At 69.7% G+C, this 223,794-nt stretch carries 224 protein-coding genes, 1 tRNA gene, 1 pseudogene and 1 riboswitch (2 of these 227 cut by a window edge); of the genes and pseudogenes, 126 read left to right on the plus strand and 100 right to left on the minus strand.

All coding sequences use genetic code 11. The features are described 5' to 3' along the window. Positions 1-863: the 5' portion of a threonine--tRNA ligase gene (gene thrS, locus GNT64_RS13650; RefSeq protein ID WP_156680021.1), read on the minus strand. The gene continues 1,171 nt to the left of window position 1, outside the view; the window shows 863 of its 2,034 coding nt (coding positions 1-863); its start codon is at positions 861-863; its stop codon lies beyond the left edge, outside the window. Between the two features lie 112 nt (positions 864-975). Next, on the minus strand, positions 976-1,533 hold the full coding sequence (locus GNT64_RS13655) for an opacity protein (RefSeq protein ID WP_156680022.1): 558 nt from the start codon (positions 1,531-1,533) through the stop codon (positions 976-978). A 176-nt stretch (positions 1,534-1,709) separates the two neighbouring features. Between GNT64_RS13655 and GNT64_RS13660 the strand changes: the two genes are divergently transcribed. The 7 genes from GNT64_RS13660 to GNT64_RS13690 all read left to right on the plus strand — a co-directional run bounded on the left by GNT64_RS13660 (position 1,710) and on the right by GNT64_RS13690 (position 6,501). Next, on the plus strand, positions 1,710-2,456 hold the full coding sequence (locus GNT64_RS13660; protein ID WP_156680023.1) for a 16S rRNA (uracil(1498)-N(3))-methyltransferase: 747 nt from the start codon (positions 1,710-1,712) through the stop codon (positions 2,454-2,456). A 46-nt stretch (positions 2,457-2,502) separates the two neighbouring features. Further along, entirely contained in the window at positions 2,503-3,876 is a 1,374-nt protein-coding gene (locus tag GNT64_RS13665; RefSeq protein ID WP_156680024.1) for a glutamate--cysteine ligase, read from the plus strand. Between the two features lie 51 nt (positions 3,877-3,927). Next, positions 3,928-4,155, plus strand: a complete 228-nt coding sequence (locus GNT64_RS13670) for a hypothetical protein (RefSeq protein ID WP_156680025.1) — start codon at positions 3,928-3,930, stop codon at positions 4,153-4,155. Continuing rightward, positions 4,152-4,379, plus strand: a complete 228-nt coding sequence (locus GNT64_RS13675) for a hypothetical protein (protein ID WP_156680026.1) — start codon at positions 4,152-4,154, stop codon at positions 4,377-4,379. The genes GNT64_RS13670 and GNT64_RS13675 overlap by 4 nt, the downstream gene beginning before the upstream one ends. Further along, positions 4,376-4,924 (plus strand): (2Fe-2S)-binding protein, encoded by a 549-nt coding sequence (locus GNT64_RS13680; protein WP_156680027.1) that lies wholly within the window; start codon positions 4,376-4,378, stop codon positions 4,922-4,924. The genes GNT64_RS13675 and GNT64_RS13680 overlap by 4 nt, the downstream gene beginning before the upstream one ends. A 110-nt stretch (positions 4,925-5,034) precedes the next feature. Next, positions 5,035-5,778, plus strand: coding sequence for an RcnB family protein (locus GNT64_RS13685; protein ID WP_156680028.1), 744 nt, complete (start codon positions 5,035-5,037; stop codon positions 5,776-5,778). Between the two features lie 240 nt (positions 5,779-6,018). Then, positions 6,019-6,501 carry an RcnB family protein gene (locus GNT64_RS13690; protein ID WP_156680029.1) on the plus strand — a complete coding sequence of 161 codons (483 nt, stop codon included), beginning with the start codon at positions 6,019-6,021 and terminating at the stop codon, positions 6,499-6,501. Between the two features lie 106 nt (positions 6,502-6,607). Here GNT64_RS13690 and GNT64_RS13695 read toward each other — a convergent pair whose 3' ends face one another. Both GNT64_RS13695 and GNT64_RS13700 read right to left on the minus strand, forming a co-directional pair. After that, on the minus strand, positions 6,608-7,297 hold the full coding sequence (locus tag GNT64_RS13695) for a hypothetical protein (RefSeq protein ID WP_231639008.1): 690 nt from the start codon (positions 7,295-7,297) through the stop codon (positions 6,608-6,610). Between the two features lie 183 nt (positions 7,298-7,480). After that, the gene (locus tag GNT64_RS13700) at positions 7,481-9,079 is read right to left on the minus strand and encodes a lysine--tRNA ligase (RefSeq protein ID WP_156680030.1); all 1,599 of its coding nucleotides are present in this window, start codon (positions 9,077-9,079) and stop codon (positions 7,481-7,483) included. Between the two features lie 28 nt (positions 9,080-9,107). On the opposite strand from GNT64_RS13700, the gene GNT64_RS13705 reads away from it, so the two are divergent. The 4 genes from GNT64_RS13705 (at position 9,108) to GNT64_RS13720 (ending at position 13,161) form a co-directional block, all read left to right on the plus strand. Continuing rightward, positions 9,108-9,659: a hypothetical protein gene (locus GNT64_RS13705; protein ID WP_156680031.1), complete on the plus strand. Its 552-nt coding sequence runs from the start codon at positions 9,108-9,110 to the stop codon at positions 9,657-9,659. Beyond that, the gene (locus GNT64_RS13710; protein ID WP_156680032.1) at positions 9,656-12,403 is read left to right on the plus strand and encodes an ATP-dependent DNA helicase; all 2,748 of its coding nucleotides are present in this window, start codon (positions 9,656-9,658) and stop codon (positions 12,401-12,403) included. Before GNT64_RS13705 ends, GNT64_RS13710 begins: the two co-directional genes overlap by 4 nt. A 5-nt stretch (positions 12,404-12,408) precedes the next feature. Next, positions 12,409-12,954 carry a SixA phosphatase family protein gene (locus GNT64_RS13715; protein WP_156680033.1) on the plus strand — a complete coding sequence of 182 codons (546 nt, stop codon included), beginning with the start codon at positions 12,409-12,411 and terminating at the stop codon, positions 12,952-12,954. Between the two features lie 130 nt (positions 12,955-13,084). Further along, a tRNA-Pro gene (locus tag GNT64_RS13720) sits at positions 13,085-13,161 on the plus strand. Positions 13,162-13,235: 74 nt separating this feature from the next. Here the strand turns inward: GNT64_RS13720 and GNT64_RS13725 are convergent. From GNT64_RS13725 to GNT64_RS13785, 13 genes and pseudogenes are all read right to left on the minus strand, one after another. Further along, positions 13,236-14,210 carry a tyrosine-type recombinase/integrase gene (locus tag GNT64_RS13725; protein ID WP_156680034.1) on the minus strand — a complete coding sequence of 325 codons (975 nt, stop codon included), beginning with the start codon at positions 14,208-14,210 and terminating at the stop codon, positions 13,236-13,238. A gap of 14 nt (positions 14,211-14,224) precedes the next feature. Further along, a pseudogene (locus GNT64_RS22290) lies at positions 14,225-14,359 on the minus strand (helix-turn-helix domain-containing protein); the annotation flags it as partial. A 2-nt stretch (positions 14,360-14,361) separates the two neighbouring features. Further along, on the minus strand, positions 14,362-14,991 hold the full coding sequence (locus GNT64_RS13735) for an MT-A70 family methyltransferase (RefSeq protein ID WP_231639009.1): 630 nt from the start codon (positions 14,989-14,991) through the stop codon (positions 14,362-14,364). Between the two features lie 37 nt (positions 14,992-15,028). Then, on the minus strand, positions 15,029-15,493 hold the full coding sequence (locus GNT64_RS13740; RefSeq protein ID WP_156680037.1) for a hypothetical protein: 465 nt from the start codon (positions 15,491-15,493) through the stop codon (positions 15,029-15,031). Beyond that, positions 15,493-16,002 carry an ASCH domain-containing protein gene (locus GNT64_RS13745; protein WP_156680039.1) on the minus strand — a complete coding sequence of 170 codons (510 nt, stop codon included), beginning with the start codon at positions 16,000-16,002 and terminating at the stop codon, positions 15,493-15,495. Before GNT64_RS13745 ends, GNT64_RS13740 begins: the two co-directional genes overlap by 1 nt. Beyond that, positions 15,999-16,235, minus strand: coding sequence for a hypothetical protein (locus GNT64_RS13750; RefSeq protein WP_156680041.1), 237 nt, complete (start codon positions 16,233-16,235; stop codon positions 15,999-16,001). Before GNT64_RS13750 ends, GNT64_RS13745 begins: the two co-directional genes overlap by 4 nt. Beyond that, the gene (locus tag GNT64_RS13755) at positions 16,232-16,465 is read right to left on the minus strand and encodes an SANT/Myb-like DNA-binding domain-containing protein (protein WP_156680042.1); all 234 of its coding nucleotides are present in this window, start codon (positions 16,463-16,465) and stop codon (positions 16,232-16,234) included. The genes GNT64_RS13750 and GNT64_RS13755 overlap by 4 nt, the downstream gene beginning before the upstream one ends. 7 nt (positions 16,466-16,472) lie before the next feature. Continuing rightward, positions 16,473-16,670: a hypothetical protein gene (locus GNT64_RS13760; RefSeq protein WP_156680043.1), complete on the minus strand. Its 198-nt coding sequence runs from the start codon at positions 16,668-16,670 to the stop codon at positions 16,473-16,475. Continuing rightward, on the minus strand, positions 16,667-17,416 hold the full coding sequence (locus GNT64_RS13765; RefSeq protein ID WP_156680044.1) for a helix-turn-helix domain-containing protein: 750 nt from the start codon (positions 17,414-17,416) through the stop codon (positions 16,667-16,669). Before GNT64_RS13765 ends, GNT64_RS13760 begins: the two co-directional genes overlap by 4 nt. After that, positions 17,413-17,850, minus strand: a complete 438-nt coding sequence (locus GNT64_RS13770) for a hypothetical protein (protein WP_156680045.1) — start codon at positions 17,848-17,850, stop codon at positions 17,413-17,415. Before GNT64_RS13770 ends, GNT64_RS13765 begins: the two co-directional genes overlap by 4 nt. Before the next feature lie 20 nt (positions 17,851-17,870). Continuing rightward, entirely contained in the window at positions 17,871-20,576 is a 2,706-nt protein-coding gene (locus GNT64_RS13775; protein WP_156680046.1) for a toprim domain-containing protein, read from the minus strand. Positions 20,577-20,737: 161 nt separating this feature from the next. Then, positions 20,738-21,187 (minus strand): hypothetical protein, encoded by a 450-nt coding sequence (locus GNT64_RS13780; RefSeq protein WP_156680048.1) that lies wholly within the window; start codon positions 21,185-21,187, stop codon positions 20,738-20,740. Next, on the minus strand, positions 21,184-21,498 hold the full coding sequence (locus tag GNT64_RS13785; protein WP_156680049.1) for a transcriptional regulator: 315 nt from the start codon (positions 21,496-21,498) through the stop codon (positions 21,184-21,186). Before GNT64_RS13785 ends, GNT64_RS13780 begins: the two co-directional genes overlap by 4 nt. Before the next feature lie 85 nt (positions 21,499-21,583). Here GNT64_RS13785 and GNT64_RS13790 point away from each other — a divergent pair, with 85 nt between their 5' ends. After that, on the plus strand, positions 21,584-22,243 hold the full coding sequence (locus GNT64_RS13790) for an XRE family transcriptional regulator (RefSeq protein WP_156680050.1): 660 nt from the start codon (positions 21,584-21,586) through the stop codon (positions 22,241-22,243). A 75-nt stretch (positions 22,244-22,318) separates the two neighbouring features. Here the strand turns inward: GNT64_RS13790 and GNT64_RS13795 are convergent, their stop codons facing one another. Continuing rightward, positions 22,319-22,834 (minus strand): hypothetical protein, encoded by a 516-nt coding sequence (locus GNT64_RS13795; RefSeq protein WP_156680051.1) that lies wholly within the window; start codon positions 22,832-22,834, stop codon positions 22,319-22,321. Positions 22,835-23,134: 300 nt separating this feature from the next. Here GNT64_RS13795 and GNT64_RS13800 point away from each other — a divergent pair, with 300 nt between their 5' ends. The 34 genes from GNT64_RS13800 (at position 23,135) to GNT64_RS22300 (ending at position 52,993) form a co-directional block, all read left to right on the plus strand. Continuing rightward, positions 23,135-24,121 carry a DUF2971 domain-containing protein gene (locus tag GNT64_RS13800; protein WP_156680052.1) on the plus strand — a complete coding sequence of 329 codons (987 nt, stop codon included), beginning with the start codon at positions 23,135-23,137 and terminating at the stop codon, positions 24,119-24,121. A 195-nt stretch (positions 24,122-24,316) separates the two neighbouring features. Beyond that, on the plus strand, positions 24,317-24,757 hold the full coding sequence (locus tag GNT64_RS22295; protein ID WP_156680053.1) for an NUDIX hydrolase: 441 nt from the start codon (positions 24,317-24,319) through the stop codon (positions 24,755-24,757). 141 nt (positions 24,758-24,898) lie between these two features. Next, positions 24,899-25,219 carry a LexA family transcriptional regulator gene (locus tag GNT64_RS13810; protein ID WP_156680054.1) on the plus strand — a complete coding sequence of 107 codons (321 nt, stop codon included), beginning with the start codon at positions 24,899-24,901 and terminating at the stop codon, positions 25,217-25,219. Positions 25,220-25,229: 10 nt separating this feature from the next. Continuing rightward, positions 25,230-25,415: a hypothetical protein gene (locus GNT64_RS13815; protein ID WP_156680055.1), complete on the plus strand. Its 186-nt coding sequence runs from the start codon at positions 25,230-25,232 to the stop codon at positions 25,413-25,415. Then, positions 25,412-26,050: a DUF3164 family protein gene (locus GNT64_RS13820; RefSeq protein WP_156680056.1), complete on the plus strand. Its 639-nt coding sequence runs from the start codon at positions 25,412-25,414 to the stop codon at positions 26,048-26,050. Before GNT64_RS13815 ends, GNT64_RS13820 begins: the two co-directional genes overlap by 4 nt. Continuing rightward, complete coding sequence (locus GNT64_RS13825) at positions 26,047-26,694, plus strand: hypothetical protein (RefSeq protein WP_156680057.1); 648 nt, start codon at positions 26,047-26,049, stop codon at positions 26,692-26,694. The genes GNT64_RS13820 and GNT64_RS13825 overlap by 4 nt, the downstream gene beginning before the upstream one ends. Positions 26,695-26,805: 111 nt before the next feature. Next, the gene (locus GNT64_RS13830; protein ID WP_156680058.1) at positions 26,806-26,979 is read left to right on the plus strand and encodes a hypothetical protein; all 174 of its coding nucleotides are present in this window, start codon (positions 26,806-26,808) and stop codon (positions 26,977-26,979) included. Further along, entirely contained in the window at positions 26,979-27,110 is a 132-nt protein-coding gene (locus GNT64_RS22180; RefSeq protein ID WP_277873229.1) for a hypothetical protein, read from the plus strand. The genes GNT64_RS13830 and GNT64_RS22180 overlap by 1 nt, the downstream gene beginning before the upstream one ends. Before the next feature lie 38 nt (positions 27,111-27,148). Then, positions 27,149-27,397: a hypothetical protein gene (locus GNT64_RS13835; protein WP_156680059.1), complete on the plus strand. Its 249-nt coding sequence runs from the start codon at positions 27,149-27,151 to the stop codon at positions 27,395-27,397. A 146-nt stretch (positions 27,398-27,543) separates the two neighbouring features. Continuing rightward, a complete protein-coding gene (locus tag GNT64_RS13840) occupies positions 27,544-28,191 on the plus strand; it encodes a hypothetical protein (protein ID WP_156680060.1) in 648 nt (215 codons plus the stop codon). Next, positions 28,124-30,238, plus strand: coding sequence for a phage terminase large subunit family protein (locus GNT64_RS13845; protein ID WP_156680061.1), 2,115 nt, complete (start codon positions 28,124-28,126; stop codon positions 30,236-30,238). Before GNT64_RS13840 ends, GNT64_RS13845 begins: the two co-directional genes overlap by 68 nt. A gap of 10 nt (positions 30,239-30,248) precedes the next feature. Further along, positions 30,249-30,443: a phage head-tail joining protein gene (locus GNT64_RS13850; RefSeq protein WP_156680062.1), complete on the plus strand. Its 195-nt coding sequence runs from the start codon at positions 30,249-30,251 to the stop codon at positions 30,441-30,443. Between the two features lies 1 nt (position 30,444). Next, the gene (locus tag GNT64_RS13855; protein WP_156679354.1) at positions 30,445-31,995 is read left to right on the plus strand and encodes a phage portal protein; all 1,551 of its coding nucleotides are present in this window, start codon (positions 30,445-30,447) and stop codon (positions 31,993-31,995) included. 13 nt (positions 31,996-32,008) lie between these two features. Next, a complete protein-coding gene (locus GNT64_RS13860; protein ID WP_156680063.1) occupies positions 32,009-34,108 on the plus strand; it encodes a prohead protease/major capsid protein fusion protein in 2,100 nt (699 codons plus the stop codon). Between the two features lie 83 nt (positions 34,109-34,191). Continuing rightward, complete coding sequence (locus GNT64_RS13865; RefSeq protein WP_156679352.1) at positions 34,192-34,533, plus strand: DUF2190 family protein; 342 nt, start codon at positions 34,192-34,194, stop codon at positions 34,531-34,533. Positions 34,534-34,598: 65 nt separating this feature from the next. Further along, positions 34,599-34,763 (plus strand): hypothetical protein, encoded by a 165-nt coding sequence (locus GNT64_RS13870; protein ID WP_156679351.1) that lies wholly within the window; start codon positions 34,599-34,601, stop codon positions 34,761-34,763. After that, positions 34,763-35,065 carry a head-tail joining protein gene (locus GNT64_RS13875; RefSeq protein WP_156680064.1) on the plus strand — a complete coding sequence of 101 codons (303 nt, stop codon included), beginning with the start codon at positions 34,763-34,765 and terminating at the stop codon, positions 35,063-35,065. Before GNT64_RS13870 ends, GNT64_RS13875 begins: the two co-directional genes overlap by 1 nt. Next, a complete protein-coding gene (locus GNT64_RS13880) occupies positions 35,062-35,499 on the plus strand; it encodes a hypothetical protein (protein WP_156680065.1) in 438 nt (145 codons plus the stop codon). Before GNT64_RS13875 ends, GNT64_RS13880 begins: the two co-directional genes overlap by 4 nt. A 15-nt stretch (positions 35,500-35,514) precedes the next feature. Then, entirely contained in the window at positions 35,515-36,747 is a 1,233-nt protein-coding gene (locus GNT64_RS13885; RefSeq protein ID WP_156680066.1) for a hypothetical protein, read from the plus strand. 10 nt (positions 36,748-36,757) lie between these two features. Beyond that, a complete protein-coding gene (locus GNT64_RS13890) occupies positions 36,758-37,330 on the plus strand; it encodes a hypothetical protein (RefSeq protein ID WP_156680067.1) in 573 nt (190 codons plus the stop codon). Positions 37,331-37,464: 134 nt separating this feature from the next. Next, positions 37,465-37,611 (plus strand): hypothetical protein, encoded by a 147-nt coding sequence (locus GNT64_RS13895; RefSeq protein WP_156680068.1) that lies wholly within the window; start codon positions 37,465-37,467, stop codon positions 37,609-37,611. Then, a complete protein-coding gene (locus GNT64_RS21945; RefSeq protein ID WP_231639010.1) occupies positions 37,611-38,267 on the plus strand; it encodes a DUF6441 family protein in 657 nt (218 codons plus the stop codon). The genes GNT64_RS13895 and GNT64_RS21945 overlap by 1 nt, the downstream gene beginning before the upstream one ends. 2,920 nt (positions 38,268-41,187) lie before the next feature. Beyond that, positions 41,188-41,550, plus strand: coding sequence for a hypothetical protein (locus tag GNT64_RS13905; protein WP_156680070.1), 363 nt, complete (start codon positions 41,188-41,190; stop codon positions 41,548-41,550). Positions 41,551-41,554: 4 nt separating this feature from the next. After that, positions 41,555-42,376, plus strand: a complete 822-nt coding sequence (locus GNT64_RS13910; protein ID WP_156680071.1) for a hypothetical protein — start codon at positions 41,555-41,557, stop codon at positions 42,374-42,376. Beyond that, the gene (locus tag GNT64_RS13915; RefSeq protein ID WP_156680072.1) at positions 42,376-45,582 is read left to right on the plus strand and encodes a hypothetical protein; all 3,207 of its coding nucleotides are present in this window, start codon (positions 42,376-42,378) and stop codon (positions 45,580-45,582) included. The genes GNT64_RS13910 and GNT64_RS13915 overlap by 1 nt, the downstream gene beginning before the upstream one ends. Then, positions 45,582-46,163, plus strand: a complete 582-nt coding sequence (locus GNT64_RS13920; RefSeq protein WP_156680073.1) for a hypothetical protein — start codon at positions 45,582-45,584, stop codon at positions 46,161-46,163. The genes GNT64_RS13915 and GNT64_RS13920 overlap by 1 nt, the downstream gene beginning before the upstream one ends. Positions 46,164-46,223: 60 nt before the next feature. Next, positions 46,224-49,487 carry a hypothetical protein gene (locus GNT64_RS13925; RefSeq protein WP_156680074.1) on the plus strand — a complete coding sequence of 1,088 codons (3,264 nt, stop codon included), beginning with the start codon at positions 46,224-46,226 and terminating at the stop codon, positions 49,485-49,487. Further along, positions 49,484-50,479 (plus strand): cellulase family glycosylhydrolase, encoded by a 996-nt coding sequence (locus GNT64_RS13930; protein WP_156680075.1) that lies wholly within the window; start codon positions 49,484-49,486, stop codon positions 50,477-50,479. The genes GNT64_RS13925 and GNT64_RS13930 overlap by 4 nt, the downstream gene beginning before the upstream one ends. Before the next feature lie 94 nt (positions 50,480-50,573). Next, positions 50,574-51,008: a hypothetical protein gene (locus tag GNT64_RS13935; RefSeq protein ID WP_156680076.1), complete on the plus strand. Its 435-nt coding sequence runs from the start codon at positions 50,574-50,576 to the stop codon at positions 51,006-51,008. Then, on the plus strand, positions 51,001-51,174 hold the full coding sequence (locus GNT64_RS13940) for a hypothetical protein (protein WP_156680077.1): 174 nt from the start codon (positions 51,001-51,003) through the stop codon (positions 51,172-51,174). The genes GNT64_RS13935 and GNT64_RS13940 overlap by 8 nt, the downstream gene beginning before the upstream one ends. A 197-nt stretch (positions 51,175-51,371) precedes the next feature. Continuing rightward, entirely contained in the window at positions 51,372-51,833 is a 462-nt protein-coding gene (locus GNT64_RS13945; protein WP_156680078.1) for a M15 family metallopeptidase, read from the plus strand. Next, complete coding sequence (locus GNT64_RS13950) at positions 51,830-52,087, plus strand: hypothetical protein (protein ID WP_156680079.1); 258 nt, start codon at positions 51,830-51,832, stop codon at positions 52,085-52,087. The genes GNT64_RS13945 and GNT64_RS13950 overlap by 4 nt, the downstream gene beginning before the upstream one ends. Then, complete coding sequence (locus GNT64_RS13955; protein WP_156680080.1) at positions 52,084-52,572, plus strand: hypothetical protein; 489 nt, start codon at positions 52,084-52,086, stop codon at positions 52,570-52,572. Before GNT64_RS13950 ends, GNT64_RS13955 begins: the two co-directional genes overlap by 4 nt. A gap of 181 nt (positions 52,573-52,753) precedes the next feature. Then, positions 52,754-52,993, plus strand: a complete 240-nt coding sequence (locus tag GNT64_RS22300; RefSeq protein WP_422396639.1) for a DUF6894 family protein — start codon at positions 52,754-52,756, stop codon at positions 52,991-52,993. Between the two features lie 241 nt (positions 52,994-53,234). On the opposite strand, the gene GNT64_RS13960 is transcribed toward GNT64_RS22300, so the two are convergent. Further along, on the minus strand, positions 53,235-53,690 hold the full coding sequence (locus tag GNT64_RS13960; RefSeq protein ID WP_156680081.1) for a BLUF domain-containing protein: 456 nt from the start codon (positions 53,688-53,690) through the stop codon (positions 53,235-53,237). A 238-nt stretch (positions 53,691-53,928) separates the two neighbouring features. Here GNT64_RS13960 and GNT64_RS13965 point away from each other — a divergent pair, with 238 nt between their 5' ends. Beyond that, positions 53,929-54,735, plus strand: coding sequence for a DNA adenine methylase (locus GNT64_RS13965; RefSeq protein WP_422396592.1), 807 nt, complete (start codon positions 53,929-53,931; stop codon positions 54,733-54,735). A gap of 3 nt (positions 54,736-54,738) precedes the next feature. Here GNT64_RS13965 and GNT64_RS13970 read toward each other — a convergent pair whose 3' ends face one another. Further along, entirely contained in the window at positions 54,739-55,044 is a 306-nt protein-coding gene (locus GNT64_RS13970) for a hypothetical protein (RefSeq protein ID WP_156680083.1), read from the minus strand. 132 nt (positions 55,045-55,176) lie between these two features. On the opposite strand from GNT64_RS13970, the gene GNT64_RS13975 reads away from it, so the two are divergent. Beyond that, positions 55,177-56,397, plus strand: coding sequence for a tyrosine-type recombinase/integrase (locus GNT64_RS13975; RefSeq protein WP_156680084.1), 1,221 nt, complete (start codon positions 55,177-55,179; stop codon positions 56,395-56,397). 1,077 nt (positions 56,398-57,474) lie between these two features. On the opposite strand, the gene GNT64_RS13980 is transcribed toward GNT64_RS13975, so the two are convergent. Next, entirely contained in the window at positions 57,475-60,813 is a 3,339-nt protein-coding gene (locus tag GNT64_RS13980; protein WP_156680085.1) for a choice-of-anchor I family protein, read from the minus strand. A gap of 70 nt (positions 60,814-60,883) precedes the next feature. Between GNT64_RS13980 and GNT64_RS13985 the strand changes: the two genes are divergently transcribed. The 9 genes from GNT64_RS13985 (at position 60,884) to GNT64_RS14025 (ending at position 69,738) form a co-directional block, all read left to right on the plus strand. Then, positions 60,884-61,423 (plus strand): dihydrofolate reductase, encoded by a 540-nt coding sequence (locus GNT64_RS13985; RefSeq protein ID WP_231639547.1) that lies wholly within the window; start codon positions 60,884-60,886, stop codon positions 61,421-61,423. Between the two features lie 37 nt (positions 61,424-61,460). Next, positions 61,461-62,405, plus strand: coding sequence for a bifunctional riboflavin kinase/FAD synthetase (locus tag GNT64_RS13990; RefSeq protein WP_156680086.1), 945 nt, complete (start codon positions 61,461-61,463; stop codon positions 62,403-62,405). Positions 62,406-62,415: 10 nt separating this feature from the next. After that, positions 62,416-65,601 (plus strand): isoleucine--tRNA ligase, encoded by a 3,186-nt coding sequence (locus tag GNT64_RS13995; protein WP_156680087.1) that lies wholly within the window; start codon positions 62,416-62,418, stop codon positions 65,599-65,601. Next, positions 65,594-66,130, plus strand: coding sequence for a signal peptidase II (gene lspA / locus GNT64_RS14000; RefSeq protein WP_422396593.1), 537 nt, complete (start codon positions 65,594-65,596; stop codon positions 66,128-66,130). The genes GNT64_RS13995 and lspA overlap by 8 nt, the downstream gene beginning before the upstream one ends. Then, positions 66,123-66,551 carry a DUF3035 domain-containing protein gene (locus GNT64_RS14005; RefSeq protein WP_156680088.1) on the plus strand — a complete coding sequence of 143 codons (429 nt, stop codon included), beginning with the start codon at positions 66,123-66,125 and terminating at the stop codon, positions 66,549-66,551. Before lspA ends, GNT64_RS14005 begins: the two co-directional genes overlap by 8 nt. Positions 66,552-66,648: 97 nt before the next feature. After that, positions 66,649-67,491: an ABC transporter permease gene (locus GNT64_RS14010; RefSeq protein WP_231639011.1), complete on the plus strand. Its 843-nt coding sequence runs from the start codon at positions 66,649-66,651 to the stop codon at positions 67,489-67,491. Then, positions 67,488-68,285: an ABC transporter permease gene (locus tag GNT64_RS14015; protein WP_156680090.1), complete on the plus strand. Its 798-nt coding sequence runs from the start codon at positions 67,488-67,490 to the stop codon at positions 68,283-68,285. The genes GNT64_RS14010 and GNT64_RS14015 overlap by 4 nt, the downstream gene beginning before the upstream one ends. Further along, a complete protein-coding gene (locus tag GNT64_RS22185; RefSeq protein ID WP_156680091.1) occupies positions 68,282-69,538 on the plus strand; it encodes an ATP-binding cassette domain-containing protein in 1,257 nt (418 codons plus the stop codon). The genes GNT64_RS14015 and GNT64_RS22185 overlap by 4 nt, the downstream gene beginning before the upstream one ends. Next, complete coding sequence (locus GNT64_RS14025) at positions 69,463-69,738, plus strand: ABC transporter ATP-binding protein (protein WP_277873274.1); 276 nt, start codon at positions 69,463-69,465, stop codon at positions 69,736-69,738. Before GNT64_RS22185 ends, GNT64_RS14025 begins: the two co-directional genes overlap by 76 nt. 71 nt (positions 69,739-69,809) lie before the next feature. Here GNT64_RS14025 and GNT64_RS14030 read toward each other — a convergent pair whose 3' ends face one another. The 3 genes from GNT64_RS14030 to sseA form a co-directional block, all read right to left on the minus strand. After that, positions 69,810-70,577: a TorF family putative porin gene (locus GNT64_RS14030; RefSeq protein WP_156680093.1), complete on the minus strand. Its 768-nt coding sequence runs from the start codon at positions 70,575-70,577 to the stop codon at positions 69,810-69,812. 422 nt (positions 70,578-70,999) lie between these two features. Next, entirely contained in the window at positions 71,000-72,217 is a 1,218-nt protein-coding gene (gene metC / locus GNT64_RS14035; RefSeq protein WP_422396594.1) for a cystathionine beta-lyase, read from the minus strand. After that, positions 72,214-73,053, minus strand: coding sequence for a 3-mercaptopyruvate sulfurtransferase (gene sseA / locus GNT64_RS14040; protein WP_156680095.1), 840 nt, complete (start codon positions 73,051-73,053; stop codon positions 72,214-72,216). Before sseA ends, metC begins: the two co-directional genes overlap by 4 nt. Before the next feature lie 213 nt (positions 73,054-73,266). Here sseA and queF point away from each other — a divergent pair, with 213 nt between their 5' ends. After that, a complete protein-coding gene (gene queF, locus GNT64_RS14045; protein ID WP_156680096.1) occupies positions 73,267-73,713 on the plus strand; it encodes a preQ(1) synthase in 447 nt (148 codons plus the stop codon). Positions 73,714-73,817: 104 nt separating this feature from the next. On the opposite strand, the gene GNT64_RS14050 is transcribed toward queF, so the two are convergent. The 5 genes from GNT64_RS14050 to hflK form a co-directional block, all read right to left on the minus strand. Then, positions 73,818-74,741 (minus strand): isopenicillin N synthase family dioxygenase, encoded by a 924-nt coding sequence (locus tag GNT64_RS14050; protein ID WP_156680097.1) that lies wholly within the window; start codon positions 74,739-74,741, stop codon positions 73,818-73,820. A gap of 19 nt (positions 74,742-74,760) precedes the next feature. Continuing rightward, entirely contained in the window at positions 74,761-76,395 is a 1,635-nt protein-coding gene (locus GNT64_RS14055) for a helicase HerA-like domain-containing protein (RefSeq protein ID WP_156680098.1), read from the minus strand. A 301-nt stretch (positions 76,396-76,696) separates the two neighbouring features. Further along, positions 76,697-78,271, minus strand: coding sequence for a Do family serine endopeptidase (locus tag GNT64_RS14060; RefSeq protein ID WP_156680099.1), 1,575 nt, complete (start codon positions 78,269-78,271; stop codon positions 76,697-76,699). A 107-nt stretch (positions 78,272-78,378) separates the two neighbouring features. Further along, a complete protein-coding gene (hflC, locus tag GNT64_RS14065) occupies positions 78,379-79,245 on the minus strand; it encodes a protease modulator HflC (RefSeq protein WP_156680100.1) in 867 nt (288 codons plus the stop codon). Beyond that, a complete protein-coding gene (gene hflK / locus GNT64_RS14070) occupies positions 79,242-80,369 on the minus strand; it encodes an FtsH protease activity modulator HflK (RefSeq protein ID WP_156680101.1) in 1,128 nt (375 codons plus the stop codon). The genes hflC and hflK overlap by 4 nt, the downstream gene beginning before the upstream one ends. 71 nt (positions 80,370-80,440) lie before the next feature. Between hflK and GNT64_RS14075 the strand changes: the two genes are divergently transcribed. Together GNT64_RS14075 and GNT64_RS14080 are read left to right on the plus strand one after the other, a co-directional pair. Then, a complete protein-coding gene (locus GNT64_RS14075) occupies positions 80,441-81,448 on the plus strand; it encodes an Mrp/NBP35 family ATP-binding protein (protein ID WP_156680102.1) in 1,008 nt (335 codons plus the stop codon). 189 nt (positions 81,449-81,637) lie between these two features. After that, entirely contained in the window at positions 81,638-82,066 is a 429-nt protein-coding gene (locus GNT64_RS14080; protein ID WP_156680103.1) for a CoA-binding protein, read from the plus strand. 43 nt (positions 82,067-82,109) lie between these two features. On the opposite strand, the gene GNT64_RS14085 is transcribed toward GNT64_RS14080, so the two are convergent. The 4 genes from GNT64_RS14085 to ubiA all read right to left on the minus strand — a co-directional run bounded on the left by GNT64_RS14085 (position 82,110) and on the right by ubiA (position 85,598). Next, entirely contained in the window at positions 82,110-82,262 is a 153-nt protein-coding gene (locus GNT64_RS14085) for a hypothetical protein (protein WP_156680104.1), read from the minus strand. A 196-nt stretch (positions 82,263-82,458) separates the two neighbouring features. Further along, positions 82,459-83,238 (minus strand): 3'(2'),5'-bisphosphate nucleotidase CysQ, encoded by a 780-nt coding sequence (locus GNT64_RS14090; protein ID WP_156680105.1) that lies wholly within the window; start codon positions 83,236-83,238, stop codon positions 82,459-82,461. Beyond that, positions 83,231-84,577 carry a TldD/PmbA family protein gene (locus GNT64_RS14095; RefSeq protein WP_156680106.1) on the minus strand — a complete coding sequence of 449 codons (1,347 nt, stop codon included), beginning with the start codon at positions 84,575-84,577 and terminating at the stop codon, positions 83,231-83,233. The genes GNT64_RS14090 and GNT64_RS14095 overlap by 8 nt, the downstream gene beginning before the upstream one ends. A gap of 76 nt (positions 84,578-84,653) precedes the next feature. Next, entirely contained in the window at positions 84,654-85,598 is a 945-nt protein-coding gene (gene ubiA / locus GNT64_RS14100; protein ID WP_156680107.1) for a 4-hydroxybenzoate octaprenyltransferase, read from the minus strand. A gap of 125 nt (positions 85,599-85,723) precedes the next feature. Here ubiA and GNT64_RS14105 point away from each other — a divergent pair, with 125 nt between their 5' ends. The 7 genes from GNT64_RS14105 to GNT64_RS14135 all read left to right on the plus strand — a co-directional run bounded on the left by GNT64_RS14105 (position 85,724) and on the right by GNT64_RS14135 (position 90,084). Then, a complete protein-coding gene (locus GNT64_RS14105; RefSeq protein WP_231639552.1) occupies positions 85,724-86,359 on the plus strand; it encodes a DedA family protein in 636 nt (211 codons plus the stop codon). Between the two features lie 26 nt (positions 86,360-86,385). Continuing rightward, positions 86,386-87,090 (plus strand): alpha/beta fold hydrolase, encoded by a 705-nt coding sequence (locus GNT64_RS14110; RefSeq protein ID WP_156681641.1) that lies wholly within the window; start codon positions 86,386-86,388, stop codon positions 87,088-87,090. Next, the gene (locus GNT64_RS14115; protein WP_231639012.1) at positions 87,087-87,845 is read left to right on the plus strand and encodes a tetratricopeptide repeat protein; all 759 of its coding nucleotides are present in this window, start codon (positions 87,087-87,089) and stop codon (positions 87,843-87,845) included. Before GNT64_RS14110 ends, GNT64_RS14115 begins: the two co-directional genes overlap by 4 nt. A gap of 38 nt (positions 87,846-87,883) precedes the next feature. Continuing rightward, entirely contained in the window at positions 87,884-88,297 is a 414-nt protein-coding gene (locus GNT64_RS14120) for a VOC family protein (protein ID WP_197276994.1), read from the plus strand. Beyond that, positions 88,264-88,713: a VOC family protein gene (locus tag GNT64_RS14125; protein WP_197276995.1), complete on the plus strand. Its 450-nt coding sequence runs from the start codon at positions 88,264-88,266 to the stop codon at positions 88,711-88,713. The genes GNT64_RS14120 and GNT64_RS14125 overlap by 34 nt, the downstream gene beginning before the upstream one ends. Continuing rightward, positions 88,697-89,449 carry a hydroxyacylglutathione hydrolase gene (gene gloB, locus GNT64_RS14130; protein ID WP_197276996.1) on the plus strand — a complete coding sequence of 251 codons (753 nt, stop codon included), beginning with the start codon at positions 88,697-88,699 and terminating at the stop codon, positions 89,447-89,449. The genes GNT64_RS14125 and gloB overlap by 17 nt, the downstream gene beginning before the upstream one ends. A 251-nt stretch (positions 89,450-89,700) precedes the next feature. Further along, positions 89,701-90,084, plus strand: coding sequence for a DUF6491 family protein (locus tag GNT64_RS14135; RefSeq protein WP_156680110.1), 384 nt, complete (start codon positions 89,701-89,703; stop codon positions 90,082-90,084). A 3-nt stretch (positions 90,085-90,087) separates the two neighbouring features. On the opposite strand, the gene GNT64_RS14140 is transcribed toward GNT64_RS14135, so the two are convergent. From GNT64_RS14140 to GNT64_RS14150, 3 genes are read right to left on the minus strand one after another with little or no spacing between them, the layout of a single operon-like run. Next, positions 90,088-91,905, minus strand: a complete 1,818-nt coding sequence (locus GNT64_RS14140; protein ID WP_156680111.1) for an AMP-dependent synthetase/ligase — start codon at positions 91,903-91,905, stop codon at positions 90,088-90,090. A gap of 32 nt (positions 91,906-91,937) precedes the next feature. Beyond that, positions 91,938-93,608 (minus strand): gamma-glutamyltransferase, encoded by a 1,671-nt coding sequence (gene ggt / locus GNT64_RS14145; RefSeq protein WP_156680112.1) that lies wholly within the window; start codon positions 93,606-93,608, stop codon positions 91,938-91,940. Positions 93,609-93,661: 53 nt separating this feature from the next. Beyond that, positions 93,662-94,696, minus strand: a complete 1,035-nt coding sequence (locus GNT64_RS14150; protein ID WP_156680113.1) for a quinone-dependent dihydroorotate dehydrogenase — start codon at positions 94,694-94,696, stop codon at positions 93,662-93,664. A 295-nt stretch (positions 94,697-94,991) separates the two neighbouring features. Here GNT64_RS14150 and GNT64_RS14155 point away from each other — a divergent pair, with 295 nt between their 5' ends. Both GNT64_RS14155 and ppc read left to right on the plus strand, forming a co-directional pair. Beyond that, positions 94,992-95,861, plus strand: a complete 870-nt coding sequence (locus tag GNT64_RS14155; protein WP_231639013.1) for a helix-turn-helix domain-containing protein — start codon at positions 94,992-94,994, stop codon at positions 95,859-95,861. Between the two features lie 72 nt (positions 95,862-95,933). Continuing rightward, positions 95,934-98,615: a phosphoenolpyruvate carboxylase gene (gene ppc, locus GNT64_RS14160; RefSeq protein WP_156680114.1), complete on the plus strand. Its 2,682-nt coding sequence runs from the start codon at positions 95,934-95,936 to the stop codon at positions 98,613-98,615. Between the two features lie 4 nt (positions 98,616-98,619). On the opposite strand, the gene GNT64_RS14165 is transcribed toward ppc, so the two are convergent. From GNT64_RS14165 to GNT64_RS14220, 12 genes are all read right to left on the minus strand, one after another. Beyond that, entirely contained in the window at positions 98,620-99,228 is a 609-nt protein-coding gene (locus GNT64_RS14165; protein ID WP_197276997.1) for a hypothetical protein, read from the minus strand. A gap of 11 nt (positions 99,229-99,239) precedes the next feature. Further along, positions 99,240-100,430, minus strand: a complete 1,191-nt coding sequence (locus GNT64_RS14170) for a M48 family metalloprotease (protein WP_338420388.1) — start codon at positions 100,428-100,430, stop codon at positions 99,240-99,242. Next, positions 100,430-101,161 (minus strand): hypothetical protein, encoded by a 732-nt coding sequence (locus GNT64_RS14175; RefSeq protein WP_156680117.1) that lies wholly within the window; start codon positions 101,159-101,161, stop codon positions 100,430-100,432. The genes GNT64_RS14170 and GNT64_RS14175 overlap by 1 nt, the downstream gene beginning before the upstream one ends. A 132-nt stretch (positions 101,162-101,293) precedes the next feature. Next, a complete protein-coding gene (locus GNT64_RS14180) occupies positions 101,294-103,291 on the minus strand; it encodes an acetyl-CoA carboxylase biotin carboxylase subunit (protein WP_156680118.1) in 1,998 nt (665 codons plus the stop codon). 112 nt (positions 103,292-103,403) lie between these two features. Beyond that, positions 103,404-103,667, minus strand: a complete 264-nt coding sequence (locus GNT64_RS14185; protein ID WP_156680119.1) for a DUF2442 domain-containing protein — start codon at positions 103,665-103,667, stop codon at positions 103,404-103,406. Then, complete coding sequence (locus GNT64_RS14190; RefSeq protein WP_156680120.1) at positions 103,651-103,884, minus strand: DUF4160 domain-containing protein; 234 nt, start codon at positions 103,882-103,884, stop codon at positions 103,651-103,653. Before GNT64_RS14190 ends, GNT64_RS14185 begins: the two co-directional genes overlap by 17 nt. Beyond that, positions 103,884-104,894, minus strand: a complete 1,011-nt coding sequence (gene bioB / locus GNT64_RS14195; protein ID WP_277873230.1) for a biotin synthase BioB — start codon at positions 104,892-104,894, stop codon at positions 103,884-103,886. The genes GNT64_RS14190 and bioB overlap by 1 nt, the downstream gene beginning before the upstream one ends. Continuing rightward, positions 104,882-105,256 (minus strand): lysozyme inhibitor LprI family protein, encoded by a 375-nt coding sequence (locus GNT64_RS21965; protein WP_156680122.1) that lies wholly within the window; start codon positions 105,254-105,256, stop codon positions 104,882-104,884. The genes bioB and GNT64_RS21965 overlap by 13 nt, the downstream gene beginning before the upstream one ends. Then, positions 105,256-107,466, minus strand: coding sequence for a methylmalonyl-CoA mutase (gene scpA, locus GNT64_RS14205; RefSeq protein WP_231639014.1), 2,211 nt, complete (start codon positions 107,464-107,466; stop codon positions 105,256-105,258). Before scpA ends, GNT64_RS21965 begins: the two co-directional genes overlap by 1 nt. Positions 107,467-107,591: 125 nt before the next feature. Next, positions 107,592-108,035 carry a methylmalonyl-CoA epimerase gene (gene mce, locus GNT64_RS14210; RefSeq protein ID WP_156680123.1) on the minus strand — a complete coding sequence of 148 codons (444 nt, stop codon included), beginning with the start codon at positions 108,033-108,035 and terminating at the stop codon, positions 107,592-107,594. After that, a complete protein-coding gene (bktB, locus tag GNT64_RS14215) occupies positions 108,032-109,240 on the minus strand; it encodes a beta-ketothiolase BktB (RefSeq protein ID WP_156680124.1) in 1,209 nt (402 codons plus the stop codon). Before bktB ends, mce begins: the two co-directional genes overlap by 4 nt. 163 nt (positions 109,241-109,403) lie before the next feature. Beyond that, entirely contained in the window at positions 109,404-110,936 is a 1,533-nt protein-coding gene (locus GNT64_RS14220) for an acyl-CoA carboxylase subunit beta (RefSeq protein WP_156680125.1), read from the minus strand. A 130-nt stretch (positions 110,937-111,066) separates the two neighbouring features. On the opposite strand from GNT64_RS14220, the gene GNT64_RS14225 reads away from it, so the two are divergent. Then, positions 111,067-112,515, plus strand: coding sequence for a helix-turn-helix domain-containing protein (locus tag GNT64_RS14225; RefSeq protein WP_156681647.1), 1,449 nt, complete (start codon positions 111,067-111,069; stop codon positions 112,513-112,515). A gap of 65 nt (positions 112,516-112,580) precedes the next feature. Here GNT64_RS14225 and GNT64_RS14230 read toward each other — a convergent pair whose 3' ends face one another. The 11 genes from GNT64_RS14230 to GNT64_RS14280 all read right to left on the minus strand — a co-directional run bounded on the left by GNT64_RS14230 (position 112,581) and on the right by GNT64_RS14280 (position 123,809). Further along, positions 112,581-113,927, minus strand: a complete 1,347-nt coding sequence (locus GNT64_RS14230) for a hypothetical protein (RefSeq protein WP_156680126.1) — start codon at positions 113,925-113,927, stop codon at positions 112,581-112,583. Next, complete coding sequence (locus GNT64_RS14235; protein ID WP_156680127.1) at positions 113,924-114,286, minus strand: hypothetical protein; 363 nt, start codon at positions 114,284-114,286, stop codon at positions 113,924-113,926. The genes GNT64_RS14230 and GNT64_RS14235 overlap by 4 nt, the downstream gene beginning before the upstream one ends. Positions 114,287-114,349: 63 nt before the next feature. Then, positions 114,350-115,453, minus strand: a complete 1,104-nt coding sequence (locus GNT64_RS14240) for a catalase family protein (RefSeq protein WP_156680128.1) — start codon at positions 115,451-115,453, stop codon at positions 114,350-114,352. A 43-nt stretch (positions 115,454-115,496) separates the two neighbouring features. Next, the gene (locus tag GNT64_RS14245) at positions 115,497-116,666 is read right to left on the minus strand and encodes an aminotransferase class V-fold PLP-dependent enzyme (RefSeq protein WP_156680129.1); all 1,170 of its coding nucleotides are present in this window, start codon (positions 116,664-116,666) and stop codon (positions 115,497-115,499) included. Further along, positions 116,663-118,759: a RelA/SpoT family protein gene (locus tag GNT64_RS14250; RefSeq protein WP_156680130.1), complete on the minus strand. Its 2,097-nt coding sequence runs from the start codon at positions 118,757-118,759 to the stop codon at positions 116,663-116,665. Before GNT64_RS14250 ends, GNT64_RS14245 begins: the two co-directional genes overlap by 4 nt. 106 nt (positions 118,760-118,865) lie before the next feature. Continuing rightward, positions 118,866-119,111: a hypothetical protein gene (locus tag GNT64_RS14255; RefSeq protein WP_156680131.1), complete on the minus strand. Its 246-nt coding sequence runs from the start codon at positions 119,109-119,111 to the stop codon at positions 118,866-118,868. 337 nt (positions 119,112-119,448) lie between these two features. After that, complete coding sequence (locus tag GNT64_RS14260; protein WP_156680132.1) at positions 119,449-120,138, minus strand: SDR family oxidoreductase; 690 nt, start codon at positions 120,136-120,138, stop codon at positions 119,449-119,451. Positions 120,139-120,257: 119 nt separating this feature from the next. Further along, positions 120,258-121,343, minus strand: coding sequence for a GGDEF domain-containing protein (locus tag GNT64_RS14265; RefSeq protein ID WP_156680133.1), 1,086 nt, complete (start codon positions 121,341-121,343; stop codon positions 120,258-120,260). Between the two features lie 111 nt (positions 121,344-121,454). Then, positions 121,455-121,910 carry a nuclear transport factor 2 family protein gene (locus GNT64_RS14270; protein ID WP_156680134.1) on the minus strand — a complete coding sequence of 152 codons (456 nt, stop codon included), beginning with the start codon at positions 121,908-121,910 and terminating at the stop codon, positions 121,455-121,457. Beyond that, a complete protein-coding gene (locus GNT64_RS14275) occupies positions 121,907-123,247 on the minus strand; it encodes an aromatic ring-hydroxylating oxygenase subunit alpha (RefSeq protein ID WP_197276998.1) in 1,341 nt (446 codons plus the stop codon). The genes GNT64_RS14270 and GNT64_RS14275 overlap by 4 nt, the downstream gene beginning before the upstream one ends. A gap of 97 nt (positions 123,248-123,344) precedes the next feature. Continuing rightward, a complete protein-coding gene (locus tag GNT64_RS14280) occupies positions 123,345-123,809 on the minus strand; it encodes a Ros/MucR family transcriptional regulator (RefSeq protein WP_156681648.1) in 465 nt (154 codons plus the stop codon). Between the two features lie 456 nt (positions 123,810-124,265). On the opposite strand from GNT64_RS14280, the gene GNT64_RS14285 reads away from it, so the two are divergent. The 3 genes from GNT64_RS14285 to GNT64_RS14295 all read left to right on the plus strand — a co-directional run bounded on the left by GNT64_RS14285 (position 124,266) and on the right by GNT64_RS14295 (position 125,454). Next, the gene (locus GNT64_RS14285; protein WP_156680136.1) at positions 124,266-124,769 is read left to right on the plus strand and encodes a hypothetical protein; all 504 of its coding nucleotides are present in this window, start codon (positions 124,266-124,268) and stop codon (positions 124,767-124,769) included. A gap of 9 nt (positions 124,770-124,778) precedes the next feature. Beyond that, complete coding sequence (locus tag GNT64_RS14290; protein ID WP_156680137.1) at positions 124,779-125,042, plus strand: hypothetical protein; 264 nt, start codon at positions 124,779-124,781, stop codon at positions 125,040-125,042. Positions 125,043-125,106: 64 nt separating this feature from the next. Then, positions 125,107-125,454 carry a YbaN family protein gene (locus tag GNT64_RS14295; protein WP_156681649.1) on the plus strand — a complete coding sequence of 116 codons (348 nt, stop codon included), beginning with the start codon at positions 125,107-125,109 and terminating at the stop codon, positions 125,452-125,454. Here the strand turns inward: GNT64_RS14295 and GNT64_RS14300 are convergent, their stop codons facing one another. The 3 genes from GNT64_RS14300 to GNT64_RS14310 are packed head-to-tail and all read right to left on the minus strand — an operon-like array spanning position 125,455 to position 130,655. Then, positions 125,455-125,910, minus strand: coding sequence for an MAPEG family protein (locus GNT64_RS14300; protein WP_156680138.1), 456 nt, complete (start codon positions 125,908-125,910; stop codon positions 125,455-125,457). Positions 125,911-125,920: 10 nt separating this feature from the next. Continuing rightward, positions 125,921-127,324: a hypothetical protein gene (locus tag GNT64_RS14305; RefSeq protein ID WP_231639015.1), complete on the minus strand. Its 1,404-nt coding sequence runs from the start codon at positions 127,322-127,324 to the stop codon at positions 125,921-125,923. After that, on the minus strand, positions 127,311-130,655 hold the full coding sequence (locus tag GNT64_RS14310) for a glycosyltransferase (protein WP_156680139.1): 3,345 nt from the start codon (positions 130,653-130,655) through the stop codon (positions 127,311-127,313). The genes GNT64_RS14305 and GNT64_RS14310 overlap by 14 nt, the downstream gene beginning before the upstream one ends. A gap of 367 nt (positions 130,656-131,022) precedes the next feature. Here GNT64_RS14310 and GNT64_RS14315 point away from each other — a divergent pair, with 367 nt between their 5' ends. The 6 genes from GNT64_RS14315 (at position 131,023) to GNT64_RS14340 (ending at position 137,774) form a co-directional block, all read left to right on the plus strand. After that, positions 131,023-132,276, plus strand: coding sequence for an HlyD family secretion protein (locus GNT64_RS14315; RefSeq protein ID WP_156680140.1), 1,254 nt, complete (start codon positions 131,023-131,025; stop codon positions 132,274-132,276). Next, entirely contained in the window at positions 132,276-133,850 is a 1,575-nt protein-coding gene (locus GNT64_RS14320) for a DHA2 family efflux MFS transporter permease subunit (RefSeq protein WP_156680141.1), read from the plus strand. Before GNT64_RS14315 ends, GNT64_RS14320 begins: the two co-directional genes overlap by 1 nt. Continuing rightward, positions 133,847-135,457: an efflux transporter outer membrane subunit gene (locus tag GNT64_RS14325; RefSeq protein ID WP_156680142.1), complete on the plus strand. Its 1,611-nt coding sequence runs from the start codon at positions 133,847-133,849 to the stop codon at positions 135,455-135,457. Before GNT64_RS14320 ends, GNT64_RS14325 begins: the two co-directional genes overlap by 4 nt. Before the next feature lie 35 nt (positions 135,458-135,492). Beyond that, a complete protein-coding gene (locus tag GNT64_RS14330) occupies positions 135,493-135,945 on the plus strand; it encodes a PaaI family thioesterase (RefSeq protein WP_156680143.1) in 453 nt (150 codons plus the stop codon). 66 nt (positions 135,946-136,011) lie between these two features. Beyond that, positions 136,012-137,046, plus strand: a complete 1,035-nt coding sequence (lov, locus tag GNT64_RS14335; RefSeq protein WP_231639016.1) for a blue-light-activated histidine kinase — start codon at positions 136,012-136,014, stop codon at positions 137,044-137,046. Positions 137,047-137,090: 44 nt separating this feature from the next. After that, a complete protein-coding gene (locus GNT64_RS14340; protein WP_156680144.1) occupies positions 137,091-137,774 on the plus strand; it encodes a GNAT family N-acetyltransferase in 684 nt (227 codons plus the stop codon). 211 nt (positions 137,775-137,985) lie between these two features. Here the strand turns inward: GNT64_RS14340 and GNT64_RS14345 are convergent, their stop codons facing one another. Together GNT64_RS14345 and GNT64_RS14350 are read right to left on the minus strand one after the other, a co-directional pair. Further along, a complete protein-coding gene (locus tag GNT64_RS14345; protein ID WP_156680145.1) occupies positions 137,986-138,453 on the minus strand; it encodes a group I truncated hemoglobin in 468 nt (155 codons plus the stop codon). A gap of 2 nt (positions 138,454-138,455) precedes the next feature. Beyond that, entirely contained in the window at positions 138,456-139,331 is an 876-nt protein-coding gene (locus GNT64_RS14350; protein ID WP_156680146.1) for a DUF3034 family protein, read from the minus strand. Positions 139,332-139,469: 138 nt separating this feature from the next. Here GNT64_RS14350 and GNT64_RS14355 point away from each other — a divergent pair, with 138 nt between their 5' ends. Further along, entirely contained in the window at positions 139,470-140,096 is a 627-nt protein-coding gene (locus GNT64_RS14355) for a methylamine utilization protein (protein ID WP_156680147.1), read from the plus strand. Next, the gene (locus GNT64_RS14360) at positions 140,096-142,432 is read left to right on the plus strand and encodes a putative bifunctional diguanylate cyclase/phosphodiesterase (RefSeq protein WP_156680148.1); all 2,337 of its coding nucleotides are present in this window, start codon (positions 140,096-140,098) and stop codon (positions 142,430-142,432) included. Before GNT64_RS14355 ends, GNT64_RS14360 begins: the two co-directional genes overlap by 1 nt. 22 nt (positions 142,433-142,454) lie before the next feature. On the opposite strand, the gene GNT64_RS14365 is transcribed toward GNT64_RS14360, so the two are convergent. From GNT64_RS14365 to zwf, 10 genes are all read right to left on the minus strand, one after another. After that, on the minus strand, positions 142,455-143,132 hold the full coding sequence (locus tag GNT64_RS14365) for a L,D-transpeptidase family protein (protein ID WP_156680149.1): 678 nt from the start codon (positions 143,130-143,132) through the stop codon (positions 142,455-142,457). Positions 143,133-143,234: 102 nt separating this feature from the next. After that, positions 143,235-145,259 (minus strand): S9 family peptidase, encoded by a 2,025-nt coding sequence (locus tag GNT64_RS14370; RefSeq protein WP_156680150.1) that lies wholly within the window; start codon positions 145,257-145,259, stop codon positions 143,235-143,237. A gap of 43 nt (positions 145,260-145,302) precedes the next feature. After that, the gene (locus GNT64_RS14375) at positions 145,303-145,830 is read right to left on the minus strand and encodes a GNAT family N-acetyltransferase (RefSeq protein WP_156680151.1); all 528 of its coding nucleotides are present in this window, start codon (positions 145,828-145,830) and stop codon (positions 145,303-145,305) included. A 54-nt stretch (positions 145,831-145,884) separates the two neighbouring features. Next, the gene (locus GNT64_RS14380; protein ID WP_156681652.1) at positions 145,885-146,733 is read right to left on the minus strand and encodes a transglutaminase-like domain-containing protein; all 849 of its coding nucleotides are present in this window, start codon (positions 146,731-146,733) and stop codon (positions 145,885-145,887) included. A gap of 71 nt (positions 146,734-146,804) precedes the next feature. Further along, on the minus strand, positions 146,805-148,784 hold the full coding sequence (locus GNT64_RS14385; RefSeq protein ID WP_156680152.1) for a PAS domain-containing hybrid sensor histidine kinase/response regulator: 1,980 nt from the start codon (positions 148,782-148,784) through the stop codon (positions 146,805-146,807). After that, positions 148,784-150,301, minus strand: a complete 1,518-nt coding sequence (locus GNT64_RS14390) for an ATPase domain-containing protein (RefSeq protein WP_231639017.1) — start codon at positions 150,299-150,301, stop codon at positions 148,784-148,786. The genes GNT64_RS14385 and GNT64_RS14390 overlap by 1 nt, the downstream gene beginning before the upstream one ends. An 89-nt stretch (positions 150,302-150,390) precedes the next feature. After that, positions 150,391-151,032, minus strand: a complete 642-nt coding sequence (eda, locus tag GNT64_RS14395; RefSeq protein ID WP_231639018.1) for a bifunctional 4-hydroxy-2-oxoglutarate aldolase/2-dehydro-3-deoxy-phosphogluconate aldolase — start codon at positions 151,030-151,032, stop codon at positions 150,391-150,393. A 1-nt stretch (position 151,033) separates the two neighbouring features. Further along, complete coding sequence (gene glk / locus GNT64_RS14400) at positions 151,034-152,011, minus strand: glucokinase (protein WP_156680154.1); 978 nt, start codon at positions 152,009-152,011, stop codon at positions 151,034-151,036. Beyond that, positions 152,008-153,843, minus strand: a complete 1,836-nt coding sequence (gene edd / locus GNT64_RS14405) for a phosphogluconate dehydratase (protein ID WP_156680155.1) — start codon at positions 153,841-153,843, stop codon at positions 152,008-152,010. Before edd ends, glk begins: the two co-directional genes overlap by 4 nt. Next, positions 153,836-155,293, minus strand: coding sequence for a glucose-6-phosphate dehydrogenase (zwf, locus tag GNT64_RS14410; protein ID WP_156680156.1), 1,458 nt, complete (start codon positions 155,291-155,293; stop codon positions 153,836-153,838). Before zwf ends, edd begins: the two co-directional genes overlap by 8 nt. A 459-nt stretch (positions 155,294-155,752) precedes the next feature. Here zwf and GNT64_RS14415 point away from each other — a divergent pair, with 459 nt between their 5' ends. Then, entirely contained in the window at positions 155,753-159,139 is a 3,387-nt protein-coding gene (locus tag GNT64_RS14415; RefSeq protein WP_156680157.1) for a TonB-dependent receptor, read from the plus strand. Between the two features lie 69 nt (positions 159,140-159,208). Here GNT64_RS14415 and GNT64_RS14420 read toward each other — a convergent pair whose 3' ends face one another. After that, positions 159,209-159,577 carry a hypothetical protein gene (locus GNT64_RS14420; protein WP_156680158.1) on the minus strand — a complete coding sequence of 123 codons (369 nt, stop codon included), beginning with the start codon at positions 159,575-159,577 and terminating at the stop codon, positions 159,209-159,211. 108 nt (positions 159,578-159,685) lie between these two features. Between GNT64_RS14420 and GNT64_RS14425 the strand changes: the two genes are divergently transcribed. The 8 genes from GNT64_RS14425 (at position 159,686) to GNT64_RS14460 (ending at position 170,053) form a co-directional block, all read left to right on the plus strand. Next, entirely contained in the window at positions 159,686-160,615 is a 930-nt protein-coding gene (locus tag GNT64_RS14425; RefSeq protein ID WP_156681654.1) for an ABC transporter ATP-binding protein, read from the plus strand. Continuing rightward, positions 160,612-161,373, plus strand: coding sequence for an ABC transporter permease (locus tag GNT64_RS14430; RefSeq protein ID WP_156680159.1), 762 nt, complete (start codon positions 160,612-160,614; stop codon positions 161,371-161,373). Before GNT64_RS14425 ends, GNT64_RS14430 begins: the two co-directional genes overlap by 4 nt. A gap of 52 nt (positions 161,374-161,425) precedes the next feature. Next, entirely contained in the window at positions 161,426-162,724 is a 1,299-nt protein-coding gene (locus GNT64_RS14435; RefSeq protein WP_156680160.1) for a M20/M25/M40 family metallo-hydrolase, read from the plus strand. Positions 162,725-162,883: 159 nt separating this feature from the next. Continuing rightward, positions 162,884-163,990, plus strand: a complete 1,107-nt coding sequence (locus GNT64_RS14440; protein ID WP_231639019.1) for an alpha/beta hydrolase — start codon at positions 162,884-162,886, stop codon at positions 163,988-163,990. A 42-nt stretch (positions 163,991-164,032) separates the two neighbouring features. Further along, on the plus strand, positions 164,033-164,518 hold the full coding sequence (locus GNT64_RS14445) for a DUF4142 domain-containing protein (RefSeq protein WP_231639020.1): 486 nt from the start codon (positions 164,033-164,035) through the stop codon (positions 164,516-164,518). Positions 164,519-164,595: 77 nt separating this feature from the next. Continuing rightward, on the plus strand, positions 164,596-166,617 hold the full coding sequence (locus GNT64_RS14450; protein ID WP_156680161.1) for an L-dopachrome tautomerase-related protein: 2,022 nt from the start codon (positions 164,596-164,598) through the stop codon (positions 166,615-166,617). Between the two features lie 44 nt (positions 166,618-166,661). Further along, positions 166,662-167,777, plus strand: coding sequence for a flavodoxin family protein (locus GNT64_RS14455; protein ID WP_156680162.1), 1,116 nt, complete (start codon positions 166,662-166,664; stop codon positions 167,775-167,777). A 122-nt stretch (positions 167,778-167,899) separates the two neighbouring features. Beyond that, complete coding sequence (locus GNT64_RS14460; RefSeq protein ID WP_156681657.1) at positions 167,900-170,053, plus strand: sodium-translocating pyrophosphatase; 2,154 nt, start codon at positions 167,900-167,902, stop codon at positions 170,051-170,053. A gap of 89 nt (positions 170,054-170,142) precedes the next feature. Here GNT64_RS14460 and GNT64_RS14465 read toward each other — a convergent pair whose 3' ends face one another. Genes GNT64_RS14465 through GNT64_RS14475 form a run of 3 tightly spaced genes read right to left on the minus strand, consistent with a single transcriptional unit; the run spans position 170,143 to position 172,261 of the window. Then, positions 170,143-170,415 carry a hypothetical protein gene (locus GNT64_RS14465; protein WP_156680163.1) on the minus strand — a complete coding sequence of 91 codons (273 nt, stop codon included), beginning with the start codon at positions 170,413-170,415 and terminating at the stop codon, positions 170,143-170,145. Beyond that, positions 170,412-171,992: a PepSY-associated TM helix domain-containing protein gene (locus GNT64_RS14470; protein ID WP_156680164.1), complete on the minus strand. Its 1,581-nt coding sequence runs from the start codon at positions 171,990-171,992 to the stop codon at positions 170,412-170,414. Before GNT64_RS14470 ends, GNT64_RS14465 begins: the two co-directional genes overlap by 4 nt. After that, positions 171,989-172,261, minus strand: a complete 273-nt coding sequence (locus GNT64_RS14475; RefSeq protein ID WP_231639021.1) for a hypothetical protein — start codon at positions 172,259-172,261, stop codon at positions 171,989-171,991. The genes GNT64_RS14470 and GNT64_RS14475 overlap by 4 nt, the downstream gene beginning before the upstream one ends. Before the next feature lie 154 nt (positions 172,262-172,415). Between GNT64_RS14475 and GNT64_RS14480 the strand changes: the two genes are divergently transcribed. Then, positions 172,416-174,500 (plus strand): TonB-dependent siderophore receptor, encoded by a 2,085-nt coding sequence (locus GNT64_RS14480; protein ID WP_231639022.1) that lies wholly within the window; start codon positions 172,416-172,418, stop codon positions 174,498-174,500. Positions 174,501-174,713: 213 nt separating this feature from the next. Here the strand turns inward: GNT64_RS14480 and GNT64_RS14485 are convergent, their stop codons facing one another. The 3 genes from GNT64_RS14485 to GNT64_RS14495 all read right to left on the minus strand — a co-directional run bounded on the left by GNT64_RS14485 (position 174,714) and on the right by GNT64_RS14495 (position 177,108). Next, the gene (locus GNT64_RS14485) at positions 174,714-175,442 is read right to left on the minus strand and encodes an EF-hand domain-containing protein (protein ID WP_197276999.1); all 729 of its coding nucleotides are present in this window, start codon (positions 175,440-175,442) and stop codon (positions 174,714-174,716) included. Positions 175,443-175,530: 88 nt separating this feature from the next. Further along, complete coding sequence (locus GNT64_RS14490; protein WP_156680166.1) at positions 175,531-176,436, minus strand: SMP-30/gluconolactonase/LRE family protein; 906 nt, start codon at positions 176,434-176,436, stop codon at positions 175,531-175,533. 105 nt (positions 176,437-176,541) lie between these two features. Continuing rightward, the gene (locus GNT64_RS14495; RefSeq protein WP_156680167.1) at positions 176,542-177,108 is read right to left on the minus strand and encodes an HNH endonuclease; all 567 of its coding nucleotides are present in this window, start codon (positions 177,106-177,108) and stop codon (positions 176,542-176,544) included. Positions 177,109-177,301: 193 nt separating this feature from the next. Between GNT64_RS14495 and gluQRS the strand changes: the two genes are divergently transcribed. The 9 genes from gluQRS to GNT64_RS14540 all read left to right on the plus strand — a co-directional run bounded on the left by gluQRS (position 177,302) and on the right by GNT64_RS14540 (position 184,428). After that, a complete protein-coding gene (gluQRS, locus tag GNT64_RS14500) occupies positions 177,302-178,174 on the plus strand; it encodes a tRNA glutamyl-Q(34) synthetase GluQRS (protein WP_156680168.1) in 873 nt (290 codons plus the stop codon). A 9-nt stretch (positions 178,175-178,183) separates the two neighbouring features. Further along, the gene (locus tag GNT64_RS14505) at positions 178,184-178,411 is read left to right on the plus strand and encodes a twin transmembrane helix small protein (RefSeq protein ID WP_156680169.1); all 228 of its coding nucleotides are present in this window, start codon (positions 178,184-178,186) and stop codon (positions 178,409-178,411) included. A gap of 13 nt (positions 178,412-178,424) precedes the next feature. Beyond that, positions 178,425-178,994, plus strand: coding sequence for a cob(I)yrinic acid a,c-diamide adenosyltransferase (locus tag GNT64_RS14510; protein WP_156680170.1), 570 nt, complete (start codon positions 178,425-178,427; stop codon positions 178,992-178,994). Between the two features lie 97 nt (positions 178,995-179,091). Continuing rightward, complete coding sequence (egtB, locus tag GNT64_RS14515) at positions 179,092-180,390, plus strand: ergothioneine biosynthesis protein EgtB (RefSeq protein WP_156680171.1); 1,299 nt, start codon at positions 179,092-179,094, stop codon at positions 180,388-180,390. A 2-nt stretch (positions 180,391-180,392) separates the two neighbouring features. After that, the gene (gene egtD, locus GNT64_RS14520; RefSeq protein ID WP_156680172.1) at positions 180,393-181,370 is read left to right on the plus strand and encodes an L-histidine N(alpha)-methyltransferase; all 978 of its coding nucleotides are present in this window, start codon (positions 180,393-180,395) and stop codon (positions 181,368-181,370) included. A 176-nt stretch (positions 181,371-181,546) separates the two neighbouring features. Next, on the plus strand, positions 181,547-182,449 hold the full coding sequence (gene argB, locus GNT64_RS14525) for an acetylglutamate kinase (RefSeq protein WP_156680173.1): 903 nt from the start codon (positions 181,547-181,549) through the stop codon (positions 182,447-182,449). 142 nt (positions 182,450-182,591) lie between these two features. After that, the gene (locus GNT64_RS14530; protein WP_156680174.1) at positions 182,592-182,885 is read left to right on the plus strand and encodes a YggT family protein; all 294 of its coding nucleotides are present in this window, start codon (positions 182,592-182,594) and stop codon (positions 182,883-182,885) included. A gap of 2 nt (positions 182,886-182,887) precedes the next feature. Further along, positions 182,888-183,775 carry a bifunctional methylenetetrahydrofolate dehydrogenase/methenyltetrahydrofolate cyclohydrolase FolD gene (folD, locus tag GNT64_RS14535; RefSeq protein WP_156680175.1) on the plus strand — a complete coding sequence of 296 codons (888 nt, stop codon included), beginning with the start codon at positions 182,888-182,890 and terminating at the stop codon, positions 183,773-183,775. 11 nt (positions 183,776-183,786) lie between these two features. Then, positions 183,787-184,428: a MarC family protein gene (locus tag GNT64_RS14540; protein ID WP_156681660.1), complete on the plus strand. Its 642-nt coding sequence runs from the start codon at positions 183,787-183,789 to the stop codon at positions 184,426-184,428. A 155-nt stretch (positions 184,429-184,583) separates the two neighbouring features. On the opposite strand, the gene GNT64_RS14545 is transcribed toward GNT64_RS14540, so the two are convergent. Beyond that, on the minus strand, positions 184,584-186,140 hold the full coding sequence (locus GNT64_RS14545; protein WP_231639023.1) for a glycosyltransferase family 39 protein: 1,557 nt from the start codon (positions 186,138-186,140) through the stop codon (positions 184,584-184,586). Between the two features lie 126 nt (positions 186,141-186,266). Here GNT64_RS14545 and GNT64_RS14550 point away from each other — a divergent pair, with 126 nt between their 5' ends. Continuing rightward, positions 186,267-188,108 carry a hypothetical protein gene (locus tag GNT64_RS14550; protein ID WP_156680176.1) on the plus strand — a complete coding sequence of 614 codons (1,842 nt, stop codon included), beginning with the start codon at positions 186,267-186,269 and terminating at the stop codon, positions 188,106-188,108. A 9-nt stretch (positions 188,109-188,117) separates the two neighbouring features. Then, positions 188,118-189,698: a hypothetical protein gene (locus GNT64_RS14555; RefSeq protein ID WP_156680177.1), complete on the plus strand. Its 1,581-nt coding sequence runs from the start codon at positions 188,118-188,120 to the stop codon at positions 189,696-189,698. On the opposite strand, the gene GNT64_RS14560 is transcribed toward GNT64_RS14555, so the two are convergent. From GNT64_RS14560 to GNT64_RS14570, 3 genes are read right to left on the minus strand one after another with little or no spacing between them, the layout of a single operon-like run. After that, on the minus strand, positions 189,626-190,360 hold the full coding sequence (locus GNT64_RS14560; RefSeq protein WP_156680178.1) for a class I SAM-dependent methyltransferase: 735 nt from the start codon (positions 190,358-190,360) through the stop codon (positions 189,626-189,628). The two genes, GNT64_RS14555 and GNT64_RS14560, sit on opposite strands and share 73 nt — an antisense overlap. After that, positions 190,360-191,361 (minus strand): glycosyltransferase family 2 protein, encoded by a 1,002-nt coding sequence (locus GNT64_RS14565; protein WP_231639024.1) that lies wholly within the window; start codon positions 191,359-191,361, stop codon positions 190,360-190,362. Before GNT64_RS14565 ends, GNT64_RS14560 begins: the two co-directional genes overlap by 1 nt. A gap of 10 nt (positions 191,362-191,371) precedes the next feature. Further along, on the minus strand, positions 191,372-191,785 hold the full coding sequence (locus tag GNT64_RS14570; RefSeq protein WP_156680179.1) for a GtrA family protein: 414 nt from the start codon (positions 191,783-191,785) through the stop codon (positions 191,372-191,374). Positions 191,786-191,836: 51 nt separating this feature from the next. Between GNT64_RS14570 and GNT64_RS14575 the strand changes: the two genes are divergently transcribed. Beyond that, the gene (locus GNT64_RS14575) at positions 191,837-193,630 is read left to right on the plus strand and encodes an AcrB/AcrD/AcrF family protein (RefSeq protein WP_156680180.1); all 1,794 of its coding nucleotides are present in this window, start codon (positions 191,837-191,839) and stop codon (positions 193,628-193,630) included. A gap of 137 nt (positions 193,631-193,767) precedes the next feature. On the opposite strand, the gene GNT64_RS14580 is transcribed toward GNT64_RS14575, so the two are convergent. Both GNT64_RS14580 and GNT64_RS14585 read right to left on the minus strand, forming a co-directional pair. Continuing rightward, on the minus strand, positions 193,768-194,397 hold the full coding sequence (locus GNT64_RS14580; RefSeq protein WP_156680181.1) for an HAD family hydrolase: 630 nt from the start codon (positions 194,395-194,397) through the stop codon (positions 193,768-193,770). Continuing rightward, positions 194,394-194,663: a DUF3572 family protein gene (locus tag GNT64_RS14585; RefSeq protein ID WP_156680182.1), complete on the minus strand. Its 270-nt coding sequence runs from the start codon at positions 194,661-194,663 to the stop codon at positions 194,394-194,396. Before GNT64_RS14585 ends, GNT64_RS14580 begins: the two co-directional genes overlap by 4 nt. Before the next feature lie 39 nt (positions 194,664-194,702). Here GNT64_RS14585 and GNT64_RS14590 point away from each other — a divergent pair, with 39 nt between their 5' ends. After that, on the plus strand, positions 194,703-195,101 hold the full coding sequence (locus GNT64_RS14590; protein WP_156680183.1) for a response regulator: 399 nt from the start codon (positions 194,703-194,705) through the stop codon (positions 195,099-195,101). Here the strand turns inward: GNT64_RS14590 and rpmG are convergent. After that, positions 195,094-195,261 carry a 50S ribosomal protein L33 gene (gene rpmG / locus GNT64_RS14595; protein WP_156680184.1) on the minus strand — a complete coding sequence of 56 codons (168 nt, stop codon included), beginning with the start codon at positions 195,259-195,261 and terminating at the stop codon, positions 195,094-195,096. The two genes, GNT64_RS14590 and rpmG, sit on opposite strands and share 8 nt — an antisense overlap. Before the next feature lie 208 nt (positions 195,262-195,469). Here rpmG and GNT64_RS14600 point away from each other — a divergent pair, with 208 nt between their 5' ends. From GNT64_RS14600 to GNT64_RS14610, 3 genes are all read left to right on the plus strand, one after another. Further along, the gene (locus GNT64_RS14600) at positions 195,470-195,796 is read left to right on the plus strand and encodes a hypothetical protein (RefSeq protein WP_156680185.1); all 327 of its coding nucleotides are present in this window, start codon (positions 195,470-195,472) and stop codon (positions 195,794-195,796) included. A 20-nt stretch (positions 195,797-195,816) separates the two neighbouring features. Continuing rightward, complete coding sequence (locus GNT64_RS14605) at positions 195,817-196,383, plus strand: TMEM165/GDT1 family protein (RefSeq protein WP_156680186.1); 567 nt, start codon at positions 195,817-195,819, stop codon at positions 196,381-196,383. A 102-nt stretch (positions 196,384-196,485) separates the two neighbouring features. Continuing rightward, on the plus strand, positions 196,486-197,007 hold the full coding sequence (locus GNT64_RS14610) for a Dps family protein (protein WP_156680187.1): 522 nt from the start codon (positions 196,486-196,488) through the stop codon (positions 197,005-197,007). A 74-nt stretch (positions 197,008-197,081) separates the two neighbouring features. Here the strand turns inward: GNT64_RS14610 and GNT64_RS14615 are convergent, their stop codons facing one another. Further along, entirely contained in the window at positions 197,082-197,273 is a 192-nt protein-coding gene (locus tag GNT64_RS14615) for a small membrane protein YohP (protein ID WP_156680188.1), read from the minus strand. A gap of 34 nt (positions 197,274-197,307) precedes the next feature. Here GNT64_RS14615 and GNT64_RS14620 point away from each other — a divergent pair, with 34 nt between their 5' ends. Next, complete coding sequence (locus GNT64_RS14620) at positions 197,308-197,481, plus strand: DUF1328 family protein (RefSeq protein ID WP_156680189.1); 174 nt, start codon at positions 197,308-197,310, stop codon at positions 197,479-197,481. A 7-nt stretch (positions 197,482-197,488) separates the two neighbouring features. Beyond that, positions 197,489-199,105 carry a cisplatin damage response ATP-dependent DNA ligase gene (locus GNT64_RS14625; RefSeq protein ID WP_156680190.1) on the plus strand — a complete coding sequence of 539 codons (1,617 nt, stop codon included), beginning with the start codon at positions 197,489-197,491 and terminating at the stop codon, positions 199,103-199,105. A gap of 94 nt (positions 199,106-199,199) precedes the next feature. Here the strand turns inward: GNT64_RS14625 and GNT64_RS22190 are convergent, their stop codons facing one another. After that, positions 199,200-200,033 carry a cold-shock protein gene (locus tag GNT64_RS22190; RefSeq protein ID WP_156680191.1) on the minus strand — a complete coding sequence of 278 codons (834 nt, stop codon included), beginning with the start codon at positions 200,031-200,033 and terminating at the stop codon, positions 199,200-199,202. A 526-nt stretch (positions 200,034-200,559) separates the two neighbouring features. On the opposite strand from GNT64_RS22190, the gene GNT64_RS14635 reads away from it, so the two are divergent. The 5 genes from GNT64_RS14635 (at position 200,560) to rpoN (ending at position 205,016) form a co-directional block, all read left to right on the plus strand. Beyond that, positions 200,560-201,177: a ribonuclease D gene (locus tag GNT64_RS14635; protein WP_156680192.1), complete on the plus strand. Its 618-nt coding sequence runs from the start codon at positions 200,560-200,562 to the stop codon at positions 201,175-201,177. A 24-nt stretch (positions 201,178-201,201) separates the two neighbouring features. Beyond that, complete coding sequence (gene lptC / locus GNT64_RS14640) at positions 201,202-201,849, plus strand: LPS export ABC transporter periplasmic protein LptC (RefSeq protein WP_156680193.1); 648 nt, start codon at positions 201,202-201,204, stop codon at positions 201,847-201,849. After that, positions 201,846-202,433, plus strand: a complete 588-nt coding sequence (locus GNT64_RS14645; RefSeq protein WP_156680194.1) for an LptA/OstA family protein — start codon at positions 201,846-201,848, stop codon at positions 202,431-202,433. The genes lptC and GNT64_RS14645 overlap by 4 nt, the downstream gene beginning before the upstream one ends. A 203-nt stretch (positions 202,434-202,636) precedes the next feature. Next, positions 202,637-203,416, plus strand: a complete 780-nt coding sequence (gene lptB / locus GNT64_RS14650; RefSeq protein ID WP_156680195.1) for an LPS export ABC transporter ATP-binding protein — start codon at positions 202,637-202,639, stop codon at positions 203,414-203,416. A 31-nt stretch (positions 203,417-203,447) separates the two neighbouring features. Continuing rightward, positions 203,448-205,016, plus strand: a complete 1,569-nt coding sequence (gene rpoN, locus GNT64_RS14655) for an RNA polymerase factor sigma-54 (protein WP_156680196.1) — start codon at positions 203,448-203,450, stop codon at positions 205,014-205,016. 1 nt (position 205,017) lies between these two features. Here rpoN and GNT64_RS14660 read toward each other — a convergent pair whose 3' ends face one another. From GNT64_RS14660 to GNT64_RS14675, 4 genes are all read right to left on the minus strand, one after another. Continuing rightward, positions 205,018-205,878: a putative phage abortive infection protein gene (locus tag GNT64_RS14660; protein WP_231639556.1), complete on the minus strand. Its 861-nt coding sequence runs from the start codon at positions 205,876-205,878 to the stop codon at positions 205,018-205,020. Positions 205,879-205,939: 61 nt separating this feature from the next. Continuing rightward, complete coding sequence (locus tag GNT64_RS14665; RefSeq protein ID WP_156680198.1) at positions 205,940-206,233, minus strand: DUF2442 domain-containing protein; 294 nt, start codon at positions 206,231-206,233, stop codon at positions 205,940-205,942. After that, complete coding sequence (locus GNT64_RS14670) at positions 206,226-206,495, minus strand: DUF4160 domain-containing protein (protein ID WP_156680199.1); 270 nt, start codon at positions 206,493-206,495, stop codon at positions 206,226-206,228. Before GNT64_RS14670 ends, GNT64_RS14665 begins: the two co-directional genes overlap by 8 nt. 11 nt (positions 206,496-206,506) lie before the next feature. Continuing rightward, positions 206,507-207,562 carry a ribonucleotide-diphosphate reductase subunit beta gene (locus GNT64_RS14675; protein ID WP_156680200.1) on the minus strand — a complete coding sequence of 352 codons (1,056 nt, stop codon included), beginning with the start codon at positions 207,560-207,562 and terminating at the stop codon, positions 206,507-206,509. A gap of 323 nt (positions 207,563-207,885) precedes the next feature. Between GNT64_RS14675 and GNT64_RS14680 the strand changes: the two genes are divergently transcribed. Genes GNT64_RS14680 through GNT64_RS14695 form a run of 4 tightly spaced genes read left to right on the plus strand, consistent with a single transcriptional unit; the run spans position 207,886 to position 211,125 of the window. Beyond that, positions 207,886-208,896 carry a glycosyltransferase family 2 protein gene (locus GNT64_RS14680; protein WP_156680201.1) on the plus strand — a complete coding sequence of 337 codons (1,011 nt, stop codon included), beginning with the start codon at positions 207,886-207,888 and terminating at the stop codon, positions 208,894-208,896. Further along, positions 208,893-209,879 (plus strand): acyl-CoA dehydrogenase, encoded by a 987-nt coding sequence (locus tag GNT64_RS14685; RefSeq protein ID WP_156680202.1) that lies wholly within the window; start codon positions 208,893-208,895, stop codon positions 209,877-209,879. Before GNT64_RS14680 ends, GNT64_RS14685 begins: the two co-directional genes overlap by 4 nt. Next, on the plus strand, positions 209,876-210,529 hold the full coding sequence (locus GNT64_RS14690) for a PIG-L deacetylase family protein (RefSeq protein ID WP_156680203.1): 654 nt from the start codon (positions 209,876-209,878) through the stop codon (positions 210,527-210,529). Before GNT64_RS14685 ends, GNT64_RS14690 begins: the two co-directional genes overlap by 4 nt. After that, positions 210,526-211,125 (plus strand): class I SAM-dependent methyltransferase, encoded by a 600-nt coding sequence (locus GNT64_RS14695; RefSeq protein WP_156680204.1) that lies wholly within the window; start codon positions 210,526-210,528, stop codon positions 211,123-211,125. Before GNT64_RS14690 ends, GNT64_RS14695 begins: the two co-directional genes overlap by 4 nt. On the opposite strand, the gene GNT64_RS14700 is transcribed toward GNT64_RS14695, so the two are convergent. Beyond that, positions 211,110-213,041, minus strand: a complete 1,932-nt coding sequence (locus GNT64_RS14700) for an outer membrane protein assembly factor BamB family protein (RefSeq protein ID WP_156680205.1) — start codon at positions 213,039-213,041, stop codon at positions 211,110-211,112. The genes GNT64_RS14695 and GNT64_RS14700 overlap by 16 nt on opposite strands. A gap of 278 nt (positions 213,042-213,319) precedes the next feature. Here GNT64_RS14700 and GNT64_RS14705 point away from each other — a divergent pair, with 278 nt between their 5' ends. From GNT64_RS14705 to GNT64_RS14715, 3 genes are all read left to right on the plus strand, one after another. Then, positions 213,320-214,171 carry an SDR family oxidoreductase gene (locus tag GNT64_RS14705; protein WP_156680206.1) on the plus strand — a complete coding sequence of 284 codons (852 nt, stop codon included), beginning with the start codon at positions 213,320-213,322 and terminating at the stop codon, positions 214,169-214,171. Between the two features lie 219 nt (positions 214,172-214,390). After that, positions 214,391-216,259 carry an ABC-F family ATP-binding cassette domain-containing protein gene (locus tag GNT64_RS14710; RefSeq protein WP_156680207.1) on the plus strand — a complete coding sequence of 623 codons (1,869 nt, stop codon included), beginning with the start codon at positions 214,391-214,393 and terminating at the stop codon, positions 216,257-216,259. A gap of 168 nt (positions 216,260-216,427) precedes the next feature. Continuing rightward, a complete protein-coding gene (locus tag GNT64_RS14715) occupies positions 216,428-217,051 on the plus strand; it encodes an endonuclease III domain-containing protein (RefSeq protein ID WP_277873275.1) in 624 nt (207 codons plus the stop codon). On the opposite strand, the gene GNT64_RS14720 is transcribed toward GNT64_RS14715, so the two are convergent. Then, positions 217,039-217,575 (minus strand): 2'-5' RNA ligase family protein, encoded by a 537-nt coding sequence (locus GNT64_RS14720; protein ID WP_156680209.1) that lies wholly within the window; start codon positions 217,573-217,575, stop codon positions 217,039-217,041. The genes GNT64_RS14715 and GNT64_RS14720 overlap by 13 nt on opposite strands. 83 nt (positions 217,576-217,658) lie before the next feature. On the opposite strand from GNT64_RS14720, the gene GNT64_RS14725 reads away from it, so the two are divergent. After that, positions 217,659-217,880, plus strand: coding sequence for a hypothetical protein (locus GNT64_RS14725; protein ID WP_156680210.1), 222 nt, complete (start codon positions 217,659-217,661; stop codon positions 217,878-217,880). A 29-nt stretch (positions 217,881-217,909) separates the two neighbouring features. Here the strand turns inward: GNT64_RS14725 and GNT64_RS14730 are convergent, their stop codons facing one another. Further along, the gene (locus GNT64_RS14730) at positions 217,910-218,248 is read right to left on the minus strand and encodes a hypothetical protein (RefSeq protein WP_156680211.1); all 339 of its coding nucleotides are present in this window, start codon (positions 218,246-218,248) and stop codon (positions 217,910-217,912) included. Between the two features lie 95 nt (positions 218,249-218,343). On the opposite strand from GNT64_RS14730, the gene GNT64_RS14735 reads away from it, so the two are divergent. Together GNT64_RS14735 and GNT64_RS14740 are read left to right on the plus strand one after the other, a co-directional pair. Further along, a complete protein-coding gene (locus tag GNT64_RS14735; protein WP_231639025.1) occupies positions 218,344-218,610 on the plus strand; it encodes a type II toxin-antitoxin system Phd/YefM family antitoxin in 267 nt (88 codons plus the stop codon). After that, positions 218,607-218,873, plus strand: a complete 267-nt coding sequence (locus tag GNT64_RS14740; protein WP_156680213.1) for a Txe/YoeB family addiction module toxin — start codon at positions 218,607-218,609, stop codon at positions 218,871-218,873. Before GNT64_RS14735 ends, GNT64_RS14740 begins: the two co-directional genes overlap by 4 nt. A gap of 121 nt (positions 218,874-218,994) precedes the next feature. Here the strand turns inward: GNT64_RS14740 and thiC are convergent, their stop codons facing one another. From thiC to GNT64_RS14755, 3 genes are all read right to left on the minus strand, one after another. Continuing rightward, a complete protein-coding gene (gene thiC / locus GNT64_RS14745; protein WP_156680214.1) occupies positions 218,995-220,872 on the minus strand; it encodes a phosphomethylpyrimidine synthase ThiC in 1,878 nt (625 codons plus the stop codon). 39 nt (positions 220,873-220,911) lie between these two features. Then, a riboswitch (TPP riboswitch) is annotated at positions 220,912-221,021 on the minus strand. A 27-nt stretch (positions 221,022-221,048) separates the two neighbouring features. After that, positions 221,049-221,465, minus strand: coding sequence for a DUF2141 domain-containing protein (locus GNT64_RS14750; protein ID WP_231639026.1), 417 nt, complete (start codon positions 221,463-221,465; stop codon positions 221,049-221,051). Beyond that, positions 221,398-222,147 (minus strand): sterol desaturase family protein, encoded by a 750-nt coding sequence (locus GNT64_RS14755; protein ID WP_156681663.1) that lies wholly within the window; start codon positions 222,145-222,147, stop codon positions 221,398-221,400. Before GNT64_RS14755 ends, GNT64_RS14750 begins: the two co-directional genes overlap by 68 nt. Before the next feature lie 255 nt (positions 222,148-222,402). Here GNT64_RS14755 and crtY point away from each other — a divergent pair, with 255 nt between their 5' ends. Beyond that, complete coding sequence (gene crtY / locus GNT64_RS14760; RefSeq protein WP_156680215.1) at positions 222,403-223,581, plus strand: lycopene beta-cyclase CrtY; 1,179 nt, start codon at positions 222,403-222,405, stop codon at positions 223,579-223,581. Further along, positions 223,578-223,794, plus strand: partial view of a phytoene desaturase gene (locus GNT64_RS14765; protein WP_156680216.1) — the beginning only. It continues 1,265 nt past the right edge of the window; only the first 217 of its 1,482 coding nucleotides appear in the window; it begins with the start codon at positions 223,578-223,580; its stop codon lies off the right edge, out of view. The genes crtY and GNT64_RS14765 overlap by 4 nt, the downstream gene beginning before the upstream one ends.

Consider the following 223,794-nt stretch of genomic DNA (forward strand, 5'->3'; position numbering starts at 1 on the left):
AGCACGAAGCCGTTCGGGTGCCAGAACACCGATCCCTGCGCCTCCGGCTGCAGGTGGAACAGGTCCATCTCCTGCCCGATCTTGCGGTGGTCGCGCTTGGCCGCCTCATCCAGCATGAACAGGTGCTGGTCCAGCTGCTTCTTCGTCAGCCAGCCGGTGCCGTAGATGCGGCTGAGCATCGCGTTGTTCTGGTCGCCGCGCCAGTAGGCGCCGGAGACGCGCGTCAGCTTGAACGCGGCGGGATCGAGCTTGCCGGTGGAGGCCAGATGCGGGCCGCGGCACATGTCCAGCCAGCCATGCTCGGCCGTGCCGGAGCGGTAGACCGTCAGCGCCTCGCCCTCGGGCAGCTCGGCCGCCCACTCGGCCTTGAACGTCTCGCCGGCGGCCTGCCAGCGGGCGATCAGGTCCGCCCGGCTCCACACCTCGCGCACCAGCGGCTCGTCGCGCGCGATGATGGCGCGCATCGCGGCCTCGATCGCCGGCAGATCCTCGTCGGTGAACGGGCGGTCGCGCCCGTCGATCTTCGGCGGCGCGAAATCATAGTAGAAGCCGTCGTCCGTCGCCGGGCCGAAGGTGATCTGGGTGCCGGGGAACAGCGTCTGCACCGCCTCCGCCAGCACATGGGCGAAGTCGTGCCGCGCCAGCTCCAGCGCGTCCGCCTCGTCCTTCGCCGTCACCAGCGCCAGCGAGGCATCCGCCTCAAGCGGCCGCGTGATGTCGCGCAGCTCGCCATCCACGCGCGCGGCGATCGCCGCCTTGGCGAGGCCGGGGCCGATCGCCGCCGCGATCTCCGCCGGAGTGGTGCCGGCCGCGACCTCGCGGATGGAACCATCGGGCAGGCTGATCTTGAGCATCGCGGACATGGGGGCGTTTTCCAAGGGATCGGGAGGCGGGCTTATGCCCGTGCCGGCCATATAAGAAAAGCGGCCGGGGTGTCGCCACCCCGGCCGCTTCATTTCCCGATCGCGGGTGCGATCAGAGATGGAAGACCAGGCCGGCCATCGGCCGCACCGAATCGAAGTCGTAGGTGTCGGCCTGCAGCCGCAGGCGCACGCCCGAGTTGCCGGTGAGGCCGCCCAGGCCGATGTCCTTCGGGCCGACCTCCAGGCCGACGCCGTAGATCCAGTCGCTCCGGTCGGCGAAGCCGCGCTTGCCCTTGCCGTTGACCCACTGGTAGCCGGCCGAGGCGTAGATCAGGCCGCTGTCACCGGCGCGCACGCCAGCGCGGCCCTTGACGCCATATTCCCAGTCGATGTCCTTGAAGCCCTTGGCGGCATTGCCCTCGACGCCCACGAACACAGGGCCGAGCGGCACGTTGGCGCCGACGACGCCCTCGATCAGCGCGCCATCCATGCGGCCGCGATTGCCGCTGGTGCCGAACTCGCTGAGCTTGTCATAGGAATCATAGCCGCCGAGCACGCCGACATAGGGCTCGAAACCGAAAGCCGGGCTGCCGTCCGGCGCGCTGTCCTGCGCCATGGCGGCGGTGGGCAGGGCCAGGAGGGCGGCGGCGGCGAGAAGAAACGTCTTCATTATCAATACTCCACTCAGCGCCGGGGCATTATCGGCGACCTCACCGCCCCGTGCGTGGGGGGCTGAACTGCCGTGTGACGATCATGTTGCACTGCACCCGAACAAGAGCCCGCACTGTTGCCGTGAGGACACAGTGACAGGTGACGCGGCGCGCGGGCGGCACTATCCATCGCATCATGCCCGCCACACCCGCCTGGCCCCCGGCCAGCACGCCCCGCCTGTTCGTCGCCGCGCCGCTGTCGCCCGGCGCCCGCGTCACGCTCGAAGGCGGGCAGGCGCATTACCTTTCGGCGGTGATGCGGCTGAAGCCCGGCGATCCCCTCCGCCTGTTCGACGATGCCACCGGCGAGTGGCTGGCCGAGGTGGCGGACGTGCGCAAGCGCGACCTCACCGTCGCCGTCGCCGAGCGGCTGGCCCCGCGCGAGACGGTGCCCGATCTCTGGCTGCTCGCCGCGCCCATCAAGAAGGGACGGATCGACTGGCTGGTCGAGAAGGCGTGCGAACTCGGCGTCGCGCGCATCGTGCCCGTCGTCACGCAGCGCACGATCGTCGACCGGCTCAATCCCGATCGGCTGCGCGCCCACATGATCGAGGCGGCCGAGCAGTGCGGCCGCACCGCCCTGCCCGAACTCGCCGAGCTTGCGCCGCTGCGCGAGGTGCTGCGCGCCTGGCCGGCGGAGCGCATGCTGATCCACGCCGACGAGGAGGGCGGCGCGCCACTCGCCTCCGTCGCCCGGCCCGGCCCGGCGGCGATCCTGATCGGCCCGGAGGGCGGCTTCACCACCGAGGAACGCGCCGCCATCGCCGCCGTGCCGGCCGCGTGCGGCGTGTCGCTCGGCCCGCGCATCTTGCGCGCGGACACCGCCGCCGCCGCCGCCGTCGCGGTGTGGATGGCCGTCGCCGGGGACTGGACCGATCGGTAGCTAATCCACTGGCAGAGGCTCGATCCGCTCGCTATGGGCGCTTCGCATGAGCACGCGCACGGCCGGTAACGGCGAAGACCCGCAGATCGAATCGCGCGACGACCTGTTGCGCATCTTCGCCGGCGGCGAGAAGCCCAAGGATCGCTGGCGGATAGGCACCGAGCACGAGAAGTTCGTCTACTTTAAGGATTCGCACCGCGCGCCTTCCTATGAGGAGCCGGGCGGCATCCACGCGCTGCTGATCGGCCTGACGAAATATGGCTGGGAGCCGATCCACGAGGGCGGCAACATCATCGCGCTGGCCGGCAGCGACGGCAATGTCAGCCTGGAACCGGCGGGGCAGCTGGAACTCTCCGGCGCGCCGCTCGACAATCTCCACCAGACCTGTGCCGAGACCGGCCGCCACCTGGAGCAGGTGAAGGCGGTCGGCGACCGGCTGGGCCTCGGCTATCTCGGCCTCGGCATGTGGCCGGACAAGACACGCGAGGCGCTGCCGATCATGCCCAAGGGCCGCTACGGGATCATGCTGCGCCACATGCCGCGCGTGGGCAGCATGGGGCTGGACATGATGCTGCGCACCTGCACCATCCAGACCAACCTCGATTATTCCAGCGAGGCGGACATGGTGAAGAAGTTCCGCGTCAGCCTCGCGCTGCAGCCGCTCGCCACCGCGCTGTTCGCCAATTCGCCGTTCACCGAAGGCAAGCCGAACGGCTTCCTCAGCTATCGCAGCCATATCTGGACGGATACCGATTCGCACCGCACGGGCATGCTGCCGTTCGTCTACGAGGACGGCTTCGGCTATGAGCGATACGCCGACTACATGCTCGACGTGCCGATGTACTTCGTGTTCCGCGATGGCGGCTACATCGATGCGGCGGGCCTTAGCTTCCGCGATTTCCTGAAGGGGGATCTGGCCGTGCTGCCCGGCGAGAAGCCGCTGCTGGGCGACTGGACCGATCATCTCTCCACCGCCTTCCCGGAAGTGCGGCTCAAGAGCTTCCTGGAGATGCGCGGCGCCGATGGCGGCCCGTGGAACACCATCTGCGCGCTGCCCGCCTTCTGGGTGGGCCTGCTCTACGATCAGGCCGCGCTCGATGCCGCGTGGGACGAGGTGAAGCACTGGACGATCGAGGACCATCACCGCATCCGCGCCGAGGTGCCGCGGCTGGGGCTGGCGGCGCGCGGCCCGCGCGGGCGGACGTTCCAGCAGCTGGGCAAGCAGATCCTCGACATCGCCGACGCCGGCCTCGCCTCGCGCGCGCGGCTGAACGGCATCGGCGACAGTGAGCAGGGCTATCTCGATCCGCTGCGGGAGATACTGGCCAGCGGCAAGGTGCCGGCGCAGCGCCTGCTCGACCTGTACCATGGCGAGTGGCAGGGCGACCTCTCCCGCGTGTACGAGACGATGAGCTACTGATGCGCCCCTTCGTGTCCAGGGAGAGGGTCGATGGGTGAGGGCTGAGCGCGCGTGACCCGCCTCACCGTCAACCGGCTGGCGCTGCACGGTCGCCCCGATCCGGCGACGACGCCGCCCGGGCCGATTTTCGGCGCGCAGAGACGCGGAGGCGCAGAGATGCTCACGACGCGGCGCAGCCGCTTCGATCCCTGCGGCGGTGGCGAGATGGGCACGCCTGCAGCGCGCGGCACCCTCTCTGCGTCTCCGCGTCCCTGCGCGAACAACATGGTCGCGCAGTGACCCGCTTCACCGTCAACGGGCAGGCCGTGCACGATCGCCCCGATCCGGCGACGACGCCGCCACGGCCGGGTTTCGGCGCGCAGAGACGCGGAGGCGCAGAGATGTTCGCGGCGCGGCGAAGCCGCTTCGATCCCTCCGGCGGTGGCGAGATGGGCACGCCTGCGGCGCGCGGCACCGTCTCCGCGACTCCGCGTCCCTGCGCGAACAACACGGTCGCGCAGTGACCCGCTTCACCGTCAACGGGCAGGCCGTGCACTACCGGCTCGATCCGGAGACGCCGCTGCTGTGGGCGCTGCGCGATGCCTCGAACCTCACCGGCACCAAATATGGCTGCGGCGCCGGCCTGTGTGGCGCCTGCACCGTGCATGTCGACGGGATCGCGCAGCGATCCTGCCAAGTGCCGATCGGCGCCATCGAGGGCAGCTTCGTCACCACGATCGAGGCGCTCTCGCGCGATCGCGGGCATCCGGTGCAGCAGGCGTGGATCGCCGAGAGCGTGCCGCAGTGCGGCTACTGCCAGTCCGGCATGGTGATGGCCGCCGCCGCCCTGCTCGAACGGAATCGCAACCCGACGGATGCCGACATCGACGCGGCGATCACCAACATCTGCCGCTGCGGCACCTATCCGCGCATTCGCCGCGCCATCCGCCGCGCCGCGCGGGTGCAGGCGGGCATCGAGACGATCGCGGCGGCACCGCCGCCCGGCATCGATCCGGCCGATGCGGCCCGCGCGGTGCCGGCGCTGCGCGAGGTGAAGCCGAGGAGGTGATCGCGATCCTGTCTGATCGCTGACAGGTGAATTCAGCGCCCGCTCAGTCGCGGCGGTGCATAGCGTCGCTCATGGTGGCACGGACGCCGCCGGGTTCAGGAGTGATCGAGATGCGGCGCATGATAAGCTTCCTCTTGCTCGCGGCGACCGCCGCCGGCCCGCTCGCCGCGCAGACGTGGAATCCGCAGGACCGCCGCCCGCCGGACGACGCGCGCGGCCCGCGCGGCGACGTGCGGCGCGACGATCCGCGCGCGGACGGCGGCCGTGACGACCCTCGCCTCGCCCAGCGCGACGGCCGCGGCGACGATCGCCGCTTCGACGATCGCCGCGGACCGGACGCTCGCGGCCCGGACGTACGTGGACCGGACGGACGCGGACCGGACGGACGCGGGCCCGACTGGCGCTACGACGGCCGCCGCGACGGCGACCGGCGCGGCGACGATCGCGGCCGCGACTGGTGGGACGGACGCGACGGCCCCCGCTACGGCGGCAACGATCGCGGACGCGACTGGAACGGCGGGCGCGGCGGCTGGAACGGCGGCGGCGGCTGGAACAGCGGCTGGCGCAACGATCGCCGCTACGACTGGCAGGGCTACCGATCGAGCAATCGCGCGCTCTATCGCGCACCGCGCTACTACGGCCCGCGCGGCTACGATTACAGCCGCTGGTCGCGCGGCTACCGGGTCGAGCCGTTCTTCTACGGCCGAAACTACTGGATCAACGATCCGTACCGCTGCCGCCTGCCGCCGGCCTATGGCGACTATCGCTGGGTCCGCTACTATGACGACGTGGCGCTGATCGACCTCCGGACCGGCCTGATCGAGGACATCATCTACTCCTTCTTCTACCGCTGATCCGGCGGGAAGACGGGTGCGGGCGGAGGCCCGGGGTGGCGGCATCCCGGGCCTCTGCTTCGTCCACGTCGCTTCATTGCAGCCGTGCAACATTCGGCCACATCGGCGCCGCGAGCCTGTCTGCCGGCTGACGGCCACGTTCCCGCACGGTTCAGCGCCGCTGTGCGAATCAGGGATCGTCGGCGGGCGCGATCCGCTCCGCCGAACCAACTCGACGATGCCACAACAAGGAGAAGTCCGATGCACAAGATGATGATCTCGGCCCTGATCGCCGCCACCGCCGCCAGCGGCCTCGCCAGCGCCGCCCAGGCGCAGAGCGCCGCCGAGGTGCGGCACGACCGGCGCGAGCTGCGCGAGGAGCAGCGCGATCTGCGCGACGCCCAGCGCTACGGCACCCGCCGCGACGTGCGCGAGCAGCGCCGGGACGTGCGCGAGGCGCGGCAGGAGCTGCGCGAGGATTGGCGCGACTATCGCCGTACCAACGGCGACGTGTTCCGTGGCCCCGCTTATGCCGGCCCGCGCGGCTGGCGCTACCGCCCGATCGGTGTCGGCGGACGGCTGGCGCCGATCTACTACGGCCCGCGCTACGTGATCGCCGATCCGTACCGCTACCGCCTGCCGCGCCCGGGCGTGAACCGCTGGGTGCGCTACGGCAACGACGTGCTGCTGGTGAACCCGCGCAGTGGCCGCGTGGTCACGGTCTACAACAGCTTCTTCTACTGAGGCCGGCGCATGGCAGAACGGCTCCGGGAGCGATCCCGGAGCCGTTCGCGTGCTGTCGTTGGGGCTGAGCGGGCGGGTTCGATGCCGCGACGCCCGCGCGATGCGGTCAGCCGGTCAGCTTGGCGAAGGGCAGCAGCTGCACCGCCAGCGCCGACGCCGCCTTGCCGTCGCCGGCGCGCAGCGGCACCAGCAGGGCGGCGGCGCTGCGCTGCATGATCCGGTCGAGCGACGTCGTCGCCGGCGCCGCGACCGCCGCCTCGGCCAGCTGGCGCGCGCGGAGCATGTCGGCCGGGTCCAGACGGATGCGCATCAGGCTGGCGATACCGGGATAGGCCGCGTGCTGCCCCCCGCCGAGCGCCACCGAACGATCGAGCGCAGCGAGGCCCGCGGCGCTGCGCGCGCCCAGCGCCATGCCGGCCATCATCTTGCCGAGATCGGCGATCGCATCCAGATGCCAGCCGGCGATCACCAGCTGCGCCTGCGGATCGCGCGGATCGGCTGCGGCCAGGCCGTCGAACAGGCGCTTGGCCTCCACCGCGTCGGCCCGGCTGCGCTTCAGCTTGGCGCGGTAGCCGATCGCCATCGCCCGCACCAGGCTCGCCTCGCGATCGCCCGGAGTGGCCTTCAGCTGCGCCTCCGCCGTCGCCTGCGCGTTGCCGAGCTGCAGTAGCGCGCTCGCCTTGTCGCGCGACTGGAAGGCGGCGGCCGTCAGCATGTCGCGCGGCGTGGCCGCCTGAGCCGGGGAGCTGGCCGCGATCGCCGCCGCCACGGCGACGCTCATCCACCAACGCTTCAACGGAGTCTCCTCGATGCCTGCCTTTCGGGAGGCCGCGTCACGCTCGCCATCGTGACGCGGCCGGCCCGTGCGCCCGAGGGCGCGTCGTGCCAGTCCGAAAGGGGGTGGACCGAGGCGCTGAACGCGCCATTTCGGCGCCGGTTGCACGGCCGCGACAGACGGAAGACGGTTGCGTGAATAACATCAGGCAGCCAGCGTCTCGGCGATCAGCCGCCGGCTGTTCTCCACGCCGTAGAGCGCGATGAAGCTGCCCATGCGCGGCCCCTGTGATGTGCCGAGCAGTGTTTCGTACAGCGCCCTGAACCAGTCCCTCAGCGCCTCCTTGCCGAAATGCGCCTTGCCGATCTCATAGACCAGCGTCTGCGCGTCCTCGGCCGTGTCGCCGTCCGGCAGCGCCGCCAGGCCCGCGTCCAGATCGCGCAGCGCCGCCGCCTCCGCCGCCGTCGGCTTGCGCCGGACGAGGGTGGGCGCCACGAAATCGCGGTGGAAGGCCAGCGCGTGGCCGACGAGCCGGTCGAGCGCCGGATACCGCTCCGGTGCGGCATCGGGCACATAGTTGGCGAGATAGCCCCAGACCTGATCGGCGCTGGCCTCGCCCAGCACGCCGACCAGGTTCAGCAGCAGCCCGAACGTCACCGGCAGCGTCTCCGCCGGCACGGCGCCGTCATGGATGTGGTGGACCGGGTTGCCGAGCCGCTGCGGCAGCTCCTGCGCGGCCCATGCCCCGCGAAACTGCCAGTAATCGTCGATCGCGCGAGGGATCACGCCCATGTGCAGCGACTTGGCCTTCTTCGGCTCGCGATAGATGTAGAAGGCCAGGCTCTCCTGCGGTCCATAGGTCAGCCACTGGTCGAGGCTGAGGCCGTTGCCCTTGGACTTGGAGATCTTCTCGCCCTTCTCGTCGAGGAACATCTCGTAGTTGAAGCCCTCCGGCGGCCGCGCGCCCAGCACCCGCGCGATCTTGGAGGAGACCGTCACCGAATCGATCAGGTCCTTGCCCGCCATCTCGTAGTCGACGCCCAGCGCCACCCAGCGCATCGCCCAATCCACCTTCCACTGCAGCTTCGCCGCGCCGCCCAGGATGGACTGCGTCACCGTCTCGCCACCATCGTCGAAGCGGATCAGGCCGGCCTCGGCATCCACCACCTCCACCGGCACCTGCAGGACGATGCCGGACTTCGGGCTGATCGGCAGCACCGGCGAGTAGGTCGCCTGCCGCTCCTTGCGCAAAGTGGGCAGCATCACGCCCATGATCGCGTCATAGTGGCGCAGCACCGCCTTCAGCGCCTCGTCGAACCGGCCCGAGCCGTAGCAGTCGGTGGCGGAGAGAAACTCGTAGTCGAAGCCGTAGCGATCGAGGAAGGCGCGCAGCATCGCGTTGTTGTGGTGGGCGAAGCTCTCGTGGCAGCCGAACGGATCGGGGATCTTCGTCAGCGGGCGCCCGAGATGTTCGGCCAGCATCGCCGCGTTGGGCACGTTGTCCGGCACCTTGCGCAGCCCGTCCATGTCGTCGCTGAAGGCGATCAGGCGGGTGGGCACGTCGCTCATCGCCGCATAGGCTTGGCGCACCATCGTCGTGCGCAGCACCTCGTTGAAGGTGCCGATGTGCGGCAGGCCGGAGGGGCCGTAGCCGGTCTCGAACAGCACGTGGCCCTTGGCCGGCGCGCCCTTGTCGTAGCGCTTCAGCAGCTTGCGCGCCTCCTCATAGGGCCAGGCCTTGCTCTCCAGCGCGGCGGCCTTCAGCGTGTCCGGGCGCGGTTCGCCAGCTACTTCGTTTGCCATCTGTTCCGTCATCTTATAGCCACTGCCGGTGGCCTTACCCGCAAAAGCCGAGCGACATGAAGCCTCGATCCGCGAAACGACGCTCTATGTCGCGCGGCCCGGCATCGGCGCGCTGCCGGAAGGGGCCGGCCTCGCCATCGCCTTCGCCGTGCCCCAGGCGCTGATGTGCTGCGCCTTCCTCTGGATCGTCTGGTTCCCCTGGCCCACCACGGAGCGCGCGCTCGGCTTCGACATCGGCATGACGATCCTGCTCTGCGGCCTGGGCGCCTTCCTGTTCTGGCGCATCGCGCGCGGCAACGGCGACATCGCCCGCGGCATCGTGCGCGCGCCGTTCGTCCGCCTCACCGTCACCGACCGGCGGCTGGTGTGGAGCGTGCCCTGGTCCCGCCGCCCGCTGATGGAGCTGGATGCGGCGCGCATCATGGGCGGCATCCTGGGCGATACGGACGGGCGCGGCCGCGGCACGGCGGCGATCATCCTGGTGCCGGGCGACCCCGCCGGAGACTTCGAGAACCGCATCCACCTCGATCGCCTGCCCGACGCGGCGGGCTTCGTCGCCGCACTCGGGCGGCTGGCGTGAGGCCGGACACCCTCCCCTTCCCCGCGCTCCCGTTCCCCGCGCTCCACGCCACGCACGGCGGCATCTGGCTGGCGCGGCCGGATGGCGGCGTGCGGCCCGTCTCGCGCGGCGAGGCGATCGGGCTGGCGGCGGAGACGCCGACGATCCTGCTGAACGCGCCCGTTACCGCCACCCGGCTCGGCTATGGCGAGCTTTCGGGGCTGGACCTGCTGGAGCTCTACGCCTTCGTCCACCCCGCCTGCTTCGCCGTGCCGACGCCCGCCGGCCTCGCCCGCGCGCTCGATCTGCCGCCGCCGGGCGGCGATGCCGAGGCCGCCGCCTTCCTGCTGACGGTCGCCGCCGCCCTGCTGGCCCGGCTGGACGCGGCCGACTGGCCCGAGCGGGAGGGCGCGTGGAGCAGCGCGCAGGCGCTCGCCCGGTTGCGCTGGCCGTGGGCGGCGGCGGTGGCCCAGCGTCTGCGCAAGCCGGACCGGGCGGAGCGGTGGCTGTTCGCCCGCCTGCCGGAATGGGAGGAGGCGCCGCCCCGCCCGCAGCCGCGACCGATCGTGCTCGGCGATACCGAGACGCAGGCCAGCCTCGCGCGGCTGCTGGGCACCGGCGCGGAGCCGCGCGAGGGCCAGCGCCTCTACGCCGCCGCCGCCGCCCGCGCGTTCGATCCGCGTGTGGCGGAGGGGCGGCCCCACATGCTGCTGGCGGAGGCCGGCACCGGCATCGGCAAGACGCTCGGCTATCTCGCGCCGGCCGCCGCCTGGGCGGATGCGGCGGGCGGGCCGGTGTGGATCTCCACCTACACCAAGGCGCTGCAACGCCAGCTCGATCGCGAGACGCGCCGCGTCTTCCCGCATCCGGCCGAGCATCGCGAGCGGGTGGTCGTGCGGAAGGGCCGGGAGAATTATCTCTGCCTGCTCAATCTGGAGGATGCGTTGCAGGGCGGTTTCCAGGGCCGCGCCGCGATCCTCGCCCACCTCGTCGCGCGCTGGGCGGCCTACAGCAAGGATGGCGACATGGTCGGCGGCGATCTGCCCGGCTGGCTGCCGACCCTGTTCCGCCGCGCCGGCTCCACCGCGCTGACCGACCGGCGCGGCGAGTGCGTCTATGCCGGCTGCCCGCACTATCGCCGCTGCTTCATCGAGCGATCGGCCCGCGCGGCCGACGCCGCCGACCTCGTCATCGCCAATCACGCGCTGGTGATGATCCTGGCCCAGCGCCGGCGCGAGGAGGGCGCGCCGCTCGCGCGGCTGGTGTTCGACGAGGGGCATCACCTGTTCGACGCCGCCGATTCCACCTTCGCCGTGGCGCTGACCGGGCAGGAGGCGATCGAGCTGCGCCGCTGGATCATCGGCCCGGAAGGCAAGGCGCGCGGCCGCCGGCGGGGCCTCGCCGCCCGCCTCTCCGACGTGGCGTCCTATGACGAGGAGGGCGGGCTGGCGCTGGAGGCCGCGCAGGCCGCCGCCGCCGCGCTGCCGGCCGATTCGTGGCTGGGCCGCATGGCCGAGGATCTGCCGCTCGGCCCGCTCGAACGCCTGCTCGCCGCCGTTCGCGCGACCGTGTATGCACGCGCCCGCGCCGCCGATGCGGGCTACGGGCTGGAGACCGAGGCGGCCGAGCTGGACGGCCCGCTCGTGGAGGCGGCGACGGGTGCCATCGAGGCGCTGGAGGCGCTCGTCCGCCCGCTCGTCCGCCTCAGGCAGCGGCTGGATGCGGTGCTGGAGGATGCTCCCGACTGGCTGGACGGCCCGGCCCGCGCGCGCATCGAGGGGGCGATCCACGGCCTGGGCCACCGCACCGGCATGATGGGCGCGTGGATCGCCCTGCTCGGCCGGCTCGGCGGCCCGGTCGATCCCGACTTCGTCGACTGGCTGGCGGTCGATCGGGTGGAGGGGCGCGAATATGATATCGGCCTGCATCGCCACTGGCTCGACCCCACCCGCCCGCTGGCGGAAACCGTCATCAAGCCCGCCCACGGCGTGGTCGTCACCTCCGCGACGCTGAAGGGCGGCGTCGGCGCCGACGGCGGCTGGGACGCGGCGGACGCGCGCGCCGGCGTGCCCCACCTCGATCACGCGCCGATGCGCTTCGCGGCGGCCAGCCCGTTCGATTATGCCGCCCTGGCCGAAGTGCTGATCGTCACCGATCTGAAGCGCGGCGACATGTCCGCACTGGCCGGCGCCTATGCCCGGCTGATCGCGGCCGCCGACGGCGGCACGCTGGGCCTGTTCACCGCCGTGCAGCGGCTGAAGGCGGTCCATGCCCGCATCGCCGACCGGTTGGCGCGGGGCGGGCTGCCGCTCTACGCCCAGCATGTCGATCCGATCGACACCGGCACGCTGGTGGACATCTTCCGCGACGATCCGCGCGCCTCGCTGCTGGGCACCGATGCGCTGCGCGACGGCGTGGACGTGCCCGGCGATTCGCTGCGGCTGGTGGTGATGGAGGGGGTGCCGTGGCCGCGCCCCACCGTGCTGCACGGCGCCCGCCGCGCGGCCGGCGGCGGCACCGCGCACGACGATCGCGTGGTGCGCGCGCGGCTGGCGCAGGCGTTCGGCCGGCTGATCCGCCGGGCCGACGATCGCGGCATCTTCGTCCTGCTCTCGGCGGCCACGCCCTCGCGCCTGCTCGATGCGTTCCCGCCCGGCACGCCGGTGACGCGGGTGACGCTGGACGAGGCGCTAGCGCGGGTCGCGACGCGTCTTTCCTCCGTCACCACTTTGCGGCATCACTCCGTGCGAGCGGAGGGAGCCTGATCCAGATGAAGAAGCTGACGCTGCTGCGCCATGCGAAATCCGGCTGGGACGTGCAGGTGGCGCGCGATTTCGATCGGCCGCTCAACGCCAAGGGCCGGCGCGGGGCGCGGCGGATGGGCCGCTACATGAAGGACGAGGGGCTCGCCTACGACCATGTCGTCGCCTCCCCCGCGGTGCGCGTCGTCGATACGCTGGACGAGCTGTGGGACGGCTATGGCCGCTCGCTGAGCGCGGTGCTGGACAAGCGCATCTATCTCGCCTCGTGCGTCACCCTGCTGGATGTGGTGCAGGAGGCGCCGGACGGGGCCGGGCACATCCTGCTCAGCGGCCACAATCCGGGCATGGAGGACATGATCCTGATGCTGGTGCCCGACAAGGCGGGCGACGACCTGCGGGACATGGTGGAGGACAAGTACCCCACCTCGGCGCTCGCCGAGATGGAGTTCGACGTCGACCGCTGGGAGGATGTGAAGCCGCGCACCGGTCGCCTCGTCCGCTTCGTCCGCCCACGCGACCTCGATCCGTCGCTGGGGCCGGACGCCGAAGGCTGATCGCCGCCAGGCCCTGGCCCGCCCGCCCGGATCCACGCCGCCGGCGCTGCAAAGGGTGCTTGAACGATCCGAAATCCCCTCCTATAGCGGCGCCGCTGTCGCACCGCTCCCTTGTGGAGCCGGGCTCCGTCGGGGAGTAGCTCAGCCTGGTAGAGCACTGTCTTCGGGAGGCAGGGGCCGGAGGTTCGAATCCTCTCTCCCCGACCAGCTTTTCAGCCAGTTTCTGGCCGATCTGCACAGGATGCCGAGGTTCATTTGAACCTCGGCGGTTCTAGCGAGGTTCACCAGTTGCCAGCGTTGGCCGCAGTCCGCAGGTATGCGGGGCTGAAGCGGGCATAGTGCTTCTCCGTCGTCCGGCTGTCGTCATGCCCCATAAGCTGGGCCAGTTCGGGCATTGAGATGCCATCCTCAGCCCGCCAGACACAGCCGGTATGGCGCAGCGTGTAGGGCGTTGCCTGGACAGCGCTCCTTTCGCTCGCCGCGGCGAACGCCTTCTTGATGCTTGCCACGGCCTTACCACCGCGCTCGATCACGAATTCCGATTGGCGCGCCTCGTAGGCGGCTTTCAGCGGAGCGAGAGCGTAATCGGCGATCGGCACGATCGGCCGGCGCTTCGCCGTTTGAATGCGCCCCCGCGGGTTGAGGTCGATGATGCCGCGATCAAAGTCGACGCGATCCCAGGTGAGCTGCAGGATTGCCATCGGCCGGGCGCATGTCGCGATCGCGAGCACCATGTAGAGTTGCGCATGAGGCGCCCGCACGGCAGCGAGAAATCGTCGGAACTGCTCGCGGGTCAGGTGCCGCTCCTTCCGTGCAGGCGGCGCGGGCCGCCAGATCGTCGGTGCCTCCTGGATCAGCTTCTTGCCTTTCGCCCAGCGCAGCGCGACGGCGAGCATGCCCAGCTCGTAGCGCATAGTCGCCGCCGACACGCCGCGGCGATCGGCGTAGGCTCGGCACATCTCCTCGTCGATCAGCCTGGGCGAGACGTCTTCCCAGAAGGTGCGCATCGCCTTCCACGCATCTGCCTGTCGCGTGACGGTGGCGATGCCCTCGCGCTCACGATCCTCGCGATAGGCCGCTATCAGCCGCCCCACGGGCCAGGAAGTACGGTCCCCAAGACGCCAGCGTTGCCGTGCTTCGGCTTCCGCCCCGACCCGATCGGCCGCGGCAAGGGTGTGCCGCCGGCGGGTCCCGGCGGCGTCTCGCCAGACGAGGGCGAAACCATCGCGGAACCGCTGGACGCTGTATTCAGACATTCGAACCTCTCGACCTCCTCGGGGCGCACGCGAATCGCCGCGCCGATTCGAAACGGCTGCAGCTTACCCTCGGAGATCAGCTTGCGGACCATGCTCTGGCTGCAGCCCCAATGCGCGGCCAAGCTCGAGACGGTGAAAGCCTTCGGCATGATCAAATTTCGATGGGCTCGAAGCGATCCACATCGTTGCCCCAGGCATCCCAACCCCGACGGCGTTGACGTGCGAACAGCTCCACATACGGCCCGTCGAACATCGCCTCGATGTCGGACGAAACACGATCCGGTTTGCGGCTGTGCTCACGCACCGGCTCAACAATCAGCTGACGCACGGCGCGGCTCTTGGGCAGACCCACGCGGCCAGCCATTCCCAACAAGCAGGTTTCTGGATTGGCATGGGTGTAGTAGCCGGTGCCGAGATGCCAGCCGGTGTCTAGCCGGGTTCGCTTCGCCCATGTGAAGGCGGTCGTCACGTACCGAAATCCCCAGCGGCGCATGACGTCGATCCCTTGATCGAGCATCGAATCCGTCACCCAAAGAAACAAAGCGCACGAGTCGCTGGCGAGATGGCCGACAGGAAGACTCTTTATTTGCTCGATCGACATGGTCGGATAGTGGCGGTTTGCATTCCGGCTCTCACCTTTGGCTGAGTAGTTTTCAAACGGCCATGCCGGGTCGGCGAGGATCACTCTATAGCCAAACATGCGCAGCCCCTCGAAGGGAGGTCCCATTTGCATCATCGGCGCCCGGGGGAGAGGACCGAGCACCCGTTGATGATGTTCCAAGTCGCGTCAGTCCACTCGATCTTGCTGGTGACACCCATCAGCCCCGCCCTCCTGGCCCGGTAAGCAGCATCTGAGGCGGCCCGCCGGCATATTGGTCAGCGATCGGCGCGCTGACGCGCTCGTAAACGGTGAAACCGTCAGGCAGCACGACGTTGGCAAGGAACGCCTGCTCGAACGTCTCGACCTTGCTCTCGACGCTCTCGAGCTTGGCCTTGATCACGAGCAGCAGGGCGCGGGCCCGCTGGCGGTGCCGCTGGTCGAGGATCTCGCGCCGCTTCACCTCAGGCAGCGTATTTCGGCGACCGTCATACTTTGGCATTTCCTCGATGGCAGGCAGCAGCACGCGAAAGCGGATCCGCCGATCGGCCAGCAGAAACTCGATAAAGAAGCTGCCAGGCTGCTCAGCCTGCGCGATGTGCGTGGCGCCGGCCTTCTTAACGAGCCCGATGATCTCGCCGATCGACTTCTCGACCGGCACTGTGGTGGTCTCGGCATACGCCATCACGCCGCCTCCACGAACATGCGGGCCGCATCGGCCGCGTCGGGGAGCGTCCAGAAGCCCTGTCGACCCTTCACCCAGACCGGCTCCGCAAGCGGCTGGACGTCGCTGAGCGGCCAACCCCAATTCTGCTCTTCGAGCCGGTCGCTATCGACGGGATAGCCGTGGTCAGCAGCGAGGCGTGGCTCGCCGATCACCGCCGTACCGAGCAGACATGATAGCGGGGCCAGTTCCGGCGCCGTCAGCAGAGTGCTGAGGAAGTCGAGCGCGATTGGGATGTCGAGGCCGGTGGGGTGATCGATCGGCTCGCCCGCGAGGTGTTGTCGCCCCTCGTGGATGCAGTCCGTGATCAGCTGATAGACTTCGATCTTCGCGACCTTGCGGGTGCCGGCGTGAATGCCGATCCGCTGGCCGTGCATAGACCTCGGCGCGTACCAGCTACGCCACTCGATCGGCTTGGCGCCGATCATGATCAGCGAAGCCCAAGGCTGCCATATCGTCAGGCACTTCATAGCTTTTCTCCGATGATGCGCGCAGCAAGCGCGCCGGGTGAATTGGCGGTGTGCCAGGTCCGCGCTTCGAGGATCGCGGCGGACCAGTCTTCCAGGCGCCGGTCGGCCCAAGCGGAATTGATCGCGTCGCGAAGGTGGCGCGGTGTTCGCAGCCAATGAGGCCGGCACATGACGTGGCTATTCCGGACCGCTTCCTTGCAGCCAGGAGCTCCGCACTCGTGCAGCCGGGTCATGACGCGCGGCCTTGCTTCACGAGACAGTGGAACCGCTGCCGGATCGCCGCCTCGGTCCTGCCAGGCAGGAGAGCGGCGCAGGCCTTTGCACCTCGATCCTGGTAATAAGTCCGCAGGATCTGTTCTTCGCGCGTCGACCAGCGGCTAGATGTCGGAAGATCCTCGGCGGTGAAGCCGGTGCGGATCGGTCGCCCGGGGGCGTTGGCGGCGAGGATGGCGGAGAGGTCCATGTCGCCCTCACCAGCCGAGGGCGCGTGCGGCCGCGCCTACCGCAACACGGCCCGGAAAGAGGATGAAGCCGGCGAGTGCCACGAAAAGACAGAAGCCGGTGCTGGTATGCTCTGCGCGCAGCTGCCTCAGCTCCACTCGTCGCAGGTGGCGGCAGCGCGGGCAGGCGCAGTTTGGCGCATGGGCGCGAATCGGATCATGCTTCATGCCGCCCTCCGCTGTGAACGGCGGTGCGCCTTCTGCTCGCAGACGGAGCAGGTAAGCCCCTCCCCGATCGAGCAATCCTCGCCGTCACGGCCGATGCAAGGTGTCCAGCTGGTGCAGCCGCAGCTGCGGCAAATTGTCGGGTGATGAGCCGGTGCTTCGTCGCGGAGCTGGCGGTACACAGCGGGGTCGAACGGAAATGCGCGCTGATAATCGTCGACGAGGTAATCCTCGCGGATCATCGCTCCGGGAAGCTCCGCACGGCGCAGCGTCGCCTCGACGTCGGCGGCGTGTTCCGGCCGTCTGTAATAAGGCTTGGCCGCCTGCGCGATCGTCAGGCCAGCGGCCTCACGGCGCAGACGAATATATTCCGCAGGCGTCAACGGCGGGACAAGCCCGGGCAGGATCGGGTCGTTCGGCATCGAAGTTCCTTTCAGGCGACTTCGGTGGAGGGAAGATCGGCGCCGAGCGCGACCGCGCCGGCGCAGTGCGTGCAGGTGTCGGGGTCGTGGGCCGCAGACGAGCTGCTCGTAGACGAAGCGATCGAACGCGAAGGCGCCTCGCAGGCGATCGAAAAAGCCCGGCGATGGCACGTGCTCATCGGTCTCGATCAGCTTCACCAGCGCCTTGTTGAACGTCACCCAAGCGTCCGTGACGGAGATCAGGACCGCGACATCGTCGATCGAGAGGCCGGCGGACTCGCGTCGGCGGCGGAGGTACGCTCCCGCCGTGAGCGGCTCGGCGATCACTCCGCCCTCGGCGTGTCGAGCGCGATCATGAGCGTCCCGAGCAGTTCGGTCGCGTGCGCCTCATCAAGCTCGATCGTGACGACCGGGCGGAACTCACGCATCGGCCCCGGATCGTCGCTCGCATAGGCCGTGACGGTGATGACCCCACCCTCGTAGCGAGCATCAGCGCTATAGCGAGTTGCGGGGCGTCGGATCGCATGGCGGATGCGACCAAGTTCGTCGTCAGCGGCCGATCGCCAATCCTCATGGCGGATCGCGAGCGGTATGAGGAAGTGGAGCGCCGCTGCGACTTCGGCCTCGTAGCGATGCGCGATGTCGAAGCCAACGCCGCGCATGAGCTGCCAAACCGGGTAGAGGCGATGTGGCGGCATACCGAGCACCTCGGCAAGCGCGGGCGACATCTCTTTCGGATAGGCGACGAGGCAATCGGACATGCGGAGGCCCTTTCTTCTGCTCAGCGGGAGGGGGTGGCGCCGGCGGCGCCGGGCTGCTGGAAGACCCAGCATTGAAGAATCTTGCCGTTGACCGAGTTGACCGGCTTGTTGGCGACGAACTTGCGCACCTTCGATGTCTTCAGGTGCTTCTTGAGATCGTTGATCGGCGGGATAGAAATACGCCGGTCGGCGCAGCGCTGTTCGAATTCGACCAAGCTGACTGCGATCGTTGTTTTCGGATCTCGAGCGTGATTGATCGGGTGCGCCGGATTTTCGCCCTGATTGAGCTCGATCCAGTCGAATTTCTCCCAGAACACCTGCACATCCGGATGATCGGCGTTGATCGCCAGCTGACGCTCGCACGCCATCGCCGTCGCGAAGTCCAAGGCCGCCGCGACGCGTTCGGCGCCGATCGGCAGCACGACGCACATTGCCTCGATCATCGCGAGCAGCTGCGCGTGGTTCTTCTCGAGCCGCTGGTTGCGGATCGCCGGCATCGCCTTCAGCGCTGCCTCGTGTCGCGCATAGGCCGCGTGAAAGACCTCCATCACCCTGGTCTCGCGGCGGATCGCGTGAAGGATGAAGCCGCTGATGGTCTTGATCGGCCAGCGGTCGATACGCTGGGCGGCCATGCGCGTGGCCTCGGTCCACCCTTCCTTGTCGAAGTCGAGGTGCATGATGCGTTCGAGCATCGCCGGCGACGCATCGACCGGATGGTTCTGCTCGATGATGATGGCGCCGCGGAACGGTGGCTCGAAAGTCTCCATGCCACCGTTGGCGAGGCCACGGGAACGGACCGATCGGCCGTTATAGGCCGTCTTCAGCTCCTCCCACTCGAACTTGCGGGCATGGCTCGCATCCTTGTCGCGATCGCCTTCCATGAGGACGACCGGCATGTTTGCGACCTTGCCGAGATTGCGGGCGAGCGCGGCGGCGGTTGCCTTCGCCGGATCGAACCCCTCATAATTGTCGCGACCGAGCAGTTTCCACAGGAACTCGATCAGGCTGGTCTTGCCGGTGCCTGGCAGCCCGGTGATCTCGAGAAAGCCCAGGCTGGATTGCTCGACGCGGATCTGTTCGGCGAACAGCGCACCGAACCAGAAGCCGAGAACGACCAGCCCCTTCGCCCTATAGGCCGTCCAGAAGTCGTCGAGCCAGCTCGTGTCGAGACGATCGGGATCGTAGTCGATCGCATCGAGGATGCGCTCCTCAGTGCGCAGCTTGACGGCGGCGGCCTTGCCGAAATCGAAGAAGCCGTCATCATTGACCTTGATGACGCGGCCATCCTTCACCGCGATGTCGCCGAGGATCCAGGCCTTGTGGGCGCGGCTGTAGCCGGTGAACTGGATCGGCTCGACGTCGCGGATGTGCACCATCTGGTGCGCCATGATTTTGTCGAGCTGGCCGGTGGTGCCGCGCCAATATGCCCCGGTGCCGATTGCCAGCAGCCGCTTCTTGAATTCCGCGCCGGCGGCAAGCGAGCTGGCAGAGAAGGGCCCCTTGGCTGACGGCCTGTCGGTAGGAAACTCGACCCTCAGATAATAGTCGGTCTCGTCCGTCGCCTCGTCGCGCTGCTTGTAGAGGGCGCGGAAGGTGCAGTTCGCGATGGCCTCGACCAGCCCCGCCTCGCGCGCGGCCATGTCGCGCTTCGTCTCGTAGGACAGCATCGCGATCTTGGAGTTTTCGGCATAGCCGGCGACGGTCTCGGCGATCTTGTTGGCGTTGAAACTCGCCCAATAGGTCTGGCCCTCGAAGGTGAAGTGGAAGCTGCCCCACTGCTTGCGCTGCCAGAGGAGGAAGGCCTTGTCAGTCGCGGTGTCCGCGATCATCACCTCGCCGTGCCAACGGCAGTCGGCGAGGTTTTCCGGTGCGAGCTTGTCGCGCAGATGCAGGTCGTTCCAGTCCAGCTTGGCGCCGAGATCCTCCTCGAGGCGCACCTGGGCCGCGGTCGCTTCCCAGCCAGCCTTGCGCGACTGCTTGACGAATTTCCGGGTGTAGTAGGTTCCGGCCTGGCCGACATCGAGGGCCCAGACCAGAAGCGGCCCCTTCCCCGCGACTTCGCGCGCCGCGACGGCCTTGCGCAGCAGCCCGAGCTGAATCTCGGGATAATTGTTGCTGCTCATCAGCGACACGGCGATTATGCCGTTCTGGCGCAACGCCAGCGCGTCGAAGATGCCCTCGACGAGCCAGAGCTCCTCCGCTCCGGCGAGACTTTCGATGGAGACGCCCGGCGGCATCCACCATTGGCCGCGCCAGCTCCTCTCGTAGGCGAAGCGTGCCTTTTTCGAGAAGCGGCCGGGTTGGTCGATCAGCCGTTCCCACCAGCTGCCACCGGGCAGGTCGAACCGGATCGTCGCGGTGCTGATGCGCCGGTCGGGGTCTTGATACCACTCCTGCGTGTAGGCGCCGCGCAAGCCCTGCAGGTCGATGCCGCGCTGGTGAACGAGATACGCATCGGCCGCGGCCGTCGGGTTCTCCGGGGTCGCCTTGTACCGCTTCGACCAGTCGTCAAATATTTCCGGGTAGCGGTCTTTGACCGCCTGATCCCAGCCGCATTTGTCAAGCCGGCCGCACTTCAGGACGACCGGCTTCTCGGCGTGGGTGTAGACCTCCTTCTTGCCGCATCCGGGGCACTGGCCGCCGCGCAGCCATTGCCCGCTCTCGCGGAACTTGAAGTCCCGCTGCAGCAACTGGAGCACTTCACGCAGGATCTCGGGAGAATACAACGGCAGTCCTTCGGGCAGCAGAAAGCCGCTCCCGGAAGCAAGGCGACCGGGTTCGGCAGGGGTTCGGCAAGGGTGGCGATCGGCTGGCGGCGCGAGCGCCGCGCTGGTCAGATCGCGATCAGATCAGGATCTCGCGGGCGGGCAGCGGCACCTCCTCGGCATCAATCGCCCTCCCGCAGCATGGAGAGCGTGTTGGTGATCGCGCCGACGGCCTCCTCGCCTTCCAGGCGCGCGCGGGCGCGCTCGTCAGCCGTGGCGCCGGGCTGCGAGGCCCTGATGATGGCGGCGATCGCCTCGCCGCTTTCCTTGGCCACCATGGCCGTCGCCGCCAGGAGCTCGGCCTGATCGCCCCGAGCCGCCGCAGTCGCAATGTCGAGCCGGAGCTGGTAGCACTCCAGCAGCGGCGCCGCCTGCCCGCCAGCAGCACGGTAGGCGGCGTCGAGACGCAGCGCATCCTCGAGCGGAATGCGCGCCGTCGTGTCGGGATCGCTCCAATTGCGGACGGTGCGCTCGGCCTGACCGACAACCGACGCGGCGCCATCCCAGCCGAGCAGGCCGGCTATGCGCGTGATCGCGAGATCGAAGCTGAGCGGAGCGCGGAGCTTGGTCATGCCTCTGCGACTGCTTGCGAAATCCGGCGTCGACCGCACGAGACGGCCGGCGCTGATGGCGATACATCGGGCAGCGAGGGGAGCATGGCGCCATGCTCGAGAGGGTAGATGTCAGGGCGAAGCAGATGACGAGAAACGCCGGTTGCGGCTTCGACAGGAAGAACATGCTCTGCCGGGAGCCGCTTGCTGCTTTGTAGCCACTTCCACACGGTAGGCTGCGCCTTCTCGCAAATCCGCGCGAGCGCCGACTGCCCGCCGGCTAGCTCAGCCGCGCGACGGAGTGCTTCGTAGGGGGTTGCTGCGCCGCTCATGACGCTGGGGTATTTCCAAAGCTATAGGTTCGTCAACCCCAATTGCTAAGTGGCTAGCTATTACCATGACTATAGGGTCGCCGGCATGAGGGTAGGCGAACGCGTTCTGGAACGGCTTTCCGCAGCCGGCATGTCGCAAGCTGAACTCGCGCGCCGGATCGGATTGGCGCAACCGACGATCAATAACCTCATCCGCCGGAACAAGGTTGGGACGAAACATCTCCATCGGATTGCGCGGGAGCTCGGCACAACCCCCGAGTATCTCACGGGCGAGACCGACGATCCCGCCGAAGGCGCACTGCCGGTTCCCACCGCCGACCTCGTCGCAGAGCAAGTCGGCGCTATCATGGTGCCGATGCTCGACCTGAGATTCGGTATGGGCGGCGGCAACGTTGTCGACGCGCACTCGATCATCGATCGCATTCCCTTTCCGCGTGATTGGCTGCTGTCGCGCATCGAGGGCAAACCCGAGCAGGTTATGATCATCACGGGGGAAGGCGACTCCATGGAGCCTACGATCCGGTCAGGAGACGCCCTTCTCGTCGACCAAGCGCAGCGGACGGTGCGCCAGCAGGATCAGATCTGGGCGATCGGCCTGCACGACGTCGGCATGGTGAAGCGGCTGCGCCGACGTAAAGGCGGTTACGAAATCATCAGCGACAATCCCGCCGTGCCGGCCGATCGCGCTGATGACGGCGAGATGGAGGTGGTTGGTCGGGTGATCTGGATCGGGCGGTGGCAATAGTCGTCACCAGGGCTCTACCCACGGCCTGACGTGAGTAGAGCCCAAGTAACTAGGCGTTCTCCAAGCCCGATCGATTTAGGCGCCAGGGATCGGAACTGCCGTGAAGGCGGTGACGATCTGGCCAGAGGTCATTATGGCCGAGCGGCCGGAGATGAACATCGAACCAAGCAAGGCGGCGACAGTATTGCCCCTCCCCTCTTGGCGGTGTTTACCTTTCAAGGCGTATTGCTGACCACGAACGGTCACGGTGTTGAAGGTCATCTCGAACTTCGCCGATTTGCCCCCGATCCCTTTCCCGGTGCGCCAAGTGATCGTACCCTTCACTGGTGCCCCACGCGGTATGATGACAACGCCGTTGTAGGTTACGTCAGTCGCGACCTGGAGCATGTAGGAGTCGCCCTCTTTCATCTTGATCGACGAAATCTCCTCCGTCGGCGTGACCTGGATGATTGTGTCCATCGGTAGCGTCGCCGGAGTTGGCGCCGAGATGCTGGGAGCCGTAGCCGGCGCCACTGCTGGCATTTGCTGCGCACCCGCAGACATACCTACGAGGGCCAGCGCAATCGCTGGCAAAGTGCTTTGAGCCTTCATGTATCGTCCCCTGCGCCTCCCTGAATTGAGGCAATCGCAAGGACCGCAATATGGCTGATTCTGTCAAGTTGTCGGTCCGGCCGCCGGATCTTGGTAGTGACTGGCACGAACGTGACGAGGTGGGTATCGTGGGGGTACTACACAGCTGACGGCACCGTCAAAGCGTCGCTTATCCGCTCGTTCTGGCCGACAACGGCGGAGGGTTCCTCCGCCGTGCATCACCGAAACGTATCGTGGGCAGTCCACCTGCTTTTCAGCGGGGATGGATAACGGCCACGGACTGTGCGATCCCTCGCGCGCATGGCTGAACTCGACCCCCACTCCGACGACTATGCTGCCTTGCACTACTGCCTCTTCCAGTATGCGGCTGAAGCGGTGGCGAGCCTCCAAGAACCCGGACGCTTTGCGCATTACACGAGCGCGGCGGTCGTCATGGACATCATCCAGAGTGAGCCGCTACGCCGTTCGCTTTGGCTTCGCAACGCGACCGAAATGAATGATTTCTCTGAGATCGAATTCGGGCTCGATTGTTTGGAGGAGACGCTCAAGGACCAAATCATAGGAGACAAGTTCAAGAAGGCGGTCCAGCAGATTGACGAACGGATGCTAAATTGGATCTCCTCGGCCCTAATTGCGGAAGCTCCGCGCATCAAGGCGAACACGTACCTCCTCAGCCTAGCCCAACATGACATCCGGGAGCAGCGAAACGGCATTTTGAGCATGTGGCGCGCTTACGGAGGTGACGCAAACGTCTGCCTGATCCTCAAGCCAGGCCCGTTCGTCACCGAGCAAACCGCTTATGACGTAAGCCTTCATCCAGTCTCATACGGTGGCCTCCGAGATTTTCGAGACGAGTTCTCTCAGATGTGCGACCGCCTGATTGAGCGCGTGGATGACTTGAGGGCAATCGATCCTGACGTGGTTTGGTTCAACATCAAGCGCGCTATCGACTTCATGGTGCTGTCCACTAAGCATCCCAGCTTCATTGAGGAGAAGGAATGGAGGGTCATTTACAGGCCTCCCGATCCACCTGCTGTTCCTGATGTTCCAAGCAAGATCGTTTGCGTAAATGGCATCGTGCAGAAGGTGTTTTACCTGCCAATGGTCAACATACCGGACCAGGGGGTAAACGGTGCTGACCTGCACGAAGTATTGGATCGCATCATAATAGGACCGACGCCGAACCCACCGCTCGTGATAAACGCGTTCGTGGAACTGCTGCGCCAGGCAGGAATAGAAGATGCGGCACGTAGGGTCGTTTATTGCGACGTTCCGTTACGGCGATAGCAGCTCGACCGTTGTGCCTGCGGGTACCGAGCTGACAAATTGTGCGTATGGTAGCAGCCAAGTGAGACAGCTTTCGGTGCCGGCAGCGGAGGGCTCCTCCGCCGTTGTCCGCGTTTTAGCTGATTGGCAAAGCCATACTGTCGTGCGGGAGTTATCTAGAGTATGGCGATCCATCATTCGTTCGGACCTTGATCGTTGACTAAGCAGTCTGCCGCCATTCCATATCGGATTGATGATCGAGGCCGTATTACGGTACTACTCATCACCTCTCGCACAAAGCACCGGTGGATCATCCCAAAGGGCAAGGTTGGCCGTGCGATGGAGCCTCGAGCGTCGGCTGGCCGAGAAGCTTTCGAAGAAGCCGGCGTGATGGGCCGCCTCGGTCGTGTTCCTGTGGGATCGTATCGGCAGCTGGCTCATAACGCTCCTGGCGATGCCGTTAGCATTGAGGTTCAAGCTTTCCCCCTCGAAGTGACAGATGAACTGCCGGTATGGCTCGAGATGGAGCAACGTGAGCGGCGCTGGTTCTCCATCGAGGAAGCAAGGCAGATCGTGCAAGATAGAGAGATCTCCGCGCTCCTAGAGTGTTTCGTCGAGTATCTAGTCAGCTCTCGACGATCGGCCGCGGACGCCTGATCCTACGGTTCGCGGCTATCCGGTTCAGTGGCACCGCGGTTTCGATTTGTTGAGTCGGCGGCTGTAGCGCGCGACCCGCATTCCCCCTATGTTCCGGACATGTCGGGGAGTTCTGCAGCGCCACCCCGTCGGGATGAGGCGTTGGCCTACATCGTCGAGCGTATCGTGCGGTCGGGCACCAGCCCGTCCAACGAAGAGATCGGTCGTAAGCTCGGCGTCAGCAAGCAGCGTGCGAAGCAGCTCGTCGACGAACTGCTGGAGCGCAGGGTGATCGAGAAGACGCCCGGATCGCAGCGCAACCTGCAGGTGCGCGACGTCGCACAATGCCGCCTTATCATCGTCGCGCGCCTGCGCGAGCTTGGTTTGATCGTAGCCGATCCACTCGGGAAGCTGCAGCAGCCCTTTACGCAAGAACAGCTGCCGATCCTTCCTCCGTTCGAGCATCTACCCGACAACAATTAGTCGGGGTGGCATGGTCAATTTCGCTAAATCACGGGCCGACATCGAAGCGATGCCGGGCGATCTCGTCGCCGTGCCGAAGGCCCAGCTATTCGAGCTGCTCGAGAAGGCGGAGATCGGGCAGAACGCCGAGCGCCTCTTGAGCAGCATCGAGACGATCGCCGGCATCGGTGCCGGTTCGATGCGAGCGGCGGCATGAAGGTGGTCGCTCACCCCGCCGCAATCGACGTGAACGGAAGCCCATACCTGCGCGATGCGAAGGGCAGCCTGGTGCCGCTTGCATCCGTGAAGGCGGCCGACCTGCTGATGGACGAGACAGTGCGTAAAATCCTCGCCGGCGCGCACGAGGCGTCGGCGCTGGTGACCGCTTTCAAGGCGCGCACATTCGAGAATGTGGGCGAACTGCAGGCGCTGCTCGCGCAGCACTACGGCGCCAGCGTGGGCGGCAAGAAGGGCAATATCACGCTGGTGTCGTTCGACGGGTGCCAGAAAGTGCAGGTTCAGGTGGCGGATCTGCTCGAGTTCGGGCCGGAGCTGCAATCCGCCAAGGCGCTGATCGATGAGTGCCTCACCGAATGGGCGGTCGGCAGCGCAATCGAATTGCGCGCGCTGGTTAACCGCGTCTTCCAAGTCGACAAGCAGGGGCAAATCAACCGTGCCGAGCTCTTCATGCTGCTGCGCGTGGAGATCCAGGATGATCGCTGGATGCGCGCCATGGAAGCGATACGCAATTCGATCCGGGTAATCGGCTCGCGCACCTACGTCCGCTTCTACGATCGGCCGGCACCAGACGCCGCGTGGCGGCCGGTGACCGTGGACCTAGCAGCGGCATGAGCAGCGAGCGCTGGCTGATCCTCCGAACCAGCGGCGGGCAGACGCTACCGCTCGCGCGATCGTTGCAGGCTGCCGGCTTCGATGCGTGGACGCCGGCACGCACGATCCGCAAAATCGTGCGGCCAGGAACGCGCACGGAGAAGCGTTTCGAGATTGATCTGGCGATCCTGCCGACATTCGTGTTCGCCCGCGAGCACGACCTCGTCTCGCTGGCGGACGCGGCGGCGAGGCCGGTCAGTCCACACCCGGCCTTCTCGATTTTCAGCCATGGCGGACGCATCCCGCTGATCGGCGACCGTGACGTCGCGGGGCTGCGCGAGGAGGAAGATCGGGCCGCAGCGACGATGCAGGCTATGCGCGACGCGGAGACGCACCAGGAGGCCGAGCGCATCCGCATCGCCGCGATCAAGTCCGAGGCGGCCAGGCGTCGAGCCATGCGCGCCCAACACCGCAGCTTCCTGCCAGGCACCGAGGTGACGGTGGCGGAGATGCCGGCACTGGTGGGCGTGACCGGCGTCGTAGAGGAGAGCGACGGCACGTTCGCCTCAGTGAGGTTCGGGACCCAATCCTGGAAGATTGAGGCTTGGCGTCTGTCGCCGATTGATGTAGCTGCCGATCAAGCCCTGCGGGGCCTCGCCGCCTGAGCGGCTTTCGGGACAGACGATCTGGAGCTTCGGCTCTTGCGCGCCCACGCTGACTTCTGCGCCCATGTTGGCAGCGGAAGTCGTCAGCTTACCCTAGATCTGGAGGCCATCATGGCAACTCCGTCGCTGGTCGATCGGCTGCGTATCGCGCAGGAACGGCTCGACCTCATTATCCGCGATGCCGAGAACGATCGCCGACCGCATGCGCGCACCGAGCAGCTGCTCGACGACGTGCATGACCTCGGCACGGTTATGTGCCGCATCGCGCGGGGCGGCAGCCGGTGATGGATGACGGTGTCCGCCTCTTCATCCGGTGCGTGCTCGTCCTAGTCATGCTCCTGCTCGCGAAGGATGAGCCGCTGGTGATCACCCCCGTCGAACAGGCGTTGCACTGGGTGCGGGAGCGTATCGCATGAGGTCTGAGGCATTTGAGTTCCCGCTGGTGCGGGAGGAGATGAAGCGCCTGCCCGGCGGCCGCTGGATCGATCCCCGCGTGCTCGACGACGCGATCGGCGAGATCGCCGTGGCCGATCTCAAAGCTGCCGGTGCTCGTGGCCGGCGCGACCGGCTGGACGCCGAGATCGCGAGACACGAGCAGGATGGTGCGCGTGCCCGGGCGAGGGTCATGGCCCTCATCGAGACCGCCATCACGATCAGCCCGGCAGCGTCGCCCGCCGAAATGCGACGAACCGAGTTCGATTGACCTCGACACCGGCCGCCGCCCCCGGTTGGCCGCCCCCGAACCGGCCATCCCCCCCGGTTCGGGTCCTTCCCGGCCAGTTTCGTATACGGGGCGCAAAGGCTCGAAGCGTTCCCAGCTATGGGTTCTGAAAGGGGTCCGCACCTGAAATGTCCGCACCCCTGAACCTGGTGTCTGTGCGCGAGTTCGCGCGGCTCGACGGGTGCGACGACAAGCTGGTGCGCCGGGCGATAACGGCCGGAAAACTGCGGGTTTCGGAAGATGGCAAGCTCGACGCGGCGCTGGTCGGATCGGGCTGGAGACGGACCAACCGCCGCGGCGCTGCGGGTGCGGACATCGGTGCGGACACCGCGCAAATGTCCGCACCGAATGTCCGCACCCAGGCAGTGACGGCGCCGCTGTCCGCAGTGCTCCCGCCGCCGACTGCGATTGGCGATCAGCCGGATCCGGAGGAGGTCGTCGACTTCATCGCGCAGGTGCTCGCCGGCCGCTTCGCGCTGACCGGCGTCGCCGAGCAGGTGAAGGAGAATGCGCTCGCCGCGAAGAACCTGCTGGCTGCGCGGAAGGAAGCGGGTGACCTCGTCGACATCGAGGTGGCCGAGGCGATCCTGTTCGAGCAGGCGCGCCAGTTCCGCGACGCCTGGATGAACTGGCCGGCCCGGGTCGGGCCGCTCATCGCCGCCGAGCTGGGCGTAGCGCCGGAGCCGGTGGTGGAGGCGCTGAACAAGCATGTCCAGCAGCAGCTCCAGGATCTCGGAGAGCCGGAAGCGGAGTTCGCAGAAGCCGGCGAAGGATGAGCGGCTGCGGCGCGCCTGGCGCCGCGGCCTCACGCCTCCGCCCTGGATCAATCTGCCCGACTGGGCGGATCGCTACCGACGGCTCGCGAAGGAGGCGGGCTCCACCTCGGGGAAGTGGCGGACCTCGACCGTAGAGGTGGCGCGCGGGCCGATGCTCGCGGTGACCGAGCCGGGGGTGCACGTGCTCACCGCCATGGTGTGCACGCAGCTGCTCAAGACGGCGCTGCTCGAGACGATCGTCGGCTATCACGCGCACATCAAGCCGGTACCGATGCTGCTCGTGCAGCCGAAGGAAGCCGCCGCCGAGCAGTTCTCGAAGGAGCGCATCTCGCCCATGATCCGGGCGACGCCGGTGCTTCGGGACCTGATGGGCTCGCGCAAGAGCCGGTCGGCCGAGGAGACGCTGCTCTACAAGGGCTTTCCGGGCGGCTTCCTCGCCCTGGCTGGCGCCGGATCGCCCGACAACCTCGCCCGGCGGCCCGTCTGCATCACGATGTACGACGAGGTCGACAAATACGTCCTGACGCGCGAGGGCGACGCGATCGGGCTCGGCGACGAGCGCCAGGCCACCTTCTCGGAATATCTGTCGGTCCGGGTCTGCTCGCCGACGATCGAGGGCGAGAGCCGCATCGAGGCGAGCTACCTCGCCGGCGACCAGCGGCAGGCCTCGGTCGAGTGCCCGCACTGCCGCCACCGCAACTTCATCGACTTCTTCAGGCACGTCGAGTGGGACAAGGAGCTCGACGAGGCCGGCAACGTCATCGCGCACCACCCGCGCACGGCGAAGATCTACTGCGAGGCCTGCGGCGTCGGCTGGGACGAGGGTGCCCGACTGCAGGCGCTGAAGACGACGCGCTGGCACCAGACGAAGGCGTTCCTGTGCTGCGGCAAGCACCAGGATCCGCTCGCCGTCTTCGAGGAGACGTGGCGGCGGCAGGGTGACAGCCGGCCGGCCGATCCGGTGCTGCAGACGTGGGACTGGTGGGCCGGCCCGCGATGGGCGGTTTACCGCGCGCGATGTCAGCACTGCGGCAAGTGGCCGGTCGACAACGAGCATGCCAGCTTCACCGCCGGCAAGCTGTTCTCGCCGTGGCCGAAGGATGCGCCGCCGAAGCAGGCGACGAAGTGGCTCGACATGAAGGACGACCCGGATCAGCGGGTCGTGTTCGACAACACGCAGCGCGGCCGGCCGCACCGGCGCGCCACAGGCAAGGACCTGAAGGCGGAGACGCTGGCGGCGCGAGCCGAGACCTGGCCGGGCGAGGTTCCGGACGGGATCGGCCTGATCACCGTCGGCGGCGACACGCAGGACGATCGCGTCGAGCTCGAGTTCGTCGGCTGGGGCACGAACGAGGAGAGCTGGTCGCTCGGCTACGTCGTAATCGAGGGCGACACCTCGAGCTTCGAGCTCTGGGATCGCGTCGACGAGCAGCTGCTGCGCACCTTCCGCCGCGCCGACGGTCGCGCGTTCGCGGTCGAGGCGGCGTGCATCGATTCGGGCGGTCACCGCACCAACGAGGTCTATGCGTTCGCCAAGGCGCGCCTGGGCCGCAAGGTGTGGGCCATCAAGGGCGCGTCGGAGAAGAGCGGCCAGCGCGCGCCGATCTGGCCGACGGTGAAGCCGTCAACGCGCAAGCGGTCGCAGTACAAGCCGACCGTGATCGGGGTGAACGCGGCGAAGGACACGATCCGCGCCAGGCTGGAAGAGGTTCGCGAGCCCGGGCCCGGGTTCATGCACTTCCATGCGAAGCGCGAGCTGGCCTGGTACGAGCAGCTGATCGTCGAACGACGCATCCTGAAGGTGATGGCGGGCTCCCGCTTCACGGTGTGGGAATGCCCGAAGGGCAAGGCAAACGAGGCACTGGACTGCCGGGTCTATGCCTACGCGGCGCTGCAGGGCCTGATCCATTTCGGCCTGCGCCTGAACGAACGCACCGAGGAACTGGCGACGCGGTTCATCGCGATCGCGGCGCCCGAGATGGCGCCGGCCGCCGAGGATGCCTGGATCAGCCGGTCCGGCGCCGACGGCGGCGAGAGCTGGCTATGAGGAGTTGCCGATGGCGTTCACGAGCAACGACGTAGAGCAGCTGCGTGCCGCGATCGCGACGGGCGCGGTGAAAGTGCGCTACGCCGACCGCGAGGTGACCTATCGATCGCTCGGCGAGATGCGCGATATCCTGCGCATGATCCAGGCGGACATGCAGGGCGACGCGCTGAGCAACCGCTGCCGCACGTCCGTGGCGGCGTTCTGAGGTGACCTGGCTCGACCAGGCGATCGGCTGGGTGGCGCCCGTCGCCGGCGCGCGGCGTCTGGCTGCGCGGCGGCAGATGGACATGCACGGCCGCGCCTACGAGGCGGCGCGTCGCGACCACCGCACCGCCAGCTGGCAGGCCGGCGGCACCGATGCCAATGCCGAGGCGGGCGCCAACGAGGAGATCGTCCGCAATCGCTCGCGCGACCTGGTGCGCAACAATGGCTGGGCGCTGCAGATCGTCGACACCTTCGCCGACCATGTCGTCGGCACCGGCATCGTCGGTGCGCCGACAGGGCTGAAGGGACGCAACGCGAAGAAGGTCTCCGGCGACTGGCGGAGCTGGGGCGAGGTCTGCGACCATGACGGCGACCATGACCTGAACGGGCTGCTCTGGTCGGCGACGAAGGGCATGGCGGAATCGGGCGCCGCCATCGTCCGCTTCCGCCGCCTGCAGTTCGACGCCAAGGTGACGACCGCGCCGCTGTCGCTGCAGGTGATGGAGCCCGACTTCCTCGATCCGCTGAAGAACGGCACGACGCGAAGCGGTGGCCTGATCGATCGCGGGATCGAATATGACGCCGGCGGCCGCAAGGTCGCCTACTGGCTTCTCCCGCACCATCCCGGCAACGTCGCCCAGTTCCGCGCCCGCACGCTCGTCAGCGATCGCGTACCGGCCGACGAGATCGTCTACCTCTACAACAAGCTGCGGCCCGGGCAGGACCGGGGAATGCCGCTGCTGGCGCCCGCGGTGATGACGCTGCGCGATCTGCGCGGCTATCTCGACGCCGAGCTCGTCCGCAAGCGCATCGCCTCGTGCATGGCCGGCTTCATCACCGACAAGGGCGACGGCGATCCGGTGACGCTCTCCGATCCGAAAACGGGCGAGGCGCTGAAGCGCAAATTCGGCAAGCTCGTCGACAAGTTCGAGCCGGGCATGATGACGCGCCTGTTTCCGGGCGAGGATGTCACCATGGCGACGCCGCCGAGCGCGCCCGGCATCGCCGAGGCGGCGCAATTCTACCTGCGTGAGGCCGCGGCGGCCGCCGGCGTGATGTACGAGCACGCCACCGGCGACTTCTCCGGCGTGAACTATTCGAGCTGGCGCGCCGGGCATCATGGCTTCCGCCGCCGGATGGAGCGGATCCAGTGGCTCGTCGTGGTGCACAAGCTCTGCCGCGTGATCGCGCAGCGCTACCGCGAGGCGTCCCTCGCCGCCGGCCTGCTGCCGGTCGCGAGCTTCGGCTGGCGCTGGACGCCGCCTGGCTTCATCTCAGTCGACCCCTACAAGGATGCTCAGGCGGATCTCGCCAACCTGCGGATGGGCAAGGTGACGCTCAGCCAGCTCGTTGAGGAGCGCGGCTACGACTATCTCGAGTTCCTCGCCCAATATGCCGAGGATCTCGCGAATGCGGAGGCGGCGCTTGGGCCCGGCGTGATGTTCGACGGCGATCCGCGCAAGCTGGTCAACCCGCCGAAGCCGGAGAGCGGCGACGCGAAGAAGGCCGACGCGGCCGCCAACGACAGCGCTGACGCCGCCGACGCGGCCTGATCCGGAGACCATCATGGACAAGAATCCGAAGGCGCCACCGGCGCCGTCCACTCAGCGCATCCTAATCGTTACGAGCGCGAGCACCGGCACTGCAGCGGCGATCGTCGCCGCACGATTGCGCGACGCCATACCGATGACACGCAGCGCGCCCAGCATCGACCCGGAGGAGCGCCGGCAGCCGCAGGCAGGTGGCCGCGGCGTGCGCAGCCTTGCTGTGGCGCCGGACAGCTACGACGCAACCGCACGCACGGTAGAGGCGGTTCTCTCTGCCGGTACTGCGGTACGCCGCTACTATTTCACTGAAGAGCTCGAGATCTCGGCGGACGCGATCGACCTCGCACGCGTGACTGGTGGCGTTTGCCCGCTGCTCGACACGCACAACCAATATCAGCTGGACGGCGTCATCGGCCGCATCCTCTCCGTCCGGATCGAGGGTGGCCAGCTGATCGGCGTGTTGCAGTTCGCGGACACCGAAGCCGGCCGCGCCATCGAGACGCGTGTCTCCGCCGGCGAGTTGCGCGCGATCTCGATCGGCTACCGGGTCACCCGCTGGCAGATCACCGCTACCGACGACACCGATCACGAGACCTGGCGCGCCGTCGCCTGGGAGTTGCTTGAGGCCAGTCTCGTCCCCGTTCCCGCCGATCCGAACGCCGTGGTTCGATCCGCACCGGGCACCCCCGCACACGGCAGCCAAGAGGAAGATGATATGCGACGCAACCTCCCCACCGGCGCGGCTGCGGCCGCTCCTGCCATCGCCAGCGTTTCCACCCCGGTCGACAATGCCCGCACCGTTGAGGTCGTCGCTGACGTGATCGCGCCTGTCGTGATCGAACAGCGGCAGGTGCCCGCAGCCGTGACGGTTGCGGCGATCCGCACCGCGGCACGCAACGCCGGCCTGACCGACGACGCCACGTTCGAGCTGATCGAGCGCCACGAAGCGACGCCGCTGACGCGCGACGCGCTGATGGCCGACATCGGCCGCCGCTTCGCCGAGCGCGACAGCCAGGCGCCGACGACCAGCCGCGTGACCGTGACGCGCGACGCCGGCGACACCATGCGCCGCGGCATGGAAGAGTATCTGTTCCACCGCATGTCGCCGCGCTCGGAACTGGCCGACGTTGGTCGGGCCTATCGTGGCATGTCGCTGCTGCGCATGGCCGAGGAGCATCTGGCGGCCGGCGGCGTCAGCGTCCGCGGCCTCACCCCCAACGAGATCGCGGAGCGCGCGCTGCACAGCACGAGCGACTTCTCGAACCTCGTCGGCAACGGCCTCAACCGCCGCCTGCGCGCCGCCTATGACGAGAACCAGCCGAGCTATCGCTCCTGGGCGCGTCGCGCGCCAAACGCGCCGGACTTCCGCTCGGTCGACGTCATCCAGATGTCGGCGATGCCGGACCTGGTGAGGGTCAACGAGGCCGGCGAGTTCCGCTACGGCACCGCGAGCGACGGCAAGGTCAGCTACGCGGTCGTGACCTACGGCCGCATCATCGCCGTGACCCGCCAGCTCATCATCAACGACGATCTGCGCGCGCTCGAGCGGATCACGACCGGCTTCGCCGGCTCGGCCGCCCGTCTCGAGAACCGGACGGTCTATGCGCAGATCACGTCCAACCCGACGATGCCCGACGGCAAGGCGCTGTTCCACGCCGACCACGGCAATCTCGGCTCGGGCGCGATCTCGGCGACGTCGCTGGCCGCCATGCGCAAGGACATGCGTCTGCAGAAGGGGCTCCAGTCGGAGGAGCTGAACCTGATGCCGGAGCATCTGCTGGCGCCGGCGACGCAGGAGCAGCTGGCCTACCAGTTCACCTCGAGCCAGTTCGTGCCCGCCAAGGCGACCGACGTGAACGAGTTTCGCGCCGGTGGCCGCACCGCGCTCGACCCGATCGTCGAGGCCATCCTGGACGGCAACTCCACCACCGCCTGGTATGGCGTGGCGTCGAACGCCCAGGTCGATACGGTCGAGTACGCCTATCTCGAGGGCTCCGAGGGCGTGCAGATGTCCAGCCGCATGGGCTTCACCGTCGACGGCGTCGAGATGAAGGCGAGCCTCGATTTCGCGGCGGCCGTCATCGATCACCGCGGCCTCTGGAAGTCGACCGGCGCCTGATCGCCGGCGCTTCGCCACCCACCGCAATCTGACGACGCGCCGGCGGTAAGCCGCCTGCGCGTCGTCGCTTCTGGAGACAGACCATGGCCAAGAACTATCGCCACAAGGGCGACACCTGCACCTTCACCGCCCCCAATGCCGTCGCTTCCGGCGGCGGCTTCCAGGTCGGTTCGCTGTTCGCCGTCGCCCAGTGCGATGCCGCCCAGGGCGCCCCGGTCGAGGGCGACGTCGTCGGCGTCTGGACGCTGCCGAAGAGCACCGCCGCCGGCACCGACTTCACCGCCGGCACCAAGCTCTACTGGGACAATGCGGCGAAGCTCGTCACCAAGACGGCGTCGACCAACCTGTTCATCGGCGCCGCCCTGGGCGACGCGGCCGCGGGCGACGCCACCTGCGCTGTCCGCCTGAACGGCGTCGCCGCCTGATACACCAACAACGGCCGGCGATCGCGGCGCAGCTGCTGTCGCCGGCCGCATCCGAGGAGGGCATCATGCCGAACGTCCAACTGCACGGCCCGGCGCTCGACAAGAACGGCCTCTATGTCGACGCCGGCGCGATCCTCGCCGTCGGCGATGCGCCCGAGGCCGATATCTCGATCGAGGAAGCCACCGTGCTCGTCGAGGATCTGCGCGCGGTCGAGGTGGACGAGGCCTGATGGCCGACCCGTTCGCCGCCGGCCTGGCCGCGATCGACGCGGTGTTCCGCGAGGCCGTCGTCTATACCGGCGCCGGCCTCGACGCCGCGCCGATCCGGGCGATCTACGCCGACGAGGCGGCGCAGCCGTTCGTCGGCGGCGGCAGCACGCTGCGGCAGGTGAGCTTCGAGCTCGACCAGGCCGACCTGCCGGAGCGACCGCGCAAGGGCAACATGATCGTCCGGGCCGGCGTCACCTGGAAGGTGGACGACGTAACCGACCGTGACGACATCGGCCGCTACGTCGTCGTGGTGAAGCGGTGACCGCCGCCCGCTCGCAGATCCTCGCCGCGATCGTCGCGCGCCTGGCCGGCGTGTCTGGCATGAGCGCCGATCGCGTCGAGCTGATGCCGTCGGGCGACCCCGACGCGTTCCCCGCGCTCGGCGTGCACGATCACGGCCAGCGCAACGTCGACGGCGAGGCCGGCAGCACCACTTACGAGCTGCAGGTGACGGTCGACGGCTTCGTCGAGGGCGACGGCGCGCGCGAAGCGATCGGCGAGCTCTACGTTGGCGTCGTCGCGGCGCTGGTGACGGAGCCGCCGCTGGACGAGCTCGCCGGCGGCGTCAGCCTGATCGACGAGGGCGACACCCGCGTCGACGTCGCCGAGCTCGCCTCCACCGGTCGCATCGCCTTCGCCACCGATTTCGCGATCCAGTTCGCGACCCCTCGCGGCGATCCGTCGCGCTTCGCCTGATCTGAGGAGATCGACATGTCCGACCCGATTATCCGCACCAGCAATGTTGCGGTGCTGCTCAAGCTCGAGGCCACCGAGAGCGTCGACGCTCTGCCTGGCGTCACCGATGCGGTGAACGTCGAGGCGAACTCGGTGCAGACGAGCGCGCCGTTCACCGCCGAGGCGTCGAGCGAGGCGACCGGCTCGCTCGTCGGCGGCGCGCCGCTGGTGATCGGCCAGCCGGCGACGATCCGTTTCCGCTCGCAGATCAAGGGCGCCGGTGCCGGCGTGACCTACAGCCCCACCGTGAAGCCGCCGCTGCACCAGGCGCTGCAGGCCTGCGGCAAGCGCGGCCAGTTCACCGCCGCCAAGGTGACGTCGCTCTGCAGCGCGGGCTCCGCTACGTCGGCGACGCTGAACGCGGCCCATGCGGCGACGGCCGAGGCCTATCGCGGCATGCGGCTGATCATCACGGCCGGCGCGGGGGCGGGCAGCACCGCCCTGGTGAGCTCGTACAGCGCCGGCCGCGTCGCGCTGCTGACCAAGACGTTCCTGACGCCGCTGGATGCCTCCACCAGCGTCGCGATCAACGACAACTGGACCTATTCGGGCACCAGCCCCTTGGATCTCACCGCCCGGCTGACCGATCAGCCGTCCGCGACGATCTACGTCTATCGCGACGGCAAGCTGCGCAAGTTCGTCGCCTGCCGCGGCACTGTGGACTATAGCGGCAACACGGCACGCGCGGGCTTCGCCGACTTCTCGTTCACCGGCATCTACGTGGGCGATGCCGACGCGGCGGTGCCCTCCGGCCTCGTGCTGCCGAGCCACTCGGCGCCTATCCTGGCTCAGTCGACCGCCCTCGACGCCGTCGTGCTGCTCAACCGCCTGCCGATGCCGATCAGCCAGTGGTCGCTGGAGAATGGCGGCACGCTCGAGACGCCGGACGATCCGAACACGAACAACGGTTTCGGCGCGAGCGTCATCACCGACCGCATCCCGCTGCTGAAGATGGACCCGCTGGCGACGCTGATTGCGTACCGCAACTCGATCGCGGACATCCAGGGCGGCACGCTGATGAACGCCTCGCTCTCGTGCGGCATCAGCGCCGGCAATCGCTGGGCGCTGACCCTGCCGCGGGTGCAGAAGACGGTGGCCGAGGATGGCGAGCGCGGCAAGCTGCAGTCCGAGCAGATCACCGCGCAGGCGCGCAGCCTCTCCGTCGACGCCTACGGGCGCGACGGCGACAGCATCCTGATGTTCGACTGAGGGAACCCGCATGATCGCGATGTCGACGAGCCAGCCGATCCGCTGGACCCCGCCCTGGCGCGAGCAGGAGGAGCCGAAGCCGGTCTACCTGCTGCGCGCGCCTTCCGTCACCGAGCGCGAGATCCTGGAGGGCGAGCTCTCCGGCGAGCATCGCGCCGGCATCGTCTACGGCTTCCAGCTTCGTGCGGCGTTCGCCGCCGGCATCGACTCGTTGATCGGCGAGACGGCACCGGACGACGCGGCGCGGCTGAAGGAGCTGTCCGCCCAGCAGGCGGCGCTGAAGGACGGCGAGAGCCTGGCCGATGACGAGATCGCGCTGCTCGAGGCGGCCGAGGCGGTGCTGATCGAGCATTATCCGGCCTACCGCAGCCTCATCGCCCAGCAGCAGCGCCGCGAGGCGCTGGCGCCGATCGTCGCGTTCCAGAAGTGGTGCGTCGGGGTGGAGAACCTGGACGTGCCGTTTGCCCGCGACTGGTCCGGCGTGAAGCCGGAGGCGATGGCGGCGATCGATCCGCTGGAGCTGCGCGTCGCCGGCCGCACCGCCTACAATCTCGCCTACGCGGGCCAGCATCTGGGAAACTGAGAGGCGCGCTCGTCTGCCGGCAGCACCCCGCCGACTTCGAGTATAGCGCCGAGGAAAGCGGGGGCTGGGACATCGCCGGGTGCATCTGGGAGCAGAACCCGCTCCTGGCGATCCCGCGCGGCATCTTTTCGGTCGTGGATCTCTGGCTCAGCTGCCGTGCCCACGGCGGGCCAATGGGCGGCCGGGCGCTCCCCTGCGCTGGCGGCCCGGCCGACCAGCCGGCGGCGCTGATGGACGCCTTCATGCTGCTCGAGGCCTGGGTGAACCCGAAGGAGGCCTGATGCCGAACCCCTTCGATGCGCTCACGATCGACTTCGCCAAGCTCGGCGCGGATCGCTCGCGGCTCGAGAAGGCGATCCTGGAGGCGGAGCGGGCGGCGGTCACCGACGTCGGCAAGCAGGCCGAACGGGCGCTGGAAGCGGCGACGGCGGCCGGCGGCCTCGGGCGGCTGGCCAAGGCCTGGAACAGCAAGGTCTATCCGCAGAAGGGCCTCGCGGCCGGGCCGGCGACGCTGCTCTACCCCAAGGGCGGCGACCGCACCAAGGGCGCGATTCGCGGCCAGGTGGAGGGCGGGCGCATCGGCGCGCGCGGGGGCGGGACGATTGCGGTGCCGACCAAGGCGGCGGCGCTCGGCGTGCGCAAGACGCGGCCGACGCCGGAGGAGTGGGAAGCGGCAACGGGGATCAAGCTGATCCCGGTGCAGCGCCCGGGCAAGCCGACGCTGCTGATCGCGACAGGCGCGCGCGTGCTCAAGTCCGGCCGGATCCGCGCCGCCAGCGCGTCGGCGATCAACCGTGGCCGGTTCGCGTCGGCCGTGATCTTCGTCCTGGTGCCCTACGTCAGCCTGCGCTCGCGCTTCTCGGTCGAGGGCACGCTGGCGCCGTTCGCCGGCAGGGTCGCCGAGGATTTCGCCAGGCGCGCAGGCGCGATCAGCTAGGAGGGATCATGCCGAACGTCGACATCGTCGCCCGGCTGAAGCTCGCCGGCGAGCAGTTTTCCGCAGAGTTCGGCCAGCGGATGGACCGGATCGAGACCGAGGCGCGATCGGCCGCGTCACGTGTGAACACCGCGCTTGGCGGCATCGGCAACACGCTGGCGGGCTTTGCCGCCGGGATTGGAATTGCCGGGATCGCCGAAGCCGGCAAGGCGGTTCTCGACTATGCCGATGATCTCGGCACCGCCGCCGATCAGGCCGGAGTCGCCGTCGAGCGCTACCAGACGCTGAAGGAGGGTCTGCGCTCCCTCGAGATCCCGACTGAAAAAACCGACAAGGTTCTGAAGGGATTGAACGACACGCTAGGAGCCGTTCAGTCGGGGACCGAGAATGGGGCGACCAAGGCACTCGACCGTCTCGGTATTACTGCAGATATCCTCGCAGGAAAGATCAGCGATCCCGCGCAGCTGCTGGATGCTCTCGCCGCGGCGTCAAAGGGGGCCGGTTCGGAGGCGCAGTATGCGAGCGACCTGGTCGACATATTCGGGAAGAAGATCGGCGTCGATCTTGCGGCGGCGCTAAAGGACGGCGGAGCCGCGCTGCACGACGCCGAGCAGGCCTTTCGCGACACCGGATCGGTGATCACCTCCGAGATGATCGACAAGCTGGCGGATGCCAACGAGACAATCGACGCGTTCGTGTCGCGATCACGCAATCAGTTCGTGATCTTCGCAGCCAACGGGATCAGCGCCTTCGAGAGCGTCGAGCTGCGACTGGCGAAGCTTGGACGAGCGCTGGCCAACTTCTCGCCAATCGGCAACCCGTCATCGTACGAGGCGGAGATCCGCGATATCGAGCGGCGCACGGCAACGAAAAGCGCTTATGACGCGCAGCGGGCGCGTACGGTCGCGGCGCTCCAGGAGAAAGATCGAATCGCAGCAGGAGACGGTGTCTTCAAGAATACGGCGCTGCCGCAGGCAGTGAATACGTACAAGAGGGAGCTCGCCGAACTCCGCCGGATCGCCAAAGATTTTAACGCGAACAGGGCTGCCGCCGGTGTCGACGACGGCGCCGGCGCCGTGATCAAGCCAGCCGAGACCGCCAGGACGGAGACCAACCTCCGCAAGGTGCAGGCGGCCGCCAAGGAAGCGAGTTCTTCTCTCAACTTCGTGCCGCCGATCCTGAAGGACATCGCGATCCAGTCGGACGCCGCCGGCGAAGCCGCCCGCAGGTTCTACGACTCTGTTGGCGTTGATCCGTTCGATTTCAGCAAGAAGATCGCGGCCAACGACGCGGAATGGAAGAAGTCGTTCGACGCTCAGCAAGAGGCGATGGAAGAGAGCTGGCGCCGCCAGGAAGACAATGTCCGCAGCCTCGCGGACTTCTACGCTGACGCGTTCGAAGGCGGTTCGGGCTCTATCTGGAAGAGCTTCAAGCGCCAGGGCCTGGCGGTGATCAGCGAGATTGCGGCGCGCTACACGCTGGCGCTGCTGTCGGGCAAGAGCACGGACTTCGGATCGATCCTGTCGTCGGCGCAAGGCACGGGCTCCCCGCTGGGCAGCATCCTTGGCCTGCTCAACAGCGGCGGCGGCGTCACGAAGGGTGGCACCACGATCCCCACCACCGGGACCGTCATCTCGGAAGCCGGCGCGGTGCCGGGGGCGACCAGCGGCGGCGGCATCCTCGGCAAGATCGGCATCTCGTCCGGCACCGCGTCGTCGATCGGGCAGGCCGCAGGCGCGTTCGGCGCGGCGATCGCCGTGAACCAGATCGTGGGTGACGTTTTCGGCTTCAAGGGCGGGCCGCTGGGGATCCTCACCGGCCTGTTCACGAAGACGAAGAAGGCGGCGGCGACCTTCGGCACCACCGCCGACGGGTTCGGCGTGACCGGCGTTACCGGCAATTCGGCCAAGTTCAAGGCCGCCGCCAGCAGCGCCGGCGACAACGTCTCGTCGATCCTGCAGAACATCGCGGATCAGCTGGGCGGAACCCTCACCGGCCCGGCCTCCGGCTCGATCGGCGTGCGCCACGGCGACTTCCGCTACGATCCCTCCGGCCGTGGCATCACGAAGAAGGCCAAGGGCGCAATCGACTTCGACGACGATCAGGAAGCCGCGATCAAATATGCCGTCAGCGACCTGCTGAAGGACGGGCTGCTGCAGGGCGTCAGCGAGGCCAGCAAGCGGCTGCTGACGAACGGCGGCGACCTCGACGCGCAGTTGCAGAAGGCAGTGACGCTGGAGAGCATCCCCAAGCTGCTGAAGGCCCGGCTCGATCCGGTCGGCGCGGCTGTGGACACGGTGACGGAGAAGTTCGCCGGCATGGTCAAGATCCTCGACGAGAGCGGCGCCTCGGCCGAGCACCGCGCCGACGCGGAGAAGCTCTACCGGCTCGAGCTCGAGGATGCGCGCAAGAGCGCCGGCGACGCGGCCGAGAGCCTCAAGGCGTTCCTCGACGGCATGAAGACGGGCAGCGATTCGCCGTATTCGCTGCGCGACCAGGAGACGGCGGCGCGCGCCGCGCTCGATCCGTATCTCGCCGACATCAACGCCGGCGTCTCGATCGACCAGCAGAAGTATCTCGCCGCCGCACAGTCCTTCCTCGACGTCGAGCGCGAGCTCTACGGCTCGACCCAGGCCTATTTCGACGCGCTGAACACGGTGCAGGCGGCGACCGGCAAGGCGATCGCCACGATCGGCAATGCCACGCCGATTACCGGCGCCGCCGCGGTCGATCCGTTCGCGAAAGCGACCGCGGCGGCGGCCGAGAAGACGGCGACCGCGACGTCGACGGCGACCGACCTGCTCGACCAGATGAGCGGCCAGCTGGGCGACCTGCCGGCGATCCGCACCGCGCTGGAGGCGATCGTCGCCCGCGGCGGCACGGCGCTGAGCGGCCTCGGCGCTGCGCGAGGCTATGTCTGATGCCGTTCGATCCCGCCCTCGACGCCGCCGGCCTGCGCGACCAGGTGGTCGCCACCTGGTCGAACACCGCGATCCGCTCACGCTACCCCTCGGCGCGTGACGCGATCGCGGCGCCCGCCGAGGGCTTCTTCGACGCGATCGGCGATGCCCAGGCGGTGATCGACGCGCGGGCGAGCCTGCTCGGCGTCGAGCGACGGCGCTTCGTCGTCGTGGTGCAGGACGTGCTCTGGCTCGATCCCTCGCTTGGCACGCCGACCGTGACGCTGGCGGACAGCGAGCAGGCGGCGGGCGGCACCTTCATCGTCACCGGGGTCGAGGTCGATCTCGACGCCGGTACGACCTCCCTCGAGCTGTTCGGGTAGAGCCATGGCAAATGCGTGGATCATCCCGCCGCTGCCGATGGCAGCGGTGACCGCGCCGACGTCGGTCGGCGCCGCCGCATACCTGGCGAACGACTATCGCGGCATGGTCTGGGAGGTCGGCGGCGATCTGGGCGGGCCGACCGACGGCGGCTACTTCATGTCCGTTGACGTCGATCTCGGCTCGGACCGCACCGTCGACACGATGCTGCTGCTCGGCCTCGCGGGCCTGATCGCCGGCACGCAATGCTATGTCTTCGCCGCGACGGAGGCGCAGGGGGCGGCCTTCACGACCAACTACTGGCGCAGCCCGAACCTGCTGCCCTACGCGAGCGCCGAGGCGCTGGTGAACGGCGACGGCATGTTCCTATGGAGCGCGCCGGACGACGGCACGCCGCCGCTGCCGGCGCGCTACTGGCGGATCGCCTGGATCACGCCGGCGCGCGTATCGATCCGGGCGCGGCGGATCGTGCTCGGCGAGCGCATCGTGCTCGAGCGGAACTTCAGCTTCGGCCGCGCCGTCGGCGTGCGTCCGTTCGGCGCGACCGACTTCTCCGCCCGCGGCGTGCTGCTGCGCCGGCGGGCGCCGACGCTGCGCACGACGGGCCTGACCTTCGCCAGCACGAGCCGCGACGAGATCGAGGCGAAGGTGCTGCCGCTGCTCGAGCGGTTCAACGTCACCGAGCCGGTCGCGCTGATCACCGATCCCGCGCCGCACCCGATGCGCACGCGCCGCACCTTCTTCGGCCCGCTGATCGGCGACCTGGGCGCGATCCAGCGGAACGCGGCCGGCTGGCAGTGGCAGGCCAACCTCGTGAGCCTGATCTGATGCTGGGCGTGATCGTCCGCATCGACGGCCATGATCCCGTCGCGGGCGCGCCCGTCACGCTGCGCGCGGCGAGCCACGACGACATGCGCGTCTGCCATCTGGACGGGCAGGACTGGTGGCCCGTGATCGCGAAGCTGCCCACCCTGCGCTACGACCTGTTCGACGGCAGCTTCGGCGGCGGCATCACGGCGCCCTCATCCTCGCTGACGATCGGCATCGAGCCGTGGCCGGCGCTGCCGCGCTACATGCTCGCCGACGCGCGCTTCCGCCTGTGGACAGGTGAGGTCGGCGCCGCCTGGAGCAGCTGGACCCTGCGCTTCGACGGGCGGGTGACGGCGCAGCCGCAGATCGCCGACGGCCGCGCCGACATCGCCTTCGCGGTCGACGATCGCTGGCTCGATGCGCCGCTGCTCGCCACCTATGCGGGCACGACCGGGGCGGAAGGGCCGGCGTCGCTGAAGGGGCAGGTGAAGCCGCTGGCGATCGGCGCGCCTCGCTACGTCACGGGCACGCTCGTCGACGTCGCCAGCAGCGTCTTCCAGCTGTCGAACGGCCCGATCAACGACGTGCCGGCGGCGCTGGAGCGGCTGGCGCGCTACGGCGCGTCGGCCGGCGACTATCCGGGCCACGCCGCGCTCGTCGCGGCCGCGATCCCGGCCGGCCGGTGGGCGACCGCGAAAGCGGCCGGTCTCGCGCGCTTCGGCGCGCCGCCGACGGGGAAGGTGAGCTTCCTCGTCCAGGGCGACGCCGGCGGCGCCGACGGCTGGATCCGGCGGCCGGGCAGGATCGTCGCCCGCCTGGCGACGCTGTCCGGCGGCGCCGGCCGGATCGACGCCGCCTCGCTCGCGGCGCTCGACGCGGCCCGGCCGTACAATCTCTCGCTGAACCTCACGGCGCAGACGACGGCGCGCGACACGATCCAGCGGGTCGCGGCGAGCGTCAACGCGGTCGCCGGCGTCTCCTGGCTCGGCAAGCTGTTCGTCGCGCCGGTCGGGCTCGGCGCTCCGGCGCTGACGCTCGCGGCCGACGGATCGGCGCTGCCGCCGGTCGCCTCGGTCACGCAGGTGCCGGGCGCCGCACCCTGGTGGCGGCTGGCGATCGGCGCCGAGCGGACCGAGACGGTTCACCAGCTCGGCGACGTCGCCTTCTACGGCGCGCTGATCGATCTCGGCGCCTACGATCCCGGGCGGACGTACCGCGAGGGCAACATCGTCCAGTACCAGGGCTCGTCCTGGGTCTACATCAATCCCGTGGCGACCGCCGGCAACGCGCCGCCGACACTGCCGACCGAGAGCAACGCCTGGTGGCGCGTCCTCGCGCGCGCCGGGGTCGACGGCGCGGACGGCGCCGACGGCACCGCCGGTGCGCCGGGCGCGAACGGTGTGGACGGCGCGACGCTCTACACCTGGGTCGCCTATGCCGACACGCCGGACGGCTCGGTCAATTTCACGCTCGGCGCGCCCGGCGCGCGCGGCTTCCAGGGCACCGCGATCAACCGGACGACGCCGGGCGAGAGCAGCAATCCGGCCGACTATGCGTGGGCGCCCTATCGCGGGCCGGCGCTGTTCGGCCTGGTCGCGCGGGGCAACTGCGTCGTCGGGCCCGACTATGCGCTGAAGAATGGCGGGGCCGCCGCCTGGGACAGCGACGTCTACTCGGACGTGACGTGGACCGGCGGATGCCAGCTGAGCTTCCGCGCCGGCCAGACGAACGCTCAGGTCATGATGGGCATCAACACCGATCCGGCGACGAACGCCGACTATGTCTCGATCGACCATGCCTTCTTCCTGGCCGACGACGGTCATTGGGAGATCTGGGAGGATGGCGCGTACGTGATCGGCGCGACCGGCACCGTCTACGCCACCACCACCGTCTTCCAGATCATCTACGACGGCCGCCGGGTGACCTACCTGACCGACGGCATCCCGGTGCGGGTCGTGCCGGTCGCCGCCGGCCGCGCCTTCTATCTCGACAGCAGCTTCGCCTACCCGGGCGCGCGGATCGACCGGATCAGCTGGTCGGCGATGGGCGCGGCCGGTGGCGACGGCGTCGATGGCGTCGACGGCGCGGCCGGGCTGCCCGGCCCGCCCGGTGCCGATGGTGTCACGCACTGGAATTGGATAGCCTATGCGAACTCTGCTGACGGCACGGTCGACTTCGTAACAGGTAGTAACGGCGGCCGCTTCTACATCGGCATCGCCAACAACAAGACCACGCCGATCGAAGGAACGGACCCGGCCGCCTACACCTGGTCGCTGATCCGCGGCACTGATGGCGTGCCCGGCACGCCCGGCGCAGACGGCTCGCCGACGTTCACCTGGTTCGCCTATGCCGACGCGGCCGACGGCTCGGCGAACTTCACCACCGGCAACGCGGACGGGCGGCTCTACATCGGCCTCGCCCCGAACAAGCCGACGTCGAGCGAGAGCAGCGATCCGGCCGACTATACCTGGACCCGCCTGCGCGGCGCGGACGGCGCGACAGGGGCTCCCGGTGCGAACGCGCTCAGCGTCGCGATCGCGCCGCCCACCACGACGATCGGGTGCGATGCCGCGGGCATCCCGCGCGACAACCAGTTCCCGCGCAGCGCCACCGTCGCGGTGATCTCCGGCACGCTCAACGTCACGAACAGCAGCGTCTTCCACATGTCGGCGACCGGCTGCTACGCGACCCTCAGCGGCAGCGGCGTCGTCACCGTCACCGGGATCACCGACGAGACCGCCTATGTCGACGTGACGGCCGAATATGGCGGTGGCGCCGCCACGCAGCGCTTCACCCTGTCCAAGGTGCGCGACGCCACGCCGAACCAGGCCAAGCGCTACACGGGCGGCCCAGCGACCGTCTCGGCGACCACCTACGGCTCGAGCAACTTCGGCCCGGCCGAGATCATTGTCGGGCCCAACGGCACGATCTCGGCGTCGGTGCTCGTCGCATGGAGCGCGGGCACGGCGACGAACATGGCCGCCAAGGTCCAGTATCGCGAGAAGGGAACGTCGACCTGGATCGACCTGGGCGTCGAGCAGATCGGCGAGCCGTCGAGCGCCGGAACGGCCGGCGAGCCGGGCGATGACGGACAGGTCAGCACGACGCGCAGCGCGAGCGGCCCCGCCGAGCTGAAGGTCTACGAGTTCCAGCTGCAGGTCCGCAAACATGCCGGCGCGGACAAGAGCGTCACCGTCACCCTCTTCTGCTCGTGGGCGCCCTGATGATCGCGATCTTCAACAGCGCAACCGGCGCGGTGCTCGAGCACGTCGTCGCGACATCCGGCATCGACATGACCGGCAAGGGACAGAAGCCGATCCCGGTCGGGTACGACGCATCGACCTACAGCTGGAGCGTCGCGGCTCGGCAATATGTCGAGGATCCGGCGAAGGTCGAAGCGGTGCTGGTCGGCCAGGTGAAGGCGGAAGGCGAGCGCCGCTCGATGCTGGTCATGTCCACGGGCGGGGCGAAGAAGACGAAATATGCCGCCAAGGCGGTCGAGGTCGAGAACTGGTACGGGCTCGGCGGCGTCGGTGCCGCGACTTCCGCCCTGCTCGCCGCCTTCAACCTGCTGAACACGACTGTGCGTGCGCGCAAGTTTCGCTACGCGATCGCCGACGCGAAAGCCCACGGCGACTCGGTCGACAAGGCGATCGCCCGCTTCGTCGCCGGCGCCGACGCGAGCCAGAACGAGGCGGCGCGCCTAGAGGGGATCGAGCAGGCCGGCGTCGACGCCATCAAGGCCGCGACCACCGCTGCAGCCAAGCGCGCCGCCCATGCCGCCATCAGCTGGGCCACCGCCTGACGCGCCATCCGAGCGCGATGACCATCCGGGCGCCAGCGCCTTCAATACGGGAGAACCATCATGGCCAAGACGGTTATCGTCTTCGACCCCATCAACCCGCGGCTGCCATCGATCCGCATCCGGCTGGCAGACGCAGCGGCCGACGCGCTGGTCGCGACCGGCGCCGCGGTGTTCCCGGTGATCGACACCTCACTCTCGACCGGCATCGTCGTGCCGCCGCCCGCGCCCACCGTTACGCTCTCGCTCTCGGTCAGCCAGGCCGAGGGGAATAGCGGGCCGAAGCTGTTCACCTTCACGGTCACCGCCTCGCAGGCGGCGCCGGCCGGCGGCCTGGTCGTGCCCGTCGCCTTCTCAACCGGTTCGACTAACGCGGCTGATTACACCGGCGGCACGCTGCCGAGCCTCACCTCGGTGACGATCGCGGCCGGGCAGACCTCGGCCGACATCGTGATCAGCGTCAACGGCGATACCGACGTCGAGAGCGACGAGAGCTTCGGCCTCACCATTTCGGCGCCGGCGGGCTACACGCTGCTGAACGCCAGCGCCACCGGCACGATCGTCAACGACGATGTCTCGTCCGTTGCCACCCCGCAGCAGCCGGAGGAATCGATCATCTCCCCGGCGAATGTCTCCCTGCGCTCGACGTACGTCTTCACCAAGCAGGGCGCGATCGTCGGCATGAACCCGGCCATGGCCGCGCGAGGTGCGACCGGGCTTGGGCCGTACTGGCCGAAGATCGTCTACGCGCCGAGCGCCGCCTACCCCGACCGCCACATCGTCTTCTACACGACCGACCACGACCTGTACGATTCCAGCAAGCCAGGCTCCGGCACCGGCGGCGTCTACCTGATGACCTGCGTCGCCGATCCGGGCGTTGCGGCGAACTGGAAGACCTATGCGGACGCCGTCGCCGCCGGCTGGTGGAACGACGTGCCCAGCCGGCCGGCGGCCGAGCCCATCTACATCGGCCCGTATGCTGCGAATACGCCGGTGCAGGCCGAGACGATCTGGGTCAACTGGGTGCCCGAGGCGAACCTGTGGGTGGGCACCTACCAGGTCACTGCCGCGCGCGCGACGCGGCTGGACGGCACCACCTACGGCAACCAGGCGACGATCATGGCGACGTCGCCGGACCTCCTCAACTGGACGGGCAACAACATCGCCGTGACCTTGCCGCCGGCCGACAAGCAGCTGGGCGACGGTCACACGGGCTACTTTAACTGGGGGCCGAACCCGTTCCCGGGCCTCATCAACCCGGCCACGAGCGCGCCCTGGAAGTACGTCGGCTACTGCTCCATGGGCGGCCAGGGCGCGAGCCCCGAGACCCAGTGGGGCTCGGACAACCCAGGCGCCGCGCCCGCCCTGGGCGGCAGCTCGCCGTGGACGTTCCTGTCGACGATCAGCCCTTGGGGCGGCCGCGCCGCGCCGAACTATCCGAACAGCGATACCAACGACAGCCGCCTCGTGACGCGTTGGTTGGAGCTGTCCAGCTTCCGCGCCACGCGGCAGGGCTACGCGGGCCTCATGACCGGCGGCCCCGCCACCGCCGGGCAGGGGTCGGCCAACCGCTCGGTCTACGAAGTGCTGATGGACGCCACCGGCCGCGAGATGCTTGGCCGACCGATCCAGGTCGTCACCAAGAGCAGCGTGACCGGCGGAGACGACGGCACCAGCGCGCATGCCGCCAGCATCGTCAACTTCGGCGATCGGCGTGTCGTCGCCTACGAGGGACAGGGGTCCGGCACAAACAAGCTGCTCATCGCGACTTCGCCGAAGCGGAACCCGGCCAACACGTGGTTCGATCCACTCAATCCGGTCATCCCGGCTGGCTACGCGGAAATCGCCCGGAACGTGCGGGGCGCGAGCGCGGTGCCTGCCGGCTTCACGGCGGTGACGGGCGGGGCTCCTGCCGCGCCGACCTTCGACGCGAACGGCATGACGATCGCGCTGAACAACGGACAGGAATATTACCTGTTCGAGGATGCGGGCTTCATGCCCAACCAGACACCCTACGTCGACCTGTTCCTCGAAGGCTGGCGCAGCCTTGCCGCGAGCGCCGAGCGGTATCCCTATATCGGCTTCGCACATGAGAAGGCGATCCGCTCCGGCCTTTTGAACGCCCTGTTCGTCAGCAACGGCGAGGGGACCGGCACGGACGCGCGCCTGTCCGGCATCGTCGGCGGTGCAGCGCCCGTCGTGGGCGGCGCCTGGGCCTACTACGAGGGCATCGGCTACGGCTCCTCGACGGCGGCGACCCAGGGCAAGGACATCGGCATCCGCTGGTTTCCGCAGGCCGGCCGCCTGCTTGGCCTCGGCCTCGGCCGAACGGAAGTCCGCATGGACAACGCCGGGCTCGCCGGGCTGGATCTGACACAGCGGTTCTACGCGTTCGTCGGCTTCAAGGGCGTCGGCTCGGCCGCGCAGGAGCGCATCCAGCGCATCGTCGTCCGCACGAAGGACGAGAGCAACGTGCTGGTGGCCCTGACCCCGTCGACCGACTTCATCCAGGGCGTCGCCGTCTCCGGCACGCTGACGGGGGCGAAGGCCGGCTCGACCATCACGTCGAACATCCCCGGCATCACCGTGGACAGCCCGAACCGCACGTACAGCGGCACGCCGACCGGCTCGGGCACGATCGCCAACGCCTTCGTCGAGACGCTGGCGGGGTACGGCGGCTCGCCCTACCCGACGCCGGTGACGGTCGAAGCCGCGACCACCGCGTTCCTCTACGACAAGTTCTCTGCGGCGGACGGCACCGACGTCACCTACGATGGCCCGGACGCGGACACGGACGCGGACTACTCGCCGATCATCGGCGGCAAGTGGTCGAAGCACAACGGTTCGACCAGCACGCCGTCGATCAAGAGCGGCCGGTTCTCCTGCGCCTCGGCCGGCTCCTCGCCCCGCATCATCAACGCCACCGTGCCGCCGAAGGCAGACTACAAGGTGGAGGCTGACTTCACCTTCGTCGGCGGCACGCCGTCGACGAGCTACGCCGGCATCATGCTCCGCCTGTCCAGCACGGCGCTGCAGGGATACGGCGTCTACTGGAACGGCGCCAACAGCCAGTGGCGGCTCATGCGCTGGACCGGCACCGGCGCCAACATCAACACGCTCGCCGCGACGCCTGCTGGCGGCCAGACCTACCACCTCGAGGTCAGGGCCGTGGGCACGACGATCAGCGCCTACGTAGACGGCACCCTGATCGGCACCGCGAGCGACACGAACTACCAGGCGGCCGGCGGCGTCGGCATCCACTACCCGAACAACGCTACGGATGCGGCGGGCATCCAGATCGACAACCTCAAGGCGACAGCACTATGATCCGCATCCTCCTGGCAGCCTTGGCGCTGGCCCTTCTTCCCTCGCCAACGGCGGCCGCGCCGCTCGCCGGCGTCAACCTGTCGGGCTGCGAGTTCAAGGGCGTCTTGAACGGCGCGCTCTGCCCCACGCCCGACGACGTGCGCTTCTCGATCGGGCAGGGCTTCCGCCTGATCCGGCTGCCGTTCAAGTCCGCCCAGCTCGACGACGCGAAGGCGTGGGCGAAGATCCGCGCCGCCGTGGCGGCAGCGAACGCGGCCGGCGTGCCCGTCATCCTCGACCGGCACGAGTTCCGCTGGCCGCCGGTGGAGGAGCAGGTTGCCTTCTGGAAGCGCGTGCTGGCCGCGCTGCCGGCGGGCGCCGACGTGAAGCTCGACCTAATGAACGAGCCGAAGGGCTTCGCCGACCCGCGCGCGCCTTATGCCCAGTGGGCGCGCGACACGAAGGCGATCGTCGCCGGCATCCGCGCCTTCGCGCCGCGCACCGAGATCCTGGTTGAGTGGCCGAACTACTCCGCCACCTTCCGCTTCCACGATCCCCGCGTCGCCGCGATCGAGGCCGACCCCAGGCGCACCTGCCCGACCGCCGGCTGCGCGCTCGACCGCGTCGGCGGCTTCGGCCCGAACGTGGCGCTCTCCGGCCACCGCTACTTCGATACCGGCAATGCAGGCATCAAGGCGGCCTGCTCGACGAAGACGCCCAACCCCGCGACTTCCATCGCCAGCTTTGCCGAGGGCGCGCGGAAGCGGGGGATGAAGGCCTATGTCACCGAGGTGGCGTGGGGCAGCTGGCGCGGCGTGCCCAAGTCGTGCGCCGGGCGCGGCGCCGCCTTCCTCGCCGACGTCGCGGCGAACCCCGACGCGATCGCGGGCTTCACCGTCTGGGGCGACGGTCCCGCCTGGGCGGAGAATTACATCTTCCGCGTGAACCCGCCGAAGGGTGCGAGCCCGACCGCGACCGCGTCGGCTTACGTGCGGTCGCTGACCGGCCGGTAGAGGTGAGGCGGAGCAGGGACGCAACTCGCTCCGCCTCGAGGATAATAACGGCGTCGCGCGGAAAGCCTTAGCGCCGGGCCCGGGGGAGCATCCCATGACGAACGACATCACGCCGGCGGCCGCAGCGCCGCCGGCGCCTACCGCCGCGCAGGCGGTCACCGTCGTGCAGCCGGCGGAGCGGCCGCTCTCGCTCGACATCGGCCATGTCGGCGCCTGGGCGGGGGCGATCATCGCCATCACGACCGTTGCCGCGCTGCTCTACAAGCTGCTCACGCGCGAGATGAGCCGCGACATCCGCGAGGTAGCGCACAAGGTGCGCAACGTCGTGACGCGGGTCGACTCCATCGAGCACCTGCGCACTGGCGACATCGAGCGCATCGTCAAGCTGGAGGCGGCGCAGACCTCGTTCGACCGGGCGGTCGAGCGCGTCGAGCGCGGTCAGGAGAAGCTGGCCGACACGATCAACGACCGCTTCGATCTGCTGGCCGAGTCGATCCGCGAGATCCGTTCGGTGAGCCCACGTGGCTGACATGCCGATCAACGCACTGGACGCCGGCGTGCTCGGCGTGATGCGCGCGATCGACGAAGCCGCCAGCGAGATCGATGCCGCCTTCGCCGCCGAGCTGCGCGCGCGTCACGGCACGCCCGAGTGGGATCGGCCAGCGCCGATGCACTTGGAAGCCTGCGACATCTGATTGTGTGGCCGCAGTCGGGATGAGGGTGTGCCCCCGAGTTCCGCGAAGCACACCCTCCCCGCTAAGCGAGGGTGGCCTTTCGACGATCGAAGTCGCGTTCCGGACCAATCCAGAAGGCCGCGTTTCCACGCTCTTCCGACGCCAGCCCAACCAGCTCGACCGGATGCCGTTCCGGTTGCCTCTCGAAAGGATGACCCATGTCGACGGTATTCCCGCGCGAGAAGGACGCGCTTGCCTTCTACGGCTCGCCCGGCACCGGGCACGTGCGGATCAGGCCGCCGTATCAGCTCTGGTTCGGCGACCAGAAGGTCTCCTCGATCCTGATCCACGGCAAGTGCGCCGATAGCGCGCTGCGCGCCATGGAGCGGATCGCCGCCACGTACAGCCCGGCCGACATCCACCGGCTCGGCTTCGACGCGTTCGCCGGCTGCTTCAACGATCGCGACAAGCGCGGCGGCACGACGAAGTCGATGCACGCCTATGCCTGCGCGATCGACTGGAACGCCGGCCGCAATCCACTGCGCGCCGATCATCGCACGGCCTCGTTCGCCCGACCGGAGTGCAGGGCCTTCCTCGACGCCTGGGAGGCGGAGGGCTGGGTCAGCCTCGGCCGGGCCCGGGACTATGACTGGATGCACGTCCAGGCGGCGCGGCTGTGAGCGCGGATACCGGCATGGAGGCTGAGCGCGCCGCCGCCTCGCCGCCGATTGGCATCTCGTCGCGCCAGATCTTCGTCGTCGCGCTGCTCGCGATCGCCGGATGGCTCGCGGTGAGCGCCTGGATCATCACGCACTCGGCCGACGCCTCCGACCGCGCCGCGATCCTGCAGTCGGCGATCAACATCGCGACGACGGCGTTCGGCTTCTATCTCGGCTCGAGCGCCAGCTCGCGGAACAAGGACCACCGGCCATGAACGGCGGCGCGCTGGTCGACGTCGCCGCCGGGCTCGTGCCGGGCGGCGGCTGGGTGCGCACCGCGCTCCGGATCGCGGGCAAGGCGTGGCCGTATGTCGCGATCGCGGTGCTCGGCGTGGCGTTGCTGCTGACCCGCGGCACGCTCGATCGCGTGAAGGCGGAGGGTCGCGCGGCGATCGCCGATATCGGCCGGGCCTCAGCCGAGCGCGCCGCCGCCGACGCGCGCCGCGGCGAGGCGGCCGCAAGCACCTATGCCGCGCGCACCGCCGCGCTGCAGCCCATCATCCTCCGCTCGAAGGACACGGTGACCACCTATGCGCAGACACCTGCTGGCCGCACTCCCTGCCTTGCTGCTGACCGCGTGCATGGGCTCGACGAGCTCGACCGGGATCTCTTCACCCCGCCCGATCCCGCCGGCGCTGCGCGAGCCCTGCATGCCGACCCCGGCGCACCGCCAGCCGGACGGATCGTCGACCAGCGCTGACACCGAGGCGACGATCCGCGACGGCCGCATTGACCTGAAGGCATGCGACGACAAGCGACGCCTGGCGGTAGACAGCTGGCCGATCTAAAGTAATGACATCAGGGCCGAAACGACATCATAGGCGTCGGAACATCTCGCATGGCAAATCGCTACGACTCTCCCAATGCGGCGAGGTCAGATGATGCCACCCTTCTATTTTCACGCGTACGAAGGCGATGAGATTAGGGATGGCGATGGGCAGGATTTACCCGACATCTGCTCTGTGCGGAGGGTGGCAGTTGCATACGCGGGCGATCTCCTGAAAGAGGCCGGCGACACGCTTTTTGATCATGACATGCGGCTCGTAGTTACAGACGGGACCGGACTGACGTTGTTCTCGATCCTTATCGTCGCAACCGAGGCTCCATCCGTTCGATCCTAAAGAAGCAACTCGAGGCTAGCGAGCAGCCAAGATCGGCGGGTTCGCGCGCGTCCCGCTCGATAATTATATGGATGCCAAGTGGAGGCTGGCGGCGGACGGCTGGCCGGATCGATGCGGGTATCGGCTGGGGTACCGCAGGCCGACGCACCATCAGAAACCCGCAGATTTTTGCGCCTGCAACCCGACAGCGACGGAGGGGTCCTCCGTCGCTGCACCTGTGTAATCAGGTTGTGTTGACGAGCTAGATTAGCAGGCCTCGACGGGGATCGCTTTCGCGACCGCCTGCTAAGCGCCGCCGACCATCACTTAGCGCAGCAAAGCCGACGAAGAAGGCCCGAAGATCGAAATCCGAGACGTTGTTCACAAGTGCCTTCACCTCTTGTTCGAACTCTCGAGTGTTTTCACGCCCGAGTGTTCGCTGCGTCATCGACCAATGCCCAAACTCTCGATGATCGATCTCCGTGTTGAAGATCACACGTATCTGGAAGTGGCGAACGTCGCGGGCGATCCGAGCATAGCACTCTGAAACCGCCTCATCTGGACCCTCCAGGGCTTGGAGGAAAAGCAACCCATCCCACAGCAGCAGGCCAGTGACACCATCACGCTTGTTCAAAGCCGCAGAGATACTGACGATCTCGGCGAACTGCTGCTGATCGTCTGGCGATCGGGCTTCGCTTGTATAGCAGATTCGCAGCATCGACCCATGCTCCTTACCTGACAGAGCGTACGAACGAGTGGTTACTAAAAAGCAACCATCAATCTGAGCCTGCAAGGAACTGAACTGAACACGTCCGCTGGTCGCGAGACCAGCGGGGGTTGCCGTGCGCCAACACGGCAAGCCGACGGAGAGTGATCCGTCACGCGCGGCTGGCTATGCCGCAAACGCCCCGCACCCGTTTCGAAGCGGGCGGGGCTCCCATGGACCTGCAATCGTTATGGAAATGGAAATGACCTCGGTCGCGGCTACCCGCCCGGCCGCTCCCTACCTCGGCGGCAAGCGCAACCTCGCGAGCCGCCTCGTCAAGCGCATCGCCACGGTCCCGCACGAGACCTATGTCGAACCGTTCGTCGGCATGGGCGGCGTGTTCCTCCGTCGCACGGCGCGCCCGCGATCGGAGGTGATCAACGACATCTCGGGCGACGTGACGACGCTCTTCCGCGTGCTCCAGGAGCATTATCCCTACTTCGTCGACATGCTTCGCTGGCGGCTGACCAGCCGGGCAGAGTTCGATCGCCTCCGCGCTCTCCCGGCCGAGCGGCTGACCGACCTGCAGCGGGCGGCGCGCTTCCTCTACCTGCAGCGCCTCGCGTTCGGTGGGAAGGTGCGCGGCCAGCACTTCGGCGTCGATCGACGCACACCGGGCCGCTTCGACGTGACCAAGCTCGAGCCGATGCTGGCCGAGATCCATGATCGGCTCGCCGGCGTGGTGATCGAGCAGTTGCCCTATGCGGATGTGCTCCGGCGCTACGACGGGCCGGCGACGCTGTTCTACCTCGATCCGCCCTATTGGGGATGCGAGACGGACTATGGCCAGGACGTGTTCGGCCGCGCCGACTTCGAGCTCCTGGCCGACCAGCTGGCAGGGATCTCGGGCCGCTTCATCCTCTCGATCAACGACACGCCGGGCGCGCGGGAGGTTTTCGGCCGGTTTCGGATCGACGAGGCCGAGACGACTTGGACGCTCGCAACCGCCGCTTCGGGCGGCGGGAAGCGGGTGACGGAGCTGATCGTCTCCGGCTGATCGTCAGCCGCGGCGCCGACGGATCTCGGCCTTGTGGTCGCGCTCCGTCGGCTCCGGTGGCGGCGGCACGATCGGCACCTTGATCGGTTCGAGCGAAAGGCGCGCCTGGCGCTGGCCACAGGCGTCGCAGCGGAAGCGCGATGGCGCCGCCTCCCATGCCAGGTTCCAGCCACGCGCGAGAAAGTAGCCGACCAGCCCCTTAGCTTCGTAGACGGCTGACCGGCCGCAACCGCGCACCTGGCAGGTGATGCGTAGGTGGGCGTTGAGCTTCACCAGGTCGTGGAGCGTTTTCGGTCGGGCGATCCCCATGGTCGCGAATCATCCCTGCCGAGCCGCTCGCGCGAGCGATAGCCAACACGTCGGTGAACTGATCACCGGTCGCGGCGCCGCCTGATCCATAGCCGCGCTTCCTGCGCTGCCGCCCCAACCCACGAGGGAAACATGCTCACGAACGCTGCGGTAAAAGCCGCACGGCCGCGCGCGGCCGCCTACAAGCTGTCGGACGCCGGCGGCCTTCATCTCTACGTCGCACCGAACGGCCGCCGATCTTTCCGGATGCGCTTTCGCTGGCAGGGACGCGAGCAGTTGATGACCTTCGGCACCTGGCCGGAGGTCTCGCTCGACACGGCTCGCGCACAATGCGAGGCGGCGCGCACGCAGCTGGCCCGCGGCGAGGATCCGCGTACCGCTCCCGATCGCTTGAATGCGCAACCCAGCGACTTTGAGACGATTGCCCGACGCTGGCAGGTCCACATGCTGCCGCGCTGGACCGTCGTCCATGCCGGCGATGTTCTGGCAAGCCTCGAGCGTGACATCTTCCCGGCGATCGGCGCAATGCCCGTGGGCGCGATCACGCCTCCTGTGGTGTTGAACGCTCTTAGAGTGATTGAACGACGCGGTCGGCTGGAGACAGCGCGCCGTGTACGCCAGCGCATCTCGGCCGTATTCCAGCACGCGATCGCCGAGGGCCTGGTCGAGAGCGACCCGGCCGCGCTGATCGCTCGCGCGTTGCTGCCGCCAAGGCCGCAGCGCCGCCAGCCAGCGCTGGTCGATATCGACGACGCACGGGCGCTGCTCGCGGCTGTCGGCCGCCTGCAGGCGGCACCGACTGTGGCGCTCGCCTCGAGGTTCCTGGCGCTGACCGCCGTCCGCATGGCGGCGGTGCGCGGCGCACAATGGGAAGAGATCGAGGATCTGGAAGGAGAAGCACCAACGTGGCGCGTACCGGCGGCGCGGATGAAGCTCGCCGCGGCCAAGAAGCTTGACGCTGGCAACGATCATCTCGTGCCGCTCAGCAGGCAGGCGGTGCACCTGCTGCGCGTGGCGCGCAAACTCGGCCATGGCGCTGGACTGATTTTCCCCGGCAGCGATACGGCCTCGCCGATCGGCGAGGCGGCGATCGGCGCACTCTACACCCGCGCGGGTTTCGCCGGTCGTCATGTGCCGCACGGCTGGCGTGCTACCTTTTCGACGATCCTAAACGAGCGCTTTCCGGAAGAGCGCGGTGCAATCGATCGAGCGCTGGGCCATGTTGGCGGCGGGCGTGACGAGCGCGAGGAAGGAATCAATCGCAAGGTGGAAGGCGCCTACAACCGGGCCATGCACCTGCCACGGCGCCGGCGGCTGTTCCAAGCCTGGGCTGACGAGCTGGACGCAGCCTGATCGGCTCAGCCGTATCTCGACGGCTCGGCCGCGACATATCCCGAACCTCTACGAGCGTGCGTCCGCCACGCTCGACTCGCCGGGACAACCCGGCCTCAGTCGCGGGGCATGCTGCCGCGACCAAGATCCACGCCGGCACGGTCATGTAGAAATGCCGGCTGATCGGATCGAAACTCCCCACCCCCCGATCAACCGCGTCTTGTTCTGCCTCAGCCTTACTCGCGCGCCATGGCGCGAGCGGCTTTCCGAACGACATGACGCGATAACGCATTTGCTTCGACACCATCCCTCCCGACTCGCCGCAACGAGAACATAGTTGGAACATTAGCCGTTGAGCGAGTCCGAAAGTGGACGGGCTTGCGCGCAGACCGGAAGGCATCTCGGGAAAACTCTTACATCCCTAACCTGCGAGGCAACTTACATCTTATCCCTCTGAAAACACGCCACAATTGATGTAAGGGTGCAATGCATATCCGGGCTAATGTGACGCGCCTCCTTCCCCTATCTCTTCGTAAACACGAGATATTTTCAATCAGAATATTAGGTTCTGGCGCCGTAATCTGGTTAGGGTGAGATTAGGCGCTTGGTTAGCCGAAAAGTGGCGGAAATCAGCCAAAGTTAGGGATGTTAGGCAATCCCCGCGACACCCCACGACCTAAGCCGTCATACAGCCTGCGCACATGGCCGCCCCTCTCGATCTGCAATCGCCATGTCAGCGACGCCGGCAAAGGTCTGAGTGGACGTAGGCGGCGTGGACAGGGGTCCAAGGTTCACTTTGAACCTTGGGGGGTGAACGCCATAGCAACCTATGAGAACGTATGGTGCCCGGAGGGTACGCTATAGTACGGGAAAGCGCCGTATGCGCCGAGGTGCGGCGTCTTCGGGAGGCAGGGGCCGGAGGTTCGAATCCTCTCTCCCCGACCAACGTCATGATGGACGCAAGAGCGCGCCGATGCGCGGCGTATCCGTGAAAAATGCAGTGGGCGGCGCGCGACGCGAGCTGCCTTGGCATGAGTCGGCCGGCGTCACCCCGGGGACGGCTCCCGGGGTGACGCGATATGGCGCGGTGGAAACGCCTCAGACCAGCAGGTCGATCGCCATCGGCGCCGGATCGTCGGCGAAGGTATCGCGGCCTTCCAGCCGGCCGTAGAGCAGGTAATGTTCCAGCGGGTCCATGCCGCTCGCGGCGACGTCGGCATAGGCGGCCAGATAGTCCGACGTGTCGAAATCGGCCGAGGGATCGCGTCCCTCCTTCCAGCCGAACACCTCATAATGTTCGAGCGGGTTGACCCCCGCCGCCGCCACGTCCGGATTCTGCGCCAGATAGTAGCTGGTGTCGAAATAGGCGTTCGGATCACGCCCCTCGGCCGCGCCGAACACCAGATAATGCTGGAACGGATCGACGCCGGCGGCCGCCACGTCCGGGTTGGTCAGCAGATAATATTCGGGATCGAAATCGTCGATCAGCGTGGCGCCCACGGCGGCGTAGATCGCCCGGCCCTCCGCCTGGCCGTAGGTGAGATAATGCACCAGCGGATCGACGCCGGCCGCCGCCACGTCCGGGTTGCGCGCCAGATACTGCTCGCCATCGAACAGGGCGGAGGGGTCGCGCCCCTCGTTCGCGCCGAACACCAGATAATGCAGCACCGGATCGACACCGGCGCGCGCCACGTCCGCATTGGCGGCCAGATAGTCGCTGGTGTCGAAGAAGGCGTTGGGATCGCGCCCCTCGAACCGGCCGACGGTGGCATAGTGGTTCTCCGGATAGGCGCCCGATGCCGCCACGTCCGGGTTGGTCGCCAGGTAGAAGGCGTCGTCCACCAGCGCGCGATACTCGTCGCCGCCGGCGCGCGTGGTGGCGGCGTAGGCGGTGATCGTGCCGCTGACCTCGTTGGCGGAGAGGACGAGCGCGACGCCGGTCGGGCTGTCCGCCGCCGAGACGAACGTCACCACCTCGGGCGCCGAATCCTGCGCGGTGGCCGGAATGTAGTTCGTCAGGCTGGCGCGCGCGGGATCGCTGATGTCGTACACCATCACGCCGCCCTGCCGCTCCAGCGTGACGAAGGCGTAGAGCCGGTCGCCGACCTGGCCGACAGCAACGCCCTCCGGCTCCGGCCCCTTGTTGTCTGAACGGTCGTCGGCCGTGGTGCCGCCGCTGTCGATGTTGAAGATCGACGGATATTTGGTCGACAGGAAGCTCTCGAACTCGCCGCCGGTCTCGCGCACCTTCTCGATCGTGCCGTCCGCATTCTGGCGGAAGATGGAGATGCCGCGCCCGCCGAAGGTGTAGATCTGGTCAAAGTCGCCGTCGCCGTCCGTGTCGCCGATGTTGGTCAGCACGTTCAGCCGGCCCAGCGCGGTGTTGGCCTTCAGCGCGGCGGCATCCGGATAGGCGGCGGGATCGAGCACGTAGGAGGAGGCGCCCAGCCGCACCTCGTCGGTGAGGCCGCCGACGCGCGCGTCGCCTTCGTTCGCGGTGACGAAGTAGGTGGTGCCGGCCACCGCGAAGCTGGCGATCGCATCGGGCTGCAACAGGCTGCGGACGTCGAAATTCTCAAGGCTGATGCCGTCGCGGTCGCTGGCGTCGAAGGCGTTGCCGGGAAGCGTGCGATCGATGCTGCCCAGCGGCAGGATGGAGAGCGGGCGATCGGCAGCGGGATCGGTGAGATCGATCACCGCGACGGCGTTCACCTCCTGCAGCGTCACATAGGCGCGCGTGCCATCGGGCGAGACGCTGATATATTCGGGCTCCACGTCGGTGCCGGCGGCCTGGCCCGGAAACAGGGAGAGGCCGCCCGCCTTCAGCAGCGCCTCGCCGCCGGTGAGGAAGCCGAAGCCGATCGTGTTCGCCACCACCGCGTTCGCCGCCCCGCCCGACACGTCGATGATGCTCACGCTGCCGGCCGGATTGTTCGTCGGCGTGATCGCCTGCCCTTCGTTCGCGACGAGGATCTTCGTGCCGTCCGGCGAGAAGGTCAGTTCGTCCGGCAGGTTGCCCACCTCGATCAGCTTCGCCAGCGTGCCGGTGGCCGCGTCGAACAGGGCGACGTGGCCGTTGTTCGCCGCCACCGGCGCCTCGTAGGCGACGGCGAGGATGCCGTTGGCGACCGCGACCGAGTTCACCGCGCCATAGCCCGCGAGCGTCTTCAGATCGATGCTGGCCACGGCCGAGAGCGTGCCGCTGGCGGAGAGGGCGGTGATGTCGACGACGCCCTGGGCCAGGTTGCTGGTGAAGATGTTCTTCGTCGCGGCATCGAACGCGATCGATTCGGCGCGCCCGGCCGCCTGGGCGCCGCTTCCCTCGATCGAGCCGAGCCGCACCAGCCGCAGGCTGTCGGTGGCGACGGGCGTGGTGGCGGAGCCGGCGAGCGAGGCCGCCTCGGCCAGCAGCACGGTGCCGCCCAGCGGTGCGCCGGCATCGTCGTTGACGATGATGCCGGTGGCCGCCGCCCGCGCGGAGTCGATGCCGGCATCGACTCCGGCCGCGCCGCTGACGGTCGCGAGGGTCAGGCCGAAGCGCTCGTCCGTCTCGGCCACGGTATCGCCGCTGACGGCGATGGAGACGGTGGTGCTCGCCGCGCCGTCGGCAATGGTCGCGGTGAAGCCGGCGGGCGCGGCACCGCCGAAATCGGCCGCGTCGGTGGTGCCGGCGGCGAAGCTGCCGTTCACCGTCAGCGCGCCGGTGGCGCCGCCGGTGCGAACCAGCGTGAAGGTCAGCAGGCTCTGCCCGGCATCGCCCTCCGCCTGGGAGACCGTGAGGCCGTCGGCGGCGAAGCCCACGCGCTGGCTCTCGCCGGGCGCGCCGCCCAGGGTGAAGCCGTCGGTCGGGAACGGCGCGTCGGGGGTGATGCCGTCGATGCTCTGGTCGCCGCCGGCATTCTGGGTGGTGAAGTTGGCGGCGGTGTTCAGCGCCGCGACATAGGCGGCATAGCTCGCCAGGCCGCTGCGCGGGCCGGTGTAGCCGGCGATGTCGATGCCGCCGGTGAACTCCAGCGCGGTGCTGCCCACCGCCAGGCCGGTGCCGGCCAGGGTCGCGCTGTCGGCGGTGAAGCCGTCGCTGGCGACGGCGGCGAGGAAGGCGGTCGGCACCGTCGCCGTGCCGGTATAGGCATAGACGATCTCGCCCCCGTTCGAGAGGCCCTTGTTGGTGCCGTCGACGTAGCTGACGCTGCCGATGTTGGTGGTCGGGTTGCCGTTGACCGTATCGATGCGGATCACCGTGCCGGCGGCGACGGCGTCCGACGCCGTCCAAGAAAAGCTGCTCTCGCCCGTGTTGAAGGCGGTGCCGGTCCACTCATTGTCGGTGAAGTAGATGGTCGTGCCCGCCTCCAGCGCCTCGGCGGCCAGGAAGGCGATGTTGTCGTTGCCGTCCGAATTGAAGCCGGTAAATGCGATCGATCCCGCGCCGAGTGCCATGCCGGTCATCCTTGCCTGAGCGTGTACCGGCCGGGGCCTATCGGTGGCGAAAGATGCTTTTGTGAACGATATCTTGCAGGAACATTACGTCACGGACAGGAATGACGGCAGTCGGCCCGAAGTCGCCTTCGTCGTGGCGCGGGCCGACAATGGCGTGATCGGGCGCGCGGGCGGCCTGCCGTGGCACCTGCCGGCCGACCTGCGCCACTTCAAGGCGATGACGGCGGGGCTGCCGATGATCATGGGCCGGCGCACCTTCGCCAGCCTGCCGGGCCTACTGCCGGGCCGCCGCCACATCGTGCTGACACGGGATGCCGGCTGGCGCGCGCCCGGCGCGGAACCCGTCGCCGACGTGGCGGCGGCGATCGCCGCCGTCGCCGGGCCGCGCGTCGCGGTGATCGGCGGGGCGGAGATCTTCGCCCTGTTCCTGCCCCTGGCCGACCGGATCGAGCTGACCGAGATCCACGCCGCGCCGGCGGGCGACACACTGCTGCCGCCGTTCACCGGCTGGGCCGAGGCGGCGCGAGCGGACCATGCGGCCGAAGGCGACCGCCCGGCCCACAGCTTCGTCACCCTCGTCCGCCCCACGGCACAGGCGGCGAGGCCGTGATTGGCTTCCCCGCCCCACGCGCCTATAGCCGGCGGCGATGGAGCGGTTGACGAGCGACCAGCGCCTGCCCGCGCACCTGCGCGGCGGCGTGGTGGCACTGGGCAATTTCGATGGATTCCACCGGGGCCACCAGGCGGTGGTCGGCCGGGCGAGGGCGCTTGCCGAGGGCGCCGGGCGGCCGCTGGTGGTCGCCACCTTCGATCCGCATCCGGTGCGTTTCTTCCGCCCCGATGCGCCGCCGTTCCGCCTGACGACGCTGGACCAGCGCGCCCGCCTGCTGGCGGCGGCGGGCGCCGATGCGATGCTGGTGTTCCGCTTCGACGCCGAACTCGCCGCAGAGAGCGCGGCGGACTTCATCGCCCGCCGCATCGTGGAGCAGGCGGGCGCGACGGCGGTGGTCACGGGCCGCGACTTCACCTTCGGTCGCGGCCGCGAGGGGGATGTGGCGCGGCTGGCGGAGATCGGCGCGCGCATCGGCCTCGCCACCCACGCCGTCGATGCGGTGGCGGAGGGCGACGCCGCCGTCTCCTCCAGCCGCATCCGCGCGGCGCTGGCCGAGGGCGACTGCGCCGCCGCGACCGCGCTCCTCACCCGCCCGTTCGCGATCGAGGGCGTGGTGGAGCATGGCGCCAAACTGGGCCGCACGCTCGGCTACCCCACCGCCAACCTGTCGCTCGGCGACTATCAGCGGCCGGCCTACGGCATCTATGCGGTGCGCGGCGACCTTGGCGACGGGCGGATCGTGGGCGGCGCCGCCAATCTCGGCATCCGGCCGACGATCGAGGGGCAGGCGATCGAGCTGCTCGAACCCTTCTTCTTCGATTTCGCCGGGGATCTCTACGGCCGCACGATCGAGGTGGCGCTGATCGAGCGGCTGCGGCCGGAGGCGAGGTTCGACGGGCTGGACGCGCTGAAGGCGCAGATGGCGGTGGACTGCGACCGCGCCCGCGCGATCCTTGCGGGCGAAGCGCCCGTCGCGTAGGGCGCCAGCCATGTCCGATCAGCCCGCAACGACGCCGAAAGACTGGCGCGACACCGTCTTCCTGCCGAAGACCGACTTCCCGATGAAGGCGGGCCTGGCCGCCAGGGAGCCGGCCATCCTGGCGCAGTGGGAGGCGGACGACCTCTACGGCCGCCTGCGCGTCGCCCGCAAGGGGCGCGAGCGCTTCATCCTGCACGACGGCCCGCCCTACGCCAATGGCGACATCCACATGGGCCATGCGATGAACAAGGTGCTGAAGGACATCATCGTCCGCAGCCAGTCCCTGCTGGGCAAGGATGCGCCCTACGTGCCCGGATGGGACTGCCACGGCCTGCCGATCGAGTGGAAGGTGGAGGAGCAGTATCGCGCCAAGAAGCTGAACAAGGACGAGGTCGACCCCGTCCAGTTCCGCGCCGAATGCCGCGCCTATGCGAGCAAGTGGGTGGACGTGCAGCGTGCGCAGTTCCAGCGGCTGGGCGTGATGGGCGACTGGGCCGATCCCTATTTGACGATGAAATATGAGGCGGAGGCGGCGATCGTCGCCGAGCTGCTGAAGTTCGCCGAGAGCGGCCAGCTGTATCGCGGCGCGAAGCCCGTGATGTGGAGCCCGGTGGAGAAGACCGCGCTGGCCGAGGCCGAGGTGGAATATGAGGACATCACCTCCACCCAGATCGACGTGGCGTTCGAGATCACGGACTCGCCGATCAAGGAACTGATCGGCGCGTGCGCGGTGATCTGGACGACGACGCCGTGGACGATCCCGGTCAACCAGGCGATCGCCTATGGGCCGGAGGTGGAGTATGTGCTGCTGGAGCTTCGCTTCGACAGTGACTCCACGGACGCAGCCAGTCCTGCGCGCGGCCCAGTTGAACTTCGTGAACGTCTTGATGAGAGCGGGTTCTACGTGGGACCGACAGCCGTTCTCGTCGCAGCCGATCTTCAAGCCGCCTTCGAAGCCCGCACGGGTTTGATCGACGAGCTTAACCGAAGGCTTGATGCCGTTGATCTCGTCGGGACTGCATCTGCGAACCCGCACGCACTTTGGTTGCCTGTGCGCTCGATCAGAGGCTCCGACCTCGCCGGCACCGTCGCCCGCCACCCAATCTACAACCTCCTTCGTCATTCCCGCGAAGGCGGGAACCCAGATGCGCTGTCGGAATTGGGGTCCCGCCTTCGCGGGAATGACGGGGGGGAGGCAGCGAATGACGACAAGGCGGATGCGGCGCTGGCTTTCTTCGCCCGCCCGCGCCCGTTCCTGCCCGGCGATTTCGTCACCACCGATGCGGGCACCGGCCTCGTCCACATGGCGCCCGATCATGGCGAGGACGATTTCGACCTCTGCAAGGCGAACGGCATCGATCCCGTCTTCGCGGTGGAGGGTGATGGCAAGTATCGCGCGGACTGGGCGTGGCTCGGCGGGCAGGGCAGCGTCATCAACCCGAAGTTCAACGCGCCCGACGGCCCGATCTGCGCCGACCTGCACGCGGCCGGCGCGCTGCTGGCCGCCAGCGCCGACTATCGGCACAGCTACCCGCACAGCTGGCGCAGCAAGGCCAAGGTGATCTTCCGCGCCACCCCGCAATGGTTCATCCCGATGGACGCGCCCGGCGGCGACGGTGAACATGCCTCGACTTCGCTCGGCACAAGGGGCCACCATCCGGACCTCCATGTGTCGAGCGAAGTCGAGACGCCGGACGATCCCTCCCCCGAACAAGAGGGGCTCACCAACGGCGAGACCCTGCGCGAGACCGCGCTCGACGCGATCGGGCGGACGCGCTGGGTGCCGGAGAAGGCGCGCAACCGCATCCACGCGATGGTCGCCGGCCGGCCGGACTGGGTGATCTCCCGCCAGCGCGCGTGGGGCGTGCCGATCGCGCTGTACCTCAACCGCGCGACCGGCGCGTATCTGAACGACGCCCACGTCAACGCCCGCATCGTCGAGGCCTTCCGGCAGGGCGGCGCGGACGCGTGGTTCACCGCCGACCACCAGGCCCTGCTCGGCGCCGAGCACGACGTGGCCGAGTGGCAGCCGATCAACGACATCCTCGACGTGTGGTTCGACAGCGGCAGCACCCACGCCTTCGTGATCGAGCAGCGCTACGGCGCCGGCGTGCGCGCCAGCCTGTACCTCGAAGGATCGGATCAGCATCGCGGCTGGTTCCAGTCCTCGCTGCTGGAGAGCTGCGGCACGCGCGGGCGGGCGCCCTACGATGCCGTCCTCACCCACGGCTTCGCGCTTGACGGGCAGGGCCGCAAGATGAGCAAGTCGATCGGCAACGTCGTCGATCCGCTGAAGATCATCGGCGAGAGCGGAGCCGACATCCTGCGCCTGTGGGTCGCGAGCGTCGACTATTTCGAGGATGTCCGCATCGGCAAGGAGATCCTCTCCGGCACGTCGGACACCTATCGCAAGCTGCGCAACACCTTCCGCTACCTGCTGGGCGCGCTGGACGGGTTCGACGAGGCCGAGCGCGTCGATCCGGCCGACATGCCGGAGCTGGAACGCTACATCCTCCACCTGCTCAGCCTGCTGGACGACAGGCTGCGGGCGGCGACGGCGGCGTTCGACTTCACCCGCTACGTCACCGAGCTGACGACCTTCGCGAACACCGACCTGTCGGCCTTCTTCTTCGATATCCGCAAGGACAGCCTCTACTGCGACGCGGCCGACGCGCCCAAGCGCCGCGCGTACCGCACGGTGCTAGATATCCTGTTCCACGCGCTCGTGCGCTACGCCGCGCCCATCCTGTGCTTCACCGCCGAGGAGGTGTGGGGCACGCGCTACCCGCAAGGCGGCTCCGTCCACCTGCTCGAATGGCCGGAGATCGGCGACTGGGCGGACGTGCGGCTGGGCGAGAGCTGGGCCGAGATCCGCACCCTGCGCCTGCTCGTCAGCGGCGAGATCGAGCCGAAGCGGCGCGCCAAGGAGCTCGGCTCCAGCCTTGAGGCCAAGGTGACGATCGGCCTGGCCGACCAGCGCGACCGGCCGCTCGCCAACTCGGCCGATCTGGCGGAGATCTTCATCGTCTCAGACGTCGGCATCGCCGAGGCGACGCAGCATGCCGTCGCCGTGGTCCACCGCACCGACTATCTGAAATGCGGCCGCTGCTGGCGCCATCTGCCGGAAGTGGCGGCGGACGGCGATCTGTGCGCGCGCTGCGACGAGGTCACAGGCGGGGACGCCGCGCTTGGCTAAGGTGAAGATCCTGCGCGCGGGCGCGGTGCCGAACCACCGCGCGATCGGCTTCGCCGCGGCGGGCCTCGTCTTCCTCGCCGATCAGCTGAGCAAATGGGCCGTCGCCCATCCGCTGCGGCTGCAGCAGCGCGGCGTGATCGAGCTGCTGCCCATATTCGACCTGAAGTGGGTCGAGAATTACGGCGTGTCGATGGGCTTCCTCACCGCCGATGGCGAGGTCGGCCGCTGGCTGCTGGTGCTGCTGACGGCGGCGATCGCCGGCGGCGTGGTCGTGTGGCTGTGGCGGGAACGGCAGCGGCCGGATGCGGTCGCGCTCGGGCTGGTGCTGGGCGGCGCGTTCGGCAACATCCTCGATCGCGTGCGCTTCGGCCATGTCGTCGATTTCGCCGATCTGCATTTCGGCGAATGGCACCCCTTTTTGGTCTTCAATGTGGCGGATGCGGCGATTACGGTCGGCGTCCTGCTTCTCGTCCTCCGCGCGCTGCTGACGCGGGAGAAGAATGATCCGGCGGAGAATGTGAATGCGTAAGGCTGTTATCACGGGCGTTGCCGCCACCGCGCTGCTGGCGCTCTCCGCCTGCGGCGGCGGCGCCAAGGGCGTCACCGGCCATGCCGGCAAGGGGCCGGACGAGTTCGCCGTCCAGCGCCAGGCGCCGCTGGTGATCCCGCCCGATTTCGCGCTGGTGCCGCCCCGCCCCGGCGCGCCGCGCCCGCAGGAGGCGGACAGTTCCACCCAGGCGCTGCAGGCCATGTTCGGCGGCCAGGCGCAGCGCAGCGCCTCCGAAACGGGCGCGCTGGGCAAGGCGGGCGCGGCCGGCGCCGCCGCCGGCATCCGCTCCAACGCCGCCGATCCGGGCACCACGGTGGTGGACAAGGGATCGGTGACGCGCGACATCATCGCCGCCCCCACCGGCAACGGCCCGGACGCGACCGTCTCCACCCCGCAGTAAAGCCGGCCGGGCGCCCGCCATCCGCGCCCTGCTGCTCCGCCGCCTACTCACGGCGCTGCCCACCCTGGCGGCGGTCGTCCTCCTCTCGTTCGTGCTCATGCGGGTGGCGCCGGGCGGTCCGTTCGATGGCGAGCGGGCGCTCGATCCGGCGACGCAGGCGGCGCTCGCCCGCGCCTACGGCCTCGATCTGCCGCTGTGGCGGCAGGTGCTGCTCTACGCGTGGCGGCTGGCGCACGGCGATTTCGGCCCGTCGCTGGTCTATCGCGACTTCTCCGTCACCGATCTGGTGGCGGGGGGATTGCCGGTCTCGCTCACCCTCGGCGGCCTGGCGCTGCTGCTGGCGCTGGCGCTGGGCATCGCCACCGGGCTGGTCGCCGCCGCCCGCGCCGGGCGCGGCGCGGATGCGGGGCTGATGCTGGCTGCGACCCTGCTCACCGCCTTCCCCACCTTCGTCACCGGGCCGCTGCTGGTGCTGCTGTTCGCCCTCGGCCTCGGCTGGCTGCCCGTCTCCGGCTGGGGCGGCGGCGATGCGGCGCATCTGGCGCTGCCGGTGGTCGCGCTGGCGCTGCCGGTGGCGGGCGCGATCGCCAAGCTCACCCGCGCCGGCCTCGCCGCCGCGCTGGCGCAGGATCATGTCCGCACCGCCCGCGCGCGGGGGCTGGCGCCGGTGCGCGTGCTGCTGGTCCACGCGCTGCGGCCGGCGCTGGTGCCGGTGGCCTCCTATCTCGGCCCGGCGGCGGCGGGGCTGCTGACCGGCGCCGTGGTGATCGAAACGGTGTTCGCCCTGCCCGGCCTCGGCCGCCACTTCGTGCAAGGCGCGCTCAACCGCGACTATCCGCTCGTCCTCGGCGTGGTGACGCTCTACGCGGCGCTGATCGTGCTGTTCAATCTCGCCGCCGACCTGGCTTATGGCTGGCTCGATCCGCGGATGCGGGGATGAGGCGGCCGCTGCCCTCCACCGCCCTGCTGCTGCTGGCGGCGATCCTGCTGGCCGCCCTGCTGCTGCCGCCGCTGCTGCCGTGGCGCTACGACGCGATCGACTGGGCGGCGGTGCGCGCGCCTTTGCTCTCGCCCGAGCATCCGCTCGGCACCGACTCGGTCGGCCGCGATCTCCTCGCCCGCGCGATGACGGGGACGCGGATCACGGTGGCGGTGGCGCTGGCGGCGGCGATCGTCTCGCTGCTGATCGGCGTCGCGTGGGGCGCCACCGCCGGCTGGATCGGCGGCCGCACGGACGAGGCGATGATGCGCGTGGTGGATGCGCTCTACGCGCTGCCCTTCATGTTCGTTGTCATCCTGCTGATGGTGCTGTTCGGCCGATCGATCCTGCTCGTGTTCCTCGGCATCGGCGCGGTCGAGTGGCTGACGATGGCGCGGGTGGTGCGCGGGCAGGTGCTGGCGCTGCGCGATCGCCCGTTCGTGATCGCGGCGGAAGCGGCCGGCGCGCCAGCGCGCACGATCGTGATCCGCCACCTGCTGCCCAACCTCGCCGGCGTCGCCATCGCCTATCTGCTGCTCACGATCCCGCAGGTGGTGATGATCGAGAGCTTCCTCTCCTTCCTCGGCCTCGGCGTGCAGGAGCCGCTGACCTCGCTCGGCATCCTGGTGAAGGAGGGGGCGGACGACATGGACGTCGCGCCGCACGCATTGCTGCTGCCGGGCGGGCTGCTGGTGACGCTGCTCGTCTGCCTCACCCTGATCGGCGAGCGGCTGCGCGACCGCTTCGCCGCATGACCGTCTACGCCGTCGATCGCCTGCGCGTGGTCGCCGGCGGGCAAGCGGTGGTGGACGGCGTGTCGTTCGAGATCGCGCGCGGCGCCTGCGTCGCCCTGGTCGGCGCGTCCGGATCGGGCAAGAGCCAGTCCTGCCTCGCGCCGTTCGGGCTCTCGCCGCTGGCGGCCGCCGGCTCCGCCAATCTGGCCGGCGCGGAGCTTATCGGCGCACCCGAGGCGCGGCTGCGGCGGCTGCGCGGCGGGCGCGCCGGCTTCGTCTTCCAGCAGCCGTTGACTGCTCTCACGCCGCACCTGAAGATCGGCCGGCAGCTCTCCGAGGCGTGGCGGCAGGCCGGTGCCCCCCGCCCCTCGCGCGCCGACCTGGCGGCGCTGCTCGATCGGGTGGGGCTCGATCGCGCGGACGAGCGGCTCGATCAATATCCCCATCGCCTCTCCGGCGGGCAGCGGCAGCGGGTGATGATCGCCGCCGCCATCGCCCACCGCCCGCCGCTGCTGGTGGCGGACGAGCCGACGACGGCGCTGGATGCCGAGCTGCGCCGGGCGATGCTGGCGATGCTCGGCTCGCTGCGCGCAGACGGCATGGCGCTGCTGCTGGTGAGCCACGATCTGCCCGCCGTCGCCGATCATGCCGACCATGTCGTCGTGCTGGACGGGGGGCGCACGGTGGAGGCCGGGCCGGCGGCCGGCGTCTTCGCCCGCCCGCAGGCGGACTATACCCGCGCCCTGATCGCGGCCAGCCCACGCCTCGCCGACCCGCCGCCCGCGCCGCCGCCGCCCGGCGGGCCGCTGCTGGCGGCGACGGACATCGCCGTCTCCTTCCCCCGGCCCGGCTGGCGGCGCGGGCGGATCGCGGCGGTGGCCGACGCCTCGCTCCGTGTCGCGCAGGGCGAGGGGCTGGCGATCGTGGGCGGATCGGGCAGCGGCAAGTCCACCCTCGCGCGCGCCGTCGCCCGCCTCGGCCCGGCCGACGCCGGCATCGTGCGCTGGCGCGGCGCCGAGCTGCCGCCACGGCACCGGATGCGGCCGGTCGAGCGACGGCTGATCCAGCCCGTGTTCCAGGATCCCGTCGCCAGCCTCGATCCGCGCTGGCGGGTCGCGGATATCGTCGCGGAGCCGCTGCACCACCTGCGGCCCGACGTGCCGGCGGGCAGGCGCAGCGCGTCGCGATCGCCCGCGCGCTGGTCTCCGGCCCCGATCTGCTGCTGCTCGACGAGGCGACGTCGGCGCTGGACGTGCTCGTCGCCGGGCGGGTGATCGCGCTGATCGCCCGATTGCAGCGCGAGCGCGGCCTGGCGCTGCTGTTCATCACCCACGACCTCGCCGTCGCCCGCCGCCTGTGCCACCGCATCGCGGTGATGGCCGACGGCCGGATCGTGGAGGAGGGCGAGACGGAGGCGGTGATCGCCGCGCCCGCCCACCCCGTCACGCAGCGGCTGGTGGCGGCCAGCGCCTGAGGCAGCCGGCCGCGCGGAAAGGCGGGGATCGCGACCATCGCCGCGCCCCCGCCCCGCCACGCAACGATCGATCAGAAGGAGACGGCGACCGATCCCAGCACGCCGGCCTTGGCGATGTGGCGGCCGTTCAGCCCCACGGCCTCGCGGTCCTTCATGTCGGTATCGACGTAGGAGACGCCGAACGTCAGGTTCTTCCACACATAGGCCGCGCCCACGTTCCAGTCCCAATAGTCCTTGAGGCCGAAGGTGAGCAGGCTGCGGCCATTATTGTGGCCGACATGGGCGCTGACGGTGAAGGGCGTGTTCGGCACCGCCACCGATCCCTCGCCATAGAGGTAGAGATTGTCCTCGCGATTGTTGCGGCCGAAGGCGATGGCGTGCTGCTTGGGCGCATAGGCCGCACCCACCTTGGCCGACACCGGACCGAAGGTGTGCGACAGCGAGGCATAGGGCTCGAAGAAGTCGCTATTGTAGCCGGGGATGATCTCGCTCGATCCCGGATAGTAATAATAGAGCAGGCCGACATCCACCGTCGTGCCGTTGAACGTCTTCTTGTAGCCGCCGTAGAGATCGACTTCGGCATCGCCGCCGGCCGCGACATAATCGTCGATCGAGCTGCCCCACGTGCCGACGTAGAAGCCCGAGGAGTGGCTCACGCCCAGCGTGCCCTGCACCGCGAACCGCTTGTTCGACTGGGAGATGCCACGGAAGCGATAGTCGCTGGTGAGGGTGGCGCCGCCGGTGATCGTGAAGTCGCTGGCCGGTGCGTCCTGCGCCAGGGCCGGGCCGGCGATCGCGGTCAACGCCGTGGCGGCGAGACCGAGGAGGATGGTGCGCATGAAGATGGTCCCCTTGTGTTGCTGGGCTTCCGTTCTCCTGCGGTGTCCGTGTCGTGCCTCTCCTCGTGCGAGTGGGCGTGACTGCGTCGGACGGGCGGGTTATTGCCGAACCTTGCGCAACGCACAACAAAGCATGGCTGTATCGTTTCTTTTCGTTTCTCGACTGTTGCTGCATCGCAACAGAACTGACCATGGTCTTGCGACGAGAGCCGGGCGGGATTGAGGAAGCCGCATGATGGCCAGACGCATGGCAGCCCACCGAAAGACCGCCGCGCGCACCTGATCGGGCTGCCGGATCAGTCGTTACGCGTCTCGATCGGCGAAGGCGGACCGGCCTCGACCGTTCGGTTGGCGGCTATCGCCACGATTACCGGAACGAAGCGAGCAGCACGCTGCCGGCGCGCGTCACTCGTGCCCGCGCGTCACCCCGCCGCGGCGTAGCGATCGAGCCCGCGCGCCAGATCGGCGATCAGGTCCGCGGGATCCTCCAGGCCGATGTGCAGCCGCACCGCCGGCCCCTCGGCCTGCCAGCGCGTCGCCGTGCGCAGGCCGGCGGGGTCGATCGGCAGCGCCAGGCTCTCGAACCCGCCCCATGAATAGCCGATGCCGAAATGCGCGAGCCCGTCGATCAGCGCGGCCCGCGCGGCATCGTCGCCGCCGGCCAGCACGAACGAGAACAGGCCCGAGGCGCCGGCGAAATCACGCACGAACGCCGCGTGGCCGGGGCAGGATGGCAGCGCCGGGTGCAGCACCCGCGCCACCTCCGCCCGCGTCTCCAGCCAGCGCGCCACGGCCAGGCCGCCCTCGCCATGCGCCTTCAGCCGCACGCCCAGGGTGCGCAGGCCGCGGCTGGCGAGGAACGCGTCGTCCGGGCTCACGCAGTGGCCGAGCGCGTGCGTCGTCCGCCGCAGCGCCTCCCACCGCGCGGGCGCGGCGGTGACGGAGCCGAGCATCGCATCGGAATGGCCGACGACATATTTGGTGCAGGCGAGGATGCTCAGATCCACCCCTAGCGCCAGCGCGGGCAGCAGCAGCGGCGTCGCCCAGGTATTGTCCAGCAAGGTGACGATGCCCCGCGCCTGCGCCACCGCGACGATCGCCGGTATGTCCTGCACCTCGAAGGTGAGGCTGCCGGGGCTTTCCAGGAAGATCGCCGCCGTCCGCTCGCCGATCAGCTCGGCGATGCCGGCGCCGGCCAGCGGATCGTAGAAGCGGGTGGCGATGCCCATCGGCGCCAGGATATTGCGGCAGAAGGCGCGGGTCGGCTCATAGGCCGAATCGACCATCAGCAGCTCGTCGCCGGGCTTCAATACGGAGAGCAGCGCCGTCGTCACCGCCGCCACGCCGGAGGGGTAGAGCATCGTGCCGGCGGCGCCGGGCTCCAGCTCGGTCAGCGCCTCCGCCAGCGCCCACTGCGTCGGCGTGCCGCGCCGGCCGTAATAGAGCCCGTCATTCGGGTCGCGGCCGGCCGCGCGCAGCTCCGCCACGCTGTCGAACAGGATCGTCGAGGCGCGCCACACCGGCGGGCTGACGATGCCGCGCCCGCCGGCCATGTGGGTGTATCGCGGGCTGCGGCCCGCGCCGACGAGGCGCGTGCCGGCGCCGATCGCTTGCCCGCCCCCCTCGGTCGGATCGCTCACGCCGCGCCGGTGGCCTTTTCCGTGTCGGGCAGGCTGCCCCACTCGCTCCACGATCCGTCGTAGAGCGCGACATCCTTCTTGCCGAGCAGGCTGGCGGCGAACAGCAGCACGGCGGCGGTGATGCCGGATCCGCAGGTCGTCACCAGCGGCTTCGTCAGATCGACGCCGGACGCATCGAACGCCGCCTTCAGCGCGTCGCCCGTCTTCCACGTGCCGTCGGCGTTGAACAGCGTGTCGTAGGGCAGGTTTTTGGCGCCCGGGATGTGGCCGGCGGCCAGGCCGCGCGGATCGGCCTCCTCGCCGGTGAAGCGGGCGGCGCTGCGCGCATCGAGCACCTGCTCCGCGCCGCTCGCGACGTTCGCCTTCATCTGGTCGAGCGAGCGGACGGCCGCCTCGTCCTTCCACACCGTGAAGTGGCGGTGGCGCAGCTTCTCCTTGCCGGTCGCCACGTCGCGCCCCTCCGCCTTCCACTTGGCGAGGCCGCCGTCGAGGATCGCCACCTCGTTCGAGCCGAAGGTGCGGAACATCCACCAGGCGCGCGCCGCCGTATGGTGCGGCGTGTTGTCGTAGATTACGATGCGGCTGCCGTCGCCCAGGCCAAGCGCCTGCATGCGGCTGGCGAACATCTCCGGCGACGGCAGCATCGACGGCAGATCGCTCGCCGGATCGGCGAGGTTGGCCAGATCCATGAACACGGCGCCGGGGATATGCTCTGCCTCATAGTCGGCCTGCGGATCGCGCGCGGGATCGAGCGCGAAATAGCTCGCATCGACGATGCGGAGGTCGAACGCCCCCAGTTCGTTCGCCAGCCATTCGGTCGAAACCAGTGCATCCATCTGTCGGCTCCCTCTGTGCGTCCTGCGCTTCTAGAGCGGTTTCGAGACGGGTGGAATCACCCGCCGGCTCGGCAACCGCGACATATAACGGAAAATATCGGGCGGTGATCCGGTGCAACCGGATCGGGCACCGCTCTAGTCGGCGCCGTCGCCCGCGTCGAGGGAGGCCGTGGCGCGATTGCGGCGGGCGCCGCCGCATCCTAGATGCGGCGCATGACCCCCAAGCATCTCGGCCAGGCGAGCAGCCTGCCCCCGTCGCCGGAGGCGGCGACGCTCGACTATGTCGCCAATCCGCGCCCCGGCCGGCCCTATCTGGTGCGCTTCACCGCGCCCGAATTCACCTCGCTCTGCCCGGTGACGGGCCAGCCGGACTTCGCCCATCTGGTGATCGACTATGCGCCGGCGGCGACGATCGTCGAATCGAAGTCGCTGAAGCTGTTCCTCGGCGCCTTCCGCAACCACGCCGCCTTCCACGAGGACTGCACCGTTGGCATCGGCGAGCGGCTGACGGCGGAGATGGCGCCGCTGTGGCTGCGCATCGGCGGCTACTGGTATCCGCGCGGCGGCATGCCGATCGACGTGTTCTGGCAATCCGGCCCGCCGCCCGAAGGCCTGTGGCTGCCGGACCAGGGCGTACCGGGCTATCGCGGCCGGGGGTGAACCGGACCTCCCCCTTCTGCTTGCCCCGAGCGAAGTCGAGGGGGGCGACGCGTCTCGACTGCGCTCGACATAAGGGTGTCTGATGGGGAAAGGCCCGGACCCTCTCAGATCAGCCTGATCTCCCGCAACCGCTGCTGGAGATAGTCGTGAGCGGTGATCGGCGGCTCGCTTACGGCGCCATCGCCGATGCAGCCGGGAAGCGGATCGATCACGAAATCGGGGCGGAAGTGGAGGAAGAAGGGCATCGAGTAGCGGGAGTGGCCGCGCCGCGCCGGCGCCGGGTTGCGCACGCGGTGGGTCGTCGATCGCAGCCGCCCGGCGGTGAGCCGCTGGAGCATGTCGCCCACATTCACCACCAGCGCGCCCGGCGGCGGCGCCACCTCCAGCCAGTCGCCGTCGCGGGTCAGCAGTTCCAGCCCGGCCTCCTCGGCGCCCAGCAGCAGGGTGATCGTATTGATATCCTCGTGCGCGCCGGCCCGGATGCCCGGCGCCTCGGCAGGCACCGGCGGGTAGTGGAGCAGGCGGAGCACCGAATTGCCGTCCGCCACGCTGTCCTCGAACCAGTCGGGCACCAGGCCGAGATGGCGCGCGATCGCCCGCAGGATGCGCGCCCCGGCGACGTCCAGCGCGGCGAACAGGGCGAGTTCCGCCGCGCGGAAGGCCGGCACCTCCGCCGGCCAGAGGTTCGCCGCCATCACATCGGCGAAGCGGTGGCCCGGCGGCAGTTCGCGCCCGACGTGCCAGAACTCCTTGAGGTCGACCAGCGCCGCATCCTTGGCCGCCTCGGTGCCGAACGGGGTGTAGCCGCGCGCGCCGCCGCTGCCGAGCACGTGGTAACGCCGCTTCACCGCGTCCGGCAGGGCGAAGAAGGCGCGCGCCTGCGCGTCGGCGGCGGCGATGGTGGCGGGATCGATGCCGTGATCGGCGACCACGGCGAAGCCGAAACGCTCGAACGATGCGCCGATGCGGGCGGCGAAGCCGGCGGGATCGGCGTCGCCATCGGCCAGCGAAAGCGTGGGGATGCTCATCGCCCGACGCTAGCGGATTTCAGCGCGCCTTGAACAGCCCGCCGAGCAGCCCGCGCAGCAGCTGCCCGCCCAGCTGCCCCGCCACCTGCCGGCCGACCGAGGATGCCGCCGATCGCGCGGCGGACTGGATCATCTTCTCCGTCATCGACGGTTTGGCCGCCTCCCGCGCGGCGGCGATGCGGGCGCGCTCCTCCGCCTTCTCCTGCGCGGCGGCGGCGCGCGCGGCCTCGCGATCGGCGGCGGCGCGCTGCCTGGCGTCGAGCGCGGACTGGGCGGCGGCGGCCTTGGCCTGCGCCGCCTGCACCTTGGCGGCCTCGGCCTCCGCCTTCGCGCGGGCCGCCGCGGCGGCGCTGTCGCCGGCCTTCGCGGCCAGCACCTCCTGCGCCGACTCACGGTTGATCGCCGCCTCATACCTCCCCTCGATCGGGGAGAGCGATCGGAGCAGCGCGCGCTCCTTGATCGTCAGCGGCCCGACGCGGGAGCGGGGCGGCTTGATCAGCGTCCGCGCGACGGGCGACGGCGCGCCGTCCGGCTGGAGCAGGGAGACGAGCGCCTCGCCCACCTTCAGCTCGGTGATCGCCGCCGCCACGTCCAGCCCCGGCGCGGCGCGGAACGTCTCGGCCGCCGCCCGGATCGCCTTCTGGTCGCGCGGGGTGAAGGCGCGCAGGGCGTGCTGCACGCGATTGCCGAGCTGCCCGGCAATGTCCTCGGGAATGTCGATCGGGTTCTGCGTGACGAAGTAGACGCCGACCCCCTTCGATCGGATCAGTCGCACCACCTGCTCCACCTTGTCGGTCAGCGCCTTCGGCGCCTCATCGAACAGCAGGTGCGCCTCGTCGAAGAAGAAGACGAGCACCGGCTTGTCGGGGTCGCCCACCTCGGGCAGCGTCTCGAACAGTTCGGAGAGCAGCCACAGCAGGAAGGTGGCGTAGAGCTTCGGGCTCGCCATCAGCTTGTCGGCGGCCAGGATGTTGACGTAGCCGCGGCCCGCCTCGTCCGTGCCGATGAAGTCGTGGATGTCCAGCGCCGGCTCGCCGAAGAAGGCGTCGCCGCCCTGCGCCTCAAGCTGGAGCAGCTGGCGCTGGATCGCGCCGACGCTCTGCTTCGAGACGTTGCCGTAGCGCGTCGTGAGATCCGCGGCGTTGGCGGCGCAATGCGCGAGCATCGCCTGCAAGTCCGGCAGGTCGAGCAGCAGCAGCCCCTGCTCATCGGCGAAGCGGAAGGCGATCTGCAGCACGCCCTCCTGCACCTCGTTCAGCCCCATCAGCCGGGCGAGCAGCAGCGGCCCCATCTCCGACACGGTGGTGCGGATCGGATGGCCCGCCTGGCCGAACAGATCCCAGAAGATCGCGGGCGTATCGGCATAGGCCCAGTCCGCCTCGCCCACCTCGGCCGCGCGCGCGGCCCACATGGCGTGCATTTTGTCGGTCGGCGATCCGGCCATGGCGATGCCGGCGAGATCGCCCTTCACGTCGGCCAGGAACACGGGCACGCCGCGTGCGGAGAAATCCTCTGCGATGCCCTGCAACGTCACCGTCTTGCCGGTGCCGGTGGCGCCGGCGATCAGGCCGTGGCGATTGGCGCGGCGCAGGTCCAGCGTCTGCGGCCGGCCATCGGCGGTGGCGCCGATGAAGATACCCGCTTCGTCCGCCACATGTTCCTCCCGCAGAGCCCCCGCTTCTATCGAGCGAAGCGCGGGCGAAGTCGAGATCGCCGGTGCGGGATCGGAACACGTGCCGCAGGCATCCGCTCCCGCCCTCCCGAGAGAAGCGACACGGTCTTTGCCCGGCTCCCACCTCTCTACGCCTCCGCGTCTCTGCGCGAACCATGTGTGCGCGCCAGAGCGGTATCAGATCATTCGCGCAGAGACGCGGAGACGCAGAGAGGGCCGATGTGCCGAGACGGTGCGGCCACTACACACCGGCCAAAGCTTGATGCGGCTCTGCCGCTCGCCCCTACTTCGCGCCGATCTTTACGCCGATGTAGCGCGGGCTGCCGGCGCCGCGCTGGACGAACAGCAGCACCGTGCCGCGTCCGGCGGCCCGCGCCGCGTTGATCGCGCCGGTGGCGTCGGCGACGCTGATCGTCGGCCGCTGGTTGATCGAGAGGATCACGTCGCCGCGCTGGATGCCCTCGGACGCGGCATCGCTCGATCCGTCGACGGAGGACACGACGAGGCCGCGCACCGTGGCGGGGATGCCGAGCTGGCGAGCGATGTCCGGGGTCAGCGCCTGAACGCCCAGGCCGATCGAGTCGCGGGTGGACTGCGCCCCCTGCGACGGCGTGCCATTCGGGCCGTCATCGTCGTCGCCACCGGCGGCGGCGGCGAGCTGGTCTTCCGGCGGGCGCTCGCCCACCACGGCGGTCAGCGTCTGGCGCTTGCCGTCGCGGATCAGCTCGATCGGCACGCGCGAGCCGACCGCCGTGTTCGCGACGATGTAGCTCAGCGTGTTGTCCGGCGTGATGTCCTTGTTGTTCACCTTCACGATCACGTCGCCCTGGCGGATGCCGGCGCGCGCGGCGGCCTCGCCGGGCTCCACCCGCGCGACGATCTCGCCGATGTCCTTGGGCAGGCCCAGGCCGGCCGCGATATCGTCCGTCATCGGCTGGATGCCGACGCCCAGATAGCCGCGCTTGATCTTGCCGCCGCTCTTCAGCGTCTCGATCACCGGGCGCGCCTGCTCGGCGGGGATGGCAAAGCCGATGCCGACATTGCCGCCGGTGGGCGAGAAGATCGCCGTGTTGATCCCGATCACATTGCCCTTCAGATCGAACATCGGGCCGCCGGAATTGCCCTGGTTGATCGAGGCGTCCGTCTGGATGTAGCGGTCATAAGCGTTGCCCAGACCGATGCTGCGGTGGATCGCCGAGACGATGCCGGCGGTCACGGTGCCGCCGAGGCCGAACGGATTGCCGATCGCCACCACCCAGTCGCCGACGCGGGCGGAGGTGGAATCGCCGAACTGAACGAACGGCAGGTTCGTCGCGTCGATCTTCAGCAGCGCCAGATCGGAGACGACGTCGCGGCCGACGAGGCGCGCCTTGTACTCCTTGCGATCCGGCAGGGTGACGGTGATCGAGTCGACCGTCGGCGCGTTGCGGCCCTGCTGCTCCGGCCCGCCGGAGATCACATGGTTGTTGGTGACGACATAGCCGTCCGCCGAGATGATGAAGCCGGAGCCGAGCGATGTCGCCTCGCGCGTAGCCGGGCGCCCGCCATTATTATTGTTGTTGTTGGGATCGCGCAGGCCGAACTGGCCAAACAGATCGCCGAACGGGGTGCCGGCGAACGGGTTGCCGCCGCCTTGCGCCACGGGCACGCGCGATGTGGTGGAGATGTTTACGACGGCCGGCTGCAGCTTGGCGGCGAGATCCGCGAAGCTCAGCGGCGCGCCGGCGCGGGGGGTGGCGGCGGCGATGGTGCCGGGCGCGTTCTGGGCGACCTGTGCTCCCACCGGCTGCTGCATCACCATCGTGGCGGTGGCGCCGCTGGCGAGCATGGCGGCGGTAATGGCGTAGGCATAACGCACGATGGCACAACTCCTTGGGGGGACTGGGTTCGGCCCTGATCTTGTAGTTCGGCCCTGCCGATGCACGGCTTAACGCGCGTTGAATAAGCGGGGGTCCATGCCGCGGCTCAACGACGGCCGCGAAACTCCTTCAGATATTCGTTGTCCGGCGAGAGGATGACGGTGGAGGCGCCGGGCGCCTCCATGCCATCGGTGCCGAAGCTGACGCGATAGGACTGCATCGCCCGATAGAAATCGTAGAAGTCCGGGTCCTTGCCGAAGCTGTCGGCATAGACGCGGGCCGCCTCGGCATCGGCGTCGGCGCGGATCAGCTGGGCCTGCTTGGCGCCTTCCGCCAGGATGGAGCGCGCCTCCTGCTGGCGCGCGGTGCGCATCCGCTCGAACGCGCTCTCCAGCGGGGTGCCGTCGGGCAGGTCGGCGCGCTTGATCCGCACGTCGACGATCTCGGCGCCATATTGGCGCGCGACCCGGGCCAAGGCGCGCTGGATATTGTCCATCACCTCGCCCCGCTCCGGGCTGAGCAGGGCGGCGAACGGGCGCTTGCCCAGCTCGTTGCGCAGCGACGAGCCCAGGATCGGCTTCAGCGCCTCGCCCACCCGCCGCTCGCTGCCCGCCGCCACGAACATGCGCCGCGGATCGACGATGCGGTAGCGGGCGAAGGCGTCCACCTCCAGCCGCAGCTGATCGGTGGAGAGCACCGCCTGCCGCTGCATGTCGAAATCGAGCACCCGCTTGTCGACCCAGACGATCGATTCGAGGAAGGGGATGCGCGCGATCAGGCCGGCCCCGGTGCGGCCGAACTCCTCGTTAGGGCGATACTGGTTGACCACCCGGTTGGGCTTGCCCAGCTGCACGATCAGCGCCTGCTTGGTCTCCGGCACCACCGCGAACACGCTGGCGGCGATCAGCACCACGAAGATGGCGAGCAGCGCCCAGGCGATCGGGTTGCGGCCCAGTTTCTCGACGAGGCTCATTTGCCCGCTCCGGTGCTGGCGGCGGCCGGCGCCTGCGCCCCGCGCAACTGGCCCAGCGGCAGATAGGGCGTCACGCCCGGCGCCTCGACCACGGTCTTGTCGGTCTTGGCCAGCACCTTCTCCATCGTCTCATAGTACATGCGCTTGCGCGTCACCTCCGGCGCGAGCCGATACTCGGCATAGACCTTGTCGAACGCCGTCGCCTCGCCCTGGCTCTTGGCGGTCAGCTGCAGCGCGTAGGCGCGCGCCTCGTTCAGATAGGATTGCGCCTGCTGCTGGGCGGCCGAGACCTCCTTGAAGGCGTCGTTCACCGCCGCCGGCGGATCGGCCTGCTTGATCGCGACGCCCTGCACCGCCACGCCCGCGCGGTAGCTGTCCAGCAGCTCCTGCATCCGCTCCGCCACGCGCGCCTCGATCTGGCTGCGCTGCGGGCCGATGGCGTCATTCAGGGTCACGCGGGCCAGCTGCTCGCGCATGGCGCTCTCGGCCACCTCGCGGATCGTGTCGTCCGGATCGGCGAGCTCGAACATGTAGAGTTCCGGATCGCGGATGTTCCAGCGCACCGAATAAGCGAGATCGACGATGTTCTGGTCGCCGGTCAGCACCAGGTTCTGCGCGCTCTCCGCGGTGGAGCCGATGTCGATGTTGCGGATGTCGTCCACGTCGATCCGCTGCACGAAGTCGATCGGCGCCGGCAGGGTGAAGCGCAGGCCGGGCGTCAGCGTGTCGGCATAGCTGCCCAGCCGCGTGACGACGCCGCGCTGCTGCGGGCCGATCGTGTGGAAGCTGGTGAACACGATCCAGAGCAGGACGAACCCGCCGACCGCCCATTTCCAGATCGCCGGATTGGGCGCGGACGGGAAGCCGCCACCGCCACCGCCGAAACGCTGCCGGCTGCGGCGGATCAGCTCGTCCAGCGCGGTCGGCCCGCCGCCGCCCGTCGGCCGCTTGCGCGGCGGCTGGCTCCACGGATTGCGCGGGCCGAGACCGCCGCCGCCGCCCGAGCCGTCGCCGGAACCGCCGCCGCCGCCGCCCTGGCCGCCGCCGGAGCCGCCCCACGGGCCGCCGCCGCTCTCGTTCAACATCGCGATGACTGCCGCTGTCCGCCCGGATTTCGTCTGCATCCTCCCTTTATAGGGGGCGGCGGACGGAAAAACAGTGTCATTGCCCGGTCGCGGGGATATGCGCGGCGGCGATGAGCAGCACCGAAGCCCTCGCCGCGGCACTCGACTCGGTCAAGGATCCGATCTCCGGCCTTGGCCTGATCGCCAGCGGCCGCGCCGCCCCGCCCCGCATGGCCGACGACATGGCGAGCGTGATCCTCGACGTGACCGGCCTCTCGGCCAGGGCGCGCGAGGCGCTGGAGGGATCGATCAAGGCCGCGCTCGGCGCGATCGCGGGCGTCGCCGGCGTGCGCGTGGCGATGACGGCGGAGAAGCGCGCCCGCCGGCTGATCGCCATCGGCAGCGGCAAGGGCGGCGTCGGCAAGTCCACCGTCTCCGCCAATGTGGCGATCGCGCTCCAGCGGCTGGGCGTGAAGGTGGGCCTGATCGACGCCGACATCTACGGCCCCTCGCAGGCGCGGCTGATGGCGACGGAGGGGATGCGGCCCGAGGCGGAGGATCAGAAGATGATCCCGGTGCCCTCCCGCTTCGGCGTGCCGATGCTCTCGATGGCGCATCTGGTGCGCGGCGGCCAGGCGATCGCGTGGCGCGGGCCGATGGCGGGCAACGCGCTGGGCCAGCTGATCGACGCGCACTGGGGCGAGGTGGATACGCTGATCGTAGATCTGCCGCCCGGCACCGGCGACATCCAGCTCTCGCTGATCCAGAAGCACAAGCCCAAGGGCGCGATCATCGTCTCCACCCCGCAGGATCTCGCGCTGATCGACGCCGCCCGCGCCATCGACCTGTTCAATCAGTCGACCGTGCCGATCGTCGGCCTGGTCGAGAACATGGCCGGCTACCAGTGCCCGCACTGCGGCGAGGTCAGCGATCCGTTCGGTGCGGGCGGGGCGGAAGCGGCGGCGGCGACGCTGGGCCTGCCGTTCCTCGGCCGCGTGCCGCTGGAGATCGCGATCCGCAAGGCATCGGATGCCGGCGAGCCGCCGGCCGCCGGCGGCGACGCGCACGCCCAGCCTTTCCTGGATATCGCCGGCCGCCTGCTCGAATGGCTGAACCCCGGCGTCGTTCGGCAGTTCTGATGCCGTAGGCGGCGTGCGTGAAACCACACCGCTCATCCTGAGGAGCCGTCGAGCACGGGCGAAATGGCGTCTCGAAGGAACAGCCGGCGCGCTTGCCCTTCGAGACGGGCCTTCGCCGGGCTCAGTCCCTCCTCAGGATGAGCGGAGCGGGTAAGGCAATATGTCGCGATCCGTTCAGGAGAAAAGACCATGCCGATCACGTCCGATGCCGAAATCGCCGCACTGCTGGCCGAAACCCGCACGATCGCGATGGTCGGCGCGTCGGACCGGCCCGACCGGCCGAGCTTCGGCGTGATGCGCTTCCTGCAGGATCGCGGCTATCGCGTGCTGCCGGTCAACCCGCAGATCACCGGCGAGCATGTCCACGGCGAATATGTCTGGCGGGAGCTGGCGCAGATCGGCGAGCCGATCGACATGGTCGATATCTTCCGCCGCCCGCAGGCCGCCGGCGAGGCGGTGGACGAGGCGATCGCGGCGGGTGCGAAATCGGTGTGGATGCAGCTGGGCGTGATCAACGAGGCGGCGGCGGCGCGGGCCGAGGCGGCCGGGCTGAAGGTGGTGGTCGATCGCTGCCCGGTGATCGAGTTCCGCCGGATGCGGCTGCCGGATGTCGCGTGAGGACTAAAGATCGAGGATCAGGGACTGAGGCTCGGGCAGGCTCTCAGTCGAGACCGCGCGCCGCGCGGCGTAGCGAGGTCATCTCCAGCCAGCCCTCCAGCCGATCCAGCAGGGCGTCGACCTCGGCCGGCGTCACCCGCGTCGGGCCGACATAGGCGTCGCGCAGCAGCGTGTTGAAGATCGCGTCGTCGTCCATCCCGGGCCTCCGCAGCAGCATCGTCACGTCCCAAGCCGTCCGGCGCCGTGCTGTTTCGCGAAATCCCGGCGGCTGCCCCAGCCGCCGGGATCCCGGTGCGCGACCCCGTTGCAGGCGGGATAGGCTGCATCCGCCGGATCGGACAATTAGACGTTCGTCGCGGGATCGCGCTTTGATGGTTAGCGAAAGGTTGCGCTCAGCGCACTACGGCCGCCGCCGCCCGCCCGGCCAGCCGTTCCACCGCCGCATGGTGGATGCCGGGGGCCGTGGCCAGCACGCCGAACATCTCGCCGCGCGTGGAATTGTAGCGCAGCGGCTGGCCGCGCGCGTCCGTCACGGTCGCGCCCGCCTCCTGCGCGATCAGCGCGGCGGCGGCGATGTCCCACTCATGGCCCCAGCGCAGCGAGGCGAGCAGGTCCGCATCGCCGCACGCGACCATCGCCATGCGCAGCGCGATCGAGTTCGGCTTGGCCACGGCGACGAGATCGGCATCCACCTTCGGCAGCGTATCGGCCGGCACCCGCGCGCCCGGCAGCAGCGATCGATCGCGCACGTGCACGGCCACGCCGTTGCGGGTCGCGCCACCTCCCGCCTCCGCCCGCCAATGCTCGCCGCGGGCCGGCGCGTCGAGCACGCCGATCAGCGGCCGCCCGCCCTCCGCCAGCGCGATCGAGACCGCCCAGCCATCGCGCCCGCGCAGGAAATCGCGTGTGCCGTCGATCGGATCGACCAGCCACACGCGGGTGCGGGTGAGCCGCTCGGCGCTGTCCAGCGTCTCCTCGGAGAGCCAGCCCGCCTCGGGATCGATCCGGGTCAGCCGCTCCAGCAGCATCGCGTCCGCCTCGATGTCCACGTCGCACACCGGGTGGCCGGGCTCCTTCTCCCAGCGTCGATACTCGCCGCGGAACCGGGTGTTGACCATCGCGCCCACCTCGCGCGCCACGGCGCTCACCGCATCGAGCAGGCTCTCAGGCACCGGCGACCATCATCCCTTCGATGCGGATCGTCGGCACGTCGGTAGCGCGGCGGAATTCCAGATCGTTGGCCGGCGTGAGATTCAGGAACATGTCCTTCAGATTGCCGGCGATCGTGATCTCGGCGACGGGTTCGGCGATCCGGCCGTCGCGGATCACGAAGCCGGATGCGCCGCGGCTATAGTCGCCGGTCACGCCGTTCACACCCTGGCCGATCAGCTCGGTGACGTAGAGGCCGAGCCGGATGTCGGCGATCAGATCCTCCGGCAGCAGGGTGCCGGCCGCCATGTAGAGGTTGCTGGTGCCGGCGCCGGGCGGCCCGCCGACGCCGCGCACGGCATGGCCGGTGGGCGAAAGGCCGAGCTGGCGGGCGGAGGCCGAATCGAGCAGCCAGCCGGTCAGCACGCCGTCGGCGACGATCTCGCTGGGCGCGGTCGGCAGCCCCTCGCCGTCGAACGGTTTGGAGCGGAGGCCGCGCGGCCGGTGCGGATCGTCCCGCACCACGATGCCCTCGGCGAAGATCCGCTGGCCGAGCTTCTCCAGCAGGAAGCTGGTGCGCCGGGCGATGGCCGCGCCGGTGATCGCCCCGGTCAGGTGGCCCAGCAGCCCCGATCCCACGCGCGGATCGTAGACCACCGGCATCTGCCCGGAGGCGAGCTTGCCGGGGTTCAGCCGGGCGACGGCGCGGTCGGCGGCGCGCCGGCCGATCGCCTCCGGCGCTTCCAGCAAGGCGGCGTGGCGGGCGCTGTGGAAGCTGTAGTCGCGCTGCATGGCGGCGCCCTCACCGGCGATGACGCTGGCCGAAACGCTGTAGCCGCTCGTCGCATAGCCGCCGGCGAAGCCGTGGCTGGTGCCCAGCGCGAACACCGCGCGGCTGGCGCTGGCGGACGCGCCCTCGCTGTTGGTGACGCCGGCCACGCCGCGCGCCGCATCCTCCGCCGCCAGCGCGCGGGCGCGCAGATCGGCCGGTGCGGGATCGGCGCCGTCGTCCGCATCCACGTCGCGCGGCGGGCCGGCGAGCAGCCGGTCGGCGGGCGCGAGGCCGGACCATCTGTCCTCCGGCGCCTCCCGCGCCATCGCCAGCGCGCGATCGACGAGCGCCGCCAGCGCCTCGCCCGACAGATCGGACGAGGAGACGCTGGCCGAGCGCGAGCCGACGAACAGCCGCAGGTCGATCTCCTCGCCCTCCGAACGCTCGACATCCTCGAGCGCGCCGAGCCGCACCTGCACCTGGGTGGAGGCGTTGCACACGTAGATGGCGTCGGCGGCGTCGGCCCCGGCGCGGGTTGCCCGGGCGATGAGGGCGGCGACCTGGTCCTGGGCGGCTGGGGGGCTTAGCATCTGCCGGACTTAGGAGCGCGACCGGGCAACGTCATCCCTTTTGTGACGACCTTTTGCGCCGACCGACGCCGGCCCGTCAGGCAGACTGGCCGATCACCAGGCAGGCGAGCGCCATCAGCAGCCCGGCAAAGCGGTTGGTGCGGAACTTCGCGAGTGCGTCGGCGCCGTCCGCCGGGCGCAGCGCCGTCACCTGCCAGGCGAGGTGGAGCGCCACCGGCAGCAGCGCCGCCAGCGCCAGCGGCTGCGGCCGCACCGCCCAGATCGCAGCCCCCCACAGCCCAACCGCGCCGGCATAGAAGCAGGCGACGCCGCCCCGCGCCCGCGACCCCAGCGCGCGGGCCGAGGATCGGACGCCGGCCAGCGCATCGTCCTCCACATCCTGCAGCGCGTAGATCGTGTCGTAGCCGATCACCCACAGCACCGATCCGGCGTAGAGCAGCAGCGCCGGCGCCGGCAGCGTGCCCGTCACCGCCGGCCAGCCGACCAGCGCCGCCCACGAGAAGACGAGGCCCAGCCACGCCTGCGGCCACCAGGTGATCCGCTTCATGAACGGATAGGCGGCGACCAGGGCCAGGCTGGCGAGCGCGACGATCCGCGCCACCGGCGCCAGCCGCAGCAGCACGACGAGCCCGACGAGACAGAGGGCGACGAGCCAGATCCACGCCGCCGTCAGGCTCACCCGCTTGCTCGCCAGCGGACGCAGGCGGGTGCGCGCCACCTGCGCGTCGAGATCGCGATCGACGATGTCGTTGTAGACGCAGCCCGCCGCCCGCATCACGAACGCGCCCAGGGCGAACCACAGCAGCAGATCCCACCGCCGCACCGCCCCGCCCGCCAGCGCGATCGCCCACGCGCCCGGCCAGTACAGCAGCCACGCGCCGATCGGCCGATCCACCCGCGCCAGCGAGAGGAACGGCCGCGCCGCCGCCGGCATCGCCGCGATCAGCCCGCGCCGCTCGCTATCTGGCACGATCTCGGCCGGCACGGCTTCGGCCGGTTCGCTGACGGGTTGAGGGTCCATGGCGCCGGCCTTTAGGCCGATCGGGCACCGCTCGTCATCCGCGGCCGTGACGGGAATTAGTAGCCTTTCGCCCGCCGGCAGGGCATCCCTGCGCCGCACGCCACAGCCGGAGCCACCGCTTGAACCTGTTCGAACATATTCTCGGCTGGGTCGCCGGGCTCATCGTCGGCTTCATCTCGGCCACGGGCTATCTCGGCATCGTGCTGCTGATGGCGATCGAATCGGCCTGCATTCCGCTGCCGTCGGAGGTCATCATGCCCTTCTCCGGCTACCTCGTCTCGACCGGGCGGTTCGATCTGTGGGCGGTGGCGACGGCGGGCGCGATCGGCTGCAATCTCGGCTCGATCCTGCCCTATGAGGCGGGCAAGCGCGGCGGCCGGCCGGTGGTGGAGCGGTGGGGCAAATATTTCCTCGTCGATCTGCACGATCTCGATCGGGCCGAGCGGTTCTTCGCACGCTTCGGCAGCATCGCCACGCTGATCGGACGGCTGCTGCCGGTGGTCCGCTCGTTCATCGCGCTGCCGGCGGGCGTGGCGCGGATGCCGCTCGTCAAGTTCCACGTCTACACCTTCGTCGGCTCGTGGCCGTGGTGCTTCGGCCTGGCCTGGGTGGGCCGCGAACTGGGCGAACACTGGAACAGCGATCCGCGGATCAAGGCGCTGTTCCATCGCGCCGATCTGATCATCGGCATCGCCATCGTGCTGGCGGTCGGCTACTTCCTCTACCGCCGCCTCGCCAAGCGCCGCGCCGCCCGCCCGTGACGGCCTTCCTCGCCCGGCCGGATGGCATGCGCCTGGCGGTGAGCCACCGGCAGGGCAGCGGGCCGACGATCGTCTTCCTGCCGGGCTACATGTCAGACATGGCCGGCGGCAAGGCGCTCGCCATCGATGCGTGGGCCGCGGCGCGCGGGCGCGCGGTGCTGCGGCTGGACTATTCCGGCTGCGGCGCCAGCGAGGGCGCCTTCGCCGACGGCACGCTGGCCGTGTGGCGCGACGACGTGCTGCATGCGGTCGACACGCTGGCCGCCGGGCCGCTGCTGCTCGTCGGCTCCTCGATGGGCGGATGGCTGATGCTGCTGGTGGCGCTCGCGAGGGCGGATCGGATCGCCGGGCTGGTCGGCATCGCCGCCGCGCCCGACTTCACCGAATGGGGCTTCGACGCGGTCGCCAAGGCCTGCCTCGCCCGCGACGGCCGCCTCTCGCAACCCTCCGCTTATGCCGAGGAGCCCACCGTCACCACCCTCGCCTTCTGGCAGAGCGGGCAGGCGAACCTGCTGCTGGATCGTCCGATCGCGCTCGATTGCCCGGTGCGGCTGCTGCACGGGCAGGCCGACGCCGACGTGCCGTGGCAGGTCGCGCCGCGCCTTGCCGCGGCGCTGCGTTCAGCCGACGTGCAGACCATCCTCGTCAAGGACGGCGATCATCGCCTCTCGCGCCCGCAGGATATCGCCCTGCTGATCGCCACCTTGGAGAGCCTGCCGGAGCATCCATGATCCCGCTGCTGTTCGCACTTGCCACCACTGTCGCCGGACCCGCCACGCCGGTCGATCCGACGATCGCCCGCTTCGACAGGTGCGCCGCACTGGCCAAGGCCGATCCGGCGAAGGCGGCGGCGGAGGCCGATGCGTGGCGGCTCGGCGGCGGCGGCCTGCCGGCGCGCATGTGCCTGGGCCTCGCCTATGCCGCGCAGGAGCGGTTCGGCCCGGCCGCCGTGGCGTTCGAGCAGGCCGCGCGTGAGGCCGAGATCCAGCGCGACGGCCGCGCCGCCACGCTGTGGGTGCAGGCCGGCAACGCCGCGCTGGCCGATGGCGACGCCGGCAAGGCGCGCGGCTTTCTCGATCGCGCGCTGGCGCTGCCCGTGCTGTCCTCCGCCCAGCGCGGCGAGGCGTTCCTCGATCACGCCCGCGCGCAGGTGGCGGTCGGCTATCTCGATGCGGCGCGCACCGATATCGATCAGGCGCTGGCGCTGGTGCCGCGCGATCCGATGGCGTGGTTGCTCTCCGCCACCCTCGCCCGCCGCCAGAGCGAGGGGCCGCGCGCCGCCAAGGACATCGCCGAGGCCGCCCGCCTGGCACCGGACGAGGCGGCGATCGCCTATGAGGAGGGCAATGTCGCCAGCCTGCTCGGCAAACCGGAGGAGGCGCGGGCCGCCTGGGCGCGCGCCGCCGGCAGGGATGCCGACAGCCCGGCGGGCCGCGCCGCGGCGATGGCGCTGGCCGGCAAGGCGGACGCGCCGCCCGCACCCTGACCCTTCCGCTCGCCCGGCCGTGCGCCTAGATAGCGATCATGAAATATCTCCACACGATGATCCGCGTGTCCGATCCGGACGCCACCGTGCGCTTCTTCGAGCTGCTGGGCCTGCGGGAGGTGCGCCGCTTCGACAACGAGGCCGGCAAGTTCACCCTCATCTTCCTCGCCGCCCCCGGCGACGAGGAGGCGCAGGTGGAGCTCACGCATAATTGGGGCGAGGAGGGCTATGGCGGCGGTCGCAACTTCGGCCACCTCGCCTACCGCGTCGACGATATCTACGAGACGTGCCAGCGGCTGCTGGATGCCGGCGTGACGATCAACCGCCCGCCGCGCGACGGCCACATGGCCTTCGTCCGCACGCCCGACGGCATTTCAATCGAGCTGCTGCAGGAGGGCCGTCTTGAGCCGGCCGAGCCGTGGCTCTCGATGCCGAACAGCGGCAGCTGGTAGGCCGCGCCGTGCCGGGCCTGCTCGTCAATGTGGACGTGCCCGATCTGGCGGCGGGCGAAGCGTTCTACACAGGCGGCCTCGGCCTGGTCGCCGGCCGCCGCTTCGGCGGTGACGTCGTCGAACTGCTCGGCGGGGATGCGCCGCTCTACCTGATCGCCCGCCCGGCGGGCCGGCGGGAAGAGGCCTACGGCGCCGTGACGCGCGATTACGCGCGGCACTGGACGCCGGTCCACCTCGACTTCGTCGTCGACGATCTCGATGCGGCCGTAGCGCGCGTCACAGCGGCCGGCGCCACGCCGCAGGGTGGCGTGCGCCCGGCCGGCTATGGCCGCATCGCCACCTTCGCCGATCCGTTCGGCCACGGCCTGTGCCTCATCCAGTTCAACGCGGAGGGCTATGATGCCATCGCCGACTGACGTGCCGCCGCTGGAAATCCTGCGCGTACCCGTTCTCAGCGACAATTATGTCTGGCTGATGCACGATCCGGCGAGCGGCGAGACGGTGGCGATCGATCCCGCCGTGGCGGAGCCGGTGCTGGCCGCGGCGGCGGCGAAGGGCTGGCGCATCGGCCAGATCTGGAACACCCACTGGCACCCCGATCACACCGGCGGCAACGAGGCGATCAGGGCGGCGACCGGCTGCGCCATCACCGGCCCCGCCGCCGAGGCCGCCCGCATCCCCACGCTCGATCGGCTGGTGGCGGAAGGGGACGTCGTCCGCATCGGCGATCATGCCGCCCGCGTGATCGAGGTGCCGGCCCACACCGCCGGCCACATCGCCTACCATCTGGCGCAGGACGCGATCGTGTTCGTCGGCGACACGCTGTTCGCGATGGGCTGCGGCCGGCTGTTCGAGGGCACGGCGGCGCAGATGTTCGGCAACATGCGGCGGCTGGCGGCGCTGCCGCCCGAGACGACAGTCTACTGCGCGCACGAATATACCGAGAGCAACGGCCGCTACGCGCTGGCCGCCGAGCCGGACAATGCCGCCATCGCCGGCCGCATGGCCCAGGTCCGCGCCGCCCGCGCCGCCGGCGAGGCGACGGTGCCCACGACGATCGCGCTGGAACTGGCGACCAACCCGTTCATGCGCGCCGCGAGCGCGGAGGAACTCGCCGGTCGCCGCGCCGCCAAGGACGCGTTCGCCGGCTGACGATGGGGGCCGATCCTCCCCGGCACGGGGAGGAGGACCATCCGCAGGATGGTGGAGGGGAGCGCGGCCGAAGACCCGGGTGAGATGATCCGCCTTGGGATTGGCCTACGGATCGCATCCTCGCACCGGCCGCCGGCCCCCTCCACCGCGCTGCGCGCGGTTCCCCTCCCCGTTCCGGGGAGGATCTTCGGTGGTCGTAGCTCGCGGGGGCGGAGCCATGATATGCTACAGGCAGCAAGAAGGAGGCCGTGATGCGCCGTGCTCTGTTCGCCCTCGCTCTTCTCGCCGTCGCGCTCCCCGCAGCCGCCCCGGCCGCATCCGTCCTCAGCGACAAGGCGCAGGCGGCGCTGAAGGGGCGCACCGCCGGCGCGCCGGTCGATTGCATCAGCCTGCCGCGCATCCGCTCGTCCACGATCGTCGATGGCACCGCGATCATCTACAAGGAGGGCAACCACCGCTGGTACGTGAACGTGCCGGATCCAGCCTGCCCGATGCTGGAGAGCCGGCGCTCGCTCATCACCCGCATTCCCAGCACGCGGCTGTGCCGGCTCGATCTCGTCACCGTGGTCGATCTGCCGATCGGCTTCGATTACGGCGCCTGCGCGCTCGGGTCGTTCGTCCCCTATACGCGCTGACGGCTATCTGCCGGCGCGGTAAAGCGCGTCCAGCCGCTCGCCATATTCCTGCCGGATCATGTGGCGGCGGATCTTCAGCGACGGCGTAAGCTGCTCGTTCTCGATCGTGAACGGCGCGTCGGCGATCAGGATGCGGCGCACCTTCTCGATCACCGAGAGGCTGGCATTCACCCGGTCCACCGCCGCCATCAGCGCGCGGGCGAAGCGCGGCTCGTCGCGCAGGGCGGCGAGATCGGCGGGCAGGCCCTCGGCGGCCGCCCACTCGCGCATCCACTCGGGATCGGGCACCACCAGGCCGACCAGATAGGGTCGCCTGTCCCCCGCCACCATCGCCTGCAAGATCTCGGGCTCCAGGGTCAGCATCCCCTCCACCCGCTGCGGCGCGACGTTGTCGCCCTTGTCGTTGACGATCAGATCCTTCTTGCGATCGGTGATGACCAGCCGGCCCGCCGCATCGACATGGCCGATATCGCCCGTGTGCAGCCACGCGCCGCCGCCGGCGGGATCGGGCCGCAGCACGCGCGCGGTCTCCTCGTCGTTGCGCCAATAGCCGTGCATCACCAGCTCGCCGCGCACCAGTATCTCGCCGTCTTCGGCGATGCGGATCTCGGTATCGTTCAGCGGCGGGCCGACCGAATCCATGCGGATGCCGGCGCGCGGCCGGTTGCACGAGATGATCGGCGCCGCCTCCGTCTGCCCATATCCCTGCAACAGGGTGAGGCCGAGCGCGTGGAAGAAGGTGCCCACATCCGGGTTCAGCGGCGCGCCGCCCGCCACCATCGCCTTCAGCCGCCCGCCGAACTTCGCGCCGATCTGCGGCCGCAGCGTGCGCGAGAGGATCAGGTCCATCGGCCGATCCCACAGCGGCATGCGGCCGCGGGCATAAGCGCGGGCGCCGATCGCCAGCGCGCGGGCGAGCAGATAGTTGGGCAGTCGGCCCTGCTTGCCGATCGCCTTCAGCACCCGCGCGCGCAGCACTTCGAACAGGCGCGGCACCACCACCATGATCGTCGGGCGCACCTCCTCGATGTTCGCCGCCAGCTTCTCCAGCCCCTCCGCATAGTAGATCTGCGCGCCGAGCCCGATCGGCAGGAACTGGCCGCCCGTATGCTCATAGGCGTGGGATGCCGGCAGGAAGCTCAGGAACACCTCCTCCCCCCAGCCGAAATCCTCGGCGATCACGGCGGAGGCGCCGGCCACGTTTTGCAGGATGGCGCCGTGATGCTGGCGCACGCCGCGCGGCGCGCCGCCGGTGCCGCTGGTGTAGATGATGCACGCCAGATCCTCGCGCGCGAAGGTGGCGCCGGCGGCGCAGGCGGCGATGTCGCCGGGATGCTCCGCCAGCAGCGCCGCCCAGTCGTGCACGCGCGCGGCGCTGGTCTGGCCGATGCGCAGCGGCTCGATGCCGATCACCGCCTCGCACGCGCTGGATCGCATCACGGCGGGCATCAGCGTGCGGGCGAGCTTGGGCGTGGAGACGATCACCGCCCGCGCGCCGCTATTCTCCAGGATGTGGGCGTGGTCGCGCTCGGTATTGGTGGTGTAGGTCGGCACGGTGATGCAGCCGGCGGCCATGATCGCCAGATCGGCGATGCACCATTCCGGCCGGTTCTCCGACACCAGCATCACCCGGTCGCCGGGCATCAGCCCGATCGAGCGTAGCCCTGCGGCCAGCGAGGCGACCTGCCCGCCGGCCCGCCGCCAGCTGGTCGCCTGCCATTCCCCGTCGCGCTTGGCCCACAGGAACGGGGCGTCGCCTTTCTCCTGCACGCGCGTGAAGAACATCGTCACCAGATCGGTAAAATGCTCGAGCGTGCGCATCGCCTCTCCTGCCTCCGTCGGTCGTCGCCCGGCTATTCGCCCAGCGCGACGCCTTCGCTGCGCGGATCGGCGGCGCCGCGCCAGCCGGCCGGCGTCCACTCGATCGCGTTCACCTTGGAGGTGAGGTCCGATGGCGTCACCGGCTGGCCCAGCTTCGCCAGCGCCGGCACCATCACCGCCATCTCCGGGCTCTTCTCGACGAGCAGCGCGCCGCCGCCGAAATAGATGTTGGGCAGCGCGATCGCCGCCTGCACCGGCAGGCCCCAGTCGATCACGCCCACCAGCGTCTTCAGCACGTGCATCGGGATGCGCTTGCCGCCGCCCGATCCCAGCGCCAGCACCGCACGGCCCTGCGGATCGTAGACGATCGTCGGCGCCATGGAGGAGAGCGGCCGCTTGCCCGCCTGCACCCGGTTGGCCACGGGTGCGCCATCCTGCTCGGGCGCGAAGGTGAAGTCGGTCAGCTCGTTGTTCAGCATCATGCCCTGGCTCAGGATCTGGCTGCCGAACGGCCCCTCCACCGTCGACGTCATCGTCACCACCTCGCCCGCGCCGTCCGTCACCACGAAGTGGGTGGTGCCGGACACTTCGGACGATGCGGCGGCGGTGCGCGCCGGCGCGCCGGGCGGGCTGCCGGCCGGATAGGCGGGCAGCGAGGATGCCGGCGAGATCAGCAGCGCCCGCCGCGCCAGATAGTCGCGGTCCAGCAGCCCGGCGAGCGGCACGGCGACGAAATCGGCATCGGCGAGATATTTGTCGCGATCGGCATAGGCCAGCTGCATCGCCTCGCCGATCAGGTGCCACGAGACGGGGTTGGCCGGCCCCAGCGCCTTCAGGTTGAAGCGTTCGAGCATCCCGAGGATCTGCAGCACCGTCATCGCCCCGGCGGAGGGCGGCCCCATGCCGCACAGCCGGTAGCCGCGATAGGCGGCGCACACGGCGGGCCGGTCCTTCGCCTCATAGCCTGCCAGGTCGGCGACGGTCAGCGCGGCGGGGTTGCGCCGCGCCGATGCCACGGCGGTGGCGATGCCGGCGGCGATCGGCCCCTTGTAGAAGGCGTCCGGCCCTTGCCTGGCGATGCGCCGCAGCGTGGCGGCAAGGGCCGGGTTGCGGATGACGGTGCCCACCACCGGCCGCCTGCCGCCGGGATGGTAGAGCGCCGCGGTCGCCGGAAAGTCCGCCCAGTTGCGATCGACATAGCCCATGAACATCAGGAAGCGCGGCGTCACCGCGAAGCCGCCCTCGGCCAGCCGGATCGCCGGATCGAACAGCCTGGCCCATGGCAGCCGACCCCAGCGCGCATGCGCCTTGGCCATCAGCCGGATATTGCCCGGCACGCCGACGGAGAGGCCGCCGGGCATCGCCTCGGCATAGCCCATCGGCGTGCCGTCCCGCTTCAGGAAGCGGTCGGGCGCGCCGGCCGCCGGCGCCGTCTCGCGCCCGTCGATCGTGGCGATGCCGCCCTGCGGATCGCTGTGCAGCAGGAAGCCGCCGCCGCCGATGCCGGAGGATTGCGGCTCCACCACGCCCAGCGCCAGCATAACCGCCATCGCCGCATCGGTGGCGGTGCCGCCGGCGCGCAGGATCGCCTGACCGGCCGCCGCCGCCCGGGGATCGCCGGCCGAAACGACGCCGCCCTTCGCCTCTGCGGCGGCCGGCAGCGCGATCAGGAGGGAGAGCAGGAGCAGGAGGCGCTGGATCATGGCGGCGACACTATCGCCTGCGGCCCGCGCGGCAACCCCCGGCCGCCGCGACGTCAACCGCGTCCCACCGCGTCCGCCACGGTGGCGAAGCCGTCGCGCGCCAGCAGCCGCGCCAGATCGTCGGCGATGCGCCGGGCGAGGCCCGGCCCTTCGTAGACGAGCGCGCTGTAGAGCTGCACCAGGCTGGCGCCCGCCAGGATGCGGGCATAGGCCTGATCGGCGGTGGCGATGCCGCCGGCGGCGATCAGCGGCAGGTGCCCGGCCGTCGCCGCGCGGAAATCGATCAGCCGCCGCAGCGCCAGATCGTGCAGCGGCGCGCCCGAGAGGCCGCCCGCCTCCGCCCCCAGCGGCGAGAGCAGGGGCGGCCGCGCCACGGTGGTGTTGCTGACGATCAGCGCGTCGATGCCCCGCCGCAGCGACACCTCGGCGATGTCGTCGATATCGGCGGGCGCGAGATCGGGCGCGACCTTCAGGAACAGCGGCGGCCCCGCCCTGCCCCGCGCCTCCAGCACCGCCGCCAGCAACTCGTCCAGCGCGGCGCGCGATTGCAGCGCCCGCAGCCCCGGCGTGTTCGGCGAGGAGATGTTGACCGTCAGGTAGCTGGCCACGCCGCGCATCACCGTCACGCCCGTCGCATAATCGGCGATCCGGTCTCGCGCATCCTTGTTGGCGCCGATGTTCACCCCCACCACGCCCGGCCGCCCGCGCCGGCGCAGCAGCCGCTCCAGCGCCGCCGCCTGCCCGCCATTGTTGAACCCCATGCGGTTCACCACCGCCTTGTCCTCCGCCAGGCGGAACAGGCGCGGGCGGGGATTGCCGGGCTGGCCGTGCGGCGTCAGCGTGCCGACCTCGACGAAGCCGAAGCCCAGGCCCAGCATCGCATCCGGCACCTGCGCATCCTTGTCGAACCCGGCGGCGAGCCCGATCGGCGTCGGGAAGTCGAGGCCGGCGACGCGACTCGCCAGCACCGGCGAGGGTGACGGCGGCGTGCGCGCGGGCCGCAGGCGCAGCGCGGCGATCGTCGCGCGATGCGCCCGCTCCGCATCGAGTCGAAAGATCAGCGGGCGGACGAGACTGTAGGCACTCATGCGCGCGCCTATGGCCCAGCAGCCCCGGCAAAGCGACCCCGCCGATCGCCCGCCAGATCACGCCAAATCGGCGCAAACCCGAAAATCGCACAATGCTGTGTCGATTTTATCCAATGCAATCGGGGCGCCCGGGCATAGAAGGCCGCTGCGACCCGAAGGGCCTCCATGAACTTGGAGGACCTTTAACTCTTGGCCCGGCCGATCTGATCGGCCGGGCCATTTTTTTCGCATGACAGCGCGCCCGATCGATGCGACCGATCCCGCGGATCACATGTCGAACGGGGATTTGGTGGTCATGCGCATCAGACCGCCCAAGGCCGCAACCAGCATCGGCCTGCGCTATTTCGAGCCGGCGGCGGATCTGCGCGCGCTGGTGTCCTCCTACTATGTCTTCCGCGCCGACATGCCGCGCTTCGCCGATGTGATGCGCGCCGATATCGGCCAGCTGCGCTTCCTGCTGCGCGGCCAGGGCAGCTACTTCCTGGGCGGCGATCCGGTCCCCAGCCCGGAGGTGTGCCTGCTCGGCCCCAGCTTCGCCGCCACCCGCTTCGAGGTGGCCGGCCCGCTGCTCGTCTTCGGCATCGGCCTGCACCCGGCCGGCTGGGCCGCGCTGGTGCGCGACGATGCCAGCCTGCACGCCGATCGCGTCAGCTGCGCGATCGAGCGGTTCGGCTCGATGCTGGCCGATGCGCTCGATGCGATGCGCGCCGTCCACGATGCGCGCACGATGGTGGGGATCGCCGATGTGGTGATGCGCGCCCTCAAGTCCCGCGCGACCGAGCCGCCGACCAACTTCACGCGGGTGACGGATGCGTGGCTGACGGGGGCCACCGATCCCAGCGTCGACGCGCTCGTGGCCGAGCTCGGCATCTCGGCGCGGCAGGTGGAGCGGCTCGCCAAGCGCATCTACGGTGCGCCGCCCAAGCTGCTCGCGCGCAAATATCGCTGCCTGCGCGCCGCCTCGCTGATCGGCACCAGCGCGGTGCACTGGTCTGACGCGGCCGGCGACGCCTTCTTCGACCAGTCCCACTTCATCCGCGATTTCAAGCGTTTCACTGGCCTCACCCCCAGCCAGTTCCAGCGCGATCCGCCGCCCGTCACCCGGCTGACGCTGCAGCGCCGGGAGCTGAGCGGCGAGATCGCGTCCCTCGCGCGGGTGAGCTGAACCGGCATTTCGCCGGCGAAATCGCCACATTATGGCTTGAGCGGGATCAAGCTGCGGTGCAGCATCGGCGGCATGAGCAAGTCCCCAATCGCGCAGAATCCCGACATCCGCTATCTCGGCCGCCAGCTGGGCGACGTGATCCGCGCCTATGGCGGCGAGGCGCTGTTCCGGCGAATCGAATATATCCGCTCCACCTCGGTCGATCGCCATCGCGGCATCGTGGCGGCGGATGCGATCGATCCGGGGCTGGAGGCGCTGACCCTGGACGATACGCTCGCCTTCGTGCGCGGCTTCATGCTGTTCTCGATGCTGGCGAACCTGGCCGAGGATCGCCAGGGCGTGGCGACCGAGCCCGGCGCCGATCTCGCCGCCGCCGTGGCGCGGCTGGGCAAGGAGGGCGTCGGCCGCGATCAGGTGATCGCGCTGCTGGAACGCGCCCTCGTCGTGCCGGTGCTCACCGCCCACCCCACCGAGGTGCGGCGCAAGAGCATGATCGATCACCGCAACCACATCGCCGCGCTGATGGCGCTGAAGGATCAGGGGCACGACGAGACGCCGGACGGCGAGATGGTGGACGATTCGATCCGCCGCCAGATCGCCCTGCTGTGGCAGACCCGGCCGCTGCGGCGCGAGCGGCTGTACGTGGCCGACGAGATCGAGACCGCGCTGGCCTATATGCGCGACATCTTCCTGCCGGTGATCCCCGCGCTACACGGCCGCTGGAAGCGCGCGCTCGGCACCCGCGCGCCCAGCTTCCTGCGGCTGGGCAACTGGATCGGCGGCGATCGCGACGGCAACCCCAACGTCAATGCCGATACGCTGCGCTACGCGCTGCGCCGCCAGTCGGAAGTGCTGCTCGGCCATTATCTGGAGATGCTGCACGGCCTTGGCGCCGAGCTCTCGATCTCCACCGAATTGTCCGAGGTGACGCCCGAGGTGATGGCGCTGGCGGAGGCCAGCCACGATCCGTCCGCCGCCCGCCGCGACGAGCCCTATCGCCGCGCGCTCAGCGGCATGTACGCGCGGCTGGCCGCGAATTATGAGGCGATCGCCGGTCGCAAGCCGGCCCGACCCGGCGCGGTGGCGGCCGAGCCCTATCCCGGGCCGGAGGCGTTGCGCGCCGACCTGGTGGAGATCGGCCACGCGGTGAAGAAGGGCGGCGGCGGCGCGCTGGCGAACGGCGGCGCGATCGGCCGGCTGATCCGCGCGGTGGACACGTTCGGCTTCCACCTCGCCACGCTCGACCTGCGGCAGAATGCCGACGTGCACGAGCGGGTGGTGGCGGAGCTGCTGAAGGTCGCCGGCGTCGCGCCCGACTATCTGTCGCTGGACGAGGAAGCGCGCGTCGCCCTGCTCCGCGCGTCGCTGGCCGACGGCCGGCTGCTCTCCATCCCCTATGCCGACTATTCGGACGAGACGACGTCGGAGATGGCGATCGTGCGCGCCGCCGCCGAGGCGCACGCCCGCTACGGCCCGCAATCGATCACCACCTACAACATCTCCAAGGCGGAGAGCGTATCGGACCTGCTGGAGGTCCACGTCATGCTGAAGGAGGCGGGCCTGTTCCGTCCGGGCACCGGCGACGGGGCGCCCACCGCCGCCATCATGGTGGTGCCGCTGTTCGAGACGATCGGCGATCTGGAGAATGCGCCGAAGGTGATGACCGACTGGTTCGCGCTGCCCGAGGGCGCCGCCATCACCCGCACACGCGGCCATCAGGAGGTGATGGTCGGCTACTCCGATTCGAACAAGGATGGCGGCTATCTCACCTCTGTCTGGTCGCTGCACCGCGCCAGCCGCGCGCTGGCACCGGTGTTCGCCAAGGCCGGCGTCGCGATGCAGCTGTTCCATGGCCGCGGCGGCGCCGTGGGGCGTGGCGGCGGATCGTCCTTTGCCGCGATTCGCGCGCAGCCGCCCGGCACCGTCGCCGGCCGCATCCGCATCACCGAGCAGGGCGAGGTGATCGCCGCCAAATACGGCACGCGGGAGAGCGCGATCGCCAATCTGGAGGCGATGGCGTCCGCCACCCTCCTCGCCTCGCTGGAGGCGCCGTCGCTGCCGCAGGCCGATTTCGAGCGCTACTCCGTGGCGATGGACGCCATCTCGCAGGCCGCCTTCACCGCCTATCGCGATCTCGTCTACGGTACGGAGGGGTTCCGCACCTTCTTCCGCCAGATGACGCCGATCGCGGAGATCGCCACCCTGAAGATCGGCTCCCGCCCGGCCAGCCGCACCAAGAGCGACCGCATCGAGGATCTGCGCGCCATTCCGTGGGTGTTCAGCTGGGCGCAGGCGCGGGTGATGCTGCCCGGCTGGTACGGCGTCGGCCAGGCGCTGAAGGGCTTCGCCGATCAGGCGCTGCTGCGCGAGATGCTGGATGCCTGGCCGTTCCTGCAGGCGACGCTCGCCAATCTGGAGATGGTGCTGGCGAAATCGGACATGGGCATCGCCAGCCACTATGTGCCGCTGGTCGAGGATCAGGCGATGGCGCAGGCCACGTTCGGCCGCATCCGCGACGGCTGGCAGACGACGCGGGACTGTCTGCTCTCGATCACCCGCCAGACGCGCCTGCTGGAGAAGAGCCCCTCGCTCGACAATTCGATCCGGCTGCGGCTGCCCTATATCGAGCCGCTCAACCACCTCCAGATCGAGCTGCTCAAGCGCCACCGCGCCGGCGAGGAGGACGAGCGCATCCGCGAGGGCATCCAGCTCTCGATCAACGCCATCGCCACGGCGCTGCGGAACAGCGGGTGAAGCCCTATCGCGCCGGCTTCGCGGCCGGCGCCAGCGTGGCGGTGGCGACGATGCTCCGCGCCGCCGCGATGCCCGCATCGAAGAAGTGCAGCGCCGGCGCCTCGAACGCGATCATGTAGAGGCGGCCGCCGACGATGGCGGCCCACGCCTCGCCCCGGCGGACGACATCCTCCTCCGGGCGGGTGAAGCGGTAGGCGAAGTGGACGCCGTCGACGCCCGCGAACGGCACCGGCTCGATCAGGCCGACCTCCACCAGCGGCGTATCCAGTGCGATGCGGTAGCTCCGCTCCAGCAGCCCCGGCACATCGCTCAGCAGCATCGTCGCGGAAAAGGTGGGCAGCGGCTTCTGCTTCTTCGATACCTCGCGGATGATCGGCCGGCCGCTCTCGATGCCACCGTAGAAGGTCAGGTCGTTCAGCGTGTCGCCGTCCAGCGTCCACGTCTCGGCGGCACGGCCGGGTCGCGCGCCCAGCCGGTTCCACTCGGCGGCGGGCGTCACCGTCAGACCCGATTTCGCGACGGCCACGGCGCTGCCCGGCGTGACCAGCGTGTTGCCGGCGACGGCGGGGCAGGCGAACGCCAGCGCGGCGGCGAGAAGGACCAGGCGGAGCATCATCCTCTCCTTCACTGCTGCTGGACGAGGCTGCGCAGCATCGGCGCATCCTCGCAGTCGGGCTTGAGCTTCAGATATTCGGCGAGCGCCGCGCGCCCCTCGCCCGGCTGGCCGGAGCGGATCAGCGCGAGGCCGAGGCCCTTGTGCGCCAGCGGCTCGGCCGAGCCCTTCGCGATCGCCTCCCGGTAGAAACCGGCGGCGGCGACGAGATCGCGCGGGTTGCCGCGCATGCGGTAGAGCTCGGCGCGCGCGAACAGCAGGTCGGGCGACCAGCCGTCGGCGGCCAGCTGGTGCAGCAGATACTCGCTGCCGCCGAAGTCGTTGCGCTTCAGCTGATCGGCCAGGAACAGCGGACGCCATTGCGCCATCGCCGTGGCATAGGCGTCCGCCGCGTCCTCGCCGCCCTCGCCATTCTTCACCGCCAGCGCGCGCAGCGTCGTCTCCCGCTCCAGGTTCGTCGGGTGGGAGGCGAAGAACGAGACGCGATCGTAGCGCCGGCTCCGCTGTCCGCGCTGGGCGGCGGTGGCGTCCGCCTCGTCCATCATGCGCGCCCACACGTCCGCCGCGGCGCCCGCGCGATAGCGGGAGGCCGCGACATATTCGAACGCGCGGCGATCGGCGGCGCTCTCCTGATCGCGGTTGAAGGCGAAGAGGCCGCCGATCATCGATCCGGTCGTGGCGCGTGTATCGACGCCGGTATAGGCGCCGGCCAGGCCGAGCCACATGGCGAAATCGCTGGTGCTGCGCTGCGCCTTGAAGCCCGCGAGCGAGTGCCGCTCCTCGAAATGGCCGAACTCATGGCCCAGCACGGCGGCCAGCTCCGCCTCGTTGCGCACGCGCAGCAGCATGCCGGTGAAGACGTACATCGTGCCGTTCGGCGCCATCGCCGCGTTGAACTCTGCGGAACGCACCACGTACAGCCGCACCGCGCCGCAGCGGTCCGCCCCCACGGTGTCGCACAGCACCCGCCGCAGATAGGCGTTGAGTTCGGGATCGGCGATCACCGCGGGCGAATCGCGCAGGCTCCGCTCGCCCTCGTCCGCCTCGTTCCACAGGCCGCGCTCGTCCACGCCCTGCGGCTGGTAGGCGCCGGCATAGGGCGGCAGGGCGGCGAGCCGCGCCTTCGGCGCCGCCTCGGCCGCACCGGCAAGCGCGAGCGGCAGCGCGGCGAGCGCGATCAGGCGCGCAAGCGCGCGGCGCATCATCGCGCGGCCGTGCCGGCGGACGCCGGGATCGCGGCGGGGGCCGGGGTAGAACCGGGGAAGTCCTCCAGCAGCTGCGTCACGCGCTTGGCCGCCCCGTCCGCCTCGCGCACGTCTCCGCCCATCTGCCGATCCGCGTTGAGCCAGACGAGATCGCCGGTGCGCGCGTCCACCAGGCCGGCATAGCCGCTGTGGACGCCCGAGGTGATGCCGACGCCCAGCCCCGCGGCGAAGATCTGCGCCACCTTGCGCCCGGTGGAGCCGAACGCGTCCTGCGTGTCGAGGAACAGGATATAGTCCGCCCCGTCCGCACCGGGGATGTCGCGCACGCCCTCGCCCAGCGTCCAGTCGAACGCGGCGCCCTTGCGCTTCTTCGTCGGCAGGCGATTGCCGGGAAAGAACTGGAAGGTGATGACGGCATCGGCGACGGTGGCGAACAGCGCGCGATAGGATGCCAGGGTCGCCGCCGCCGGACCCACCGGCTCCTCAGCGACGACGATGCCGTGACCCAGCCGGGCCTGCGCGGTCGCCAGCGCGGTGACGATGTTGCGCTTGGCCTGATCGGTCCAGTCGGCATTCGGCTCGAACATGCCGCCGGTCGATTGCGCGCCGACGCGCACCTTCGGCCGGAACAGCAGGATCCGCGCCGAACCCGGCGGCAGCGTGAACCCGTCGCGCAGCGCGGACTTCTCCTGCGCCGACGCTGGCGTCGCGACGGAAGCGAGGACCATCGCGCACGCGAGCGCACCATGCCGCAATCCCTGCCTCACCGCATCCCCCCAGGAACGGCTGCCCCCAGCCGCGTATGTAGAAGGCTATCCGGATCGCCGGCCGCCCGCAAGCCGGACGGCCGCGTCGACGGCCTACTCGAACTCCAGGATCACCGCGTCCACCGCCAGGCTCTCGCCCGGCTTGGCGGCGACCGTCTTCACCGTGCCGGTCTTCTCCGCGCGCAAGATGTTCTCCATCTTCATCGCCTCGACCACGGCGAGCGGCTGGCCGGCCTCCACCTTGTCGCCGGCGGCCACGTTGATCGCGGTGACGAGGCCCGGCATCGGGCACAGCAGGAAGCGCGAGAGATCGGGCGGCACCTTCTCGATCATGTGGTGGGACAGTTCCGCCACGCGCGGCGCCAGCACGCGCAGCGTGTGCGATGCGCCGCGCGTGGTGAAGCGCCAGGATGAACGCTGCCGCACGACGCGGATCGCCAGCGGCTCGCCGTCGATCGTCGCCTCGATCAGCCGCTGGCCGGGCCGGTAGGGCGCATCGACCACCACCGCCTGCCCGTCCACCGTCACCGCCTCGCCGCCGATCACCACGCGGTGCTCGGCCCCGTCCAGCGCGACGACCCACTCGGCCACCGCCGTGGCGGTGTCGCTGAACGCGGTGGGCGCCAGCTGGCCGTCGATCAGGCTCGCCCGCGCCGCCTCCGCCGTGGCGATGACGCCGGCCACCGCCGCCAGCCGGGCGGTCAGCGCCGCATCGGCGGGAGCGCCCTGGAACCCCTCCGGATATTCCTCGGCGATGAAGCCGGTCGTCAGCTCGCCAGAGCGGAAGCGCGGATGCTGCATCAGCGCCGAGAGGAAATCGACATTGTGGCCGATGCCGTCGATCTCGAAGCTGTCGAGCGCCGCGACCTGCCGGTCGATCGCCTGGCTCCGCGTGGCGCCGTAGGTGACGAGCTTGGCGATCATCGGATCGTAGAACATCGAGATTTCGGAGCCCTCGTAGACGCCGTCGTCCACCCGCACGTCGGCCGTCTCGGCCGGCGGCCGGTAGCGCGCGAGGCGGCCGGTGGAGGGCAGGAAGCCGCGATAGGGATCCTCGGCATAGACCCGGTTCTCGACCGACCAGCCCTCCAGCTTCACCTGATCCTGGGTGAAAGCCAGCCTCTCGCCATAGGCCACGCGGATCATCTGCTCCACCAGGTCCAGCCCGGTGATATATTCGGTGACGGGATGCTCCACCTGCAGGCGGGTGTTCATCTCCAGGAAGTAGAAGCCCTTGCCCGTCTTGTCCGCGCCGGAGACGATCAGCTCCACCGTGCCGGCGCTGTAATAGCCGACGGCGCGGGCCAGAGCGACCGCCTGCTCGCCCATAGCCCGCCGCATCTCGGGCGTCACGAACGGCGAGGGCGCCTCCTCCACCACCTTCTGGTGGCGGCGTTGCACCGAACATTCCCGCTCGTTCAGGTAGAGGATGTTGCCGTGCTTGTCGCCGAGCACCTGGATCTCGATGTGACGCGGGCTCTCGATGAACTTCTCGATGAACACGCGGTCGTCGCCGAAACTGGCGAGGCCCTCGCGCTTCGTCGCCTCGAAGCCCTCGCGCACGTCGCGCTCGGAATAAGCGAGGCGCATCCCCTTGCCGCCACCGCCGGCGGACGCCTTCATCATCACCGGATAGCCGATGTCGCCGGCGATCCGCACCGCCTCGTCGGTATCGGCGATCTCGCCCAGAAAGCCGGGGACGACGTTGACGCCGGCGGCCTTGGCCAGCTTCTTCGATTCGATCTTGTCGCCCATCGCGGCGATGGCGCCCACCGGCGGGCCGATGAAGGCGATGCCCGCCTCCTCCAGCGCCTTGGCGAAGCTGGTCCGTTCGGAAAGGAAGCCGTAGCCGGGGTGGACGGCCTCCGCCCCGGTCTCCTTGCAGGCGAGAATGATCGCCTCGGCCAGCAGATAGCTTTCGGACGCGGGCGGCGGCCCGAGCCGCACCTTCTCGTCCGCCATCTCGACATGCTTGGCGCGCGCGTCCGCATCCGAATAGACGGCGACCGTCTTGATGCCCATGCGCCTGGCCGTCTTGATCACGCGACAGGCGATCTCGCCACGATTGGCGATCAGGATCTTCTTGAACATGCTTTCATCCCCGCAAACCTTCAGTCGCCGTGCATGAAGAAGCCGGCGTTAAACATCCACGACAACAGGACCACCACGATCACTGTCGCTAATAAAGGCGGCCCGAAGGCTTTCACCTCGCCGCTATCGTCGCCGGTGCGCCCCGCAACAGACCCTCGGTACTCAGGTCTTCGTCCAGTGCCGGCCAGTGGATGCCATAGCCGCCGCCGGCCTTCTCCCAATCGAGACGCTGCTCGGCCGTGGCGCGAAGCAGCCGCGGATACCAGGCGAGCGGAGCCGAGATCGTGCGTCCGTCCATCAGGTCGACGATCAGGCTGGCCTCGTCGAAGCGCACGTCGAGCACGCGCTCGTCGGTTACTCTAGCCGAAATGTTCATGCCACGCCTCCAGCAGCAACGCGCGATGCTCCGTCACGAGCAGGACGATGCCACCGATCTCGTGCGCCCGGAGCCCGCGGCTCCGCGCCACCTCGATGGGCTCCAGCCATATCTTTATCGTCGCCTCGCCCCGGTCGACATGGACGTGCGGAGGTTCGTTCGGCTCGTGGCTGTAGAAGTAGAAGCGGAAGGCGCCGATCCGCAGCACCGTAGGCATTACTCCGCCGCCACACGCGCCGGTTCCTCGCTGTGCATCGGCTTCAGCCCCAGCGCCTCGAACAGCGCCGCGTCGGCGTTGTCGCCGGCATTGCCGGTCGTCAGCAGCCGGTCGCCGGTGAAGATCGAGTTCGCGCCGGCGAGGAAGCAGAGCGCCTGCGTCGCGACCGACATGCTCTCCCTCCCGGCCGACAGGCGCACGATCGCGCGCGGCATCGTGATCCGCGCCGCCGCCACGGTGCGGACGAACTCCACGTCGTCGATACGCGCGGGCACGTCCCGCAGCATGTCGCCCAGCACGGTGCCGGCGATCGGCACCAGCGCGTTGATCGGCACGCTCTCCGGATGGCGCGGCAGGGTGGCGAGCGCGTGGACGAAGCCGACGCGGTCGGCGCGCGTCTCGCCCATCCCCATGATCCCGCCGCAACAGACGGAGATGCCGGCCGCCCGCACCTCGGCCAAGGTGTCGAGCCGGTCGGCATAGGTGCGGGTGGTGACGACCTCGGCATAATGTTCCGGCGAGGTATCAAGATTATGGTTGTAGTAGTCGAGCCCCGCCGCCTTCAGCCGCCGCGCCTGGTCGCCGGTCAGCATGCCCAGGGTCATGCATGTCTCCAGGCCGAAGCCTTTCACTTGGCCGACCATGTCGCACAGCGCGTCCATGTCGCGATCCTTGGGGGATCGCCACGCGGCGCCCATGCAGAAACGATCGGAGCCGCCGTCCGCCGCCGCCCGCGCCGCCGCGACCACGGCCTCCACGTCCATCAGCTTGCTGGCCGGCAGGCCGCTGTCGGCGGAGGCGGACTGGCTGCAATAGCCGCAATCCTCCGGACACCCGCCCGTCTTGATCGAGAGCAGGGTGGAGAGCTGCACCTCGTTGGCCGCATGGTGGGCGCGGTGCACGCCCTGCGCCCGCCACAGCAGATCCATGAACGGCAGGTCGAACAGCGCGGCGATCTCGCCACGCGACCAGTCGGTGCGGGAGGAGGCACCGGGCGTCACCGCCGCCACTCCAGCGTCTTCAGCTGCGCGGTGCGTGCGACGGTCAGGCGGGCGAGGCAGGCGGCCTGCGCCATCGGCTGGGCCGATCCGCCGGCGAACTCGGCGCCCTCGATCACGCATTCGGCATCGCGGAAGCGCAGCCACGCGCGCTGGCTGGCGAGCAGGGCCGCCGCATAGCCGAAGCCGCCGCCGCGCGAGGAGTCCGCCGCGTCCCGCCGCTTCATCGCCGCCTGGGTGACGCTCCACTGGCGGTTCATCGCGGCGTCCGCGCGGCGCTGATCGGCGCCGGCCGTCTCGTTCATCCGCGCCTGTGTCTGGGCCTGCGCCGAGGCTGGCAGCAGCGCGAGCGCGACCAGCGCGGCGAGCCGCATCACTCGGCCGCCTCGCTGATCCCTTCGGGCGGCACATTGTGGCCCAGCAGCGCCAGCACCGCGCCCGCCGCCTCCACCAGGTTGGTGCCCGGGCCGAAGATGCCCTGCACGCCGGCATCGCGCAGGAACTGATAGTCCTGCGCCGGGATCACGCCGCCGGCGATCACCTTGATGTCGCTGCGCCCGGCATCGCGCAGCAGGCCGATCAGCTCGGGGATCAGCGTCTTGTGCCCGGCCGCCAGGCTGGAGGCGCCGACCACGTCGACATCGGCCTTGATCGCCAGCTCGGCCGCTTCCCGCGGCGTCTGGAACAGCGGCCCGGCGACGATCTCGAAGCCCAGGTCGCCGAAGGCGGAGGAGACCAGGTTGGCGCCGCGATCATGCCCGTCCTGGCCCATCTTGGCGACCAGCATCTTCGGCCGCCGGCCCTTGCGCCGCTCGATCGAGGAGACGCCCTCGATCAGCCCCTGCCAGCGCGCATCGTCGCCATAGGCGCCGCCGTAGATGCCCTTCACCGGCGTGGGATTGGTGCCGTAGCGGCCGAACACATCCTCCATCGCCAGGCTGATCTCGCCCAGGGTCGCGCGCTGGCGCGCGCACTCTACCGCCAGCTCCAGCAGGTTGCCCTTGCCCCGCGCACCCTCGCGCAGCGCATCAAGCGCGGCCCGGCACAGGGCCTCGTCGCGCCCCGCCTTGCTCTTGTTGATGCGGGCGATCTGCGCCTCGCGCACGGCGACGTTGTCGACATCGAGGATGTCGATCGCGTCCTCCTTGTCCTTGGCATATTTGTTGACGCCGACGACCACCTCCTCGACGCGGTCGACGCGGGCGGCCTTGGCGGCGGAGGCTTCCTCGATCATCGCCTTGGGCCAGCCGGCGGCGACCGCCTTGGCCATGCCGCCCTCGGCCTCGACCTTCTCGATGATCGCCCACGCGGCGTCGACGAGCTGGCTGGTCAGGCTCTCGACATAATAGCTGCCGCCCAGCGGATCGACGACATTGCACATGCCGGTCTCCTCCTGGATGACCAGTTGGGTGTTGCGCGCGATACGGGCGGAGAAGTCGGTCGGCAGCGCGATCGCCTCGTCCAGCGCGTTGGTGTGGAGGCTCTGGGTGCCGCCCAGCATCGCCGCCATCGCCTCGATCGTGGTGCGCATCACGTTGTTGTATGGGTCCTTCTCGGTCAGCGAGACGCCCGAGGTTTGGCAGTGGGTGCGCAGCATCTTGCTGCGCTCGTCCTTCGCGCCCAGCTGCGTCATCACGCGGTGCCACAGCACGCGCGCGGCGCGCAGCTTCGCCACCTCCATGAAGAAGTTCATGCCGATCGCGAAGAAGAAGCTGAGGCGCCCGGCGAACTTGTCGATGTCCAGTCCGCTCGCGACGCCGTACTTCACATATTCCATGCCGTCGGCAATGGTGAAGGCCAGCTCCTGCACCTGCGTCGCGCCGGCTTCCTGCATGTGATAGCCGCTGATCGAGATGCTGTTGAACTTCGGCATCTCCCGGCTGGTATAGCCGAAGATGTCCGAGATGATCCGCATGCTCGGTTCGGGCGGGTAGATGTAGGTGTTGCGGACCATGAACTCCTTGAGGATGTCGTTCTGGATGGTCCCGTCCAGCTGCGCGCGCGGCACGCCCTGCTCCTCGCCCGCCACGATGAAGAAGGCCAGGATGGGGATCACCGCGCCGTTCATCGTCATCGAGACGGACATCTTGTCCAGCGGGATGCCGTCGAACAGGATCTTCATGTCGTCGATCGTGTCGATCGCGACGCCCGCCTTGCCGACGTCGCCGGTCACGCGCGGATGATCGCTGTCATAGCCGCGATGGGTGGCGAGATCGAAGGCGACCGACAGGCCCTTCTGCCCGGCCTTCAGGTTGCGATGGTAGAAGGCGTTGGACGCCTCGGCGGTGGAGAAGCCGGCATATTGGCGGATCGTCCACGGCCGCCCGGCATACATCGAGGCGCGCACGCCGCGGGTGAAGGGGGCGAAGCCGGGCAGGCCGGGCTCTGTCGTCACGTCTTCCGCCGTGTAGAGCGGCTTGACGGCGATGCCTTCCGGCGTGTTCCAGGTGAGATCCTGCCCCTTCACCTCCTTGGCGGCGGCGGCCTCCCACTTGGCCAGGGTCGGCGCGGCCGAGGGTTCGGGCAGGTCGCGGGCCTTGGGCGCCGCGCCCGCATCTTCGCCGATATTCTTCTCGATCGTCATAGCCGTTCCCAACCAGTCCGCTCATCCTGAGGAGCCATTGAGCCTGTCGCAATGGCGTCTCGAAGGATCCTTCGAGACGGGTCTCCGCCTCCGCTCAGCCCCTCCTCAGGGAGAGCGGAGGATTTTCAATGTCCCGCCGCATGCTTCGGCGTCTCCATGATCTCGGTCAGCACGCCGCCCATGTCCCTGGGGTGGACGAAGAAGATCAGCGTGCCGTGCGCGCCGATGCGCGGCTCGCCGAGCACCTTCTTGCCCATCGCCAGGAACTCGTCCCGCGCGGCATGGATGTCGGGCACCTCGAAGCAGAGATGGTGCTGCCCGCCGGCCGGGTTCTTCGCCAGGAAGGCGCGGATGCCGGCGGACTCGCCGATCGGCTCGATCAGCTCGATCTGCGTGCCCTCGGTGCCGCCGGCGCCGGGCGTGTGGACGAAGCACACCTTCACGCCCTGCTCGGCCATGTCGAACGGCTCCGTGACCACGCTGGCGCCCATCACGTCGCGGTAGAACGCGATGCTGTCCGCGATCGACGGCGTCGCCACGCCGACATGGTTGAGCCGGCCGAGCTTCACGCCGCCGCCTTCCGCTCGGCCGCGCCCAGCCGCTCCACCACCAGCGCGATGCCTTGGCCGCCGCCGATGCACATCGTGACGAGGCCGTAGCGCGCATCCTGGCGGTCGAGCTCGGCCAGCAGCTTCACCGTCAGGATCGCGCCGGTCGCGCCCACCGGATGGCCGAGCGATATGCCCGATCCGTTGACGTTCACCTTCTCCGGATCGAAGCCCAGGCTGTTGGCGACGGCGCAGGCCTGCGCGGCGAACGCCTCGTTCGATTCGATTACGTCGATCTGGTCGAGCGACAGGCCGGCCCGCTCCAGCGCGATCGGCACGGCGTGGATCGGCCCGAGGCCCATCACGTCGGGCGAAACGCCGGCATGGCCCCAGCCGAGGATGCGGGCGCGCGGGCTCAGCCCCTTGGCCGCGGCCGCATCGGCGGAGGCGAGCACCAGCGCGGCGGCGCCGTCGTTGATACCGCTGGCGTTGCCGGGGGTGACGGTGCCGTCCTTCTTGAACGCGGGTTTCAGCTTGGCCAGCACGTCCACCGTCGTCTCGGCCTTCACATGCTCGTCCGTGTCGAAGGCGACCATGCCCTTGCGCGTCTTCACCTCGATCGGCACGATCTGGTCCTTGAAGCGACCCTCCGTCTGCGCGGCGGCGGCACGGCGGTGGCTCTCGGCGGCCGCCTCGTCCTGCGCCGCCCGGCCGATCTGGTGCTGCTCGGCGATGTTCTCAGCCGTGATGCCCATGTGATAATTGTCGATCGGGTCGCTCAGCGTGGCCGTCAGCGCGTCGAGCATCTGCACCGCGCCCATCTTCTGGCCGAAGCGCGCCGCCGTGACATAGTGGGGCGACTGGCTCATGCTCTCGGCGCCGCCGGCGACGGCGAAGTCCGCCTCGCCCAGGGTAATCATCTGCGCCGCCGAGACGATCGCCTGCACCGAGGAGCCGCACAGCCGGTTCAGGGTCAGCGCCGGCGCCTCCACCGGCACGCCGGCATTCAGCGCGGCGACGCGGGCGAGGTAGGCGTCCTGCGGCACGGTGGGGATCACCTGCCCCATCACCACATGCTGCACGTCCGCCGCCGCGATGCCCGATCGGGCGATCGCCTCGCGGATCACGATCTCGCCGAGCCTGGCGGGCGCCACATCCTTCAGCGCGCCGCCGAAGTCGCCGATGGCGGTACGCGCGCCGCCGAGGATCACCACTTCCTTGTTCATTTCAGGTTCCTAATGTCTGTCGGTGCCGATCTTCCAGGGCAGCATGTCCGTCTTCGATCCGCTGAAATCGGCTAGGTCCACTACGTACCTCTTCGATCGCTTCAAGCCGAACGAGCCTTCGATCGATGTGGATAACCGATCTCACGATCCGTTTCGCGTCCCCTCACAGCGGGATGTTGTCGTGCTTCTTCCACGGATTCTCCAGCTGCTTGTTGCGCAGCTTGCGCAGGCCGAGCGCGATGCGGCGGCGGGTGGAGTGGGGCATGATCACCTCGTCGATGAAGCCCTTGCTGGCCGCCACGAACGGGTTGGCGAAGCGGGCCTCATATTCGGCGGTGCGGTCGGCGATCTTGTCCTTGTCGCCGATGTCCTTGCGGAAGATGATCTCCACCGCCCCCTTGGCGCCCATCACCGCGATCTCGGCCGTCGGCCACGCATAGTTGAGATCGCCGCGCAGATGCTTGGACGACATCACGTCATAGGCACCGCCATAGGCCTTGCGGGTGATGACGGTGATCTTCGGTACGGTAGCCTCGGCATAGGCGAACAGCAGCTTGGCGCCGTGCTTGATGATGCCGTTATGCTCCTGCGCGGTGCCGGGCAGGAAACCGGGCACGTCGACGAAGGTGACGATCGGAATGTCGAAGGCGTCGCAGAAGCGCACGAAGCGGCCCGCCTTCTTCGCCGAGTTGATGTCCAGCACGCCGGCCAGCACCATCGGCTGATTGGCGACGATGCCGATCGTCCGCCCCTCGATCCGGGCGAAGCCGGTGACGATGTTGGCCGCGTGGGTGGGCTGCACCTCGAAGAAGTCGCCCTCGTCCACCACCTTGGCGATCAGTTCCTTGATGTCGTAGGGCTTGTTGGCGCTGTCCGGGATCAGCGTGTCCAGGCTCGGCTCGTAGCGGTCCCAGGCGTCGCCGGTCGGCCGCTCCGGCACGTCCTGCCGGTTGGACAGCGGCAGGAAGTCGACGAAGTCGCGCGTCGCCAGCAGCGCCTCGATATCGTTCTCGAACGCCACGTCGGCCACGCCGGACTTGGTGGTGTGGGTCACGGCGCCGCCCAGTTCCTCCTGCGTCACCACCTCGTTGGTCACGGTCTTCACCACGTCCGGCCCGGTGACGAACATGTACGAGCTGTCCTTCACCATGAAGATGAAGTCCGTCATCGCCGGCGAATACACGGCGCCGCCGGCGCACGGCCCCATGATGACCGAGATCTGCGGGATCACGCCGGATGCCAGCACGTTGCGCTGGAACACCTCGGCATAGCCGGCCAGCGAGGCCACGCCTTCCTGGATGCGGGCGCCGCCCGAATCGTTGAGGCCGATCACCGGCGCGCCGACCTTCATCGCCATGTCCATGATCTTGCAGATCTTCTGGGCGTGCCGCTCGGAAAGGGAGCCGCCGAACACGGTGAAATCCTGGCTGAACACGAACATCAGCCGGCCGTTGACCGTGCCCGATCCGGTGACGACGCCGTCGCCGGGGAACACCTGCTCCTGCATGCCGAAATCTATGCAGTTATGCTCGACATAGGCGTCCAGCTCCTCGAACGAGCCCTCGTCCAGCAGCACCTCGATCCGCTCGCGCGCGGTGAGGCGGCCTTTCTTGTGCTGCGCGTCGATCCGCGCCTGCCCGCCGCCGAGCCGCGCCTGCTCGCGCTTCTGTTCCAGCTTCTGCAAAATGGCCAGCATGCGGGCTCCCTCGGTTCACGCGCCTCTCCCTTTCCAAGCCGCGCCGGATTGTGCAAATGCGAACTTGCGGAATTGCGAAGAGGTTGTTTGCAGAATGACGATGCCGGACCCCGCCGCGCTGCCCGCGCTGATGCCGCCGTCCGCCCCGGATCAGGCGGTCGCCGCGCCCCGCCGGCGGCTGTTCGCCGGGCCGGTGCTGCGCGCGCTGCGCCAGCGCCACCGGCTGGGCCAGGCGGCGATGGCGCAGCGGCTCGGCCTCTCGGTCAGCTATCTGTCGCAGCTGGAGAATGACGATCGTCCGGTCACACACGCCGTTTCCGCAGCGCTCGCCGCCGCCTTCCCGCTCGACTGGAACCCGGCCGACGTGGGCGGCGCGGCGCATCTGGCCGCGCTGCGCGATGCGGTGGCCGATCCGCTGTTCGCCAGCCTGCCGCCGGAGCCGCAGGCGCTCGATCGCGCGGCCGAGCAGCAGCCCGGCCTCGCCGAACGCTTCGTCCGCCTGCACGCCGCCTATCGCCGCAGCGAGGAGCGGCGGCTGATCGCCGACGAGGCGATCGCCAGCGGCGTGCCCGGCGGCGGGCGGCAGCCGTGGGAGGAGGTGCGGGACTGGTTCCACAATGCCGGCAACTATGTCGACGCGATCGATCGCGCGGCGGAGGCGCTGGCCCATTCGCTGGATGCCGAGCCGATCCCGGAGGGGCTGCTGGTCCACGCGCTGAAGACGGCGCACGGCGTGGACGTGATCTCCACCAGCGACGAGCGCGACGATACGCCGCCGCTCCGCCGGTTCGATCCGGCGCGCGGCCTGCTGGCGCTGAACCGGGCGATGCCGCCGGCCACGCGGCGCTTCTTCCTCGCCCACCAGCTGGCCAGCCTGTCGTTCGCCGAGGTGATCGCCGGCATCGCCAGCGGCGCCGATCTGCGCGCGCCCGAATCGCGCCGATTGCTCTCGATCGGCCTCGGCAACCAGGCGGCCGGCGCGCTGCTGATGCCCTATGGCCGCTTTCGCGACAGCGCCCGCGCCTGCCGCCACGACATCGATCGGCTGTGCCAGCGGTTCGACGTGAGCTTCGAGCAGGCGTGCCACCGCCTCTCCACGCTGCAACGGCCCGGCGCGCGCGGCATCCCCTTCTTCTTCTGCCGGGTGGACATGGCCGGCAACATCACCAAGCGCCACTCCGCCACGCGGCTGCAGTTCGCCCGCTTCGGCGGCGCCTGCCCGCTGTGGATCGTGCACGAGGCGGTGGCGATCCCCGATCGCATCCTTGTCCAGCTGGCGGAGACGCCGGACGGCCTGCGCTACGTCTCGATGGCCAAGGGGCTGGTGAAGCCCAGCGGCAGCTATGCGCGCAGCCCCCGCCGCTACGCCGTGGCGCTCGGCTGCGAGATCGAGCATGCCGGCGACTTCATCTATGCCGACGGCCTGGATCTGGCGAGCCGCACTGCGGCCGCGCCGATCGGCATCTCCTGCCGCCTGTGCCCGCGCGCCGGCTGCGACCAGCGCGCCTTCCCGCCGGCCGACCGCGCGATCGTGATCGATCCGAACGTGCGCGAGGTGGTGCCCTATCGCGTGCTGTGACCGGACGACGGCGGTACTCGCGGCCGTCTCGGATCACATCATGCCGGGCCAGGCCTTTCGCGCCCTCAGAGGCGGACGCCGCGCTGGTTCAGGATCGCCAGCATCTCGTCGCGCACCGCCGCCTGCACCGCGCCGCTCTGGTGGATGCCGTCCGGCAGGTGGCGCCACAGGCCGTGCTCGGCGACGATCGCGTCGACATCGACCACGCCGATCCCCTCCCCGGCGGCCAGACCGTCCAGCATCACGTTCCGTTCCTTCGCACGCACCGTGCTCAGCGTGCGGCCGAGCGGCGCGTCGAACGCGGCATAGTGCAGGATGTCCTCGTGGATCTGCGCCGATATGCCGTTGCACATCAGCAGCGCCGCCCCGGTCCGCTCCCGCACCGTCCGCGCGAGCAGGCGCAGGTCGGCGGCGATCTCTTCCGTGTCGCGCGCTTCCGCCACGAAGTCGCGTTCCAGCCAGGCGCGCGTCGCGGCGCCCACCTGCGCCAGCCGGAACGGGTGGCAGGCGATCGCATAGCCCAGCCGCCGGTGGCGCAGGATGGGCGGCAGCTCGGCGGTGAGCGTCAGGGCGATGGCGGTGGCCGGGCCGGCGCGGCGCAGCCCCTGCCGGCCCAGCAGCAGATAGTCGTCGGTGATCGGCGTGCGCCGCAGCGCCGCCAGCAGCGCGCCCAGGAACAGCCAGTCACCGGCGGCGGGCGGGGGCGAGAGGGCGGCGAAGCCCGCCGCGGCATCGGCCTCGATCGCCAGCATGTCCCCCGGCGACCGCGCCAGCTGTTCCAGCAGGATGCGCACGGAGGGGACGAGCGGCTCGTCCTGCACCACCGCCACCTGCCCGCCGCCGCCACTCGCGGCGAACAGCTCCAGAAAACCGCCCCGCTCGCCGCGCAGCGCCCCGGTCAGCTCGCAGGTGCCGAGCGCGAGCAGGGTCGCGGTCTCGCCCCCGGCCCTGCCCTCCTCTTCTCCCCACCAGCCGCGCACGCGATCGTGCCAGCCGGTCAGCAGGCCGGATCGGTCCTCGGCCAGTTCCGTCATGCGCCGGCCGGCCAGCATCAGCAGGCGCGGCAGCGCCGCATCGCCGGGCAGCGGCCGGCCTTCGGGCTCGATGTGCGCGATCACGAAATCGTCCGACCAGCGATAATTGCTGAGCCGATCGAGGAAGCCGCCCTGCGTCTCCGCCGCGTGGGCCACCCGCCCGCCGACGCGGGGCGCAAAGGCGACCTGGAAGTCGCGCGTCTCGCCGGTGAACGGCGTGCCGCCATCGGCATCGGCGGAGAGCCCGAGGGTGCAGTAGGCGATCGGCTCGCCGGCGCGGGCGACGTGGCCGTCGGGACACAACCACCGCAGCGCCGATCGGACGACCCGATACCCGGCCACCGTGATCGGCCCCAGCCGCAGCGCGATCCCGCTCACCGCCCGCCCCAGCCCTCGGCGTGGAAGACGATGCTGGCGACCGTCACGCGGGCCAGGCGCGCGCGCGGATCGTCGGCCGTGTCGCCCGTGTCCGTCGCCAGCATGGCCACGGCCACACCGGGCATCAGCGCATCCCCTTGCCCCACGTTCAGCCGGACGAGCCGACCGCGTTCGCGCAGGACGAGGCGATAGTGGGAGATCGGCGGACAGTCGTGCGCCGCGCCCGCGCTTAGATCGACGCTGAAGTCGAGCAGCTTCGATCCCGGCATCAGCACCGCTCCTGCCGTAGCGTGCAGCAATCGCACGCGCGCCGCACCCGCCAAGGTCAGCGCCGGCGGCAGGGCGACGGTCAGCAGCACGATAAGGCGGGCGGCGGCATGGCCCGATCAAGCACCGGACGCCGCCCGTTTGGCAAGTGCCGATCAGGCGGGGAGCGTCTCCAGCGACTTCGGCTCGTGCATCGGGCAGCCGTTATGCTGGCCGCGGAAGCCGGACGACATCTCGTAGGCGGGCTTGCGCGCCCGCATAACCCCGCCGAGCGGCTGATGCGCGGCAAGCCCGTGCCACGGCGAGAAAGCTAGGCTGTCGTCCACCACCTTGGCGCGCGTCTCGCTCCACGCCGATTGCGGCTCCACCGTGATCCGCGCGACCGGGATGTACGGGCTCTCCTCCTCGTCCCACGGCACGGACGCGTCCTCGACCGGCATCTTGTCGAGATCGGTGCAGAGCTGCGCGCGCACCTCCCACTGGCCGCCCTCGGCGCCGAAGAATTCGTTCATCGCACCGCGCAATCCGTCCGGATCGCCGCCGATGTCCACGGTCTCGCCCGCCAGCGCCTTGAAGTTGGGCGAGAGCGGCACGACCGACAGCTTGGCGATATAGTCGCCGTACCGCAGCGGCGCCTGCGTGAAGTAGCTCTCGCCGGCCGGATGCGTCTGGGCCTGGCCGCCCATGCTCTTCAGCATCGCGCTCTCACCGCCGACAGCCTCCAAGGCGCTCTCAGCCGCGCGCAGGGTGGCGGAGAGCACCTTCTTCACGCCCTCGACCCGGTCGGTCGTCTTGGCGAGCATCTTGAGGTTGGCGAGGAACTTGGCCGGCGTCGGTGCCAGGAAGGCGGGGCCGATCGCCATGACGAAATCCTGCGTGGCGTCTCCCTCCGATCCGGGCAGCCGATCGCCATCCACGCCGATCACCTTCACCGCCATGCCGCGCGGCAGGGAGACGCTGTCCGGCAGGATGTCGCCGGCGTTGGTCGAGATGCGGAGCACCGTCTGATAGGTGCCGGGCTCTGCGAACAGGCCCTGCGCCAGCACCGGGGGCAGGCCGCCGAGCACCTCGAACGTGCCTTCCAGCAGCGCGTGGCTCTTGGCGTGGACGCTGCGAACGGCGTGGCCGTAATCCTTGTAGGTCGTCTCGATGATGCCGTGCAGCGTATCGACCAGCTCCCGCGTGACCTCCGCCTCGTTCGGCTCGGGCTGTTCGACGGCGGGCGTGTAGCGGATCGGGGCAGTGGGCGCTTGAGTCATCGAAAGTCCTTCGTGGTCAGGCATTTGGCCGCCACATAAACCGTCAGCCCGGCGCGGTGGTTCCCGGCAGCGCCCTAGCGACGGCAAGAAAGCGGTCCACGTCGCGCTCATCGTTGTTCAGGCCGGGGCACACGCGCAGCAGATCGTCGCGCGCGTGGACGACAACCTCCTCCGCGGCGAAGGCGGCCGCCCAGGCGGCGGCCTGTGGCGAGCGGAAGGCGAGGAACCGCGCGCGCGCCCCGGCGCCCGGCGGGTTCAGCAGGTCCGCCGCCGCCAGCGGCGTGCCCCCGATCCCGTCGAGCAGGCGCGCGTGCAGGGCGGCCACATGGGCGGAGATCGCCGTTGTCGTCAGCCGCTCGCCGGCCAGCATGTCGCGCACCGCGACGAAGCGGTAGAGGCCGGAGGGATCGAAGGTGGATCCCATGAAGCGCCTCGCATCGGCCGGATAGCCTACCGTCCCCCGCTCGCTCGCATCGGCGAACCAGCCGGTCTCCTCGGGGCGCGGGCCGTAGCCGGGGGGCGCGTGCATCAGCCCGGCGCCCTCCCCTGCCATCGCATATTTGTAGCCGCCGGCGATGTAGAAGACGCGATCGGCCACGGCGGAGAGATCCGTCTCTATCGCCATGAAGCCGTGATAGCCGTCGATCGCCACCCACGGCCCTTCCGGCCGGGCGAGCGCGGCGAGATCGGCGATGCGATCGAACACCAGGCCGCTGCCGAACATGACCTGGCTGACATAGGCCAGATCGAAGCCGCCGGCCCGCGCCCGCGTGACGAAGCGATCGGCGAAGGTGGCGCGCGGCTCCATCGCCACCGCCTCCACGATCGCGCGGCCGCTCTCCGCCCAGCGCGCGGCCTGGCGGGCGAAGCTGGCGAACTCCCCGTCGCTCGTCAGGATGCGGACCGGCCGCCGATCGATCGCGGAGACCAGGCGGAGCAGCAGTTCGTGCGCGTTGCCGGCGAACGCCACGGTCGCCGCATCGGGCAGGTTCAGCTCGGCCGCGACATGGGCCTGCGCGCCGGGCCGGATCTCGTCCAGCACCCGCGACCACTTGTCGCCGGCCAGCCGCGCCGCATCGCTCCACGCGGCGATCTGGCCGACGAAGCTCGCATCGGGCCATAGCGGGTGGCTGTGCGCCGCCAGATGCACGCGATCGGGTGCGGCCGCGATCGCGCGCTGGAACAGATGCCGATAGCCGCCGCCCGTGCTCAAAGCCGCTCGGCCGAGGAGATCGCGTCCGCCGCGCGCAGCGCCGCGAGGATCTTCATCAGGTGCTGCACGTCGCGCACCTCCACCGCGAGGTGGAAGGTGTGGAAGCCGGCGTCGCGGTGGGTGAGCAGCAGGTTGACGATATTGGCGTGCTGCGCGCCCAGGATGCCCGCCATCACGCCCAGCGCGCCGGGCTCGTTGCGCACCACGATCGCCAGCCGCGCGGTGCCGCCGTCCGACGCGTCGCCCCAGGCGAGATCGACCCAGTCGGCATCGACGCCGTCGGCCAGGCGCGGGCAATCGATCGCATGCACCTCCACCGCCTCCTCCGGCCGCCGCAGGCCGACGATGCGATCGCCCGGCACCGGGTGGCAGCACGGCGCCAGCGTATAGGCGACGCCCGGCGTGAGCCCGCGGATGGAGATCGCCTCGGTCTGCGGCCGCGCCGCGCCGCGGGCGACGGACACGGCGCCGCCGGACCCCGGCATCAGCGCCTCGATCACCTCGCCATCGGTGATCGATTGCAGCGCGATCGCCTCCATCAGCGCGTCCTGATCGGGCAGGCCCAGCCGGCGGAGCGCCTGGCCCACCGCATCCGAGCCCAGCTGCGCCGGCAGCCGCTTGACGATCTCGTCGTAGAATTTGCGGCCCAGCGCCACCCGCTCGCCCCGCTCCTTCTGTCGCACGTAGCGGCGGATCGAGGCGCGGGCCTTGCCGGTGGCGACGAAGTTCATCCAGCCGGGCTGCGGCTCCTGCGCCTTCGATCGCAATATCTCCACCTGATCGCCATTCTCGATCACGGTGCGCAGCGGCACGACGCGGCCGTTCACCTTGGCGCCCACCGTCTGATCGCCGAGATCGGTGTGGACGGCATAGGCGAAATCGACCGGCGTCGATCCCTTGGGCAGCTGGATCAGCTCGCCCGTGGGGGTGAAGGCAAAGATGCGATCCTGGTACATCGCCATGCGCGTATGTTCGAGCAGCTCCTCCGGGCTCTCGGCATGGTCGAGTATCTCGACGAGGTCGCGAATCCAGCTGGTCTGCCCGTCCGGCTTGCCCTGCTTCTGCTTGTAGGCCCAGTGGGCGGCGAGACCGTGCTCGGCCTGGGCGTGCATGTCGCGGTCGCGGATCTGGATCTCGATGCGCATCCGCTCCGAATGGATCACGGCGGTGTGGAGCGAGCGATAGCCGTTGCGCTTGGGCGTGGAGACATAATCCTTGAACCGCCCCGGCACCATCGGCCAGCGGCGATGGATCAGCCCCAGCGCGCGGTAGCACTGATCCGGATCGGCCACGATCACGCGGAACGCCATGATGTCGGAAAGCTGCTCGAAGCTGATGTGGCGCTCGGCCATCTTGCGCCAGATCGAGTAGGGATGCTTCTCGCGCCCCGTCACCTCCGCGCGGATGCCGTGGCGGCCGAGATGGAGGGTGATGCCGGAGCCGATGCGGGCGATCTGGTCGCCGCCGCCCTCTTTCAGCTGGCCCAGCCGGCGCGTGATCGATTCGTAGGCCTCCGGCTCCAGCTGCTTGAAGGCGAGCGTCTGCATCTCCTTCATGAACTCGTACATGCCGACCCGCTCGGCCAGCGGCGCGTAGATCTCCATCGTCTCGCGGGCGATGCGGCGGCGCTTCGCCTCGTTCGGGATGTGGTGCAGCGTGCGCATGTTGTGCAGCCGGTCGGCCAGCTTCACCAGCAGGACGCGGATGTCGTCCGACATGGCGAGCAGGAACTTGCGCAGATTCTCGGCCGCGCGCTCGTTCTCGGTCTGCGCCTCGATCTTGCTGAGCTTGGTGACGCCGTCCACCAGCCGCGCGACGTTGCTGCCGAAGCGGTGCTCGATATCCTCGTGCGTCGCGACCGTATCCTCGATCGTGTCGTGCAGGATGGCGGTCGCGATCGTCTCGTCGTCCAGGTGCAGATCGGTCAGGATGCCGGCCACCTCGATCGGGTGGCTGAAATAGGGGTCGCCCGACGCCCGCTTCTGGCTGCCGTGCGCCTGCATCGAGAAGACGTAGGCGCGGTTCAGCAACGCCTCGTCCGCGTCCGGATCGTAGTCGAGAACCCGATCCACCAGTTCATATTGTCTCAGCACGCCGCCAACATGGGGCGGCGCTCACGTGGCGGCAACAAAAGAACGCTTGGCGGCCGAGAAGAGGCGCGTCCGGGGGCTGGCCGCGGCGCGACTCGGCCGCCCTGGCTCAGAAGGCGGCGTTCAGCATGTCCGGGCCGAAGCTGGCGAGCGCGCCCAGCGCGGCGAGCGCGGCCGCCAGGATGCTGGCGTGCAGGCGTGATCCCGGCTCCACCTCGCTCCACTCGATCTTCCAGAGGCGATGATAGGCCTCGCGCCAGATCTTGGCCGCCATCTCGTCAACTTCCTCCGGACGCGGCGAGCGTCCGTCAACAAGGCAGGCGACGGCGGCGGGCGCAAACATGTGCTTGGTCATCTCAGTCATCCTCGGCCCTGCCGCTCTGACGGCGACAGTGGTTGCGACGATCTAGCAGAAGTGGCCGGGCGAGTCATCTTCGCATCGACGGCGATCGACATGGCCGGCAGCACCGGATGCGAGGGGCCGGGACGCGAGAACATGCAGGACGGATCCGCTACTAGGCCGCTATTCGCGGGTGGTGGACATGCCGGCAGGCCCGGCAGCCAGCACAATGTTCGGACGGCGTTGCGGATCCGTCCTGTGCGACGATCCGTCCGATTGTCGCGCCCGACCCGCACGGCGGGCGGGGGGCGCGCGGGCCGGCGGATGGGTGTCCGCCGGCCCGCGCTTCATCCTACCAGTCGTGCTTCTCGCCGTTCCACTTGAAGAAGTCGCCAGTGGTCTCCGGCGTCAGCGCGGCGGTGACGGCGATGATGCCGGCGGCGCTCTCCGAAGGCTCGATGTCGGCCTCCGGGCCGCCCATGTCCGTCTTCACATAGCCGGGATGGACCACGCCGACGAGGATGCCGCGATCCTTCACGTCGATCGCCACGCTGCGCATCACCCGGTTCAGGCCCGCCTTGGCGCCGGCATAGGCGTAATAGCCGCCATAGGGCCAGGTGGAGGCGCCGAGCTGGCTCGTCACGCTCATCACCCGCGCGGTGCCCGCCTTCTCGAGATTGGGCAGGAACGCCTGGAACACGCGGAACGGGCCGATCATCATGACCTCGTTGATCTCGCGGAAGGCATCATAGTCCATGTCGTCGAGCCCCTGATGCTCGCGATTGATGCCGGCATTGTTGATGAGGGTGTCGATCGCGACGTCGCCGATCTCTCCGGCGGCGGCCTTGACCGAGGCGTCGTCGGCGACGTCCATCGCGTGGATGGTCAGGTTGCCGCCGGCCTGCGCCGCCACGGCCTCCAGCTTCGGCGCGTTGGCCGGATCGCGGACGAAGGCATATACCCTGTCGCCGACCTCGGCATATTGCCGGGCGAGCTCAAGCCCGATGCCCCGGCTGGCGCCACTGATTACCACATTCGCCATGCGTCTCTCTCCGAACCGTCACCGCGGGGGGCGGTGACTCTTGCGGCAGACATGCAGCACGGGCGGCGGGTGGCGCAAACTGTCCTAATCGCGGGGGCGGCGTCCCTCCGCGCGAAAGTTCAGAGGCCGCGCTCGATGCGGTTCCGCCCCGTCTGCTTGGCCCGGTAGAGCGCCGCGTCCGCCCGGCGCAGCGCCTCGCGTATGTCCTCGCCCGGCGCGACGGCGACGACGCCGCCGGAGAAGGAGAGGTCCGCCAGCGTCTCGCCGGTGCCGGCCACCTTGAAGCTGCGGTCGCTCAACGCCTCGCGCGTGCGGTCCAGCAGGCGATAGGCGAGGTCCAGCTCGCGGCCCTCGAACAGGATCACGAACTCCTCGCCGCCGTAGCGCGCGACGACGCTGCCGTCGCATCCCTGCGCCAGCTCCTTGGCGACGAGGCGGATCACGCGATCGCCGACATCGTGGCCGTAGCGATCGTTGACGCCCTTGAAGCGATCAATGTCGCACAAGGCCAGCGATACCGTGCGCTGGCCGGCGCCGGCGAGACATTCGGCAAAGCAGGCCTCGAACGCGCGGCGGTTCGGCAGGCCGGTCAGTGGATCGGTCTCCGCATCCTGGCGCGCGATGGCGAGGTTCGCCCGCAGATCGTCCATCTCGGCGGAGGCGGCGCGCAGCTGCTCCTCGGCGCGGCGGGTCTTGTCGATCATCGATTCGGTGAGCGCCATCAGCGCCGCCACCGTCTCCGCGCCGCTCGTCTCCCGCGCCGGCCTCATCGTCGCCGCCTCGCTGGCCAGCGCGTCGCCATAGGCCTGCGCATCCTGGCGCGAGCTGTCGACGATGCCGGCGTAGCGATCGAACCTCTCGCGCGCCTCGTCCACCGCGCGCACCAGCTCCGCCACCGACGCGGCGGCGCCGGAGATGGCGACCTGCGGCTGGCAGCATCGGGCGTGGATCGCATCGGCATCGACCTGCGACAGGCGGAGGTCGCCGAACGTCGCCTCGCGCACCGCACGCACTATCTCGGGATGCGATCCCGTGACGACGGCGTGCGCCACCGCATAGTTGCCGGGCGTCGGCGCAAGATGATGCTCGCCCAGAAACTCACCGACGAGGCGGAACAGCTTGCGTTGCGCGTCTTCCCGCGCAATCGGCGCCGGTTCCTGCTGGCGAAGGCGCGCCGCCGTTAGTGACGATAGTCTGCCTATCACTGTCCAACCTGCCGATAGCTTCCCCACGCCAGGATTTATCGCGGCAAAACCTTTCGTAACGGCGAACGCGGCGAAGCATCCCGCAAATTTTTATGACTTTGGTCTAATCGCCTAATAGTCGAGCGGCGGCAGCGCCGGGCGCGGCCGGGCGAGCGGATTGGCGAACAGGCAGCGCTCGATCAGCACGGTATCGTAGAAGGCGTGCATCTCGATCATGCGGCCGTCCAGGAAACGGAAGATCTCGCAGTAGGTCTGGTCGTACACGTCGCCGCTCAGGGTCGGGCCGCCGCCCTCCATGATGATCGTCACGCGCTCCTCGTCGGCGCACATGATCTTCCAGCGGCGGGCGAAGTGCATCCGCGCCGGATCGAGCGCGGCGTGGACCTGCCGCGCGATCAGGTCGCCCGTCACCGCCTCCTTGCCGACGAGCTTGCCGGAAGCGGGCGTCGCGCCGGCCATGTGGACGACGATGTCGTCATGGTACATCGCCTCCACCGTCTCCCACGCGCCGGCCGACATCGCCGTCAGGTAGCGGGTGGCGAGGGCGATATTCTCCTCGCGGCTCATTCCGCCGCCTCCCGCCGGGCGACGCTCTCGTCCTCGCGCGTGGCGATCAGGTCGGCCACCGTTTCGCCGCGGATCAGCCGGTCGATCGATTCGTGGAAGTGGGTGATGCGGCGCTCGTCCGTACCCAGCAGCGGCGCGACGAAGCTCTGCGAGCCGAGCCCGCGCTGGACATGCTCGACGAGGTCGACGTCCTGCGACAGCACCATCTCGGCCACCGGATGCGCGCGCGCGCCCCATTGCAACACCTCGCCCACCGGCTCCGCGCCGCCGCGCACCACGCGGTGGGTGTAGTCGGGCACCGCTTCGCCCTCTGCCAGCGGCGCGCACATGATGAAATCGAAGAACATCCGCTCGGGATCGCCGGAGGGGTGCGGACGATAGCGCATCGCCACGTAGAATTCCGGGAACAGGTTGAAGTGCAGGCTGGGGAAGAGGAGGTAGTGATAGGCGTCCGTCAGTTGCCCGTCCGCCAGCGACGCATAGGGGAAGATGCTGTCCACCTGCGCCGCCCGCCTGGCCGCCTGCGCCGCCAGCCGCACGTCGGCCGGGCCGCCGGCGAAGGCGGCCGGATCGATCCCGCTCGCCTCCAGATAGGCGGTCAGCGCGGGGTTCAGCCGTTCCTGTTCCGGGTAGAGCGCACTCGGCGCGCCATATTCGTTCACCATCATGCTGTGGATGCCCAGCAGGGTGATCGGCGCGTCCTCATTGCCCCACGCCAGTATCTCGCGGTGCAGCGCCTGGAAGTGATAGCTCTCGTTGAACGCGTCGAGCACCGTCTTCCAGTTGCAGGCGAAATCGAACGTCTTGTAGTCGACGATCGTCGCCCGCTCCATGCGATAGGCGGCGAGGCGATCGTGGAGCGGGCCGAGATAGTCGCGCAGCGGCGGCGCGGCATCGTCAAGCGTGAACCACAGCCAGCCGGCAAACTCCTCGACGCGGAAGGCGGCGAGCGCGGTCCACGCCGGATCGTCGATGCGGGCGTCGAACCGCTCGCGGCAGGGCACCTCGATCAGCGTGCCGTCCAGCGCGTAGCGCCAGCCATGGAAGGCGCAGGTGAAGGCGGCGGCGTGGCCGGGGCCGTCGCCGCTCAGCACCAGCCGGTTCGCGCGGTGGCGGCAGACGTTGAAGAAGCCGCGCGCCACGCCGTCCGCGCCGCGCACGAACAGCAGGCTCTCGCGGCCGAGCGAGTGGATCATCACGTCGCCGGGCTCGGCAAGCTCCTGCGCGCGCGGCCCCATGTGCCACAGCCGGGACCAGACGTGGGTCCATTCCAGCGCGGCACGCTCCGCCGTGCGATACCACGCCGGATCGATCTCGAACGAAGGCCGCGCGGTCATCTCCATTCCCTCATGCGACAAGAGGGTAGGAGCGGACCGCGCGGCCGTATGCTCGCCGTTCTGCTAGGACCGGCGCGGGCGGGCGCCGGCGCTTCGCTTACTCGGCGGCGTCGGCCAGCTGGCGCGCCTTGCGCTTGCGCGTCTCGGCCGGCTTTGCGGCGGCCGCCGGGCGCTTGTGGCCCAGGCCGATGCGATGGGCCAGTTCCTGCCGCTGCTTGGCATAGTTCGGCGCGACCATCGGATAGTCGGACGGCAGATCCCACTTCCGGCGATAATCCTCGGGCGTCATGCCGTAGCTGGTCAGCAGATACCGCTTCAGCATCTTCAGCTTGCGGCCGGATTCCAGCGAGACGAGGTAGTCCGGCTTCACCGAGGCGCGGATCGAGACGGCGGGCTCCTGCGGCGGCGCGGCTTCGGCGGTCGGCGCGGCAAGGCCGGCGAGCGCGGAATGCACCGTGGCGATCAGGCCGGGCACGTCGCCGATCGCCACATCGTTGTTGCCGACATGCGCGGCGACGATATCGGCGGTGAGCGCGAGCAGATCTTCGGAAGACGAGTCGATGGACACTATGGCGACCTTTCGCTTTTTATGAGCCCGATGCCGGACCTGCGTCGCGGCTTGGGAGAGCGCGGGATATAGTGGCGATATTCGCGTCTGACCAGTATCCCGCACTATAATTGACGCGCAAAAACGGACAGGAAGCACGCGGCATCGGACAAAAGTTTCGCGCCGTCGACACTCCTCAAGTCTAATAGCGACGTTCCTCGCTCCAGTTGCGAACAATTTTCAATTTGCACAGTTGCGATCGGCTCGACTTGGACCGGAGATAACCCATGTTTGGTTCATGACTGACAAGGTGCGTCGCGGAACCGTCCGAGGGCTTTTTGTTGCGCGTCCCGTCGCATCGGCGAACGACGGAGGCAGGATGCGCCTGCGACCGTCCGTTCGCAAAACCGGACGGCCACCCATGGCCACGCAGCATGATGTTGATTAACCGGATCATTCCCGGAGTCGCGCATGACCTTGCAAGAGACGATCGATTCTCCCGCCGCGCACGCGGCACAGCCAGCCAGCTTCCACGATCTGATGGCCAGTATCGGCTATCTGCTGTTCCAGTGGAGCCTGCTCGACCGGACGCTGGACGACGAGATTGCGCGTCTGCGCCGGGCCGGCGGCGAACTCGGCGATCCCGCCACGCGCACCCGCACGATCAACGAGCGGCTGGCCGAGTGGCGCGCCCTGATCGAGCGCGGCCGCAGGCGGGCATCGGACCGCGACGCGATCGAGAGCGTCGCCACGCGCATCCAGGACTATCAGCGCCTGCGCAATCTGGTCGCCACCGGCTTCGTCTCGGCGGCGTCCGGCCCGGACGCGCCGTCGATCCGCTGCGCGCACGGCACCACGCGTCGCGGCGTGGCCGACGAGGTGCGGATGAGCGCGGGCGACATCGTCGACACGATCGACGCGATCGAGCTCTGCCGGTCGGAGATGGCGCTGCTGCGCGATCTCGGCGGCCGCTAGGCGCCGGCGATGGATCTGGACGCGCTGCTGCTGCACTATGCCGGCAGCGACGATCCCGCCGCGATCGGCCCGGACACGGCGGAGCGGATCGCGATCGATTTCGGCGTGGAGCGCGATCCCGGCCGGCGTTTCGCGCTGTGGGCGCTGCTGCATGTGCTGGGCGCCGCCCCCGATCCCGATCGCGCCTTCGAGAAGGCGGCCGATCGCACCGCCGCGCGCGACTTCACGCGGCTGATGGCCCGCGCCGGGGAGGCGGATGATCCGGCGGGCTAGTCCGACGGAACCGCCTGCCGACGCCGCGCCGGGCGGTGAGGCTGCGGCCGGCACGATGTCCACGCTGCGGCGCCGGCTCTATCTCGGCCTCGGCATCGTCGCCTTCGTCGTCGGCAGCGTCGGCATCGCGCTGCCGCTGCTGCCGACCGTGCCCTTCTACATCCTCGCCGCCTTCTGCTTCGGCAAGGGCAGCCCCGCGCTGGAGCGCCGGCTGCTCGACCATCCGACGGCCGGCCCGCACATCCGCGCCTGGCGGGAGCGCGGGGCGATCAGCCGGCGGGGCAAGATCGCGGCGCTGGCGATGCTCGCGGCCAGCGCCGCCATCGGGCTCGCCGTGCTGCCGATGCCGTGGGGGCTGCTGCCGGGCGCGGTCGCGATCGTCACCGGCGGCTGGATCGCCACCCGCCCCTGATCACCGCGCCATATCCACCGCGAAGCCGATCCACATCGCCGAGAGGATCGCGCACGAGGCGAGGTAGGTCATGAACCGCGGCCGCACCTGCTTGGGCCCGATGTGGATGTAGCTGTGGGCGGCGCGCAGCAGCACGTAGAGCCACGCCAGCACCACCTGCGCCGCGCCGGCCCGGCCCGTCACCAGCAGCAGCGGCACCAGCGCGAAGTAGAGCACCGGCATCTCGAACAGGTTGGCCAGATTGTTGGCCGGCATCTCGACCGGGCGGAAGTAGCGCATCGCCGCCTCGCCGTCGGCGAAGTCGCGCGCGGTGGGCGGATTGCGGCGGATGTGGCCCAGCCGCTGGACGAACAGCGTCAGCCACACGGCGAACACCAGCGCCACCATGGCGAAGGTGGGCCAGAGGATCGCGGTCTGCGGCATCATCGTCTCCATCCGGGGGATCGGCATGGTCATGCCGCATGGCTCAGCCGATCGCCAGCCCGGCCAGTTCGGCGGCCACCGCCAGGGCCGCCGGCGCCAGCGCCAGCGCGGCGCGGCCGCGTGACGGCCGGCAGGCGGGATCGCGCGCCCACTCGCCCAGCGCCACCGCCAGCGCCATCGCGGCGGCCAGCATCGTCCAGAGATTGTAGCGCAGGTCCGGCGCCACACTGATCATCGCATAGGCGCCGCCATAGCCGGCCGCCGAGGCGGCCAGCCCCAGCACGAAGCGGCGCGACGGCAGCCGGGTCGTGCTGGCGCCGGCCGCCAGCAGCAGCCCCAGCGCCACCGCCAGCCACGTCGCCGGCCGGCCGAGCGGCGAGGTGGCCAGCCCCATCGCCGCCCGGCGGACCAGCAGCGTGGCGGCATTGGGCACGAAGCGCAGGCCGAACGGATTGGGCTCCGACATGATGTAGACCGCGTCGTCCGGCACGGCCGGCACGAACAGCCGCATGTTGCGGTTGAAATGGGCGAGGCGGTGGCGCGCCCACGCGCCGGGTGCCGCGGCGACCGCGCCGATCCAGATCGCCGCCGGCGATCGCGCCTGCGCCGCCGCATGGGCGAACAGCGCATCCTCCACCCGGTCGCACGTCTCGCCGAAGCCGGGATTATACTGCGCCGGATCGTAGCAGCGCGCCGTGACCCGCGCGGCCACCGCCGGGGCGAGATTGGGGTAGGCGGTGGCGTCGCCATGCGCGACGATGCCGGCCAGATCGAAGTTGAGCAGTGAGAAGATCGGCTGCGCGCGGTGCGGCCGCAGCATCACCCGATTGATCAGCGCGCCGGCGGCGAACAGCAGCGCCGCCGACAGCACCAGCGCCGCCGCCAGCCGGGCCGGCCGATCGGTCCAGCGCGGCGGCAGCAGCGCCACCAGCAGCGGCGCGGTGGCGAAGGGCGCGTTGATCCGCGTTGCGCTGGCGAAGACGAGCAGGCCGACGGCCAGCGGCACCGCCGCGCGCGGCCGGGCGAGGATCAGCGCGGCGGCCAGCAGGCAGCAGGCGGCGAGCAGCGGATCCTTGAGGATGGCGCCCATCTGGCCGAACGGGATCGGCGCCGCCGCCACCAGCAGCACGGCCGCCGCCGCCCACCCGTCGCCACGCCGGCGCAGCGTGTCGGCGATCAGCCACGCCGCCGCCCAGTAGAGCGCGCACTGCGCCAGCAGCACCGGCGCGGTGCCCGGCCCCAGCGGCATCAGCTGGCGCCACGCCCAGGCAGTGGCGGGCGGGTGCCAGTCGTCATACCGGCCGGAAAGCGCCTGCCCCCACTGGAACACCGTGTCCGGCGTGATGACGCCCCAGCGGAACGCCGCGATCTGCGCGGCGTACAGCAGCGCGACGGCGAGGGCCGGCGGCCAGGCCGGGAAGGCGGCGCCGCGCCTAGCGCGCGGCAACGCGCCCGCTCCGCTCCAGCTTGCCCCAGCCCACGCTCGGGCCGCGCACCGCCTGCACGATCGCCTTCAGCACGACATAGTACATCACCTGACGATAGCCGATCCGCTGCGGCACCAGCAGCCACAGCAGCCGCCACCGCTCCCGCCGTTCCAGCGCGAAGGCGATGATCGCGGCCAGCAGATCGATCGCGGTGAAGATCAGCCAGTAGGTCAGCATCCGGCCGAGATCGGTCTCGGTCTGCGCCCAGCCGTGCGCCTGCACCCGCGCCCAGGTATCCAGCATGCTGAAGATCAGGGCCAGATCGATGATCGGCGAGATCGCCGCCAGCAGGATCTGGAACAGGATCGCCTGCGGCAGGCCGATCCGGGCCAGGCCGCGCGGCCGCCCCTCGCCGATCAGGCGGCCGTGCTTCCACAGGCATTGCAGCGTGCCGAACGCCCAGCGGAAGCGCTGCTTGGCGAGCGCGCCGAAGCTCTCCGGCGCCTCCGTCCACGCCACCGCATATTGATCGTAATGCACGCGCCAGCCGCGCCGCTGGATGGCGATCGTCAGATCCTGATCCTCGGCCAGCGTATCGGCCGGGTAGCCGCCGGCGGCCTTCAGCGTGCGCGTGCGCCACGCGCCGACCGCGCCGGGCACCACCGTCATCGCATCCAGCCGGGCGAGCGCGCGCCGCTCCAGATTCTGCGCGGTGATATATTCCAGCGCCTGCCAGCAGGTCACCAGATTCACCCGGTTGCCCACCTTGGCGTTGCCGGCGACGGCGCCGAGCCGGGGATCGCCGAACCACCGCGCCAGCCGCGCGATCGTCGTCGGCTCGAACTGGGTGTCGGCATCCAGCGCGATCATGATCTCGCTGTCGACCAGATCGAGCGCGCGGTTCAGCGCGCGCGCCTTGCCGCCATTCTCCAGGGTCAGCAGCCTAACGCGCGGCTCGTCGCCGAAGGCGGCCGCCACCACGGCGCTGGTGCGGTCCCGCGATCCGTCGTCGATCACGATCACGTCCACCTGCACGTCGCGGCTCTCCAGCACGCGGCGCACGGCGCGCTCGATCACGCGCTCCTCGTTATAGGCGGGGATCAGCACGGTGACGCGCACCGCCGGGTCGATCTCCGGAAACACCGTCCGCGCCTCGCGCCGGGCCTGCACCAGCGCGAGCGCGGAGAGCGCCAGCGCGCGGGCGATGCCCAGGGTGATCGCGACCATGAAGATCCACTTCAGCGCGATCGTCGTCCAGCCGAGGAACAGGAACAGGCCGAGGTCCGCCTGCGCCGCCAGCCGGTCGCTCTTGGAGATCGGCGGATTCACCGTGCCCGGCTTCAGCCCGGCCAGCGCCGATACGGTGACGAAGCGATAGCCCTGCGCGCGCAGGCGATCGATCAGCAGCGGCAGCGCGGCCACCGTCTGCGCGCGATCGCCGCCGGCATCGTGCAGCAGCACGATGTTGCCGCTGCGCTCCGGGCTGGAGGCGTCCGCCCCCTCCACCGTGCGGTCGACGATCGCCTGCACGCCCGGCCGCTTCCAGTCGCCCGGATCGACATGCAGGCCGACCGAGAGGTAGCCGAGCTGCTGCGCCTGCGCGACCGGCCCGATCTCGTCCGCCGTCGTCGGCTCGGCATCGCCGAAATAGGGCGCGCGGAACAGCCGCAGCGAGCGGCCGGTGAACGCCTGGAACAGCCGCTGGGTGGAGTTCAGCTCCAGCACCGTCTCGTTCTCGCTGGCGCGGGCGAGGTTCGGGTGGGTGTAGGTGTGGCTGCCCACCTCATGCCCCTCGGCGATCAGCCGGCGCAGCAGGCCGCGCTCGGTCAGCCCGTTCTCGCCGACGACGAAGAAGGTCGCCGGCACGTTCTTCGCCTTCAGGATGTCGAGGATCTTCGGCGTCCAGTCCGGGTCCGGCCCGTCGTCGAAGGTCAGCGCGATCTCGTGCGGGCGGTAGCCGGTCCGCTCAACCTGGTAGGGCGATGGCAGGCGCAGGAAGGTCTGCTCGGCGATCAGGCCGTGGCTGCCGGTGGCGATGCGGCGCTCGCCCGTGACGGGGACGGCGCCGATGCGCAATATCTCACCATTTCCCTCGATATCGACGTTGGTGCCGGCCGGGATGGCGCGGATCTCCTGCGGGCTTGGCAGCGTGCGGTTGTCGCGCCCGAACAACCGCCACAGCGAGGGATCCTCGCTGCCCAGCCGCCACAGCGCGACCGATCGCACGCCCATCCGCTGCAGCGCCAGCATCTGGTTGTAGGCGCTGGCGGCATCGGCGATCCACACGTCGTGCTGCTGGCCGGCCTCCTCGTAGCGGAAGCGGCTGTTGCCGCTGTCCGGATCGAAGGCGGGCACGACGCTGGATTCGCGGGCGTTGAGCCACGCTTCCTCCACCGAGAGCGCGTCCGTCTCGCCGCCCTTCTTCCAGTCATAGGCGTAAGAGCCGATCGCCACGACCATGCGATCCGGCGGGATCGCCCGCGCCGCCTTGACGACGACCTGCTCGAACCAGTGCTGCGAAGCGATCGGGCCGGGATCGCCGCCCTGATAATGCTCGTCATAGGCCATCAGGAACAGCTTGTCGGCCACCTTGGCGTAGGCGGCGAGATCCCATTCCGGATTGTCCGCCGGCACCGCGATGGCGACGATCCACCGCCGCTTGGCGAAGCGGGCATGCGCCTCCGCCAGGAAGCGGCGATAGTCGGCGTGGGCGGCGGGCGGCAGATCCTCGAAATCGAAGAAGGCGCCGTCGGCCCGGTTGGCGAGCAGCAGCGCCTCGACCCGGTCCAGCGTCGTCTTTCGCGCCGCCGGATCGTGCAGCAGCGCGGCCAGGCCCGGCCCGTCCCACTCGCCCTGGATCGCGTTCTGCACCATCGGCAGCACCTTGGGGCGGTGCACCGCGCGGGCAAGGATCGCCTTGCCGCGTATGTCGGGGAAGGACGTGACGCGATGATCCGGCCCGGTGATCGAGAGCCAGCCCGGCACCACCCAGTCCAGCTCCTCCACGTGGCGCAGCAGCGAGGCGGCGCTGGCATCGTCCCACGGCGCGGTGAAGGCGATCGCCAGCGGCGCGTTGCCCTGGGCGTGGGGGCCGGTCCACAGCCGCTTGGCATAATGGAGGATGCGGTTGAGCGAGCGATCGGACTTGCGCGCGAAACCGTCCTGCCGGCCGATCGAGGATGGCCGCTCCACCTGGAACGGCAGCTGCTCCTGCGGCACCACCGCGATGATGGTGGCGGCGAAGCCGGCGGCGGCGAGGATGGCGAGCAGCACGAAGGCGACCACGGCGAGGCGGAACCGCCGCCGCCGCCGCCCGGACGCATCGTAGAAGACCGGAGCCTCGCCTGTCATGGTCCGCCGCGCGTCGCCTTCCCCGATCGATCGCCCGTCGATAGCCGCACTGGCCGGCCGGCGCCATCGAAGACGATCGCGGCGGCTGAACCACCGGGCGCGGCGGTCGGCAAGTGAACTTGCCGACATCAAGCCGGCGGCGGAACCGATCGACGGCCTGTCCGTCTTGCCGGGCGTGTCTGTGTGCCGAAATGTTGCTGGCGGGAGCGGGCGATGCCCGTCACCGCCAGGATGCGCCCGCTCGCTGACCGGTCGCGGCCGGCAGAGGCGCGCCGGTTCCGCCGCTTTTGGGATACCGCGCATGATCGGCGGTCGATAAGGCTGTGTCGATCCGCCCCGCTTCGCCCCTCCTGAACGGCAGTCGCGCATGACCGAAGACGACGATCGCAAGACCGACGAGCATGAGGCAAGCGACGGCGAGCCCGCCGAACAGGCCGACGGGAAGAAGAGCGGCGACGGGGACAAAGACGCCAAGAAGCGTCGCGACCGCGGCGACGACAAGGACGGAGACGACGAGGACGGCGGCGAAAAGAACGACGACGCCGAGGACGACGACGAAGAGGACGAGGACGACAAGAAGGACAAGGGTCCGCCGCTCTACAAGCGGCCGGTCTTCTGGATCGTCGGCGGCATCGTGCTCGTCATCCTCATCGTCGGCGGGGTGCTGTGGTGGCTGCACGCGCGCCGCTTCCAATCGACCGACGACGCCTTCATCGACGCGCATATCGTCCGCATCGCGGCGCAGACCAGCGGGCGGGTGATCTACGTCGCGCCATCGGACAACCGCCACGTCCGCATCGGCCAGCTGCTCGCCGCGATCGAGCCCGGCACCCCGGCCGCCAGCCGGCTGGAAGCGGTGGCCGGCGTCTCCCAGGCCGACGCGGCGATCGCGCAGGCGCAGGCGCGCGTGCTCTCCGCCCGGGCCACCCGGCGGCAGGCCGCCGCGAACGCGCTGGCGCCGGAGGCGGACGCCCGCCGCGCCGCGCGCGATTATGCGCGCTACCTCGATCTGCTGCGCCGCGACGCGCTGGCCGCCGCCGCCACGCAGGTGGATCAGGCGCGCGCGCAGGCGGAGAGCACCGCCGCCCAGGCGCTCGCCGCCCGCCGCCAGGTGCAGACCGCCGCCGCCGACGTGCTGGCCGCCGCCAAGGAGGTGGACGCCGCGCGCGCCCAGCGCGCGGCCGCCGTCGCCCGCGTGCGCCAGGCGGACGTCACCCTCTCCTACCTGCGCATCCAGGCGCCGCTGAACGGCCAGGTCGTCAACCGGCAGGTGAATGTCGGCAGCTATCTGGCGCCGGGCCAGCAACTGATGGCGATCGTACCCGATCAGATGTGGGTCACGGCGAATTTCAAGGAGACCCAGCTGGAGCATATGCGCCGCGGCCAGCACGTCGATATCGAGGTGGATGCCTATCCCGGCGTGCGCTTCAGCGGCCATGTCGATTCGATCCAGCGCGGCGCCGGCCAAGCCTTCGCCCTGCTGCCGCCGCAGAACGCCACCGGCAACTATGTGAAGGTGGTGCAGCGCGTGCCGGTGCGGATCGTGTTCGATCGCGTCTATTCGAAACGCTACGTGCTCGGCCCCGGCATGTCGGTGGTGCCGCGCGTGACGGTGCGCTGATGGCGGAGAAGTGGACGGACGCGCGATCCGCCGCCGGCAAGCGCAATCCGTGGCTGATCGTCGGCGTCATCAGCCTCGCCACCTTCATGGAGGTGCTGGACACCTCGATCGCCAACGTCTCGCTCACCCACATCGCCGGCGGCCTCTCCGCCAGCCAGGACGAGGCGACGTGGGTGCTGACCAGCTATCTGGTGGCGAACGCGATCGTCATCCCGATCTCCGGCTGGCTGTCCGACGTGATCGGGCGCAAGCGCTACTACATGATCTCGGTGGCGCTCTTCACCGGCTCGTCGCTGCTGTGCGGCCTCTCGCCCAGCCTGCCGGTGCTGATCTTCGCGCGCATCCTGCAGGGCATCGGCGGCGGCGGCCTCGCGCCGTCCGAACAGTCGTTCCTGGCCGACACCTTTCCGCCCAAGAAGCGCGGGCAGGCATTCGCCGCCTATGGCGTCGTGGTGGTGGTCGGCCCGGTACTGGGGCCGACCCTCGGCGGCTGGATCACCGACAATATCAGCTGGCACTGGATCTTCCTCATCAACGTGCCGGTCGGCATCGTCTCGCTGCTGCTGGTCAACGCCTTCGTGGTGGAGCCCAAGATCCTGCAGAAGGAGCGGCGGGAGCGGCTGAAGGGCGGCCTGAAGGTCGATTATGTCGGCTTCGCCCTCGTGGCGCTGGGCCTCGGCTGCCTGGAGCTGACGCTCGATCGCGGCGAGCGGGACGACTGGTTCGCCAGCGGCTTCATCACCACCGCGGCGATCGTGTCGGTCGTCTCGATCATCGGCCTGGTGCTGTGGGAGCTGAACCGCAAGGATCCGGTGGTTAACGTCCGCCTGCTCGGCAACCGCAACTTCGCGATCACGATCATGTTCATGGTGACGACGGGGGCCGTGCTGTTCGGCACCACCGCGATCATTCCGCAGATGCTGCAGCAGGTGTTCAACTACAACGCCACCAACGCCGGCCTGGCGCTCACCACCGGCGGCATCGCCACGCTGATCGCGATGCCGATCGTCGGCCAGCTGGCGGGTCGGGTGGATACGCGCGCGCTGCTGGTGCCGGCGCTGCTGCTGCAGGCGGTGGCGCTGTGGTACATGTCCGGCTGGAACACCAGCATCAGCTACGGCGACGCATCGTTCGGCCGGCTCATCTCGGCCGCCGGCCTGCCCTTCCTGTTCATCCCGATCACCACCGCCGCCTATGTCGGCCTGCGGCCGGACCAGACCAACGATGCCTCCGCGCTGCTCAACGTGGCGCGCAACCTGGGCGGCAGCCTGGGCATCGCGATCTCGCAGGCGGCGCTGATCGAGCGCGGGCAATATCATCAGGATCGCATCGTCGAGACGCTGAACCCGCTGAACCCGGAATATGTGACGGGGCTGGACCAGCTGGGCCGGATGATCGGCGGCGCGGCCGACGGCACCAATGCCGCGCTGGCGGCGCTCTACCAGCAGGTGCAGCAGCAGGCGCAGATGCTGGCCTATGTCGATGTGTATTTCGGCTTCATGATCTTCGTGCTCGTCATCGCCCCGTTCGGCCTGTTCATCCGCCAGGGGCGCGGCGGCGGGGCGCACGGATGAGGCGGCCGCCCGCCCCCGCCGTCGCTCCGACGGCCGCCCTCGTCGCAGCGCTTGCGCTGGCCGGCTGCACCGTGGGGCCGAACTATCGCGCGCCGCAGATGCCGGCACCCGCCCGCTTCGGCGAGGTGACGCCCGATCGCGCCGCCACGCCCGCGCCGCCGATGACGGCATGGTGGCGCGCCTTCGGCGATGCGGAGCTGGAACGGCTGATCGCCATCGCGCTGGCCGAGAGCCCCGACGTCGCCACCGCCACCGCCCGCATCGCCGCCGCCCGCGCGCAGGAACGCGCGGCGCGCGCCGCCTATCTGCCGGAGGTGAACGCACAGGCCGGCGTCAACAGCCTGAAGTTCAGCAAGAATGCCGGCCTCTCCTCCCTCTCCAGCCTGTTCGGCGGCGGCGAGGCCGGCGGCGCGGGCGGCACCGGCGGGGGTGCCGCCGGCGGTACGGGCGGCGGCACCGGATCGGGCATCGCGCTGCCGGGCAACAGCGTCACCACCTTCTCCGTCGGCTTCGACGCCAGCTGGGAGATCGACCTGTTCGGCGGCGTCGCCCGCCAGAACCAGGCGGCCCGCGCCCGCACGCAGGCGGCGATCTGGAATGCGCGCGACGCCCAGCTCTCCCTGATCGGCGACATCGCCGACGCCTATCTCCAGCTGCGCACCCTGCAGACGCGCGAGACGATCGCCCGCGCCGAGGTGGATCGCCAGTCCCGCAACCTGAAGCTGATGGCGGAGACGGCGAAGTCGGGCCTGGTGCCGGAGGGCGACTATGTGCGCCAGCGGGCGCAGCTGGCCAATGCCGAGGCGGTGGTCGGCCCGATCGTGGCCGAGGGCAAGGCGGAGATGCACGCGCTGGGCGTGCTGCTGGGCCGCACGCCGGATTCGCTGATCGCGGAGCTGGCGGTTCCGCGCCCGCAGCTGGCGCCGCCGCCCGAGATTCCGCCCGGCCTGCCCGCCGATCTGCTGCGCCGCCGGCCGGACATCCGCGCCGCCGAGCGCTCGCTGGCCGCAGCCACTGCCGATATCGGCGTGGCGGTGGCCGATCTGTTTCCGCGCCTGACCCTCACCGGCATGGCGCAGCTGATCTCCACTGCGCTCGGCAATCTCTTCTCCGGCGACAGCCTGCAGCTGACCGGCAATGCCGGCGCGATGTTCCCGGTGCTCGATTTCGGGCGCCGCTCCAGCACCGTCACCGCGCGGCGGGCGCAGGCGGACGAGGCGTATCAGGACTATCGCAGGACGGTGCTCTCCGCCCTGCGCGACGTGGAGGATGCGCTGATCCGCATCCATACCGAGCAGCAGCGGCAGGCGGCGCTGAAGCGCGGCGTGACCGACGCGGCGCGGGCGGTGCACGCGGTGGAGGCGCGCTACGAGAGCGGCCTGGTGCCGTTCGGCGACGTGCTTGAGGCGCGCCAGTCCGTCCTGTCCGGACAGGACCAGCTTGCCCAGAGCGACGGCCAGCTGCGCCGCGACCTGCTGTCCTTCTACAAGGCGCTTGGCGGCGGCTGGGAGGATCTGCCGCTCGCCGAGACGAAGGCCGGCGCGGCATCCCCCGCCTATGTGGCGCCGCGCGGAACGCCGCTTGTCCCCGGCGAGGCGGGCGACTAGGCCGGCGCTTTCCCTTCACGGAAAGCGAGACGGCGATGGCGGACCCTGACGCGACGGCCGATGCGCGGCCAAGCGGCCTTCAGCAGTTGCGGGCGATGATGGCGGCCGGCACCGGCGCGCCCATCGCCGAGACGCTGCGCTTCCGGCTGGTGGAAGCCGATGAGGACCATGTCGCGTTCGAGGGCGCGCCCGATCGCAGCGTCTACAATCCGATCGGGTCGGTGCATGGCGGCTATGCCGCCACCCTGCTCGATTCCGCGTGCGGCTGCGCGGTGCATGCGCGGCTCGCGGCCGACCAGGCCTATACGACGCTGGAGCTGAAGATTTCCTATCTGCGCGCCATCAGCGAGGCCACGGGGCCGGTGCGGGCCGAGGGCCGCGTGGTGCAGATGGGCCGCCGCGCCGCCTTTGCCGAGGCCACGCTGGCCGACGCGGCCGGCCGGCTGCTGGCGACTGCCACCTCCACCCTGCTCGTGTTCGCACGATAGCGCCGCCGCCCATGAACCCGCGGGGCCGCTGGGCGTTCACCCCTTCTCGATAAACGAGGAGGGATCGTGACGAACATCGCCAGTCCGGCCACGAAGCTGAGGGGCGATGAGCCCGCAGCCTACTCGCCGCAGGGTCTCGCGGATCGGCGGGAGCTGGCCTTCGTCGCGGTGGAGCGGACGCGGATGCCGATGGTCGTCACCGATCCGCGCCAGCCGAACAATCCGATCGTGCTGGCGAACCGCGCCTTCCTCGATCTCACCGGCTTCTCGGCGGAGGAGGTGATCGGGCAGAATTGCCGCTTCATGCAGGGCCCGGAGACCGACCCCGCCGCCATCGGCGAGATCCGCGCCGGCCTGGCCGAAGGCCGCGAGGTGACGGTGGAGCTGGTCAACTACCGCAAGGATGGAAGCAGCTTCTGGAACCAGCTGTTCATCAGCCCGGTGCACGACGACGACGGGCAGCTGCTCTATTTCTTCGCCTCGCAGCTGGACGTCACCCGCCGCCGTGCCGCCACCGCGATGGAGCTGGAGGAACAACGCCTGCTGCGCGAGGTGGATCATCGCGCCAAGAACGCGCTGGCGCTGGTGCAGGGCATCGTCAGGCTCAGCCGCGCGGACGACGCCGCCGCCTACGCCCACGCGGTGCAGGGCCGCGTCGATGCCCTCGCCCGCGCCCACTCGCTGCTGGCGGAGCAGGGCTGGCGCCCGGTTTCGCTCGATCGCGTGATCCAGGGCGAGGTGGAGCCGTTCGGCGCGCGCCGCGCCGAGCTGACCGGCCCGCCCACCAGCATCGCCGCGCTGCACGTGCAGCCGCTGGCCCTCTTGCTGCACGAGATGATGGCCAATGCTGCGCAGCATGGTGCCCTCTCCGACCCGGGCGGACAGATCGCGATCGACTGGCACGACGAGGGCGACATCCACATCCGCTGGAGCGAGACTGGCGGCCCGGCGCCGTCGACGGAACGCCGGCCGGGCTTCGGATCCAGCATGATGGCGGCCATCGCCCGGCGCCAGCTGAACGGCCGCATGACCTTCGACTGGGCGGCCGAGGGCCTCCGCAGCGAGCTGGTCTTCCCGCAGCACCGCACGCACCGCGCCTGAGACCGCCCGTTGCGACCGGCGCCGCGTGCATTTAGCCTCGCGCCATGGCACGGCCTCACCCGCTCGACCGCCCGGTGTGGCAGGCACTGACGACCAGGCAGGCGCCTCTCGCAATTGGCAATGCGGCCGCGCTGCGGCTCTCGCCCGATTACGGCCCGTTCGCCGCCGCCGCCGATGGGTCGGCGGAAAGCCTGGCGGCGCTGGCCGCGCTCCTGCCTGCCGAAGGCGGGCTCTGGCTGCTGGAGGCGGGGGAGATGCCGGCGCCGCCCGGCACCGCCATCACCGCCCGCGCGGCCTGCCACCAGATGATCGCGGAGCGCGTGGCGCCGCACGTCCCCGCCACCGCCTTCGAGCCCCTCGGCGAGAACGACGCCGCCGAGATGCGCGCGCTGGCGGCGCTGACCCGACCGGGTCCGTTCGCCGGGCACACCCACCGCTTCGGAGGGTTCATCGGGGTGAGGGTGGCGGGCAGGCTCGTGGCGATGGCGGGCGAGAGGATGAAGCCGGACGGCTATGCGGAGGTGAGCGGCGTGTGCACCCATCCCGATCATCGCGGCCGCGGCCATGCCGCCGCCCTGATGCGCGCGGTGATGGCAGGCATCGCGGCGCGCGGCGAGACGCCGTTCCTCCACGTCTACGCCAGCAACGGCGGCGCCGTGGCGCTCTACGAGACGCTGGGCTTCGCCATCCGCGCGACCTTGACCAAGACGGTGCTCGTCCGCGCCTGACCGTCAGCCCGGCCTAGCTAGGCCGGATCGGCATCAAGCGGATCATGCCAGTTTGACTTGCTTTTAAGCAAAGCGCTCATCCTGAGGAGCCATTGAGCCTGTCGAAATGGCGTCTCGAAGGACATGGACAATCCTTCGAGACGGGTCTTCGCCTCCGCTCAGCCCCTTCTCAGGATGAGCGGACATGCAAGGAGCTGGATGTCGATCCGACCTAGCGCTCGATCGCCTCGCGCTTCATCGGCGCAAGCTTGGCCAGCAGGCGGTTCTGCGCCGTGAACGGCACGCCCTCGGCGCGCATCGCCGCCTGCAGATTCTCGATCAGCGCCCCCAGATCGGCGGTCTGCAGGCCCAGATCCTTGTGCGCCGCCTTCATCGTGCGGCCGGTATAGTCGCAGCCGCCGCCTAGGATGTAGCAGAACTGCTCCTTCAGCGTGCGGCGTAGGCGGACGAGATCCTGGTTCCGGAAGATGTCGCCGATACGTGGATCGGCGACGCTGCGATCGACCATGCCGTCGACGATCCGGTCGACGCCCGCCCGGGTGTGAAAGGCGCGCCACAGCGTGTCGCCGGCGAACGGCGTCGCGCCGGCGTTGGCATTGCTCGCCACATAGGGATGAACCGGTTCCTCGCCCAACGGAACGGCAAGCGCGGCGGCGGCGATTAGGATCAGCAGGGCCATGGTCAGAAGCTCGTCTGGAGGGAGAGATAGAGGCCGCGCTGCCCCTTCAGCGTCGCGATGCTGCCGAGATCGGCATAGGCGACGGTGACGGCGACGTTGCGGGTGACGGCGTAGGCGGCGAACAGATCGAACGCATCGTCCTCCCGTGCGAAGCGCAGATTGTTCGGCCGGCTGCGATATTCGCCGCCGACGAGCAGTCGCCGCGTCAGCAGCATGCCGGCCGATCCCTCCACCTGCGCGCGATAGCCGCCGTGGCGATCGCCGCCGAAGCCCAGCAGGCCCACCTGATTGGCCTTGGTGAGGCGGAGGGTAGCATCGACGACGAGGCTGCGGGCCAGCAGCACCTTGGTGGCGGCGACGTAGAAATCGGTGCCGTGGGCGGATCGGCCGCCCAGCGCGCGGATCACCGCGCCGCGATTGGCGCGCTTGTGCTGCACGCCGATGGCGATCTGCGGCAGCAGGCGATCCTGATCGTACACGGCATCGCCGGCCAGGCGCAGCTTGGCGCCGTAGACGTCCTGCGAGAAGGCGTAGCCGCGGCCCAGCCCCAGCGCGGTGCCGGCGGCGCGCGTATCGAACCGCTGGCGGGCGTAGCTCAGCTCCACGCGATCGAACGCGCCCACCGCCGCGCCGAACGTGGTCAGGCCGAAATCGTCGAGCTGCACCTGCGTCACGTGCGCGCTGGCGCCGACGCCCGCGTCCGTCTCGTTGCCGGCGATGAACGCCCAGCTCGCCAGGCCGCCGCCGGCCGCCCCCTCGATGCTGGTGACGCCGCCGGTCAGCAGCAGCTTGCCGCCGTCCCGCCACTCCCCGGCGACAGCCGGCGCGGCGGCGAAGAACAGGCAGAATGAAGCGGCCAGAAGCCGGGGGAACAGCATCGATCAAGCCCTGTCGTACACGATCATCACGGGTCGGAGACGCCGAACAGCGCCCGCCCTTCCGACTCCGCCAATGGCCACATTGCTAGGGGACGTTGCTTAAGTTCTTCTCAATGGCTGCTAATTAGAGGCGGCAGGATGATCCGCAGAAGAGTCCTCCCGGCCGCCCTCCTCGTCGCCTGCGGCACGGCGCCGGCCGGCGCCACCACGCTGGACGTGATCGTGCGCGACGCCGCCGGCAGCGCGCTGCCCAATGCGGTGGTGATGCTGGAGAGCGGCCCGCCGCAGACCGCTCGGACGATCCGCTTCCCGTGGCCCGCCGTTGTCGCCCAGCAGGACATCCAGTTCGCCCCCTATGTGCTGATCGTGCCGGTCGGCGCGCAGGTGAGCTTCCCGAACCGGGACAAGGTGCGCCACCACGTCTACTCCTTCTCCCGCCCCAAGAAGTTCGAGCTGAAGCTGTACGGCCGCGAGGAAGCGCGCACCGTGCTGTTCGACAAGCCGGGGCCGGTCGCGCTCGGCTGCAACATCCACGATCGGATGACGGGCTTCATCATGGTGGTGGACACGCCGTTCGCCGCGCGCACCGATGCCGCCGGGCGGGTGAGCCTCGCCAACGTGCCCGCCGGCGAGGCGCGGCTGCGGGTGTGGCATCCGCTGGCCCGCGCGCCCGGCGGCGAGACGGCGCAGGCGCTGTCGCTGCCGGCCAACGGCGCGATCGCGCGCATCGTGGCGCTGCCGGTACGGGCGCCGGCGGCGCGCTGATGCCTCGCTTCCAGACCCTGCGCGCCAAGCTCTCGGTGCTCTATGCCGGGCTGTTCGTGCTGGTGATGGTGATGCTGGCGATCGTCGCCCAGCTGCTGATCGCCGCCAATGCAAACCGATCCGTGCGCAGCGAACTGGTCGCCAGCAGCAGCGTGTTCGGCCGCATCTGGACGCTGCGGGCGCGCGCGCTGGGCGACAGCGCCGAGGTGCTGGCGCACGATTTCGGCTTCCGCTCGGCGGTCGCCACCGGCGATCGGCCGACGATCGCATCGGCGTTGGCCAACCTGCGCAGCCGCGCCCGCGTGGCGAGCGCCTTCGTGACGATGCAGGACGGCACGGTCATCGGCTCCGGCCCGCCGGTGCTGCGCGCGCTGGCCCGCGACGTGCCGTTCCGCATGAGCGAGGATGGCGGCGACGCCGTGGTCGCGGGCGGCGGCATGGCGGTGCGGATGGTGGTGGCGCCCATCCTGGCGCCGACGCAGGTCGGCTCCGTCGTGTTCGCCGTGCCGATCGACTCGGCCGATCTCCACGCCCTCGAACGCCTATCCTCGATCCCGCTGACGGCGATGGTCGTGCATCGCAACAGCTCCGGCCTGTGGACGACGCGCGAGGATGCGCCGATCGCGGAGACGGTCGCGCTCAACGCCTTCGTCGGCAAGGCGCTGGCCCAGCCGCGGCCGGAAACGCTGCGCCTGCGCGGCGAGAAGGGCATCGCGCTGGCGCGGGCGCTGCCCTCGGTGGATGGCAAGCCGGAAGCGGTGCTGCTGCTCAGCTATCCGCTGGCCAAGGCGATGGCGCCGTTCCGCAGCCTCCAGTTCGGCATCCTCGGGGCCGGCATACTCGGGCTTCTGCTGGTGCTGGCCGGCAGCATCCGCCTGGCGCGCGGCATCGCCGAGCCGATCGCCGCGCTGGATCGCGCCGCCCGCGCGCTTGGCGAGGGCGAGTTCACCAAGGTGCCGGTGATCGGCGACGACGAGGTCGCGCACCTGGCCGCCAGCTTCAACGCCATGGCTGACGGGATCGTCTTTCGCGAGAACCGCATCGCCCACCTCGCCTTCCACGATACGCTGACGTCGCTGCCCAACCGCGTGCTGTTCCGCGAGCAGCTGGATGCGGCGCTGCGATCGGCCAGCCGGCGGGGCACGGCGATGGCGCTGCTGTGCCTCGATCTCGATGGCTTCAAGGCGGTGAACGACACGCTGGGCCATCCGATCGGCGACAAGCTGCTGCGCGAGATCGCGACCTTGCTGGAGGCGGTGGCGGAAGGCGCGCTCGTCTCCCGCCTGGGCGGCGACGAGTTCGCCATCATCCTGGCCGATCAGGGCGACGATCGCGCGCGGCTGCTGGCGCAGGCCATCCTCGATCGCATGCGCCGGTCGATCGACGTATCCGGCCACCAGATCGCGACGGGATCGAGCATCGGCATCGCGATCGGCCCGGCGGACGGCGAGGATGCCGACACGCTGCTGAAGAATGCCGATCTGGCGCTCTACCGCGCCAAGCAGGACGGGCGCGGCGTGGCGCGGTTCTTCGAGCCGGCGCTGGACGCCGCCGCGCGCAGGCGCCGGCAGATGGAGATCGACCTGCGCGAGGCGCTTGCCAACGGCCAGCTCAGCCTCGATTTTCAGCCCATCTATGCGCTGGTGAACGACAGCATCAGCGGCTTCGAGGCGCTGCTGCGCTGGCACCACCCGGAGCACGGGCTGATCCCGCCGGTGGAGTTCATCCCCGTGGCCGAGGATACCGGCCTGATTCAGCAGATCGGCGAATGGGTGATCCACGAGGCGTGCCGCCAGGCGATGACGTGGCCGGGCGCGCTGCGCGTGGCGGTGAACGTATCGCCGCTGCAGTTCCGCAATCCGGGCCTTGCCAACATCATCTTCCAGGCGATCGGGCGCAGCGGCCTGCCGCCGGCGCGGCTGGAGATCGAGATCACCGAATCGATCTTCCTCGACTCGGCCGATGCGACGCTGGCGATGCTGCACCGGCTGCGCACGCTGGGCATCCGCATCGCGCTGGACGATTTCGGCACCGGCTATTCCAGCCTCAGCTACCTGCGCAGCTTCCCGTTCGACAAGATCAAGATCGATCGCAGCTTCGTGACCGACATCAACGCCACGCAGAGTGCTGCGGCGATCGTCCACGCCATCGTCGACCTCGCCCGCGCGCTGGGCATGGAGACGACGGCCGAGGGGGTGGAGGACGAGCGCCAGCTCACCGAACTGCGCCAGCAGGGGTGCAGCAGCATCCAGGGCTATCTGATGAGCCGGCCGATCCCCGCGGGCGAGGTGGTGGACATGCTGCTGCGCGAAGCGGGTACGCGCCGCGTGGCGTGATCGCCGGGCTGGCGGCAGCCGGTCAGGCCGGACCGCGAAGGCCGCTCACATCCATCATCCGGCCCTTGGTGATGATCACCTTGTCGCCGATCCGGGCCTGGGCGAACAGCTTCTGCGCGAAGGGCTTCGGCACGCCGATGCAGCCGTGCGTCGCCGCATCCCACGAGACCTCGCTGGCGTGGACGAACACGCCGTCGTTGGTCAGCCGCATCGCGTAGGGCATCGGCGCGCCGTACAGGTTCGACACGTGATGCGCATCCTTCTGCAGGATCGGGAAGGTGCCGAGCGGCGTGGGCTTGCTGTCCGCCCCGTAGAGGATCGGCGCGGCGCCGATCTCGTAACCGTCGCGGAAGATCGAGAGCATCTCGGCGGCGAGATCGATGGTGATGACGATCGGCCCCTGCGGCACGCCGGCATCGTCCCACGCATACTCGCCGTGATGCAGCGGCGCCTTCAGATCGAGCACGCGACGGACCACGAACGCGTCGTCACCCGCCGCCGCCGGCAACGCGACCGGCGCTGCGGCGGGCGGCGGCGCGGCCTGCGCGATCGGCGCGGGTGCCTTTGCGGCGGGTGGCGACGGCGCGGCGGCGGGCTCGGTCGCCGTGCGCCCGCTCATCTGGAAGGCGAGCAGGCCCAGCGCGCCAGCGAACAGCAGCTTGCCGCCGACCGCGCCGGCCTTCCCGAATCGCCCGTCCATCACGATCGCTCCCGCATGATCGCGGGTGATCGCGCAAAGCGCCGCCCCGCGCCAGACGGCGATTTCGCCCGTCCCGGCGCGCAACGGCATGGCAGGCGGAGGTTAACGATCCGTCGCGGCGATCTGCCCCGCCGCCCCCGGTTCGCCGAGCAGGTTCGCCTGCCAGAACATCAGGCTCGTCCAGAACTGATAATCCTGATTGGCCTTCTTGGCGAAGCCGTGGCCCTCGTCCTGCCCCAGCAGGCTCCACGCCGTGCGCCCCTTGGCGCGCACCGCATCGACGATCTGCTTCGCCTCGCTGGCCGGCACGCGCGGATCGTTGCCGCCCGTCACCACCATCAGCGGGATGGTCAGCCGGTCGACGCTGGTCAGCGGCGAGATCGCCATCAGCTTGGCGCGCTGCTTCGGCACGCGCTCGTCGCCATATTCCACGCGCCGCAGATCGCGGCGGTAGCTCTGCGTATTCTCCAAAAAGGTGACGAAGTTCGATATGGCGACGACGCAGTTGGCCGCCTTCACCCGCTCGCCGTAGCGGATGGCGACGGCGTAGCACATGTAGCCGCCATAGCTGCCGCCGGTCTCGGCGAACCTCGTGGCGTCGAGCGCCGGATCCTTCTCCAGCCGGTCGAGGAAGGCGCCGATGTCCTTCACCGAATCCTCGCGCCGGAACGGCCCGTTGTCGAGGCTGACGAACGTCTTGCCGTAGCCGGACGAGCCGCGCACGTTGGGGTAGAAGATGGCGATGCCGAGCTCGTTCAGCAGATAGTTGTTGCGGCCGAGGAAGCCGGGGCGGGACTGCCCTTCCGGCCCGCCATGGATGTTCAGGATCAGCGGCCGCCTGCCCGGGAACTTCGCCGGATCGGGCCGGTAGAGGAAGCCGGACACGGCCTTGCCGTCGAAGCTCTTCACCTCGACCAGCTCCGGCTCGACATTCCTCGTCACGTCCAGGCCGCCCGTCTCGCTGGTCGTCCAGCGCTTCACCGCCATGCTCCGCGGGTCGACGGAGTAGACGTCCGCCGCGCTCTTGGCGGAGGTGAACGTCAGGCCGATCTCGCCCCACGGCGCCACCTCGATGCCGCCGATCTGGCCGGCGGGCAGGCCGTCCACCGTGCGCACCGCCCTGGTCCGCGGATCGAGCAGCCGCAGCCGGGCGACGCCCGCCTCGTTCACGGCATAGGCGACGAAGCTGCCGTCGCGGGCGATGTCGAAATCCTCGACGTCCCACTTCGCCTCCGGCGCCACCACGGTGAAGCGGCCGGTCTTCAGGTCCACCGTGCCCAGGCGCTGATATTCCGATCCCTCGTCCGAAGTCGCCCACAGCGTGCCGTCCGGCGCGAACTTGGCGGCGCCCCAGGCGATCGCCTTGCGATGGTCGCCGATCGGCGTCATCCGCCCGGTCGCGACGTCCATCAGCCACAGGTTCGACTTGGTGATCGACAGATATTCGCCGACCACCGCTTTGCTCCGATCGGGCGAGAAGCCGGCGATCGCCCAGCCGCCGCCCTTCACCTCGGCCACCATCCGGCCGCTCGCCGGATCGCGCGGATCGACGACGTAGAGGTCGCTGTCGGTGCCGTTGCGACGGGTGGAGCTGTAGCCCAGCAGCGCGCCGTCCTCGCTCCACGCATTCAGCTCGTTGCGGCTCTTGCCGTCGGTGAGCAGGGTGAGGCGGCCGTCCTTCAGCGTGTAGAGCTGGAAGAACTCGCTGCCGCCAATGTCCTTCTGCACCACCATCACGTCGCCCTTGCCCGGCGCCCACGCGGCGGCCGAGATGCGATCGGCCTCGAAGCTCAGCTGGGTGCGCGCGGCGCCCGGCTGCTTCACGCCGTGCACCTGCGCCGTGTTGCCGAAGCGGGTGGTGATCAGCACCGAGCGATCGACCGGATTCCAGCTCTCGAACGCGGCCGTGCGATATTCCATGTAGGCACGCGTGCGATCGGCAAGGGCGGCCGGCACCGGCGGAATGCCGTCCGCCACCAGCGCGGCGGGCTTCTCCACCGGCGGTGGCGCGGCGGCGGGTGCCTGGGCGGGCGCAGCGGCAGGTGCCTGGGCGGCTGTTTGCGCGGCTGTCTGGGCTGTGGCGGATACGGAGGTGGCGAGCAGGCCCGCCATGAGGATCGATCGCATGAGAACTCCCTGATAGTCCTATGCTGTCACTATGCGGCAACGGTCAGTCGCGGCGGAAGATATATTCCTCGTCGTGCCAACTGCCCACCGGGAAGCGATACTCGCCCACCTTGCGGAAACCCTTCGCCTCGTAGACGGCGTGCGCCCTGAGATTGCCGGACCATGCGCCGAGCCACACCGGCCCCGGCCGCGTGGCGGCGAGATGATCGAGCGCGGTATCGAGCAGCCGGCGGCCCAGGCCCGTGCCCTGCGCGGTGCCGCGCACGTAGATCTGGTACAGCTCGCCCGCGCCCGCCACCACCTGCGGGTGGGGCAGCTTGCAGGGGCCGACATGGGCGTAGCCGTGCAATCCGTCGGCCCCCTCCGCCACCCACGTCGCATGGCCGGGATCGGCGATCTCGCGGGCGACGGCGGCGGGCGCGTAGCTCGCCGTCTCGAACGCGGCGAGGTCGGCGGGCGGATAGGGGATGGCGAACCCGCCCTCCAGAAAGGTCTCGCGAAAGGTGGCGAGCTTCAGCGCCGCCAGAGCGGGCACGTCCTGGGCGGCGGCGGGGCGGATGGAGCAGATCATGCCGCCGCGCTTACGCCGCCTGCCCACCGCGGGACAAGGGTGGTGCAAACGGCGCTAGGCGGCCAGGCGCATCGGTTCGTCACGGCCCAGATCGGTGCTCTCCACCTCCAGCGTCGTCACCTCGAACCGGCGCAGCGTGGCGGCGCCGAACACGGTGGTCAGCGCGCAATCGGTGGCGTCGCGGCCCGTCGCCATCAGGATGCGGCCGATGCGCGGCGCGCGATGGCGCGCGTCGTAGGTGTACCAAGCGCCATCGACGAACACCTCGAACCAGGCGCTGAAATCCATCGGCGCGTCCACCGGCGGCACGCCGATATCGCCGAGATAGCCGGTGGCGTAGCGCGCCGGCACGTTCATGCAGCGGCAGAGCGTGATGGCGAGGTGGGCGAAGTCGCGGCAGACGCCCACCTTCTCCTGATAGCCGGCCCAGGCGGTGCGGTCGCCGCGCGCATGATGGTAGCCGAAGGCGAGATGGTCGTGGACGAAGTCGACGATCGCCTCCACCCGGTCGCGGGCGGAGCGGAGATGGCCGAACATGCTCCAGGCTGGCTGCATCAGATACTGCGTCTCGCAGTAGCGGCTGCCCATCAGGTAGACGAGCACCTCGCTGGGCAGCCGGTCGACCGGCGTCACCGGCGCATCGGGTGCGCGCACGTCGACGAGGCCGCTATCCTCGACCACGAAATCGGCGTGCAGCGCGATGCCGCCGGCCGGGATGGTCAGCCGCGTGCAGGTGTTGCCGTACGCATCGGGCACGTCGTAGATCGGCACGGCGCGCGACGTCTCGATCCGGTGCGGCGTGCGCAGATCGCGGCGGCGCGAGGGGTGGATGTTCAGCAGCGCCAGCATCGGGCTGGGGGCGGAGGCATCGAAGGCGATGTCGAAGCCGGCACGGATCAGCATGTCGCGAAGTCCCGTCGTCAATCACGTGAAAATCGTGACGCAGAACTCCGATCGCGGGCAATCGATCCGGCTCAGCGCACCGCGCGCAGACCCTGGTGCCGCTCGGCCGGGGATTGCAGCAGCTGATCAATGCGCGCCGCCAGATCGACCTGGCGGAACGGCTTGGCGAGGCGCGGCACGTCGGCCGGCACATCCTCACCGGCATTGGCGTAGCCGGTGATCAGCAGGGTGGGGATCGCGGCATCGGCGGCGCGCAGTTCCGCGATCAGCGCCGCGCCGGTCATGCCCGGCATCAGATAGTCCGTCACCAGCACCTCGGCGCCGATGCCGCCGCGCAGCGCCGCGATCGCCTGCGCCGCGGATCCCGCCTCGACCACCACATAGCCCAGATCGCGCAGCATGTCGGCGGTGGCGCTGCGCACCAGCTCCTCGTCGTCCACCAGCAGCACCTTGGCCGGACGCCGCGCGGCCGGCGGCTCGCCGGCGGCCTCGCTGGCGGCGGATGCGGCCTCGTCCGTCGCGGGCAGCCACAGCGTGATCTGCGTGCCGGCGCCGACCACGCTCGACATCTCCAGCGTGCCGCCGGACTGGGCGGCGAGGCCGTGGACCATCGAGAGGCCGAGGCCCGTGCCCTTGCCGACGCCCTTGGTGGAGAAGAACGGTTCGATCGCGCGCGCCAGGGTCGCCTCGTCCATGCCGATGCCGGTGTCGGCCGCGACGATGCGGATATAGCTGCCGGGCGCGAGCCGCGCCGGATGCCCCTCCCCCACCGCCACGACGGAGGCGGCGAGCGTGAGCCGGCCACCGCCGGGCATCGCGTCGCGCGCGTTGATCGCCAGGTTCAGCAGCGCCAGCTCCAGCTGGTTCGGATCGACGCGGGCGGCAGGCAGGTGGCGCGGCACCACCAGCACGACGTTGATCGTCGGGCCGAGCGAGCGGCGCACCAGATCGACCAGGCCGTCGATCAGCTCGCCAACGTCCACCGCGCGCGGCTGCAGCGCCTGGCGGCGGGCGAAGGCGAGCAGGCGCTGGGTGAGCGTCGCGGCGCGCTCGGCCGCCTGCATCGCGCCTTCCACCAGCCGGCTGGCGCGCTCGTCCTCGCCCAGCCGGCGGCGCAGCAGATCCAGGCTGCCGACGATCGGCGTCAGCAGGTTGTTGAAATCATGCGCCACGCCGCCGGTCAGCTGGCCGATCGCATCCATCTTCTGCGCCTGCGCCAGCCGCGTCTCGGCCTCCTTGCGCGCCGTGATGTCGGAGACGACGCCGGTGATGCGCAGCGGCGTGCCGTCCTCGTCGAGGCGCACGCGGCCCAGCACGGCGATCCAGCGGGCGCTGCCGTCCGCCGCGCGGATCGGGCATTCGATGTCGAGCAACCCGCTGCTCACCGCCTCGGACGAGGCACGCGCCACCGCCGCCCGCTCCGCCGGCTCGACATGGGCGATGAATTCGGCACTGGTCCACCGTTCGGGCGGCGCGTCGTAGCCGAATATCTCGTCGTGGCGCGACGAATGCTCGATCGCCCCGGTGACGAGATCGAGATCCCAGCTGCCCATGCCGGCGGCGCCCATCGCCACCTCCAGCGTGTCCCGCGCCGCCGCCAGCTCGCGCGTGCGCGCCTCCACCGATCGCTCCAGCGTCTCGGCGAAGGCGCGGATCTCATACTGCCGGCGCCGCGCCTTCAGCGCCGATCGCACCGCGCCAACCATCGCATCGGCATGGAGCGGCCGTTCGAGCAGGACGATGTTGCCGAGATCCTCCAGCACGGCCCGCGCCAGCGCCGTGCGCGGCGTCTTGTCGCCATTGGCCAGCACGACGATCGGAATGTCGGACCATGGCGGCTGCGCCTCCAGCCAGCGCGTCAGGGCCAGGCGATCGCCGGCGGCCAGCGCCTCCTCGGTGACGAGCGCGGCGCCGGCGCCGGCCTCGAGCCCGGCGACGAAGCCGTCCACATCGGGGCAGACGTGGCAAGCGAAATCATGACGTTGCAGCAGGTCACAGGCGACCTGCGCGTCGCGTCCCCGCGGAGCCAGAATGAGGACGCGATTTTCCATCAACCGGACTGAACGCGTACGTCCCCGCCCGTATCCCCCATCAGTGCCGCGCCATCGCCGCGGAATACCGGCACGCCTGTCAATACGCCCTGAAAGGCGATCAGCGGCTCGCCCAAAGTCAAGCCGTTGCCGTCAATGCGGAACTCGCGGATGGTCCGCTCGTGCTGGGTGGTGCGCGTCTTGATGGCGGAGATCGCCTGCCGCATCTCGCCGAATGCCTCGAAGAAGCGCAGCTGTACCACGCTGTCCGCCAGATAGCTGATGTCCACTTCCGCGCGGATATCGCCCACCAGGCCATGCTGGCCCAGAATCAGCAGGGTTACGACGCCATGCTCGCCCAGATAGCCGAGCAGTTCGTGCATCTGCAGGGTCAGGAACTTCTCGGTCGGCATCGCCTGCAGGTAGGCGTTCAGGCTGTCGATCACGATCGTGCCGGCGCCGTCCTCCTCCACCGCCTGGCGCACCGCATTGGCGAACTCGCCGGGCGAGAGCTCCGCCGGATCGATCGCGCGGATGTGCAGCCGGCCCTCGTCGATGAACGGCTGGAGATCCATACCGAGCGTGCGCGAACGCTTGAGCAGCGTCGGCAGACGCTCGTCGAACAGGAAGTAGGCTGCCCTCTCGCCGCGCTCCAGCGCCGCCACCATGCACTGCACGGTCGTGGTCGTCTTGCCCACGCCGGCGGGGCCGCTGAACAGCGTCGCCGTGCCCGGCACCAGTCCGCCGCCCAGCAGCGCGTCCAGCTCGGACGATCCGGTGGAGACGATCCGGTCCTCGGTGTCGCCGCGATGCTCCGACGCGACGAGGCGGGGGTAGACGGCGAGGCCGCCGCGCTCGATCTCGAAATCGTGGTAGCCGCCGCGGTAGCGCAGGCCGCGCATCTTCACCACGTGCATCCGCCGCCGCTGCGCGCCGAAGCCGGAAAGCGTCTGTTCCAGCGCGATCACGCCGTGGGCGATGCTGTGCAGTTGGAGATCGCCCTCCTCCGAGCTCTTGTCGTCCAGCACCAGCACGGTGCAGCGCCGCGTCGAGAAGAAGTGCTTCAGCGCCAGGATCTGGCGGCGGTAGCGGATCGCGCTCTGCGCCAGCAGCCGCAGTTCGGAGAGGCTGTCGATCACCACCCGCTGCGGGCGCAGCGCCTCCACCTTGCTCATCACGCCGCGCACCGTCTCGCCGAGTTCCACCTCGCTCGGGTGCAGCAGGGTCTGCTCCTGCTCCTCGGCGAACCCCGCCTCCGGCACCATCTCGAACAGGTTGATGGCGTCGAGCGACCAGCCGTGGGTGGCGGCGACGGCGCGCAGCTCGGCCTCGGTCTCGGACAGGGTGACGTAGAGGCCGGTCTCGCCGGCGGCCGCGCCGGCGAGGAGGAAGCCCATGCCGAGCGTGGTCTTGCCGGTGCCGGGCGTCCCTTCGACCAGATACAGCCGCTCCGGCGTCAGGCCGCCGCCCAGCACGTTGTCGAGGCCGGCGATGCCGGTTGAGGCGGGCGCGGGAAGCGCGGGATCTGCGGTCGGCAAGGCGGGCTCCGTCAGAGGAACGTGGCGGGTTCTGCCACGCGCCTCCGCTTCCTAGAGCGCCCGACGCCGATTGGCGAGCCGCCGTCCGCTTATACCGCGCGCAGGCCCGCGGCCGCGCGTGCGCGCGCCTCGATCGCGGCGCGGTCCGGCTCGCCCGGCGGCACCAGCCAGCTGCCGCCGACGCAGGTGACGGCCGGTATCGCCAGCCATTCCGGCGCGCTCGCCTGGGTGACGCCGCCGGTGGGGCAGAAGCGGGCCTGGAAGAAGGGCGCCGCCAGCGCCGCCAGCGCCTTCGTGCCGCCGGCCGCCTCCGCCGGGAAGAACTTGAAGCGGGTGAGGCCGAGATCGAGGCCCAGCATGATGTCGGCGGCGTTGGCGGTGCCGGGCAGGAAGGGGATGCCGCGCTCGATCGCGGCGCGGCCCAGCCGCTCGGTGAGGCCCGGGCTGACGATGAAGCGCGCGCCGGCGGTGATCGCCGCATCCAGCTGCGCCTCGTTGGTGACGGTGCCGGCGCCGACCATCGCGCCCGGCACCCCGGCCATCTCGGCGATCACCTCCAGCGCGGCGGGGGTGCGCAACGTCACCTCCAGCGCCGGCACGCCGCCGGCGACCAGCGCCTCGGCGATCGGGCGGGCGTGGGCCGCCTCCTGCACCACCAGCACCGGGATCACCGGCGCCAGCGTCATCACCGCCGCGATATCGGCTTCAGGATTCGGCGCGGGATCAGTCATGTCAGTCATTCTCCTGGGCGAAGGCGGCGGCGGCGCCGAGCAGGCCCGGCTGCGGATGGGTGATGAGCTTGACCGGGATCTCCGCCATTCGCGCCTCGAACCGGCCCTTGGCGCGGAAGCGCAGGGCGAAGCCGGAGCGCGGCAGGCGATCGGCCAGGCGCAGGCCCAGGCCGCCGGCGATCACCACGCCCCGCCCACCCTGCGCCAGCGCGATGTCGCCGGCGACCGCGCCGAGGATCAGGCAGAAGCGATCGAGCGCGGCGGCGGCCAGGCTGTCCTCGCCCGCCAGCGCCGCCGTCCACAGCGCCTTGTCGTCGAACGTCGCCACCGGCCGCCCCTCGATCGCGCCGAGCGCCTCGTGGATGTTGGCGAGGCCCGGGCCGGAGACGATCCGCTCCACCGACACCCGCCGGTAGCGCCCGCGCAGCCGCGCGAGGATCGCGTCCTCCAGCGTGTCGAGCGGCGCGAAATCGATGTGGCCGCCCTCCGTCTCGATCACGTGCGCGCCGCCCTCCCGCCGCAGCAGCAGGCCGACGCCCAGGCCCGTGCCGGGGCCGACGATGCTGATCGCGCCCTCCGCGTCGAACGGCCGGTCCGGCCCGCAGAGGTGGCGCAGATGCTCCGGCCCCACCTGCGCCACGGCGTGGCCGACGGCGCCGAAATCGTTGACCAGCACGTGACGGTCGACGCCGAGCGTCCCCGAAATCTGCGCCGGCCGGATGATCCACGGATTGTTGGTGAGCTTGATGACCTCCCCGGTCACGGGCGCGGCGATGGCGATGGCGGCGGCGCGCGGCGGCGGCGCGCCGAGCGACGCGGCATAGCTCTGCCAGGCCGTCTGCAGGCTGGCATGCTCGGCCGTCCGCAAGGTCGCCTCATGCTCCAGCGCCAGCACGCGCCCGTCGTCGATCGTGGCGATGGCGAAGCGGGCGTGGGTGCCGCCGAGATCGACCGCGACGATGCGCTCCGATCCGCTCAAGCCACCTCCTCCATCGCCGCCAGCATCGCCGACCCGCCCTTCTCCGCATCGTCGGCGCCGTGGCGCATGAAGGCGAACAGCTCGCGCCCGGTGCCCAGCGGCGCCGGCGGCGGCGGCGCGGGCACGCGCGCCGCCCATTCCTCGGCCGATACGGCCACGTCCAGCGTGCCGTCGTCGCCTGACACGCGGACGACGTCGCCGTCGCGCAGGCGCGCCAGCGGGCCGCCCCCCAGCGCCTCCGGGCTCACGTGGATCGCCGCCGGCACCTTGCCGGATGCGCCGGACATGCGCCCGTCCGTCACCAGCGCCACGCGCCAGCCCTTGTCCTGCAGCACGCCCAGCGGCGGGGTCAGCTTGTGCAGTTCCGGCATGCCGTTGGCGCGCGGCCCCTGGAAGCGGACGACGACGACCACGTCGCGCTCCAGCTCGCCCGCCTTGAACGCGGCGAGCACCTGATCCTGATCGGAGAAGATCCGCGCCGGCGCCTCGATCGTCCAGCGCGCCGGATCGACGGCGCTGGTCTTCATCGTGCCGCGGCCCAGATTGCCGCGCACCAGCCGCATGCCGCCATCCGGCAGGAACGGATCGGCGACGGGCCGCAGCATCGCCTGATCGAGCGGGGCGTCGGGCGCCGGGCGCCACGCCAGCGCCTCGCCATCCTCCGCCAGAACGGGATCGGCGGCATAGTCGCGCAGGTCGCGGCCGGCGACCGTCATGATGTCGCGGTGGAGCATGCCGGCATCGAGCAGGGTGGCGATCACCCAGGCCATGCCGCCCGCTGCCTGGAAGTGGTTCACGTCGCCGGACCCGTTGGGATAGACGCGCGCGATCAGCGGCACGGCGGCGGACAGGCGATCGAGATCCTCCCAGTCGATCACGATGCCGGCCGCGCGCGCGATGGCGGGAATGTGGATCGCGTGATTGGTCGATCCGCCCGTCGCCAGCAGGCCGACGCAGGCGTTGACGATCGCCTTCTCGTCCACGCAGCGGCCGAGCGGGCGGTAGTCGTCGCCATCCCAGCCGATCGCGGCAAGGCGGTGCACGGCGGCGCGCGTCACCGCCTGGCGCAGCTTCGTGCCGGGATTGACGAAGGCCGCGCCCGGCATGTGCAGGCCCATCACCTCCATCATCATCTGGTTCGAATTGGCCGTGCCGTAGAAGGTGCAGGTGCCGGCGCCGTGATAGGAGGCGCTCTCGCTCTCCAGCAGCTCCGCCCGGCCCACCTTGCCCTCGGCATAAAGCTGGCGGATGCGCTGCTTCTCCTTGTTGGCGAGGCCGGAGGGCATCGGCCCGGCCGGCACCAGGATCATCGGCAGGTGGCCGAAGCGCAGTGCGCCGATCAGCAGCCCCGGCACGATCTTGTCGCAGATGCCGAGCAGCGCCGCGCTCTCGAACATGCCGTGGCTCAAGGCGACGGCGGTGGAGAGGGCGATCGTGTCGCGGCTGAACAGGCTCAGCTCCATGCCCGGCTGGCCCTGCGTCACGCCGTCACACATGGCCGGCGTGGCCCCCGCCACCTGCGCCGTGGCGCCCACCTCGCGCGCCCACAGCTTCATCCGATCGGGGTAGCCGCCATAAGGCTGATGGGCGGAGAGCATGTCGTTATATGCGGTGACGATGCCGATGTTCATCGCGTTGCCGGCGCGGATCGCCGGCTTGTCCTCACCGGCGGCGGCGAAGCCGTGGGCGAGGTTGCCGCACGCCAGATTGCCGCGCTCCGATCCGCGATCGCGGGCGGCGGCGACGAGAGCCAGATAGCGGTCGCGGCTAGGCTTAGATCGCTCGACGATGCGCGCCGTCACCGCCGCAACGGCCGGGTTCAGGTCAGTCATGCCAGGTCACTCCATCCCGCTCGGTCAGCCCGATCGCGGCGGACGGGCCCCAGGTGCCCGCCGCATAGGCCTTCGGCGTCATCGCGTTCGCCTCCCAGCCGGCGCGGATGCCGTCCACCCACTCCCACTGCGCCTCCACCTCGTCGCGGCGCACGAACAGCGTCGGGTCGCCCTCGATCAGGTCCAGCAGCAGCCGTTCGTACGCGATCCGCCGGCGCGTGTCGGCAAAGGCATCGGCCATGCCCAGGTTCAGCGGCACCTCTCGCAGGCGGATGCCGTCGCGATCGAGGCCGGGCTTCTTGGCCATCACCAGCAGCTTGATCGTCTCCTCCGGCTGCAGCCGGATGACGAGCTTGTTCGGCTGCACCACCGCCCCGCGCGAGGCGAAGATCGAGTGCGACACGCCCTTGAACTGGATGAATATCTCCGAGTGGCGCGCCGGCAGCCGCTTGCCGGTGCGCAGGTAGAAGGGCACGCCCTTCCACCGCCAATTGTCGACATGCGCCTTGATCGCGACGAACGTCTCGGTGGCGGAGGGCTGGCCCAGCTCGTCGGCATAGCCCGGCACCACCGCGCCGCCGACGGCGCCGGCGCCATATTGGCCGATCACGGTGTGGGTCGCCGCCTCCGCCGCGCCGATCCGGCGGAGCGAGCGGAAGATCTTCACCTTCTCGTCGCGCACGGCCGTCGCGTCGAACTGCGCCGGCGGCTCCATGGCGACCAGAGCGAGCAGCTGGAGCATGTGGTTCTGCACCATGTCGCGTAGCGCGCCGGCGCCGTCGTAGAAGCCGACGCGGCCCTCCAGCCCCACCGTCTCGGCGACCGTGATCTGGACGTGATCGATCCCGCCCGCGTTCCACAAAGGCTCGAACAGGCCATTGCCGAAGCGCAGGGCGAGCAGGTTCTGCACCGTCTCCTTGCCCAGATAATGATCGATCCGGTAGGTCCGGCCCTCCGGAAACACCGCCGCCACCGCATCGTTGATGAAGCGCGAGGAGGCGAGATCGGTGCCCAGCGGCTTTTCCAGCCCGATCCGCACATGCTCGTCGGCCAGGCCGGCGGCGGCCAGCCCCGCGATCGTCGGCTCGAACAGCTGCGGCGCGGTGGAGAGGAAGATCGCCATGTCGCCCCGGCGCTGCCCCACCGCATCGGCCAGCCCGGCGAACTGGGCGGGATCGGACGCGTCGACTGCCACGTAGCGCAGCCGGGCGATGAACCGCGCCACCGCGTCCGCCGACAGGCGATCGCCATCGACGAACCGGGTCAGCGCGGCATCGGCGGCGGCGCGGAAGCCGGCCTCGTCCAGATCGCTGCGGGCAGTGGCGACGATCGTCAAGTCCGCCGGCAGCAGGCCGTCCGCATCCAGCTTGTAGAGCGATGGCAGCAGCATCCGGCGCGAGAGATCGCCGGTCGCCCCGAACAGCAGCAATGCGTTGGCCGCGCGCGTCATCACATCTCCTTACCTTCGTCCGCCATCCGCAGCTTACGGGATGTCACGTAAGTGGAACACCGCCCTCGCGCATGGCAAGATGAAAATGTTATCGATACCAAAGATCTTCGCATCTGGTGGACGGGAGAGCGCAGGCGGCGATTGGCATGAGTGCGGCGCCTCCCCCCTCGCCTCACGCCTCGATGGCCAATCGTGGAAGAAGCCTTTGTGCGAGTGCGAAGGAACGGGGGCCGAGAGTGTGGCCCAATAGTCACGTGATCGAGTAATTTGCGGCTTTAAGTCAGGCGCCGTCTGGTTCCCGGCATCGCAACACTCCTGCAACATAAATGTCATGATCATGCTGCATCTGCGTCATCAGCACGACCCCCATGCGGCGGTAGGCGACCGCAAGGCACATGCCCGGCGGCCTGCCGCGGGCGGTGAGCGGGTCCAGATCATGCCTAAAGGGGGCACCAGAACATGCGTCATCTTCTAGCGGGAAGCGCGGGCATCGCGCTCGTCATGGCGGCGTCCGCCGCCCACGCCCAGGAAACCACCTCCACCATCCGCGGCACCGTATCGAGCGCCGGCGCGCCAGTGGCCGGCGCGGAGATCACGATCCTGAACGTGCCGTCGGGCACGCGCGCCACCGCGACGACGGATGCCAACGGCAGTTTCAACGCGTCCGGCCTCCGGGTGGGCGGGCCGTTCACCGTCAGCGTCTCCGCGCCCGGCTTCACCAATGCAAGCGTGACGGACGTCTACACGGTCGTCGCCCAGGCGTATGATCTGCCGATCGAACTGACGGCAGCGGACGCGGGTGCGCAGGACATCGTCGTAACCGCCTCGCGCATCGTGGGCGCCCGCACCGTGAGCCAAGGACCGGCAACGGTGCTCACCGCAGAGCAGATCGCCACCGTCGCCACCGTCAACCGCGACATTCGCGATCTGATGCGCCGCGATCCGTTTGCGCGACTCGACTATTCGGAAGGCAGTGGCCGAGCGGTCAGCTTCGCCGGCCAGAATGCGCGCTTCAACCGCTTCTCGATCGACGGCGTGCCGGTGACCGACAATTTCGGCCTCAACCCCGATGGCCTGCCGACCCGCCGCTCGCCGGTGCCGCTCGACGCGATCGGCCAGTTCCAGACGAAGGTAGCGCCGTTCGACGTGCGCGAGGGCAACTTCCAGGGCGGCGCGATCAACGCGATCCTGAAATCCGGGACGAACGAGTTCCACGGCACGGGCTTCTACGCCTACTCGTCTGACGAGCTGACCGGCGACAAGACCAAGGCCGGCCCGGGCGTTCCGACCGGACGCATCAACCTGCCGAACTTCAAGTACCAGAATTATGGCGCCGAGATCAGCGGTCCGATCATCAAGGACAGGCTGTTCTTCATGGTCGCAGGCGAGCGGATACGCGCCGGCCTGCCGATCGCGGAAGGCACGGCAGGTGACAATGCCGGAACCGTGATCCCGAACATCACCGATGCCCAGCTCACCCAGATCCAGGGTCTCGCCAAGAGCCGCTACAATTACGACACCGGCGGCGTGCTGGACAACAACGGCGACCGCGACGATCGCCTCGTCGCCAAGCTCGACGCGAACCTGTCTGAAACGCAGCGCGCCTCGATCACCTACATCTACACCAAGGACGAGATCCGCTTTAACCAGAATTCTAACGTCGGCGCCGCCAGCGGCACGGCGAACGCGCCCGGCCTGGGCCTCGAATCGAACGGCTATGTCGGATCGAACCGGCTGCACACCGGCGTCGCCCAGTTGAACTCCGAATGGTCGGACGATTTCTCGACCGAGGTTCGCGGCTTCTACAAGGATTACAAGCGCGGTCAGGATCCGATCCTCGGTCGTGGCTTCGCGCAGTTCCAGGTCTGCACCGCGCCGACCTCCGATCGCGGCATGGCTACTTCCGGCACCGGCAACGACCTGTCGCTCGCCTGTCAGTCGGGTTTCGGCACCGTCTCGTTCGGACCGGATATCTCGCGGCAGTCCAATCAGCTGACAAGCCGCACCTATGGCGGCCTCGTCCAGGCGCGACTGACCCAGAACAACCACGATCTGCGCATCTTCGGTGAGTTCTCGGATACGAAGATCTTCAATCTCTTCGTTCAGCGCACCGCCGGCGACTATTATTTCGACTCGATCGACGATTTCTCCCGCGGCAACGCGCAACGGCTGCGCTACGGCAACGCCGTGCCGTCACTCGATCCGGCGGATGGCGCGGCCCGGTTCCGCTATCAGTCCTATACCGCCGGTGTGCAGGATACGTGGCGGATCAACGACATGCTGACGCTCGCCTACGGCTTCCGCTACGATCTGTTCGGCGGTGACAGCCGCCCCGCGCTGAACCAGAACTTCCTCGCCCGCTACGGCTTCACCAACGCCACCTATACCAACGGTCTCGGCGTGTTCCAGCCGCGCATCGGCGTCGACTTCCGGCCGACCAGCACGCTGACGCTGCGCGGCGGCGGCGGCATCTTCTCGGGTGGTTCGCCGGACGTGTACGTGTCCAACAGCTTCTCGAACACGGGCTTCCTGACGAACTCGGTCGATATCCGGCAGAACAACAACTCGACCAGCTACACCGTGACCGGCCAGACCGGCGCCACGGCGAACGCGACGGGTGCCGCCTCGCTGACCAATGTCAACGGCACAACCATACCGGCGGCGGCGAACACGCTGCTCGGCAGCGCCTCCTCCTCGACGCTTGCCACCACCAACGCGCTGGATCCGAGCTTCAAGATCCCGTCCCAGTGGCGTGCGACGCTCTCGGCGGACTGGACGCCGGAGTTCGACAACTTCCTCGGCGGCGGCTGGCGGTTCGGCGGCGACCTGCTCTACTCCGCAGTGCGTAACCAGGTATTCTTCACCGATCTGCGCGTGACGCCAACGGCGCTGCGCACGCCCGACGGTCGGATCCGCTACGCCTCGGTCACGAACTTCGCGGATACAGGGCAGGATCTGTTCCTGACCAACACGAAGAAGGGCCGCAGCTACATCGCCGTCGCGCGTGTCGACAAGCGCTTCGATTTCGGCCTCGATCTCAGCGCCAGCTATACCTATCAGGACGTCAAGGATCAGGCACCGGCCACCTCGTCCACGGCCGGCTCGAACTACGGCAACGGCGCGTTCCTCGATGCCAACGGCGCGGCCTACGGCATCTCGAACGACGAGGTTAAGCACAACATCAAGTACAGCGTGACCGTCGATCACGCCTTCTTCGGCGACTACAAGTCGACCATCTCGCTGTTCGGCGAAACCCGCATCGGCAAGCCGTACAGCTACACGATGCAGGATACGTCGACCGCGCGCAGCCCGATCTTCGGGACGGCGGGCTCGAACACCCGCTACCTGCTGTACGTGCCGACCTCCACGACGGACGCGCTCGTTTCATACGACAGCGCGGCCACACAGGCGGCGCTCGATCAGCTCATCAATTCGACCGGACTGGACAAGTATCGGGGCAAGATCGCCCCGCGCAACGCCTTCAACTCGAAGTGGTTCACGAAGCTCGATCTGCACGTTGCGCAGGAGATACCGACCGGCGTCGGCGGCAGCCGTATCCAGCTGTTCATGGATATCGAGAACTTCACCAACCTGATAAACAAGAAGTGGGGCCAGATCCGGGAATATTCGTTCCCGTACACCATTCCGGCGGTGCGGGTGCAGTGCCTGACAACGCCGGTTGCCACGGGTACCGCGCCAACCGCGGCGCAGCAGACGGCGAACTCCGGCCAAGCCTGCGCGCAGTATCGCTATACCTCGCCGAACACACAGCCCTCGGCCCAGAACGTGATCTCGTCGCGCCAGTCGCTGTACCAGATCCGCGTGGGCGCCCGGTTCACCTTCTGAGGCGACCGGCGATAGCCACGAGAAAGACCCGCCTCTCAACCGGGAGAGGCGGGTCTTTTTCGTTACGGCTCAGCCACGCCGCGTCATCGCCGACGCCGCCGCGAACGCCGCCGCCAGCAGCAGGTCGATGATCGCGAAGGGCAGCATGGCGGGGTCCAAACGACCTTCGCCGATTAGCAGCAGGCAGGGGATGGCGAAGGAGAGCTTGCTCGCCACGCCGACCCAGATCAGCGGGCGGAAGCGGCGGAAGTCGCTGCCGATCGCGAGGTAGAGCAATTGCGTCGCGCCGGCGGCGCCCGCAAAGGCGTAGCGGAAGAAGGCGGCGGCGCCATCGGCGCCCGCCGGCCGCAGCCACAGCGGGGCGACGGCCAGCAGCCCGTACACGCCGGCGCCGAGGAACAGCCAGCGCAGCATCCGGCCCTCACGATCGCCCGGCATCCGCCTCTCCTTCCGCTTTCCCGCAATCTCGCGCGTCACCGGCACGCCGCACAAGCGGAAACCGCGGCGCGGTAGACGCCGCCGTGTCGGCCGGGCATGGTCCGCCGCGTGTCGACCATCCTCTCCCTAGCCGGCCTGTCGAAGACCTATGCAGGCGGCCACCAGGCGCTGAAATCGGTGGATCTGGAGATCCGCCGCGGCGAGATCTTCGCCCTGCTCGGGCCGAACGGCGCCGGCAAGACGACGCTGATCGGCGCCGTCTGCGGGCTCGTGCGGCCCACCGGCGGCACGATGACGGTGGAGGGCATCGATATCGCCGCGAATCCGCGCAAGGTGCGCGCGCGCATCGGGCTCGTGCCGCAGGAACTCGCCACCGACATGTTCGAGCATGTCGCGCACACCGTCGCCTTCTCGCGCGGGCTGTTCGGCAAGCGCAAGGATCCGGCGGTGGTGGAGCGGGTGCTGCGCTCGCTCTCGCTGTGGGACAAGCGCGACGCCAAGATCATGGAGCTTTCCGGCGGCATGAAGCGCCGCGTGCTGATTGCCAAGGCGCTGGCGCACGAGCCCGACATCCTGTTCCTCGACGAGCCGACCGCCGGCGTGGACGTGGAGCTGCGCCGCGACATGTGGAAGCTGATCGGCAGCTTACGCGACGACGGCGTCACGATCATCCTCACGACCCATTATATCGAGGAGGCCGAGGAGATGGCCGACCGCATCGGCGTGATCGACAAGGGCGAGATCATCCTGGTGGAGGAGAAGCAGGCGCTGCTGGCGAAGCTGGGCCGCACGGAGGCGCGCTTCGCCCTCGCCCGCCCGCTCGATGCGCTGCCGGCCGATCTGGTGGACTGGCCGCTTTCGCTGGAGGACGAGGGCTGCACGCTGGCCTATACCATCACCGCCGGGGAGGCGGAGGTGCGCGGCCTGGCCGCCCTCGTCCGCCGCCTGGACGAGCTCGACATCGACTATCGCACGCTCGATGCGCGGCGCAGCTCGCTGGAGGACATCTTCATCGATCTGGTGGAGCGGCGGGCATGAACTGGCGGGCGGCGCGGGCGCTTTACATGTTCGAGCTGGCGCGCACCTGGCGCACCCTGTTCCAGAGCCTCTTCACGCCGGTGCTGACGACCTCGCTCTACTTCATCGTGTTCGGCTCGGCGATCGGCAGCCGCATGCAGGAGGTGGGCGGCGTGCCGTACGGCGCCTTCATCATCCCCGGCCTGATGCTGCTGACGATCCTGTCGGAGAGCATCGCCAACGCCTCGTTCGGCATCTACCTGCCGCGCTTCACCGGCACGATCTACGAGCTGCTCTCGGCCCCGGTCGGCACGGTGGAGATCCTGCTCGGCTATATCGGCGCGGCGGCGACCAAATCGGTGATCCTCGCCCTCATCATCCTGGCGACGGCGCGCCTGTTCGTGCCGTTCCATATCGTTCACCCGGTGTGGGCGGCGGCCTTCCTGCTGCTGATCGCGGTGAGCTTCTGCCTGTTCGGCTTCATCCTCGGCCTGTGGGCGGACGGGTTCGAGAAATTGCAGGTGGTGCCGCTGATGGTGGTGACGCCGCTGACGTTCCTGGGCGGCACCTTCTACTCGATCGACATGCTGCCCCAGCCGTGGCGCACGATCACGATGTTCAACCCGATCGTCTATCTGGTGAACGGCTTCCGCTGGGCCTTCTACGGCACCAGCGACGTGGACATCCGGCTGAGCGCGGGGCTGACCCTGCTGTTCATGCTCGGCTGCATCGCGGCGATCACCTGGATCTTCCGCACCGGCTACCGCCTGCGCACCTGATCCCGGGCGAAGGCAAGGGTGACATCGGCCATCCTTGCGCTACCATCGCCGCATGCGCTTCCTCGCCCTCATCGCCGCCGCCCTCCTCGCGGCACCCGCGCCGGCGGCGCTCTCGCCGGCCGAGAGGCGGATCGCCGCTGTGGTGGATGCGGAGCAGGAACGCTCGATCGCCCTCCTCCAGCGGCTGGTGGACGTGAACAGCGGCACGATGAACCTCGCCGGCGTGGAGGCCGTGGGCCGCATGATGCGCGCGGAGCTGGAGCCGCTGGGCTTCGCCGTGACGTGGCGGCCGATGGCCTCCACCAAGCGCGCCGGCCACCTGATCGCGATCCACAAGGGCAAGCCCGGCGCGAAGCGGCTGCTGCTGATCGGCCACCTCGATACGGTGTTCGAGAAGGACTCGCCGTTCCAGCGCTTCGTGCGTCGCGGCGATCAGGCCGAAGGGCCGGGCGCCGGCGACGACAAGGGCGGCATGGTCGTGATGCTCGGTGCGCTGCGGGCGATGAAGGCGGCGGGCACGCTGGCAAGTGCCAATATCGAGATCGTGCTGACCGGCGACGAGGAGGATGCCGGCGATCCGATCGACGTCGCCCGCGCCGATCTGGTGGCGGCGGGGAAGCGGGCGGACGCGGCGCTGGATTTCGAAGGGCTCGTGGTGGAGCAGGGGCGCGACATGGGGTCCATCGCGCGCCGGTCCTCGAACAGCTGGGCGCTGACCGCCACGGGGCGGACCGGCCACTCCTCGCTGATCTTCAACCTCGAACATGGCGACGGCGCGATCAACGAGCTGGCCCGCATCGTCACCGCGTTCCGCACGCAACTGCCCGAGCCGAACCTGACGTTCAACGTCGGCCTGATCGCCGGCGGCGCCACCGCCACGCTCGATCCGGACGGCGTGCGCGCCAGCGCCACGGGCAAGACGAACGTGATCCCCGCTACCGCCGTGGCGCGCGGCGATTTCCGCACCCTGTCGGAAGAGCAGACCCGGCGGGTGAAGGCGAAGATGCAGGCGATCGTCGCCGCGCATGCGCCGGGCACAGATGCGCGGATCGCCTTCGATCCCGGCGGCTATCCGGCGATGGCGCCAACGGCGGGCAACCGCGCGCTGCTGGCGCGGCTGAACGGCATCAACCGCGACCTGGGCCTCGCCGAGATGCCGCCGCTCGATCCGCTACGGCGCGGCGCCGGCGACATCTCGTTCGTGGCGGCGGACGTCGACGGGCTCGTCGGCCTGGGCACCGCCAGCCGCGGCGATCATGCGCCGGGCGAGACGGTGGACCTCGCCAGCATCCCCCGCCAGGCCAAGCGCGCCGCGATCCTGATGAGCAGGCTGTCGGCGGAGACGCGCTGACCCCGACCCCGCAGGCTCACCCGCCACCGCGCGCCTTCCCCGCACCCACCTGTCCCCGGTCTTATTCCCGGTTGCGCGGGCATGCGCGCGTAATGTTGGGAAACATCCCGTCCGACGACGGTTCTGGGGCTAACCATTTGTCAACAGGAGGGAATGGCGATGATGCAGGTAAGGGACTTCGCGCGCACGATAGCGCTGACTGGGCTTCTGGCGGCCGGCACCGGCGCCTTCGCGCAATCCGCCACCTCCACCAACGCGGCCCCGCCGCCCCCGCCGGCAAAGACGGCGACCGCGCCGGCGCCCGCCGCCGCCGACATGCAGGCGGTGCTGGACGCGATCGCCGCGCTCGGCCCGAAGCCGATCGAGACGCTGACGCCGGTCAAGGCGCGCATCCAGCCCTCCGCCGCCGATGGCGCGAAGGCGGTGATGCGGGCGAAGGGCATGTCGACCGCGCCGGACCCGGCGGTGGTCACGATGGACAAGCCCTATGGCGACGATCCGATGCAGTTCGGCCGCATCTACAAGCCGGCGGCGGCGAACGCGGCCACGCCGCTGCCCGTGATCGTCTATTATCATGGCGGCGGCTGGGTGATCGCCGACGTGAACACCTACGATGCCGCGCCCCGGCTGATGGCCAAGCAGCTGAACGCGATCGTCGTGTCGGTCGAGTATCGCCACGCGCCGGAGTTCAAGTTCCCGGCGCAGCATGAGGATGCGGCGGCCGCCTATCGCTGGGTGCTGCAGAACGCCGCGTCATGGGGTGGCGATCCGGCGAAGATCGCGCTGGCGGGCGAGAGCGCCGGCGGCAACCTGGCCGTCGCCACCGCCATCTACGCGCGGGACAATGGCTTGGCGGCGCCCGTTCACATCCTGTCGGTCTACCCCATCGCGAACAGCGCCAAGACGCTGCCCTCTCGCATGGACAGCGCCAACGCCAAGCCGCTGAACGGCGCGATGCTGCCGTGGTTCGGCTATTACTACTCGAAGACGATGGCCGATCAGATGGATCCGCGCGTCAATCTGGTGAAGGCGAACCTGCGCGGCCTGCCGCCGACGACGATCGTCAACGCCCAGATCGATCCGCTCCGCTCGGATGGCGAGACGCTGGCGCAGGCGATGCGCGCCGCCGGCGACAAGGTGGAGCAGCGCACCTTCCCCGGCGTGACGCACGAGTTCTTCGGCATGGGGCCAGTGGTGCGCGGCGCCTACGATGCCGAGCAATACGCCTTCGGCCAGCTGAAGAAGGCCTTCGACAAGGCCAAGTGACCCGGCGATCAAGTGAACCCCGCAATCAGGAGGAACCCGATCATGAGAGTGCATCTGCTCGTCGCGGCAATCGCCGCCAGCACCACCGCCACCCCGCTGCTGGCGCAGGCGATGACGCCCGCCGAATACGTCGCCACCGCCGGCGCCAGCGACCTGTACGAGCGGCAATCCAGCCAGATCGTGCTGGAGACCACCGCCGATCCCAACGTCCGCTCCTTCGCGACGATGATGGTGAGCGCGCACGCCAAGAGCACGGCGGACGTGAAGGCGGCCGCCGCCAAGTCGAAGGTGAAGGCCGCGCCGCCGGCGCTGATGCCCGCGCAGGCGGAGATGATCGCCCAGCTGAAGGCGGAGACCGGGCCGGCGCGCGATGCCGCCTACATCGCCCAGCAGAAGGTCGCGCACGGCCAGGCGCTGGCGGTGCAGCAGGCCTATGCGGCAGGCGGCACCGCGCCGGCGCTGAAGGCCACCGCCGCCACGATCGTGCCCGTAGTGCAGGATCATATCGCGATGCTGATGAAGATGTGATCGCGGCCTGAGCCAAGATCGGGCGGGTGCGCATGCCGCGCACCCGCCCGCCCCTTCCCGACGTTACGAGCCCTGCCATGCCCTTCCTGACGACCGACACGCTCGAAATCGCCTATCGCGACGCCGGCCCGCGCGACGGCCCGGCCGTGCTGCTGATCCACGGTTGGCCGGACGACGCCTCCACCTGGGACGAGGTGGTGCCGGCGCTGAACGAGGCCGGCCTGCGGACGATCGTGCCCACCCTGCGCGGCTTCGGCGAAACGCGCTTCGTCGGCGATGGCCCACGCACCGGCAACAGCGCGATCCTGGCGATGGACATGATCGCCCTGATGGACGGCCTTGGCATCGACCGCTTCATGGTGGCGGGGCATGACTGGGGCGCGAACGCCGCGGAGGCCATGGCCGTCGGCTGGCCGGAGCGGATCGAGCGGATGGCGATGCTCTGCACCCCGCCGCGTCTCGGCGGTATGCCGACGCCGCCGTTCGAACAGGCGCAGCGGCAATGGTATCACTGGTTCATGGCGACGGCGCGCGGCGCGCAGGCGGTGCGCGACGATCGCAAGGGCTTCGCCCACATCCACTGGGTCAACTGGTCGCCGCCCGGCTGGTTCGACGAGACGACATTCGAGCGCGTCGCCCGCTCGTTCGAGGCGCCGGACTGGGCCGACATCACCCTGCACAGCTACCGCGCCCGCTGGGACGAGGCGGAGCCCGATCCCGCCAGCCGCTGGCTGGAGGAGAAGGTCAGGGAGACCGCCACCCTGTCGCTGCCCGCCATCTACGTGCAGGGCGCGGTGGACGGGGTGAACCCGCCATCGGCGGCAAAGGACGTGCCGGCGAAGTTCGCCGGGCCGTTCGCCTTCGTCACCCTCTCCGGCGTCGGCCACTTCGCCCAGCGGGAGGCGCCGGACGCGGTGTCCCGCCACCTTACCGCGCTATTCGCCGGCGATCCCGCCACCCTTTTAGACATGAACGACCGGAGCCTGATCGTGAAGAAAGCCAAACCCTATCTCGTCGGCCTCGCCGCGGCCGGCGCCATCGCCGCCGTTACCGCCGGTGCCACCGCCGTCGCGCAGACGCGCGGCCCGCTGACCCAGGTCGCGCGCTTCGATCATCAGGCGACCGGCGTCGCCGTGACGGCCGACGGCCGGCGCTTCGTCAACTTCCCGCGCTGGACGGACGATGCGCCGATCTCCGTCGCCGAGATCCGCAAGGACGGTTCGCTCGCGCCCTATCCAGATGCGAAGTGGAACAGCTGGCGCAACGCCAAGGCCAACGAGCTGCCGGTCGGCGATCACTTCGTCTGCGTCCAGTCGATCGTGCCGGACGGGCACGGCAACCTCTGGGTGCTCGATCCCGGCGCGCCCGGCAACGAGAAGATATTGGAGGGCGCGCCCAAGCTCGTCCGCATCGATCTCGCGACCGACCGGGTGACGAAGGTGATCGCGGTGCCGGCCGACGTGGCGTTGCAGGGCACCTACCTGAACGACATCCGCTTCTCGCCGGACGGACGGATCGGCTACATCACCGACAGCGGCACGCGCGGCGCAATCATCGTCGTCGATCTCGAGAGCGGCAAGGCCTTCCGTGCGCTGGACGGCCACCCCTTCACCCAGATCGACAAGAAGGTGACGGTGGAGATAGACGGCAAGCCCCTGCTCCGCCCGGACGGACGCCAGCCCGCCTTCGCGTCGGACGGCATCGCCATCTCGAACGACGGCAGGACGCTCTACTGGCAGGCGCTCACCGGCAAGACGCTCTACGCGATCGACACAGCCCGGCTGCGGCCCGACGTGAGCGAGGCCGATCGCGCCGCGGCGGTGAAGACGGTCGCGACGACGCACGTCGCCGACGGTCTCTGGATGAGCAAGGCCGGCGTGCTCTACATCACCTCGCCCGGCAACTATTCGATCACCCGGCTGAACGGGACGAAGGTGGAGACGGTGCTGAAGGACAAGCGCCTGCGCTGGCCCGACACCTTCTCCGAGGGGCCGGACGGGACGATCTACGTCACCGCGAGCCACATCCAGGACACGCAATGGTTCACCCCCGGCGCGCCGCCCTCGATCCGCACCGAGCTGTTCTCGTTCAAGCTCTGAGGCCGGCACGCACCGCCAGATCATTACCGCCGGGAGAGCGAGACATGCGGGTCAAGGATATCGCACAGCGGCTGACGGGCACCGTCCTGGCGCCCGAGCCGCGCAAGGGATCGGCCAGCCCGCGCCTGGACGAGGCGGAGTTCAAGCGGCGTTTCCGCTCCCAGTTCCAGGACGATGCCTTCGCTCCCCTCGGCGCCGAGCTGGACCGTGTCGCCGATGCCGCGTGGGACGCCTATGCCCATGAGCGCAAGAGCCCGAAGACGCGCAAGGCCGGGCCGGGCTTCGCCGATCCCGACTATGAGCTGGCGCTGGACTGGATCGCGGCAAAGGAGGCGATCGATCGGGCCACGCTGCGCCACGACGACGCGGCCGGGCCACTGCGGGTGCTGCTGATCAACGGCTCGCCCCGTTCCGAGCATACCTGCCCCGGCGAACTCTCCAAGTCGTGGCGGCTGGTGCAGCTGGCGCGCGAGGTACTGGAGGAGGCCGGCATCGCCACCGAGTTCCTCGATCTCAGCCGCCTCGCCTCGGAATATGGCGTCAACATCCACCCCTGCAAGGCGTGCTTCTCCACCGCCGCCGCGCTCTGCCACTGGCCCTGTTCCTGCTATCCCAACTACTCGCTGGGCCAGACGCAGGACGTGATGAACGAGATCTACCCCAAGTGGGTGGAGGCGCACGGTGTGATGATCGTCACGCCGGTCAACTGGTACAGCCCCACCTCGCCCCTGAAGCTGATGATGGACCGGCTGGTCTGCGCCGACGGCGGCAATCCCGATCCGTCGCTGACCCACGGCAAGGAGGCCAAGGAGGCCAAGCGCGAGGAGCTGAAGGGCTGGAACTATCCGCGGCACCTGAAGGGCCGGCTGTTCTCCGTCGTCGTCCACGGCGATGTGGAAGGCGCGGAGAACGTCCGCCGCGCCCTCAGCGACTGGATGCGCTTCATGCACATGGAGAGCGCCGGCGCCTCGGCGGAACTGGATCGCTATATCGGCTACTGGAAGCCCTATGCGACCAGCCACGAGGAGCTGGACGCCGACGACGCCATCCAGCAGGAGGTGCGGAACGCGGCCCGCACGCTGTGCGAGGCGCTGCGCGCCCGCCGCGCCGGCCGGCTCCACATGTCCGGCGAGACGCTGACGGAGCCGCGCCCCAAATAGGCGGTTGCCGCCGGGCGGCTTGCCAAACTCCTTTTACCCCCGCATGTTCCGCGCCAACCGCACGGCCCTGTTCCTCTGCGTCATGTTTCGGCCGCGACGGACGAAGAACAAGGGGAATGAGGATGCCAATCGTCTACTGGGCGATCGCGTGCGGTCTGATCGCCATCGTCTACGGGCTCGTCACGAGCCGCCAGGTGCTCGCGGCCTCGCCCGGCAGCGCCCGCATGCAGGATATCGCCGCCGCCATCCAGGAAGGCGCCCGCGCCTATCTGGCCCGCCAGTACCGCACCATCGCGATCGTCGGCATCGTGATGGCGGCGCTGGTCTTCTACTTTCTCGGCGGCACGTCCGCGATCGGCTTCATCCTCGGCGCGCTGCTGTCCGGCGCGACCGGCTTCGTCGGCATGAACGTGTCGGTGAAGGCGAACGTCCGCACGGCGGAGGCGGCGCGCACATCGCTGCAGGGCGGCCTCACCATGGCGTTCCGCTCGGGCGCCGTCACCGGCATGCTGGTGGCGGGGCTGGGGCTGCTCTCCATCTCCCTGTTCTTCTGGTATCTCACCGGCCCGCAGGGGCTGGCGCCCGATGACCGGGTCGTCGTCGACGCGCTGGTCGCGCTGGCGTTCGGCGCGTCGCTGATCTCCATCTTCGCGCGGCTCGGCGGCGGCATCTTCACCAAGGCGGCGGATGTCGGCGCCGATCTGGTCGGCAAGGTGGAGGCGGGCATCCCGGAGGACGACCCCCGCAACCCCGCGACGATCGCCGACAATGTCGGCGACAATGTCGGCGACTGCGCCGGCATGGCGGCCGACCTGTTCGAGACCTATGTCGTCACCCTGGGCGTGACGATGGTGTCGATCGCGCTCTCCATCGGCGGCACCGCGGCGGAGCTGACGCGGCTGATGAGCCTGCCGCTGATCGTCGGCGGGGTGTGCATCATCACCTCGATCATCGGCACCTATTTCGTCCGGCTCGGGCGCGGCCAGTCGATCATGGGCGCGCTCTACAAGGGGTTCTGGGTGTCCGTCGGGCTGGCGGTGCCGGCGATCTACTTCGCCAGTCTCTACACGCTCGGCGATCTGAACGTGAACCTCGCCACCGCGCGGGAGGCGGCGGGCGGCACCGGCGCGCCGGCCGCGGTGGCGGCGGCGGCGCCCAGCTTCACCGGCATGGACCTGTTCTGGTGCATGATGATCGGTCTCGCCCTCACCGGCGCGCTGGTGTGGATCACCGAATATTATACCGGCACCAACTTCCGCCCGGTGAAGTCGATCGCCAAGGCGTCGGAGACGGGGCACGGCACCAACGTGATCCAGGGCCTGGCCGTCAGCCTGGAAAGCCCGGCGCTGCCGACGATCGCGATATCGATCGCGGTGATCGCCGCCTACCAGCTGGCCGGCGTGATCGGCATCGCCTTTGCCGCCACATCGATGCTGGCGCTGGCCGGCATGGTCGTGGCGCTCGACGCCTACGGCCCGGTGACGGACAATGCCGGCGGCATCGCCGAGATGGCAGACCTGGATCCGGAGGTGCGCGTGCGCACCGATGCGCTGGATGCGGTGGGCAACACCACGAAGGCGGTGACGAAGGGCTATGCGATCGGCTCGGCCGCGCTCGCCGCGCTCGTGCTGTTCGGCGCCTACACGACCGACCTCAAGGAGTTCTTCCCGACCCTCGTCGTCAACTTCTCGCTGTCCAATCCCTATGTGATCGTCGGCCTGCTGCTGGGCGCGCTGCTGCCGTTCAGCTTCGGCGCGTTCGGGATGACGGCGGTGGGCCGCGCCGCCGGATCGGTGGTGGAGGATGTGCGCGCTCAGTTCCGCGACAATCCCGGCATCATGGCCGGCACCTCGCGGCCGAACTACGCCCGCACCGTCGATCTCGTCACGCGGGCGGCGATCAAGGAGATGATCCTGCCGTCGCTGCTGCCGGTGCTGGCGCCGATCCTCGTCTACTTCGTCATCCTCGCGGTGGCGGATCGGGAATCGGCGTTCGCGGCGCTCGGCGCGCTGCTGCTGGGGGTGATCGTCTCGGGCCTGTTCGTCGCCATCTCGATGACGTCGGGCGGCGGCGCGTGGGACAATGCGAAGAAATATATCGAGGACGGCAATCACGGCGGCAAGGGATCGGAGGCGCACAAGGCCGCCGTCACCGGCGACACCGTGGGCGATCCGTACAAGGATACGGCGGGTCCGGCGGTGAACCCGATGATCAAGATCACCAACATCGTGGCGCTGCTGCTGCTGGCCGCACTGGCCCACGCGGCGGCGGGGTAGGCGCCCCCAACCCCGGCGCCCCGAAGCGGGTCGGGTCGGCCGGAGCGGTTTTCGAGTCGGCAGGTAGCCTCGAAACCGCTCCAGCCGCCCTACCCGCCGCTCCGCTGCCGCGCGAAGCACAAGGTGACGAACCACCCGATCACGCCGCATGCGCCGAGCCAGATCAGGAAGGCGGCGGCATCGCCGCGCACGACGCAGATCGCGCCCGGCGCGCAGATGGCGGCGGCGATCAGCCGGCGCGTCGTGGTGCGGTGGCCGTCGCCCCGCAGCCGCGCGGACCGGCGGCGCTTGGGATCGCCCAGGCAGAGCGCCACGATCAGCGCGGCGGATGCGGCGACCGCCGCCAGCGCCAGCATCGTCATTCCGCCGGCTGCAGCGACAGCGCCGGGCGGCCCGCCAGCCGGTGGCCGAGCACCCGCCACAGCACCCAGCCGCCGGCGATCAGGAAGGCGAGATCGCACGCCGCGATGATCGGCTGGCCGGCCGCGATCGCCATCGCCCAGCCCGGCCCGCCGGTGAACAGGCGCAGCGGCGGCAGCAGAACCATCAGCACGCCCATGGCCAGCTGCAGCCCGTCGTCCAGCCCCGCACGCGAGCGGGCGAACACGCCGCCCGCGATCGCCATGGCGGCGGCGATCAGGAAGGCGGCCGGCGTCCAGAACACCGCCGCGCCGTGCGGCATGGCGATCAGGAAGGCGGCCGCCGCGCCCAGCAGGGCGAGAGGCAGGCCGAAGCCCACCACCGAGACGGCGCGATCGAGCCAGTCGAGCGAGCGCGGCCCGTCGCGCCGGCGCGCCAGCCACAGCCTGAGGCCGGTCAAGGTGACGTAGCACATCGCGAAACCCAGCGAGAACCAGATCGCGCGGGAGACCATGCCGGCGAAATTGCCGAAGTGCAGCGGCGACATGATCGCCGCCATCGTACCGCCGGCGGATGGGCGGGTGCCGATCGCCGGCTTGGTGCGATCGAACGCCCCGGTGGCGCCATGGTACAGCAGGGTCGCCGGCGCGATGTCGCCCGCGTGGGGCGGGTGGAAGCTCGTCACCTCGGCATCGGCGCGGCCGAACTTCTCGATCGAGACGAAGCTCGGCGGGTCGCCCGCGCGGCGGATCGCGTCCGCCACGATGCGATCGAGATCGCCCATCGCGGCCGGGCGCGGATCCGGCTTGCCCGGATTGCCGAACACCGTCTCGCTCAGCGCCTGCACGTCGCCGCCGAACGCCGCCATCGCCACGATCGGCACGCCCACGGTGCCGAAGAAGGAGAAGAAGCTGCCGGTGAACGCCAGCACGAAGGCGAACGGCAGACTCCACGTGCCGGCGACGCTGTGGCGATCGCGATCCACCAGCACGGGATTGGCGTGGCGGCGCAGCGTGAACATGTCCTTCAGCAGGTGCCGGTGGATCAGCAGGCCGGAGATCGCGGCGACCAGCATCGCCAGGCCGAGGATGCCGGTGAGCAGCAGCCCCCACGGGTTCGGGATGTGCAGGCGCACATGCGTATCGACGAGGAAGCTGCTGAGCGCGTCGTCGTTGCGCGGGCCGAACACTTCCTCGCCGGTGCCGTGCCGGGCGGCGGCGACGCGGCCCTGGCGATCGAGTTGATAGTAGACGCCGCGGCTGACGAGCCTGCCGCCGGCATCCGTCTCGTCGCGGTGGAAGAAGACGCCGAGATCGTGGTCGCCGATCTCGAACAGGTTCACGCCCTCATGGTAGCGGACGGGGGTGCGCGCCGCGAGATCGCGAACCACGCGGTCGATCGGCCGGGTGAAGGCGGATCGCGTCTCGACATGGCCGGCCGACCAGGCGCCGATTTCCTCGGCGAACACCGCCGCCGTGCCGGTGAGGACGACGGCGTAGAGCAGCAGGCCGAGCACGATGCCCGACCAGCCGTGCACCGCCACCATCAGCTTGGTCTCTTCCCGGGGCAGGTGGATCATGAGGCGGCCTTTCCCGCGGCGGGCGGACGATTGAGGAAGGCATGCGCCACGAACGCGCCGTGCACGGCCAGCAGGCCCAGAGCGACGACCGCGACGCGCCAGAGCCGGCGATCGAGACAGGCGTGGAAGAACAGCGCTGCCCAGACGGCGGGCACCAGCACCAGCGGCAGCACCAGATTGTCGATCCCGGCGCGGCCGCCCGGCACCCACGCCGTCATGCCCGCCATCACCGCCAGCGCCACGATCACCGCGCCCGGCCCCGCCAGCATGATCCGGATCCACCTGCCCGATCGAGACGTCGTTCTCACCGCTCCACCCGTATCGCCCGTACCTTCCATCCCGCTGCCGTTGCCACAAGTGCTATTGCGAATCCATCGCAAATGGTTGTAGGCGCCGCCCCCGAAGCGGATAAGGGGACGAAGAATGAAGACGATCATGCTCGCGGGCGCCGCCTGCCTGCTCGCGCCGCAGTGCGCCTGGGCCGCCGCCGACGCGCCGATGGCGGATGCCGATGCCGCCGCCGCTGCCGATCCGGGGGCGGACACGATCCTCGTCACCGCCACCCGCACGCAGACGTTCGCCGGCACCAAGACGGAGACGCCGCTGATCGAGACGCCGCAGCCGATCACCGTCATCACGGACGACGTGTTCCTGTCGCAGGGGGCGATCAACATCAGCGATACGGTGCGCTACGCCGCCGGCATCACCGCCAATGCCTATGGCCGCGACACCCGCGTCGACGGCTTCGTGATCCGCGGCATCGACGCACTCCAGTTCCGCGACGGCATGCGCGACATCTTCAGCTATTATGCGACGATCCCGTCCGATCCGTACAATTTCTCGCGGGTGGAGATCGTGCGCGGGCCGGCGTCCGTGCTGTTCGGCCAGGGCTCGATCGGCGGCCTCGTCAACCTCGTCTCCAAGACGCCCGATTTCGATACGCGCGGCGAGATCAGCGCCGTCTACGGCAGCTACAACCGCAAGGAGCTGCTCGGCGACGTCAACCTGGCGCTGGGCGAGACGCTGGCGGTGCGCGCCGTCGGCCGTGCGCGCGATGCGGACACCTATGTCGATCACGTGCCGGACGATCGCGTGATGTTCGCGCCGTCGATCCGCTGGCAGCCGACGCCCGATACGGACATCACCCTGCTCGGCCTCTATCAGGAGGATGATGGCGGCTCGACCTCGCAATTCCTGCCGGTCGTCGGCACGAAGCTGCCGAACGGCACGAACCCCCGGCTCGATCGCTTCCTGTTCGTCGGCAAGCCCGGATGGGACCGCTACGACGGCCGCTCGCTCCAGGGTGGCGGCAGCGTGACGCAGCGTTTCGGCGAGAATGTCCGCCTCAACCTCAAGGCCCGCTACATCGACAGCGATCTCACCTACCTCACCCATTATACCGACAGCTACAGCAACCCGACCAACCCCTATCTGGATGCCGCCCGCCGCCAGATCGGCCTCTACAGCGACGGCAGCGTCGCCCGCCTCAACGTCTTCTCGACCGACAACAACGTGCAGGCGCGCTTCCACACCGGCGCGGCGGTGGAGCACACCCTGCTGGCCGGCATCGACTATAGCTGGAACGAGGTGCGCAAGCGCGGCGGCTTCGGCTTCGACGTGATCGACATCTACGCGATCGACTATGCCGCGCTGACGATCCCGACCCTGGATCAATATGCCACGCGCGAATCGCAGAAGCAGCTCGGCCTCTACCTGCAGGATCAGATCCGCTTCTGGGATCGCATCTCCGTGGTGCTCGGCGCCCGGCGGGATCGCGTGCGGACCGATGGCGCGCCGGACACGGTGGCGAAGGCGACCACCTTCCGCGCCGGCATCATCGGCGAGCTCGGTGCCGGCATCTCGCCCTTCTTCAGCTACACCGAATCCTTCCTGCCGATCACCGGCAACACTTTGCCGGACGGCAGCGGCAGCCCGCTGAAGCCGCAGACCGGCCGGCAGTTCGAGGCGGGCGTGAAGTGGCAGCCGGATCCGAACACGCTCGTCACCATAACCGGCTTCCACATCAAGGAGAGCAACCGCCCGCTCACCGGGGTGGGCCAGATCGTCACGCAATCGGGCCGGCTGACCACCAAGGGCATCGAGTTCGAGGCGAACCGCACCCTGCCCGGCAATTTCGAGCTGCTGGTGAATTACGGCTACAACAAGCTCGTCTCGCGCGACACGCCGTTCTTCGATTTCCTGCCGCGCCACAACGCCTCGCTCTGGTCGACCAAGACGGTGCGCGTCGGCGATGAGGCCACCGTGCGGATCGGCGCCGGCGCGCGCTACACCGGCAAGCGCACCGCGATCGGCCCGGCCTGGACGATCACGACCGGCGACAACCTGCTGGTGGACGCGCTGGCGGAGGTGAACTGGCGCACGTGGCGCTTCGCGATCAACGCGACCAACCTGTTCGACGACAGGTTCTTCGCCTCCTGCCTGCCGCGCGGCGACTGCTTCGTCGGCGCGCCGCGCAACGTGATGGGCACGGTCGGCTATCGCTTCTGAGCGGGCCGGCTGCCGCCTGAGCCGGATCGACATCCAGCTTCTTGCATGTTCGCTCATCCTGAAAAGGGGCTGAGCGGAGGCGAAGACCCGTCTCGAAGGACTTCCGATGTGTCCTTCGAGACGCCATTTCGACACGCTCAATGGCTCCTCAGGATCAGCGGCCGGCGTCAAATGCGATCGAAATCGACTTGACCCGCTCGATGTCGATCCGGCCTAGCGCTCCACGCGGGAGGGCGGGCGCAGCTTGGGCAGCTCGTCCCGCACGATCGCGCCGTCGCCATTGGCGTCGAGCAGCTTGAAGCGCTTCTCCCCGGCCAGGGTGAACTCCTTCAGCGTCACGCCCCGGTCCAGGTTGGTGTCGGCGTAGGTGATCGGCTCCGGTATCGCGAGGAAGCCGTAGCGCCCGGCGCCGAGCCGCTCCGGATAGGGCGCATCCGTGACCTTGCCGTCCGAATCGACCTTGATCTTGGAAGGGTCGCCATAGGTGCTGATCACGTGGATCTCCGGCACGATGTCGCGCTCGTACCGCTCGATCTCGGTCGGGCCGATCACCTCGTCATGATCGCTGTCGATCCGGGCGAAGAAATGCGCGCCGTCCTGCTGGAACTCAGCGAGGGTGATGCCGCCGCTATGGTCCTCGTCGGCCTGGGCGAACCAGTGCTCGGCGCCGGAGAGCGTGTCCGGCGAGTGGAACGGCTCGCCCATCGGGCTGATGAAGTCCGGGCCGCCGACCAGCGGGACCAGGCTGGCGGCGGTGCGGCCGGTGACGGTGATCTCGTTGGACGGCGCGGGTTCGGCCGGCGCCGGCGGGATCGGGATGCGGCCGGCCGGCATCTGCCCCGCCGGCACCCGTGCCGCCGGAGCCTGGCCGATCGCCGGTGAGACCGCGATCAGGCCGCAGCATAACAGCGCATGCCGGAAGGCTGCCGTCCACGCTCTCATCCGCAACCCTCGATCCAGCGCCGCAACGGCATCCTGCGGCCTTAGCCGCATGGCGCCCGGCGGGGCAACATCCCACCGCCCGCGCGCCTCACGCGAAGCGGGCGACATGCGGCCGCAGCCCGGGCACGTCGCTGCGGATGCGCACGATGCCGCCCACCGGCGCGCCCGATGCATCCGCCCCGCCGGTCGCGACGATCAGGTCGGTCAGGTCCGGGCCGGCGAAGGTGAGGCTCACGATGTTCGGCACGGCGGCCAGGCGGATGCGCCGGTCGAGCACGGCATCCGCCCGGTAGCGCAGCAGCTCGCCCGCCCGCCAGCGCGCCACCCAGACGCCGCCCTCCGCGTCCACGGCCAGGCCGTCGCTATCGTCCAGCGCCGCGAACAACTGCGGATCGCGCGGCCGGTGGCCGTCATGCGTCCACGCCCAGACGCCGACCCCGCTCTCCGAATGGTAGAGCAGGTCGCCCGCCGGGCTGAAGCCGATGCCGTTCGATACGGCGACGCCCTCGCGAAGCACATCGACGCTGCCGTCCGGGTCCAGGCGGAAGAACAGGCCGGGGGCGGGCGGGGCGCCGGTTTCCAGGATGGCGGTGAAGTCGATCGTGCCGCCGTAGAGCCCGCCCGCCGCATCGGCCTCGATATCGTTGATCGCGCTTACCGCCGCGCCGCCGATCGCCTGCAGCAGCGGCGCGGCCCTGCCCCCGCCCACGATCGCCAGACCACCGCGGCCGGAGACGATCGGCCGCCCGTCCACATTCATCACGCACCCGCCGATCCACATGCGATCGGCCAGCGCCACCGTGACGACGCCCGCGTACCAGCGATAGAGGCCGCCGCCGGTCAGGTCGCTAGAATAGAGCGCGCCGTCCGGTCCCTCGCGCGGCGCCTCGGCGAACTGGTGGCCGGTCGCCAGGATCTCGCACGGCGTGTCGACGGCGGGCACCTCGCCGGTCATGCCGGCACCCTGCGGGCTGGGGCCGCCCTGACCCGCCATCCGCCTCTCGTCCGCTCGATCATGTCCGCCGCCCCGCGCTACGCTCTCGCGCCGCCGTAGCACGGATCGCGCGCCGCCGCCTGCGGATCGGACGCCGCGCGGCCGTCAGGCTTCCAGCTCGACGTCCCAGTAGAGCCAGTCGCGCCAGCTCTGGTGGAGGTAGTTCGGCGGAAAGCTGCGGCCCTGCTCCTGCAGCTGCCAGCTTGTCGGGCGATAGGCCGGCAGCGCCAGCTTCATCCCCGCCTGCCGGGGGGTGCGCCCGCCTTTCCGCAGGTTGCACGGCGCGCAGGCCGTCGCGACATTCTCCCATGTGGTGCGGCCGCCTTGCGCGCGCGGCACGATATGGTCGAACGTCAGTTCGGTGGTGACACCGCAATATTGGCAGGCGAAACGATCGCGCAGGAAGAGGTTGAAGCGGGTGAAGGCCGGATGCTGCGAGGGTTTGACATATTGCCGCAGCGCGATGACCGAGGGCAGCTTCATCACGTGCGTCGGGCTGTGCACCTCCCGCTCGTAATGCGAGACGATGTCGACCCGCTCCAGGAACACGGCCTTGATCGCCGTCTGCCACGGCCACAGGCTGAGCGGGTAATAGCTGAGCGGGGTATAGTCCGCATTGAGCACCAGCGCCGGACAACCGTCAGGATGGCGGATGAGATCGGGGTGATACATGGAAAGGGTCTGGCCTCCGCTGCATGGCAGAGCGCCGTCGTCCCGACCTTCCCGGCCCCGTCGCACTCGGGACGCGAAGCCCGATCCGGCCGCGTCTCCCGTCGCCGCGCTTCGTGGCAGCGAAGCGTGACGCGGCCATGACAGCATTGTCCGGGAGCGGCCGTCAAGTGCCGGTTTCACGCGAGTCGGGCCGATGAACGGGTCGATCGACGAGCCGGCGGGCGGCGCGGTCGTCAGCCGCTTCGCGCCGAGCCCCACGGGGGCGCTGCACCTGGGGCACGCCTTCTCGGCCGTGCGGGCGCACGATCTGGTGCGGGCGGGCGGCGGCCGCTTCCTGCTGCGCATCGAGGATATCGATCCCGGCCGCGTGCGCGAGGCGCATGTCGAGGGCATCCTGGCGGATCTGGCGTGGCTGGGTCTCGCGTGGGACGGGCCGGTGCTGCGCCAGTCGCAGCGGCTGCCGGTCTATGCCGACGCGCTCGATCGGCTGCGCGCCATGGGGCTGCTCTACGCCTGCTTCTGCACACGGGCGGAGATCGCGGCGAGCGTGGCGGCGCCGCACGGCCCCGTCCCGCTCTATCCGGGCACCTGCCGCGCCCTGCCGGACGATCCCGCCCGCCGCGCCGCGGTGCCGCACGCCTGGCGGATCGACATGGCGGCGGCCGCGGCGCGGGCGGGTCCGCTCGCCTGGCACGATGCGGCGGCCGGGGCGGTGGCGGCCCGGCCCGATCTGCTCGGCGACGTCGTGCTGGCGCGCAAGGATGCGCCGGCATCGTACCACCTCGCCGTCACCGTCGACGATGCCGCGCAGGAGGTGACGGACGTGGTGCGCGGGATCGACCTGTTCGAATCGACGCACGCGCACCGGCTGCTCCAGGCACTGCTCGGCCTGCCGACGCCGCGCTACCACCACCATCCGCTGATCGCCGGGCCGGACGGGCGCCGACTGGCCAAGCGGGACGGCGCACCGGCCCTCGCCGCCCTGCGCGCGGCCGGCGCGGATCCGGTGGCGCTGCTGGCCGATCTGCGTGGGCGCGCCATTGGCTTTGACCGCGCGAACGCTTAGATATCGTCCATGCAGACCATCCTCATCATCCTGATCGTCCTCGCCGCGCTGGCGACGGTCGGTGCGCTCGTGCGCGGCATCGTGATCTTCCTGCGCACGACCGAGCAGGATCTGAAGGGCGTCGGCCCCAGCGTGTCCGGCCTGCGACAGAACAAGATGATGCGGCTGCGCATCATGTTCCAGGCGCTGGCCGTGATCTTCGTGATCCTGCTGCTGCTGCTCTCCCGCTCGGGCTGAGCGGCGTCGACTTATGGTGAAGCTCAACCGGATCTACACGCGCACCGGCGATCGCGGCGAGACCGGGCTGGTCGACGGGTCGCGCGTCGCCAAGTCCGCGCCGCGCATGCAGGTGATCGGCGACGTGGACGAGGCGAACTCGGCGATCGGCGTGGCGCTGCTGCACGTCACCGATCCGCTGCACCGGCTGCTGCTGGGCCGCATCCAGAACGAGATGTTCGATCTGGGCGCGGATCTGGCCACGCCGGGCGATGATTTCACCCCGGGCGAGATGACCCTGCGCATCACCGCCGGCCAGGTCGAGCGGCTGGAGCGCGAGATCGACGCGATGAACGAGGATCTGGCGGCGCTGACCAGCTTCATCCTGCCGGGCGGGCAGCCGGCCGCGGCACACGTCCACCTCGCCCGCGCGATCGTGCGGCGGGCGGAGCGGCAGGCCGTGGCGGCGGCGCAGGCGGTGATGCTGAATCCGCAGGCGCTCGCTTATATCAACCGTCTCTCGGATCACCTGTTCGTGCTGGCGCGCGCGATCAATGCCGGCGCGGGCGGCGACGTGCTCTGGCAGCCGGGCGCGACGCGGTAGAGGCTGTCGCGGGGCGGATGACGGATACAGTCGCGGGGCGGATGACGGATACATTCGCCCGGCCGGGTGTTTTTCGGCCGCAGTCAGGGGGCGGGACATGACGGGATCCACGGCGCTCACGCCGCGCGGACTGGGCGACGCCGCCGACAAGCTGGCGCACCTTTTCTCCACCACTAGGGCGCTGACGGTCGATCTGGCCGAGCCCCTGTCGGACGCCGACGCCAGCGCCCAGTCGATGCCCGATGCGTCGCCCGCCAAATGGCATCTGGCGCACGTTACCTGGTTCTTCGAGACGTTCGTGCTGCGCGATAACGTGCCGGGCTACCGCGCCTATGACGATCGCTTCGCCTTCCTGTTCAACAGCTATTACGAGGCGGAAGGCGCGCGCCACCCGCGTGACCGTCGCGGCATGCTGACCCGCCCGTCGCTGGCCGAGGTGATCGCCTGGCGGGCGCATGTCGATGCGGCGGTAATGGCGGCGCTGCCCGGTCTGGCCGCGCCGGCGCGCGCGCTGGTGGCGCTAGGCGTGAATCACGAGCAGCAGCATCAGGAGCTGTTCCTCACCGACATACTGCACCTGTTCGCCGAGAATCCGCTGGCGCCGGCCATGTGGGATAGCCCGCGCGACGTGCCGGCGTCCGTGCCCGGGCCGCTGCGCTGGATCGAGGGCCGCACTGGCATCGGCGAGATCGGCCACGCCGGCGGCGACTTCGCCTTCGATTGCGAGGGGCCGCGCCATCGCGTGCTGCTCCACCGCCACGCGCTGGCCGATCGGCCGATCACCAACGCCGAATATTGCGCCTTCATCGCCGACGGCGGCTACGCCGATCCGCGCCACTGGCTGGCGGACGGCTGGGCGTGGGTGCAGGCCAACCGCATCGTGGCGCCGCTCTACTGGCGCCCTGACGGCGATGCGTGGTGCGCCTTCGCGCTCGATGGCCTGCATCCGCTGCACCCGGCCGCACCGGTCACGCATGTCAGCTACTATGAGGCCGACGCGTTCGCCCGCTGGGCTGGCGCCCGCCTGCCGACCGAGGCCGAGTGGGAGAGCGCCGCCGCCGGCCACGATCCGCGCGGCGGCAACCAGCTGGACCAGGCCGGCCCGGTGCGTCCACGCGCCGCGCTCAGCGAGGCGGACGGCACAGTCGCGGGAACGAGACAGATGTTCGGCGACGTATGGGAGTGGACCGGCAGCGCCTACCTGCCCTATCCCGGCTTCCGCCCCGCCGAGGGCGCGGTGGGCGAGTATAACGGCAAGTTCATGTCCGGCCAGTTCGTGCTGCGCGGCGGCAGCTGCGCCACCCCGCGCGGCCATGTCCGCGCGTCGTACCGCAACTTCTTCTATCCGCACCAGCGGTGGCAGTTCACCGGCATCCGCCTGGCAAGGGATCTCTGACGATGCTGCTCGATGCGCCCGCGCCCGTTCGTGCCCCTTCGGTCGATCCCGCCTTCCGCGCAGACGTGCTGGCGGGCCTCGCCGCGCGGCCGCGCGCGGTGCCGGCGCTCTGGTTCTACGATCGCGCCGGATCGGAACTGTTCGAGAAGATCACCGATCTGCCCGAATATTATCCGACCCGCACCGAAACGGCGCTGCTGGCGGCCCATTGCGGCGAGGTGGCGACCATCGTCGGCCCGGGCCGCGCCGTGGTGGAGTTCGGCTCCGGATCCTCGACCAAGACGCCGCACCTGCTCGCCGCGATCGAGCCGGCCGCCTATGTGCCGATCGACATTTCGGGCGAGTTCCTGCAGGCGTCTGCCGCCGCCCTGGCCGCCGATTTCCCGAAGCTGCCGATCGTGCCGGTGGAGGCGGACTTCACCCTGCCGCTCTCTCCGCCCGTCGGCATCGCCCGCATGCCCAAGCTCGGCTTCTTCCCCGGCTCCACGATCGGCAACATGGTGGCGCGCACCGCCGTCAACCTGCTGCGCGCGATGGTCGAGACGCTGGGCGAGGGATCGATGCTGCTGATCGGCATGGATCGGGTGAAGTCGCCGGACATGCTGGTGCCCGCCTATGACGACGCGCAGGGCGTGACGGCGGCGTTCAACCTGAACCTGCTCCACCGCATCAATCGCGAGTTGGACGGCACCGTCCCGATCGACGCCTTCCGCCACCGGGCGATCTGGAACGACGATTACGCGCGGATCGAGATGCATCTGGAGGCGGTGCGCGATGCGGCCTTCACCGTCGCCGGCCAGCCGTTCGCGATATCGGCCGGTGAGACGATCCACACCGAGAACAGCCACAAATACGGGCCGCGCGACGCCCGCCTGCTGCTGCGCGCGGGCGCCTGGACGCCGATCCGCGAGTGGACCGACGCCGAGGGCAAGTTCGCGCTGATCCTGGCCGAGGCGCGGCCGGCCGGCACCGCGCCGTGAGATACGTGGTTTCGCCTGCCGCCGAATCGCTCTAGGGCGCCTTCCTGCCAACCCCGCTCATCCTGAGGAGCCATTGAGCGTGTCGAAATGGTGTCTCGAAGGATCGGCCGGTCCTTAGAGACGCGCCTTCGCCGGGCTCAGTCGCTCCTCAGGATGAGCGGATCGAGGGAGACCCCATGCCCGATTACGCCCCCGATCCCGCCCTGCTCGCCAAGGCCGAGACGCTGGTCGAGGCGCTGCCCTACATGCAGCGCTATGCCGGCGAGACGTTCGTCGTGAAATATGGCGGCCACGCGATGGGCGATCCGGAGGCGGCGCGCGACTTCGCCGAGGATGTCGTGCTGATGAAGGCCGTGGGCATCAACCCGGTGGTCGTCCACGGCGGCGGGCCGCAGATCGGCGCCATGCTGAAGACGCTGGGCGTGGAAACGCGCTTCGTCGACGGCCTGCGCGTGACCGATGCCGAGACGGCGAAGATCGCCGAGATGGTGCTCAGCGGCGCGATCAACAAGGAGATCGTCTCGTGGATCGGCCGCGCCGGCGGCCGCGCGGTGGGCATCTCCGGCAAGGACGGCCGGCTCGTCACCGCCGAGAAGGTGCGCCGCACCACCCGCGACCCGGACAGCAATATCGAGCGGGAGGTGGACCTCGGCTTCGTCGGCACGCCGGCGGACGTGGACACCCGCGTGCTGGACACGATCTCGCGCGCCGGCATGATCCCGGTGGTGGCGCCGATCGGCGTGGGCGAGGATGGCGAGACCTACAACATAAACGCCGACACCATGGCCGGCGCCGTCGCCATCGCCACCGGCGCCGCCCGCCTGTTCCTGCTGACCGACGTGGCCGGCGTGCTCGACAAGCGCAAGGAACTGCTGTCCGATCTCACGCCCCGGGCGATCGCGGCCCTGCGGGCGGACGGCACGATCACCGGCGGCATGATCCCCAAGCTGGAGACCTGCGTCGACGCGGTGCAGGGCGGCGTCGACGCGGCCGTGGTGCTGGACGGGCGGGTGCCGCACGCGATGCTGCTGGAGATCTTCACCCGCCGCGGCGCCGGCACGCTGGTGCGGGCCGACTGAGCAGGCGTCCCGCCCCTTCCCGTCACCCCGCATCGGGGTTCGCGCCACCCCGTCCCGCGCTCTCTGTCCGCCCCCCATCGCTGCGGTTGCCCCGCCCGCGCGGGCTGGCTACACGCGTGGCAGCTCATTGTCGGGAAAATACATGGTCGCGCTGCTCCAGATCGTCGCCCTGCTGCTCGATGTCCTGTGGTGGATCATCATCGTGCAGGCGGTGCTGTCCTGGCTGGTCGCGTTCAACGTGATCAACACCAGCAACGATTTCGTCCGATCGCTGCTGGTGGCGCTGGATCGCATGACGGAGCCGCTCTACCGGCCGATCCGCCGCATCCTGCCCGATTTCGGCGCGCTCGATCTCTCGCCGATGGTGGTGCTGCTGATCATCATCATCCTGCGCCGCATCGTCCTGCCGCAGCTGGCCCTTTCGCTGGTCGGCTGAGCGTGGCGGCCGCCATCATCGACGGCAAGGCGTTCGCCGCGCGATTGCGCGCCCGCGTCGCGGCGGCGGTGCCGGCCTTCGCGGACGCGGCGGGGCGCGTGCCGGGCCTCGCCGTCGTGCTGGTGGGTGACGATCCGGCGAGCGCCGTCTACGTCCGCGCCAAGGCACGGATGACGGCCGAAGCCGGGATGGCCGGCTTCGAGCATCGCCTGCCGGCCGCGACGGACCAGGCCGCGCTGCTCGATCTGGTGCGACGGCTGAACGCCGATCCGGCGGTGGACGGCATCCTCGTGCAGCTGCCGCTGCCCGGCCATGTCGACGAGGCGGCGGTGATCGCCGCGATCGATCCGGCCAAGGACGTGGACGGCTTCACGCCCGAGAATGCCGGCCGCCTCGCCACCGGCCTGCCCGGCTTCGTGCCCTGCACGCCGCTCGGCTGCCTAATGCTGCTGAAGGACCGGCTGGGCGACCTGGCCGGGCTGGACGCGGTGGTGATCGGCCGCTCGAACATCGTCGGCAAGCCGATGGCGCGGCTGCTGCTGGCCGAGAGCTGCACCGTTACGGTCGCGCACTCGCGCACGCGCGATCTGCCCGCGGCGATCGGCCGGGCCGACATCGTCGTGGCGGCGGTCGGCCGCCCGGCCATGGTGCAGGCGGCGTGGCTGAAGCCCGGCGCCACCGTGATCGACGTCGGCATCAACCGCATCGACGCGGGCGACGGCAGGACGATGCTGGTCGGCGACGTCGATCCCGCAGCGGCGGACGTGGCCGGCGCGATCACGCCGGTGCCGGGCGGCGTCGGCCCGATGACGATCGCGGTGCTGCTGCGCAATACGCTGGTGGCGGCACACCGCCGCGCCGGAATTCCGCTCGCCGACGCGACGCTCTGATGTCGGCCGAACTGGCCGCCCTGTTCCTCTCGGCCTGCGTCACCTTCTTCGTGGTGATCGATCCGCCGGGCTGCGCGCCGATCTTCGCCGGCCTCACCCGCGGCTCCTCCTCGCTCCACCGGCGGGCGATGGCGCTGCGCTCGGTCGCGGTGGCGAGCGGCATCCTCATCACCTTCGCGCTGATCGGGGCGGACCTGCTGCGCGTGCTGGGCATCAGCCTGGCCGCCTTCCGCATCGCCGGCGGCATCATGCTGTTCCTGATCGCGCTGGAGATGGTGTTCGAGAAGCGCACCCAGCGCCGCGAGGAGCGCGCCGAGACGCTGACCCGCGAGGCGGCCGAGCAGGCGCGCGCGATCGAGGCGGAGGACATTTCGGTCTTCCCCATGGCGATCCCGATGATCGCCGGGCCGGGATCGATCGCCACCGCCATGCTGCTCACCTCGCGCGCGCACGGCCTTGTCGAGACCATCGTCGTGCTGGGCGCGATGGCGGCGATCCTGCTGCTGACGCTGCTGGCGCTATTGGCTGCCGGCCCGCTGATGAAGGTGCTCGGCCCCAAGATCGAGGCGATGATCACCCGCGTGCTGGGCGTGATCCTGGCGGCGCTGGCGGCGCAGTTCGTGATCGACGGCATCAGGGTGAGCTTCAGCTGACCCCGCGCCTCCCTGCCCCGAGCGCAGTCGAGGGGCTTTCCCGGGCGCAGTCGAGGGACCGGGCATAACCGCATCATCGAGAGGCCTTGGCGTGCCGCGCTCTTGTCCCGACTTCGCCCGTGTCCCGATGTCGCTCCACACAGGGGAGCGGCGCTTCAGCCGCCCCTGCGCCGCAGCCCGATGATCTCGATCGGCCCGCTCTTCCAGCGGCCCACGCGCACCCTGTCCCGCTCCAGCGCGTGCAGCAGCACGTCGCCCTTGTCATAGGCGTTGGCGCCCAGGCGAAGGAGCCAGATCGTCGGCACCGCCCCGCCGCTGCGGGCGATCGCCGCCAGCCGCGCCGGCGGCAGCGAGAACACGCCGCGGCTGCCCGTGGGGTTCCACGCGCCGGGGCCGCCGTCCAGGGTCGGGATCGGCGTGGGGATCGGGCGGGTCGTCACCGCCACGCGGCGATCGCGCACGGCATAGTCGAACGGCAGCGCGCCCTCGTTCGGATAGGCCCACACCTGGTCGCCGGGGCGGTAGCGCGCGGCCAGCCAGTCCACCGTGCCGTACCAGTTCTGCATCGGCCCGCCGGCGCGCTCGTTGCGGTCGAGCACCGCCATCTGGACTGCCAGCACCGCCAGCGCCGCCAGCATCGCCCAGCGCCAGAGGCCCTTCAGCCCCACCGCCGCCATGGCCAGCAGCAGCAGCGCCGGCATCGCCACCGGCGTCATCGTCCGCACGATGAACACCGGCGTCACCAGCACCGACAGCAGGATCGAGAGCGCCACCGGCAGGCCGGCGAGCAGCGCCAGCGCCAGCGCCAGCCGCCAGCCCTCGCGCAGCCGCGCGACCACGAACAGCGCGCCGAGCCCGAGTACGGCCGCCGCCGCCATCGCGATCGTGCCCGGCGCCGCCCAGAGCAGAGCGAGGCGCCAGAGCATCGCGTCGAAGCTGAACTTCAGCCACGTCGATTTCACCCACATCGGCGCCTGATCGGCGAGGATCAGCAGCGCCGGCAGCCAGACGAGCGCCACCAGCAGGTGCCCGGCGACGAACAGCATCCAGTCGCGCGGCGGCAGCCCGCGCCGCGCGACCATCGCGAGGAAGGCGAGGCCGATCGCGGCGCCGTAGAGTGGGCCGAGATTGTGCAGCCACAGCATCAGCGCGAGGCCGGCGAGATAGAGCGCGAACGCCCCGCGAGCGATCCGCCCGTCGGCCTCGGCCACGCGGCCCAGCCGCAGCAGCGCCCACAGGATGCCGGAATAGACGAGGATCATCACCGGATAGGGCCGCACCTCGCGCGTCATCTCCACCAGCGAGGGGGAGAGGGCGGCGAGCAGCAGCAGCGCCAGCGCCAGCGCCAGGCCGGAACCGAAGGCGGCCGGCCAGCGCCGCGCCGCCTCCCGCGCGATCGCCACCGACACGGCCAGCGTGGCCGCGCCGCAAACGATGCCGAGCGAGCGGTGGCCGGCCAGCGAATCGCCGAACAGCAGGGTCCACAGCCGCACGAGCGAATAGTAGAAGGGCGGGTGCGTCTCGTAGCGCGGCACCACGTGCCACAGGAAGTCGAAGCCCTTCGCGGCGGCATAGGCGCTGTACGCCTCGTCCAGCCACAGCGGCTCGGCGAGCAGGTGCACGGTGCGGAACCAGAGCCCGACCAGGACGATCGCCAGCGCGGCGAGGCCGGCGGCGGCGAGGGTGAGGCGGGGAGACGGGCTGCGGATCACGATTGGCCTCTACCCCAAATTGCCGGGATGCGACTATCCCGGCCGCTGGGTAGCAGCCGAGTGCGAACGAGCCGTTAACCACCCCTTGACCCGCGCCGTGCGAGGACGCTGCCGAACGGGGTGGAGATGCGGGTGCGGCACGATCGATCGCTGGGCGCGGCGGCGCGGGAGGTGGCGGCGCCGGCGACCGCATCCTCCGGTCGCTGGTGGATCGGCCTGATCGCGCTCTGGCTGGTCGCCTGCCTGTGGCTGCTCGCCGGCCACGCCGCCGAGATCGCCGCGCTGCGCCTGCCGGACAGCGACGACGACCTGCGGCTGCTGCAGGTGCGCGACTGGCTGGATGGGCAGGGCTGGTTCGATCTGCGCCAGCACCGGCTTGATCCGCCGGCGGGCGCCGATATCCACTGGAGCCGGCTCGTCGATCTACCGCTCGCCGCGATCGTGCTCGTCGCGCGGCCGCTGCTGGGCGGCGGCGTGGCGGAGGCGGTGGCGGCGGCGGTGGTGCCGCTCCTCACCCTGTTCGGCGCGATGGCGCTGCTGGCGCTGATCGCCCGCCGCGCGATCGCGCCGGCCGCGTGGTGGTGGGCGCCGCTGCTGCTGCTGATGGCCAGCCCGGCGCTGGGCATGATGGCCCCGCTCAGGATCGATCATCACGGCTGGCAGATCGTCGGCGTGCTGGCCCTCGCCTACGGGCTGGTGATGCCGGCGCGGGCGCGCGGCGGGGCGACCGCCGGCGTCGCTGTCGCGGCGTCGCTGGCGATCGGGGTGGAGATGCTGCCGTTCCTGGGTGCCGGCATGGCGCTGGCGGCGATCGGCTTTGCGATCGACGGCGAGGAGCGGGTGCGGCTGCGCGCGCTCTGCGCCAGTGCCGGCGGCGCGACGGTGGTGGCGCTGCTAGCCTTCGTCGCCCCCGCCCGCCGCCTCGGCAGCGCGTGCGACGCGCTCTCCGCCACATGGGCGCTGCCGCTGTTGGCGGGATGCGCCGTGCTGGTCGTGGGCAGCGTCCGCGCAGGCGGCGTGCGGGCGCGGTGGCTGTGGCTCGGCGCGGGCGGGCTGGCGGCGATCGGCACGCTGCTGGTGGCGGGCGGTGGCGCCTGCCTGATCGATCCCTATCGCGCGGTCGATCCGGTCGCGCGGGCGCTGTGGCTCGATCGCGTGTCGGAGGCATTGCCGCTGTGGCGGCAGACGGCCGAGGTGGCGTGGGCGAGCCTCGCCTTGCCGCTGATCGGGCTGGCCGGCGGCATGCTGATGCTGCGGCGGGCGCCGCCGGAAGGGCGGCGAATGTGGGCGGTGATCCTCGTTTTCTCGGCGCTGTCGATCCTGCTCGCGCTTGCCGCCACGCGCGGCGCGGTGGTGGCGCAGGCGCTGGCGCTACCGGGCGCGGCGGCGCTGGGCCATCTCGGCCGCGAACGCATCGTGGCGAGCGGCCGGATGATCGTGCGGGTGTTCGGGCAGGTGCTGCTGTTCCTCCTCGTCTCGGCCATCCTGCCGCGGCTCGCCATCGCGGCGCTGCTGGCGCCGCCGGCGGGCAAGGCGGAGACCATGGCCGAAGCGGGCGCCGCCGCGTGCATGCGCCCGCGCGCGCTGGCCGCGCTCGATGCGCTGCCGCCGGCCACCCTGTTCGGCTTCCTCGATGCGACGCCGGCGCTGCTGCTCCACAGCCATCACAGCGGCATCGCCGGCCCCTATCACCGCAACGGCCGCGCCATCGCGGACGTGATGCGGGCTTGGGCCGGCGACCCGGCGATTGCAGAGGCGATCGTGCGCCGCCATCGCGCCGCCTACGTGATACTCTGCGGCGATCCCGCCGAAGCGCAGCTTTATGACAGGCGCGGGCCCGACGGCCTCCACGCGCGGCTGATCCGCGGCGAAACGTCGGCATGGCTGACGCCGGTGAAGATGAACAACACGCCATGGCGGGTCTGGCGCGTGCGGCCCCCCTTGCGGGCAGGGCCGCCCGCGGCATAGGTCAGGGCGATGAGCCCACCCGAGACGCGCCTGCCCTGGTGGAGCGACCGCCGCTATCTCGCCTTGCTGGTGGCGCTGAGCGCGGTGCCGATGCTGTGGCCGTCGCTGCCGCCGATCACCGATGCGCTGGGCCACCTCGCCCGCTTCCGCGTGGAGCTGGGCATCGACAGCTCGCCGTGGCTGCGCAACTATTACGCCTTCCGCTGGGCGCTGATCGGCAATCTGGGCGCCGACCTGCTGGTGATCCCGCTGGCGCCGATCTTCGGCCTGCAACTGGCGGTGAAGCTGATCGCCGTCGCCATCCCCACGCTCACCGCCGCCGGCCTGCTGCTGGTCGCGCGCGAGGCGCACGGCCGCGTGCCGGCCACGGCCGCCTTCGCGCTGCCGCTGGCCTACGGCTTTCCATTCCAGTTCGGCTTCCTCAACTACACGCTGTCGATGGGGCTGGCGCTGCTCGCCTTCGCCCTCTGGCTGCGCCTGGGCCGCGCCGGGCGCTACGGCCTGCGCGCCGCGATCTTCGTGGTCGTCGCCCCCCTGCTGTGGCTGTGCCACGTCTATGGCTGGGGGGTGCTGGGGCTGCTGTGCTTCGCGGCCGAGCTGGTGCGCGATCGCGGCCATGGCGGCAGCCGCTGGCACGCGATCTGGCGCGCGGCGCTGGCGATGCTGCCGCTGGCGCCGCCGCTGGTGCTGATGGCGCTGTGGCGCAGCGGCGCGGTGAGCGGCTCCACCGGCGACTGGTTCAACTTCGTCGCCAAGCTCGCCTACGGCCTCGCGATGCTGCGGGATCGCTGGTACGCCTTCGATGTCGGCAGCGTCGCGCTGCTGATCGCGATCGTGGCGATTGCGCTGCTGCGGCGCGGCCTGCGCTTCGATCACATGCTGGCGATCGCGGCGCTGATCCTGTTCCTCACCTATCTGCTGCTGCCGCGCATCCTGCTGGGCTCGGCTTACGCCGACATGCGGCTGATCCCCTATGTGCTGGGCATCGCCGTGATCGCGATCCGCCCGATCGACGCCACCGCCCCGCTGGCGAGGGCGCTGGCGGTGGCCGCCCTGCTGTTCTTCGGCGCGCGCACCGCCGCCACCACGGTGAACTTCATCCGCTACGACCGTGCCTACGCCCGCCAGCTCGTCGCACTCGACCATGTCGAGCCGGGCGCGCGCGTGATGGTGCTCGTCAGCCTGCAATGCCAGGGCACGTGGGAGACGACGCGCATGGACCATCTCGGCAGCCAGGCGCTCGTGCGGCGCGACGCGTTCGTCAACGGCCAGTGGGTGATGCCGGGCGCGCAGCTGCTGAGCGTGATCTACAGGCCGGCCGGGCGCTTCGCCACCGATCCCTCGCAGCTGCTACGCCCGCGTGAATGTCGCGGCTATCACGAGCCGATCCTCGAGGATACGCTGCGGAACTTCCCGCGCGCCGCCTTCGACTATTTCTGGCTCATCGACATGCCGCCGGAACGCTGGCCGCACGAGCCGGACCTGATCCCCGTCTGGCACGGGGCGCGCGGCATCCTCTACCGCGTCGCCCGCTCCGCCACGATCGCGAGGGACACGCCGAACGGCAGCGAGCGCCGGCCGACCCAGTAGCGCTCGGCCCCGAACACCGCTTCCAGCACCGCGTTGACCGGCCTGGGCGGCATCGCATCGTCCCCGCCTTCGCGCTTGCGCAGGCGGCCCACGGCGCGCGCCGCCACCACCAGCGGATAGAGCAGGGTGTTGAAGTGGGTCAGGTGGCGCACGCGATAGCCGTTGGCCTCGAACACGTCGCGCAGGCCGGCGGCGGTGTAGCGGCGCTGGTGGTGGTGCGCCACGTCGTGCGCGCTCCACAGCCCCGGCCCGGCCGGCACGGTGACGAGGATGCGGCCGCCCGGCGCCAGCTTGGGCCACAAGGCGGCGAGGGCCGGGCCGTCGCCCGGAATATGCTCCAGCACGTCCAGCATGGCGATCAGGTCGTAGGCGCCGTCCGCCAGGTCCACCCCGTCCGGCAGCAGCCCGCCCTTCACCGCGATGCCGGTGCGCTGCGTGGCGAGCGCGCGGGCCGGCCCGTCCGGCTCCACCGCGTCCACCCGGCCGAACCGGCGCAGCAGCGCGATGTTCGATCCGGTGCCGCAGCCCATCTCCAGCACGCGGGCATCCGATTTCAGCGGCACCTGCTCACGGATCAGCCGGTCGATGATCTTGCGGCGGGCGACGAACCACCAGTGCTGGCCGTCGATCCGGGCCATGTTGTCGTAGGTGGCGCGGTCCATCAGAGATCCCCGATCCGCTCGCGGACGATGTAGATCGGGCGGTGCTTCACCTCCACCAGGATGCGGCCGACATATTCGCCCAGGATGCCGAGCGACAGCAGCTGCAACCCGCCGAAGAACAGGATCGCCACCATCAGCGAGGGATAGCCCGCCACGTCCGATCCGAACAGCACCGTCCGCGCGATCACGAAGACGGCGAACAGGATACCGGCGAGCGCGATGGCCCCGCCCAGATAGCTCCACACCCGAAGCGGCACGGTGGAGGCGGAGGTGATGCCGTCGATCGCCAGCGTCCAGAGCTTCCAGTAGTTGAACTTGGTCTCGCCGACCTTGCGCTCCACCCGGTCATATTCCACCGCCGTCTGACGGAAGCCGCCCCACGCGAACAGCCCCTTCATGAAGCGGTTGCGCTCCGGCATCACCTTGATGACGTCCACCACCTTGCGATCGAGCAGGCGAAAGTCCCCGGCATGCTCGGGTATCTTGTCCATCGATAGCCAGTTGTGCGCGCGATAGTAGAGATCGGCCGTCATCCGCTTGGGCAGCGAATCGGAGAGGCGATTGCGGCGCACGCCGTAGACCACGTCATGCCCCTGCCGCCACTTCTCCAGCATCGCGCCGATCACCTCGGGCGGATCCTGCATGTCCACGTCGATCGGCACCACCGCTGCCCCGCGCGCATGATCGAGCCCGGCGGAGAGCGCCGCTTCCTTGCCGAAATTGCGCGAGAGCGAGAGGGCACGGATGCGGCCGTCCGCCCGGTGAGCGGCGCAGATGGCGGCGAGCGTCGCATCCTGGCTGCCATCGTCGATGAACAGGATCTCCCAGCCCACCGCGCCGCCGGCCGGATCGCGCAAGGCATCCAGCACCGGCGCCACCCGCGCCACGAACAGGGCGATCGCCTCCTCCTCGTCCTTCACCGGCACGATGAGGGAGAGGATCGGGGCCGCCGCCTCGATACCGACGGGATCGGGACGGGCCGAGAGCATCGTCTGTTCCATGGCCGCGATCCTAATCGAAAACCCAGCGGCGGTTGAGCCAGAATACGGCCAGCGGCGTCACCCCCAGCACCAGCGGATAGGGCGACCAGATCGGCCAGCCGAGACGGGTGACGAGCAGCCATACCCACAGGCTGTTCAGCCCGAAGCTGACCAGCGAGATGATGAGGAAGCGCCCGCCCGTGCGCATCAGATTGTCCCGCCGGCCATGGCCGCGGAAGCTCCAGCGGCTGTGGACGACATAGCCCACCGCCACGGCCGCGAGGAAGCCGATGGCCCACGCCACGTTCGGGTTCAGGTGCGCCCGCGCGGCCAGTACCCAGTAGAGCCCGATGTTGACGAGGCTGGCGAGGCCGCCGGTCAGCGCGTAGCGGACGAGCTGCCCGAACAGCACGCGCCATTCGCCCTGACGTGTCGCGATGTTCATGCCGGCTCCGCTTGCCCTTTAGCCCCGAGCGACTAATGCGCGGGCACCCTCATGGCCAGCTTTCCCGAACATCCGGTGAATCCGTCGGCGAACCCGTTCGCCCGCCACTGGGTGCGCTGGACGCTGCTGCTGTGGCTGGCGGCCGCCATCGCGATGATCGTCACCAAATGGGCCGCGATCCACTGGTTCGCGCTGGGCGATACGGACGACAATCTGCGCATCGCCCAGGTGAACGCCTGGCTGCACGGGCAGGGCTGGTACGATCTGCGGCAATATCGTCTAAATCCGCCGGCCGGCGCCGACATCCACTGGTCGCGGCTGGCGGACCTGCCGATCGCCGGCATTATCCTGCTGGTGAAGCCGTTCGCCGGCTACGTCGTGGCCGAGAAGGCGGCGGTGGCGATCGCCCCCCTGATCCCGCTGGCGCTGGCGATGCTCTCGCTGGCGCTGGCGGCGCGGCGGCTGGTGGCGCCCGGCGCCTTCGCGTTCGGCGCGCTGCTGCTGCTGTGCGGGCAGAGCGCGCTGTTCATGTTCATGCCGCTGCGCATCGATCACCACGGCTGGCAGCTCGCCTTCCTCGCGTTGGCGCTGGCCGGCAGCGCGGATGCGGCGCGGCGGCGCGGCGGCGCGATTGTTGGGCTGGCGACGGCGCTGTCGCTGATCGTGGGGCTGGAGATGCTGCCCTATCTCGCGCTTGCCGGCGGCGTGATCGCGCTGCGCTGGGTCGCGGACCGGGCCGAGCGCGACCGGCTGGCGGCCTATGCGGCGACCCTGGCGGGCGGATCGGCGATCGGCTTCCTGCTGTTCGCCTCCACCGCCAACCGCGCGCCGGTATGCGATGCGCTCTCGCCCGTTTGGCTCTCGGCCAGCCTGGCGGCGGGCGGGCTGCTGGCGGCGCTGGCCTGGACATCCCCGACGAAGCGGCGCGTGCGGCTGGCGCTGGCGGTGGTCGCGGCGGTCGTGCTGGTGGCCGCCTTCGCCTACGCCTGGCCGCACTGCCTGTCGCGCCCGGAAGGCGTGTCGCCGGAGCTGGAGCGGCTGTGGCTCAGCCATGTGCGGGAGGCGAAGCCGATCTACCAGCACGGCTGGCGCGTCTACCTGCCGGCGCTGGCGCTGCCGCTGGCGGGCGCGATCGGCGCGGCGGCGATGCTGTGGCGCGGGCGCGGCACGCCGGCCTTCGCCGCCTGGGCGACGCCCACGCTGCTGGCGATCGCCGCCTGCGCGATGCTGCTGTGGCAGACCCGCGCCGGGCCGGCGGCGCAACTGCTCGGCGTGCCGGGGGCCGCGGCGCTCGGCTGGCTGCTGCTGCCGCGCATCGCGGGCGACCGGCGCCCGTGGGTGCGGCTGGGCGGCGCGATCGCCCTGTTCCTGGTGGTCTCCGGCGTGGCGGTGCCGCTGACGATCAACGCGCTGCCGCCGGCCAGCCCGGGCAAGGGCCGCCGGGCGACGGCCGCCGCCAACCGCAAATGCCCGACCCTGCCGGCGCTGGCGCCGATCGCCCGGCTGCCGCAGGCGACGATCCTGACCTTCGTCGATTTCGGCCCGCGCCTGCTGGCGGTGACGCACCACCGCGCGATCGCCGGCCCCTATCATCGCAACGGCGCGGCGATCCTGGACGTGCAGCACGCCTTTCGCGGCTCCGCTGAGAATGCGCGGCGTATAATGTGGCGGCACGGCGCGACTTTGCTGCTGATCTGCCCCGGCATGTCCGAATCGACGATCTACGCGGGCGAGGCGCGGAACGGCTTCTACGCGCAGCTGATGCGCGGGCGAGTGCCGGGCTGGCTGGCGCCGGTGCCGCTGCCGAAGAGCAATCCGCTGCGGCTGTGGCGGCTGGCGGGATAGCGACGCTACGTCCCCTCTCCTCTCCCCGAGCGAAGTCGAGGGGCGGTCATGCGGTGCGCAAGTCGACGTTCGGTCCTGCCGACAGGCGCGTCTCGACTTCGCTCGACGCACGGTAGGGGGTGAGCGGCGTCGCGCCGCTACGCCGCCGCCGCGCCGCCGCGCAGCTTCTCCAGCACCCACGCCTTCGCCTCGGTCCAGTCGTCGATGCGGGCGTGGGCGTGCGGCGCTTTGGGCGTGTGCGCCGCCACCTGCGGCTCCGCGATCATGTGCAGGCGCCACACCCCCGGCTGGTGCTTCGCCACCGACTCATGATGCACCGAAAGGTCGTCGACAAACACCGTGGCGCTCGGCCGATACTCGTCCACCAGCCGGCCGACCGGCGTGCCCTTGCCGCCCTGGTTGCACACCACCCGGTGGCGGATGCCGTGCGCCTCCAGCTGCGCCACGCGGCCGGCATGGCAGTGATCGCCCAGATTGGTGAGCACGACGATGTCGGCGACGGCGCCGATCTCCGCCAGCGCCTCGCCGGCGTGGGGCACCAGCGTCTGGCGATCCATCTCGGTGGCGAAGAAGCCGTCGAGCAGCGGCCACACCTCGGTCGCGGCCACCTGCGCGCCATCCCGCCGGTGGGTGAGCGCGCGGCCGAAATCATGCGCGCTGCCGATCGCGAAATCGATGCCGTGCGCCTCGTCCAGCCAGGCGCCGAAGTGGCTGACCATGTGCAGCAGCACCTCGTCGCAGTCGGTGATCAGCAGCGGACGGCTCATGCCTCAAGCTCCATGCGGGCGGCGACCAGCGCCTCTGGTGAAACGGCGAGCGCGTCGGCGCACGCCATGAGATCGGGCTGGTGCGCCTCCAGGAAGGCCAGCACCGCGCCCAGCACGGCCGGATCGGCGGCGCGGCCGCGCAGGTCGTCCGGCGTCAGCCCGGTCAGCGCGAGCAACCGCTCGCCCCGCGCATCGTCGCCGAGCGTCCAGGCGAGCGCGGCGAGCGCCAGCGCCAGCGGGTCGTGGCTTACTTTGTCGGAACGCATCGCCTACATCTCCGGCTCGATGTGTGTCAGGGGCGGGGCGTGGCGAAGAAAGTGCTCGTTGTCGAGGACAACGAACTGAACCTAAAGCTGTTCTGCGATCTGCTGCGCGCCCACGACTATGAGGCGGAGCCGGTGCGCGACGGCCGCGAGGCGGTGGCGCGCGCGGCGGCCTTCGCGCCCGACCTGATCGTGATGGACATCCAGCTGCCGCACGTGAGCGGGCTTGAGCTGATCGGCCGGCTGAAGGCGGACGAGAGCCTGCGCGCGATCCCGATCATGGCGGTCACCGCCTATGCGGGCAAGGGCGACGAGGAGCAGATCAGGGCGGCCGGCGCCGAGGCCTATGTCTCCAAGCCCATCTCCGTGATGCGCTTCGTGGAGACGGTGGAAGGGCTGATCGAGCGGGAGGATGCCCCCCCGCCGAGACCGCTTACTTGATCTTGGCTTCCTTGAAATCGACGTGCTTGCGCACGACCGGATCATATTTGCGGAAGGTGAGCTTCTCGGTCAGGTTGCGCGGATTCTTCTTGGTGACGTAGAAGAAGCCGGTGTCCGCCGTGCTGACGAGCTTGATCTTGACGGTGGTCGGCTTGGCCATGCCAAACATCCTTGAGTGGTGATGACGCGAAAAAAGAAAGCGGCGTCGCCGCCGCTCCCCAAAGCAGGCCGCGCCAATGGCGCAGGCGGCCCCCCGAGTCAAGACCGCGCGCCCGATGCGGGCATGATCGCGATGCGGCGGATCGCCCGGTGCTTAATCCTGCGCTAATCCGGATGCGCTACCAAGCGGCGCAGAAGGGGATCGAACCATGGCCATCGCCGCCGCCGAAGACCGACTGACCTTGATCGACGAGCTCCGCGCCCGCATCGACCAGCTCGATCGCGACGCCCGCCTGCTCTCGATCGGCGAGCTGTGCCGCCGGGTCGACGCCGTGCGCAACATCGCCGGCGCCGCCCGGCTGCTGCCGCTGGCGCGGCTGGCCGGCGGCCTGCGCGACGCGCTGGCGCGCGAGGGGCGCGGCGCATCGGTGCGGACGTGGACGGATGTGATGCGCGAGGCGATCGGCCACGACGCGCAGGACGAGGCGACCGCCACCGCCTTCCTCACCGCCGTCGCCGCCCGGCTGGCGGGCTAGGCCGGAAGGGGCGGCGGCAGATGGACGCGCTGCTGCCGGCCTTCGTCGCCGCCGGGCTGGCCGAGATCGGCGATCGCACGCAGCTGCTCGCGATCCTGCTCGCCGCGCATTATCGCGCGCCGCTGGCGGTGATCGGCGGGGTGGCGGTGGCGGCGCTCGCCAACAGCCTGCTCGCCGCGTTCGGCGGCACGATGATCCACGATCTCATCAACCACCGCGCGATCGCGCTGATGCTGGCCGTGGGCCTGGTCTTCGCCGGCGCCGGCGCCTTCTGGCGACCGCGACCGCCCCTGCTCTCCACCTACGGGCCGATCGGCGCCTTCGGCACGACCGCGATCGGCTTCTTCATCCTCGAATTCGGCGACAAGACCCAGCTGCTGACGATGACGATCGCGGCGCGGGTCGATTCGCTGCTGCTGGCCGGCGTCGGCGCCGCCGCCGGTATCACCCTGGCCAACGTGCCGGCGGTGCTGCTGGCGCAAGAGTGGCCGCGCCTGGTTCCCCTGCCCGCAGTCCGCGCCGGTATCGGCATCCTCTTCCTCGTCATCGGCGCGGTCGTGGCGATCGGCGCGCTGCGGATCGGCTGATCGGGCGGGCGACGCTTTTTCGACAGGCCGGGCCGCCCGCCATGCCACCAAGCGGGGCGACGATCGTTAGCGCACCCGATCGACCCCCGCAGGAGGAACAGCATGGCCAAGACCACCAAGACCGAAAAGCCGCCCAAGCCCGAGCTGGCGACGCCGACCGACCTGCAGACCAACTCGGCACTGTCGGTGGCGGATGCGCTGAACGGCATCCTGGCGGACAGCTTCGCGCTGTACCTGAAGACCAAGAACTTCCACTGGCACGTCTCCGGCCCGCATTTCCGCGACTATCACCTGATGCTGGACGATCAGGCGACGCAGATCCTGGGCACCACCGATGCCATTGCCGAGCGGGTGCGCAAGACCGGCAACACCACGCTGCGATCGATCGGCGACATCGCCCGCCACCAGCGCATCCGCGACAACGACGCCGAGTTCGTCAGCCCGCGCGACATGCTGGCAGAGCTGCGCGAGGACAATCTGGCGCTCGTCGCATCGCTGCGCGAGGCCAAGGACATCGTCGACGAGGCCAAGGACAATGCGACCAGCGGCATCCTCGACGACTGGACCGACCTGGCCGAGGAGCGCGCCTGGTTCCTGTTCGAGGCGAGCCGCAACGCCGCCTGACAAGACGCGCTACCGACAATGGGGGGCGGGGGCGAGAGCCTCTCGCCCCCTTTTTATTGGACGGACGACGATCGTCAGAAGATCATCTTCAGCACGCCCGTCACCACCAGCAGGCCGATCAGGGAGATCGCCAGAACCACGCACCCGATCGCCCGCATCATCACCTTGGTCTCCACTTCGTTACGGGCGAAGAACCGGCCCGCGATCGATCCGTTCCGCCTCGGTGGGCCGCAGCGAACGGGGCAGGGAACGGGCGGCTCGGCCACGGCGTTCGGCTCGCATCATCTCTGGAGACGTTCGATGTTGAAATGGGCCTTGATCTTCCTCGTCGTGGGCGTGCTGCTGGGCGCGATGGGTTTCGGCGGCATCGGCGGCGCGTTCGTCGGCATCGCCAAGATCCTGTTCTTCGTCGCGATCGCCATCTTCCTGATCTTCCTGGTGCTGGCGCTGATGGCCGGGCGAAAGGTCGTCTAGCCACCGGATGCGCGAATTCTCGCACCTGCTGGACGGGCTGGTCTACACGCGATCGCGCAATGCGAAGCTGAAGCTGATCGCCGATTATCTGCGCGTGACGCCCGATCCGGATCGCGGCTGGGCGATCGCGGCGCTGACCGGCGAGCTGGACCTGCCGGCGGTGAAGGGTGCCGCGATCCGCGCCCTCGTCGAGGAGCGGGTCGATCCCGTGCTGTTCGGCATGAGCCGCGACTATGTCGGCGATCTCGCCGAGACGGTCGCGCTGCTCTGGCCCAAGCCGCTCGGCCAGCCGCCCGAGCTGGACGACGGCGCGCTGCGGCTGTCGGCGGTGGTCGAGCGGCTGCGGACCCTTGGCCGCGCTGATGCCCCGCGCGCACTGGCCGGCATGCTCGACCATCTCGATGCGAGCGGCCGCTACGCGCTGCTGAAGCTCGCCACCGGCGAGCTGCGCGTCGGCATCTCGGCCCGGCTCGCCAAGACGGCGCTGGCGCAGGCGTTCGCGCTGGACGTGGATGCGGTGGAGGAGGTGTGGCACGGCCTCGCACCGCCCTACTCCGCACTGTTCGACTGGGGCGAGGGCACGGCGGCCCAGCCGACGGCGGCGAACACGCCGGTGTTCCGCCCGTTCATGCTCGCCCACCCGCTGGAGGCGCTGCGCGTCGACCTGGCCGACTATGCCGCGGAGTGGAAGTGGGACGGCATCCGCGTGCAGATCGTCGGCATCGGCGGCGAGACGCGGCTTTACAGCCGTGCCGGCGACGACGTGACGCGAAGCTTCCCCGACGTCGCCGCCGCCTTCCGCGGTATCGGCGTGCTGGACGGCGAGCTGCTGGTGAAGGGCGAGGCGCAGGGCGGCGCGCTGAGCGACGAGGAGGGCGGCGGCGCGGCCAGCTTCAACGCGCTGCAGCAGCGGCTGGGGCGCAAGATCGTCTCGGCCAAAATGCAGGCCGATTATCCCGCGTTCGTCCGCCTCTACGACATCCTGTTCGACGGCGCGGAGGATGTGCGCGGCCTGCCCTGGGTGACGCGGCGGGCGCGGCTGGAGGCGTTCGTCGCCGGGCTCGATCCCGATCGGTTCGATCTCTCCGGCCTGATCGAGGCGGCCGACTTCGATGCGCTGGAGGCGATCCGCGCCGGCGCGCGCGATGCCGCGATCGAGGGCGTGATGCTCAAGCGGCGCGACAGCCCCTATGTCGCCGGGCGGCGGGCGGGGCTGTGGTACAAGTGGAAGCGCGATCCGCTGACCGCCGACTGCGTGATGATGTATGCGCAGCGCGGCCACGGCAAGCGATCGAGCTTCTACTCCGACTATACGTTCGGCTGCTGGACCGGCGATCCGGCGGACGGCGGCGAGCTGCTGCCCGTCGGCAAGGCTTATTCAGGCTTCACCGACGAGGAGCTGAAATGGCTCGATCGCTTCGTGCGCGGCCACACGCTCACCCGCTTCGGCCCAGTGCGGGAGGTGGAGAAGAGCCTGGTGCTGGAGGTGGCGTTCGATTCGATTCACGAATCGAAGCGCCACAAGTCCGGCCTGGCGATGCGCTTTCCCCGCATCGCCCGCATCCGCCGCGACAAGCCGGCCGACGAGGCCGACCGGATCGAGACGCTGCGCCGGATGGTGTGAGAAGCCCGCGCAATCGGCGAAGGGATCTGAAACGAAGAAGCCCGGCCGCGCATCGCTGCGGGCCGGGCTCGTTCATCGCCTCAGGCGGAGAGGATCAGGCGAGCGAGGTGAGGTTCACCGCCGCATATTTGCCGCGACGATCGACTTCCAGCTCGAACTCCAGGCGGTCGCCCTCGTTCAGGTTCGTCATGCCCGCGCGCTCGACGGCGGAGATGTGGACGAACGCGTCCGGCTGCCCGTCATCGCGCTGGATGAAGCCGAAGCCCTTCATCGCGTTGAAGAACTTCACCGTGCCGCTGGCCTTCTCGCCCGTCAGCTGGCGCTGCGGGCCGCCACGGGGCGCGCCACCGGGGCCGGCATCGCGATCACGCGGCGGGCCGCGATCCTCGACCGGCAGGGGCTCGCCCTCGATCTTCAGGTCGGTCGCCGAAACGCGGCCGCCGCGATCGACGAGGGTGAACTCCAGCGGCTGGCCCTCGGCCAGGCCGGTGAGGCCCGCCTGCTCGACAGCGGAGATGTGGACGAACACGTCCTCACCGCCATCATCGCGCACGACGAAGCCGAAGCCCTTCTGCGCGTTGAAGAATTTCACGACGCCCTTGCCTTCGCCGATCACCTGCGCGGGCATGCCGCCGCCACGGCTGCCGCCGCCGCCACCGCCACGGAAACCGCCGCCGCCACCGCCGCCGAAGCGATCGCCGCCGTAACCGCCGCCGCCGCCGCCACCGCCGAAGCGATCGCCGCCGCCACCGAACCGGTCGCCGCCGCCGCCGTAACCACCGCCGCCGCCGAAGCGATCGCCGCCGCCGCCGTAGCCGCCACCGCCGAACCCGCCGCCGCCATAGCCGCCACCGCCGAAGCTATCGTCGCCGCCGAAGCCCTTGCCCTTGTCGCCGCGCTGCCCGCGCCGTCCTCGATCGAAACTCATGCCGTATCAGTCTTTCCGCTTCGCCCACCGTCGCATTCGGCGGGGCCAACCAGGCGTGGCCGCCCCACCGCCAGCGCAAAACCATAGCGCGCCGGTTCCTTGGCATAGCCCAAAACATACATCGCCGCGAGCGGTTTCGATTCACAGTCAAGAGGCCACAATAGCAGGTGCAGCCATGTTGATCCGGCCGATCGGCCCGGCCCGCAATTGTGACAGTCCACCTCTTTTCATGCGGGTCGCAGTGGTGCGCAACAGGAAGAATCCGCCGTTTTTCGCAAGATCGTCGGCTGAGCGGCGCCCGCCCCCGCTGCCGGCCACCCGGCCCGGCCAAGTGCCTCGCATTCGCCCGCCGCGAGACGACGCCGCTTGGCAACGCCAGCCGCCGCAGCGCGGGGCGGCGGGATCGGTGGCGCCCGGCGACGCCAGCGCGACTCGGGCGACCGGCCGCGCGGCCCGCTGCCGCCCACGATTCCCGTCGACCGAAACACACGTTGAGCGGATCGCCCGCCGCGACTATGCGGGGCGGATGACCGTCCATTTCCACGAGGAGGATCTGCCGCCCGGCATCCTCGCCCCCGGCGCGATCGCCGTCGATACCGAGACGATGGGGCTGCTCACCCCGCGCGACCGGCTGTGCGTCGTCCAGATCTCCGATGGCGAGGGCGACGAGCATCTCGTCCGCTTCGGCCCGGGCAGCGACTATGCGGCGCCCAACCTGCGCGCGGTGCTGGCCGATCCGCAGCGGCTGAAGCTCTACCATTTCGCCCGCTTCGACATCGCCGCGATCCGCCACTATCTGGGCGTGGTGGCGGCCCCGGTCTACTGCACCAAGACGGCCTCGCGCCTGATCCGCACCTATACCGACCGCCACGGCCTGAAGGAGCTGGTGCGCGAACTGCTGGGCCAGGACATCTCCAAGCAGCAGCAGACGTCCGACTGGGGCGCGCCCGAGCTCAGCGACGCGCAGAAGGATTATGCCGCGTCCGACGTGCGCTTCCTGCATCAGCTGAAGGAGAAGCTGGACGTGCGGCTGGCGCGCGAGGGGCGGGCGGCGCTGGCCCAGGCCTGCTTCGATTTCCTGCCGCACCGCGCGGAGCTGGATCTGGCCGGCTGGCCCGAGGTGGATATCTTCGCGCATGTCTGATCCGGCGGGGCGCTGAGGCGCGCAATGGCCGAGAGCGCGATCGCGGCGCGCGGCGCCCGGCAGAGCTGGGCCGCGCCCGGCAGCGGCCACGATCGCCTGATCCGTGTGCTGCGGCTGCTGCTGCCGGCGCTGATCGCCGTGCTGCTGGTGCTGCTGGCGGTGGCGCCGCTGACCGTGGGGCGCGACATCTCCTTCGTCCTCTCCAAGGATCGTGTCGCCGTGGCGCGGGAGCGGATGCGCGTGTCCGACGCGATCTATCGCGGCGAGGACGGCAAGGGCCAGCCCTTTGCCATCCGCGCCGGATCGGCGGTGCAGCGCACATCCGCCGACCCCACCGTGCGGCTGGCCAACCTCTCCGCGCGGATCGCGCTGCCGGAAGGACCGGCCTCGATCGTGGCCAATTCCGGCCGCTACGACATGGCCGGCGAGCGGGTGCTGATCGACGGGCCGGTGCGCTTCGCCACCGCCGACGGCTACCGCCTCGACACGCGTGACGTGGGCGTCGACCTGAAGACGCGGCGCGTGGCGAGCGGCGGCCCGGTCGACGGGCTGATGAAGCTCGGCCGGTTCAGCGCCAACCGGATGACCGCCGATCTCACCACCAAGGTGGTGGTGCTGGAGGGGCGGGCGCGCTTGCATATCGACCAGCGGCAGTCCAGAGGGCGGCGATGACGCGGGGGCTGTCTCTCTCTGTGATGCTGGGTGCCGCGCTGTGCGGGCTGGCGGCGCTCGACGCCCCGCCCGCGCGCGCGCAGGCGGTGTCCGCCCTGAAGGGGCATGACAGCAACGCGCCGGTGGACGTGGAGGCGGATCGCATCGAGGTGCAGGATCGTGCCGATCGCGCCATCTTCTCCGGCAACGTGCGGGTGAAGCAGAGCGATCTCACGCTCCAGTCCGGCCGGCTGACGGTGGCCTATGCCGGCGGCAACGGCAGCACGCAGATCCAGCGGCTGGACGCCGCCGGCAACGTGATCGTCACCTCGCCGACCGAGCGGGCGACCGGCAACTTCGCGATCTACGATCTCAACCGCCGCCTCATCACGATGCTGGGCGACGTGAACCTCGTGCGCGGCGACAGCAACGTGCGCGGCGGCCGGCTGGTGATCGATCTCACCAGCGGCCGCGCGACGGTGGACGGCAGCGCAGTGGGCGGCGGCGGCGTGAGCGGCGGCCGCGGCGGACGCGTGACGGGTCGCTTCACCGTGCAGCAGCAGACGCCTGCCAAGCCGGCCCAGGCTCCGGCCAAGCCGAACTGAGGCGCCTCTTTACTCCGGTCCCGGCTTCGCTCTAACGCGGCTCGGGACAGGCCGGGGCTCGTCCACTCCTGTCTTACCGGAGACGCGCCGGCTCCGCAGCGGGACGGACGGTCTTGCCCCACCGCCGCGCCTGCGCCATGCACGAAGCCTGCCAGTCGCGCATTGGCAACGGCCGGTTAACCTGATTGAGCGAGCATGACCGCATGAACGAGGCCACCCTGATCGATCCGCCGGCGCACCGCGCGCCGGGCGACGGTGTCGCGCGCGGGCTCTCCATCGTCTCGATCGCCAAATCCTATGACAAGCGGCAGGTGCTGTCGGACGTGTCGCTGGACGTGGGGCGCGGCGAGGTGGTGGGCCTGCTCGGCCCGAACGGCGCCGGCAAGACGACGTGCTTCTACTCGGTGATGGGGCTGGTGAAGCCGGATGCCGGGCGCATCCTGCTGGACGGGCAGGACATCACCAAGCTGCCGATGTACCGCCGCGCGATCCTGGGCCTCGGCTATCTGCCGCAGGAGACATCGATCTTCCGCGGCCTCACCGTCGCCAAGAACATCATGGCGGTGATCGAGATGGTGGAGCCGGACACGAGCGCGCGCGAGGCGCGGCTGGACCAGCTGCTCGGCGAGTTCCACCTGGCCCACCTGCGCGATTCGCCGGCGATGGCGCTTTCGGGCGGCGAGCGGCGGCGCTGCGAGATCGCCCGCGCGCTGGCCGCCGACCCCTCGATCATGCTGCTGGACGAGCCGTTCGCCGGCATCGACCCGATCTCGATCAGCGACATCCGCGACCTGATCTGCCAGCTGAAGGAGCGCGACATCGGCGTGCTCATCACCGATCACAATGTGCGCGAGACGCTCGACATCGTCGATCGCGCCTGCATCATCTACGACGGCCGCGTGCTGTTCGCCGGCAGCCCCGAGGCGCTGGTGGCCGACGAGAATGTGCGCCGCCTCTATCTCGGCGAGGGCTTCGCGCTGTGAGGGCGCGGATGCCCGCCGGGCGGTAAACCCGATGGGGCTCGGCCCGCGCCTCGATCTCCGCCAGTCGCAGTCGCTGGTGATGACGCCGCAGCTGCAGCAGGCGATCAAGCTGCTGGCGCTCTCCAACCTGGAGATAGAAGGCTTCATCGCCGAGGAGCTGGAGCGCAACCCGCTGCTGGAATCGGCCGGACCGGACGAGGGCGGCAGCGAGCCGCGCGACCTGGCCGACACCCGCGATGCCGACGCACGCGACCCCGACTCCTTCGACCCGCTTGAGCCCGCCACGGCCGACCAGCTGATCGCCGGCGGCGACGCCGCGGCCGATGCGCCGCTGGACGTGGACTATGCCGCCGAGACCTTCCACCATGACGGCCCCACCGACAGCATAGGCGACAGCATCGCGGCCGGCGACGGGCCGGGGCTGGACGGCGGCCTGCGGCTGGACGGTGCCGGCGGCGGCGGATCCTTCGAAGAGGGCGCCGGCTTCGAGGCGACGCTGGCGAGCGAGATCTCGCTACACGACCATCTGCTCGCCCAGGCGGGCGCCGCACTCGCGGGCACGGACCTCGCCATCGCCGCCCAGCTGATCGATCAGATCGACGAAGCCGGCTACCTGACCGGGGACTGCATGGACGTGGCGCAGCGGCTGCGCGTGCCGCTGGCGCGGGTGGAGCGGGTGCTCGCCACGATCCAGACGTTCGAGCCGACCGGCGTCGGCGCGCGCACCCTGGCCGAGTGCCTGACCCTGCAGGCCAGGGAGGCCGATCGCTGCGACCCGGCGATGGCGCGGCTGCTCGCCAATCTCGATCTGCTCGCGCGCGGCGCGCTGCCGCAGCTGCGCCGGCTGTGCGGCGTGGACGAGGAGGACATGGCCGACATGATCCGCGAGCTGCGCGACTATGATCCGAAGCCGGGCTTGCGCTACGGCTCCGCGCGCGTGCAGGCGGTGACGCCCGATCTGTTCGTGGCGCGCACCCGCGCCGGCTGGGCGATCGAGCTGAACAGCGCCACCCTGCCCCGCCTGCTGGTGAACCGCAGCTACCATGCGGAGCTGGCGGCCGGCATCGCGGGCGGCGCGGCCGGCAAGGAAGGCAAGGCGTGGCTGGGCGAGTGCCTGGCCAGCGCCAACTGGCTGGTGAAGGCGCTGGACCAGCGCGCCCGCACGATCATGAAGGTGGCGACCGAGATCGTGAAGCAGCAGGAGGCCTTCTTCCTCCACGGCGTCGCCCACCTGAAGCCGCTGACCCTGAAGACGGTGGCGGACGCGATCGGCATGCACGAATCGACGGTGAGCCGCGTCACCTCGAACAAATATCTGTCGTGCGAGCGCGGCTTCTACGAGCTGAAATACTTCTTTACCAGCGGCATCCAGTCCTCCGACGGCGGCGACGCGGCGAGCGCGGAGGCGGTGAAGAGCCACATCAAGGCCCTGATCGCGGCCGAGGGCGACGCGATCCTCTCCGACGACAAACTGGTGGAGCTGCTGAACGCCAGGGGCTTCGACATAGCGAGGCGGACGGTGGCGAAGTATCGCGAGGCGATCGGTCTGGGGAGTTCGGTGCAGCGGCGGCGGCAGAGGGTGTTGGGTAGAGCGGCTTGACTTAGGTTATCGGATCTTCACGGAAGGCATCCTTTTGAAAAATTGGGCAAAGGATATCTCGCTCCCAAGCAAATCCAGCATTGGTTAATCTGATATTATGAAGGAGAGCGTGCTTATCGATCAGAGGTCTAAATTTTTCAAATCCTGGCCCAACACTACAGTTATATAAGAGTAAAACTTGTTCAGAGTTGGATAATTGCGCTCGCAGTAGCCTAATATAAAAGGCCTTGTCAATTCCATCCGACTCATCAACGAATCTCACTATATGATAAAGAGTCCTATGATAGTGTCCGATATCATCTTCAAACTTATCATAGAATTTTGCATATATTGATTTGATTAGGTCGAGATCTTCTGTCTTCTTAACCCGTCCCAGAGCATTTCTCAGGGTGGAGAGAAGTCGTTTAAAGGCGTCTCTGCCGACATGCTGATGTATATATTTATAATCGACGTTACCATCATCATGACTAACTCGCTGACGCTGCCAAATATCTGTGCCTGCGACCAAAGTGTTATGATGCGCCAACAAACTATAGAATGTATTTTCGAATGCTTGCGTGCGTGTTAATGTAACCTGCTCGCGAAACTGCGTATCCCTCTCAGCGCGTTCCTCGTTCTGTATTTCAACCGCTTTCCATGCGCCAACTGCCGCAAGAGTGGCCATTAAACTGCTGATAAACCCGAATGAGTCACCAAACTGTCCAGCAATAGTTAATGAATCATCTCGAATATGAATCAGAACAGGAAGAAAGGTCTGAAGAAGAACGCCTAGCGCTACTAAAATCCAAATGAAAATGAACAAGCTTGGGCTTGGTGATCTCTTTCCTCGAAACCAATGCCGCTTTTCATTGTCATTTTTCATTTTCACGCTCGCCTATCCATAGCCTAAGCGCCTCTATCAAAAATTATTGTGAGAATATATCCTAATACAAAGCTGCGTTAGTCTTCTTAAATGGTCTCGTTTCTGTCATATCACCGCTTGCTCTCAGCAATTGATTAGCCAAAGCTTTAGGAGCTAGTTCGAGACCGTTTGACCAAGCAAGCGCACCAGCCTCATTGAAAGCTCTAGCGAAATAAGCTGGATCGCCAAGCGGCCGCGTCAGCACCGTATCCCGCGCGATTAGTCCCGCCGCCGACCAACGCCCGCTCTGCCCATCATTGAACGTCAACTCAAGTTCATGGTCGCCCACGACTTCGATTCTAGTCAGCTTAATCATCGAGGTCAGCTCCTGGGATCATCTCCATCGGCAACAGGTCTTCGCCGCGCTGCCAGTTTGCCAGCAAGTCCGCCTGATGGTCCAGCGCCCATTGGCGAACCAGCTTCGCCGCCTTCTTGGGCAGGCTGCCTTCGAGGATTTCGCCACTGTCTATGCGGACGAACGCCTCGAAGCCCTGATAGCTGGCGTGGAAGTGGGGCGGCGGGTGGTCGTCATGATACATGCGGATGACGATGCCGAAGAAGATCGAAATGATCGGCATCGCCCCGAGGCCTACTCCGCCGCCACGCCCGTGTTCGGTCCGAACAGCCCCATCTCCGCCACGTCCTCGTTCGCCGCCGGCACCACGCCCGCCAGCTTGCGGCGGTCGAAGGCGTCCCATACCTCGTTCCAGTTGCCGCGGGTGGCGGCCTTGGAATATTCGGTGGCGCGGGTCTCGAAGAAGTTGGCGTGCTCCACGCCGTTCAGCAGGGGCGCGAGCCAGGGCAGCGGGTGCTCGTCGATCATGTAAATCGGCTTCAGGCCCAGCTGGCCCAGCCGCCAGTCGGCGATGAAGCGGACATATTGCTTGATGTCCTTCGGCGTCATGCCGCTCACCGGCCCCATCTCGAACACCAGGTCGATGAAGGCGTCCTCCAGCCGCACCGTCTTCACGCACTGGTCGAGGATGTCGTCGCGCACCGCCGGGGTCATGCAGTTCCGCTCCTTCACGAAGGCGTGGAACAGGCGGATGATGCCGTCGCAGTGCAGGCTCTCGTCGCGGACGGACCAGGTGACGATCTGGCCCATGCCCTTCATCTTGTTGAAGCGCGGGAAGTTCATCAGCATGGCGAAGCTGGCGAACAGCTGCAGCCCCTCCGTGAAGCCGCCGAACATGGCCAGAGTGCGGGCGATATCCTCGTCCGTGTCCACGCCGAAGGTGCTCAGATAGTCGTGCTTGTCCTTCATCTCCTTATACTGGAGGAAGGCGGAATATTCGCTCTCGGGCATGCCGATCGTGTCGAGCAGGTGGCTGTAGGCGGCGATGTGCACCGTCTCCATGTTGCTGAACGCGGTCAGCATCATCTTGATCTCGGTCGGCTTGAACACGCGACCGTATTTCTCGTGGTAGCAATCCTGCACCTCCACGTCGGCCTGGGTGAAGAAGCGGAAGATCTGGGTCAGCAGGTTGCGCTCGTGATCGGTCAGCTTCTGCGCCCAGTCGCGGCAATCCTCGCCCAGCGGCACCTCCTCCGGCAGCCAGTGGAGCTGCTGCTGGCGCTTCCAGAACTCGAACGCCCACGGATATTCGAACGGCTTGTAGGTCTTGCGGGCTTCGAGCAGCGACATGATCTCGGTCCTTCCACGGGCGGTGCGCGGCGATGGCGGCGCGCTGCCCTGATGAGCGGCGCGGATGGTAACGCGCGGCCGCGGCGGCCGCCAGTGCGATCATCGTCCAATCGCGCACGCGGCTGGGGATAACCCCCAAGGATTGCGTCGCGATGCGGGGCCACCATCCATATATGGTGGCGGCGGCGGAATGCCAGCCAGCCCGCGACGCTGCCGGCGGTGTTTGGCGGCCGTGGCCGCGATTGCCGCTTGCCAGCGCGCCCGCCGATCGGCGAAGAAGCTGGTATGCCTAGAGAATCCACCCGCCAGTGACAGATCCGGGCATGATCGCCATCGGCGTGCCGGTGCGCGACGAGGAGGAGCGCCTGCCGCGCCTGCTGCACGCGCTGGCCGATCAGCGCGGGGCGCCGCCCTTCCGGCTGTGCCTGTTCCTGGACGGCTGCACCGATGGCAGCGCGGCCCTGGTCGCCGCGCTCTCCGCCACCCTGCCCTACCGAATTGTGAGCGACCGCACCGATCGCGCCGGCCCGCCCAATGCCGGCCTGGCGCGCGCACGGGCGATGGCGCTGGCGCTGGCCGCAGCACCAGACGGCATCCTGCTGACGACCGACGCGGACGGCGCGCCGGCGACGGACTGGATCGCCGCCAACCTCGCCGCCCTCGCCTCGGCGGACGTGGTGGCCGGCCGGATCGTGCGCGGCGCGGAGCCGCCCTCGCGCCGGCAGGATCGCATCGACACCTACTACGCCCACCTGTACCGCGCGCGCCGCGCCATCGACCCGATCGGGTGGGAGCCCGACCCCGCCCATCACTGGACCAGCGGGGCCAGCCTGGCGCTGCGCGCCGCCACCTATCGCGCGCTGGGCGGCATAGCGCCGCTGGCGAACGGGGAGGATGCCGCTTTGTGCGACGCGGCCGAGCGGGCAGGGCTGCGGGTGCGGCGCGACGCCGCCGTCCTCGTGCGCACCTCCGCCCGCCGGCGGGGGCGCGCCGACGGCGGCTTCGCGGCGGCGCTCGCCCAGCTCGATCGCGGCGACGACATGCCGATGACGACCCATCCCGAGGACGAGATGTGGCGCTTCCGCATGCAGGCGGAGGCGCGATCGCTGCACGGGCGCGGCGATTATGCGAGCTTCTCCGCCCGCCTGGGCCTGCCTCCGCAGGAGGTGGAGCAGGTGGCGGCGGAGTGTCGCAACGGCGCCGCCTTCGCCGCCCGCATCGTCGGCCCGCCGCCCGGCGGCGCCCGCATGGTGCGCTTCGACGATGCCGAGCGTATCCTCGTACCCGTGGCGCGCGTGCCGGCCGGGCAGCCGACGCTCTCGAACGTGGCATGAGGCCGGCGATCGCGCGGGCGACGATCGCGTCGCTGACGGCCGACCTCGCCGACCTGAACGATCCGGCCGATGCGCGCGCGCTGCTGGGCCTGCTGCGCACGCTGTACGCGGTCGGCCGGCGGGACGTGCCGCTGGGCCGGCTGTTCGAGGGGCATGTCGATGCCCTCCAGCTGGTCTCACGCTACGGCACCGCCGCGCAGCGCGAGGCCGCGCGCACCGCCGCGCGCGCGGGCGGCGCCTTCGGCGTGTGGAACGCGGACTGGCCGGGCGATGCGGCGCGGCTGGAGGACGGGCGGCTGGCGGGCGGCAAGGCGTTCGCCTCCGGCGCCGGCATCCTCAGCCACGCGATCGTGCCGGTGGATGGGGGCGGCGGGCGCCAGCTGCTGCTGGTGGACCTCGCCGCAGCACCGCCCGAGATCGACCGGACATGGTGGCGGGTGACGGGGATGCAGCGATCGGAGACGCACCGCGTCCGCTGGTCGGGAGCGCGGCTTGCCGAAGAGGCCGCCATCGGCAGCCCCGGCGACTATGTGCGCGAGCCGTGGTTCAGCGGCGGCGCGCTGCGCTTCGCCGCGGTGCAGGCCGGCGCGGTGGCGGGCCTGGTCGATCAGGTGCGCGACCATCTGGTGGCGCAGGACCGCGCCGGCGATCCGCACCAGGCCGGGCGGCTGGCGGATCTGTACTTGGCCGCGCAATCGGCGGCGGACGCCGTGGCGGCGGCCGCGCGCGGGTGGCGGGCGGATGCGGTGGCGGAGACGCTGGCGGGCGTGGCGGCCGCCCGCGCCGCCGTTTATGCGGCGGGCGAGCATGCCCTCACCCTGGCGCAGGCGGCGGTGGGGGTGCAGGCGATGTTCGTCGATCATCCGCTGGCCGCCACGCTCGCCGATCTCGCCGTCTATCTCCGCCAGCCCGGGCCGGATGCACAGCGCATGCGCGCCGGCGCCGCCGTCGCCAACGGCCTGCTGACGCCGGCGCTGCGATGAGGCCGCCGCTCACCGCCCGCCGCGTGATCGTGGTGGCGCCCCACCCGGACGACGAGGCGATCGGCGCGTGGGCGCTGATGCGGGCGCTGCGCCGCCAAGGTGCGCGTATCGCGGTGGTCGTCGTCAGCGACGGCGGCGCCTCACACCCGCAGAGCCGCCGCTGGCCGCCCGCCCGGCTGACGCGGGAGCGGCAGCGCGAGACGCGGCGCGCCATGGCGACGCTCGCCATACCGCCGCACCGCATCCGCTTCCTCGGCCTGCCCGATGGCGCGCTGGAGACGATGGTCGCGCGCGTGTCCGCCGCGATCGCCGGCGCGCTGCGGCGCTGCCCCGCGCCGGACCTGATCGTCGGCCCGGTGGCAAACGACGCGCATGGCGACCACCGCGCCGTGGCGCAGGCGATCGCCCGCATCCCGCGCCGGGGCGAGCGCCGGCTGGGCTACCGCGTCTGGCCGGAGGACGCGGCCGGCCCCGGCCACCGTCTGCGGATCGCGCTGAGCGGGCGGGAGATGGGCATCAAGCGGCGGGTGGTGCGCGGGTATCGCACGCAGGCGGGGCGCATCACCGACGCCGCCGCCGGCTTCACCATGACGGCGCGGCACCTGCGCGCCTTCGTCCGCCCGAGCGAACGCTTCGCGGTGCTCGCATGAGGGCGATCGACCTCGCCGGCTTCGAGCACAAGTTCGCGCAGGACGCGGATCCGTGGTCGACGTGGGCCAGCCGCGACGAGGCGCTGAAGCGGCGGGCGATCCTGCACGCGCTGCCGCCCGGCATCAGCGGGCGCGTGCTGGAACTCGGCGCCGGCAACGGATCGAACAGCCGCCCGCTGGCCCGCCGTGCGCTGCGCCTGGACGCGACCGAGGCGACGCGCGAGGGCACCCGCCTGGTCGCGCGCGCGGTGGCGGAGCGGGCGCCCCGGGCGCGGGCGGTGCGGCTGATCGTGCCCGCCGCGCCGCCGCGCGCGCGGTACGATGCGATCGTTGTGGCCGAACTGCTATACTATCTCGATGCGCGGGCGATGCGGGCGCTCGCCCGGCAGGTGGCGCGGCGGCTGCGGCCGGGCGGCGTGCTGGTCCTCGCCCATCACCGCATCACCTTCTACGATTTCGCGCAGCATGCGGACGGCATCCACGAACGCTTCCTGCGCCAGACCGGCATCGGCTGGCGCGTCCGCCCGGTAAGGCGGACCGGCCGGTGGCGCGTGATCGCGTGCAAACCGGCCGGCGCGGCTCACTCGACCGAGTAGACCAGCAGCACGTTGCCGGGCATCTTGCCGGCGAAGCCGTAGCCCGATCCCATCACGAGCATGCCGCGATAAGCGATCGGCGCCAGGCCGCCGCCCATCGATCCGCCATGCGCCGGCACCTTGTTGACGGTGGGATAGGTCTTCACCGTGTCGTCCGCCCATAATTGCTTGCCGGTGGCGGTATCCAGGATGCGCAGATAGCCGTCATTGCCGCCGGCCATCAGCAGTTCGGGCGTGATCGTGATCGCGCCCGAATAGCCGGGGTGGCAGAATTTGCGGGCGCCGCACTCGCTCTGCGACGGCGCCTGCCACACATAGTCGCCGCTCGCGACGTCCAGCGCGTAGAGGCCGGGGCGGGATGCCATGTCGTACTTGCGGCCATCGGGCACGTCGCTGACCGGGAAGAAGGCGACGCCGCCATGCGCGGCCAGGCCGAAGTGGATGCCGCCGACCACGCCGCCGCGGCCGATCTGGCGCTTCCACACGAGCTTGCCGCTCTCCGCATCCAGCCCGTAGGCGATACCCGATTTCTGGCCGCTCACCACATAGTCGCGTCCGTCCTTGCCCTTGGCCAGCACCGCGCCGGCGCCGAAATCATAGTCGGGGCCGTCCTCCTTCGGGCAGTTCGCCTTGTCCTTCTCGTCGCACGATCCGTTCCAGGCATCGCCGGCCATCGCCTGATAGGACCAGGCGATCCGCCCGGTCCGCACGTCCATCGCGATGATGGCGTCGCCATTGGGGGTGACGGGCGAGGAATAGTTGCCGCCGGTGGTGAAGTAGATGCGGTCGCGCTTCACGTCGACCGCGGGGCTGTTCCACACCGGCGCGCCGGACGGGCCGAACCGGCCGGTGCCGGCGCTGGTGGTGCCGTGCTGCGCCGTCTCGGGAACGAGGAAGGTCTGCCACTTGCGCCTGCCCGTGCGCGGATCGAGCGCGACAATCGAGCCGCGGAAGGTGCAGCACGGATAAGCGGGGTTGACCGCCGCGCCCTCCTCCAGCGAGGAGACGGGCACGAACAGGGTGTCGCCGTACAGGGTGGGCGCGCCGGTAAGCGTCGTGCTCGGATGCTCGTCGGCGGACTCGCGCCACAGCTGGCGGCCGGTGAAGGCGTCCAGCGCGTACACGTCGCCGGTCAGGTCGCCGAAATAGGCGATCGGCGCGGCCCTGGCGTCGCCGGCCTTCCACGGACTGACGACGATCGCGGTGCGGACTTCGGCCGATGCGGCGAAGGTCCAGCGGGCGCAGCCGGTGGCGGCATCCAGCGCGTAGACGGTGCCGTCGTGGCTGCCGACGAAGATCGCGCCGCCGGCTATGGCGGGTTCCGAGCGGGCGCGCAGCGCGTTGGGGAAGCCGATCGCCCATTTCAGCTTCAGCCGGCCCACGTTGCGGCGATCGATGCCGGCGGTGGCGGTGGGGATCATGTGGCTGTTCGCGGGATCGAGCCCCCAGCCGGTGAAGGCGGGCGGCAGCGCGCGATCGAACGCCGCCGCCTTGCCGGTGCACATCACCGGCTTCACCGCCCCGGCGGCGCCGAGCTTGCGGCTGGTGATATATTCGGCGACGGCCACCTTCTCGTCGTTGCTCAGGCCGGCCGCGATATCCTTCATCACGCCGGTGGTGAGCGCGCGGTAGATCGATTCGGGCGCGGTCTGCTCCAGCAGGAAGCGCTGCGGCGCGCGGTTCACGCCGCTTTGGTGGCAGCCGATGCAGAGCCCCTCATACACCTTGGCGCCCTTGGCCTTCGTCTCCGCGCTGATGTTGCCGTTGGCGTCGCGATAGGCGTCGGCGAAGGCGTCGGTCGTCGCCGAGCTGTCGGAGACCTTCCGCTCGACCGGCGCCGCCACCGCCGCCAGCGCGATCGCGAGAGAGGCGCCGAGCAGCCCCAGCCTGATGGTTCGGGAACCGCGTGCCGCCATGATGATCCGCTCCTCGTCGCTTCTGCCGCGTGGCCGGGCGCGCCGGATTCGGCGAGACCGTCGCCCGCCCGTCACACCTGAATGGCCGCTACGCAACTATCGCAAATGCCGATGATCGCCGGATCATGGCGCATCACGCGTCGCCACGTGACGTGCGTTCGAGGCCCGGTCGCATCGCGGGTTCCGTCCGGCCCATTCGGTCGAGCGGGGCGTCGGGCGGACAGGCCGATGAACCGGCGCGGATGCCGATCGTTCGGGGCGCAACCAGGGAGATTGTGATGAGCGCCACCGACCCGATGATCCACGAGGACGACCTGCCCGGCGAGGAGGCGAAGCTGGATCCCAAGCCCGAGTGGAGCCCGCGCTTCCCGGGCTCGGGCCGGCTCGACGGCAAGGTCGCGCTCGTCACCGGCGGGGACAGCGGCATCGGCCGCGCGGTGGCGGCACTGTTCGCGCGCGAGGGAGCCGATGTCGCGATCCTCTACCTGAAAGAGCATGAGGATGCGCAGCAGACCGCCAAGATCGTGACGATCGAGGGACGCCGCTCGCTCGCCATCGCCGGCGACGTCGGCGACAAGGCGTTCTGCGAGAAGGCGGTGGCGGAAGTGGTCGAGACGCTGGGCGGCATCGACATCCTCGTCAACAATGCCGGCGAGCAGCATCCCGACGAGGACATCACCGACATCACCGAGGCGCAGCTGCGCCGCACCTTCCAGACGAACATCTTCGGCATGTTCTTCCTGACGCAGGCGGTGCGCCCGCACCTGAAGGCGGGCTCCGCGATCGTCAACTGCACCTCCGTCACCATGTATCAGGGATCGAAGGATCTGCTCGACTACTCGTCCACCAAGGGTGCGATCACGGCCTTCACCCGCTCGCTCTCCGAGAATCTGGTCGGCGACGGCATCCGCGTGAACGCAGTGGCGCCCGGGCCGATCTGGACGCCGCTCAACCCGTTCGGCGGGGCCGATCCGGAGAAACTGAAGACGTTCGGCCAGAGCACGCCGATGGGCCGCGCCGGCCAGCCGAACGAGGTCGCCCCCGCCTTCCTGTTCCTCGCCTGCGAGGATTCGAGCTACATGTCGGGCCAGGTGCTGCACCCGAACGGCGGCATGGTCGTGAACGGCTGATCCCGCCCCCGCCTCCCCTCTCCCGAGCGCAGTCGAGGGACCGATCGAGCGCAGCCGAGATCGCCTGGGGAGGGCCGATTCCGGGCTGAGCGAAGTTGACCGGCGCGCCGGCCCTGGATCGCGCCCAGCACGGTGTCTCGACTTCGCTCGACAGAAGGGGAGCGGGCCACGGAGCGCGCCGGTCTTCCCGCAGCGCACCATGGATGCTACGGCGCGGCCGTGCTCAACATCTCCGACATCACGGTGCGGCTCGGCGGTCGCGTCATCCTCGATCGCGCCACGGCGGCGCTTCCGCCAGGCAGCCGCGTGGGGCTGATCGGCCGCAACGGCGCCGGCAAGTCGACCCTGATGAAGGTGATCGCGGGCCTGGGCGAGGCGGACGAGGGCGCGGTGGAGATGCCGCGCGGCGCCCGCCTGGGCTATATCGCGCAGGAGGCGCCCGCCGGCGACGCCACCCCGTTCGACACCGTGCTCGCCGCCGATACGGAGCGGGCGGCCCTGCTGGACGAGAGCGAGACGTGCGAGGATCCCGATCGCATCGGCGAGATCCACGAGCGGCTGAACGCGATCGACGCCTATACCGCACCGGCCCGCGCCGCCCGCATCCTCGTCGGCCTCGGCTTCGACGAGGAGATGCAGGGCCGCCCGCTCGACAGCTATTCCGGCGGCTGGAAGATGCGCGTCGCGCTGGCCGCTTTGCTCTTCTCCCGGCCCGACCTGCTGCTGCTCGACGAGCCCTCCAACCACCTCGACCTCGAGGCGACGCTATGGCTGGAGAATTTCCTCAAGAACTACCGCGCGACGATGATCGTCATCAGCCACGAGCGCGATCTCCTGAACAACGTCGTCGATCACATCCTGCATCTGGAGGGCGGCCGGACGACGCTCTATGTCGGCGGCTATGACGCGTTCGAGCGGCAGCGGGCCGAGCGGGCCGCGCAGCTGGCGGCGGCGAAGGCCAACCAGGAGGCGCAGCGCGCCAAGCTGCAGGATTATATCGCCCGCAACTCCGCCCGCGCCTCCACCGCCAAGCAGGCGCAGAGCCGGCAGAAGGCGCTCGCCCGCATGCAGCCGATCGCCGAGATGGCGAACGATCCGACGCTCTCCTTCGCCTTTCCCAATCCGGACGAGCTGCGCCCGCCGCTGGTGACGCTGGACATGGCGGCGGTGGGCTATGCCGAGACGCCGATCCTGCAGCGCCTGAACTTCCGCCTCGATCCCGACGATCGGGTCGCCCTGCTCGGCCGCAACGGCAACGGCAAGACCACCCTCGCCCGCCTGCTCGCCGCGCAGCTGCCGGCGATGGACGGGCGGATGACGGCGTCCGGCAAGATGAAGGTCGGCTATTTCACCCAGTATCAGGTGGAGGAGCTGGACACCGAGGATACGCCGCTGGAGCACATGACCCGGATCATGAAGGGCATGACGCCGGCCGCCGTGCGCGCACAGCTCGGCCGCTTCGGCTTCTCCGGCGACAAGGCGCTGACGAAGGTGGGCAAGCTCTCCGGCGGCGAGCGGGCGCGGCTGGCGCTGGCCCTCATCACGCGCGAGGCGCCGCACATGCTGATCCTCGACGAGCCGACCAACCATCTCGACGTCGACAGCCGGGAGGCGCTGGTGCAGGCGCTGAACGCCTATACCGGCGCCGTGGTGCTCGTCAGCCACGATCGCCACATGCTGGAGCTGACGGCCGACCGGCTGGTGCTGGTGGACGGCGGCACGGCGCAGGAATTCACCGGATCGATCGAGGATTATACCGACTTCGTGCTCGGCAAGACGCCGAAGGCGGAGGGTGGCCCGAAGAAGACCAAGGCCGACAAGAAGGCCGCCGCCGATGCCCGCGCCCGCGCCGCCGACGTGCGCAAGGCGGTGAAGGTGGCCGAGGACGCGCTGGCGAAGCTCACGCTGCGCAAGTCCGCGATCGACCGCGCGATGTTCGATCCCGCCACCGCCGACCCGATCGACCGCGACCAGACGATGACCACGCTGATGCAGCGCCGCGCCGCCGTGGAACGCGACATGGCAGCGGCCGAGGCGACCTGGCTGGAGGCGAGCGAGGCGCTGGAGGGGATGCTCGGGGTGAGCTGAGGCGCGCCGGGCCGCTTCGCCGCTTTGGGCGATACCGGCGTGATGCAGGACAGCTTCGGTTTCGCCACCGTCGACCTCGTCCGCTAGCGGAGGCTGCTGGGGGCGGAGTTCGGCCTATATCTGCCCGCAAGACAGCGAACACGACTGGAGCAGTTCGTCAAGCCGATCATCAGCGGTAGGGCTCGCGACGAAGTGTCGCAAGCCGCGCTGCGCCGGTTGCGTGTCGCCTTTCCCGGCATCGCGGCGCTGGCCGGGGCAGACGCGGCCGCGATCGAGCACGCCATCGCGGGGGTGACGCACGCGAACGCCAAGGCCGGCTATATCGTCGTGGCGCCGGCGCTGATCGCTGCCGAGCGGCCCGACCTCGATCTCGCCTTCCTCGCCGACATGCCGCTGGCCGATGCGCTCGCTTGGCTGGAGCGGCTGCCCGGCGTGGCGCGCAAGGTCTCCGCCTCGATGCTCAACGCCAGCACGCTCCGCCGCCCCGTCTTCATCGTCGATACGCATGTGCTGCGGGCGCTGACGCGGCTGGGTTTCGCCCGACCGCAGGCCGATTACCGAGCCGCCAGCAAAGCCGTCACGGCAGCAATGCCGGGATGGAGCGGCGACGACTTCCTCGCCTTCCACATTCTGATGAAGACCCTCGGCCAGACGATCTGCCGCTGGGACGTGCCCGATTGTCCGCGCTGCCCGCTCGCCCGCATATGTCCGACGGCCGGGCGGCGTTCCGCTACGGAGCCGCCGGCCGACCGGGCGCCCGCGCCACCACGGCCGCGGGATCAGGCCGGTTGAGGCACGCGCAGCGGCCATCGGTCGATCACGCAGTGCCGCCCGCTGCCGATGCGGCTGTGGATCAGGACGTTCTCGCCGGCCTGCCAGCCGATCGGATCGATCCACCGGCCAGGCTCCGATCGCCTGCCGTAGAGCAGGGTCATGTGCGGGCGATACCGCCACGCGGCCGGAGGCGTGACGCCCGCTTGCGCCAGTGCGGCCTGCATGCGCCCATGGAAGGCGGTCATCGCCGGTAGCGGTTCGCTCGGAAACAGGAGGACGCTCCTCGGTCCGAAGGCCAGCCGATCGAGCAGGATGCGGAACGATGGCCGCTCCAGCCCGCCGATCACCGGGCGGATGCGTGAGAGCAGAGCGTCCGGCAGGCCGTGGAAATCGCCAAACCAGAAGAAGGTCAGGTGCAGGCGATCATCGGCGACCTCGGTCTCGCCTTCACGCGGATCCGGACGCACCTCGTTGATGTACGGGATCGCGCTCGCCGGCGACGGATCGCCAGGAAGAGCCTGTCGCGGGGCCGATCCGCACAGGTCACGGGCATCTGTTCGCTGCCGCCGCCAGCATCGTTGGGCGAAGCTTGCCGGATGCCGCCCACGTGGGCGATAGTACCGCCATGCTGAACCTGATCTCGATCGTCATCGGCCTCGTCGCGCTGCCCGGGGCGCTGATCGCCTTCGTGCCCCTGCTCGGCTGGCTCTACTGGTTCGTCGTGCCGGTGGCGGTGGTCGGGCTGCTGTTCGGCATCCTCTCGCGCGGGCGGACGGGGCGCAACCTGAACCTGATCGTCATCGTCGTCGGCGTGCTGCGGCTGATGATCGGCCACGGCATCTTCTGAGGGCGCGCGCCTGCGGAACGGGGCCCCGCTCAATCCTTGCCGAACATCCTGCCGGCCAAGCCGCCCAGCATCCCCTCGATGCCGGTGTCCGCGCTGCCGGGCTCGGCACCTCGGTTGCCGAGCAGATCGGAGAAGCGGCCCAACGCGCCCTCGCCGCCGATATGGCCGATGATCTGCCGCAGCGCCTGCACCGGCAGGCCGGTGCTGGCGGCGGCCGCGCCGGCAGTGTCGCCCGGCTGCGGATGCGCCGCGCCGAGTGCCGCGACCGCCGCCTCCACCTGCGCCGGCGTCAACCCGACCTTCGCCGCGAGATTGGCGACATCCACATTGCCGGCCACCTGGGCCAGCAGACAATCGAGCATTCCCATCGCGCATCCTCCCGCGGTTCGGGCGTCAAGCTAACAGGGTCGCGCAAGGTGCGAAGCGGCTTGCCGGTCGGTTGACATTGGACAGGTTTCTGTCCATGTCTCTGGCCATGCAGACAGTCAGCTATTCCGAGGCCCGCGAGAACCTGAAGGCCATGATCGACAAGGTCGTCGCCGATCGGGCGCCGCTTACCATCACGCGCCAGCGCGGCGAAGGCGCGGTGCTGATCTCCGAGAGCGAGTGGGCGTCGATCGAGGAAACGCTTTATCTGCTGCGATCCCCCGCCAATGCCAAGCGGCTACTGGAGAGCATCGCCGAATTGGAAGCTGGCGGCGGCGAGGTGCACGAGCTCATCCATCCGTGAACGTCCAGTTCTCGTCGCGATCCTGGGTCGAGTATCTAAACCTGCATGCGGACGACGCCAAGCTGTTCGCCAAGCTCCACGCCCTGATCGAGGAATGCCGCCGCCACCCGTTCAGGGGCACCGGCAAGCCTGAACCGCTCGGCGGCAACCTGACCGGCTGGTGGTCGCGCCGGATCAACCAAGAGCATCGGCTGGTATACCGCGTAGTGGGCAGCGGGGCGGAGCAGACGCTGCAGGTAGCACAGTGTCGGTATCAATATTGAAGTAGGCGATACAGATCGTGAATCAGCGCTCCTCTAGCGGAGCGCTGGGATCGACAGCATGCCTGCCTTTCTAGGCAGCTATCCTCACGATCATACTCTGTCGCCGCCGATGGACTTGTTCTCACTCCGCCGGCAGATAGATCTCCCCGCCCTTCTCCCTGAACGTCTCGCTCATCTTCGCCATGCCCGCCTCGGCGTCCTCGCTCGCCACCGGCTGGGCGGCGAGGAAGCTGGAGGAGGGCTGGTTCTGCTGGGCGGCGAAGTCGCGCACCTCCTGCGTGATCTTCATCGAGCAGAATTTCGGGCCGCACATGGAGCAGAAATGCGCCGTCTTGGCGCCCTCCGCCGGCAAGGTCTGGTCGTGATACTGCTCGGCCGTGTCGGGATCGAGGCTGAGGTGGAACTGGTCGCGCCAGCGGAACTCGAAGCGGGCACGGCTGAGGGCATCGTCGCGCAGCTTGGCGGCGGGGTGGCCCTTCGCCAGATCGGCGGCGTGGGCCGCCAGCTTGTACGTGACCACGCCGACCTTCACGTCGTCGCGGTCGGGCAGGCCCAGATGCTCCTTCGGCGTCACGTAGCAGAGCATCGCCGTGCCGAACCAGCCGATCATCGCCGCGCCGATGGCGCTGGTGATATGGTCGTAGCCCGGCGCGATATCCGTGGTCAGCGGCCCAAGCGTGTAGAAGGGCGCCTCGCCGCAGGCCTTCAGCTGCTTGTCCATATTCTGCTTGATCTTGTGCATCGGCACGTGGCCGGGGCCCTCGATCATCACCTGCACGTCGTGCTTCCAGGCGATCTGGGTCAGCTCGCCCAAGGTCGCCAGCTCGCTGAACTGCGCCTCGTCATTGGCGTCCGCGATCGATCCGGGGCGCAGACCGTCGCCCAGCGAGAAGGCGATGTCATACGCCTTCATGATCGCGCAGATGTCCTCGAAATGGTCGTAGAGGAAGCTTTCCTTGTGGTGGCTGAGGCACCATTTCGCCATGATCGAGCCGCCGCGGCTGACGATGCCGGTCACGCGCTTCGCCGTCATCGGAATATAGGTCAGGCGCACGCCGGCGTGGATCGTGAAATAGTCGACGCCCTGCTCGGCCTGCTCGATCAGCGTGTCGCGGAAGATCTCCCACGTCAGATCCTCGGCGATGCCGTTCACCTTCTCCAGCGCCTGGTAGATCGGCACGGTCCCGATCGGCACGGGGCTGTTGCGGATGATCCACTCGCGCGTGTCGTGAATGTTGCGGCCGGTGGAGAGGTCCATAACCGTGTCCGCACCCCAGCGGATCGACCACACCATCTTGTCCACCTCGCTCGCCACGTCGGAGGCGACGGCCGAGTTGCCGATGTTGGCGTTGATCTTGACGAGGAAGTTGCGCCCGATCGCCATCGGCTCGCTCTCGGGATGGTTGATGTTGTTCGGGATGATCGCGCGGCCGCGCGCCACCTCGTCCCGCACGAACTCCGGCGTGACATAGTCGGGGATCTCGGCGCCGAAATCCTCGCCGTCGCGGATCGCCGCCTCGCGCAGCTTCGCCCGGCCGACATTCTCGCGGATGGCGACATATTCCATCTCGGGCGTGATGATGCCGCGGCGGGCATAGTGCATCTGGCTGACGTTGGCGCCGGCCTGCGCCCGCAGCGGCCGCTTGCGCACGTTGGGGAAGGGGGCGACGCCGGCGGAACGGTCCGGCCCCTTCAGGCCGTTGTCCTCGGGCCGGATCTCGCGCGCGTCATACTCCTCCACGTCGCCGCGCCCGCGGATCCAGGCGGCGCGCAGCTCGGGCAGGCCGGCCATGATGTCGATGCGCGCCTGCGGATCGGTATAGGGGCCGGAACAGTCGTACACCCGCAGCGGCGGCTCCCCGCAGGAGGGTTCCAGGTCGATCTCGCGCATCGCGACGCGCACGCTGGGATCGTTCGGCGAGGCGACGTGGATCTTGCGCGATCCGCGGATCGGGCCGGTCGTCACCTTCATTTCCGTGCGCGCGGGGATATCGGCCATGTCACGTCTCTCCTCGTGGCTGGGCGGAGAGCGGGTGCGGGCGGATGCCTGCTCCCTCCCTACGCCGGTATCAGCCGGATCAGGTTCGGCGGGTCGCGGTGCATGAACCGCCTCTCAGCCGCTGCGTCGCGGCCCCCCGGGGATGGTCGCAGTGTAGGGGCAGGAAAAGCGGGCGGCTACAGGAAATATTTCAGCCGCACCCGCTCCTCCACCGGCTGGGCGCCGACCGGGAAGCTGGCGGCGGAGAAGCGCGGCGGGCCGAAGGTGAGGCGCGGGTTGCGCGAGAAGCCGACGCCCTCGCGCGGCACGCCCATCGCCTTGTCCAGCCGGCCGTTGCCGTTCTCGTCGTGGATCAGGGCCAGCGCATAGTCGCCGCTGGGCAGGCTCGGGAAGTGGGCGGCGGCATCGCGCGCGGCGACGACGATGCGGCGCCCGGCGGGATCGCCGTCGCACGCCGGGAAGTGGGCGGGATCGCGCGTCAGGCAGAGGATGATGTTGCCCTTCTGCGAGCGCAGGCCGGCGACCTCAACGTCGATCCGCCCGGGCGAGGCCGCGCCCATCGCCAGCAGGCCGAGCGGGATCGCCATCATCATGCGCGAAGCGGCCGAGCCCGGCATCCGTGCCGCAGAGCCTGTCCCAGAAACGGAAGTAGAGGCCATAATTGCACCTGTAATCGCGGTGGTGGCGCTGGTGGTGGCTGGCGGTGATCAGCCACCGGCCGGCGGAACCGTGAACGAGCGAGCGGGGAAACATCTCCCACCCCATGTGATTGGTGACGCCCATCACCGTCATGACCGTCAGCACCACGCCCAGCGCCGCCACGTGGATCGGCACGAGGAAGACGAGCGCCGGGATCACGACGGCGCCGGACAGCGCCTCCAGCGGCGAGAAGCTCATCGCCGCCCAGGCGGTGGGCGGGCGGCTGGCATGGTGGACGGCGTGGACGCGGGCGAAGACGCGCGGGCGGTGCATCCAGCGGTGCGTCCAGTAGAACCAGCAGTCATGCGCGGCGAGGTAGACCAGGATCGAGAGCGGCCACCACCAGAGCGGCCAGGCCGCCGCATCCGCATAGACCCGCGTCCAGCCGTGCGCCTGCCAGCCCCAGGCGACGATGCCGGCGGGCACGCCGTAGATCGCGGCGGAGGCGAGCGACCAGCCGATCTCCCGCAGCATCTGCGCGCGCTGGCCGGAATACAGGCCGGGGTGGCGCGCCCGCGTGGCGAGAGCGAAGCCTCCGCTCACCAGCAGGTAGCGCACCGCCACGATCGCCGCCATCGCGAGCGCGGAGAGGATGAGGGCGGCGACGGCAGGCACGTGCCCCCATAGGCCCTGATCGCCTGCGGTGGAAGCGTGCCGCGCCTCGGCCGGCAAAGCGGATCGGGCCTTTCGCCGATCGGTCGGCCGCGCGCCGCCCTCGAAGGAGAGAGTCCGGAGAGGATGGGCTTCGCGAGATGGATAAGCCGACCGGCGCGTCGCCACCCGCTGACGGCGCTTCCCCTGCACCGCCGATCGCGTGTAAGCGCCGCCGGCATGGCGCGGGCGATACATTGCGATCTGGCGATCGTCGGCGGCGGGCTGGCCGGCGGGCTGATCGCGCTGGCGCTGGCGCGGCGGCGGCCGGACCTGGACGTAAGGCTGGTGGAGGCCGAAGCGGCCGTCGGCGGCAACCACATCTGGTCCTTCTTCGGCAGCGACGTCGCCGCGGCGGACCGCTGGCTGATCGAGCCGCTCGTCTGCCACGGCTGGCAGGGCTATCACATCGCCTTTCCCAAGCGGCGGCGGCGTCTGGCGGCGACCTACTACTCGATCCTGTCGGAGCGGCTGGACGCGGTGGTGCGGGCCGCCCTGCCCGGCGATCGGCTGCTGACCGGGCGCCGCGCGACCGCGCTCTCGCCCACCGCCGCTTTGCTGGACGACGGTACGCGGATCGAGGCGCGGGCGGTGATCGATGCGCGCGGGCCGGCCGATCTCTCGCTGCTGGATCTCGGCTGGCAGAAGTTCGTCGGCCAGGTGGTGCGGCTGGCCGGGCCGCACGGGCTTGACCGGCCGGTGGTGATGGACGCCACCGTCGCGCAGATCGACGGCTACCGCTTCGTCTACGTGCTGCCGCTGGATGGGGAGCGGCTGCTGATCGAGGACACCTATTACAGCGACACGCTCACGCTGGACCAGACGACGCTCGCCGCGCGGATCGCGGACTATGCCGGCCTGCGCGGCTGGACGGTGGCCGAAGTCGAGCGGACCGAATCGGGCGTGCTGCCGGTGGCGCTGGGCGGCGATTTCGAGGGCTATTGGCGATCGGGCGGCAAGACGGCGAAGGCCGGCGTGCGCGCCGGCCTGTTCCACCCGACGACCGGCTACTCGCTGCCCGATGCCATCCGCACGGCGCTGTTCGTCGCCGCGCTGCCCGATCCTGCCGCCGCCGACCTGGCCGATCGGCTGCACGCCTTTGCGCAGGCTGCGTGGGCGGAGCGCGGCTTCTACCGCCTGCTCGACCGGATGCTGTTCCGCGCCGCCGAGCCGGCCGAGCGGTATAAGGTGCTGGAGCGGTTCTACGGGCTGGACGCGGATCTGATCGGTCGCTTCTACGCCGCGCAATCGACCGCGCTCGACAAGTTGCGCATCCTTTCCGGCAAGCCGCCCGTTCCCCTGCGTCGCGCGCTCCGCGTATTGGGTGAGCCGCGCGGCGCGAGGGAGGTACGGTCTTGAGCACAGCGGCGGTGATCGGGGCCGGGTTCGGCGGGCTGGCGCTTGCCATCCGGCTGCAGTCGGCAGGCGTGAAGACGACCGTAATCGAGGGGCGCGACCGCGCCGGCGGCCGCGCCTATCTGTGGGAGCGGGACGGCTTCACCTTTGATGCCGGCCCCACCGTTATCACCGATCCCGCCTGCCTGAAGGAGCTGTGGGCACTCTCCGGCCGGC

Origin of the sequence: Sphingomonas profundi, from assembly GCF_009739515.1 — a bacterium.
Lineage (GTDB): Bacteria > Pseudomonadota > Alphaproteobacteria > Sphingomonadales > Sphingomonadaceae > Alterirhizorhabdus > Alterirhizorhabdus profundi.

Excerpts from the sequence above, each read along its gene's own strand:
- GNT64_RS14635 (WP_156680192.1), top strand. The coding sequence starts at position 200,560 with ATGACCGTCCATTTCCACGAGGAGGATCTGCCGCCCGGCATCCTCGCC.
- GNT64_RS14285 (WP_156680136.1), top strand. The coding sequence starts at position 124,266 with ATGACCTTGCAAGAGACGATCGATTCTCCCGCCGCGCACGCGGCACAG.
- GNT64_RS14505 (WP_156680169.1), top strand. The coding sequence starts at position 178,184 with ATGCAGACCATCCTCATCATCCTGATCGTCCTCGCCGCGCTGGCGACG.
- GNT64_RS22185 (WP_156680091.1), top strand. The coding sequence starts at position 68,282 with ATGACCGTCTACGCCGTCGATCGCCTGCGCGTGGTCGCCGGCGGGCAA.
- GNT64_RS14370 (WP_156680150.1), bottom strand. The coding sequence starts at position 145,259 with ATGCGATCGATCCTCATGGCGGGCCTGCTCGCCACCTCCGTATCCGCC.
- GNT64_RS13815 (WP_156680055.1), top strand. The coding sequence starts at position 25,230 with ATGGTCAATTTCGCTAAATCACGGGCCGACATCGAAGCGATGCCGGGC.
- GNT64_RS13725 (WP_156680034.1), bottom strand. The coding sequence starts at position 14,210 with ATGTCTGAATACAGCGTCCAGCGGTTCCGCGATGGTTTCGCCCTCGTC.
- GNT64_RS14455 (WP_156680162.1), top strand. The coding sequence starts at position 166,662 with ATGCGGGTCAAGGATATCGCACAGCGGCTGACGGGCACCGTCCTGGCG.
- GNT64_RS13875 (WP_156680064.1), top strand. The coding sequence starts at position 34,763 with ATGGCCGACCCGTTCGCCGCCGGCCTGGCCGCGATCGACGCGGTGTTC.
- egtD (WP_156680172.1), top strand. The coding sequence starts at position 180,393 with ATGCTGCTCGATGCGCCCGCGCCCGTTCGTGCCCCTTCGGTCGATCCC.
- GNT64_RS13995 (WP_156680087.1), top strand. The coding sequence starts at position 62,416 with ATGTCCGATCAGCCCGCAACGACGCCGAAAGACTGGCGCGACACCGTC.
- GNT64_RS14450 (WP_156680161.1), top strand. The coding sequence starts at position 164,596 with ATGCCCTTCCTGACGACCGACACGCTCGAAATCGCCTATCGCGACGCC.
- GNT64_RS14315 (WP_156680140.1), top strand. The coding sequence starts at position 131,023 with ATGACCGAAGACGACGATCGCAAGACCGACGAGCATGAGGCAAGCGAC.
- GNT64_RS14150 (WP_156680113.1), bottom strand. The coding sequence starts at position 94,696 with ATGAGTGCCTACAGTCTCGTCCGCCCGCTGATCTTTCGACTCGATGCG.
- GNT64_RS13975 (WP_156680084.1), top strand. The coding sequence starts at position 55,177 with ATGCTCACGAACGCTGCGGTAAAAGCCGCACGGCCGCGCGCGGCCGCC.
- GNT64_RS14325 (WP_156680142.1), top strand. The coding sequence starts at position 133,847 with ATGAGGCGGCCGCCCGCCCCCGCCGTCGCTCCGACGGCCGCCCTCGTC.
- GNT64_RS14270 (WP_156680134.1), bottom strand. The coding sequence starts at position 121,910 with ATGAGCCGCGAGGAGAATATCGCCCTCGCCACCCGCTACCTGACGGCG.
- GNT64_RS13655 (WP_156680022.1), bottom strand. The coding sequence starts at position 1,533 with ATGAAGACGTTTCTTCTCGCCGCCGCCGCCCTCCTGGCCCTGCCCACC.
- GNT64_RS14460 (WP_156681657.1), top strand. The coding sequence starts at position 167,900 with ATGCCAATCGTCTACTGGGCGATCGCGTGCGGTCTGATCGCCATCGTC.
- GNT64_RS13760 (WP_156680043.1), bottom strand. The coding sequence starts at position 16,670 with ATGAAGCATGATCCGATTCGCGCCCATGCGCCAAACTGCGCCTGCCCG.
- crtY (WP_156680215.1), top strand. The coding sequence starts at position 222,403 with ATGGCGCGGGCGATACATTGCGATCTGGCGATCGTCGGCGGCGGGCTG.
- GNT64_RS13910 (WP_156680071.1), top strand. The coding sequence starts at position 41,555 with ATGGCAAATGCGTGGATCATCCCGCCGCTGCCGATGGCAGCGGTGACC.
- GNT64_RS14420 (WP_156680158.1), bottom strand. The coding sequence starts at position 159,577 with ATGCCGGGCGATCGTGAGGGCCGGATGCTGCGCTGGCTGTTCCTCGGC.
- GNT64_RS13785 (WP_156680049.1), bottom strand. The coding sequence starts at position 21,498 with ATGAGCGGCGCAGCAACCCCCTACGAAGCACTCCGTCGCGCGGCTGAG.
- GNT64_RS14095 (WP_156680106.1), bottom strand. The coding sequence starts at position 84,577 with ATGCTAAGCCCCCCAGCCGCCCAGGACCAGGTCGCCGCCCTCATCGCC.
- GNT64_RS13740 (WP_156680037.1), bottom strand. The coding sequence starts at position 15,493 with ATGGCGTATGCCGAGACCACCACAGTGCCGGTCGAGAAGTCGATCGGC.
- GNT64_RS13965 (WP_422396592.1), top strand. The coding sequence starts at position 53,929 with ATGGAAATGGAAATGACCTCGGTCGCGGCTACCCGCCCGGCCGCTCCC.
- GNT64_RS14605 (WP_156680186.1), top strand. The coding sequence starts at position 195,817 with ATGGACGCGCTGCTGCCGGCCTTCGTCGCCGCCGGGCTGGCCGAGATC.
- GNT64_RS14735 (WP_231639025.1), top strand. The coding sequence starts at position 218,344 with ATGTCTCTGGCCATGCAGACAGTCAGCTATTCCGAGGCCCGCGAGAAC.
- GNT64_RS13980 (WP_156680085.1), bottom strand. The coding sequence starts at position 60,813 with ATGGCACTCGGCGCGGGATCGATCGCATTTACCGGCTTCAATTCGGAC.
- GNT64_RS14345 (WP_156680145.1), bottom strand. The coding sequence starts at position 138,453 with ATGGCCCTGCTGATCCTAATCGCCGCCGCCGCGCTTGCCGTTCCGTTG.
- GNT64_RS14115 (WP_231639012.1), top strand. The coding sequence starts at position 87,087 with ATGATCCCGCTGCTGTTCGCACTTGCCACCACTGTCGCCGGACCCGCC.
- GNT64_RS14075 (WP_156680102.1), top strand. The coding sequence starts at position 80,441 with ATGAGCAGCACCGAAGCCCTCGCCGCGGCACTCGACTCGGTCAAGGAT.
- GNT64_RS14385 (WP_156680152.1), bottom strand. The coding sequence starts at position 148,784 with ATGGAAAATCGCGTCCTCATTCTGGCTCCGCGGGGACGCGACGCGCAG.
- GNT64_RS13825 (WP_156680057.1), top strand. The coding sequence starts at position 26,047 with ATGAGCAGCGAGCGCTGGCTGATCCTCCGAACCAGCGGCGGGCAGACG.
- GNT64_RS21965 (WP_156680122.1), bottom strand. The coding sequence starts at position 105,256 with ATGCGGCTCGCCGCGCTGGTCGCGCTCGCGCTGCTGCCAGCCTCGGCG.
- GNT64_RS14465 (WP_156680163.1), bottom strand. The coding sequence starts at position 170,415 with ATGACGATGCTGGCGCTGGCGGCGGTCGCCGCATCCGCCGCGCTGATC.
- GNT64_RS14550 (WP_156680176.1), top strand. The coding sequence starts at position 186,267 with ATGCGGGTGCGGCACGATCGATCGCTGGGCGCGGCGGCGCGGGAGGTG.
- GNT64_RS13690 (WP_156680029.1), top strand. The coding sequence starts at position 6,019 with ATGCACAAGATGATGATCTCGGCCCTGATCGCCGCCACCGCCGCCAGC.
- GNT64_RS14365 (WP_156680149.1), bottom strand. The coding sequence starts at position 143,132 with ATGGACGGGCGATTCGGGAAGGCCGGCGCGGTCGGCGGCAAGCTGCTG.
- ubiA (WP_156680107.1), bottom strand. The coding sequence starts at position 85,598 with ATGGACCCTCAACCCGTCAGCGAACCGGCCGAAGCCGTGCCGGCCGAG.
- GNT64_RS14495 (WP_156680167.1), bottom strand. The coding sequence starts at position 177,108 with ATGTATCACCCCGATCTCATCCGCCATCCTGACGGTTGTCCGGCGCTG.
- GNT64_RS13955 (WP_156680080.1), top strand. The coding sequence starts at position 52,084 with ATGAACGGCGGCGCGCTGGTCGACGTCGCCGCCGGGCTCGTGCCGGGC.
- GNT64_RS14680 (WP_156680201.1), top strand. The coding sequence starts at position 207,886 with ATGATCGCCATCGGCGTGCCGGTGCGCGACGAGGAGGAGCGCCTGCCG.
- GNT64_RS13850 (WP_156680062.1), top strand. The coding sequence starts at position 30,249 with ATGGCGTTCACGAGCAACGACGTAGAGCAGCTGCGTGCCGCGATCGCG.
- GNT64_RS14310 (WP_156680139.1), bottom strand. The coding sequence starts at position 130,655 with ATGACAGGCGAGGCTCCGGTCTTCTACGATGCGTCCGGGCGGCGGCGG.
- ggt (WP_156680112.1), bottom strand. The coding sequence starts at position 93,608 with ATGATCCAGCGCCTCCTGCTCCTGCTCTCCCTCCTGATCGCGCTGCCG.
- ppc (WP_156680114.1), top strand. The coding sequence starts at position 95,934 with ATGAGCAAGTCCCCAATCGCGCAGAATCCCGACATCCGCTATCTCGGC.
- GNT64_RS14565 (WP_231639024.1), bottom strand. The coding sequence starts at position 191,361 with ATGGAACAGACGATGCTCTCGGCCCGTCCCGATCCCGTCGGTATCGAG.
- GNT64_RS14180 (WP_156680118.1), bottom strand. The coding sequence starts at position 103,291 with ATGTTCAAGAAGATCCTGATCGCCAATCGTGGCGAGATCGCCTGTCGC.
- GNT64_RS14375 (WP_156680151.1), bottom strand. The coding sequence starts at position 145,830 with ATGATCTGCTCCATCCGCCCCGCCGCCGCCCAGGACGTGCCCGCTCTG.
- GNT64_RS14005 (WP_156680088.1), top strand. The coding sequence starts at position 66,123 with ATGCGTAAGGCTGTTATCACGGGCGTTGCCGCCACCGCGCTGCTGGCG.
- GNT64_RS13790 (WP_156680050.1), top strand. The coding sequence starts at position 21,584 with ATGAGGGTAGGCGAACGCGTTCTGGAACGGCTTTCCGCAGCCGGCATG.
- GNT64_RS22300 (WP_422396639.1), top strand. The coding sequence starts at position 52,754 with ATGCCACCCTTCTATTTTCACGCGTACGAAGGCGATGAGATTAGGGAT.
- GNT64_RS14600 (WP_156680185.1), top strand. The coding sequence starts at position 195,470 with ATGGCCATCGCCGCCGCCGAAGACCGACTGACCTTGATCGACGAGCTC.
- GNT64_RS14140 (WP_156680111.1), bottom strand. The coding sequence starts at position 91,905 with ATGCGCACGCTCGAGCATTTTACCGATCTGGTGACGATGTTCTTCACG.
- GNT64_RS14175 (WP_156680117.1), bottom strand. The coding sequence starts at position 101,161 with ATGGTCCTCGCTTCCGTCGCGACGCCAGCGTCGGCGCAGGAGAAGTCC.
- GNT64_RS14530 (WP_156680174.1), top strand. The coding sequence starts at position 182,592 with ATGGTCGCGCTGCTCCAGATCGTCGCCCTGCTGCTCGATGTCCTGTGG.
- zwf (WP_156680156.1), bottom strand. The coding sequence starts at position 155,293 with ATGACGCGCGCGGCCAACGCATTGCTGCTGTTCGGGGCGACCGGCGAT.
- GNT64_RS14360 (WP_156680148.1), top strand. The coding sequence starts at position 140,096 with ATGCCTCGCTTCCAGACCCTGCGCGCCAAGCTCTCGGTGCTCTATGCC.
- GNT64_RS14560 (WP_156680178.1), bottom strand. The coding sequence starts at position 190,360 with ATGGACCGCGCCACCTACGACAACATGGCCCGGATCGACGGCCAGCAC.
- GNT64_RS13845 (WP_156680061.1), top strand. The coding sequence starts at position 28,124 with ATGTCCAGCAGCAGCTCCAGGATCTCGGAGAGCCGGAAGCGGAGTTCG.
- GNT64_RS13755 (WP_156680042.1), bottom strand. The coding sequence starts at position 16,465 with ATGGACCTCTCCGCCATCCTCGCCGCCAACGCCCCCGGGCGACCGATC.
- GNT64_RS13770 (WP_156680045.1), bottom strand. The coding sequence starts at position 17,850 with ATGTCCGATTGCCTCGTCGCCTATCCGAAAGAGATGTCGCCCGCGCTT.
- GNT64_RS14010 (WP_231639011.1), top strand. The coding sequence starts at position 66,649 with ATGCGGGTGGCGCCGGGCGGTCCGTTCGATGGCGAGCGGGCGCTCGAT.
- eda (WP_231639018.1), bottom strand. The coding sequence starts at position 151,032 with ATGACTGATCCCGCGCCGAATCCTGAAGCCGATATCGCGGCGGTGATG.
- GNT64_RS14165 (WP_197276997.1), bottom strand. The coding sequence starts at position 99,228 with ATGCTCCGCCTGGTCCTTCTCGCCGCCGCGCTGGCGTTCGCCTGCCCC.
- GNT64_RS14350 (WP_156680146.1), bottom strand. The coding sequence starts at position 139,331 with ATGCTGTTCCCCCGGCTTCTGGCCGCTTCATTCTGCCTGTTCTTCGCC.
- GNT64_RS14585 (WP_156680182.1), bottom strand. The coding sequence starts at position 194,663 with ATGCGTTCCGACAAAGTAAGCCACGACCCGCTGGCGCTGGCGCTCGCC.
- gloB (WP_197276996.1), top strand. The coding sequence starts at position 88,697 with ATGCCATCGCCGACTGACGTGCCGCCGCTGGAAATCCTGCGCGTACCC.
- GNT64_RS14135 (WP_156680110.1), top strand. The coding sequence starts at position 89,701 with ATGCGCCGTGCTCTGTTCGCCCTCGCTCTTCTCGCCGTCGCGCTCCCC.
- GNT64_RS14610 (WP_156680187.1), top strand. The coding sequence starts at position 196,486 with ATGGCCAAGACCACCAAGACCGAAAAGCCGCCCAAGCCCGAGCTGGCG.
- GNT64_RS13745 (WP_156680039.1), bottom strand. The coding sequence starts at position 16,002 with ATGAAGTGCCTGACGATATGGCAGCCTTGGGCTTCGCTGATCATGATC.
- GNT64_RS13935 (WP_156680076.1), top strand. The coding sequence starts at position 50,574 with ATGACGAACGACATCACGCCGGCGGCCGCAGCGCCGCCGGCGCCTACC.
- GNT64_RS14625 (WP_156680190.1), top strand. The coding sequence starts at position 197,489 with ATGCGCGAATTCTCGCACCTGCTGGACGGGCTGGTCTACACGCGATCG.
- GNT64_RS13780 (WP_156680048.1), bottom strand. The coding sequence starts at position 21,187 with ATGACCAAGCTCCGCGCTCCGCTCAGCTTCGATCTCGCGATCACGCGC.
- GNT64_RS13830 (WP_156680058.1), top strand. The coding sequence starts at position 26,806 with ATGGCAACTCCGTCGCTGGTCGATCGGCTGCGTATCGCGCAGGAACGG.
- GNT64_RS22180 (WP_277873229.1), top strand. The coding sequence starts at position 26,979 with ATGGATGACGGTGTCCGCCTCTTCATCCGGTGCGTGCTCGTCCTAGTC.
- GNT64_RS13920 (WP_156680073.1), top strand. The coding sequence starts at position 45,582 with ATGATCGCGATCTTCAACAGCGCAACCGGCGCGGTGCTCGAGCACGTC.
- GNT64_RS14120 (WP_197276994.1), top strand. The coding sequence starts at position 87,884 with ATGAAATATCTCCACACGATGATCCGCGTGTCCGATCCGGACGCCACC.
- GNT64_RS14415 (WP_156680157.1), top strand. The coding sequence starts at position 155,753 with ATGCGTCATCTTCTAGCGGGAAGCGCGGGCATCGCGCTCGTCATGGCG.
- GNT64_RS14690 (WP_156680203.1), top strand. The coding sequence starts at position 209,876 with ATGAGGCCGCCGCTCACCGCCCGCCGCGTGATCGTGGTGGCGCCCCAC.
- gluQRS (WP_156680168.1), top strand. The coding sequence starts at position 177,302 with ATGAACGGGTCGATCGACGAGCCGGCGGGCGGCGCGGTCGTCAGCCGC.
- hflC (WP_156680100.1), bottom strand. The coding sequence starts at position 79,245 with ATGAGCCTCGTCGAGAAACTGGGCCGCAACCCGATCGCCTGGGCGCTG.
- GNT64_RS14155 (WP_231639013.1), top strand. The coding sequence starts at position 94,992 with ATGCGCATCAGACCGCCCAAGGCCGCAACCAGCATCGGCCTGCGCTAT.
- GNT64_RS13925 (WP_156680074.1), top strand. The coding sequence starts at position 46,224 with ATGGCCAAGACGGTTATCGTCTTCGACCCCATCAACCCGCGGCTGCCA.
- GNT64_RS14470 (WP_156680164.1), bottom strand. The coding sequence starts at position 171,992 with ATGATCCACCTGCCCCGGGAAGAGACCAAGCTGATGGTGGCGGTGCAC.
- GNT64_RS14620 (WP_156680189.1), top strand. The coding sequence starts at position 197,308 with ATGTTGAAATGGGCCTTGATCTTCCTCGTCGTGGGCGTGCTGCTGGGC.
- GNT64_RS14645 (WP_156680194.1), top strand. The coding sequence starts at position 201,846 with ATGACGCGGGGGCTGTCTCTCTCTGTGATGCTGGGTGCCGCGCTGTGC.
- egtB (WP_156680171.1), top strand. The coding sequence starts at position 179,092 with ATGACGGGATCCACGGCGCTCACGCCGCGCGGACTGGGCGACGCCGCC.
- bktB (WP_156680124.1), bottom strand. The coding sequence starts at position 109,240 with ATGAACAAGGAAGTGGTGATCCTCGGCGGCGCGCGTACCGCCATCGGC.
- GNT64_RS13685 (WP_156680028.1), top strand. The coding sequence starts at position 5,035 with ATGCGGCGCATGATAAGCTTCCTCTTGCTCGCGGCGACCGCCGCCGGC.
- GNT64_RS22190 (WP_156680191.1), bottom strand. The coding sequence starts at position 200,033 with ATGAGTTTCGATCGAGGACGGCGCGGGCAGCGCGGCGACAAGGGCAAG.
- GNT64_RS14700 (WP_156680205.1), bottom strand. The coding sequence starts at position 213,041 with ATGGCGGCACGCGGTTCCCGAACCATCAGGCTGGGGCTGCTCGGCGCC.
- GNT64_RS14340 (WP_156680144.1), top strand. The coding sequence starts at position 137,091 with ATGGCACGGCCTCACCCGCTCGACCGCCCGGTGTGGCAGGCACTGACG.
- GNT64_RS14755 (WP_156681663.1), bottom strand. The coding sequence starts at position 222,147 with ATGGCGGCGATCGTGGCGGTGCGCTACCTGCTGGTGAGCGGAGGCTTC.
- GNT64_RS14670 (WP_156680199.1), bottom strand. The coding sequence starts at position 206,495 with ATGCCGATCATTTCGATCTTCTTCGGCATCGTCATCCGCATGTATCAT.
- GNT64_RS14555 (WP_156680177.1), top strand. The coding sequence starts at position 188,118 with ATGAGCCCACCCGAGACGCGCCTGCCCTGGTGGAGCGACCGCCGCTAT.
- GNT64_RS14705 (WP_156680206.1), top strand. The coding sequence starts at position 213,320 with ATGAGCGCCACCGACCCGATGATCCACGAGGACGACCTGCCCGGCGAG.
- GNT64_RS14695 (WP_156680204.1), top strand. The coding sequence starts at position 210,526 with ATGAGGGCGATCGACCTCGCCGGCTTCGAGCACAAGTTCGCGCAGGAC.
- GNT64_RS13930 (WP_156680075.1), top strand. The coding sequence starts at position 49,484 with ATGATCCGCATCCTCCTGGCAGCCTTGGCGCTGGCCCTTCTTCCCTCG.
- GNT64_RS14750 (WP_231639026.1), bottom strand. The coding sequence starts at position 221,465 with ATGATGATGGCGATCCCGCTCGGCCTGCTGGCGATGGGCGCGGCCTCG.
- GNT64_RS13960 (WP_156680081.1), bottom strand. The coding sequence starts at position 53,690 with ATGCTGCGAATCTGCTATACAAGCGAAGCCCGATCGCCAGACGATCAG.
- GNT64_RS13660 (WP_156680023.1), top strand. The coding sequence starts at position 1,710 with ATGCCCGCCACACCCGCCTGGCCCCCGGCCAGCACGCCCCGCCTGTTC.
- GNT64_RS14380 (WP_156681652.1), bottom strand. The coding sequence starts at position 146,733 with ATGCTGATCCGTGCCGGCTTCGACATCGCCTTCGATGCCTCCGCCCCC.
- GNT64_RS13835 (WP_156680059.1), top strand. The coding sequence starts at position 27,149 with ATGAAGCGCCTGCCCGGCGGCCGCTGGATCGATCCCCGCGTGCTCGAC.
- GNT64_RS14485 (WP_197276999.1), bottom strand. The coding sequence starts at position 175,442 with ATGAGAGCGTGGACGGCAGCCTTCCGGCATGCGCTGTTATGCTGCGGC.
- GNT64_RS13915 (WP_156680072.1), top strand. The coding sequence starts at position 42,376 with ATGCTGGGCGTGATCGTCCGCATCGACGGCCATGATCCCGTCGCGGGC.
- GNT64_RS13865 (WP_156679352.1), top strand. The coding sequence starts at position 34,192 with ATGGCCAAGAACTATCGCCACAAGGGCGACACCTGCACCTTCACCGCC.
- GNT64_RS13820 (WP_156680056.1), top strand. The coding sequence starts at position 25,412 with ATGAAGGTGGTCGCTCACCCCGCCGCAATCGACGTGAACGGAAGCCCA.
- GNT64_RS14190 (WP_156680120.1), bottom strand. The coding sequence starts at position 103,884 with ATGCCTACGGTGCTGCGGATCGGCGCCTTCCGCTTCTACTTCTACAGC.
- argB (WP_156680173.1), top strand. The coding sequence starts at position 181,547 with ATGCCCGATTACGCCCCCGATCCCGCCCTGCTCGCCAAGGCCGAGACG.
- GNT64_RS13700 (WP_156680030.1), bottom strand. The coding sequence starts at position 9,079 with ATGGCAAACGAAGTAGCTGGCGAACCGCGCCCGGACACGCTGAAGGCC.
- GNT64_RS13970 (WP_156680083.1), bottom strand. The coding sequence starts at position 55,044 with ATGGGGATCGCCCGACCGAAAACGCTCCACGACCTGGTGAAGCTCAAC.
- GNT64_RS14220 (WP_156680125.1), bottom strand. The coding sequence starts at position 110,936 with ATGCTGGCCATTTTGCAGAAGCTGGAACAGAAGCGCGAGCAGGCGCGG.
- GNT64_RS14015 (WP_156680090.1), top strand. The coding sequence starts at position 67,488 with ATGAGGCGGCCGCTGCCCTCCACCGCCCTGCTGCTGCTGGCGGCGATC.
- GNT64_RS13870 (WP_156679351.1), top strand. The coding sequence starts at position 34,599 with ATGCCGAACGTCCAACTGCACGGCCCGGCGCTCGACAAGAACGGCCTC.
- GNT64_RS14185 (WP_156680119.1), bottom strand. The coding sequence starts at position 103,667 with ATGAACATTTCGGCTAGAGTAACCGACGAGCGCGTGCTCGACGTGCGC.
- GNT64_RS14675 (WP_156680200.1), bottom strand. The coding sequence starts at position 207,562 with ATGTCGCTGCTCGAAGCCCGCAAGACCTACAAGCCGTTCGAATATCCG.
- GNT64_RS14255 (WP_156680131.1), bottom strand. The coding sequence starts at position 119,111 with ATGACCAAGCACATGTTTGCGCCCGCCGCCGTCGCCTGCCTTGTTGAC.
- queF (WP_156680096.1), top strand. The coding sequence starts at position 73,267 with ATGACCCCCAAGCATCTCGGCCAGGCGAGCAGCCTGCCCCCGTCGCCG.
- GNT64_RS14290 (WP_156680137.1), top strand. The coding sequence starts at position 124,779 with ATGGATCTGGACGCGCTGCTGCTGCACTATGCCGGCAGCGACGATCCC.
- GNT64_RS14050 (WP_156680097.1), bottom strand. The coding sequence starts at position 74,741 with ATGAGCATCCCCACGCTTTCGCTGGCCGATGGCGACGCCGATCCCGCC.
- GNT64_RS14240 (WP_156680128.1), bottom strand. The coding sequence starts at position 115,453 with ATGACTCAAGCGCCCACTGCCCCGATCCGCTACACGCCCGCCGTCGAA.
- GNT64_RS14030 (WP_156680093.1), bottom strand. The coding sequence starts at position 70,577 with ATGCGCACCATCCTCCTCGGTCTCGCCGCCACGGCGTTGACCGCGATC.
- GNT64_RS13715 (WP_156680033.1), top strand. The coding sequence starts at position 12,409 with ATGAAGAAGCTGACGCTGCTGCGCCATGCGAAATCCGGCTGGGACGTG.
- sseA (WP_156680095.1), bottom strand. The coding sequence starts at position 73,053 with ATGGATGCACTGGTTTCGACCGAATGGCTGGCGAACGAACTGGGGGCG.
- GNT64_RS14725 (WP_156680210.1), top strand. The coding sequence starts at position 217,659 with ATGCTGAACCTGATCTCGATCGTCATCGGCCTCGTCGCGCTGCCCGGG.
- thiC (WP_156680214.1), bottom strand. The coding sequence starts at position 220,872 with ATGGCCGATATCCCCGCGCGCACGGAAATGAAGGTGACGACCGGCCCG.
- GNT64_RS14480 (WP_231639022.1), top strand. The coding sequence starts at position 172,416 with ATGAAGACGATCATGCTCGCGGGCGCCGCCTGCCTGCTCGCGCCGCAG.
- GNT64_RS13665 (WP_156680024.1), top strand. The coding sequence starts at position 2,503 with ATGAGCACGCGCACGGCCGGTAACGGCGAAGACCCGCAGATCGAATCG.
- GNT64_RS13750 (WP_156680041.1), bottom strand. The coding sequence starts at position 16,235 with ATGACCCGGCTGCACGAGTGCGGAGCTCCTGGCTGCAAGGAAGCGGTC.
- GNT64_RS14085 (WP_156680104.1), bottom strand. The coding sequence starts at position 82,262 with ATGGACGACGACGCGATCTTCAACACGCTGCTGCGCGACGCCTATGTC.
- GNT64_RS14570 (WP_156680179.1), bottom strand. The coding sequence starts at position 191,785 with ATGAACATCGCGACACGTCAGGGCGAATGGCGCGTGCTGTTCGGGCAG.
- GNT64_RS14300 (WP_156680138.1), bottom strand. The coding sequence starts at position 125,910 with ATGACCATGCCGATCCCCCGGATGGAGACGATGATGCCGCAGACCGCG.
- GNT64_RS14475 (WP_231639021.1), bottom strand. The coding sequence starts at position 172,261 with ATGCTGGCGGGGCCGGGCGCGGTGATCGTGGCGCTGGCGGTGATGGCG.
- scpA (WP_231639014.1), bottom strand. The coding sequence starts at position 107,466 with ATGACGATCGAGAAGAATATCGGCGAAGATGCGGGCGCGGCGCCCAAG.
- rpmG (WP_156680184.1), bottom strand. The coding sequence starts at position 195,261 with ATGGCCAAGCCGACCACCGTCAAGATCAAGCTCGTCAGCACGGCGGAC.
- GNT64_RS14260 (WP_156680132.1), bottom strand. The coding sequence starts at position 120,138 with ATGGCGAATGTGGTAATCAGTGGCGCCAGCCGGGGCATCGGGCTTGAG.
- GNT64_RS14430 (WP_156680159.1), top strand. The coding sequence starts at position 160,612 with ATGAACTGGCGGGCGGCGCGGGCGCTTTACATGTTCGAGCTGGCGCGC.
- GNT64_RS13800 (WP_156680052.1), top strand. The coding sequence starts at position 23,135 with ATGGCTGAACTCGACCCCCACTCCGACGACTATGCTGCCTTGCACTAC.
- GNT64_RS14510 (WP_156680170.1), top strand. The coding sequence starts at position 178,425 with ATGGTGAAGCTCAACCGGATCTACACGCGCACCGGCGATCGCGGCGAG.
- GNT64_RS13840 (WP_156680060.1), top strand. The coding sequence starts at position 27,544 with ATGTCCGCACCCCTGAACCTGGTGTCTGTGCGCGAGTTCGCGCGGCTC.
- GNT64_RS14320 (WP_156680141.1), top strand. The coding sequence starts at position 132,276 with ATGGCGGAGAAGTGGACGGACGCGCGATCCGCCGCCGGCAAGCGCAAT.
- GNT64_RS14440 (WP_231639019.1), top strand. The coding sequence starts at position 162,884 with ATGATGCAGGTAAGGGACTTCGCGCGCACGATAGCGCTGACTGGGCTT.
- GNT64_RS13795 (WP_156680051.1), bottom strand. The coding sequence starts at position 22,834 with ATGAAGGCTCAAAGCACTTTGCCAGCGATTGCGCTGGCCCTCGTAGGT.
- GNT64_RS21945 (WP_231639010.1), top strand. The coding sequence starts at position 37,611 with ATGCCGAACCCCTTCGATGCGCTCACGATCGACTTCGCCAAGCTCGGC.
- GNT64_RS13905 (WP_156680070.1), top strand. The coding sequence starts at position 41,188 with ATGCCGTTCGATCCCGCCCTCGACGCCGCCGGCCTGCGCGACCAGGTG.
- GNT64_RS14110 (WP_156681641.1), top strand. The coding sequence starts at position 86,386 with ATGCGCCTGGCGGTGAGCCACCGGCAGGGCAGCGGGCCGACGATCGTC.
- lptC (WP_156680193.1), top strand. The coding sequence starts at position 201,202 with ATGGCCGAGAGCGCGATCGCGGCGCGCGGCGCCCGGCAGAGCTGGGCC.
- GNT64_RS13990 (WP_156680086.1), top strand. The coding sequence starts at position 61,461 with ATGGAGCGGTTGACGAGCGACCAGCGCCTGCCCGCGCACCTGCGCGGC.
- GNT64_RS14730 (WP_156680211.1), bottom strand. The coding sequence starts at position 218,248 with ATGGGAATGCTCGATTGTCTGCTGGCCCAGGTGGCCGGCAATGTGGAT.
- GNT64_RS14580 (WP_156680181.1), bottom strand. The coding sequence starts at position 194,397 with ATGAGCCGTCCGCTGCTGATCACCGACTGCGACGAGGTGCTGCTGCAC.
- GNT64_RS14445 (WP_231639020.1), top strand. The coding sequence starts at position 164,033 with ATGAGAGTGCATCTGCTCGTCGCGGCAATCGCCGCCAGCACCACCGCC.
- GNT64_RS13885 (WP_156680066.1), top strand. The coding sequence starts at position 35,515 with ATGTCCGACCCGATTATCCGCACCAGCAATGTTGCGGTGCTGCTCAAG.
- GNT64_RS14080 (WP_156680103.1), top strand. The coding sequence starts at position 81,638 with ATGCCGATCACGTCCGATGCCGAAATCGCCGCACTGCTGGCCGAAACC.
- GNT64_RS14575 (WP_156680180.1), top strand. The coding sequence starts at position 191,837 with ATGGCCAGCTTTCCCGAACATCCGGTGAATCCGTCGGCGAACCCGTTC.
- GNT64_RS14435 (WP_156680160.1), top strand. The coding sequence starts at position 161,426 with ATGCGCTTCCTCGCCCTCATCGCCGCCGCCCTCCTCGCGGCACCCGCG.
- GNT64_RS14225 (WP_156681647.1), top strand. The coding sequence starts at position 111,067 with ATGCCGCCGTCCGCCCCGGATCAGGCGGTCGCCGCGCCCCGCCGGCGG.
- rpoN (WP_156680196.1), top strand. The coding sequence starts at position 203,448 with ATGGGGCTCGGCCCGCGCCTCGATCTCCGCCAGTCGCAGTCGCTGGTG.
- lptB (WP_156680195.1), top strand. The coding sequence starts at position 202,637 with ATGAACGAGGCCACCCTGATCGATCCGCCGGCGCACCGCGCGCCGGGC.
- GNT64_RS14355 (WP_156680147.1), top strand. The coding sequence starts at position 139,470 with ATGATCCGCAGAAGAGTCCTCCCGGCCGCCCTCCTCGTCGCCTGCGGC.
- edd (WP_156680155.1), bottom strand. The coding sequence starts at position 153,843 with ATGACTGACCTGAACCCGGCCGTTGCGGCGGTGACGGCGCGCATCGTC.
- GNT64_RS14490 (WP_156680166.1), bottom strand. The coding sequence starts at position 176,436 with ATGGCGGGTCAGGGCGGCCCCAGCCCGCAGGGTGCCGGCATGACCGGC.
- GNT64_RS14685 (WP_156680202.1), top strand. The coding sequence starts at position 208,893 with ATGAGGCCGGCGATCGCGCGGGCGACGATCGCGTCGCTGACGGCCGAC.
- GNT64_RS14275 (WP_197276998.1), bottom strand. The coding sequence starts at position 123,247 with ATGACCGCGCGGCCTTCGTTCGAGATCGATCCGGCGTGGTATCGCACG.
- GNT64_RS14660 (WP_231639556.1), bottom strand. The coding sequence starts at position 205,878 with ATGAAAAATGACAATGAAAAGCGGCATTGGTTTCGAGGAAAGAGATCA.
- GNT64_RS13860 (WP_156680063.1), top strand. The coding sequence starts at position 32,009 with ATGGACAAGAATCCGAAGGCGCCACCGGCGCCGTCCACTCAGCGCATC.
- GNT64_RS13890 (WP_156680067.1), top strand. The coding sequence starts at position 36,758 with ATGATCGCGATGTCGACGAGCCAGCCGATCCGCTGGACCCCGCCCTGG.
- GNT64_RS13945 (WP_156680078.1), top strand. The coding sequence starts at position 51,372 with ATGTCGACGGTATTCCCGCGCGAGAAGGACGCGCTTGCCTTCTACGGC.
- GNT64_RS14170 (WP_338420388.1), bottom strand. The coding sequence starts at position 100,430 with ATGCGCCGCGCGCTTGCGCGCCTGATCGCGCTCGCCGCGCTGCCGCTC.
- hflK (WP_156680101.1), bottom strand. The coding sequence starts at position 80,369 with ATGCAGACGAAATCCGGGCGGACAGCGGCAGTCATCGCGATGTTGAAC.
- GNT64_RS14665 (WP_156680198.1), bottom strand. The coding sequence starts at position 206,233 with ATGATTAAGCTGACTAGAATCGAAGTCGTGGGCGACCATGAACTTGAG.
- GNT64_RS14330 (WP_156680143.1), top strand. The coding sequence starts at position 135,493 with ATGGCGGACCCTGACGCGACGGCCGATGCGCGGCCAAGCGGCCTTCAG.